Annotated in this window: 205 protein-coding genes, 9 tRNA genes, 1 other RNA gene, 2 pseudogenes and 2 riboswitches (2 of these 219 cut by a window edge); of the genes and pseudogenes, 83 read left to right on the top strand and 134 right to left on the bottom strand. The window is 63.6% G+C overall.

Features of this window, described 5'->3' with window-relative positions:
* The 4 genes from tatC to AC5RU3_RS05415 all read left to right on the top strand — a co-directional run.
* Positions 1–615 carry the 3' portion of a twin-arginine translocase subunit TatC gene (gene tatC / locus AC5RU3_RS05430; protein WP_309070428.1) on the top strand. The gene continues 213 nt to the left of window position 1, outside the view, so the window shows 615 of its 828 coding nt (coding positions 214–828); its start codon lies off the left edge, out of view; the stop codon is at positions 613–615.
* Positions 616–665: 50 nt separating this feature from the next.
* Positions 666–3,482, top strand: coding sequence for a DEAD/DEAH box helicase (locus tag AC5RU3_RS05425; RefSeq protein WP_309070429.1), 2,817 nt, complete (start codon positions 666–668; stop codon positions 3,480–3,482).
* Complete coding sequence (locus AC5RU3_RS05420; RefSeq protein WP_493964998.1) at positions 3,479–5,137, top strand: amidohydrolase; 1,659 nt, start codon at positions 3,479–3,481, stop codon at positions 5,135–5,137. The genes AC5RU3_RS05425 and AC5RU3_RS05420 overlap by 4 nt, the downstream gene beginning before the upstream one ends.
* Before the next feature lie 522 nt (positions 5,138–5,659).
* The gene (locus AC5RU3_RS05415; protein ID WP_493964997.1) at positions 5,660–6,394 is read left to right on the top strand and encodes a polyprenol monophosphomannose synthase; all 735 of its coding nucleotides are present in this window, start codon (positions 5,660–5,662) and stop codon (positions 6,392–6,394) included.
* 103 nt (positions 6,395–6,497) lie between these two features.
* Here AC5RU3_RS05415 and AC5RU3_RS05410 read toward each other — a convergent pair whose 3' ends face one another.
* The 5 genes and pseudogenes from AC5RU3_RS05410 to AC5RU3_RS05390 all read right to left on the bottom strand — a co-directional run.
* Entirely contained in the window at positions 6,498–6,845 is a 348-nt protein-coding gene (locus AC5RU3_RS05410) for an RNA polymerase-binding protein RbpA (RefSeq protein WP_056549551.1), read from the bottom strand.
* Positions 6,846–7,076: 231 nt separating this feature from the next.
* Positions 7,077–8,021 (bottom strand): SPFH domain-containing protein, encoded by a 945-nt coding sequence (locus AC5RU3_RS05405; RefSeq protein WP_309072761.1) that lies wholly within the window; start codon positions 8,019–8,021, stop codon positions 7,077–7,079.
* Positions 8,022–8,058: 37 nt separating this feature from the next.
* Positions 8,059–8,538 carry an NfeD family protein gene (locus tag AC5RU3_RS05400; RefSeq protein ID WP_309072762.1) on the bottom strand — a complete coding sequence of 160 codons (480 nt, stop codon included), beginning with the start codon at positions 8,536–8,538 and terminating at the stop codon, positions 8,059–8,061.
* A 131-nt stretch (positions 8,539–8,669) separates the two neighbouring features.
* Positions 8,670–9,359, bottom strand: a complete 690-nt coding sequence (locus AC5RU3_RS05395) for a methyltransferase domain-containing protein (RefSeq protein ID WP_493965148.1) — start codon at positions 9,357–9,359, stop codon at positions 8,670–8,672.
* A gap of 51 nt (positions 9,360–9,410) precedes the next feature.
* Positions 9,411–9,545 (bottom strand): annotated as a pseudogene (locus tag AC5RU3_RS05390) (hypothetical protein); the annotation flags it as partial.
* Between the two features lie 93 nt (positions 9,546–9,638).
* On the opposite strand from AC5RU3_RS05390, the gene AC5RU3_RS05385 reads away from it, so the two are divergent.
* A complete protein-coding gene (locus AC5RU3_RS05385; protein WP_493964996.1) occupies positions 9,639–11,654 on the top strand; it encodes a S9 family peptidase in 2,016 nt (671 codons plus the stop codon).
* Here AC5RU3_RS05385 and AC5RU3_RS05380 read toward each other — a convergent pair.
* The 4 genes from AC5RU3_RS05380 to AC5RU3_RS05365 form a co-directional block, all read right to left on the bottom strand.
* The gene (locus AC5RU3_RS05380) at positions 11,651–12,280 is read right to left on the bottom strand and encodes a peptide deformylase (RefSeq protein WP_493964995.1); all 630 of its coding nucleotides are present in this window, start codon (positions 12,278–12,280) and stop codon (positions 11,651–11,653) included. The two genes, AC5RU3_RS05385 and AC5RU3_RS05380, sit on opposite strands and share 4 nt — an antisense overlap.
* Positions 12,281–12,284: 4 nt before the next feature.
* Positions 12,285–13,448, bottom strand: a complete 1,164-nt coding sequence (locus AC5RU3_RS05375) for an MFS transporter (RefSeq protein WP_493964994.1) — start codon at positions 13,446–13,448, stop codon at positions 12,285–12,287.
* 156 nt (positions 13,449–13,604) lie between these two features.
* The gene (locus tag AC5RU3_RS05370; RefSeq protein WP_309072089.1) at positions 13,605–14,027 is read right to left on the bottom strand and encodes a VOC family protein; all 423 of its coding nucleotides are present in this window, start codon (positions 14,025–14,027) and stop codon (positions 13,605–13,607) included.
* Between the two features lie 143 nt (positions 14,028–14,170).
* Positions 14,171–14,443 carry a DUF2277 domain-containing protein gene (locus tag AC5RU3_RS05365; protein WP_309072088.1) on the bottom strand — a complete coding sequence of 91 codons (273 nt, stop codon included), beginning with the start codon at positions 14,441–14,443 and terminating at the stop codon, positions 14,171–14,173.
* Between the two features lie 115 nt (positions 14,444–14,558).
* On the opposite strand from AC5RU3_RS05365, the pseudogene AC5RU3_RS05360 reads away from it, so the two are divergent.
* Both AC5RU3_RS05360 and AC5RU3_RS05355 read left to right on the top strand, forming a co-directional pair.
* Positions 14,559–14,912: pseudogene (locus AC5RU3_RS05360) on the top strand (DUF3054 domain-containing protein); the annotation flags it as partial.
* A gap of 99 nt (positions 14,913–15,011) precedes the next feature.
* Positions 15,012–15,293 (top strand): Lrp/AsnC family transcriptional regulator, encoded by a 282-nt coding sequence (locus tag AC5RU3_RS05355; protein WP_309072086.1) that lies wholly within the window; start codon positions 15,012–15,014, stop codon positions 15,291–15,293.
* Positions 15,294–15,301: 8 nt separating this feature from the next.
* Here AC5RU3_RS05355 and trpD read toward each other — a convergent pair whose 3' ends face one another.
* Complete coding sequence (gene trpD, locus AC5RU3_RS05350; RefSeq protein ID WP_493964993.1) at positions 15,302–16,360, bottom strand: anthranilate phosphoribosyltransferase; 1,059 nt, start codon at positions 16,358–16,360, stop codon at positions 15,302–15,304.
* Positions 16,361–16,509: 149 nt separating this feature from the next.
* On the opposite strand from trpD, the gene ctaE reads away from it, so the two are divergent.
* The 4 genes from ctaE (at position 16,510) to qcrB (ending at position 20,841) form a co-directional block, all read left to right on the top strand.
* Positions 16,510–17,148, top strand: a complete 639-nt coding sequence (ctaE, locus tag AC5RU3_RS05345) for an aa3-type cytochrome oxidase subunit III (protein WP_309072084.1) — start codon at positions 16,510–16,512, stop codon at positions 17,146–17,148.
* A gap of 111 nt (positions 17,149–17,259) precedes the next feature.
* A complete protein-coding gene (qcrC, locus tag AC5RU3_RS05340) occupies positions 17,260–18,054 on the top strand; it encodes a cytochrome bc1 complex diheme cytochrome c subunit (RefSeq protein WP_309072083.1) in 795 nt (264 codons plus the stop codon).
* Positions 18,055–18,128: 74 nt separating this feature from the next.
* Positions 18,129–19,154: a cytochrome bc1 complex Rieske iron-sulfur subunit gene (gene qcrA, locus AC5RU3_RS05335; RefSeq protein ID WP_309072082.1), complete on the top strand. Its 1,026-nt coding sequence runs from the start codon at positions 18,129–18,131 to the stop codon at positions 19,152–19,154.
* A gap of 1 nt (position 19,155) precedes the next feature.
* Complete coding sequence (gene qcrB / locus AC5RU3_RS05330; protein WP_309072081.1) at positions 19,156–20,841, top strand: cytochrome bc1 complex cytochrome b subunit; 1,686 nt, start codon at positions 19,156–19,158, stop codon at positions 20,839–20,841.
* Positions 20,842–21,062: 221 nt separating this feature from the next.
* Here the strand turns inward: qcrB and AC5RU3_RS05325 are convergent, their stop codons facing one another.
* The 6 genes from AC5RU3_RS05325 to AC5RU3_RS05300 all read right to left on the bottom strand — a co-directional run bounded on the left by AC5RU3_RS05325 (position 21,063) and on the right by AC5RU3_RS05300 (position 27,267).
* On the bottom strand, positions 21,063–21,845 hold the full coding sequence (locus AC5RU3_RS05325) for a GntR family transcriptional regulator (protein ID WP_309123629.1): 783 nt from the start codon (positions 21,843–21,845) through the stop codon (positions 21,063–21,065).
* Between the two features lie 192 nt (positions 21,846–22,037).
* Complete coding sequence (locus AC5RU3_RS05320) at positions 22,038–22,439, bottom strand: cytochrome c oxidase subunit 4 (protein ID WP_309071820.1); 402 nt, start codon at positions 22,437–22,439, stop codon at positions 22,038–22,040.
* Entirely contained in the window at positions 22,440–24,161 is a 1,722-nt protein-coding gene (ctaD, locus tag AC5RU3_RS05315) for an aa3-type cytochrome oxidase subunit I (protein WP_309071821.1), read from the bottom strand.
* A gap of 4 nt (positions 24,162–24,165) precedes the next feature.
* A complete protein-coding gene (gene ctaC, locus AC5RU3_RS05310) occupies positions 24,166–25,050 on the bottom strand; it encodes an aa3-type cytochrome oxidase subunit II (RefSeq protein ID WP_309071822.1) in 885 nt (294 codons plus the stop codon).
* Positions 25,051–25,274: 224 nt separating this feature from the next.
* Positions 25,275–25,658 (bottom strand): HesB/IscA family protein, encoded by a 384-nt coding sequence (locus tag AC5RU3_RS05305; protein WP_309071823.1) that lies wholly within the window; start codon positions 25,656–25,658, stop codon positions 25,275–25,277.
* Positions 25,659–25,851: 193 nt separating this feature from the next.
* Positions 25,852–27,267, bottom strand: coding sequence for a dipeptidase (locus AC5RU3_RS05300; RefSeq protein WP_309123628.1), 1,416 nt, complete (start codon positions 27,265–27,267; stop codon positions 25,852–25,854).
* 59 nt (positions 27,268–27,326) lie between these two features.
* Between AC5RU3_RS05300 and AC5RU3_RS05295 the strand changes: the two genes are divergently transcribed.
* Entirely contained in the window at positions 27,327–27,914 is a 588-nt protein-coding gene (locus AC5RU3_RS05295) for a DUF3043 domain-containing protein (RefSeq protein ID WP_309123627.1), read from the top strand.
* A 135-nt stretch (positions 27,915–28,049) separates the two neighbouring features.
* On the opposite strand, the gene AC5RU3_RS05290 is transcribed toward AC5RU3_RS05295, so the two are convergent.
* A complete protein-coding gene (locus AC5RU3_RS05290) occupies positions 28,050–29,126 on the bottom strand; it encodes a quinone-dependent dihydroorotate dehydrogenase (protein ID WP_493964992.1) in 1,077 nt (358 codons plus the stop codon).
* 67 nt (positions 29,127–29,193) lie between these two features.
* Between AC5RU3_RS05290 and AC5RU3_RS05285 the strand changes: the two genes are divergently transcribed.
* Entirely contained in the window at positions 29,194–30,255 is a 1,062-nt protein-coding gene (locus AC5RU3_RS05285) for an alpha/beta hydrolase (RefSeq protein WP_493964991.1), read from the top strand.
* A 14-nt stretch (positions 30,256–30,269) separates the two neighbouring features.
* Here AC5RU3_RS05285 and AC5RU3_RS05280 read toward each other — a convergent pair whose 3' ends face one another.
* From AC5RU3_RS05280 to leuA, 3 genes are all read right to left on the bottom strand, one after another.
* Entirely contained in the window at positions 30,270–31,061 is a 792-nt protein-coding gene (locus AC5RU3_RS05280; RefSeq protein WP_309123625.1) for an isoprenyl transferase, read from the bottom strand.
* On the bottom strand, positions 31,058–31,807 hold the full coding sequence (gene recO, locus AC5RU3_RS05275) for a DNA repair protein RecO (protein ID WP_309071829.1): 750 nt from the start codon (positions 31,805–31,807) through the stop codon (positions 31,058–31,060). Before recO ends, AC5RU3_RS05280 begins: the two co-directional genes overlap by 4 nt.
* A 74-nt stretch (positions 31,808–31,881) precedes the next feature.
* Positions 31,882–33,612 carry a 2-isopropylmalate synthase gene (leuA, locus tag AC5RU3_RS05270; protein ID WP_309071830.1) on the bottom strand — a complete coding sequence of 577 codons (1,731 nt, stop codon included), beginning with the start codon at positions 33,610–33,612 and terminating at the stop codon, positions 31,882–31,884.
* A 228-nt stretch (positions 33,613–33,840) separates the two neighbouring features.
* On the opposite strand from leuA, the gene AC5RU3_RS05265 reads away from it, so the two are divergent.
* On the top strand, positions 33,841–35,790 hold the full coding sequence (locus AC5RU3_RS05265) for a M13 family metallopeptidase (RefSeq protein ID WP_493964990.1): 1,950 nt from the start codon (positions 33,841–33,843) through the stop codon (positions 35,788–35,790).
* Positions 35,791–35,794: 4 nt separating this feature from the next.
* Here AC5RU3_RS05265 and AC5RU3_RS05260 read toward each other — a convergent pair whose 3' ends face one another.
* The 5 genes from AC5RU3_RS05260 to AC5RU3_RS05240 all read right to left on the bottom strand — a co-directional run bounded on the left by AC5RU3_RS05260 (position 35,795) and on the right by AC5RU3_RS05240 (position 41,214).
* Complete coding sequence (locus AC5RU3_RS05260; protein ID WP_309123622.1) at positions 35,795–37,312, bottom strand: LCP family protein; 1,518 nt, start codon at positions 37,310–37,312, stop codon at positions 35,795–35,797.
* 115 nt (positions 37,313–37,427) lie between these two features.
* Complete coding sequence (gene era, locus AC5RU3_RS05255) at positions 37,428–38,357, bottom strand: GTPase Era (protein ID WP_309070033.1); 930 nt, start codon at positions 38,355–38,357, stop codon at positions 37,428–37,430.
* The gene (locus AC5RU3_RS05250) at positions 38,354–39,673 is read right to left on the bottom strand and encodes a hemolysin family protein (RefSeq protein ID WP_309070032.1); all 1,320 of its coding nucleotides are present in this window, start codon (positions 39,671–39,673) and stop codon (positions 38,354–38,356) included. Before AC5RU3_RS05250 ends, era begins: the two co-directional genes overlap by 4 nt.
* 31 nt (positions 39,674–39,704) lie before the next feature.
* Positions 39,705–40,178, bottom strand: a complete 474-nt coding sequence (gene ybeY / locus AC5RU3_RS05245; protein WP_309070031.1) for an rRNA maturation RNase YbeY — start codon at positions 40,176–40,178, stop codon at positions 39,705–39,707.
* Positions 40,168–41,214 (bottom strand): PhoH family protein, encoded by a 1,047-nt coding sequence (locus tag AC5RU3_RS05240; protein WP_309070030.1) that lies wholly within the window; start codon positions 41,212–41,214, stop codon positions 40,168–40,170. Before AC5RU3_RS05240 ends, ybeY begins: the two co-directional genes overlap by 11 nt.
* A 374-nt stretch (positions 41,215–41,588) precedes the next feature.
* Here AC5RU3_RS05240 and AC5RU3_RS05235 point away from each other — a divergent pair, with 374 nt between their 5' ends.
* Positions 41,589–42,551 (top strand): GerMN domain-containing protein, encoded by a 963-nt coding sequence (locus AC5RU3_RS05235; RefSeq protein WP_309070029.1) that lies wholly within the window; start codon positions 41,589–41,591, stop codon positions 42,549–42,551.
* A 37-nt stretch (positions 42,552–42,588) separates the two neighbouring features.
* Here the strand turns inward: AC5RU3_RS05235 and AC5RU3_RS05230 are convergent, their stop codons facing one another.
* The 3 genes from AC5RU3_RS05230 to hrcA form a co-directional block, all read right to left on the bottom strand.
* On the bottom strand, positions 42,589–43,344 hold the full coding sequence (locus tag AC5RU3_RS05230) for a 16S rRNA (uracil(1498)-N(3))-methyltransferase (protein WP_309070028.1): 756 nt from the start codon (positions 43,342–43,344) through the stop codon (positions 42,589–42,591).
* 13 nt (positions 43,345–43,357) lie between these two features.
* Entirely contained in the window at positions 43,358–44,485 is a 1,128-nt protein-coding gene (gene dnaJ, locus AC5RU3_RS05225; protein ID WP_309070027.1) for a molecular chaperone DnaJ, read from the bottom strand.
* A gap of 66 nt (positions 44,486–44,551) precedes the next feature.
* Entirely contained in the window at positions 44,552–45,568 is a 1,017-nt protein-coding gene (hrcA, locus tag AC5RU3_RS05220) for a heat-inducible transcriptional repressor HrcA (protein WP_309070026.1), read from the bottom strand.
* A gap of 145 nt (positions 45,569–45,713) precedes the next feature.
* Between hrcA and AC5RU3_RS05215 the strand changes: the two genes are divergently transcribed.
* The gene (locus AC5RU3_RS05215) at positions 45,714–46,565 is read left to right on the top strand and encodes a DUF3097 domain-containing protein (protein ID WP_493964989.1); all 852 of its coding nucleotides are present in this window, start codon (positions 45,714–45,716) and stop codon (positions 46,563–46,565) included.
* A 116-nt stretch (positions 46,566–46,681) separates the two neighbouring features.
* Positions 46,682–47,113: a DUF4870 domain-containing protein gene (locus tag AC5RU3_RS05210; protein ID WP_493964988.1), complete on the top strand. Its 432-nt coding sequence runs from the start codon at positions 46,682–46,684 to the stop codon at positions 47,111–47,113.
* A gap of 4 nt (positions 47,114–47,117) precedes the next feature.
* Here the strand turns inward: AC5RU3_RS05210 and hemW are convergent, their stop codons facing one another.
* Positions 47,118–48,347: a radical SAM family heme chaperone HemW gene (gene hemW, locus AC5RU3_RS05205; RefSeq protein WP_309070023.1), complete on the bottom strand. Its 1,230-nt coding sequence runs from the start codon at positions 48,345–48,347 to the stop codon at positions 47,118–47,120.
* 27 nt (positions 48,348–48,374) lie between these two features.
* On the bottom strand, positions 48,375–50,228 hold the full coding sequence (lepA, locus tag AC5RU3_RS05200; protein WP_309070022.1) for a translation elongation factor 4: 1,854 nt from the start codon (positions 50,226–50,228) through the stop codon (positions 48,375–48,377).
* Positions 50,229–50,369: 141 nt separating this feature from the next.
* On the opposite strand from lepA, the gene AC5RU3_RS05195 reads away from it, so the two are divergent.
* Both AC5RU3_RS05195 and rpsT read left to right on the top strand, forming a co-directional pair.
* Positions 50,370–50,912, top strand: a complete 543-nt coding sequence (locus AC5RU3_RS05195; RefSeq protein WP_309070021.1) for a type II toxin-antitoxin system PemK/MazF family toxin — start codon at positions 50,370–50,372, stop codon at positions 50,910–50,912.
* A gap of 202 nt (positions 50,913–51,114) precedes the next feature.
* Positions 51,115–51,378 carry a 30S ribosomal protein S20 gene (rpsT, locus tag AC5RU3_RS05190; protein ID WP_309070020.1) on the top strand — a complete coding sequence of 88 codons (264 nt, stop codon included), beginning with the start codon at positions 51,115–51,117 and terminating at the stop codon, positions 51,376–51,378.
* Positions 51,379–51,482: 104 nt separating this feature from the next.
* Here rpsT and holA read toward each other — a convergent pair whose 3' ends face one another.
* The 5 genes from holA to leuS form a co-directional block, all read right to left on the bottom strand.
* On the bottom strand, positions 51,483–52,535 hold the full coding sequence (gene holA, locus AC5RU3_RS05185) for a DNA polymerase III subunit delta (protein ID WP_375164372.1): 1,053 nt from the start codon (positions 52,533–52,535) through the stop codon (positions 51,483–51,485).
* 21 nt (positions 52,536–52,556) lie between these two features.
* A complete protein-coding gene (locus tag AC5RU3_RS05180; protein ID WP_309123620.1) occupies positions 52,557–54,890 on the bottom strand; it encodes a ComEC/Rec2 family competence protein in 2,334 nt (777 codons plus the stop codon).
* Between the two features lie 268 nt (positions 54,891–55,158).
* Positions 55,159–56,034 (bottom strand): ComEA family DNA-binding protein, encoded by an 876-nt coding sequence (locus tag AC5RU3_RS05175; protein WP_309070017.1) that lies wholly within the window; start codon positions 56,032–56,034, stop codon positions 55,159–55,161.
* A gap of 94 nt (positions 56,035–56,128) precedes the next feature.
* The gene (locus AC5RU3_RS05170) at positions 56,129–57,049 is read right to left on the bottom strand and encodes a DegV family protein (RefSeq protein WP_309070016.1); all 921 of its coding nucleotides are present in this window, start codon (positions 57,047–57,049) and stop codon (positions 56,129–56,131) included.
* A gap of 22 nt (positions 57,050–57,071) precedes the next feature.
* Entirely contained in the window at positions 57,072–59,618 is a 2,547-nt protein-coding gene (gene leuS, locus AC5RU3_RS05165) for a leucine--tRNA ligase (RefSeq protein ID WP_375164371.1), read from the bottom strand.
* Between the two features lie 315 nt (positions 59,619–59,933).
* On the opposite strand from leuS, the gene AC5RU3_RS05160 reads away from it, so the two are divergent.
* Complete coding sequence (locus AC5RU3_RS05160; RefSeq protein ID WP_493964987.1) at positions 59,934–63,404, top strand: bifunctional proline dehydrogenase/L-glutamate gamma-semialdehyde dehydrogenase; 3,471 nt, start codon at positions 59,934–59,936, stop codon at positions 63,402–63,404.
* A gap of 376 nt (positions 63,405–63,780) precedes the next feature.
* Here the strand turns inward: AC5RU3_RS05160 and glpK are convergent, their stop codons facing one another.
* The 3 genes from glpK to AC5RU3_RS05145 form a co-directional block, all read right to left on the bottom strand.
* On the bottom strand, positions 63,781–65,295 hold the full coding sequence (gene glpK / locus AC5RU3_RS05155) for a glycerol kinase GlpK (protein WP_309070014.1): 1,515 nt from the start codon (positions 65,293–65,295) through the stop codon (positions 63,781–63,783).
* 76 nt (positions 65,296–65,371) lie between these two features.
* Positions 65,372–66,115, bottom strand: coding sequence for an MIP/aquaporin family protein (locus AC5RU3_RS05150; protein ID WP_309070013.1), 744 nt, complete (start codon positions 66,113–66,115; stop codon positions 65,372–65,374).
* A 134-nt stretch (positions 66,116–66,249) separates the two neighbouring features.
* Positions 66,250–67,965: a glycerol-3-phosphate dehydrogenase/oxidase gene (locus AC5RU3_RS05145; protein ID WP_493965147.1), complete on the bottom strand. Its 1,716-nt coding sequence runs from the start codon at positions 67,963–67,965 to the stop codon at positions 66,250–66,252.
* 234 nt (positions 67,966–68,199) lie between these two features.
* Here AC5RU3_RS05145 and AC5RU3_RS05140 point away from each other — a divergent pair, with 234 nt between their 5' ends.
* The 4 genes from AC5RU3_RS05140 to AC5RU3_RS05125 are packed head-to-tail and all read left to right on the top strand — an operon-like array spanning position 68,200 to position 72,018.
* Positions 68,200–69,111, top strand: coding sequence for a sugar-binding transcriptional regulator (locus AC5RU3_RS05140; protein WP_309070042.1), 912 nt, complete (start codon positions 68,200–68,202; stop codon positions 69,109–69,111).
* Positions 69,112–69,168: 57 nt separating this feature from the next.
* Entirely contained in the window at positions 69,169–70,005 is an 837-nt protein-coding gene (locus AC5RU3_RS05135; protein WP_309070012.1) for an aldo/keto reductase, read from the top strand.
* Complete coding sequence (locus tag AC5RU3_RS05130) at positions 69,974–70,885, top strand: alpha/beta fold hydrolase (protein WP_493964986.1); 912 nt, start codon at positions 69,974–69,976, stop codon at positions 70,883–70,885. The genes AC5RU3_RS05135 and AC5RU3_RS05130 overlap by 32 nt, the downstream gene beginning before the upstream one ends.
* On the top strand, positions 70,885–72,018 hold the full coding sequence (locus AC5RU3_RS05125; protein WP_493964985.1) for a glycosyltransferase family 4 protein: 1,134 nt from the start codon (positions 70,885–70,887) through the stop codon (positions 72,016–72,018). The genes AC5RU3_RS05130 and AC5RU3_RS05125 overlap by 1 nt, the downstream gene beginning before the upstream one ends.
* On the opposite strand, the gene AC5RU3_RS05120 is transcribed toward AC5RU3_RS05125, so the two are convergent.
* The 13 genes from AC5RU3_RS05120 to pyrR form a co-directional block, all read right to left on the bottom strand.
* Complete coding sequence (locus tag AC5RU3_RS05120; protein WP_309070009.1) at positions 71,990–74,074, bottom strand: primosomal protein N'; 2,085 nt, start codon at positions 74,072–74,074, stop codon at positions 71,990–71,992. The genes AC5RU3_RS05125 and AC5RU3_RS05120 overlap by 29 nt on opposite strands.
* A 16-nt stretch (positions 74,075–74,090) precedes the next feature.
* Complete coding sequence (gene metK, locus AC5RU3_RS05115; RefSeq protein ID WP_309070008.1) at positions 74,091–75,305, bottom strand: methionine adenosyltransferase; 1,215 nt, start codon at positions 75,303–75,305, stop codon at positions 74,091–74,093.
* 96 nt (positions 75,306–75,401) lie between these two features.
* Complete coding sequence (gene coaBC, locus AC5RU3_RS05110) at positions 75,402–76,637, bottom strand: bifunctional phosphopantothenoylcysteine decarboxylase/phosphopantothenate--cysteine ligase CoaBC (RefSeq protein WP_493964984.1); 1,236 nt, start codon at positions 76,635–76,637, stop codon at positions 75,402–75,404.
* A gap of 30 nt (positions 76,638–76,667) precedes the next feature.
* The gene (gene rpoZ / locus AC5RU3_RS05105; protein ID WP_309070006.1) at positions 76,668–76,928 is read right to left on the bottom strand and encodes a DNA-directed RNA polymerase subunit omega; all 261 of its coding nucleotides are present in this window, start codon (positions 76,926–76,928) and stop codon (positions 76,668–76,670) included.
* Positions 76,929–76,974: 46 nt separating this feature from the next.
* Positions 76,975–77,544: a guanylate kinase gene (gene gmk / locus AC5RU3_RS05100; RefSeq protein WP_309070005.1), complete on the bottom strand. Its 570-nt coding sequence runs from the start codon at positions 77,542–77,544 to the stop codon at positions 76,975–76,977.
* Positions 77,545–77,558: 14 nt separating this feature from the next.
* Positions 77,559–77,894: an integration host factor, actinobacterial type gene (mihF, locus tag AC5RU3_RS05095; protein WP_309070004.1), complete on the bottom strand. Its 336-nt coding sequence runs from the start codon at positions 77,892–77,894 to the stop codon at positions 77,559–77,561.
* Between the two features lie 98 nt (positions 77,895–77,992).
* Positions 77,993–78,853, bottom strand: a complete 861-nt coding sequence (pyrF, locus tag AC5RU3_RS05090; RefSeq protein WP_309070041.1) for an orotidine-5'-phosphate decarboxylase — start codon at positions 78,851–78,853, stop codon at positions 77,993–77,995.
* Positions 78,850–82,161 carry a carbamoyl-phosphate synthase large subunit gene (carB, locus tag AC5RU3_RS05085; RefSeq protein ID WP_493964983.1) on the bottom strand — a complete coding sequence of 1,104 codons (3,312 nt, stop codon included), beginning with the start codon at positions 82,159–82,161 and terminating at the stop codon, positions 78,850–78,852. Before carB ends, pyrF begins: the two co-directional genes overlap by 4 nt.
* The gene (carA, locus tag AC5RU3_RS05080) at positions 82,162–83,400 is read right to left on the bottom strand and encodes a glutamine-hydrolyzing carbamoyl-phosphate synthase small subunit (RefSeq protein ID WP_493964982.1); all 1,239 of its coding nucleotides are present in this window, start codon (positions 83,398–83,400) and stop codon (positions 82,162–82,164) included.
* Positions 83,397–83,927 (bottom strand): PH-like domain-containing protein, encoded by a 531-nt coding sequence (locus AC5RU3_RS05075; protein WP_309070001.1) that lies wholly within the window; start codon positions 83,925–83,927, stop codon positions 83,397–83,399. The genes carA and AC5RU3_RS05075 overlap by 4 nt, the downstream gene beginning before the upstream one ends.
* A 3-nt stretch (positions 83,928–83,930) precedes the next feature.
* On the bottom strand, positions 83,931–85,250 hold the full coding sequence (locus AC5RU3_RS05070) for a dihydroorotase (protein WP_309123784.1): 1,320 nt from the start codon (positions 85,248–85,250) through the stop codon (positions 83,931–83,933).
* Complete coding sequence (locus AC5RU3_RS05065; protein ID WP_309069999.1) at positions 85,247–86,245, bottom strand: aspartate carbamoyltransferase catalytic subunit; 999 nt, start codon at positions 86,243–86,245, stop codon at positions 85,247–85,249. The genes AC5RU3_RS05070 and AC5RU3_RS05065 overlap by 4 nt, the downstream gene beginning before the upstream one ends.
* Positions 86,242–86,817: a bifunctional pyr operon transcriptional regulator/uracil phosphoribosyltransferase PyrR gene (gene pyrR, locus AC5RU3_RS05060; protein ID WP_309069998.1), complete on the bottom strand. Its 576-nt coding sequence runs from the start codon at positions 86,815–86,817 to the stop codon at positions 86,242–86,244. The genes AC5RU3_RS05065 and pyrR overlap by 4 nt, the downstream gene beginning before the upstream one ends.
* A 98-nt stretch (positions 86,818–86,915) precedes the next feature.
* Between pyrR and AC5RU3_RS05055 the strand changes: the two genes are divergently transcribed.
* A complete protein-coding gene (locus tag AC5RU3_RS05055; protein ID WP_493964981.1) occupies positions 86,916–88,184 on the top strand; it encodes a PrsW family intramembrane metalloprotease in 1,269 nt (422 codons plus the stop codon).
* A gap of 31 nt (positions 88,185–88,215) precedes the next feature.
* Here AC5RU3_RS05055 and nusB read toward each other — a convergent pair whose 3' ends face one another.
* The 13 genes from nusB to AC5RU3_RS04990 form a co-directional block, all read right to left on the bottom strand.
* Positions 88,216–88,626 (bottom strand): transcription antitermination factor NusB, encoded by a 411-nt coding sequence (nusB, locus tag AC5RU3_RS05050; protein ID WP_309069996.1) that lies wholly within the window; start codon positions 88,624–88,626, stop codon positions 88,216–88,218.
* Positions 88,623–89,186, bottom strand: coding sequence for an elongation factor P (gene efp, locus AC5RU3_RS05045; RefSeq protein ID WP_309069995.1), 564 nt, complete (start codon positions 89,184–89,186; stop codon positions 88,623–88,625). Before efp ends, nusB begins: the two co-directional genes overlap by 4 nt.
* Positions 89,187–89,308: 122 nt before the next feature.
* On the bottom strand, positions 89,309–90,400 hold the full coding sequence (gene aroB / locus AC5RU3_RS05040) for a 3-dehydroquinate synthase (protein WP_493964980.1): 1,092 nt from the start codon (positions 90,398–90,400) through the stop codon (positions 89,309–89,311).
* The gene (locus tag AC5RU3_RS05035) at positions 90,390–90,959 is read right to left on the bottom strand and encodes a shikimate kinase (RefSeq protein ID WP_493964979.1); all 570 of its coding nucleotides are present in this window, start codon (positions 90,957–90,959) and stop codon (positions 90,390–90,392) included. The genes aroB and AC5RU3_RS05035 overlap by 11 nt, the downstream gene beginning before the upstream one ends.
* Entirely contained in the window at positions 90,959–92,158 is a 1,200-nt protein-coding gene (gene aroC, locus AC5RU3_RS05030; RefSeq protein ID WP_493965146.1) for a chorismate synthase, read from the bottom strand. Before aroC ends, AC5RU3_RS05035 begins: the two co-directional genes overlap by 1 nt.
* Positions 92,159–92,190: 32 nt before the next feature.
* Positions 92,191–93,087, bottom strand: coding sequence for a shikimate dehydrogenase (locus tag AC5RU3_RS05025; protein WP_309069992.1), 897 nt, complete (start codon positions 93,085–93,087; stop codon positions 92,191–92,193).
* The gene (gene mltG / locus AC5RU3_RS05020) at positions 93,088–94,311 is read right to left on the bottom strand and encodes an endolytic transglycosylase MltG (protein ID WP_309069991.1); all 1,224 of its coding nucleotides are present in this window, start codon (positions 94,309–94,311) and stop codon (positions 93,088–93,090) included. It abuts the gene before it with no gap.
* Positions 94,308–94,886 (bottom strand): Holliday junction resolvase RuvX, encoded by a 579-nt coding sequence (gene ruvX / locus AC5RU3_RS05015; RefSeq protein ID WP_309069990.1) that lies wholly within the window; start codon positions 94,884–94,886, stop codon positions 94,308–94,310. The genes mltG and ruvX overlap by 4 nt, the downstream gene beginning before the upstream one ends.
* A 16-nt stretch (positions 94,887–94,902) precedes the next feature.
* On the bottom strand, positions 94,903–97,581 hold the full coding sequence (gene alaS / locus AC5RU3_RS05010) for an alanine--tRNA ligase (protein WP_309123781.1): 2,679 nt from the start codon (positions 97,579–97,581) through the stop codon (positions 94,903–94,905).
* A 70-nt stretch (positions 97,582–97,651) separates the two neighbouring features.
* A complete protein-coding gene (locus AC5RU3_RS05005) occupies positions 97,652–97,879 on the bottom strand; it encodes a DUF6167 family protein (RefSeq protein ID WP_493964978.1) in 228 nt (75 codons plus the stop codon).
* A gap of 49 nt (positions 97,880–97,928) precedes the next feature.
* On the bottom strand, positions 97,929–98,303 hold the full coding sequence (locus AC5RU3_RS05000; protein ID WP_309069987.1) for a DUF948 domain-containing protein: 375 nt from the start codon (positions 98,301–98,303) through the stop codon (positions 97,929–97,931).
* Between the two features lie 153 nt (positions 98,304–98,456).
* Complete coding sequence (gene rpsD / locus AC5RU3_RS04995; protein ID WP_309069986.1) at positions 98,457–99,083, bottom strand: 30S ribosomal protein S4; 627 nt, start codon at positions 99,081–99,083, stop codon at positions 98,457–98,459.
* A 243-nt stretch (positions 99,084–99,326) separates the two neighbouring features.
* Positions 99,327–100,751: a replication-associated recombination protein A gene (locus AC5RU3_RS04990; RefSeq protein WP_458115115.1), complete on the bottom strand. Its 1,425-nt coding sequence runs from the start codon at positions 100,749–100,751 to the stop codon at positions 99,327–99,329.
* Positions 100,752–100,807: 56 nt separating this feature from the next.
* Here AC5RU3_RS04990 and AC5RU3_RS04985 point away from each other — a divergent pair, with 56 nt between their 5' ends.
* Positions 100,808–101,482: an acVLRF1 family peptidyl-tRNA hydrolase gene (locus AC5RU3_RS04985; RefSeq protein ID WP_493964977.1), complete on the top strand. Its 675-nt coding sequence runs from the start codon at positions 100,808–100,810 to the stop codon at positions 101,480–101,482.
* A gap of 33 nt (positions 101,483–101,515) precedes the next feature.
* Here AC5RU3_RS04985 and rpe read toward each other — a convergent pair whose 3' ends face one another.
* From rpe to AC5RU3_RS04960, 5 genes are all read right to left on the bottom strand, one after another.
* A complete protein-coding gene (gene rpe, locus AC5RU3_RS04980) occupies positions 101,516–102,169 on the bottom strand; it encodes a ribulose-phosphate 3-epimerase (RefSeq protein WP_309069983.1) in 654 nt (217 codons plus the stop codon).
* A 36-nt stretch (positions 102,170–102,205) separates the two neighbouring features.
* Positions 102,206–103,705: an RsmB/NOP family class I SAM-dependent RNA methyltransferase gene (locus AC5RU3_RS04975; RefSeq protein WP_493964976.1), complete on the bottom strand. Its 1,500-nt coding sequence runs from the start codon at positions 103,703–103,705 to the stop codon at positions 102,206–102,208.
* Positions 103,702–104,619: a methionyl-tRNA formyltransferase gene (fmt, locus tag AC5RU3_RS04970; RefSeq protein WP_458115117.1), complete on the bottom strand. Its 918-nt coding sequence runs from the start codon at positions 104,617–104,619 to the stop codon at positions 103,702–103,704. The genes AC5RU3_RS04975 and fmt overlap by 4 nt, the downstream gene beginning before the upstream one ends.
* Entirely contained in the window at positions 104,616–105,203 is a 588-nt protein-coding gene (gene def, locus AC5RU3_RS04965) for a peptide deformylase (RefSeq protein ID WP_309069980.1), read from the bottom strand. The genes fmt and def (AC5RU3_RS04965) overlap by 4 nt, the downstream gene beginning before the upstream one ends.
* Before the next feature lie 118 nt (positions 105,204–105,321).
* The gene (locus tag AC5RU3_RS04960; RefSeq protein WP_493964975.1) at positions 105,322–106,302 is read right to left on the bottom strand and encodes a cytochrome; all 981 of its coding nucleotides are present in this window, start codon (positions 106,300–106,302) and stop codon (positions 105,322–105,324) included.
* Between the two features lie 211 nt (positions 106,303–106,513).
* Between AC5RU3_RS04960 and AC5RU3_RS04955 the strand changes: the two genes are divergently transcribed.
* The 4 genes from AC5RU3_RS04955 (at position 106,514) to AC5RU3_RS04940 (ending at position 106,912) form a co-directional block, all read left to right on the top strand.
* Positions 106,514–106,587 (top strand) — tRNA-Gly (locus tag AC5RU3_RS04955).
* Between the two features lie 54 nt (positions 106,588–106,641).
* Positions 106,642–106,715: transfer RNA gene (locus AC5RU3_RS04950), tRNA-Cys, on the top strand.
* 20 nt (positions 106,716–106,735) lie between these two features.
* A tRNA-Val gene (locus AC5RU3_RS04945) sits at positions 106,736–106,807 on the top strand.
* A gap of 31 nt (positions 106,808–106,838) precedes the next feature.
* Positions 106,839–106,912 (top strand) — tRNA-Gly (locus AC5RU3_RS04940).
* Positions 106,913–106,976: 64 nt separating this feature from the next.
* Here the strand turns inward: AC5RU3_RS04940 and AC5RU3_RS04935 are convergent.
* Positions 106,977–107,291, bottom strand: coding sequence for a DMT family transporter (locus AC5RU3_RS04935; RefSeq protein ID WP_309070039.1), 315 nt, complete (start codon positions 107,289–107,291; stop codon positions 106,977–106,979).
* Between the two features lie 14 nt (positions 107,292–107,305).
* Positions 107,306–107,368: riboswitch (guanidine-III (ykkC-III) riboswitch) on the bottom strand.
* Positions 107,369–107,807: 439 nt separating this feature from the next.
* Entirely contained in the window at positions 107,808–108,842 is a 1,035-nt protein-coding gene (zapE, locus tag AC5RU3_RS04930) for a cell division protein ZapE (RefSeq protein WP_309069978.1), read from the bottom strand.
* A 213-nt stretch (positions 108,843–109,055) separates the two neighbouring features.
* Here zapE and AC5RU3_RS04925 point away from each other — a divergent pair, with 213 nt between their 5' ends.
* Both AC5RU3_RS04925 and AC5RU3_RS04920 read left to right on the top strand, forming a co-directional pair.
* Positions 109,056–109,967: a sulfurtransferase gene (locus AC5RU3_RS04925; RefSeq protein ID WP_309069977.1), complete on the top strand. Its 912-nt coding sequence runs from the start codon at positions 109,056–109,058 to the stop codon at positions 109,965–109,967.
* A 48-nt stretch (positions 109,968–110,015) separates the two neighbouring features.
* A complete protein-coding gene (locus tag AC5RU3_RS04920) occupies positions 110,016–110,468 on the top strand; it encodes a SufE family protein (RefSeq protein WP_375164390.1) in 453 nt (150 codons plus the stop codon).
* Here the strand turns inward: AC5RU3_RS04920 and AC5RU3_RS04915 are convergent.
* A complete protein-coding gene (locus AC5RU3_RS04915; RefSeq protein WP_309069975.1) occupies positions 110,454–111,695 on the bottom strand; it encodes an alpha/beta hydrolase family protein in 1,242 nt (413 codons plus the stop codon). The genes AC5RU3_RS04920 and AC5RU3_RS04915 overlap by 15 nt on opposite strands.
* Before the next feature lie 106 nt (positions 111,696–111,801).
* Here AC5RU3_RS04915 and AC5RU3_RS04910 point away from each other — a divergent pair, with 106 nt between their 5' ends.
* From AC5RU3_RS04910 to AC5RU3_RS04870, 9 genes are all read left to right on the top strand, one after another.
* Positions 111,802–112,290 carry a hypothetical protein gene (locus AC5RU3_RS04910; protein WP_309069974.1) on the top strand — a complete coding sequence of 163 codons (489 nt, stop codon included), beginning with the start codon at positions 111,802–111,804 and terminating at the stop codon, positions 112,288–112,290.
* Positions 112,291–112,304: 14 nt separating this feature from the next.
* Complete coding sequence (msrB, locus tag AC5RU3_RS04905) at positions 112,305–112,739, top strand: peptide-methionine (R)-S-oxide reductase MsrB (RefSeq protein ID WP_493964974.1); 435 nt, start codon at positions 112,305–112,307, stop codon at positions 112,737–112,739.
* A 183-nt stretch (positions 112,740–112,922) separates the two neighbouring features.
* On the top strand, positions 112,923–114,296 hold the full coding sequence (locus AC5RU3_RS04900; protein WP_375164389.1) for a DUF6421 family protein: 1,374 nt from the start codon (positions 112,923–112,925) through the stop codon (positions 114,294–114,296).
* Positions 114,293–115,018 carry an SDR family NAD(P)-dependent oxidoreductase gene (locus AC5RU3_RS04895; protein WP_493964973.1) on the top strand — a complete coding sequence of 242 codons (726 nt, stop codon included), beginning with the start codon at positions 114,293–114,295 and terminating at the stop codon, positions 115,016–115,018. Before AC5RU3_RS04900 ends, AC5RU3_RS04895 begins: the two co-directional genes overlap by 4 nt.
* Positions 115,018–116,133, top strand: coding sequence for a threonine aldolase family protein (locus AC5RU3_RS04890; protein WP_458115122.1), 1,116 nt, complete (start codon positions 115,018–115,020; stop codon positions 116,131–116,133). Before AC5RU3_RS04895 ends, AC5RU3_RS04890 begins: the two co-directional genes overlap by 1 nt.
* Before the next feature lie 110 nt (positions 116,134–116,243).
* Positions 116,244–116,876 (top strand): DUF3000 domain-containing protein, encoded by a 633-nt coding sequence (locus tag AC5RU3_RS04885; protein WP_309070037.1) that lies wholly within the window; start codon positions 116,244–116,246, stop codon positions 116,874–116,876.
* Positions 116,877–116,967: 91 nt separating this feature from the next.
* Complete coding sequence (locus AC5RU3_RS04880; protein ID WP_309069970.1) at positions 116,968–118,260, top strand: ribonuclease D; 1,293 nt, start codon at positions 116,968–116,970, stop codon at positions 118,258–118,260.
* A 78-nt stretch (positions 118,261–118,338) separates the two neighbouring features.
* Positions 118,339–119,586, top strand: coding sequence for a thiolase family protein (locus AC5RU3_RS04875; RefSeq protein ID WP_493964972.1), 1,248 nt, complete (start codon positions 118,339–118,341; stop codon positions 119,584–119,586).
* Positions 119,583–121,694, top strand: a complete 2,112-nt coding sequence (locus AC5RU3_RS04870) for a 3-hydroxyacyl-CoA dehydrogenase NAD-binding domain-containing protein (protein WP_493964971.1) — start codon at positions 119,583–119,585, stop codon at positions 121,692–121,694. The genes AC5RU3_RS04875 and AC5RU3_RS04870 overlap by 4 nt, the downstream gene beginning before the upstream one ends.
* Before the next feature lie 30 nt (positions 121,695–121,724).
* Here the strand turns inward: AC5RU3_RS04870 and AC5RU3_RS04865 are convergent, their stop codons facing one another.
* The 6 genes from AC5RU3_RS04865 to AC5RU3_RS04840 form a co-directional block, all read right to left on the bottom strand.
* Entirely contained in the window at positions 121,725–122,687 is a 963-nt protein-coding gene (locus tag AC5RU3_RS04865; protein ID WP_493965145.1) for an aldo/keto reductase, read from the bottom strand.
* 60 nt (positions 122,688–122,747) lie between these two features.
* Positions 122,748–123,164, bottom strand: a complete 417-nt coding sequence (gene ndk, locus AC5RU3_RS04860) for a nucleoside-diphosphate kinase (RefSeq protein ID WP_309069967.1) — start codon at positions 123,162–123,164, stop codon at positions 122,748–122,750.
* Positions 123,165–123,227: 63 nt separating this feature from the next.
* Positions 123,228–123,683: a DUF4233 domain-containing protein gene (locus AC5RU3_RS04855; protein WP_458115125.1), complete on the bottom strand. Its 456-nt coding sequence runs from the start codon at positions 123,681–123,683 to the stop codon at positions 123,228–123,230.
* A gap of 9 nt (positions 123,684–123,692) precedes the next feature.
* Entirely contained in the window at positions 123,693–125,084 is a 1,392-nt protein-coding gene (locus tag AC5RU3_RS04850; protein ID WP_493964970.1) for a bifunctional folylpolyglutamate synthase/dihydrofolate synthase, read from the bottom strand.
* 8 nt (positions 125,085–125,092) lie between these two features.
* Entirely contained in the window at positions 125,093–128,389 is a 3,297-nt protein-coding gene (ileS, locus tag AC5RU3_RS04845) for an isoleucine--tRNA ligase (RefSeq protein WP_493964969.1), read from the bottom strand.
* A 336-nt stretch (positions 128,390–128,725) separates the two neighbouring features.
* The gene (locus AC5RU3_RS04840; protein WP_493964968.1) at positions 128,726–129,481 is read right to left on the bottom strand and encodes an SDR family oxidoreductase; all 756 of its coding nucleotides are present in this window, start codon (positions 129,479–129,481) and stop codon (positions 128,726–128,728) included.
* A 67-nt stretch (positions 129,482–129,548) separates the two neighbouring features.
* Here AC5RU3_RS04840 and valS point away from each other — a divergent pair, with 67 nt between their 5' ends.
* The gene (valS, locus tag AC5RU3_RS04835; protein ID WP_309069962.1) at positions 129,549–132,185 is read left to right on the top strand and encodes a valine--tRNA ligase; all 2,637 of its coding nucleotides are present in this window, start codon (positions 129,549–129,551) and stop codon (positions 132,183–132,185) included.
* An 88-nt stretch (positions 132,186–132,273) separates the two neighbouring features.
* Here valS and AC5RU3_RS04830 read toward each other — a convergent pair whose 3' ends face one another.
* The 6 genes from AC5RU3_RS04830 to AC5RU3_RS04805 all read right to left on the bottom strand — a co-directional run bounded on the left by AC5RU3_RS04830 (position 132,274) and on the right by AC5RU3_RS04805 (position 137,626).
* Entirely contained in the window at positions 132,274–132,894 is a 621-nt protein-coding gene (locus tag AC5RU3_RS04830) for a mycothiol-dependent nitroreductase Rv2466c family protein (protein WP_493964967.1), read from the bottom strand.
* A 127-nt stretch (positions 132,895–133,021) separates the two neighbouring features.
* Positions 133,022–134,314, bottom strand: a complete 1,293-nt coding sequence (gene clpX, locus AC5RU3_RS04825) for an ATP-dependent Clp protease ATP-binding subunit ClpX (protein WP_309069960.1) — start codon at positions 134,312–134,314, stop codon at positions 133,022–133,024.
* Positions 134,315–134,501: 187 nt separating this feature from the next.
* Positions 134,502–135,176: an ATP-dependent Clp protease proteolytic subunit gene (locus AC5RU3_RS04820; protein ID WP_309069959.1), complete on the bottom strand. Its 675-nt coding sequence runs from the start codon at positions 135,174–135,176 to the stop codon at positions 134,502–134,504.
* 43 nt (positions 135,177–135,219) lie between these two features.
* The gene (locus AC5RU3_RS04815; protein WP_309070035.1) at positions 135,220–135,816 is read right to left on the bottom strand and encodes an ATP-dependent Clp protease proteolytic subunit; all 597 of its coding nucleotides are present in this window, start codon (positions 135,814–135,816) and stop codon (positions 135,220–135,222) included.
* Between the two features lie 195 nt (positions 135,817–136,011).
* Complete coding sequence (gene tig / locus AC5RU3_RS04810; RefSeq protein ID WP_493964966.1) at positions 136,012–137,442, bottom strand: trigger factor; 1,431 nt, start codon at positions 137,440–137,442, stop codon at positions 136,012–136,014.
* A 110-nt stretch (positions 137,443–137,552) separates the two neighbouring features.
* Positions 137,553–137,626: transfer RNA gene (locus AC5RU3_RS04805), tRNA-Pro, on the bottom strand.
* 139 nt (positions 137,627–137,765) lie between these two features.
* Here AC5RU3_RS04805 and AC5RU3_RS04800 point away from each other — a divergent pair.
* Positions 137,766–137,839 (top strand) — tRNA-Gly (locus AC5RU3_RS04800).
* Between the two features lie 66 nt (positions 137,840–137,905).
* On the opposite strand, the gene AC5RU3_RS04795 is transcribed toward AC5RU3_RS04800, so the two are convergent.
* Complete coding sequence (locus AC5RU3_RS04795; RefSeq protein ID WP_493964965.1) at positions 137,906–138,802, bottom strand: Fpg/Nei family DNA glycosylase; 897 nt, start codon at positions 138,800–138,802, stop codon at positions 137,906–137,908.
* Positions 138,802–139,275, bottom strand: coding sequence for a ribose-5-phosphate isomerase (locus tag AC5RU3_RS04790; protein ID WP_309072363.1), 474 nt, complete (start codon positions 139,273–139,275; stop codon positions 138,802–138,804). Before AC5RU3_RS04790 ends, AC5RU3_RS04795 begins: the two co-directional genes overlap by 1 nt.
* 159 nt (positions 139,276–139,434) lie before the next feature.
* Between AC5RU3_RS04790 and AC5RU3_RS04785 the strand changes: the two genes are divergently transcribed.
* Complete coding sequence (locus AC5RU3_RS04785) at positions 139,435–141,030, top strand: multicopper oxidase family protein (protein WP_309072364.1); 1,596 nt, start codon at positions 139,435–139,437, stop codon at positions 141,028–141,030.
* Positions 141,031–141,516: 486 nt separating this feature from the next.
* On the opposite strand, the gene AC5RU3_RS04780 is transcribed toward AC5RU3_RS04785, so the two are convergent.
* The gene (locus AC5RU3_RS04780; RefSeq protein WP_493964964.1) at positions 141,517–144,864 is read right to left on the bottom strand and encodes a chitobiase/beta-hexosaminidase C-terminal domain-containing protein; all 3,348 of its coding nucleotides are present in this window, start codon (positions 144,862–144,864) and stop codon (positions 141,517–141,519) included.
* Between the two features lie 211 nt (positions 144,865–145,075).
* Complete coding sequence (locus tag AC5RU3_RS04775) at positions 145,076–147,631, bottom strand: IPT/TIG domain-containing protein (RefSeq protein WP_493964963.1); 2,556 nt, start codon at positions 147,629–147,631, stop codon at positions 145,076–145,078.
* Between the two features lie 262 nt (positions 147,632–147,893).
* On the opposite strand from AC5RU3_RS04775, the gene pepN reads away from it, so the two are divergent.
* The 4 genes from pepN to AC5RU3_RS04755 all read left to right on the top strand — a co-directional run bounded on the left by pepN (position 147,894) and on the right by AC5RU3_RS04755 (position 152,472).
* Entirely contained in the window at positions 147,894–150,446 is a 2,553-nt protein-coding gene (gene pepN / locus AC5RU3_RS04770; protein WP_493964962.1) for an aminopeptidase N, read from the top strand.
* A 71-nt stretch (positions 150,447–150,517) separates the two neighbouring features.
* Entirely contained in the window at positions 150,518–151,039 is a 522-nt protein-coding gene (locus AC5RU3_RS04765) for an OsmC family protein (protein WP_309070810.1), read from the top strand.
* Positions 151,040–151,385: 346 nt separating this feature from the next.
* Positions 151,386–152,009 carry a mechanosensitive ion channel family protein gene (locus tag AC5RU3_RS04760; protein ID WP_309070812.1) on the top strand — a complete coding sequence of 208 codons (624 nt, stop codon included), beginning with the start codon at positions 151,386–151,388 and terminating at the stop codon, positions 152,007–152,009.
* Positions 151,999–152,472, top strand: a complete 474-nt coding sequence (locus tag AC5RU3_RS04755) for a globin (protein ID WP_309070813.1) — start codon at positions 151,999–152,001, stop codon at positions 152,470–152,472. Before AC5RU3_RS04760 ends, AC5RU3_RS04755 begins: the two co-directional genes overlap by 11 nt.
* 42 nt (positions 152,473–152,514) lie before the next feature.
* Here AC5RU3_RS04755 and AC5RU3_RS04750 read toward each other — a convergent pair whose 3' ends face one another.
* A complete protein-coding gene (locus tag AC5RU3_RS04750; RefSeq protein WP_493964961.1) occupies positions 152,515–153,186 on the bottom strand; it encodes a DUF8185 domain-containing protein in 672 nt (223 codons plus the stop codon).
* A gap of 204 nt (positions 153,187–153,390) precedes the next feature.
* On the opposite strand from AC5RU3_RS04750, the gene AC5RU3_RS04745 reads away from it, so the two are divergent.
* Complete coding sequence (locus tag AC5RU3_RS04745) at positions 153,391–154,347, top strand: acyl-CoA thioesterase (RefSeq protein ID WP_493965144.1); 957 nt, start codon at positions 153,391–153,393, stop codon at positions 154,345–154,347.
* Between the two features lie 92 nt (positions 154,348–154,439).
* Here AC5RU3_RS04745 and ettA read toward each other — a convergent pair whose 3' ends face one another.
* From ettA to AC5RU3_RS04730, 3 genes are all read right to left on the bottom strand, one after another.
* Positions 154,440–156,122 (bottom strand): energy-dependent translational throttle protein EttA, encoded by a 1,683-nt coding sequence (gene ettA / locus AC5RU3_RS04740; protein ID WP_309070816.1) that lies wholly within the window; start codon positions 156,120–156,122, stop codon positions 154,440–154,442.
* A gap of 66 nt (positions 156,123–156,188) precedes the next feature.
* Positions 156,189–156,695: a DUF6993 domain-containing protein gene (locus AC5RU3_RS04735; protein WP_493964960.1), complete on the bottom strand. Its 507-nt coding sequence runs from the start codon at positions 156,693–156,695 to the stop codon at positions 156,189–156,191.
* A gap of 35 nt (positions 156,696–156,730) precedes the next feature.
* The gene (locus AC5RU3_RS04730) at positions 156,731–157,282 is read right to left on the bottom strand and encodes a single-stranded DNA-binding protein (protein WP_309070818.1); all 552 of its coding nucleotides are present in this window, start codon (positions 157,280–157,282) and stop codon (positions 156,731–156,733) included.
* 186 nt (positions 157,283–157,468) lie between these two features.
* On the opposite strand from AC5RU3_RS04730, the gene AC5RU3_RS04725 reads away from it, so the two are divergent.
* Positions 157,469–157,544 (top strand) — tRNA-Arg (locus AC5RU3_RS04725).
* A 3-nt stretch (positions 157,545–157,547) separates the two neighbouring features.
* On the opposite strand, the gene AC5RU3_RS04720 is transcribed toward AC5RU3_RS04725, so the two are convergent.
* On the bottom strand, positions 157,548–157,958 hold the full coding sequence (locus tag AC5RU3_RS04720; RefSeq protein WP_309070819.1) for a DUF3224 domain-containing protein: 411 nt from the start codon (positions 157,956–157,958) through the stop codon (positions 157,548–157,550).
* A 55-nt stretch (positions 157,959–158,013) separates the two neighbouring features.
* Positions 158,014–159,525: a polyprenol phosphomannose-dependent alpha 1,6 mannosyltransferase MptB gene (gene mptB / locus AC5RU3_RS04715; protein WP_309070820.1), complete on the bottom strand. Its 1,512-nt coding sequence runs from the start codon at positions 159,523–159,525 to the stop codon at positions 158,014–158,016.
* 165 nt (positions 159,526–159,690) lie between these two features.
* Between mptB and AC5RU3_RS04710 the strand changes: the two genes are divergently transcribed.
* The 5 genes from AC5RU3_RS04710 to def (AC5RU3_RS04690) all read left to right on the top strand — a co-directional run bounded on the left by AC5RU3_RS04710 (position 159,691) and on the right by def (AC5RU3_RS04690) (position 162,911).
* Complete coding sequence (locus AC5RU3_RS04710; RefSeq protein WP_493964959.1) at positions 159,691–160,167, top strand: hypothetical protein; 477 nt, start codon at positions 159,691–159,693, stop codon at positions 160,165–160,167.
* A gap of 39 nt (positions 160,168–160,206) precedes the next feature.
* The gene (gene orn / locus AC5RU3_RS04705; RefSeq protein WP_309070822.1) at positions 160,207–160,815 is read left to right on the top strand and encodes an oligoribonuclease; all 609 of its coding nucleotides are present in this window, start codon (positions 160,207–160,209) and stop codon (positions 160,813–160,815) included.
* 147 nt (positions 160,816–160,962) lie between these two features.
* A tRNA-His gene (locus tag AC5RU3_RS04700) sits at positions 160,963–161,038 on the top strand.
* 122 nt (positions 161,039–161,160) lie between these two features.
* On the top strand, positions 161,161–162,315 hold the full coding sequence (locus tag AC5RU3_RS04695) for an acyl-CoA dehydrogenase family protein (protein ID WP_309070823.1): 1,155 nt from the start codon (positions 161,161–161,163) through the stop codon (positions 162,313–162,315).
* Positions 162,316–162,341: 26 nt separating this feature from the next.
* Positions 162,342–162,911: a peptide deformylase gene (def, locus tag AC5RU3_RS04690; protein ID WP_493964958.1), complete on the top strand. Its 570-nt coding sequence runs from the start codon at positions 162,342–162,344 to the stop codon at positions 162,909–162,911.
* On the opposite strand, the gene AC5RU3_RS04685 is transcribed toward def (AC5RU3_RS04690), so the two are convergent.
* Both AC5RU3_RS04685 and rnpB read right to left on the bottom strand, forming a co-directional pair.
* Positions 162,908–164,176, bottom strand: a complete 1,269-nt coding sequence (locus tag AC5RU3_RS04685) for an MFS transporter (RefSeq protein ID WP_493964957.1) — start codon at positions 164,174–164,176, stop codon at positions 162,908–162,910. The genes def (AC5RU3_RS04690) and AC5RU3_RS04685 overlap by 4 nt on opposite strands.
* A gap of 132 nt (positions 164,177–164,308) precedes the next feature.
* Positions 164,309–164,689: RNase P RNA component class A (gene rnpB, locus AC5RU3_RS04680), an RNA gene on the bottom strand.
* Positions 164,690–164,777: 88 nt separating this feature from the next.
* Here rnpB and AC5RU3_RS04675 point away from each other — a divergent pair.
* Positions 164,778–165,560, top strand: coding sequence for a YaaA family protein (locus tag AC5RU3_RS04675; protein ID WP_309124058.1), 783 nt, complete (start codon positions 164,778–164,780; stop codon positions 165,558–165,560).
* Between the two features lie 15 nt (positions 165,561–165,575).
* Here the strand turns inward: AC5RU3_RS04675 and AC5RU3_RS04670 are convergent, their stop codons facing one another.
* The 3 genes from AC5RU3_RS04670 to AC5RU3_RS04660 form a co-directional block, all read right to left on the bottom strand.
* Positions 165,576–166,535 carry a reverse transcriptase-like protein gene (locus AC5RU3_RS04670; RefSeq protein WP_309070827.1) on the bottom strand — a complete coding sequence of 320 codons (960 nt, stop codon included), beginning with the start codon at positions 166,533–166,535 and terminating at the stop codon, positions 165,576–165,578.
* A gap of 19 nt (positions 166,536–166,554) precedes the next feature.
* A complete protein-coding gene (locus AC5RU3_RS04665) occupies positions 166,555–167,295 on the bottom strand; it encodes a zinc ribbon domain-containing protein (protein WP_309070828.1) in 741 nt (246 codons plus the stop codon).
* Between the two features lie 86 nt (positions 167,296–167,381).
* Positions 167,382–168,272: a Nif3-like dinuclear metal center hexameric protein gene (locus AC5RU3_RS04660; protein ID WP_309070829.1), complete on the bottom strand. Its 891-nt coding sequence runs from the start codon at positions 168,270–168,272 to the stop codon at positions 167,382–167,384.
* Between the two features lie 112 nt (positions 168,273–168,384).
* Here AC5RU3_RS04660 and msrA point away from each other — a divergent pair, with 112 nt between their 5' ends.
* The 3 genes from msrA to epsC all read left to right on the top strand — a co-directional run bounded on the left by msrA (position 168,385) and on the right by epsC (position 170,531).
* Entirely contained in the window at positions 168,385–168,909 is a 525-nt protein-coding gene (gene msrA / locus AC5RU3_RS04655) for a peptide-methionine (S)-S-oxide reductase MsrA (RefSeq protein ID WP_309070830.1), read from the top strand.
* Positions 168,910–168,982: 73 nt separating this feature from the next.
* Complete coding sequence (cysK, locus tag AC5RU3_RS04650) at positions 168,983–169,918, top strand: cysteine synthase A (RefSeq protein WP_309070831.1); 936 nt, start codon at positions 168,983–168,985, stop codon at positions 169,916–169,918.
* A 25-nt stretch (positions 169,919–169,943) separates the two neighbouring features.
* Complete coding sequence (gene epsC, locus AC5RU3_RS04645; RefSeq protein ID WP_309070832.1) at positions 169,944–170,531, top strand: serine O-acetyltransferase EpsC; 588 nt, start codon at positions 169,944–169,946, stop codon at positions 170,529–170,531.
* Between the two features lie 125 nt (positions 170,532–170,656).
* Here the strand turns inward: epsC and gnd are convergent, their stop codons facing one another.
* The gene (gnd, locus tag AC5RU3_RS04640) at positions 170,657–172,093 is read right to left on the bottom strand and encodes an NADP-dependent phosphogluconate dehydrogenase (RefSeq protein WP_309070833.1); all 1,437 of its coding nucleotides are present in this window, start codon (positions 172,091–172,093) and stop codon (positions 170,657–170,659) included.
* Between the two features lie 209 nt (positions 172,094–172,302).
* Between gnd and AC5RU3_RS04635 the strand changes: the two genes are divergently transcribed.
* The gene (locus tag AC5RU3_RS04635; protein ID WP_493964956.1) at positions 172,303–174,333 is read left to right on the top strand and encodes an acyltransferase family protein; all 2,031 of its coding nucleotides are present in this window, start codon (positions 172,303–172,305) and stop codon (positions 174,331–174,333) included.
* 108 nt (positions 174,334–174,441) lie between these two features.
* Here AC5RU3_RS04635 and AC5RU3_RS04630 read toward each other — a convergent pair.
* From AC5RU3_RS04630 to AC5RU3_RS04615, 4 genes are all read right to left on the bottom strand, one after another.
* A tRNA-Val gene (locus AC5RU3_RS04630) sits at positions 174,442–174,517 on the bottom strand.
* An 83-nt stretch (positions 174,518–174,600) separates the two neighbouring features.
* Positions 174,601–175,551: an NAD-dependent protein deacetylase gene (locus AC5RU3_RS04625; protein WP_493964955.1), complete on the bottom strand. Its 951-nt coding sequence runs from the start codon at positions 175,549–175,551 to the stop codon at positions 174,601–174,603.
* Positions 175,548–176,039: a redoxin domain-containing protein gene (locus tag AC5RU3_RS04620; protein ID WP_493964954.1), complete on the bottom strand. Its 492-nt coding sequence runs from the start codon at positions 176,037–176,039 to the stop codon at positions 175,548–175,550. The genes AC5RU3_RS04625 and AC5RU3_RS04620 overlap by 4 nt, the downstream gene beginning before the upstream one ends.
* Entirely contained in the window at positions 176,040–176,459 is a 420-nt protein-coding gene (locus AC5RU3_RS04615; protein WP_309070837.1) for a DUF3052 domain-containing protein, read from the bottom strand. It lies immediately after the preceding gene.
* A gap of 391 nt (positions 176,460–176,850) precedes the next feature.
* Here AC5RU3_RS04615 and aceE point away from each other — a divergent pair, with 391 nt between their 5' ends.
* The 6 genes from aceE (at position 176,851) to fabF (ending at position 184,708) form a co-directional block, all read left to right on the top strand.
* Positions 176,851–179,595 (top strand): pyruvate dehydrogenase (acetyl-transferring), homodimeric type, encoded by a 2,745-nt coding sequence (gene aceE / locus AC5RU3_RS04610; protein WP_493964953.1) that lies wholly within the window; start codon positions 176,851–176,853, stop codon positions 179,593–179,595.
* Positions 179,596–179,725: 130 nt separating this feature from the next.
* A complete protein-coding gene (locus AC5RU3_RS04605) occupies positions 179,726–180,964 on the top strand; it encodes a PucR family transcriptional regulator (protein ID WP_309072585.1) in 1,239 nt (412 codons plus the stop codon).
* Between the two features lie 78 nt (positions 180,965–181,042).
* Entirely contained in the window at positions 181,043–182,008 is a 966-nt protein-coding gene (locus AC5RU3_RS04600; RefSeq protein WP_493964952.1) for an ACP S-malonyltransferase, read from the top strand.
* The gene (locus AC5RU3_RS04595) at positions 182,005–183,060 is read left to right on the top strand and encodes a beta-ketoacyl-ACP synthase III (RefSeq protein ID WP_309072587.1); all 1,056 of its coding nucleotides are present in this window, start codon (positions 182,005–182,007) and stop codon (positions 183,058–183,060) included. Before AC5RU3_RS04600 ends, AC5RU3_RS04595 begins: the two co-directional genes overlap by 4 nt.
* 78 nt (positions 183,061–183,138) lie before the next feature.
* The gene (locus tag AC5RU3_RS04590; RefSeq protein WP_309072588.1) at positions 183,139–183,384 is read left to right on the top strand and encodes an acyl carrier protein; all 246 of its coding nucleotides are present in this window, start codon (positions 183,139–183,141) and stop codon (positions 183,382–183,384) included.
* Between the two features lie 88 nt (positions 183,385–183,472).
* Positions 183,473–184,708, top strand: coding sequence for a beta-ketoacyl-ACP synthase II (gene fabF / locus AC5RU3_RS04585; protein ID WP_493964951.1), 1,236 nt, complete (start codon positions 183,473–183,475; stop codon positions 184,706–184,708).
* Between the two features lie 74 nt (positions 184,709–184,782).
* Here the strand turns inward: fabF and AC5RU3_RS04580 are convergent, their stop codons facing one another.
* The 18 genes from AC5RU3_RS04580 to ffh all read right to left on the bottom strand — a co-directional run bounded on the left by AC5RU3_RS04580 (position 184,783) and on the right by ffh (position 199,251).
* The gene (locus AC5RU3_RS04580; protein ID WP_309071742.1) at positions 184,783–185,286 is read right to left on the bottom strand and encodes a DUF3145 domain-containing protein; all 504 of its coding nucleotides are present in this window, start codon (positions 185,284–185,286) and stop codon (positions 184,783–184,785) included.
* Positions 185,287–185,474: 188 nt separating this feature from the next.
* Positions 185,475–186,410, bottom strand: coding sequence for a tyrosine recombinase XerC (locus AC5RU3_RS04575; RefSeq protein ID WP_309123900.1), 936 nt, complete (start codon positions 186,408–186,410; stop codon positions 185,475–185,477).
* Positions 186,411–186,567: 157 nt separating this feature from the next.
* Positions 186,568–187,134: a methylated-DNA--[protein]-cysteine S-methyltransferase gene (locus AC5RU3_RS04570; RefSeq protein ID WP_493964950.1), complete on the bottom strand. Its 567-nt coding sequence runs from the start codon at positions 187,132–187,134 to the stop codon at positions 186,568–186,570.
* Between the two features lie 55 nt (positions 187,135–187,189).
* Complete coding sequence (gene dprA / locus AC5RU3_RS04565; RefSeq protein ID WP_309071745.1) at positions 187,190–188,395, bottom strand: DNA-processing protein DprA; 1,206 nt, start codon at positions 188,393–188,395, stop codon at positions 187,190–187,192.
* Positions 188,392–189,930: a YifB family Mg chelatase-like AAA ATPase gene (locus AC5RU3_RS04560; protein ID WP_493964949.1), complete on the bottom strand. Its 1,539-nt coding sequence runs from the start codon at positions 189,928–189,930 to the stop codon at positions 188,392–188,394. The genes dprA and AC5RU3_RS04560 overlap by 4 nt, the downstream gene beginning before the upstream one ends.
* Positions 189,930–190,286 carry a YraN family protein gene (locus tag AC5RU3_RS04555; RefSeq protein WP_309071747.1) on the bottom strand — a complete coding sequence of 119 codons (357 nt, stop codon included), beginning with the start codon at positions 190,284–190,286 and terminating at the stop codon, positions 189,930–189,932. The genes AC5RU3_RS04560 and AC5RU3_RS04555 overlap by 1 nt, the downstream gene beginning before the upstream one ends.
* Before the next feature lie 104 nt (positions 190,287–190,390).
* Positions 190,391–190,717 (bottom strand): DUF2469 domain-containing protein, encoded by a 327-nt coding sequence (locus AC5RU3_RS04550; protein WP_309071748.1) that lies wholly within the window; start codon positions 190,715–190,717, stop codon positions 190,391–190,393.
* A gap of 7 nt (positions 190,718–190,724) precedes the next feature.
* The gene (gene rnhB, locus AC5RU3_RS04545; RefSeq protein WP_309071749.1) at positions 190,725–191,438 is read right to left on the bottom strand and encodes a ribonuclease HII; all 714 of its coding nucleotides are present in this window, start codon (positions 191,436–191,438) and stop codon (positions 190,725–190,727) included.
* Positions 191,435–192,241, bottom strand: a complete 807-nt coding sequence (gene lepB / locus AC5RU3_RS04540; protein ID WP_309071750.1) for a signal peptidase I — start codon at positions 192,239–192,241, stop codon at positions 191,435–191,437. The genes rnhB and lepB (AC5RU3_RS04540) overlap by 4 nt, the downstream gene beginning before the upstream one ends.
* Positions 192,241–192,969 (bottom strand): signal peptidase I, encoded by a 729-nt coding sequence (gene lepB, locus AC5RU3_RS04535; RefSeq protein ID WP_493964948.1) that lies wholly within the window; start codon positions 192,967–192,969, stop codon positions 192,241–192,243. Before lepB (AC5RU3_RS04535) ends, lepB (AC5RU3_RS04540) begins: the two co-directional genes overlap by 1 nt.
* Positions 192,970–192,984: 15 nt before the next feature.
* Positions 192,985–193,344, bottom strand: coding sequence for a 50S ribosomal protein L19 (rplS, locus tag AC5RU3_RS04530; RefSeq protein ID WP_309071752.1), 360 nt, complete (start codon positions 193,342–193,344; stop codon positions 192,985–192,987).
* 243 nt (positions 193,345–193,587) lie between these two features.
* On the bottom strand, positions 193,588–194,394 hold the full coding sequence (trmD, locus tag AC5RU3_RS04525) for a tRNA (guanosine(37)-N1)-methyltransferase TrmD (RefSeq protein ID WP_309071753.1): 807 nt from the start codon (positions 194,392–194,394) through the stop codon (positions 193,588–193,590).
* Positions 194,394–195,002 carry a ribosome maturation factor RimM gene (rimM, locus tag AC5RU3_RS04520; RefSeq protein WP_493964947.1) on the bottom strand — a complete coding sequence of 203 codons (609 nt, stop codon included), beginning with the start codon at positions 195,000–195,002 and terminating at the stop codon, positions 194,394–194,396. The genes trmD and rimM overlap by 1 nt, the downstream gene beginning before the upstream one ends.
* A 98-nt stretch (positions 195,003–195,100) precedes the next feature.
* The gene (locus tag AC5RU3_RS04515; protein ID WP_309071755.1) at positions 195,101–195,343 is read right to left on the bottom strand and encodes an RNA-binding protein; all 243 of its coding nucleotides are present in this window, start codon (positions 195,341–195,343) and stop codon (positions 195,101–195,103) included.
* Position 195,344: 1 nt separating this feature from the next.
* Positions 195,345–195,749 carry a 30S ribosomal protein S16 gene (gene rpsP, locus AC5RU3_RS04510; RefSeq protein ID WP_309071756.1) on the bottom strand — a complete coding sequence of 135 codons (405 nt, stop codon included), beginning with the start codon at positions 195,747–195,749 and terminating at the stop codon, positions 195,345–195,347.
* A 174-nt stretch (positions 195,750–195,923) separates the two neighbouring features.
* A complete protein-coding gene (locus AC5RU3_RS04505) occupies positions 195,924–196,808 on the bottom strand; it encodes a VOC family protein (RefSeq protein WP_493964946.1) in 885 nt (294 codons plus the stop codon).
* Between the two features lie 81 nt (positions 196,809–196,889).
* Complete coding sequence (locus AC5RU3_RS04500) at positions 196,890–197,606, bottom strand: alpha/beta fold hydrolase (protein WP_309071758.1); 717 nt, start codon at positions 197,604–197,606, stop codon at positions 196,890–196,892.
* Between the two features lie 61 nt (positions 197,607–197,667).
* Positions 197,668–199,251, bottom strand: a complete 1,584-nt coding sequence (gene ffh / locus AC5RU3_RS04495; RefSeq protein WP_493964945.1) for a signal recognition particle protein — start codon at positions 199,249–199,251, stop codon at positions 197,668–197,670.
* Between the two features lie 113 nt (positions 199,252–199,364).
* Between ffh and AC5RU3_RS04490 the strand changes: the two genes are divergently transcribed.
* Complete coding sequence (locus AC5RU3_RS04490) at positions 199,365–200,789, top strand: glucose-6-phosphate dehydrogenase (RefSeq protein WP_458115167.1); 1,425 nt, start codon at positions 199,365–199,367, stop codon at positions 200,787–200,789.
* 101 nt (positions 200,790–200,890) lie between these two features.
* Here the strand turns inward: AC5RU3_RS04490 and AC5RU3_RS04485 are convergent, their stop codons facing one another.
* The 3 genes from AC5RU3_RS04485 to ftsY all read right to left on the bottom strand — a co-directional run bounded on the left by AC5RU3_RS04485 (position 200,891) and on the right by ftsY (position 203,999).
* Positions 200,891–201,229: a P-II family nitrogen regulator gene (locus AC5RU3_RS04485; RefSeq protein WP_309071953.1), complete on the bottom strand. Its 339-nt coding sequence runs from the start codon at positions 201,227–201,229 to the stop codon at positions 200,891–200,893.
* Positions 201,226–202,533 (bottom strand): ammonium transporter, encoded by a 1,308-nt coding sequence (locus tag AC5RU3_RS04480; RefSeq protein ID WP_309071954.1) that lies wholly within the window; start codon positions 202,531–202,533, stop codon positions 201,226–201,228. Before AC5RU3_RS04480 ends, AC5RU3_RS04485 begins: the two co-directional genes overlap by 4 nt.
* Before the next feature lie 260 nt (positions 202,534–202,793).
* On the bottom strand, positions 202,794–203,999 hold the full coding sequence (gene ftsY / locus AC5RU3_RS04475) for a signal recognition particle-docking protein FtsY (RefSeq protein ID WP_309123895.1): 1,206 nt from the start codon (positions 203,997–203,999) through the stop codon (positions 202,794–202,796).
* A 66-nt stretch (positions 204,000–204,065) separates the two neighbouring features.
* Between ftsY and AC5RU3_RS04470 the strand changes: the two genes are divergently transcribed.
* The gene (locus tag AC5RU3_RS04470; RefSeq protein WP_375164398.1) at positions 204,066–205,328 is read left to right on the top strand and encodes an MFS transporter; all 1,263 of its coding nucleotides are present in this window, start codon (positions 204,066–204,068) and stop codon (positions 205,326–205,328) included.
* Here the strand turns inward: AC5RU3_RS04470 and smc are convergent.
* Positions 205,303–208,875, bottom strand: a complete 3,573-nt coding sequence (gene smc / locus AC5RU3_RS04465; protein ID WP_493964944.1) for a chromosome segregation protein SMC — start codon at positions 208,873–208,875, stop codon at positions 205,303–205,305. The genes AC5RU3_RS04470 and smc overlap by 26 nt on opposite strands.
* 281 nt (positions 208,876–209,156) lie before the next feature.
* Between smc and AC5RU3_RS04460 the strand changes: the two genes are divergently transcribed.
* Genes AC5RU3_RS04460 through AC5RU3_RS04450 form a run of 3 tightly spaced genes read left to right on the top strand, consistent with a single transcriptional unit; the run spans position 209,157 to position 213,732 of the window.
* A complete protein-coding gene (locus tag AC5RU3_RS04460; protein ID WP_493964943.1) occupies positions 209,157–210,179 on the top strand; it encodes a 3-oxoacyl-ACP synthase III in 1,023 nt (340 codons plus the stop codon).
* Complete coding sequence (locus AC5RU3_RS04455) at positions 210,173–212,761, top strand: alpha/beta fold hydrolase (protein WP_493964942.1); 2,589 nt, start codon at positions 210,173–210,175, stop codon at positions 212,759–212,761. The genes AC5RU3_RS04460 and AC5RU3_RS04455 overlap by 7 nt, the downstream gene beginning before the upstream one ends.
* Positions 212,758–213,732 (top strand): NAD-dependent epimerase/dehydratase family protein, encoded by a 975-nt coding sequence (locus AC5RU3_RS04450; protein WP_493964941.1) that lies wholly within the window; start codon positions 212,758–212,760, stop codon positions 213,730–213,732. Before AC5RU3_RS04455 ends, AC5RU3_RS04450 begins: the two co-directional genes overlap by 4 nt.
* Positions 213,733–213,913: 181 nt before the next feature.
* On the opposite strand, the gene AC5RU3_RS04445 is transcribed toward AC5RU3_RS04450, so the two are convergent.
* The 6 genes from AC5RU3_RS04445 to AC5RU3_RS04420 form a co-directional block, all read right to left on the bottom strand.
* Positions 213,914–214,810 (bottom strand): LysM peptidoglycan-binding domain-containing protein, encoded by an 897-nt coding sequence (locus tag AC5RU3_RS04445; protein ID WP_309123890.1) that lies wholly within the window; start codon positions 214,808–214,810, stop codon positions 213,914–213,916.
* A gap of 4 nt (positions 214,811–214,814) precedes the next feature.
* A riboswitch (cyclic di-AMP (ydaO/yuaA leader) is annotated at positions 214,815–214,972 on the bottom strand.
* 145 nt (positions 214,973–215,117) lie between these two features.
* Positions 215,118–215,399, bottom strand: a complete 282-nt coding sequence (locus AC5RU3_RS04440) for a YtxH domain-containing protein (RefSeq protein ID WP_458115172.1) — start codon at positions 215,397–215,399, stop codon at positions 215,118–215,120.
* A gap of 77 nt (positions 215,400–215,476) precedes the next feature.
* The gene (gene mutM / locus AC5RU3_RS04435; protein WP_493964940.1) at positions 215,477–216,511 is read right to left on the bottom strand and encodes a bifunctional DNA-formamidopyrimidine glycosylase/DNA-(apurinic or apyrimidinic site) lyase; all 1,035 of its coding nucleotides are present in this window, start codon (positions 216,509–216,511) and stop codon (positions 215,477–215,479) included.
* 15 nt (positions 216,512–216,526) lie between these two features.
* The gene (gene rnc, locus AC5RU3_RS04430; RefSeq protein WP_309071887.1) at positions 216,527–217,249 is read right to left on the bottom strand and encodes a ribonuclease III; all 723 of its coding nucleotides are present in this window, start codon (positions 217,247–217,249) and stop codon (positions 216,527–216,529) included.
* A 57-nt stretch (positions 217,250–217,306) separates the two neighbouring features.
* Positions 217,307–217,510: a 50S ribosomal protein L32 gene (gene rpmF / locus AC5RU3_RS04425; RefSeq protein WP_056548281.1), complete on the bottom strand. Its 204-nt coding sequence runs from the start codon at positions 217,508–217,510 to the stop codon at positions 217,307–217,309.
* Positions 217,511–217,512: 2 nt separating this feature from the next.
* Positions 217,513–218,046 (bottom strand): YceD family protein, encoded by a 534-nt coding sequence (locus AC5RU3_RS04420; protein WP_375164431.1) that lies wholly within the window; start codon positions 218,044–218,046, stop codon positions 217,513–217,515.
* 217 nt (positions 218,047–218,263) lie between these two features.
* Between AC5RU3_RS04420 and AC5RU3_RS04415 the strand changes: the two genes are divergently transcribed.
* Genes AC5RU3_RS04415 through AC5RU3_RS04400 form a run of 4 tightly spaced genes read left to right on the top strand, consistent with a single transcriptional unit; the run spans position 218,264 to position 221,268 of the window.
* Positions 218,264–218,695, top strand: a complete 432-nt coding sequence (locus tag AC5RU3_RS04415; protein ID WP_309071888.1) for a TOBE domain-containing protein — start codon at positions 218,264–218,266, stop codon at positions 218,693–218,695.
* Entirely contained in the window at positions 218,692–219,447 is a 756-nt protein-coding gene (gene modA / locus AC5RU3_RS04410) for a molybdate ABC transporter substrate-binding protein (protein WP_493964939.1), read from the top strand. The genes AC5RU3_RS04415 and modA overlap by 4 nt, the downstream gene beginning before the upstream one ends.
* On the top strand, positions 219,444–220,241 hold the full coding sequence (locus tag AC5RU3_RS04405; RefSeq protein ID WP_493964938.1) for an ABC transporter permease: 798 nt from the start codon (positions 219,444–219,446) through the stop codon (positions 220,239–220,241). Before modA ends, AC5RU3_RS04405 begins: the two co-directional genes overlap by 4 nt.
* Positions 220,231–221,268 carry a sulfate/molybdate ABC transporter ATP-binding protein gene (locus AC5RU3_RS04400; protein WP_309071891.1) on the top strand — a complete coding sequence of 346 codons (1,038 nt, stop codon included), beginning with the start codon at positions 220,231–220,233 and terminating at the stop codon, positions 221,266–221,268. Before AC5RU3_RS04405 ends, AC5RU3_RS04400 begins: the two co-directional genes overlap by 11 nt.
* Here the strand turns inward: AC5RU3_RS04400 and AC5RU3_RS04395 are convergent.
* Together AC5RU3_RS04395 and coaD are read right to left on the bottom strand one after the other, a co-directional pair.
* The gene (locus tag AC5RU3_RS04395; RefSeq protein ID WP_309071892.1) at positions 221,256–221,570 is read right to left on the bottom strand and encodes a hypothetical protein; all 315 of its coding nucleotides are present in this window, start codon (positions 221,568–221,570) and stop codon (positions 221,256–221,258) included. The genes AC5RU3_RS04400 and AC5RU3_RS04395 overlap by 13 nt on opposite strands.
* Before the next feature lie 60 nt (positions 221,571–221,630).
* A complete protein-coding gene (gene coaD / locus AC5RU3_RS04390) occupies positions 221,631–222,107 on the bottom strand; it encodes a pantetheine-phosphate adenylyltransferase (protein WP_309071893.1) in 477 nt (158 codons plus the stop codon).
* Between the two features lie 79 nt (positions 222,108–222,186).
* Here coaD and AC5RU3_RS04385 point away from each other — a divergent pair, with 79 nt between their 5' ends.
* The 8 genes from AC5RU3_RS04385 to AC5RU3_RS04350 all read left to right on the top strand — a co-directional run.
* Positions 222,187–223,413, top strand: coding sequence for an aminotransferase class I/II-fold pyridoxal phosphate-dependent enzyme (locus tag AC5RU3_RS04385; protein WP_493964937.1), 1,227 nt, complete (start codon positions 222,187–222,189; stop codon positions 223,411–223,413).
* Positions 223,410–224,186, top strand: a complete 777-nt coding sequence (locus AC5RU3_RS04380; RefSeq protein WP_309071895.1) for a spermidine synthase — start codon at positions 223,410–223,412, stop codon at positions 224,184–224,186. Before AC5RU3_RS04385 ends, AC5RU3_RS04380 begins: the two co-directional genes overlap by 4 nt.
* Positions 224,187–224,298: 112 nt before the next feature.
* Entirely contained in the window at positions 224,299–224,589 is a 291-nt protein-coding gene (locus tag AC5RU3_RS04375) for a DUF1540 domain-containing protein (protein WP_309071896.1), read from the top strand.
* Between the two features lie 222 nt (positions 224,590–224,811).
* Positions 224,812–226,053: a glycosyltransferase family protein gene (locus AC5RU3_RS04370; protein WP_309071897.1), complete on the top strand. Its 1,242-nt coding sequence runs from the start codon at positions 224,812–224,814 to the stop codon at positions 226,051–226,053.
* Positions 226,040–227,347, top strand: a complete 1,308-nt coding sequence (locus AC5RU3_RS04365; RefSeq protein WP_493964936.1) for a glycosyltransferase — start codon at positions 226,040–226,042, stop codon at positions 227,345–227,347. Before AC5RU3_RS04370 ends, AC5RU3_RS04365 begins: the two co-directional genes overlap by 14 nt.
* On the top strand, positions 227,344–228,474 hold the full coding sequence (locus AC5RU3_RS04360; RefSeq protein WP_493964935.1) for a glycosyltransferase family 4 protein: 1,131 nt from the start codon (positions 227,344–227,346) through the stop codon (positions 228,472–228,474). The genes AC5RU3_RS04365 and AC5RU3_RS04360 overlap by 4 nt, the downstream gene beginning before the upstream one ends.
* Positions 228,471–230,303 carry an ABC transporter ATP-binding protein gene (locus tag AC5RU3_RS04355; protein WP_493964934.1) on the top strand — a complete coding sequence of 611 codons (1,833 nt, stop codon included), beginning with the start codon at positions 228,471–228,473 and terminating at the stop codon, positions 230,301–230,303. The genes AC5RU3_RS04360 and AC5RU3_RS04355 overlap by 4 nt, the downstream gene beginning before the upstream one ends.
* On the top strand, positions 230,300–230,686 hold the 5' end (the start) of the coding sequence (locus AC5RU3_RS04350; RefSeq protein ID WP_309124224.1) for a phosphotransferase. Its footprint extends 807 nt past the window's final position; the window shows 387 of its 1,194 coding nt (coding positions 1–387); its start codon is at positions 230,300–230,302; the stop codon falls past the right edge of the window. Before AC5RU3_RS04355 ends, AC5RU3_RS04350 begins: the two co-directional genes overlap by 4 nt.

The raw sequence follows: 230,686 nt of genomic DNA, 5'->3' as shown, positions 1-230,686 counted from the left end.
TTCGACGGCGTTGGGTCGCCATTCGATCTGATGATCCAGATCTCGGTGTTTCTCGGCCTCGTCATTGCCAGTCCCGTCTGGCTGTATCAGTTATGGGCTTTCATCACGCCCGGGCTGAAGGTGAAAGAGCGCCGCATAGCCCTCGGTTTCATCGCCGTCGCCGTTCCGCTGTTCATTGCCGGTCTGGGGCTGGCTTGGTTGATACTTCCAAGCGCAGTACGGGTGTTGACCGATTTCACCCCTGAAGGCTTTGCAAACCTCATCACCGTTCCGGTGTACATAACCTTCCTTCTGCGGCTCATGCTCGCGTTCGGCATAGCCTTCCTCCTCCCGGTGGTGCTCTTCGGACTCAATCTCGTCGGCATCATCAAGGGCAAGCAGGTTCTGAAGTCCTGGCGCATCACTGTCTTCCTCATCTGCCTCTTCGCAGCAATGGCTGCGCCGGGCGGCGATGCCATGAGCATGTTCTATCTGGCCGTGCCGCTGCTGTTGCTTTTCTTTGTGGCAATCGCACTCTGCCTCATGAATGACAAGCGCCGCGACAAGCGAAACGCAGCCCGCGAGGCTGACATAGAGGCGAATGCCGACAGGGCATCGAGCATCGACGACCTCTGAGCCCTGCGCGGTTGCAGTAGCCTGACCTTCCGAGAGTCTAGGCTTGATCCATGACCTCCCCAGCCGAGCGGTATCAGGCAGCGCAGGCACGCAATCGATACGCGAGAACCCGACTCCACCAGTTCGAGCAAACCCTCGGTTTCGACCTCGACGAGTTCCAGCGGGAAGCCTGCACATCCCTTGAGGCCGGCAGGGGAGTGCTGGTCGCGGCGCCCACCGGTGCAGGGAAGACCGTCGTCGGTGAATTCGCCATCTTCATGGCGCTCAGCGATCATCTGAAGGCCTTTTACACCACACCCATCAAGGCACTCAGCAATCAGAAGTACGCTGAGCTGGCCGCTGTCCACGGCGCTGACCAGGTCGGTCTGTTGACCGGAGATACCAGCATCAATCCCGAAGCCCCCGTCGTCGTCATGACCACGGAAGTTCTCCGCAACATGCTGTACGCGGACTCCGACACACTCGCGGGTCTGGGCTACGTCGTCATGGACGAGGTGCACTATCTAGCTGACCGGTTCAGGGGGGCCGTATGGGAAGAAGTGATTATTCATCTGCCCACCGAGGTCAAGGTGGTTTCCCTGAGCGCGACGGTCTCCAACGCCGAGGAGTTCGGTGCGTGGCTCCATACCGTGCGGGGGGACACCGATGTTGTGGTCTCAGAGCACCGGCCCGTTCCGCTCTGGCAGCACGTGATGGTTGGCCAGCAACTGCTTGACCTGTTCGCCGGTGAAGTGGCCTTCGATGAAGCAGCAGCTGAAGGTTCGTCAAGCGGCGCCGAAGAAAAGTTTGCTGTCAACCCGGAACTGCTTGATCTCGCGACCACCGAAACGCGGCTTAACCAGAGGGCTCGTTGGGGCTCCGGCCCCAAGCGAGGACGCAATGGCCAAAGCCGGTACCAGCAACCGCAGACTGCCGTGCGGAGAGCGAGCCGCCCGCAGGTAATCGCCGCATTGGATCGGGAAGGCCTCCTGCCGGCGATCACCTTCATCTTCTCTCGCAACGGCTGTGAGGGTGCAGTCACCCAGTGTCTGGACGCCGGATTATGGCTGACGACGGAATACGAGCGCGGCATCATCAGTGACCGTATCGAGGAAGCAACCCTCGATATTCCCGAGGAAGACCTTGAAGTTCTCGGCTTCTGGTCCTGGCGGGAAGGTCTCATCCGGGGGTTCGCGGCGCACCACGCCGGAATGCTTCCCACCTTCAAGGAAGTGGTGGAGAAACTCTTCGAGGAGGGCCTCGTCAAGGCGGTCTTCGCAACAGAGACGCTGGCGCTCGGCGTCAATATGCCCGCCCGATCGGTGGTCCTCGAGAAGCTCGACAAGTTCAACGGGGAAGCCCACGTGAACATCACGGCGGGGGAGTACACACAGCTCACCGGACGGGCAGGGCGACGCGGAATCGATGTGGAGGGTCACGCCGTCGTTCTGTGGCAGCCCGGCACGGACCCGGGCGCGGTCGCCGGTCTGGCTTCCCGCCGTACGTACCCGCTCAATTCCAGCTTCCGTCCCACCTACAACATGAGCATCAACCTCATCTCGCAGTTCGGGCAGCACCGGACCCGCGAGATTCTGGAAACCTCGTTCGCCCAATTCCAGGCAGATCGCTCCGTCGTGGGGCTCGCGCGTCAGGTGCGCACGCGTGAAGAATCCCTCAAGGGGTATGCAGACGCGATGACTTGCCACCTGGGCGATTTCCCGGAGTACTCGGCGATCCGGCGAGAGCTGTCCGACCTCGAGGCTGCGGCCTCGAAGGCCGGCGCCAGGAACCGGCGCAGCGCGGCCGCGGCGTCATTGGAAGCGCTTCGGCCCGGCGATGTCGTCGATATTCCCGCGGGGCGGGTAGCCGGCTACGCGGTCGTTCTCGCGGGGGACACGGCGCGCGATCCGCGTCCGACCGTTCTGACCCTCGAGAAGCACGTCCGGCGGCTGTCGGTGCAGGATCTCGATGGTCCGGTCGAGGTCCTGTCGCGTCTGCGGGTACCCAAGCAGTTCGATGCCCGCAAGCCGAAGGACCGCCGCGATCTCGCCGCGTCCCTTCGGAACTCGCTCAACGATCGGCGTCCCCCCACCTCAAGGACACCGGTCGAATTTCAGACCGTCGGAAGCGAGCGGCAGGAGAAGGCCATTGCCGACCTGCGCCGTCGACTCCGCGCCCACCCCTGTCATGGTTGCAGCGACCGCGAAAACCATGCCCGCTGGGCTGAACGGTGGTGGAAGCTGCGGCGGGAGACGGACCGGATAGCCCAGCAGATCCAGGGCCGCACAAACACCATCGCGAAGACGTTTGACCGGGTATCCGAGGTTCTGCTCAGCTACGGCTATCTGCAGGAACACGAAGAGCAGGGCCTCGCAATTACTCCAGCCGGCCAGAAGCTTCGTCGGATCTACGGTGAAAAGGATCTCCTGATCGCACTGTCCCTCGAGAACGGTGCCTTCAATGACCTTGATGCCGCCGAGCTTGCCGCCCTTGCGTCGGCGCTCGTGTACCAGGCCAAGCGGGAGGAGCGCGGTCTGCGTCCACGCATGCCGTCCGTCTCGCTGGAGACGTCCGTTGATGTCGTGATCCGGCAATGGTCCCGCTTGACCGACCTTGAGGAGCAGTACCGCCTCACTGTTACGAGTGAACCGGACTTCGGCCTGATGTGGCCGATCTATAAATGGGCTCGCGGAAAAGGGCTGCAGAGCGCGTTGCAGGGAACCGATCTCGCGGCCGGCGATTTCGTGCGCTGGGCGAAGCAGATTATCGATCTCATCGACCAGCTCGCAAAGGTGCCCGACCTGCCTCCCGGCTTCCGCCGCCTCTGCATCAACTCGATCGACCTCATCCGACGCGGCGTAGTCGCATACTCTGCCGTGACGGAATGAACACTCCCAACCCGAAAGTCGTACCTGTGCCAGCACAAGATCCCAAGCCCGTCCTGTACCGCAACGGCTCCGTCTACAGCGCCGCCGATCCCTTCGCCACCGCCATGCTGGTTACGGGCGACACGGTGGCGTGGGTCGGATCCGAGCACGCGGCGGCCGCGCTGGCTGACAGCAGCATGGACGTGATCGACCTACAGGGCGCGCTCATTGCCCCCGGCTTTGTCGACTCCCATGTGCACACCACCGAGACGGGATTGGCGCTGACCTCGCTCGACCTTACCGCGGTGAATAGTCTTGCCGAACTATTGGAGCTGGTAGCCGGCGCAGCCGCTGATACTACTGGAACGATTCTAGGCAACGGGTGGGACGAGTCGCGGTGGTCTGAGCGCCGGCCGCCCACGGCGGCAGAGCTCGAGAATGCGTCCGGCGGCCGGGATGTCTACCTCGTCCGCGCTGATGTGCACTCCGCTGTCGTCTCCGCGTCTTTGGCCGGGCGGCTCTCCCTACAGAACCACGATGGGTGGGACGACGGTTTCATTGTACGGGACGCCCACTTCGCAGTCCGGTCTGCGGTGCGGAATCTGAGCATCGGTGAAAGGGACAAGCTTCAGCGCGCGGCACTCGATCACGCGGCCGCGCACGGGATCGTTGCAGTCGTCGAGATGGCTGCTCCGCATATCGCCCCGCGCGAGGACGTCCTGGCGTTGCTCGAACGCGACGGTGCATACCCGGAAGTTCTCGCCTACTGGGGGCAAAGGGCCACCTCCGAGGAGGAGCTGCTCGGCATCCTCCAGGGCTTCGACGGTCGCATCCTGGGCCTCGGCGGCGACCTCAACGTCGACGGCTCCATCGGCTCGCACACTGCCCGCATGAGGGTTCCGTACGCTGATGCGCCGCACAGCTGCGGAAGCACTTTCATGCACGAGGACGACGTCGCCGCCCACCTCTCAGCAGCAACCTCGGCAGGATTGCAGGCGGGCTTCCACGTTATCGGCGACGAAGGACTGGACACTGTGATCGCCGGACTGGAGAAGACCGCAGTCATCCACGGGGTCGAAAAGGTCCGGGCTTCGCGGCACCGGCTGGAGCACGTCGAAATGGCCGATGATAATGCTATTCAGAAACTCGCCCATTTCGGAACAATTGTGAGCGCCCAGCCGGGATTCGACGCGCTGTGGGGTGCACCTGGCGGGCTGTACGAACAGCGCCTGGGCCCGGACAGGTACACGCCGATGAACAGGGTGGGCAGCCTACTGAGCCAGGGGGTGCCGGTGTGCCTTGGTTCTGACTCTCCCGTCACCCGCATGTCTCCCTGGCAGTCCGTCCGTGCGTGCATCGCGCATGCCAGCCCCGAGGAGCGGATTTCCGCCCGGGCGGCATTTCTTGCGCACACGCGAGCAGGCTGGCGTGCAGTAGGCGCGGAGAATCCGCTCCTCGGTCAACTCGTCCCAGGAGCGCCCGCGTCCTATGCGGTGTGGGAGGTCGATGAGTTGATGGTCCAGACGCCGGACAGTCGGGTCCAGTCCTGGAGCACGGATCCGCGCGCCGGAACCCCGTTGCTTCCGGCTCTCGATTCCGCGAAAGAGCCACGATGCCTGCAGACCATGCACAAGGGGGTCCAGCTCTTCGCTGACGACAGCCTTACCCACCGGTAACCTCGGTCCTGATCTAATCAACCCCGGCGGCCTACCGGGCGCTCCGCTGACCTGCACGAATACCTAAAACCGCACGTCAGGACGCTGTTGACACCTCCTCCACAGCCCGTAAGCTGTTAGATCTACGGGTCGTACTCCGGCATCCCGGATAGACCTGACCGAGCCACCGCATACTGCGACGCCAAAGGGGACGAAAGACGTGAATGTTAGGCTCTTTCGCGCGGTGGAAGGCTTGGTACTCACAAACGGGTAGGTTTGCACGTCAGTAGAAAACAGCGCCGATCAATTGATCACTGCTGGCCCGAAGGCGTGCAAGCCTACCCGCGAGCACATCGCTGGCCCTTCCCATCCAAGTTGCTGGCCCTTCCATCCTGGGCAGTGCCTTCAAGCTTCGCGGCTCTTGAGCCGCGCGGGAAATCGGCGGGTGAGGCGTGCACTTGGCATCTGCCTATACTGGGAAGCCCGTCCCGGTTCACCGAGCTGCTGCGCGCCTGCGCACCTGCCCCATCGAAAGGTTCTTGAGTGCGCGTTGTTACGATCATTCCCACCTACAACGAGCGCCAATCACTTCCCCTGACTCTTGACCGGCTCCGGGCAGCCGTACCGCACTCCGACGTTCTCGTGGTGGACGACAACAGTCCTGACGGCACAGGGGAGCTGGCGGACGCGATAGCAGCGAACGATTCAGCCGTTCATGTCCTGCATCGGCAGGGCAAGGAGGGTCTCGGTGCCGCGTACATCGCCGGTTTCCGGTGGGCGCTTGACCGTGAATACGACGTTCTCGTCGAGATGGATGCCGACGGATCGCATCAGCCGGAGCAGCTTCCCTCGTTGCTCGATGCAGTCCCCGGTGCTCATCTTGTAATTGGCTCCCGATGGGTTCCGGGCGGCTCAGTTGTCAACTGGCCGTTCCATCGCAAGCTGCTCTCACGCGCCGGTAGCTTGTACTCGCGCACAATGCTTGGTCTGTCGGTGCGCGACATTACCGCCGGCTACCGTGCCTTCCGCCGTGAGACCCTTGAGAGCATTGACCTGTCCACCGTTGATTCCGTCGGATACGGTTTTCAAGTCGATATGACGTTCAGGGTGGCGCTGCAAGGACTGCGCATCGTTGAAGTGCCAATCACCTTCGTCGAACGCGAATATGGCGATTCCAAGATGAGCGGAAACATCGTCTTCGAAGCCATCGCCAACGTCACACGATGGGGGATAGCCGCGCGGTGGGCGGCACTGACTGGGCGCCCAGCACGCACATAGACATGCCTTCCGTGCTGACAAAGGGACGCGCACCCTAGTTCGGCAGCGTGATGAACAGAAAAAGCCCGGGTACTTCCACGAAGTACCCGGGCTTCCTGCGATATTAGGCGGAGCGGCGCTCTCCGCGGCGCTCACGAAGGATGTTCAGCCGATCCTCGAGGATCTGCTCCAGTTCTTCCATGGAACGGCGCTCAAGAAGCATGTCCCAGTGTGTGCGGACGGGCTTGTCTCCGGAGGTGTCCGGACGCTCCCCATCAACGAGTAGCGCCTCCTTGCCGGTCTTGGAAACCCATACCGGAGGAATCTCTGCTTCGGCGGCGAAGGTTACGAAAACGCGCTCTCCGTCCTCGCAACGGTATTCAACGCGTTGGCGAGGCGCGGGCTCGACACCGGATTCGGTCTCCATACTCTGGGCGCCAAGGCGCATGCCCCGCAGGCTACGGTCGCTCATTTTTTCTCCCTAACTACGTTCGGCATCCTGGATTCCCAGGGCCTCTGCCGCACACTCAAAGTGCACGACGCCACAGCGCTCAGGCCGTGTTACCTCAGGTATAACGCCGTGGAGCGGCCGTCTGTTCCCATTCGGTGCCCACATCCGGCAAACACCCCACTATACCGAAGGGAGGCACGGAATCCCCAATTCGGCCTCTGGACAGGGACGCGCTCCGGTTACGCCGCTGCTTCAGGAACGGGTCCCGTCCTGCACTGTGAAGGGGGAGTCACTCTCAGTATCCTCACGGTCTTGGCCGCCGAGCACGTTGCCGATGCCCTTTAGCGCTTCCCCTACTTCACTGGGGATGATCCACAACTTGTTGGAGTTACCCTCTGCGAGCTTCGGCAGCGTCTGAAGGTACTGATATGCGAGAAGCTTCTGGGACGGGTTGCCCTTGTGGATGGCGTCGAAGACCTTCTGGATTGCCTGTGCTTCGCCGTCGGCCCTGAGAATTGCGGCTTTGGCATCGCCTTCGGCAGCGAGGATCGCAGCCTGGCGTTGCCCTTCAGCCGTGAGAATCTGGGACTGCTTCGTGCCTTCGGCGGTCAGGATGGCAGCGCGGCGGTCGCGCTCGGCCCGCATTTGCTTCTCCATCGAGTCCTGGATGGAGTGGGGCGGATCGATGGCCTTGAGTTCAACCCGTGAGACCCGGATGCCCCAGCGGCCGGTTGCATCATCGAGGACCCCCCGAAGCTGCCCGTTGATCTGGTCACGTGAAGTCAGTGCCTCTTCCAGGTTCAGCCCGCCGACCACGTTGCGAAGGGTGGTGGTCGTGAGCTGCTCTACTGCCTGGATGTAGTTGGCGATCTCGTAGGTAGCGGCGCGGGCGTCGGTGACCTGAAAGTAAACCACCGTGTCAATGGACACGACCAGGTTGTCCTCGGTGATCACTGGCTGCGGAGGGAACGACACAACCTGTTCACGTAGGTCGAGGAGTGGCAGAAGCCGGTCAACGAACGGGATCAGGATGGTAAGTCCCGGCTGCAGTGTTCGCTGGTACTTTCCGAGGCGTTCAACCACGCCGGCGCGGGCCTGCGGGATGATCCGTACGGATTTCACCAGAACGACCAGGACAAAAACGATCAGAACAATCAGGACGATGGTGAGTCCGATTGTGCCTGAATCTGTGAACATGGTTCCCCTTGTGTTGTGGATAGTGCCTGATCGCGGTTCAGGAGGCGGTTATGGGTCCGCTCTCAGCTTGTTGTATACCAACGACGACGGCGGTGGCCCCGTCGATGCGGGAGACAGTAACCCGGCTGCCGGCGGGCAGCGATGACCCGTCCGCGGTACGTGCGGTCCAGGTGTCGCCGCCGATCTTGACGGTCCCGGTCAAAGAGGTCACCGGCTCAAGCGCCAGCGCATGCTCGCCGATGAGCCGGTCGATGTTGCTCAATTGCTCCGCGGATCCGCGCTTAAGGTGCTTCAGCGCCACAGGACGGACGAGGAGCACCATCAGAAGTGAGACTACGCAGAAAATGACAACCTGGATGAAGAAGGTTGCCCCAGCCAGCGCCCCGACGATGCCGGCAAGAGCACCCGTGGCGAGCATGAGAAAGAACAGATCGAGGGTCAGGGTCTCAACCGCGGCGAGCCCGAGCATGAGCACAAGCCACAGGACCCAAGTGTTCTGTACAAGCCAATCGAGCATCGCGGTTCCCCTCAGTTGCGGCCCCGGTCATCGGCGCTCTCATCAAGCCCTGCTGTGCACAAACCGTTGCCTTCTACCATCATGCCAAAACCGAAGCACGAAATATAGCCTTCGGGGAATATCCTGCCTTGTCAGCGCACGGGAGTGCTCTTTTCGGAGTCCTCTTTCCGACGCCTGTGAAAAGCTTGGACGGTAAAGGCCGCAGTGACCCTGAGCCTCTCCGGCAGCGTGTCCATCCGAACGGAGGCACCGTGATGGCCCGCTGGCCCCATTGCCGCAATATTCTGCACGTCCTCCGGCGTCAGGGTCATCGGAAATTCGACAGACCTGCTGGCAGCCAGTGTGAAGTCCGGCGTCAGAGCGGCAGCGACGTCGTCGTCTTTGCCTGAGCGGATGTTCAGGAGGCCTGCAACGTCGGAAATTTCCTGCAGGTGCTGCGGCAGGGGTGTGACGACGATCAGCACGCCGCCTTCGCGGCACACCCGCGCGAACTCGTCCGGATTCCGCGGCGCGAAAATGTTGATCAGCAGATCAACCGATTCGTCCACGACCGGCAGCGGCCGCCAGACGTCCCAGACCAGGCACAGCGCATCGGGGAGCAGCTTCGCCGCCCGCCTCAGGGCAAATTTCGAGATGTCGAGGGCGACGACCGCTGACACCGGCACCTGCCGTTCGAGTTCCCGAAGGTAATAACCAGTGCCGGCTCCGGCGTCCAGGACGACGGGATTATCGACCGCGCATTCCGCTGCTGCCCTGCCGACCGCGTCCGCAAGAGGGCTGAAGTGACCTCCGCCCAGGAAATCGATGCGCGCCTGAACCATCGCCGTTGTGTCAGCCTCGAAGCCGGTTCCCCTGCCCGTCAGGAGATTGAAGTAGCCCTGCCGGGCGGCGTCGAATCGATGCCCACGCTGGCACTGAAGCAGACGGGGCCTGCCCCCCTGTTGCGTGGATGTCTCCGACGTGAAGGTGGGACCTGCATCCAGCCGATCACGACAAACCGGACACATAAGAATATTTCCGGGGAATGAGGGCACCCAACCATCGTAGGTGTCGACGCTGCCGCTTTGAGCGGCGGCACCCAGCGGGCATAGTCTCGGACTGTGAAACCAAACACACTCAATTTGTTGAACTCCGTGGGCACACCCTCGCTCCATCCCGACGCCACTCGCTGTGTGGTCTCCGTGACCCGACCCGATTACGATTCCGACGCCGCCGTCGGCCAGTTGTGGGAGGTGCCGCTGGACAGCCGTTCTCCCCGTCGAATCACCCGGGGCTTCCGGGACACCGCACCGAAGTTTTCACCGGACGGTGCAGTCATCGCCTTCCTGCGGGCTTCCCAGGGCGGCAAATCGCAGTTGTTCATTGTTGACAGCGGGGGAGGGGAGCCCCGGCAGCTCAGCGATCAACCCCTCGGCGTCTCCGATTTCGAGTGGTCTCCCGGTTCCGGGCACATTGTCTTCAGCGCACGAGTCCCGCAGGACGGTCGCTACGGAACCGTGGACGGCGTAGCGGCTGGTCAGGAGGATCCGCGACTAATCACCGGCTACAAGTACCAGATGAACGGCGTGGGCTATACCGGGGACAAACGAATTCAGCTGTTCCTCTTGGACGTGCCGGTTCTGGGGGAGGAGCCCTACATCAAGCCGGTGGGGCGTGCGGCACGTTCCGCCGAAGAACCAGCATCCGGCGAATTTCCTTCGGCAAAGCAGTTAACAGACGCGGACGCTGACCATTCGGCGCCGCGCTTCGACGCTGAAGGGTCGCGCATCATCTTCAGCGCCGCCCTCGAGCCCGACTCCGCAACCAGTCTCCGCTCGGACATCTACTCGATCGCGCTAGACGGAACGGACAGGCAGCGCCTGAGCAATCTGACCGGTGAGTTGCTCACCTGCGGGTCCCCGGTGCACAGCCAGGACGGCCGGTGGCTCTACTACCTCGGTAGCGCTCTCTCACCCACCGGTCTCGATTTCGTCGCCAGGAATACGGCCCTCTACGTCGCTCCGGCGGACGCTCCCGGTCAGCCTCGATTGCTGACCGATCCCGAAACCTTCGACTTGGGGGAGGTCAGCGAAGTCGTTCCGGCCGGCGATGGCGGAGTGCTGGTCTTCAATCGCAGGCGAGGAGCAAACGACCTCCTACGCATCGATCCGGACGGGACCTTGCAGACGCTTGCCGCCGGTGACTGCGTCGTGACGGGAGCCGCTACTACAGGTGCCACCGTCGTCGTCTCCTACACCGACCCGCTCACCATGGGTGAGGTCGCCCTCGTCGACGGCCGGGAACTGAAGCGGCTGACCGACTTCTCCGCAGGTCTCCGCAGCGAAACCACGATAGCCGAGCTGCGGGAGGAGACCTTCAGCGCTCCGGACGGCTACCCGGTCCACGGCTGGGTAATGGTTCCCGAAGGGGACGGCCCGCACCCGGTACTTCTCAACATTCACGGCGGACCATACGCCCAGTACGGGTGGGGCTACTTCGACGAGGCACAGGTGTATGTCGAGGCCGGCTACGCAGTCGTTATGTGCAACCCCCGGGGTGCCGCCGGTTACGGTCAGGAGCACGGCCGTGTCATCAAGGAGGCCATGGGAACAGTGGACATGCAGGACGTGCTCGCGTTCCTCGAGGGTGCAGTCCTGAAGTACACCCAGCTCGACGGCGACCGGCTGGGTGTAATGGGAGGCTCCTACGGCGGTTTTCTGACGGCGTGGCTGGTTGCCAACGATCATCGCTTCCAGGGCGCCGTCGTCGAGCGCGGGTTCCTGGATCCGGAATCCTTCATCGGATCTTCGGACATCGGGTGGTTCTTCTCGGAGGCCTACACGGGCGCCGATCCCGAGAAAGTCCGTGCGCAGAGCCCGTATGCCCATGTGGACAAGGTGCGAACACCTACCTTCGTCATTCATTCAGAGGAAGATCTGCGCTGCCCGCTCGAACAGGCACAGCGGTATTACACGGCCCTGAAACGTCATGGGGTAGAGACGGAGATGCTAATTTTCCCGGGGGAGACGCATGAGCTTTCGCGATCCGGTACCCCCTGGCATCGGCGTCAGAGGTTCGAGCACATCCTCCGGTGGTGGGCAGACAAGCTGCCGAGCAAGAAGAACCAGCCTGCCTAGAAGTTGAGCGAACGCTGGGCCAGGTCGATCCCGGGCTGCGACCAGCGTTCGCTGTATGCGGCGCTACTCACGAGTGACCGTGTGTTCGCCTTATCGATGTAGATCACGCCGTTCAGGTGATCGGTCTCGTGCTGCACGATCCGTGCAGGCCACCCGGTGAACTGCCGCGTGGCCTGCACACCCTCAGGGGTCAGATACTCCAGCTGGACGGTACGGTGCCTCTCGACCACCGCCTGCCAGCCGCTGAAGGACAGGCAGCCCTCGAAGAATGACGCCTTGTCGCGTCCGACCGGCGTGTACGTCGGGTTAATGACGGCGAAGTATGGCAACGGCGGGCGCTCGCGGACCCGGGAAATCTCATCGGGCTGGGGGATGACGTCCTCGATGACGGCAATGCGCAGGGGGATCCCCAGCTGCGGGGCTGCCAGGCCGACACCGGGCGCGTTCTGCATGGCCCTGCGCATGGTCACCAGGAGTTCAGCCAGTTCTGCATCGTCCAGCTGACCGTCGAAAACAACCGACGGGGTCCGCAGCACAGGATCGCCCAGTTGGACGATCGGTGGTGCTGTTTCATTGACGACGTCGCGGACCCGGGCGCGGATTTCCTCGCGTGTGTAAGTGCCCATCGTCCTATCCTAGGGTCGACGCGCGGCTGGGCGGCGCGGCTCGCGGCACGCTGTAGAGGGCCAGGATGACCGCCAGCGCGTTGATCCCCGCGAGAACGAGGAAGGCTTGCGAGTAACTGCCGAGCATGGCGGCGAGGCCCGCTCCGACCCACGGTCCAAGCGCGGTCGCAAGAGCGATGGGCGATGCCAAGAGGGCGGTCAACCGGCCGTAATGCGCCGGACCCCAGCGGTCCGTGATGGCGGTTGCATGCAACAGTGTGAAGACCCCGCGGGTCACTCCAGCCGCTAAAGCGATGATGATCGCGGCGGTGAGGGTTTCTGCCAGGCCGAGCAGCGCCGTCGTTAACGCTGCCGCCAGCAGAATGGCCACAGTACGGGTTCTGAGGGGCAACCGCTCGAACAAGCCGTAACCTAGCCGGCCCACGACCTGACCGATCCCGCCGACTCCCAGCGCTGTCGCCGCAAGGGCAGTGCCGATTCCCCGTTCCGTCAGTAGCGGAACAAGGTTGACGACGGCCGCGAAGGAGGCGAGAGCGGTAAGGCTGACTGCGCCGACAAGCGCCGCAAACGGCAAACTCCGAATAATTTCCGACGGCGGTAGCTGGGTGAGCTGTGATCCGGACGAAGCGGTGTGGTTGGGCACCCACGGTCGTCTCAGCCCGAAAAAGTGCGCCGGGACGGTGACGATGAAGAGAAAGCCCGCCAGGATCAGGTACGTGGTGCGCCACCCGACGGCGGCGGTCAGAACTGCTGTCAATGGTGCAAAAACGGTGCTGGCCAGCCCGCCGACGATTGTGAGAATTGTCAGCGCGCGTGTACGGCGATTCGTCCACCACCGCGTCACCGCCGCGAAGGCCGGTGGATAGAGCACCATTCCCATGGCGATACCCGCCAATGCCCAACCGGCGAAGAACGTCGGCAGATTGCCCGCGATGGCTACCAGGCAGAGCGCCGGAGCAGCAAGGACGGATCCCAGCGTCATGACGGCGCGCGGACCGCGGCGGTCCAACACCCGGCCGACGACCAGCCCGGCGAAAGCCGAACACACCAATGCGGTAGAGAACGCTCCGTTCACGGCCGGCAGTGTCCAGCCGGTTGTCGAGCTGATCTCGCCCGCGAGGACCGGAAAGGCGTAGAACAGGATGCCCCAACTGGAGATCTCCGTCACGCACAGGACAACGAGGACAACCCGAAGGGAAACGCTGTGTTGACCCCTTCCGTGCGACGCTCCGAAAGTGCCGATAATCAACATTATGTCAACTAACCGAAAGAGGGCGGGACTGAACTCCAGCTCCGCCTCCCCCCGACGCAACGCTGACCAGGATTATGCCTGCGGCGGCGCACCGGCGATATTGACCAGCCAGGCCACGCCGAATTTGTCCGTGCACATTCCAAAGTGGTCACCCCACGGGGCAACTTCAAGTGGCACGGTCACCGATCCATCTCCGGCCAGGCGGTCCCAGTATCCCCGCAGCTCACTTTCATTCTCGCCGCTGAGGGAGATGGAAAATGTGTTGCCCGGGGTGTAGTCCATGCTGTTCGGGGTGTCTGCCGCCATGATGACCATCCCGCTCTCGGTGGTCAGCATTCCATGCATGATCTTGTCCAGCTCGCTCTCGTCTTCGCTGGCCTGGAAATCGCGGAACGTACTGAGCGTCAATTCGCCGCCGAAGACCGATTGGTAATAGGTCATCGCTTCTTTGGCGGTGTCACGAAAGCCAAGGTACGGGTTCAGGCGCGTGCTCATAACGGTCTCCTCGTGTCACTAGCGGAGGGCGACCGGTGCCTCTGGTCAAGGCACGCTTACGGAGCACTCCGTGACCATATAGTGCACCACGGAGGGTTCTTCGCCCAGTACTGCGAGGGTTGGGGCGGCCCGCGTGATGGTAATCAGGCTGTGGCGAAACGGCGGGCCGAGCGCTCCTTCGCCTTGGCGGCCTCCTCGTCGCGGTCCTTCGGCGGCGCTGTGGTGACCAGTTCCGACAACAGCCTTTCAGTGATGAAGCCGATTTCCTCGACCGCGCGATCGAAAGCCTCCTGGTTCGCCCGGGACGGCTTGGTGGTGCCGCTGACCTTGCGGACGTACTGAAGGGCAGCCGCATGAACCTCCTCGCTGGTGGCTGCGGGCTCGAAATTATGAAGTGTCCTGATATTCCTGCACATGTTTCAAGGGTAGAACCCGGCTTGCTGCTATGGAACAGATCCGCTCGGGCTGCTGCGGTGCCCGCGCTGCGTGCGGAACGCCGGTTTCGGCGCCCGGAACCATTAGGCTGAATCCATGACGAGCGCAAGTGGCGGCGGGTGGGGCGTGCACAAGCGAGGCTACGTGCCGTGGCTCGCCGTCGACGTCGTGCTGATTGCCTTCTTCGCGCTCCTCGGCCGCCTCTCCCATTACGGGGCGCTGTCGCCCCAGGGCATTCTGAGCACCGCGCTCCCCTTCCTCATTGCCTACGTCGCAGCCTCCTTGCTTCTTCGCGCGTGGCGACAGCCGACCAACGTGGTGCGGACGGCGATTCCCATGTGGCTTGTTACAGCAGGCGGCGGCCTGCTGCTTCGCGTTGCCCTGGGTGAGAGTGCGGCGCTGTCCTTCCAGATGGTCACACTCTGCGTTCTCGGAGTGTTTCTGGTTGTCCCGCGGAGCATTGCAGCACGAGTATTGAAGTTTCGAGGCCGCCACACGCAGCAGCGGCCAGCCCCCCACTCCCCCCAGTCAGAACCAAGGAGCCGCCACATGATCACAGCTTTCGTACTCATTCAGACCGATGCTTCCCGCATTCCCGAATGTGCACAGGAGATCTCGGAGCTTGAGGGGATCAGCGAGGTGTATTCCGTCACCGGCGAGTGGGACCTCATCGCCATCGCACGGGTCAACCGCCACGAGGACCTGGCGGACGTCATCGCCGACCGGCTCTCAAAGGTGGAGGGCGTCGAATCCACTACCACCCAGATTGCGTTTCGGTCCTACTCGAATCACGACCTCGACGCCGCCTTCTCCCTGGGTTTCGAAGGCTGAACCCGAACCTACCCCCGGGTGACCGCGACCCACTGGTCCAGTGCCGCCTGCGCCGCGCCTGAGTCGATGGACTCCTGCGCGCGCGCCATGTTGGTCCGGATCCTCTCCACGAGCGGCGCCGAGTGCTCGGTGTCCAGTGCGGTGAGGCCTGCCGCCGCATTCAGCACGACGGCGTCGCGCACCGGACCGGTCTCCCCCGCCAACAGGCGGCGCACCACCTTCGCGTTGCTTTGAGCGTCTGAACCCCTGAGCGCCTCGACGGTTGCCACCGGCAGATCGAAGTCCCCAGGATGAACAGTGTGCTCCGTGGTGATCCCTCCGCGGACCTCCCAGACAGTGGATGAGCCGCTCGTGGTCAGCTTGTCCCGGCCGTCGCTTCCGCGGAATACCAGGGCGCGGATCCCCCGGGCCGCCAGGACCCCCGCCATAAGCGGAGCCATACGCTCGCTGGCACAACCGAGCGCCTGCGCTTCGACGCCCGCCGGATTACTGAGCGGGCCGAGGAAGTTGAAGGCGGTCGGAACGCCGAGTTCCCTGCGTGGAACAGCGACATGCCGCATGGATGGGTGGAACACCTGGGCGAAGCAGAAAGTGATGTTGGCTTCCTCGGCCGACCTGGCGACGTCGTCCACCGAAAGATCGAGCCGAACGCCCAGAGCCTCGATGACGTCAGCGGCTCCGGAAGACGAGGATGCACCGCGGTTGCCGTGCTTGATGACCCTGGCACCGGCACCCACCGCAACCAGGGAAGACATCGTGGAAATGTTCAGTGTGTTCAGCCCGTCTCCCCCGGTACCGACGATATCGAGCGCCGGCCCGGGAACGTTGATGCGATGGGCTCGGGCCAGCATTGCTTCTACGAGTCCTGTCAGCTCCGCGACCGACTCCCCTTTCGAGCGCAACCCGACGAGGAAGCCGGCAATCTGAGCGTGGGAGGCAATCCCCTCCATGATGGAATCCATTGCCCAGCGTGTTTGGGAAGCCGTTAGATCCTTCCCCTCAATGAGCTTCGAGATCAGCTGCGGCCAACTGGTTGCAGGGGCGTCCGGAGCAGAAATCGCAGTCACTCTCCTAGGTTATCTACGAATTGTAGAAAGTCATCCCGTTGTTACTCCCGCGCCATTACGGGCAACTCGTGCCCTCGGGGGTACCGACAGGGCACGCCGACGCTGTTTCGCATTGGTGAAGTGGGAACTTTTAGAGACATAATGTCAGGGTGACGACAGCGACCCATGCCCCCAGCTCCACTGCGCATCCAACACTCAACCGCCCGAATATGGTTTCGGTTGGCACCGTTGTATGGCTCTCCAGTGAACTTATGTTCTTTGCCGGACTCTTCGCCATGTACTTCACATTGCGCTCGACCTCCGGCGAGCTTTGGGCCGCCGAGACGGAAAAGCTCAACGTGCCGTTCGCCCTGATCAACACCATCATCCTGGTGTCGAGTTCGTTCACCTGCCAGATGGGTGTGTTCGCCGCAGAGCGCCTCCAGCCGCGCAGGGTCGGCGGAGTCTTGAACGTCGCGAAGTGGGGAATGGTCGAGTGGTACCTGCTCACTTTCATCATGGGCGCGGTCTTCGTTGCTGTGCAGGCCTACGAATACGCAGAGCTCGTCGCTGAAGGAATCTCCCTGTCAGCCAACGCCTACGGCTCGTCCTTCTACATCACCACCGGCTTCCACGGACTGCACGTGATTGGCGGCCTCATCGCCTTCCTGTTCATCATTGGACGCGCATACGCCGCGAAGCGTTTTGGCCACTTCGAGGCGACATCGGCGATTGTTACCTCGTACTACTGGCACTTCGTCGACGTGGTGTGGATCGGCTTGTTCATCATCATCTATTTCTTGAAGTAGATTTCTCTTGAACCCTTTTCTACCCGGGGTAGAATTAGCGTGGCGGTCGCGACGGTGGCTGACACCAATCGTTGAACGTATCAAGGCAATACAGAAGGCAGGAAACAGGACGTGAAGGCACTTTCGCAGAGGCGGCGTCACCCCCTGGCAGCAATAGCGCTGCTGCTCATGGGCTTGTTGCTAACAGGTGGCATCTACGCCGTCGCAAGCAACGCGAACGAGGCCAAAGCACAAACCAGCGTTTCCGCCAGCGACATCGAAGAAGGCGAGAAGCTCTTTGTCGCCAACTGCGCTACCTGTCACGGCATGGGCGCCGCGGGTACCGAAGACGGTCCGTCGCTCATCGGTGTCGGTGCTGCGTCGGTTGACTTCCAGGTGGGAACCGGGCGCATGCCGCTCCAGATGCAGGGCCCGCAGGCACTGCAGAAGCCGGTCCAGTTCACCGAAGAGCAGATCCAGCAGATGGCTGCTTACGTTGCGTCCCTCGGCGCCGGCCCTGCCATCCCGAGCGAAGAACTGCTCGATACCTCCGGTGAGGAAGTCGACCCGGCCGCCGGCGGTGAGCTGTTCCGCGTGAACTGCGCCATGTGCCACAACGCAGCTGCAGCTGGTGGCGCTCTTACCCGGGGTAAGTTCGCGCCGACCCTCGAGGGTGTCACCGAAAAGCACATCTACGAGGCCATGGTGACCGGTCCGCAGAACATGCCGGTTTTCAGTGATGCGAACATCACTCCCGAGGACAAGCAGGACATCATTGCGTTCCTGAAGATCATTGAGGAACAGGGTTCCCCCGGTGGCGCGGATCTCGGTTCGCTCGGTCCGGTCTCCGAAGGTCTCTTCATCTGGGTAGCTGGACTCGGAGTGATCATCGCTTTCACTGTTTGGCTCACCTCCCGCTCCTCATAGCGGGCCGAGGCGCAGCAAAGAACTAGTTACACAGGATTGATGAGTGAAGTTTCTAAAGAAGGATGAGAGGGATCATGGCCGACCATAGTCACGGCAGCCCGGAAAACGCGGTTACCGTAGCTAAGCCCGGTCAGGGCAGCGTGCAGAAGTTCCAGGACCCTGGACTTCCGCCGCACCGGCCGCGCTTGGCTGACACAGATCCCCGCGCAGAGAAGCGCGCCGAGCGCCAGGTCGGGGTGCTTTTCCTGATCTCCATCCTCGGCACACTTCTCTTCTTCTTCGGGTACTTCTTCATCCCGCTGGATCAGACGATCGGAACCCTCCGCCTGCAGAACCTTCTGCTTGGCCTGGGAACCGCATTCGCAATGCTCGGTATCGGTGTAGGTATCGTCCACTGGGCGAAGACCCTCATGCCCGACCACGAGATCGCAGAGGATCGCCACGAGATCCGTCCGGAGGCTGATCGGGCAGATGCTGAGAAGATCGTCGGCGACATCCTCGAGGAGTCCGGAATCAAGCGTCGCCCGCTCATTCGCAACACCCTCCTGGGCGCCGGCGTCCTCGCAATCTTCCCTGCCATCGCAATCTTCCGCGACCTCGGTCCGCTGCCGGGAGACGTGCTCCGTCAGACGATGTGGGACGAGGGAGTACGCCTCACCCGCGACCCGAGCGGAACTCCGATCAAGGCCTCCGATGTGACCATCGGCTCCGCTTTCCACGTCATTCCGGAAGGTCTGAATGAGTCCGAGCACAAGCTGGAGGAGAAGGCAAAGGCAGTTGTCCTGTTGATGCGCCTCAACCCGGAATCGCTCAACCCGTCACCGGGACGCGAAGACTGGGGATACGACGGCATCGTCGCCTACTCAAAGATTTGTACCCATGTGGGCTGCCCGGTAGCCCTCTACGAGCAGCAGACCCATCACCTGCTGTGTCCGTGCCACCAGTCAACCTTCGACCTGACACAGGAATGCAAGGTTATCTTCGGCCCGGCCGCCCGTCCGCTTCCCCAGCTCCCCATCTCCGTTGATGAGGAAGGCTACCTGGTAGCGACGAGCGACTTCCAAGAACCCGTAGGACCAAGTTACTGGGAGCGTGGCTGACATGAGCAGCTCGGCAGCTGGACACCAGTACCAGCCCAAAACCAGCGTCGGCAAGATCACCAACTTCGTCGACACCCGCGTTGGCGGATCCGCCATTGTCAAGGAGTTCGGGCGCAAGATCTTCCCCGACCACTGGACATTCATGTTCGGCGAGGTTGCGCTCTACTCGTTCGTGATCCTGTTGCTCTCGGGCACATTCCTGACGTTTTTCTTTGACCCGTCGATGGCTGAGACTCACTACGATGGAAGCTACGTGCCCCTTCGAGGCATAGAGATGTCCATGGCGTACGCATCCTCCCTCGATATCTCATTCGATATTCGCGGTGGACTTTTCATGCGTCAGGTTCACCACTGGTCGGCGCTGCTCTTCGTTGCCGCGGTGTCCGTGCACATGCTTCGCGTCTTCTTCACCGGCGCTTTCCGTCGGCCCCGTGAACTCAACTGGGTAATCGGCGGTGTCCTGCTCATCCTGGCGATGGCCGCAGGATTCACCGGCTACTCGCTCCCCGATGACCTGCTCTCCGGTAATGGCCTGCGCATCATCGACGGCGTCGTGAAGTCGATACCCGTTGTGGGCACGTACATCAGCTTCTTCCTCTTCGGCGGTGAGTTCCCGGGCACGGTGATCATCCCGCGCCTCTACGTGCTTCACATCCTGCTCATCCCGGCAATGATCCTGCTCCTGATCGCAATTCACCTCTTCCTGGTGGTAGTTCACAAGCACACGCAGTTCCCTGGCCCGGGCCGCACCAACGACAACGTTGTGGGTTACCCGGTCGGACCGGTGTACGCCGCCAAGGCCGGTGGATTCTTCTTCATCGTCTTCGGCATCATCGCCGCCATCTCTGCCGCGTTCACGATCAACCCGATCTGGAACTACGGACCGTACGACCCCTCCCCTGTATCTGCAGGCACACAGCCGGACTGGTACATCGGTTGGGTCGACGGCGCTCTTCGTCTCATGCCGGGCGTCCTGGGCAACTTCCCGTTCGAGTGGAACATCCCCCTTCCCTGGGGAACGAACACGCTCTCGTTGAACGTGCTCTTCCCGGCGCTCGTGCCGGCAGGTATTGTTTTCACGCTGCTCTTCGCGTGGCCCTGGATCGAAGCCTGGGTAACCAAGGACCGTCGTGAGAAGCATCTGCTCGACCGCCCGCGTAATGCCCCGACCCGCACGGGTATCGGCGTGGCAGGTGTCGTCTTCTACTGCGTGATGTGGGCAGCGGCCAGCTCCGACCTCATCGCCACCCACTTCATGGTGTCGTTGAACGACGTAACCTACTGGCTGCGTGCACTGGTCATCCTAGGACCGGTTATCGGATTCGTAGTTGCCCGTCGCATCGCTCTCGCCCTGCAGCGCAAGGATCGCGAGATCGTGCTTCATGGACGCGAGACAGGCCGCATTGTCCGGCTTCCGCACGGTGAGTTCATCGAGGTCCACGAGCCGGTGGACGAGTACAAGCGGTACAAGCTCGTCAGTTTCGACTCTCCCGAGGCTCTGACTGCTCAGCCGGATGTGAACGGCCACGTTTCGAAGGGCGAGAAGCGCCGCGCCCTGGCGTCACGCTTCTTCTTCGAAGACCGCGTGGCACCGGTAACGCCGGCCGAACTCGAGCAAGCCCACTCCCATGGGCATCACGGCGAGGTTGCCAGCGAACACGACAAGGCTTCTATCTCGAGCCACTAAGCGTCTCCTATAGCCATAGCAAAAGCGGGCGGGACACACTTCATCGTGTGTCCCGCCCGCTTTTGCGTTCTTGACGTTTTCCCTCATCGGATTGCGTTCACGGGAGTGCGTTCATTGATTGCGCCGGCTGCAGCGCTGTCAAGCGCTGCCACTTGGGCCGCTGCAGCAGTGACTCTGCCTCGCAGCGGGTGACGGATCGTTGCTGGACCCGACCAGACGCTTCAGTTGAAGCGCTTTGCGGTGTACGTTCGGGGTGTCCGCACCCCTGGACGCTGGAGGGGAACCCAAAGCTTGTATCTGTCCGCGCGGTAGTAGGAAACCGAATAGTCCACCATACTTCGTGCAACATAGGCATGACGCTGGATCTTCAACAGCGGTGCGCCCATTTCCACGTTCAACAGGCGGGCAATAGAGGGCGATGCGGCGGTCGCCTCCACCGTGTCCTCGCCCCACTCCATCACTAGCCCGTACCGCTCACTGAGCACGTTGTACAGCGACGTCGGTGGCTCATCATCGAGGATCCCTGGAACGCGGTGGGCAGGGATGAAGTTCTCGTCGACGCTCATAGGTTCGCGGTCGGCCAGCAACTGCCGCCGGAAACGTACAACGGGAGTACCCTGCTCAATCTTCAGCTCACGAGCAATAAGCGGGGTCGCTGCCATTTGCTCGAAGCTGAGCACCCGAGCATCAGGAACCATACCGCGCCGGTGCATCTCCTCGCTGTATGAGGTGAGCTTCATCTGCAGGTCAACCTTGGTATGCGCGACGAAGGTGCCAAGGCCCACGATCCGCTCCAGCACCTCTTCGGCCACCAGCGCATCAATTGCATGCCGGACTGTCATCCGGGCTACCCCAAAGTGCTCCGTCAGCTTGCGTTCAGAAGGAATCGCGGTGCCCGGTTCGGCATGCTGAAGGATGTACTCGCGCAATAACTCGCGAAGCTGCACATGCTTCGCTCCCTTTCCGTCCAGTGCGGTGCTCAGCCCGCTGAGCTGCTTCGGCATGGGAGAACTCCTTCAGTGCACTGCGCGGCGCCGTCGGCTACCTCGCCCGGTCATAGACCGGTCTGATGGACCCATTCTATCGCCGCGCGTCTTGGGACAACGTGACATGCGTACCCATCCCCTGGATACGCGAGAAGGCCTCACACACTTCTGTGTGAGGCCTTCCGAGCCGATCAGGGTCCTTACAGGCGCCTAGTGGGCGTGGTCTCCCCGGCTGTACTCGTACACCCATCCAACGAGCGCAATGGCTGCGAGTCCGGCCGAAATGTAGAGGATCCACCATCCGGCGGCCAGACCGAGGAATCCGCCTGCTGCTGACAAACCGAGCACCAGCGGCCACCAGCTCCAGGGGCTGAAGTGACCCTGTTCGCCGGAGCCCTCATGGATTTCGGCGTCACGGCGGTCCTCCGGCCGCAAGCCAACGCGGCGGCCCGTGAACCCCAGATAGAAGCCGATCATCCCAGCGAGACCACCCACGAGGAGGATACCGAGAATGCCTACCCATTCAGACCAGTTGGTCAGAAAGCCGTAGACCAGGGCGACGGGGACAAAGAAGGGTACTCCCCAGAAGAAGAGCCGAGTTTCTACCTTCATTTACGCGTCCTTCCGATCAGCGGATCCGAGCAGCTGACCTGCCGGTGAACTTGGCGTATGCCACTGCGCGAGCTCCGGGTGGTGGAGGTCAAGCGCAGGCCGCTCGGAGCGGATGCGAGGCAACGAGGTGAAGTTGTGACGCGGCGGCGGGCACGACGTTGCCCACTCGAGCGATGCTCCAAAGCCCCAGGGATCGTCGACCTCGACCTTCGTACCGCTGCGCCAAGTGACGTACACGTTCCAGAAGAACGGAATAAGGGAGGCACCCAGAACGAAGGAGGCGATCGTTGAGAACTGGTTCATCGCGGTGAACATGTCCTCGGGTAGGTAGTCCGCGTAACGTCGCGGCATACCGATCACGCCCAGCCAGTGCTGGATCAGGAAGGTTCCATGGAAGCCAAGGAAGAGGAGCCAAAAGTGAATCTTGCCCAGTCGTTCGTTGAGCATCTTTCCGGTCCACTTCGGCCACCAGAAGTAGAAGCCCGCGAACATAGCGAACACAACGGTGCCGAAGACGACGTAGTGGAAGTGGGCGACCACGAAGTAGGTGTCCGAGACGTGGAAGTCCAGAGGCGGTGAGGCCAGGATGATTCCGGTCAGGCCGCCGAACAGGAAGGTCACGAGGAAGCCGAGGCTCCAGAGCATGGGAGTCTCGAAAGTGATGGAACCCCGCCACATTGTGCCGATCCAGTTGAAGAACTTCACGCCGGTGGGCACTGCAATCAGCATGGTCATAAAAGCGAAGAACGGCAGCAGGACCGCTCCGGTCACGTACATGTGGTGTGCCCAAACGGTCACAGAGAGCGCAGCGATCGCGATCGTTGCGTAGACCAGGCCTTTGTAACCGAAGATCGGCTTGCGGCTGAAGACCGGGAAAATCTCCGAAACGATACCGAAGAACGGAAGGGCGATGATGTAGACCTCGGGGTGGCCGAAGAACCAGAACAGGTGCTGCCAGAGAATAGCTCCCCCGTTGTCCGGGTCAAATATGTGTGCTCCGAAACGCCGGTCAGCGCCCAGGGCGAACAGCGCGGCAGCCAGCGGCGGGAAGGCCATCAGCACGAGAATCGATGTGACGAGAGCGTTCCAGGTGAAGATGGGCATGCGCCACATGGTCATGCCTGGAGCGCGCATGCAGATGATAGTGGTGATGAAGTTCACTGCACCCAGGATGGTGCCGAAGCCGGAAAGGGCAAGGCCGAACACCCAAAGGTCACCACCGACACCCGGCGAGAACGTCGTGTTGGATAGCGGCGCATAGGCGAACCACCCGAACGACGCGGCACCCTGCGGGGTGATGAAGCCCGACACTGCGATTGTGCTTCCGAACAGGAAGAACCAGAAAGCAAGCGCGTTCAGCCGCGGGAAGGCGACGTCGGGTGCACCGATCTGCAGCGGCATGATCACGTTGGTGAAACCCGCGAACAGCGGCGTCGCGAACATCAGGAGCATCACCGTGCCGTGCATGGTGAACAGCTGGTTGTACTGCTCCTTGGTCTGCAGGATCTGCATACCCGGCTCGAACAGCTCGGCGCGGATAACAAGAGCCATCACACCGGCGAGGCAGAAGAACACGAACGACGAGATCAGGTACATGTACCCGATCGTCTTGTGGTCCGTTGAGGTGATCCAGTTGACGACGATACGTCCCTTGGACCGCGGGATGACCCGCGGAGCGACTGTAGTGCCGGCGTCCTCGGCGGTGTATTCGTAAGTAGACATCTAATCAATCCTGCCCAATTTGATCGTTGACGCTGCTCGGAGTTTCGCCGTCGACCCCGCTACGCGGATTGCGGTCGTACTCTTCGCCAAGCTGGCCGTCCTCAAGGGTCTCCAGGTGCGCTTCGTATTCCTCTTCGGAAACAACCGCCACGTTGAACAGCATTTCGGAGTGGTACTCGCCGCACAATTCGGCGCACTTACCCTCGAAGACGCCTTCACGCGTGGGGGTCAGAGTGATGTAGTTTTCGCGCTCAGGGATCATGTCGCGCTTTTGAAGGAAGGCGGGAACCCAGAACGAGTGAAGTACGTCGCGGGCGTTGAGGCGGAACTCCACCGTCTGGTTCACCGGCAGGTAGAGGGTCGGCAGTGTCTCAGGTACTCCTGGTTCACCATCGAGCTGAGCCTGCACGCCGGCGTCATACTTGTCCTCAAGGACGTAGTTGAAGTCCCACGACCACTGCTTGCCGCGGACATCAATGATGACATCGGGATCCTCGACACGCGTGTCGATGACCTGCTGGTCGCGGTCGGTGAAGTAGAAGAACACCAGCACCATGAACAGCGGGATGGTCAGGTAGAACACTTCCAGCGGAAGGTTGTAGCTGATCTGGCGCGGATAGCCGGTCTCATTACGACGACGGCGGTACGCCACGATGCACCAGATGATCAGACCCCAGGTGATCACGCCAACAACCAGGGCGGCGATCCAGGAGTTGACCCACAGGTCAATGATCCGGCCGGTGTGGTCGGTGTTGTCCCGCTCAGCGGGCAGCCAACCTTTTTGGACTTCTGATGAACAACCAGACAAGAACAGCGCAGCCACGACCACGAGGCTTGAAACCTTGAAAATCTTTGCGCGTCGGCTGCCGGTTCGGTCCTGCGAACTCACAGACGGCCCTTCCTTTTCTTACGTGCGGTGCCACCGACGGTGACAGCATTTCCGGTGCACGCCGCTACTCGGGCGCCAGCCCAAATGCGATGCACTTTCAGTTTTACTACTCACTGTAGAGCTTACCCGCAACGGCAGCCATCGTGTGACAACAAAGCCTCCGCCGTGTACCTGTTTCGGATACATGGCGGAGGCTTCGTGGTTCGTACTGTGTGGGCGGTCCCTTAGTGGAAGGAATCACCGCAGGCGCAGGAGCCGCCCGCATTGGGGTTGTCGATGGTGAATCCCTGCTTCGAGATGGTGTCCTCGAAATCGATGGAGGCGCCAGCGAGGTAGGGAACGCTCATGCGGTCGACAATGACTTCCACGCCGTCGAAATCGCGAACCGCATCCCCGTCCAGTACACGCTCGTCAAAGTAGAGCTGGTAGATGAGCCCGGAACATCCGCCTGGCTGTACTGCGACGCGAAGCCGGAGGTCGGTGCGCCCTTCCTGCTCCAGAAGGCTGCGTACCTTGTTGGCGGCGACATCTGAGAGGTTTACCTCGTGTACCGGCAGTTCGGTCTCTGCGGCGACTTCGGTAGTCGGTTCGCTTGTTGATGTGCTCATGATGTGCGTTCTCCTTAGCTTGTGCCTGCCGCGCCGGATCCGTGCCGACGAACACAGCGTCGGGCGGCATATGGCTATTAGCGCTTCGCAGCGCGTCCGTTCAATGGTACGTCCCGTGCACACGGCTGCCCAGCTATGTAACGAACCATGCCCGCGAAACATTCCACACACGTTTGAGCCGCCCCGGCAGGTGCTACGACCCGTCCGCTGCGCCGGCGGCATTGAGCCTGGCCAGCATCAGGGCCTCGGCCAGGACCGCCCGGCTGAATTCGGCCAGGTGCAGCGATTCATTCGCGCTGTGTGCCCTGGAATCAGGATCCTCCACTCCGGTGACGAGAATCTGCGCGTCCGGGTATACCTCTGTCAGATCGGCGATGAATGGAATGGACCCACCGATACCGGCCTCGACAGGCTCCGTGCCCCACGCCGTCCGAAGCGCCCACAGGGCGATCTGGGCGGCGGGTCTGGTGGTATCTGTGGAGAAGGGATTTCCTGACTCTCCGGGAGTGAACGTCACCTTCGCCCCGAAAGGAGCGTGCGCCTGCACATGGCGTTCGACGGCGGCCATCGCCTCCTCAGGATCCTGCCCCGGTGCCAGGCGGAGACTGAACTTCGCCCGCGCGCTTGGGAGGAGCGTATTCGAGGACACCGCCACGCTGGGAGCATCGATGCCAATGATGGACAGGGCGGGCTTGGTCCACAACCGGGACGCGAGGGAGCCGGTGCCGGCCAACTGGACACCATCCAGAACTGAAGCGTCCGCCCGGAATGCGGCTTCAGGATAATCAACGGTCGCATCGTCCGTGGCGAGAAGCCCTTCGATCGCGACGCTGCCGTCGTCGTCGTGCAGTGTGGCTATCAGGCGGGACAACAAGGTGGGAGCGTCCAGGACAGGACCACCGAACATGCCCGAGTGAACCGCGTGATCCAGTACACGGACTTCGATGGTGCCGTCGACGAGGCCCCGCAGGCTGGTCGTCAGTGCCGGTACACCGACTTTCCAGTTGCTCGAGTCGGCAACCACGATGACGTCGGAGCGAAGCAACTCGCGGTGCTCTTCAAGGAAGCGGCGGAACGTGGGAGACCCTGCCTCCTCCTCCCCTTCGATGAAGAGGGTGATGCCGAGGCCAAGGCCGTCGCCCAGCACATCGGAAACCGCCCGGAAGGCAGCGATATGTGCCATCACACCGGCCTTGTCGTCTGCCGCTCCCCTGCCGTACAGCCGCTCCCCGCGCTCCTCGGCGATGAAGGGCTCGCTCTCCCACAGGTCGCGCTCCCCCGGCGGCTGCACATCGTGATGTGCATACAGGAGCACTGTCGGCTTTCCTGCGTCCGCAGGGCGCCGCGCCACGACCGCGGGACCTCCGGGCGTGCCATCGTTGTCGACTCGCAGAATGCGCACGTCCTCGATGCCGGTGGAACGCACCAGGGCGGCGACCGCTTCGGCGCTGCGGTCCAATTCGGCGGGGTTGAAGGCCTCCCAGGCCACGCCCGGGATGGCGACAAGGGACTTCAGCTCCTCGACGGTTCGCGAGAAGGCCGCGTCAACGCTGGAACGCAAGGCGGTAACCATAGTCTCCGGCGGGGTATCGGTAGATAGCTTGATCATGCCCCGAGCCTACACACGGGCGCGGAATCCGCTGCCCGTTGGCCGGGTATCCTAGAGGGGTGTTTGGACGAAAAAAAGACGCTGCCGTTGCTGAGAACCCCGCCGAGCAAGCCGCAGAAGAGCAACGCCTGAGGTCGGCAGGCAAGGGTGCGCCCACGCCGAAGCGCAGCGTCCAGGAGGCCGCACGCAAGCGCCCCCTCGTTCCCAATGACCGCAAGGCAGCACGTGAAGCCAACCGGCTGGCCCGCCGCGAGGAGCAGATGCGCATGCGCCGCGCCCTCGAGAACGGCGACGAACGTCATCTCCCCTTCCGCGACAAGGGCCCTGCCCGCCGGTACGTTCGCGACTACGTGGATGCCCGGTGGAACGTTGCCGAGTTTCTGATGTTCGCCGCGCTGGTCTTCGTTGTGCTCAGCTTCGTCCCGAACCTCACGTTCCAGGGTTATGTCATGCTCACTTTTTGGGTGATCATCCTTGCCGTGGTTGTCGACTGCCTGCTGCTGCGCCGCAAGCTCAAGGCCCGGCTGACCGAAAAATTCGGCGAGCCCGGCCGAGGGGATCTTTGGTATGGGATTTCGCGCGCCATGCAGATCCGCCGGCTCCGACTGCCCAAGACGCAGGTCGGCCGCGGCCAGTACCCCGCCTAGAGCTAAGCAGCCTGGTTCGCAGGCTTCCTTCCCCTACGCCTTGAGGAGCGCCCGGCGGCGCAGCCGCTCAACGGTTCAGCGGGATCCGGCGGCGCAGCCGCTCAGCGGTTCAGCGGGATCCGGCGGCGCAGCCGCTCAGCGGTTCAGCGGAATCCGGCGCTTCAGTGCGCGGTTGATGGACGACGCCCAGAACGGCCCTTCGTAGAGGAACGCCGTGTAGCCCTGGACAAGGGTGGCTCCAGCCTCCAGCCGTGCCGCGACGTCGTCCCCGGTTTCCACTCCGCCGACGGAAATTATGGCAAGTTGCGGACCGGCCGCCTGACGAAGCCGGGTCAGCACCTCCATCGAACGGGTCTTGAGCGGAGCACCGCTCAGCCCCCCGACACCGTACGCCATTACCTTTTCAGCGGCGGTGGTCAACCCCTCCCGCGTGATCGTGGTGTTCGTTGCGATGATTCCGTCGAGTTCCAGTTCGAGCGCCAGGGCCGCTACCTCGTCGATGTCCTCATCGGTCAAATCCGGAGCGATCTTGACGAGCAACGGTACGTGTCTTCCCGCACTTGCGTTGGCGGCCGTGCGGACAGCTTTCAGCAGCGGACGGAGTGAGCGCACGCTTTGCAGCAAGCGCAATCCCGGGGTGTTCGGCGAGCTGACGTTCACCACCAGGTAGTCGGCAACCGGAGCCAGCGCTTCGGCCGAGACTCGGTAGTCAGCGATGGCATCGCGCAGGTCGACCGTTTTGGTTTTGCCGATGTTCACTCCGATGACCGGCCGCAGCGTCGGATAGCGTCGCTCAAGGGTTCGCCGCGCTGCGGCGATGCGCGGGGCAACGGCAGCAGCGCCGTCGTTATTGAAGCCCATCCGGTTGATGACCGCCCGGTCCTCGACCAGCCGGAAAAGGCGTGGCTTGGGGTTGCCGGGCTGGGCCTGTCCGGTGATGGTGCCCACCTCGATATGGCCGAATCCGAGGTCTGTAAGGGCAGCAATGCCGTGCCCCTCCTTGTCGAAACCTGCGGCAAGACCGAACGGCGACGGGAAGGTCACACCGAATGCTGTGGTTTGCAGTTCGGGAGCCGGCCGGGTGATGCGACGCAGGACGTTGCCCGCCGGAGTCCTGCCGGTCCACCGGATTAGCCGGAAGCCCATTCCGTGCGCGCGCTCGGGGTCCATCCCGCTGAAGACAACGCGGAAGAAGGCAGGATAAATTCGCATGGATCAAAGTTCCCACGGCGCCTGCCGCTTCACCAAGTTTCGGTACCGGCGCCGATATCCTCAAACCATGGGCATCAACTGGCAACCGGACCACCTCGGTGACGGTTTTGCCCTCACCGAGCTCGATCTCGGCGCCGATGAGGAAGGTCCGTGCGTAGCTACCCTCGTCTCGTACACGCCGCCACGCGTTGGGGGGCCGACGGATCTGCGCAGCACCGCACGTGGACTGCTGCACCGGCTCAGCGGCGGTAAGCCCTCGGAGCCACTTCAGGCCGTACTGTACGTCCACGGCTGGAGTGACTACTTCTTCCAGCAGGAGCTGGCGCGGTTTTTCACCGACCGTGGATTCGCCTTCTACGCACTGGACCTGCGCAAATACGGTCGAAGCCTGCGGGACTGGCAGACACCTGGCTATGCCACCGACCTCTCCCATTACGACGACGACATCGCCACTGCGCTGACGACTGTCGCCGAAGACATCGAGTCCAGAACCGGGGCAGCCCCGGCGGGGATCTCCCTCATGGCACATTCGACCGGCGCACTGGTAGCCTCGCTGTGGGCCGACCGGTTCCCCGGCAGAATCTCCAGCCTCATACTCAACAGCCCGTGGCTTGATATTCAGGGCAGCGCTATCCTGCGCACCACGACTCAGGGACTGCTTGAGCCGATTACCAGATTCAGGCCCAAGGCACGCCTGAAGCTACCCGAGTTTGGGTTCTACTGGCGAAGCATCAGTAATCTGGCCGACGGCGAGTGGGAGCTGAATGGCCTCTGGCGACCGCAGTTCGGCTTTCCCATTCGTGCAGGCTGGCTCACCGCCGTACTGAACGGGCACGCCCAGGTGCGCCGCGGGCTCTCCATCGACGTTCCGGTGCTGGTCCTGGCCTCCGCGCGGTCAACGATCAGCCCGGTGTGGAATGACGCGATGCTCTCCTCCGACAGTGTGCTTGACGTTACGGTCATGACCCAGCGCGCATTGCAGCTCGGCCCGCACGTCACGGTATGCCGGTTCGACGGTGCCCTGCACGACACGTTGCTGTCCTCGGAACCCGTGAGGCGGAAGGTGTACGAGGAGCTCGACCGTTGGGTGCGCTGCTTCAGCGGATCAGTGTCTTCTGCGGATCGGTGACACAGACCTGATCGTCAGGTGCGCGCCTTATCCACTGCGCCGCCGTAGCGGCGGTCCCGAGACGCATACTCCTCGACTGCCTTCCACAGCGTGCGGCGGTCGACGTCCGGCCAAAGGACGTCCATGAACACCATCTCCGCGTAAGCCGACTGCCACAGCATGAAATTCGAGGTCCGTTGCTCGCCGGAGGTGCGCAGGAACAGGTCGACGTCCGGCAGTTCCGGCTCATCCAGGTACCGCTGAATGGTTTTCTCCGACACCGACGACGCTTTGAGCCGCCCTGCTGCCACGTCCTCCGCGATGGCTCGTGCAGCGTCGGCGATCTCTGCCCGTCCCCCATAGTTCACGCACATGGTCAAAGTGCACACCGAGTTGCTGCGCGTGTTTTCCTCAGCTACCTCAAGTTCGTTGATCACCGAGCGCCAGAGGCGGGGACGCCGGCCCGCCCACCGGATCCGCACCCCCCACTCGTTCAGCTGGTCGCGCTGGCGGCGCAGAACATCCCGGCTGAACCCCATGAGGAAACGCACCTCATCTGGGGACCGCTTCCAGTTCTCGGTGGAGAAGGCATATACGCTGACGTGCCGAACCCCGATGTCGATGGCTCCCGCAACAACGTCCAGGAGCGCAGCTTCTCCCGCCCGGTGTCCTTCGGTACGGGGCAGGCCACGCTGGTTGGCCCATCGTCCGTTTCCGTCCATGACGATCGCAACGTGGGCCGGAACCAGCTCCATAGGGATCGACGGCGGAAGCTCACCGCTCGGATGGGGCCACGGCTGCGACGGCTCGCCTGGGGATCTTGTCACACACGCTCCACATGTTTAAGGGACTTGACTGCACGTTCCAGATGCCACTGTACGTAGGCTGCCACCAGACCTGCACTTTCCCGCCGCGCGAAATCCGCAGCCGCATCCGCCACCGCCCAGTTGCCGGACAGAAGCGCACCGAGGAGCTCCATGGCCTCCGCCGACGGCGACGCTGCGCCGGGCGGTCGGCAGGAAGCACACACAGCCCCGCCCAGCGCAGCTGAGAATGCCGTATGTGGGCCAGGGGCGCTGCAGCGCGCACAATCCGTAAAACTGGGTGCCCACCCGGCCGTTGCCAATGCCCGCAGCAGGTAGGAGTCGAGGATCAGTTCCGAGGGGTGGAGCCCGCGGCTGAGGGCTGACAGAGCGCCGATGACAAGGCCGTATTGTGCTGCCGCGGACTCACCGTCGGCGTCGGTCAGTTTCTCCGCTGTTTCCGCGATCGCTGCTGCCGCCGTATACCGGGAGTAATCTGCTGCGATGCCGTGTCCGTAGGCTCCACGCGTCTGAGCTTGTGTCACGACGTCAAGAGTCCGTCCTGAAACGAGCTGGAGGTCCACCGTCATGAACGGTTCGAGGCGCGCCCCGAACTTGCTGCTCGTGCGCCGGACGCCCTTCGCCACCGCGCGGACCTGGCCATGATCACGGGTGAGCAGGACGATGATCCGGTCTGCTTCACCGAGCTTGTAGGTACGGAGGACAACGCCCTCCGCCCGGTAGGTACGCGCCGCGAATGATCTGGCCACGTTCTATTTTCCCACTCCGGCACCCGGGTGCGGCCGTCGCCGCGCCCGGGCTCCAATCCGCATTCCCTTGGGGCTTAGCCCTGATCCCGGATGGCGCGGTTGACCGCGGAAATAACCGCTTTCAGGGACGCCATGGTCGAGTTTGCGTCGATGCCGATGCCCCACAGCACGCGCTCGCCCACCGCACACTCGACGTAGGCCGCAGCCCGTGCGTTACCGCCGGAAGACAGCGCGTGCTCGGTGTAGTCAAGAACACGCACATCGACGGCGTCCTGACCCAAGACGGCCAGAAGTGCGTCGATCGGTCCGTTGCCCTGCGCGGTGCGTCGCTGCTGCACCCCGTCAACCAGGAGCGTGGCGGTCAGGTTGAGCCGACCGTCCTCAGCTGTGTCGGTGTTGGTGGACGTCAGGACGTAGCGTCCCCAGGATCCATTGCGTGAGGGCAGGTACTCGTCCTGGAAGATCTCCCACAACTCTGCTCCGCTGACTTCACCGCCGACGGTATCAGTGCGCCGCTGAACTACTCCGGAGAACTCGATCTGCGCCCGGCGGGGCAGGTCGAGGCTGTGCTCGTGCTTGAGCAGATACGCGACGCCGCCCTTGCCGGACTGCGAATTGACCCTGATGACGGCCTCGTAAGAGCGCCCGATATCCTTCGGGTCGATCGGCAGGTACGGAACGGCCCAAGGAATGTCCTCGACGGTCTTACCGACGGCAGCGGCATCTGCCTCCATCCGTTCGAAGCCCTTTTTGATGGCGTCCTGATGTGACCCCGAGAACGCAGTGAACACGAGGTCCCCACCGTACGGGGAGCGCTCAGGCACGTTGAGCTGGTTGCAGTATTCAGCCGTGCGGCGGATGTGGTCCATGTCGGAGAAGTCGATCTGCGGGTCGATCCCCTGCCCGTACAGGTTCATGCCCAGGGTCACAAGGTCGACGTTTCCGGTGCGCTCACCGTTGCCGAACAAGCACCCTTCGATGCGGTCCGCTCCGGCGAGGTAGCCGAGTTCCGCTGCCGCGACACCGGTGCCGCGGTCATTATGCGGGTGGAGCGACAAGATTACTGCGTCCCGGTTGGCCAGGTTCCGGCACATCCATTCAATCGAATCTGCATAGACATTCGGCGTCGCCATCTCGACGGTTGCCGGCAGGTTCAGGATCATTTGGCGATCTGCGGACGCCTCGAAGACTGCGGCGACCTCGTTGGAAATACGCGCGGCGAACTCAAGCTCAGTACCGGTGAAGGATTCCGGTGAGTACTCGTACGTGATGTGCGTGTCGCCCATGTTCTCCTCGAACTTCCGGCACAGCCTCGCGCCGGTGAGCGCAATATCGACGATGCCGTCCATGTCCTGGTTGAACACCACCCGGCGCTGAAGCACCGACGTCGAGTTGTACAGGTGGACAATTGCGCGATCGGCACCCTCAAGGGACTCGTACGTCCGCTCAATCAGGTGCTCGCGCGCCTGGGTGAGCACCTGGATGGTCACGTCGTCCGGGATGCGGTCGCCCTCGATGAGTTGGCGAACGAAGTCGAAGTCCGTCTGTGAAGCCGAGGGGAATCCAACCTCGATTTCCTTGTAGCCCATCTGCACGAGCAGGTCGAACATCTTGTGCTTGCGCTCAGGGCTCATCGGGTCAATCAGAGCCTGATTGCCGTCCCGGAGGTCGACTGCGCACCAGCGCGGAGCCTTCGTGATGATCTTGTCCGGCCAAGTCCGGTCCGGAAGGTCCACGGTGATCTGGTCCTGAAACGGAACATACTTATGGAAGGGCATTCCGGAGGGTTTCTGTGCGTTGCGCATGGCGATTGTGGCCTTTCCTTGGGTGAGCGCTCAGGCTCTGGCTTCACAGGATGGTGGCCGGCATCACGAACTCCGCAGCGGGGGTTCGGCCTGCGACTCGGTAGTCGATTGGTGACTAGCCTGTCGGTTGAGCCCCGCCACGGCAGCTAAGAAGGAGCATCTCTGCGCGCACATTTCAACACTAGCACGGCCCCTAGGATGAGAGGACGCACCAACGAAGGAGCCTCGATGACAGCAACAGGCATCAATCTCGCAAACGTCGATCCCGACGTCCGCCCGCAGGACGACCTCTTCCGCCATGTCAACGGCGGATGGCTGAGGAACACCCCTATCCCCGACGACCGTGCACGCGAGGGATCCTTCTCCCAACTCGCGGATGCCGCTGAACTCGCCGTGCGTGCGATTGTCGAAGACGCCGCTGCCGACAAGAATGACGACGGCGATCGCTTCCGGATCGGTGCGCTATTCGCTGACTTCATGGACGTCAGCCATCTCAACAGCGCGGGCGCGACGCCTGTAAAGCCGGTTTTCGACGCTATCGATGCGGCCGAAACAGTGGATGAGTTGGCCCGGCTCGATGCTCGGCTCACGCGCTCCGGCGCCGCGGGAATAGTCCTCCCCTATGTCAGCAACGATGCCGGTAACCCTGAGCGCTATCTCCTCCATCTTTACCAGTCCGGCCTGGGCTTGCCCGATGAGTCCTATTACCGGGAAGAGAAGTTCGAGGAGGCACGTCTTGCCTACGTAGAAATGCTGCATCAGCTCTTCGAACTGGCGGGCCGCCCGGAGAGCCGCGCTGCCGCGGCCAGCACCTTCGATCTCGAGGCGAGGCTCGCGTCGTCGCACATGGACACCGTGACGCGGCGGAATCCGCAGGCTACCTACAACCTTCGCCGCACCTCTGATCTGGCGGCGGAAGCTCCCCTTCTGGCAGCGTGGCTCACAGAGCTGGCTGCCGGCGTCGGGCTCCCGGAGGAAGTGATCGTGAACCAGCCGGCATACCTGGCCGGCCTGATGGACGCCCTGAATGAAGTACCGGTTCCCGTCTGGAAGAACTGGCTGGCTGCGCGGGTGCTGTTGCAGGCGGCACCCTACCTGAGTGAGGACTTCGTGAACGTCCACTTTGCGTTCTACGGGACCAAGCTCAGCGGCACACCCCAGCTCAAGGAGCGATGGAAGAGAGGCGTTGCGGTTGTCGAAGGGGCCCTCGGCGAAGCTGTCGGTCGAGAATACGTGGCGCGGCATTTCCCGGAATCACACAAGGCCATCATGGGTGAACTTGTGGAGAACCTCCTGGCGGCCTATCACCAGCGGATCAGCCGTTTGGCATGGATGAGCGCTGACACGCGAAAGCGGGCACTCGAGAAGCTGAGTCTTTTCACCACGAAGATCGGCTACCCGGACTCCTGGATCGACTATTCAACGCTTCAGATTGTCCCGGGTGACCTGTATGGCAACGTGCGGCGAGCCACCGAGTTTGAAACGGACCGGCAACTGGCAAAGCTCGGCGGCCCGATCGACCGCGGCGAGTGGCACCTCACTCCGCAAACCGTGAACGCTTACTACATGCCGACGATGAACGAGATCGTATTTCCCGCTGCGATTCTGCAACCGCCGTTTTTCGACGCCGAGGCGGACCCGGCGGCTAACTATGGTGCCATCGGTGCGGTCATCGGTCACGAGATCGGACACGGATTCGACGACCAGGGATCCCAGTTCGACGGGACGGGAGCACTGCACAACTGGTGGACGGAAGCGGACCGAACTGCTTTCGAGGCGCTGACCGGACAACTGGTGAGCCAGTATGCCGACCTGGCTCCTACGGAGGCACCGGATCACCCGATCAATGGGAAGCTGACCCTGGGGGAGAACATCGGCGATCTCGGCGGACTGGGAATCAGCCTGGCCGCCTACTTAATTAGTCTCGATGGAACCGAGCCGCCTGTGATTGACGGCCTCACGGGAATCCAGCGATTCTTCTACTCCTGGGCCGAATGCTGGCGACAGAACATCCGTCCGGAGGAAGCAGCGCGCCGCATTGCCATTGATCCGCATTCACCGAACGAATTCCGATGCAACCAGGTGGTCCGGAACCTGGATGAGTTTCACGAAGCTTTCTCCGTGACGGATTCGGACGCGCTGTGGCTGGCGCCAGCTGACCGCGTGCGTATCTGGTAGCTCCTCAGGACTGACAGGTGACCTGCGCCGCTGTCTGGCCGCGCAGGTCACCTGCGATGCCCTCCGTTTCGACGGTCTCGCCTTCGGTGAAGTCGCTGCCGACGGAAAGCTCGAGTCCGATCGCCGTAGCGCTCGGAACGATCTGGACCTCAGCCAGACCGAAGAGCTCCGCGACGGCGGGCGCTATCCCTTCATAGCCGGGGCCGACGAACAGCTGGGTCGCCGGCCGGTCATCGGCGTCTGAGACGGCCGCCTGTGTGTATCCTTCGCCGAGTAGAACCTCCTGCAGCTCCTGCCCGCGTCCGGACTCACCTGATGCATTGAGCACTGTGATCGGCACAAGCGCCGGATCGAAGCCGAGCTCCTCTGCGGTCGGGGTAGGAACAGGTTCGGTGGGCTCAGGCTCCGCAGAAGGACCGGTGCTCGGGCTAGCAGACGGCGTGGGCTCCTGCACGGGCTTGGTGATGTCCCGATCGTTCCGGAGCGCGGCAAAAAGATCGTCCGCCTTTTCCTCGTCAAGGACAAGCCTGTTCGGGTCAACCTCGTAGGGAACGACCGGTACGGTCACGAATGCGACGTTACCCAGGTCCACCTGCTGCAACCTGCCTGCAAGCTTGAGCAATTCCGGGATCTCCACGAGCCCGTCATCAACCGTGAGGTTCTGCGTAACGGCCTCCGCAATGGAGTACACGCGCGGAATGTTGGTCAGTGTGCCCTCGCTCTTGACCTTGCGAGCCAGCGAGGCAAGGAAAGCCTGCTGCGCGCGGATGCGTCCCTCATCGCCGCCGCTCCCGAAACTATGCCTGGTCCGCAGGAACGCGAGGGCCTGTTCACCCTCAATCTCGCTGGTTCCCGCCGGAAGCTTCAGGCCGGAGTACTCATCATCGACCTCCTGATTCACGCACACTTCGACGCCGCCGACGGCCTTCGACAGCTCGGTGACGGCTTTGAAGTCGGCCATCATGAAGTGATCCACCTGAAGGCCGGTAAGTTCGTTAATGGCTGCAACGGTGCAACCCGGTCCACCGTTGGCCAGTGAACTGTTCAGCTGCCCCAACGCCATGGCATCGCTAGCGGCACCGGTCTCCGGGTTGTGGCACCCCGGCAGCGGCACCAGCAGGTCGCGCGGGAAGGAGACCATCGTTACGTTGCTGCGGTCTGCGGACATGGTCATGAGCATCATGACATCCGCCTGACCTTCGGCATCCTCCGGCTCCGTATCCCCGCCTTGACCCGTTCGGGTATCGCTGCCGATGATGAGGATCTGCACAGGGTCGCGGCTCAGGTCGACCGGCAGCTGCGTCTCGCCGTCCGTCGACAGATTGAGCGGCTCGGTAGCAACGTTCCCCTGAAGGCGAACCACCGAAAAAGCCACGAATCCTACGACCGCCACAAGCGCGGCGACGAGGGAGATCGCGACGATCTGCAGGACACGCGGACGTCCCCTGCCGAGGTGCCGGCCGCCCGTCCCCAGACGTATGCCATCCGGAGAGCCAGGACGCCCGCCGCCGGATTCACTCATGACCCTCGGCCCTTTCGAGTTGGTTCGATCTCTTGCCGCCCCCAGGGAGGCATCTGTAGGTCAACGAGCAGCGGTCGCCCGTAGTGCCCGAAAATACTGCAACCACTACGGACGGCTAAAAGCCGAGCTTAACGAGTTGCTTCGGGTCGCGCTGCCAGTCCTTCGCGATCTTCACGTGCAAGTCGAGGTATACCCTCGTGCCGAGCAGCGCTTCGATCCCCTTCCGTGCGGCCGTCCCAACCTCGCGCAGGCGCGCGCCTCCCTTGCCGATCACAATGGCCTTCTGTGAGGGGCGCTCGACATACAGGTTCACGCGCACATCAAGCAGTGGGTTATCCTCCGGCCGGCCTTCGCGCGGAACGATCTCCTCAACAACGACGGCGAGAGAATGCGGGAGCTCATCGCGCACTCCCTCAAGGGCTGCTTCCCGGACGAGTTCGGCGACCATGACGGCCTCCGGCTCGTCGGTCAGCTCACCATCGGGGTACAGCGGCGGAGATTCCGGCATGTGGGTCGCGAAAACGTCGGCAACGGTGGACACCTGGTACCCGTCGACGGCGGACACAGGCACCACATCCGCCCAACCGTCCTCGCCAAGCACCTCGCGGCCGAGCTCAGCCACCGCAAGCAGTTGGCGTGCCAGCGCCTCCTTGCTGACGAGGTCAGCTTTTGTAACGACGGCGATAACGGGCTTGCGCTTGAGCTGCGCCAGTTGGGCTGAGATATAGCGGTCACCGGGACCGATCTGCTCATTGGCAGGAAGGCAGAATCCGATGGCGTCAACCTCGGCGAGAGTGTCGGCAACAAGATCGTTGAGGCGCTGTCCCAAAAGCGTGCGGGGCCGGTGCAGGCCCGGCGTGTCGACAAGGATGAGCTGGGCATCCTCACGGTGCACAATGCCGCGAATGGTGTGGCGCGTTGTCTGGGGTTTGGCCGAGGTGATGGCCACCTTGTGGCCGACGAGCGCATTGGTCAGGGTCGACTTGCCTGCATTGGGACGGCCTACCAGCGAGATGAATCCCGCGCGGTATTGCTGGGTGCTCATTTGTTATCCACCGTTTCCCTCGAACCTTCATTGAACTGGTCTGCGTGGTCGTCGCTTTCCGACTGCCGCTCGACCTTCCATGCGAGTAGATGCGAGACACGGTTACGCCGTCCTTCGACGCGTTCCGCGCGCAGAGCAATGTCGCCCACCCGCACTTCACTGCCGACGATCGGCACACGACCAAGCGTTTTTGCGAGCAGGCCACCGACAGTGTCCACCTCGTCATCCTCGAGATCTATGTCGAAGAGTTCGCCAAGGTCATCGATGCTCATCCGCGCGCTGACGCGGAACCCGCCCTCTGGAAGCTCCTCCATCTCGGGGACTTCCGAATCGTACTCGTCGACGATCTCGCCCACGATTTCCTCGATGAGGTCCTCGAGAGTCACGAGACCCGCCGTACCCCCGTACTCGTCAATGACAATCGCAACGTGGGTCGACTCACGCTGCAGTTCCTGCAGGAAGTCGCTGACCGGCTTGGACTCGGGAACGTACCGGACATCGCGGCAAACGTCATCGACAGGATCCTGATCATCGTGGTTCTGGGCGTTCAGTACCGCAACGACGTCCTTGAGGTACAAAATGCCCCGAACGTCGTCAGCGTTGTCCCCAATGACCGGCACACGGGAGTATCCCGAACGCAGGAACAGCGACATCGCCTGGCGAAGGGTCGATCCAGCTTCGATCGAGACCATGTCCGTACGGGGCACCATCACCGAGCGCACCTTGGTGTCACCGAGCTCGAAAACCGAGTGAATGAGTTCAGCTTCGCTGTCTTCGATCATCTCCGCCTCATTCGCCCGCGAGAGGAGCGCGCGGAATTCTTCCTCGGTGAAGAATGCAGCCTCGGCACGCGCCGAACCGGGAGAAAGTGCGCTTCCGACACCGACGAGCCAGCGAGGGATGGGTCCAAGCACGACCCGCAGCACACCTACGAGATGTGCGGTCACCGGTACGAGCGTCGCAGCGTGTGTCCTGCCGAGCTGGCGGGGTGAAACCCCCACGAGGACAAAACCCAGGCCCGCCATTGTGACGGTAGCCAGGAGCCCGGCAATCCAGATGTTGTCCAGCACGTCGGCGAACAGGAGCGCCACCGCTACAGCGGCAGCCATCTCGAACCAGACACGCCAGAACCGCAGCGCGTGCATATGCGACACGGGCGAGTCGAGGATGCGCTGGACGTACTTGCCTCTCGGCCCGTGGAGATGCGCTTCCGCTTCCTGGCGGGAAAGAAAACTGAAGGCCGCTTCAGCAGCGGTGACCAGCGCTGCAATCAGCACAAATACGATTGCCATCAGCGCCAGCAGGAAGACGATCATGGTCGGAACTGCTTCATCGCTCTGTGCGCGGTCACCGCGTGGTTTCCCGCGGGGCGGCACCGCCAAGGAAGTCGGCCAGAAGCTGCCGCTGGAGACCGAACATCTCTTTCTCCTCTTCGGGTTCCGCGTGGTCGAAACCCAGCAGGTGGAGCATGCCGTGTGTGGTGAGCAGGAGAAGCTCCTCATTCATGCTGTGCCCGGCGTTGTCCGCCTGAGTGCGGGCCACTTCAGGACAGAGGACGACGTCGCCGAGGATGCCTGACGCAGTTGGCCGCGCGGCGGTGCCGGGACGCAGCTCGTCCATGGGAAAGGACAAAACGTCCGTGGGTCCCGGCTCGTCCATCCATTCGATGTGGAGCTTCTCCATGGCCTCGATGTCGACCAGGATGATCGACAGCTCTGATTCGGGGTGCACGAAAAGACGCTCCAGCACGTGGCGACCGAGCCGGACCAGTGCCTCGTCGTCGACCTCGACTCCGGACTCGTTATTGACCTCAATGCTCATTGCGGCCAGCCTTTCCGGTATTCCGGCGGCCGTTCAGCGACGCGCGTTGCGACTCGTCCCATTTGCTGTAGGCGGAGACGATGTCGCCGACCAGACGATGCCTTACGACGTCGGTGGCATCCAGGCGGGAAAATGCGACGTCGTCGACACCCTGCAGGATCTCACTGACTACCCGGAGGCCCGAGCTGGTGCCGCCCGGCAGGTCAACCTGGGTCACGTCGCCCGTGACTACCATGCGCGATCCGAAACCAAGCCGCGTCAGGAACATCTTCATCTGCTCAGGCGTGGTGTTCTGCGCCTCGTCGAGAATGATGAACGCGTCATTCAAAGTCCGGCCACGCATGTAGGCAAGGGGTGCCACTTCAATGGTTCCGGCAGCCATGAGGCGGGGAATCGAGTCCGGATCCATCATGTCGTGGAGCGCGTCATAGAGCGGACGCAAGTAGGGGTCGATCTTGTCGTTGAGCGTGCCCGGCAGGAAGCCCAATCGTTCCCCGGCCTCCACTGCGGGACGGGTGAGGATGATTCGGTTGACTTCTTTGTGCTGCAAGGCCTGAACAGCCTTGGCCATTGCCAGGTAGGTCTTGCCTGTACCCGCCGGGCCGATGCCGAAGACGATGGTGTGCGCGTCGATCGCTTCGACATAATTCTTCTGGTTGACTGTCTTGGGCCGGATGGTGCGGCCGCGCGACGAGAGAATGTTCATTGACAGGATCTCGGCCGGCTTCGCTGCACCCTGCGTCTTCAGCATGAACAGCAGCTGCTCGAGCACCTGCGCGGTTACCGGCGTCTGGTTTGCAGCAAGAGTGCGTACCTCACCGATCAGGCGCTCGGTGCGCCCAACGTCGGTCGCGGGACCCGTGATGGACAGTTCATTGCCGCGGACGTGCAGCTTGACGCCGGGAAACGCCCCTTCGATCATGGCAAGGGCCTCGTCGTTGGCGCCCAGGGCCTGCACCATCTGGTCGGCGGAATCGAATTGAATGACCCGGCTGTCCAGGCCGGCGGCCCCCATACCCACTGCGGAATCGGTCATAGTAGCGGCCCTTGAGCCTTCCATCTCTCCTTGTGTATGCCGGATCTTCCGGTGATCTACTGGTCCAGGCCTGCGAATAAGCCTCCTACAAGCGTACCGCCGCAGCCCTGCCACCGCTTGCGTGATGCAGGCCGATCATTCCCGGGGGTCCGAAAGGGTGAAGATCTCAGGAACGCAACGGCCCGATATCAATCGCGTTTCAGTCAGGCGGCGATTCGGGAAAACCGCACAGTAGCGGCCAGCACCTATGCCAAGCTGGATTGTGCTGCTCGCTGCGGCACCGGATGCTTCCGCGGCATTGCCGATTGTTGAAACAACAGCGGTGCTGCACCTATGCATTTTCATAACTTTGGATGAGAGGAGACGCCGAACACATGGCCGCCACTCCTCCTTCCGGAAACCGAACTCCAGGCCGCCATTGGAAGGGATCCATCGTCGTTGCAGCGGCGCTCTGCCTCCAGGCCTGCACCATCGGAGGACCGGCAGAGCCCACCTCGGAGCTGGGGACAGAGGCGGAGTTGCTCCTGGAATCGACTGCCAGCATGCCCGAGTTGGACGTGCAGAGCCCGACAGCCACCGACTCCGACGAACTCCTTCCCGTCTACTGGTTGGGAAGTGCGAACGGACTCCTCTACCGCGAGTTCCTGCCCGGTGAGTCCTCCGGGGATCCGATCGCTGACGCAGTCTGGGCAATGACAAGTTCGGAACCGCTCGACGACGACTACTACAGCCCCTGGCTGGAAGCATCTGCGGTCAATACATCGATCTCGCCTGACAACGTCATCACCGTCGACATCTCGTCAGACTCATTCGCCGCTGGAATCGGTGCTGATGTTGCCGGACGTGCTGTGCAGCAGCTTGTGTACACCGCGACAGCCGCGGCAGCCAACTCAGGGCTGATCATCAGTGGCAGTCCCAGCAGCGTGCGGCTGCTGGTGGACGGGAAGGCCGGCTACAAGGCGTTCGGCCATATCGAGCTGGGGTCTGTTCTTCAACGCGACGTGAGTGCTATTGCTCCCGTTTGGATCATCAATCCGCAGGACAGTTCCCTCAAAAACGACCGGACGGTCATCGTCCAAGGGAGCACCACGACAACTGATCCGAGCCTCGATTGGCGGATCCGCCGGGTGAATGCAGGCGGTGTTTTCACGGAGGATGTGGTCGCTGGATCCGTTCCCGTCGAGGCGGGCACGGGTGCCGTCGGACTCTATGAATTCAGCGTCTCCCTGGAAGAGGGGACATACCTTGTCGAGGTGTACGAATCGACGGGAGCCGACCCGGGCGAAGGGCCTGCCGCTGACACCATTGCAGATGACAAGCTGGTCAGCATCCGCTGACCAGCTTCAACAGCAGTGGCCCTTTGCCAGCGGCCTATTACCAGCGGCCCAGGAGCTGATTCAGGACGGCAATCGCCGCAGGTCCGGCGGTCGAGGCTCGCAGGACGTTGGTTCCCAACTGCACGGGAACGGCCCCGTGTTCCTCGAACAGGGTCACCTCCTGCGGGCTCACACCCCCTTCGGGCCCCACGATCACCGCCACTGTTCCCGTGTGATCCTCGGACCGGCGGTTCCAATAGCTCGCAAGGGAAATTCGCCCTTCCTCATGCAGCAGGACCGGGTGCGCTACATCGGCGAGCCAACGCCCCAGGCCCCTGCTGTCCACTGTGTCGAGGACCTCGGGCACACGGGTACGCCGGCTTTGCTTCGACGCTGCACGGACGACGGATTCCCACTTCGCCTGCCCTTTCACTGCTTTGTCTGCGCGCCACCTCACGATGCTTCGGTCAGCTTGCCACGGAACGACCGCGTCGACGCCAAGCTCGGTTGCGGCCTCGACTGCCATCTCGGCCCGATCACCCTTGGCAAGAGCCTGCACCAGGACGATGCGGGTCGCCGGCAGCGGTTCGAAGGAAACCGTATCCACTGTCATGACGACGGCCGCGCCGGACACATCGACGACGGTACAGCCCAGGCGGTTTCCCTCGCCGTCCAAGAGGTCCACCGTCTCACCGGCCACCACGCGTTTCACAGTGGCTGCATGGTGCGCTTCCGTTCCTCGCAGTGTGATGCTGCCGCCGGCAACGGCGGCCTGAACCTCCGCAGGATCGCCGAAGTATGCCTGGTTGGTCATGATTCTCTACCGGTCAGAGGTTGCCGAGGCGCTCGCGCAGCCGGGCGAAGACTCCTGATCCACTGCTTGCCAGCTGCCCCTCGGTGAACTGCTCACCACGCATTTCCGCGAGGCGTCGAAGCAGCTCTTCCTGGGCTGCATCAAGGTTCCGTGGAGTTTCGACGCTCAGGTGCACGAGAAGGTCTCCCCGGCCGTATCCCCGCAGATGTGTGACGCCGAGGCCCTTGAGCGTGATCACTTCTCCGGATTGGGTTCCCGGTTTGATGGTCAGTTCCTGGTCCCCGTCGAAGCTGGTCATCGTCACGGTGGTGCCAAGCGCCGCCGCTGTCATTGGCACGCTCAGGGTCGCGTGCAGGTCATCTCCTTCGCGGAGGAAGGTGGGATCGCTGTTGACCCGGATCTCGACGTACAGATCACCCTGCGGTCCTCCTGCAGTGCCCGCTTCACCCTGTCCGGCAAGCTGAATCCGCGTACCGGTGGCTACACCTGCGGGAACCTTGATGGTAAGACTGCGGCGGGAACGGATGCGGCCGTCGCCATTGCATTCGTTGCACGGATGGGGAATGACGGTGCCGTAGCCCTGGCAAGTGCCGCAGGTCGCCGTCGTCATGACCTGGCCCAGGATCGACCGGACCGCGCGCTGCACCTGCCCGGAGCCACCACAGATATCGCAAGTCTTCGGAGATGTGCCCGGCTGGGTGCACGATCCGTCGCAGGTGGGGCACACCGCAGCGGAGTCCACCTCGATCTTCTTGTTGGTGCCGAAGACGGCGTCCTTGAGATCAATGCGGACGGCTATGAGTGCGTCCTGTCCGCGCTGGGTCCGCGACGGCGGACCGCTGGGGCCGCCGCCTCCGAAGAAGGTTTCGAAGATGTCCTGGAATGCGAATCCGGGGCCGGCATAACCGCCGCCGAAGCCGTTGTCCGTTCCGTTCTCGTTTCCGGTGGTGTCATAGACGCGCCGCTTCTGCGGATCAGAGAGAACTTCATAGGCGCGGGTCACCAGCTTGAATTCCTCAGCTGCTTCCGGCCCGGAGTTGACGTCCGGATGAAGTTTGCGGGCCAGCTTCCGGTAAGCCTTCTTGATCTCTTCGCCACTGGCGTCGCGTGCAACACCTAGGACCTCGTAGTGATTACTCACTCCTGCACATCACTTCCTGTAATCTCACCGCGCGAGCGGCTCTGGTTCAAGGGGTCCGTCATCCGTTCATGACTCATCGAGGATGCGGGAAAGATAACGGGCCACCGCCCTGACGGCGGCCATGGTGGTGGGGTAGTCCATTCTGGTGGGTCCGAGGACTCCCACCTTGGCAAGGGCGTCCGGCCCGTATCCCGTGGCGATCACCGAGGCCTCTGCAAGGCCACCGTACGGGTTTTCACGACCAATGCGGACGGAAACGCCGAGGGCATCCTGCTCCATTTCGGAGAGCAGCCGAAGCATGACCACCTGTTCCTCGAGGGCCTCCAGCACAGGGCCGATGGTCAACGGGAAGTCCAGGGTTGAGCGGGCAAGGTTGGCCGTTCCTGCCATGACGATCCGATCTTCCCGGTTCGCGGCGGAGAGATGTTCCAGGCCGTGCGCCAGTGCCTGGCCCAGCGACTGGAGTGCGGGCGGCAGCTCGGCCACACAGGACGCCAGTTCCGAAGGAAGCGACGGTAGGCGCACGCCCGACACTTTGGTCAGGAAGCGCTGACGCAGATCGGCCAATTCGTTTTCATTTGCGTCGGCAGGGACGGGCACGACCCGCTGCTGCACCGCCCCGTTGGTGGAAATGAGCACCACCAGCACGCGGCCGGGCGCGAGCAGTACCAGCTCGATGTGGCGGACGGACGCTGCGCCCAGATGTGGGTATTGAACGACCGCGACCTGATTGGTCAGCTGTGCGAGGAGCCTTACCGTGCGGTCCAGGACGTCGTCCAGGTCATCGGCACTTTCCAGAAGGGCACGGATGGCACGCTTCTCGGGCGCGGATAACGGCTTCACTTCAGCGATGCGGTCGACGAACAGCCGGTAACCCTTGTCAGTGGGAATGCGGCCGGAACTGGTGTGCGGGGCGGTAATGAGGCCTTCCTCTTCGAGGAGCGCCATATCATTGCGGATGGTAGCCGAGGACACGCCGAGCTGGTGCCGCTCAACCAGGGCCTTGGACCCTACCGGCTCACGGGAATGGACGTAATCCTCGACGATGGCACGCAGGACTTCAAGCCGCCTGGGCTCGCTCATATTCACCTCCGATATACCGCATTGCCCACTCAACGAGTTAGCACTCAACACGCCTAAGTGCCAAGTCTAATACGATCGCTGCGATTGTTAGCATTGGCTCTGCCTGTTCCAGCGGGCAGGGATTTGCGGAAGCGAGCGAAATCACATGTCGTATCACCAGTGGGGCGCACAGGACATTTCCCAGCCCCGACGCGTCGTCCTTGAGAAGGTTGAGGCGCGTCCGGGCATCGTCCTAGAGGACGTTCAAAGCGGGTTCGTCGGCGAGATACTTCGTACTGAGAAGTCCGGCGGTATGCATGTCATGATCCTCGAGGACCGCCGCGGCAAACGGCGGACCTTTCCCCTGGGATTCGGTTTTCACCACGAGGGCTCCCCCGTTGAGATGGTTCCCGCGCTGCAGCGCACCGCAACGCCCCAGCGCACAGCCTCGGGCTCGGTCCGCGTTACCGGCCAGCGTGCCCGAACAGCCCGCGCGAGCAGAATCTGGGTCGAGGGCAAACACGATGCGGAGCTGGTCGAGAAGGTGTGGGGCGATGATCTGCGGGTTGAGGGCATCGTCGTCGAGCCCTTGCACGGGGTCGATGACCTGGCAGGGGCGGTCCGCGACTTCGCTCCCTCACCCGGAAGGCGCCTCGGTATCCTCGTTGATCACCTTCTGCCCGGAACCAAGGAAGCTCGAATCGCCGAACAGGCCATGAAAGTGACCGGTGCAGCGCTCAATGTGTTGATTGTGGGGCACCCCTACGTCGATGTGTGGCAGGCAGTGAAACCGCGTGCTCTCGGATTGGAGGCGTGGCCCGTCATTCCCCGCGGAGAGGACTGGAAAACAGGGATACTGACGCGGCTAAACTGGCCGTGCTCCTCCCAGGCGGATATCGCCAACGGCTGGAAGCGCATTCTGAGCGGCGTAAACACCTACGCGGACCTCGAACCCTCTCTGCTGGCCCGGGTCGAAGAGGTCATCGACTTCCTTACCGGGCCGGGGCCGAACGCGTAGCCCCAGCATCGCTGTAAGTCGTGGGAACTGCACGGGCACGCTTCACCCAGTACCCTTAGACAGTAAGTTCTGCGCGGAATGCGCGGTGAAGCCCTATCAGTCCGAAGGAATTTTCGTTGTCCAACAGCGCTAATCGGCGCGGTGTCGCACAGACTCCTCCCGCCTCCCAGGACAGAACTACCTCCTTCCAGGGTGCCAGTCCAAGCGCTCCCGCGCTGACTCCCTCCGAGGATCGCCAATGGGCGACCCTCGCCCATTTTCTCGGGATCCTGGGGTTTGTGCCGTCTCTGGTTATCTTCCTCATCTATCGGGACCGGGGGCCCTTCACGGAGCAGGAATCGAAGGAAGCCTTCAACTTCACTTTCCCGCCGAGCATCCTCGCAGCCGTATGCCTGCTGCTGTCCCTGCTCCCGGGCATTGGGGGGCTTTTCGCCGTCCTGAACGCCCTCATCTGGGTTACGCTCGCGGCCTTCTCGGTGGCAGCCGGCATCCATGTGAACCGCGGCAGGCCTTACCAGTACCCCTTCAATCTCCGGATCTTCCACTAGGACGTCAGTCCGGCAAAAGGCGACGGACCACGCCATCGGCTAGTAGCCGCCCGCGATCACTCAGGATCACGGCGCCCTTGAACGCCGCCACAGGGTCGATGAGACCATCAGCTATCAGCCCTGCTACAGCCCTGCGTCCCGGGGATTGCAGGTTCTCCGTCGGGTAACCATCAGCAAGCCGGATGCGAAGCAGAACGTCCTCAACGTAGCGGGCGTCCTTGTCCAGAACTTCACGTCCGGCCGCGGGCGACTCGCCTGCCGCAAGTCTCTGAGCATAAGCGGCAGGATGCTTGACGTTCCACCAACGGGTCCCCCCGATATGTGAATGCGCGCCCGGCCCTGCTCCCCACCAGTCATGGCCTTTCCAGTACGCGATGTTGTGGCGGCACTGATCCTCACCGGAGCGGGCCCAGTTACTTACCTCGTACCACGCCATTCCGGCCGACTTGAGCAGGGTGTCGGCGAGTTCGTACTTGTCGGCGTGGTCGTCGTCGTCGACCATGGGCACCTGACTGCGCCGGATACGGCGGGCCAGCGCGGTGCCGTCCTCGATGATGAGGGCATAAGCGGACAGATGATCCGGTTCGAGGGCAAGCGCCGCTTCCAGGGACGTCCGCCAGTCCTGAAGGTCCTCGCCCGGTGTGCCGTAGATCAGATCCAGGCTCACCTTGAGCCCGGCAGCACGCGCCCACTCGACGGCAAGGGGGACCCGCGCCGGCGAGTGGGTTCGGTCCAGCACCGCGAGAACGTGGGGCACAGCGGATTGCATGCCGAATGACACGCGGGTGAAACCTGCACGCGCCAGTTCCTCGAGGGATTCAGGCGTGACGGAGTCGGGATTGGCCTCGATCGTCACCTCGGCTCCCGGTGCCAGGCCCCAGATGTCGACGGCGGTGCGGAGTACCCGTGCCAGGTCCGCCGAGGGCAGGAGCGTGGGTGTCCCTCCGCCGAAGAAGACTGTGCTCAGCGGGCGGTCGGCAACACCTGAAGCGGCAAGCGCTCCGGCCGCAAACTGGAGCTCCTGCTGCACCGTGAACGCGTAATTGGCCTGCGACGCTCCCCCACCGAGTTCAGCGGCGGTGTACGTGTTGAAATCGCAGTACCCGCAGCGAACAGCGCAGAAGGGGATGTGAACGTACAGGCCGAAATCACGCTCGGCGGAGCCGGCTGCCGCGGTGGGCGGCAGAGCGCCGTCGGATGGAGCGGGGTCGCCGAGAGGCAGCGCGCTAGGCATTGGCGCTCCGGAAACCAGATACTGCTGTCACTTCTTCGCTTTGTCCTTGGACTCATCCGACGACAACGCGGCAATGAACGCTTCCTGGGGGACTTCCACGCGCCCCACCATCTTCATGCGCTTCTTACCCTCTTTCTGCTTTTCGAGCAGTTTGCGCTTTCGGGTGATGTCACCGCCGTAGCACTTGGCCAAGACGTCCTTCCGGATAGCCCGGATGTTCTCCCTCGCGATGATGCGCGCGCCGATGGCCGCCTGAATGGGAACCTCAAACTGCTGACGCGGGATCAGTTCACGCAGTTTCCCCGTCATCATGACGCCGTAGGCATATGCCTTGTCCCGGTGGGTGATGGCGGAGAAGGCATCAACCTGCTCGCCTTGGAGCATGATGTCCACTTTGACCAGGTCGGCCACCTGGTCGCCGTCGGCCTTCCAATCCAGAGAGGCGTACCCGCGGGTCCTGGACTTCAGCATGTCGAAGAAGTCGAAGACGATCTCCGCCAGCGGGAGCCGGTACCGGATTTCCACCCGGTCTTCGGAGAGGTAATCCATTCCGCCCATGACACCACGCCTGCTCTGGCACAGTTCCATAATGGTGCCCACGAATTCGTTGGGCGCAAGGATGGTCGCCGAAACCATCGGCTCTCGGACTTCGGCGATCTTGCCGACGGGGTATTCGCTCGGGTTGGTGACGTGAACTACGTTCTTGTCCTCGAGCGTGACCTCGTATTCCACGTTCGGTGCCGTCGAGATCAGGCTGAGGTTGTACTCGCGTTCGAGTCGCTCACGGGTAATTTCCAGGTGAAGCAGGCCGAGGAAACCCACTCGGAAACCGAAGCCCAGAGCAGCGGAGGTCTCCGGTTCATAGACCAGGGCGGCATCATTGAGCATCAGCTTTTCCAGAGCATCACGAAGCACTGGATAATCCGCCCCTTCGAGGGGGTACAGACCCGAGAAGACCATAGGCTTTGCGTCCGCGTAACCGGCCAGCGACTCCGTCGCGGGCTTCGCGAAATTGGTGACGGTGTCGCCGACCTTGGACTGGCGAACGTCCTTCACGCCGGTGATGAGATAGCCCACCTCACCTACGCCCAGGCCCTTGGACGGTGTGGGCTCCGGCGAGCTGACTCCGATCTCAAGGAGTTCGTGAGTAGCACGGGTGGACATCATCTGAATGCGTTCACGGGGGCTGAGCTGTCCATCGACGACCCGGACATACGTCACGACGCCCCGGTAGGTGTCATATACAGAATCAAAGATCATGGCCCGGGCAGGCGCGCTTGCGTCTCCGACGGGAGAGGGAAGATCCCTGACGATCTTGTCCAGCAACGCCTCTACGCCGACGCCTGTCTTGCCGGACACCAGCAACACATCCTCCGGATCCCCGCCGATCAGGTTGGCCAGTTCCGCAGCATACTTCTCCGGCTGGGCGGCCGGAAGGTCGATCTTGTTGAGCACCGGAATGATTGTGAGGTCGTTCTCCATGGCGAGGTACAGGTTCGCCAGTGTCTGGGCCTCAATCCCCTGGGCAGCATCAACCAGCAGGATTGCTCCCTCACACGCTGCAAGGGACCGCGACACCTCGTATGTGAAGTCAACGTGTCCAGGAGTGTCAATCATGTTGAGCGCATAGCTCACGCCGTCGAGTTCCCAGGGCAGCCTGACCGCCTGGGATTTGATGGTGATGCCGCGCTCCCGCTCAATGTCCATGCGGTCCAGATACTGTGCCTTCATATCGCGCTGCTCCACCACGCCGGTGAGCTGAAGCATGCGGTCCGCCAGTGTGGACTTGCCGTGGTCAATATGGGCGATGATGCAGAAGTTCCTGATGATCGCGGGATCCGTGGCAGCGGGCACCGGAGCGGTGCGGGCCATGGGAGACACTCGGTACCTCTTACTTTGTGGGACTGTTCGGGGAATTCCGTGCAGGGACGAGGACGCTGGGTCCGGACCCCTGGGAATGTGCAGCTTCCATTGTCCCATGGGGAACTCTCGAGCCCGCAATCTGGCGGGTACGCTGGCCCTATGGCTTCCCTTGGACCCTCCCTGATGCGTTTGGCCGGGGCCGCATTGAAGGCGCTGGCTGCCCGTTCGACGCATTCACCCCGTCCGGCCCGAAGCGGACATCCTGCCGGGCGTGACCGTGCTCCTCAGCGTGAGCCACTGCGGGACCGCCCACGGAAGAAAGCCGCACCCGCTTCGATTGGCGCTTACAACCCGCAGCCCGGTGACACTGCCGATCCCGGCGAAATCGTCTGGACGTGGGTGCCGTATGAGGACGATCCTCAGCAGGGCAAGGACCGGCCGGTGCTGGTCATCGGGCACGACGGCGCCACGCTGCTCGCACTCATGCTCACCTCACGAGACCGGAATAATGCCGAAAGCAGGCATGAAGGGTACGTGGATATCGGAAGCGGGCCCTGGGACAGCAAGGGCAGACCGAGTGAGGTGTACCTGGAGCGTCTGCTGAAGATCCGTCCTGAGGATGTCCGGCGCATCGGTGCAACCCTCGACCGCCCGCTCTTCGACCGCGTCATGTCCCGATTGGATGGATCACCCAATCAGTGACAGTCTCAGGTAGAGATGAGCGAACCGCCGATGACGGCTGGGGCGCGAGGGGGGCGCGAGTTCTGGTAGCCTATATAGCTGTGTGTCCGCGCAGGTCGACGGGCACTTCGGCTCGGTCGCCACGGTATCCCCACGCCGCTCAGTCTTAGGCCGCACCGAAAATCCCTCACGACCAGTCCGCAATACAAAGAGAGTCTTATACGTGGCAAATATCAAGTCCCAGAAGAAGCGCATTCTCACCAATGAGAAGGCTCGTCAGCGCAACAACTCGGTCAAGTCCGAGCTGAAGACCGCTATCCGCGCCGTCAACACCGCGGTGGAGTCCACCGACAAGGACGCCGCAGTGGCCGCGCTCGCCGTTGCCAGCCGCAAGCTGGATAAGGCTGTGAGCAAGGGTGTTCTTCACAAGAACAACGCAGCGAACCGCAAGTCGGGAATTGCCAAGCGGGTTAACAACCTCGGCTAATTGCCTTCAGAGCTTCATACGGTGATGGTCGGTCCCACGGGACCGGCCATCACCCTTTAACCGACGGGCACTTCGACCGGGGATCGGAAGGGGCAGGATCAGCGTCACCGGCCGGTTGCGGTTCCTCCCAGCGCGATAGCTGTGACCGCCCGCTCCACAGCGTAGATCGGATCGCGTGCCTCCCCCTTGACCTGGGCATCAGCCTCGGCCAGGACTTGGATGCAGTGATTGAGCCCCTCGGGTGACCAGCGCTGGGCTTCCCGCCTTGCCTGGTCTACCTGCCACGGTGCCATACCCAATTCTTTAGCGAGCTGTGCAGAGCTACCCCTGACTCCATAGACCTTCGCCACCGCTCGGAGTTTCATCGCGAGTGCGGCTAGCAGCGGCACGGGGTCTGCTCCGCTCGAGAGCGCGTGCCGGAGCATCGCCAATGCCTGTCCCCCGCGTCCTGCAAGGGCAGCATCGGCTACCTTGAAGCCGGTGGCTTCGATCCGGCCACCATAGTATTTCTCCACCGTTTCAGTGGAGATCACGCCATCCGAATCTGAGGCAAGCTGATGGCATGCTGCTGCCAGCTCCGACAGGCTCGATCCCACTGCGGCGACGAGGGCCCGCACCGCATCAGGTTCGATCCGGCGCCGCGCATTGCGGAACTCCGCGGTAGCGAAGTCGACCTTGTCAGAGTCCTTTTTCAGCGGCTGGCACTCAACGACGACAGCTTTCCCACTCTTCAGCGAGTCGAGCAGCTTTTTGCCGCGCGTACCACCCGCATGGTGCATGACCAGCACCACGTCCGGCGCCGGGTTGGAGACATACTCGAGCGCGTCCTGCAGGAACGCATCGTTCATCTGCGCCAGGCCGCGAGCTTCAATGATCTGCGTGCCGCCGAACAGCGACGGGCTCCCCAGCATGATCAACGATCCGGGCTCGTACTGCGCCGCATCCAGGCGGACGGTCTCGGCATCGGGTTCCGTCTCGCGCGTGCGCCGGCGCACCGACTCAAAGCCGCGGGCGGCAAGGTATTCCTCTGGACCGAGCAAGAGAACAACGGGAGCCGGACCGACGTCGCGCCAGCTCGAAGTAGCCGAACCTGCAGGGCTTGGGGACACGGACGGGGCTCCTGATCGACGAGGAATGGGCAGGGTCAACTCTGCCATGGGGGTGATGAGCATCCAAGCTCATCGTGACCCACGGACCTGAAGGGAATCACCGTCGGTCCTGATGAGTATGGTTCCGGCCAGGTCTGTCCTGGCGACATATGCGCCGGAGCCCTCCAGTGCCGCGAGCGTTTCCTGGTGGGGGTGCCCGTAATCGTTCCGGCGCCCGGCGGAGATGAGTGCAACGCGAGGGCTCAGGGACTCGATGATCGCCGTGCCGCCGTTCCTGGCGCCATGGTGCGCAACCTTTAGGACGTCAATTCCCTCGGCACTGAGCGCGGGCTGATCCCGGAGGAGGCGATTGGCCGCGTCTTCCTCAAGGTCGCCGGTGAACAGGATGCGAAGGTCGCTGGTTCCGGAGCGTCCATGCACCGTGGCCAGTACGACGGCGGAGGCATCGTTTTCGGATGCTGCAAAGTTTCCGGGTGCCGGCCACAGGACCGACCATTCCACATCTCCCGTAGTTCCTGCGGTTCCGGCGGTCGCGGGCGCGACCGTGGTTCCGGCGTGCGCGCTCACCTGCTGCACGCTCTCGGGCAGCGTCTCCTCAGTTGTGGAGTAGAGCAGCCGAGACACCGAGCGGTCCGCGAATACTCCTGCCACTCCGCCGTAGTGGTCCTCATGGAGGTGTGTGAGCACCAGCAGGTCCACAGTGTCCACCCGGAGATGATCAAGGCAGGCGTCCATGGGACCCGCTTCCGGGCCGGCGTCGAATACTATGGCGCTACCAGGCCCCGTCCGCACCGCCAGTCCGTCACCCTGGCCGACGTCGCATGCAGCGACCGTCCAATCTTCCGGCCCGTGGCCGCGCACACCATTCCACACCAGGATGCCCACGACGCCGGCGATACACCCGGCGGCGACCCAGGCTACTGGCGTCAGCTGCGGGATCAGCCTTCCTCCCCTCCTGCCGGACTTCATCGGGGGTGCCCCGCGCGCACGGATTCTCGCATGCGTGCTGTGGCACGTCGCGCGCACCCACGTGAGCATGTCCGGTCCCCGCACCACGACCGCCAGCACGACGGCGCTCCCCAGTGCAGACAGGAGCGCTCCCCCGGTGCCGGACGGCCATGGTATGGACGCGTGCGGGGCGGCGGCGAAGAACCTGGCGATCTGCGCCACCCCGGCGGCCGCCCACGCAGCGCCGAGGGCAAACGGCAGAGCCGCCCCTGGTGCCAGGGCCACCAGGACAACGGAGACCATGCCGGCGATGGTGATGAACGGCACAAGCGGTGACGCCGCGATATTCGCCGGCAGCGAGTACGTCGGCAGGCTCGGCTGGATGAGGGCCAGGACCGGCGAGCAGAAAAGCTGGGCAGCCAGGGGAACAGCGACGAGCTGGGCAACCGAGGGCGCCAGAAACGCTCCCAGCTGCGACGCCAGGAGAGGGCCGACCAGCACGAGCCCGCAGGTCGCCGCGACCGACAGGATGAACGCGTACTCCACGCTGAGCCAGGGGTCCACTGTGAGGAGGGCCGCTATCGACAGGAACAGCAGCGTCATCGACAGGCGTCCACGGCCCGTCAAGACAGCCAACACTCCGATGGCTCCCATGACAGCCGCCCTGAGAACGCTGGGCTCGGGCCTGACCAGCAGGACGAATCCTACGAGGGCTGTAATACCGGCAACCGCGGCTGTCCATCGCGGCAGCCTGCATGCCCGGCAGAGGATAAAAACGAACGCCAGCACGTAGCTGCAGTTAGCCCCGGAGACTGCCGTGAGATGAGTCAGCCCGGTCGCTTTCATCGTATCGACGAGTTGCTGGCTCACGGACGCCCGGGCTCCTATCACCATGCCCGGCATCAATCCGTCGTCGGGTGCTCCGGTGGAGGCGGAGAGCGCGAGAAAACGCTCCCTCAGCTCTTCGATGAGCGACTCCGCTCCGGGCTGCTCCGGGATCAGGTCAGGGCTGGTCGAGGCAATGAGCAGCGCCCCTGCCCGATCTCCCGGGTCTGTTGCCAGCGGCTTTCCTGCCGTACGCAGCTGATCCCCATGCTTGACGGAGCTCCATTCATTGCCGCCCAGCACTATTACGGGCGTATCTGCCGTGAACCGGAATCCCCCGGACGTGCCTTCGAGAAGGTCGGCTTCAAGGATCCAGCGGGGTGCGCCGTCCTGGGCATCGGCGGATATTTCCTGTGCATCAGAGGTGGCACGGAGGTTTACGGTGATGTGGGTCTGAGCCGCAATGGCAGCGGCCAGCGGGGCAGAGGAGCGATGTGCAACGTGCGCGGCTGTGGGGATGCTCACCATTGCGGCCGCTGCAAGGGCGACAAGCGGCATCAGTACAACCGGGCTGTTGTTTCGACTGCAGACGGCGATGGTGACGAACGTGAGGGCGCCGAGCGCAAGCATGAGGCCCAGCAGAAGGCCCGCCTGCGCGTCGAGCCTGATGGTTACGGCCGCAGCGGCCCATGCGCAGCCAGCGGCGGGTAGGAGTCGAAGGTCCCGAGCGGGACTCTTGGCGGCTTCGTGGCGGACCGGCCTGCGGCAGACAGTTACGCCGATGCGACGCCCGCCGTTCCGTTTCAGGGGTGCGGCTGGTACGGGCGGTGATGGTTTCCCAGCCGCGGCAGCCGACCGTACTAGATGCGCCCATCCTGCGGAAGTTGTACCGGGCATATCAGACTGTCACCAGGGGAAGCAATGACTCAAGCATCGCCGGTCCAATACCGGGAACCGCGTCAAGGTCCTCTGCACGCGCGAAGGGCCCGTGCTGGGCGCGCCATTCCACGATGCGCTCAGCCAGGACCGGCCCGACCCTGGGGAGTTCCTCGAGGTCAGTGGCGCCGGCCGTATTGAGGTTGACAAGCCCGCCGGCGGTTTCAGCGTCCGGTGCCGGAAGCGCGCCGACCGGCGGCGCCTCCCCCACGCGAGGAATCATGATCTGCTGCCCGTCCTGCACCACGGCGGCCAGATTGACAGCCGCCAGCTCAGCTTCGGGCACCGCGCCGCCCGCCTTCTCGAGTACTTCGAAAACCCTTGCACCCGCTGCGATTTCCACCACGCCGGGCGTCCGGACTGCACCGGCAACATGAACAACGACAGTTGCGGTCTGCGCGCCCTGTGCATGAGGCGTCGACGGCTTATCCGCCCGCTCAACGGCGGGAGCGGTGCCTTCCTCCGCGACGGGAACACCCGGCTCGGCGGCAGTACTTGAGGAGGCGGGGGGATCGATCGGGACAACCTCGCCGGGAGTCCGGTCAGCGCTCACAAACTGCCAGCCTCCGACCGCGAGGGCGCAGCCTGCCGCCAGCAACGCGGCCCGTCGCGTGGCTGCCCAACGTCTACCGCTTGGCGGTCGCCGGCGTGCCGCGGTGGCGTCCGGGTCAGGCGGACCACTGTCGCTGAGTTCGACGCTGTGCAGGTCCCCGTCGTCATCACCGTTGACCGCCTCGATCCCCGCCGGCTGTGACCCTGCACGCTTGAGGTTGAGGACGCGTTCCAACCGGTCCGAGCCCTGGAGATGCTCCCCCGTCGCCCAGCGGTGCCTTGCCATGCAACCAGCGTATGAACGCCCGGCTGGGCGGGGGTGGGGCAGCAATGGCTATGTGCGTAAGCCGCCCCTGGCCCAGCGGATGTGGAGCGGAAGATCAGGCTGGCGGCACCAGTGGGTCGGATATCGCGACCGCCAGAACGCCCAGCCCGGTGTGAGCGGCAAGCACCGCCGGCAACTGCGTCAGGACGGCTTCGGCCCCCTCAGGCACCCGCGCCGCAGCAGCTTCGGCTTCCGCCATGTTCCCGAAATAGTGGAATGCCGCGATGCCGCCGCGGGGACGCCGCCGAAGGTCTTCGATGACAAGTTCGTCAAGGCGCTGCTTGGCACGGGCTGCTGTCCGCACCCGCTCAAGGGGCTCAATGGCGCCGTCGCGAACGGTCAGGAGTGGCTTGACAGCGAGCAGGGAACCCAGGAAGCCTGCGGCAGCACCGATGCGGCCGCCGCGCCGCAACTGGTCCAGGCTGGGGAGGTAGAACAGCAGGCTGGTGCGCGAACAGGTAGCTGCGGCGCGCTCGGCCGCGCGGGAGGCGCTCGCGCCGCCCTGTAGTGCCCGGACGGCCGCCACCACCCCACAGCCCTGCGCCATTCCTACCGTTCCGCTGTCCACTACGTGTACCGGAACCGAGACTGATCGCGCTGCCCAGCGTGCCGCCTCTACCGTTCCCGACAACTTGCCGGAGAGGTGAATAGACACGATCTCGCTCGCACCTTCGCGCTCCAACCGGCGATAGACACTTTGGAAGTGGCCGGGCGCCGGGCGGGAGGTGCGTACCTCCCGTCCCTCGACCAGCGCCAGCGAAAGCGGCTTCAGGAGGCTGTCCGCGCCCTCGCCGTAGTGCCGGTCATCAATGATGACCGGCATCGGCACAATGGTCACGCCGGCGGCCGGGCCATCGCCCGCAATCCATGACTGAGGGAACGCTGCGGCCGAATCCGTGACGACCGCCGTCGTCGTATCCGGCTCGCCGGCGCCTCCAACGCCGATACGTTCTGCACGGCGATCAAACCATGCCACGGTGGTCCTTCTTTCCCGGCCCTCAGGCCGGAACGATGTTCACCAGTTTGGGCGCCCGGACGATGACCGTCCGGATATCTCTGCCCGCAAGCGTGCGCTGCACCTGGGCGGTGCCGAGGGCCAGCTCACGCAGTTCGTCCTCGCTGATGTCAGCGGGAACTTCCAGCCTGTCGCGCACCTTTCCCTGTACCTGCACGACGGCGGTGACCGTGTCCTGGACGAGAAGCGACTCATCGACGGCGGGCCAACCCGCTGCCGCGACGGAAGCAGGGTGACCGAGCCGCTCCCACAGGTCCTCCGCGGTGTACGGTGCGAACAGGCTCAGGATGACGGCCGTAGCCTCTGCCGCTTCGCGGACAGCTGGGTCAGCGCCTCCGGCACCTGAGTCGATTGCCTTGCGGGTGGCGTTGACAAGTTCCATCACCTTGGCGATGACCACGTTGAACTTGTTGTTCTTCAACAGGTCTGCGGCATCGGCGAGCGTACGGTGCGTCACCGAACGCAGCGAACGGTCTCCAGACGCGGGGTCAACTCCCGGCTCGGACACGACGTCGGCGCCAAGGCGCCAGGCACGGGCGAGGAACTTCGCAGACCCCGACGGCGATACATCGGCCCAGTCGACGTCGTCCTCCGGCGGGGAGGCGAAGACCATGGTGAGACGAATGGCATCCACACCGTAACGGTCGAGCTGTTCACCGAGATTGACGCCGTTGCCCAGCGACTTGCTCATGGCCTTTCCGCCGTTGAGCACCTGACCCTGGTTGAGCAACGCCGCGAAGGGCTCAGTGAAGTTGACCAGCCCAAGGTCGAACAGGACCTTGGTGAAGAAGCGGCTGTAGAGCAGGTGCAGGATGGCGTGCTCGACGCCGCCGACATACTGGCCGACGGGAAGCCACTCGTTGACTTTCTGCGAGTCGAACGGAGCTTCTGTCGACTCCGGATCGACGAATCGCAGGTAGTACCAGGATGAGTCGACGAAGGTGTCCATCGTGTCGGTGTCCCGTGTGGCCGGCCCGGAGCACTGGGGGCACTCGACGTTGACCCAGTCAGTTGCGGCAGCCAGCGGCGAGGTGCCCTTCGGCGCCAGGTCTTCTCCCCGGAGATTACTGGGCAAACGGACGGGCAGTTGCTCGTCGGGTACGGGGACCTCTCCGCAGGAAGGGCAGTGGATGATGGGGATGGGTGTACCCCAGAATCGCTGACGCGACAGCAGCCAGTCCCTGAGCCGGTAGTTGACCGTGCGCTCGCCGGTGCCCTGTTCGGAGACCAGTTCGATCGCGCGCTGGATCGCCTGCTCCTTGCCCAGACCATTCAACTCGCCCGAGTTGACCAGCGTCCCTTCGCCGGTTGTGGCTTTGCCCGTCAGCGCCGGGTCTTCCTCCCCTGTGTCCACCACCATGCGAACCGGCAGGTTGAAGGCACGGGCGAAGTCGAGGTCGCGCTGGTCATGCGCGGGAACGGCCATGATGGCGCCCGTTCCGTAGTCCGCAAGGACGTAGTCGGCTGCCCACACAGGCAGCCTCTCGCCGTTGAGCGGGTTCACTGCGTAACGTCCCGTGAAGACACCGGTTTTCTCGCGCTCCGTCGACTGGCGCTCGATGTCGCTGAGCGCGTTCACGCTCTCGCGGTAGTCGGCCAGCGCGGACGCATGCTCAGGCGTGACCAGGTCAGCAGCAAGATCCGCGTCTGCGGCGACAACGAAGAACGTTGCGCCGTGCAGGGTGTCCGGCCTGGTTGTGAAGACCGTGACATCGGCGGCAGGCAGGTCGCCGTCGGCCTCTATGGTGAAGGTGACGTGTGCGCCTTCCGATCGGCCGATCCAGTTCCGCTGCATTGCCAGCACGCGTTCAGGCCAGTGACCGGCCAGAGGTTCCATGTCTTCGAGCAGCCGGTCGGCGTACTCGGTGATGCGGAAGTACCACTGGTTCAGGCTTTTCTTGGTGACGGGGCTTCCGCACCGCTCGCATGCCCCGTTGACCACCTGTTCGTTCGCGAGAACCGTCTGGTCCTTGGGGCACCAGTTGACGGGGTGGTCCTTGCGGTAGGCAAGACCCTTCTCGAAAAACCGCAGGAACAGCCACTGAGTCCAGCGGTAGTACTCCGGATCCGAGGTGTGCAGCCGGCGGGACCAGTCTGCACTGATCGCGTAACGCTTGAAGGACGCGGCCTGGGTATCGATATTCGCGTACGTCCACTCACTGGGGTGAGCGTTGTGCTTGATGGCCGCGTTCTCGGCGGGCAGCCCGAAGGAGTCCCAGCCGATGGGATGCAGAACGTCGTAACCGAGCTGGCGCCAGTACCGGGCGACGACGTCGCCCATCGCGAAAGCTTCCGCATGCCCCATGTGAAGGTCGCCGGACGGGTAAGGGAACATGTCCAGCACGTAGCGGCGTTCCCTGCTGCCGTCGTCCACGGGAGTGAAGGTGTCGAGCTTCTCCCATACCGGAAGCCACTTCGCCTCGATGTCCGCGAAACTGTAGGTGCCGGCGTCCGACTCTTCGGTTGTGGGGTTGATGCTCACTGTTACTTGCCCTGTCTGTTGATCACTGGTGACCGTCTTACCAGTCACGCCACCGCTCCCGGATGAACACTGCCGGCACCCGAATCAGCCCCGGACATACAAAAGCCCCTCAACTCAGGAGGGGCGGCCGCGCAGGGGTGCGCGGCTAGGTAAGGAGCAGTTGCGCGAACATGCTCCAACCTTAGCGCAGTTTGGTGCCGCCGCTGTTTTCCAGGCGTTACCATATTTCCACTGGGCGCACTTATCTGTTATTGCACCCAGCATGCCGAGGCGGAATGCGCCCGCGGCTGATCGGCCAGCCACCCCTTGAAGTGGACTGCTTCGCAGGTCCCCTGGCCCGTCGTCGTTAGGTAGACGAGAACAATGACACAAACCATCCCCACCGCAGAGCCATTGCCCCAAACCCTGGGCGATGATGCGGTTGCCCTAGTCCGGCGGTGGCTCCACCTGGACGAATCCGGCAGCACACCACCCCGTGCGTCCGGTTCGGGCACTACCCGCGGATCGAAGTCCGCGCAGCTCCTCGCCGAGGTCCTCAAGGACCAGAACGGGCTCGACTTCACGATCGGCTTCGTGGACCGGGTGATCCGCCCGGAGGATCCCGCCGTAGCGGCTCGGAATCTGTCCCGGCTTGCCCGGAAGGCGCCTTCCTTCCTGCCCTGGTACATGAAGGGTGCAGTGCGCCTAGGCGGCGTCATGGCCCCGATTCTGCCGCAGGTTGTGGTTCCCGTTGCGCAGCGGGTGCTGCGCGAGATGGTCGGCCACCTCATCGTCGACGCCCGTCCTGCGCAGCTGGGCAAGTCGATCGCCGCCTTGCGCGGAGAAGGCGTCAGGCTCAACATCAATCTCCTCGGCGAGGCCGTCCTCGGGGACAAGGAGGCGGACGCCCGGCTCAGTGGAACCAGGGAGCTGCTGGCGCGCGACGACGTCGACTACGTGTCCATCAAGGTTTCCTCCGTGGTCAGTACGCTCAACCTGTGGGACTTCGACGGAACGGTCGAGCGGGTCGTCGAGCGACTCCTTCCGCTGTATCACCTGGCTGCCTCATCGCCGGCTCCGAAGTTCATCAATCTCGACATGGAGGAATACCACGATCTTGACCTCACCGTCGCGGTATTCAAGCGGATTCTCGAGACACCCGAACTGCGCAACCTTGAGGCCGGCATCGTGCTCCAGGCCTACCTTCCGGACGCCCTGGCGACGCTGCAGGACCTCACCCGCTGGGCTCAGGACCGGCGCGCTGCCGGCGGGTCAGCCATCAAGGTGCGTCTGGTCAAGGGCGCGAACCTGGCGATGGAACTCGTCGATGCCGCCGTACACGGCTGGGAACCTGCCACGCTGCCCAGCAAGCAGGCGAGCGACACCAACTACAAGCGGTGCCTCGACTGGGCACTCCGCCCTGAGAACGCGACCGCCGTGCGACTGGGTGTCGCCGGACACAACCTGTTCGACATTGCTTTGGCGAGGACCCTCGCCGTGGCCCGAGGTGTCGAGGACCGTATCGAGTTCGAGATGCTGCTCGGCATGGCAGAGGACCAGGCCGCCGAAGTCCGGAAGGACGTCGGGTCGCTGCTGCTCTACACCCCCGTGGTGAAGCCCGCCCAGTTCGACGTGGCTATCAGCTACCTGATCCGACGGCTCGAGGAGAACGCAAGCCAGGAAAACTTCATGAGCGCCGTCTTCGAACTCACGAAGAACGAGGAGCTCTTCGAGCGCGAGAAGACCCGGTTCCTCGCTTCCCTCGAAGAACTCGACTTCACGGTTCCCGAGCCCAACCGTTCACAGACGCCGGACCGCTTCACGGCCACGGCTCCGGGGAACTTCCGGAACCAGTCCGATTCCGATCCCTCGCTTCCCGTCATCCGGAAATGGGCATCGGAGGTCCTGCAGCGGGTGCCGCATTCCACTCTCGGAATCGGACTGGTGGAGGCTTCCCGACTGGACACAGAGGACGACGTCGACGCCGCCATCCGGTCCGCACGCGCCGCACAGCGCGATTGGGGATCACGTTCGGGAGCAGAGCGGGCGACGGTCCTGCGAAGCGCCGCGGCCGAGCTTGCCGCCCGGCGCGGTGACCTGGTGGAAGTATCCGCCAGTGAAACCGGCAAGACAATCGCTGAATCCGATCCGGAAATCTCGGAAGCGATCGACTTCGCCAACTACTACGCACTGCTCGCAGAAGAACTCGACACGATCGAGGGAGCGCGCTTCGTGCCAGCCACGCTCACCGTCGCAACTCCGCCGTGGAACTTTCCCGTTGCCATTGCGGCCGGCTCCGCCCTTGCCCCGCTGGCGGCGGGCAGCGCCGTCATCCTCAAGCCGGCTCCGCAGGCAAAGCGTTGTGCTGCCGTGATGGTTCAGGCCCTCTGGGATGCCGGTGTTCCCCGGGAAGTTCTGAAGTTCGCCGATGTTGAGGAAGGTCCGGTCGGGCAGCACCTCATCTCGCACCCCGACGTCGACAGGGTGATCCTCACGGGTGCCTACGACACCGCGAAGCTGTTCCGGTCGTGGCGCAACGACCTCCCGCTGCTGGCCGAGACAAGCGGGAAGAACTCGCTCATCGTCACCCCCAGTTCCGACCTGGATCTGGCTGCGGCCGACGTCGTTCGGTCCGCTTTCGGGCACGCGGGGCAGAAATGTTCGGCAGCATCGCTGGCGATCCTGGTCGGCTCGGCAGGGACTTCGGCGCGCTTCCGCAACCAGCTGACCGATGCAGCCGCCTCGCTCCGGGTCGGTTACCCGGAGGATCCGGCAACGGAAGTGGGGCCGATCATCGAGCCGGCTGACGGAAAGCTCAAGGACGCCCTGACTACTCTCGGCGAGGGTGAATCGTGGCTTGTCGAGCCAAAGCAGCTGGACGACACCGGACGACTGTGGAGTCCGGGGGTGCGCACCGGGGTCAAGCCGGGCAGCTACTTCCACATGACGGAGTTCTTCGGACCGGTGCTGGGCATCATGCATGCCGAGTCGCTTGAGCAGGCCATAGAGTGGCAGAACGCCAGCGCGTACGGCCTGACCGGCGGTATCCACACCCTAAATCCCGACGAGGTGTCGCAGTGGCTCGAGTCGGTGGAGGCAGGCAACCTGTACGTGAACCGTGGGATCACCGGCGCCATCGTGCGGCGTCAGCCGTTCGGCGGGTGGAAGCAATCGGCCGTTGGACCCGGCGCCAAGGCCGGCGGACCGAACTATCTCATCCACCTCGGAAGCTGGGAGCGCGAGGAACTGCATCCCGGCAACGTCCACGCCCCGCTGAGTGAGCCCGTACGCGCACTCCTGCATGCAGCCGACGTGTCTGACGCCGAGCGCGGCTTCCTCGCCCGCTCGGCCGCAGATGACCAGCGTCACTGGGTGCGTACTTTCGGAGTCCATGAGGATGTCTCCGGCCTGCGCGTTGAGCGGAACGAGTTCCGCTACCTGCCGGCACCTGTGACAGTACGACTGAACGAAGCCGGGTCACTGGCCGACTTTCTGCGTGTCGTTGCGGCCGGACTGCGTAGCGGTGCGCCTATGTCGGTCTCGACGGCCGAACCGCTTGCGCCGGCGCTCGCCGCTGTGCTGTCGGCCAATGATGTGCGTCACCGCGTGGAGGACGACGCCGCGTGGCTGGCTGCCGCGCCGTCGGCGAAGCTCGGCAGGGTACGACTGGTCGGCGGCGGCTACTTCGAGCTATGCGCTGCAACGGACGGCGACCCGGACGTCGCAATCTACAGCGGTCCGGTGACGGAAGCAGGACGGATCGAGTTGCTGCCGTTCCTGCGCGAGCAGGCAGTGACCATCACGGCACACCGGTTCGGAAACCCGGACAACGTTTCAGGCGAAGTCCTCCGCTGAACCCGCACCGCTCCCTCAACCCATACCCATAACCAGTGGGCGTCTGAAGATCTCAGGCGCCCACTGGCGTTATTGGCCTGCCTCGCGGACACGGGCACGAAGGCTCGATGGAACTGGAAGGGTGCCCACCATCCGCAGAAGGTACCGGCGGCGCGAACCAGCGTTTGGGCGGCCACCGCGATGCCCCGGGGTGGTTGGGCATCGCGGAGCGGGCAGGGCCCGCGGTGGCCGTCCGAACGCGGGCTCACCGTCCGAACGCGAACACCGCCAGGACGCGGACACCCGCCGGGACGCACCCATGTCGTACGCAGCCAGTGCTGAACAGAGAAGGCGGAGCAGACAGCTCGTCCGCTCCGCCTCCTGCTTTTCTTAGCGACTACTTGATGTCCTCATCCACCCAGTCGAACGTCTTGGTGACGGCCTTCCTCCAGTTGCGCAGCTGCCGGTCGCGTTCGGCATCGTCCATGGTTGGAGTCCAGCGCTTGTCCTCGGACCAGTTTGCGGCCAGTTCGTCGGTGTCCTTCCAGAAGTCGACGGCCAGCCCGGCCGCGTAGGCAGCACCCAGCGCGGTGGTTTCGGTGACTTTCGGACGGATGACGGGGATACCGAGGATGTCCGCCTGGAACTGCATCAACGCGTCGTTGGCGACCATTCCGCCGTCGACCCGGAGATCTTCCATATTGACGCCGGAGTCAGCGTTGGCAGCGTCGAGTACTTCGCGTGTCTGGAACGCTGTCGCTTCGAGCGCCGCCCGCGCGATGTGTCCCTTGTTCACGAATCGCGTCAGGCCCACAATCGCACCGCGGGCATCGGATCGCCAGTACGGGGCAAAGAGACCCGAGAATGCCGGCACGATGTAGACGCCGCCGTTATCCTCGACAGTCTTGGCAAGCTGTTCGACCTCGGGAGCACTTTTGATGATGCCGAGGTTGTCACGAAGCCACTGAACAAGGGACCCGGTCACGGCGATCGAACCTTCGAGCGCATAGACGGGCCTCGCATCGCCGAGTTTGTAGCAGACCGTTGTGAGCAGTCCGTTCTTTGAGTGAACGATCTCCTCACCGGTGTTGACGATCATGAAGTTGCCGGTGCCGTAGGTGTTCTTCGCGCCGCCCTTCTCGAACGCCGCCTGGCCGAAGGTGGCTGCCTGCTGGTCGCCAAGGATCCCCGCCACGGGAACCTCACGGAGCAGCTGGGAGCTGTGCACCTTTCCGTAGACCTCGGAGGAGGAACGAATTTCCGGCATCATCGATGCTGGAACACCGAACGTTTCCAGGATCGATGGGTCCCAGCTCAGCGTCTCAAGATCCATGAAGAGTGTCCGGGAGGCGTTGGTGACGTCGGTGATGTGCACACCGCCGTCAGTGCCGCCGGTGAGGTTCCAGGTCACCCAGGAGTCGGTGTTGCCGAAGAGCAGGTCGCCGGCCTCTGCCTTCTCCCGGGCACCGTCGACATTGTCAAGGATCCATTTGATCTTGGTTCCGGAGAAGTAGGTTGCCAGCGGCAGGCCAACCTGCTGCTTGAACCTTTCCACCCCTCCGTCCGCTGCGAGCTCGTCCACGATCGGCTGTGTGCGGGTGTCCTGCCAGACGATCGCGTTATACACGGGCTGGCCCGTGTTCTTGTCCCAGACCACCGCAGTTTCGCGCTGGTTGGTGATGCCCACCGCCGCGATGTCGTGGCGGGTCAAATTCGCCTTGGAGAGTGCGTTGCCGATGACCTCACGGGTGTTGTCCCAGATTTCGACCGGATTGTGCTCGACCCAGCCGGCTTTGGGAAAGATTTGCTCATGCTCTTTCTGCCCGGAGGAAACGATGTTTCCCTGGTGGTCGAAGATGATTGCGCGGCTTGAAGTGGTTCCCTGGTCAATGGCGATGACGTACTGCGGCATTGCTGCTCCTCATTGAGTGTGTTGCTGATATATGGGCGGAGTGGTCCGGAGTCCGGACCTCCGGTTCGTCGTATCTCTAGGCCGCAGACGGGAAGGTGATCAGCATGGCTGCCAGCCCTCCGAGCACGCCTCCGATGATCGGTCCGACTACCGGCACCCATGCGTAGCTCCAATCGCTGCTTCCCTTGCCCTTGATCGGTAGGAATGCGTGGGCAATACGCGGGCCGAGGTCGCGGTTGGGGTTGATGGCGTACCCGGTGGGTCCGCCGAGGGACGCTCCGATGCCGACGACGAGAAGTGCAACGGCAAGCGGGCCCAGTCCCGAGGGGGTTGAAGCGAACGCAAGGATGACGAACACGAGAACGAACGTACCGATGATCTCGGTCACCAGGTTCCACGCACTTGACCGAATAGCCGGGCCGGTTGAGAACACACCCAGCTTGTTCGCGGGGTCCGGTTCGAGATCGAAGTGCTGCTTGTAGGCCAGCCAGCAGCCCACAGCTCCGAGAATCGAGCCGAGCATCTGTGCGGCCAGATAGCCGAGGGCGTTGACGAAGTTCTTGTCGACGCCGGGGGCGAATTCCGCAACGTTGCCGTTGGCCCACAGACCCGCGGTCACCGCGAAGTTCAGGTGGGCCCCGGAAAGCGCGGCGACGTAAACGCCGGCAAAGACCGCGAGGCCCCAACCGAAGTTGACCATCAGGAACCCGCCGTTATTACCCTTGGTGCCCGCGAGCGCTACGTTGGCCACGACTCCCGTGCCAAGCAACAACAGCATGAATGTGCCGAATGTTTCGGCGACGAATACTTCCAGAGACATCTTTGACTCCTCCATTTATTCAACGGTGGGCCGTGTGGCCCCGGCGCCGTGATGGTCGCGGCACCGCGCTACTCCCCCGGCAAAGGCTGCCGTTGGTTCCCAGCTGTCGGTGGACTGCTGGAGGTTGCTCATACCTACGCAACCAAACTATTCACACTCACCTTGTGGTGTTCCTGCAATACCCGGCGCGTTTCTTCTACCTGATTCTTCCGCTCCGTGGCGGACCAGCCGAGGTGTTCGCCAAGAATGTCCGCAAACTCGTCGATCAGCTCAGCGCTCACGAGCCCGTTGAAGGCAAGCGCTGTGCGCCGGATGAGGACATCGGAGACATGCTGAACCTGTTCGTGCCGGATCATGTACTCCAGTTCCCTGGTGCTTACTTCATGTGTGGTCTGCAGGGGCGAATCGGCACCGGCCGCGAGGAACGCGGCGACGTCAGAGGCGCGGGTTCCGTAGCGGTCGAGCAGCTGCGCGACCCGTTCCGCCGGCAGGCCGGCCCCGTTGGACTCAATCCACGCGGCGACGTCGCCCGGTTCCTTTGGGAAGCCGAGGCCGCCGCCGATGGGCAGTGCGGAGGTCGAGACCGTCCTTGGCCTCTTCAGGAGAGCGAGGACCTCGTTCGCGAGATGTTCCGAGAGCGCCCGGAAGGTGGTCCACTTGCCGCCGACGAGGCTTAGTGCCGGCCGGCCGGCAGTCTCTCCGCGTTCGATGCGGTAATCGCGGGATACAAACCCGGGTTGCGTGTCATCGTGGCGCGGCAATGGCCGCACTCCCGAGAAGCTGTAGACGATACTGTCGCGGCCGACTTTGACCGTCGGGAACACGTGGTGGATCAGCTCGAAGAAGTAGTCAATCTCCGCCTCGGTGCAGACCGCCGGAGTGTCCATGTCTGTATCGATATCCGTCGTGCCGACGAGTACCCGGTCGCCCATGGGATAGATCAGGACGATGCGCCCGTCGGAGTGTTCGAAGAAGATTTCCCTGCCGGCGCAGGCGGCGAGCAGTTCGGGATGGTCGAGGACGATATGTGAGCCCTTTGTTCCACCCATGAAGCGGCTGGGCTGTCCCAGTGAACTGTTGGTGCCGTCGACCCACGCCCCCGTTGCATTGACGACGATATCCGCCTGGACCGAAAATACCTCGCCCGTCAGTTCGTCGCGGAGCACAACGCCCTTTGCGTCGCTTCCCACTGCGGTGACGTAGTTGATAGCGCGCGACCTGGGGTTGGCGTCGAGGCCGTCGCGGAGCACGTCGAGTGTCAGCCGTTCGGGGTTGTGAACGGAGGCATCGAAATAGGTGGCCGTGTACTTCACATCCGGACGAAGCTCCGGCAGCTGCGCCAGTGACGCTTTGCGCCCCAGGAACTTGTGTCGCGGCACGGCGGAACCCGCGCGGGAGAACGCGTCGTACAGGGTTAATCCCGCCTTGATGAGGACGGCGCCGCGCTCCCGTGGCGGCCCCTGCCGGTGGCTCAGGAACCGCAGCGGTGCAGCCAGGATTCCGGAGAACGTGCTGAAGATCGGAATGGTCGTCTGCAGCGGCTTGACGTAGTGCGGCGCCAGTTTGAGCAGGGCATTGCGTTCGACGACGGACTCCCGGACCAGCCGGAACTCGCCATTCTCCAGGTAGCGGATGCCGCCGTGGATCATGTGCGAGGATGCGCCCGAGGCGCCCTGGCAGTAGTCGCCGCGCTCGATGAGCGTGACGTCAATGCCCTGGAGTGACAGGTCCCGGAACGTACCGACGCCGTTGATGCCGCCCCCGATAATCAGTACCGAAGTGCGGGGATTGTCCTTCAGTTCTTTCACGCTGTCACGGGCTGGACGGTTGGGATTGGCCGACGGCGTCATCACTCCGGTGCTGTTCCTCACGAGTGGCGGGGCTCCTTGACTAGTGGCGGGATCTTGGACCTGCAACCTATTCTTTGGAGGGTTGGGAATATTCGTCAATGCCCATGCACAAACGTGCACTTGACCCCGGAGAATCCAGTGAACACCGCAGCCAGAAGTGCACCTGAACGCGCAGATGCCCGAAATATCGACCCCACCCCTCCGCGGAGCCGGGATGCGCTGCGGGCAGCGCAGATGTACTACCTGCAGGACCTGACGATGAACGCCATTGCACGGGAACTTCGGACATCTAGGTCAACGGTGTCCCGGTTGCTGTCCATGGCGCGAGATACCGGCCTCGTACAGATTCAGATCAACAACCCCCTGGACAGGGCGCCTGCCCTCGAAAGGGAAGTACGGAGCCGCTTTGGAGTGGAAGCGCACGTCGTCCCGGTGACCGACCTCGTCAGTGATTCAGATGTTCTTGACCGGGTTGCGATTCAGGCTGCGCGTACGCTCGGCCCTCTCGTCGATTCCAACGCCATCATCGGAGTTGCCTGGGGTTCGACCATCAGTGCAGTGAGCCACCACTTGACGCGGAAGACCACGCATGACAGCACCATTGTGCAGTTGAACGGTGCCGGCAATACTCAAACGACCGGCATCACGTATGCCAGTGAGATCCTTCGTCGGTTTGGGGCGGCTTACGGCGCTCGGGTGGAGCAGTTTCCCGTCCCCGCCTTCTTCGACCATGCCGAGACCAAAACCGCCATGTGGGCAGAGCGCAGCGTCAAGCGCATCCTCGACCTGCAGGAGCGCATGACCATGGCAATCTTCGGTGTGGGGTCCACCGGATCAGGCATTCCGAGCCACGTCTATGCCGGCGGCTACCTCGACGAGGACGACCTCGCGATCCTTCGCGAGCACCATGTGGTGGGCGATGTGGCAACCGTATTCTTCCGGGCCGACGGCTCGCACAGCGACATCGTGCTGAACGAGCGCAGTACCGGCCCTGATCTGGAGATGCTCGGACAGGTGGGCCGCCGCATCTGTGTTGTTTCCGGCGAGTCCAAGATCAACGGTTTGCGGGGCGCTCTCGCGGCGGGCCTGGTCACCGACCTCATCCTCGATGAACGCTCCGCCCGGACTCTGGTTCGCCAGGGCTAGATCAACTCACACCTGATGCGACCGGATCCGTCTGCGCACCCTCGGTAGAGTCAGGGTATGCATAAACCGGGAAAGGTATCGATCTCCAACGGCGTCATGATGGACCGGTTGGGTTACGGGCTCTACAAGGTTCCCGCCGATGATGCCCACGGACTCTGCACCCTCGCGCTTGAGGCAGGCTACCGGCTGCTCGACACGGCGGCGATGTACGGCAATGAGGAGGGCGTGGGACGTGCCGTTCTCGACGCAGTCTCCGCCGGGTACGTTGAGCGGGGCGATGTATTCGTCACGTCGAAGGTGTGGAACGAGAACCACGGTTACCGTGCCACCCGCGAGGCGTTCGACGAGTCGATCCGCCGGCTCGGGCTCGACTACGTGGACCTCTACCTGATCCACTGGCCCTGCCCCGCGAAGGACCTCTATGTCGAATCGTGGCGAGCGCTCGAGGAGCTCTATGCCGGCGGGAGGGTGCGCGCCATCGGCGTGTCCAACTTCCAGCGCCATCACCTTGAGAAGCTTCTCTCCCAGACCGAGGTGGTGCCCGCAGTCAACCAGATCGAGCTCCATCCGTTCCTGCAGCAGCAGGGGCTGAGGGAGTTCAACGCTGAACACGGCATCCTCACCCAGGCCTGGAGCCCGCTGGGCCGTGGTTCGCTGCTGACCAACACCACGATTACGCACATAGCGGCAAAGCATTCGCGGTCGCCGGCCCAGGTCATCCTGCGCTGGCACATGCAGATCGGTGTAGCCGCTGTTGTGAAGGCAAGCTCCCGCGGGCGTATCGAGGAGAACCTCCGCATCGACGACTTCACTCTCGATGCCGTGGACATGGCTGCGATCGAGCAGCTCAACTCGGACACCCGTGTCGGTTCACACCCGGACCTGGTCAACTGACGTGGTGCTCCTGATGCGCACGGGGACCGTGCGGACGCTCAACTTCGACGGAAAACTGCAGCGGTTCTGGGACTTTCCCGCAATGCAGACGACCCCCGGCACGCGTTCGATCTTCATGGTGCATGGTTTTCGCGGCGACCATCACGGGCTGCTGCGCATCATCGAGGCGCTCCCAACCCACCGTGTCATAGCACCGGATCTACCCGGGTTCGGACGCTCCGACCCGCTGGACGGGGAGCACGACGTCGAGGCCTACGCCGCGTTCGTCCGGAACAGTCTCGACCGCCTCGCCCTCGGGCCGGAGACCGTCCTCCTGGGTCATTCCTTCGGATCAATCATCGCCGCAAAGGCAGCAGCTGACGCTCCCGAAGCTTTCTCTGCTCTGGTGCTGATCAACCCCATCAGTGCGCCGGCACTTGAGGGTTCGAGCCGCGTTGCGACCCGCCTGGCTGCTCTGTATTACCGGGTGGGCGCCGCGCTGCCCGAAACGGCCGGGCACGCGCTGCTGAGCAATCGGATGATCGTCCGTGCCATGAGCGAGCTGATGGCCAAGACGCGCGACCGTCCCTTGCGCCGGTGGATCCATGGGCAACACCGCGCGTACTTCAGCGCCTTCGCCTCACGGGACGTCGTGCTGCAGGCATTCACCGCATCGATCAGCACAACCGTCCGGGACAGCGCCGCGCACCTCCGGCTTCCCGTACTCCTGATCGCCGCGGCGAAAGACGACCTGGGAACGGTGCAGACCCAACAGGAACTTGCTTCGCTCATCCCCGATTCAAAGCTGGTGGTCCTTCCCGAGGTGGGGCACCTGATCCACTATGAGACACCCGAGGCCGCTGCGGAACACATCATCGACTTCCTGGGAAACAGAACCTGATGAGAATACTGATCGATGCCCGCTTCACGCGGACGGACCACCACGACGGAATCAGCCGGTACGGCGCCAGCCTCGTCGAAGCGCTCTCCCAGCGGGCTGATGTGACAATGCTGATTCACGACGACCGCCAGCTGGCACTCCTGCCCGAGGTGCCGCATGTGAAGATCAACAGCCCGTTCTCCCCCGCCGAGCTGTTCATTGCCGCGCGCATCAACAGGCTTGAACCCGACGCGGTGTTCTGTCCCATGCAGACCATGGGCTCCTTCGGCCGTCGCTACCCGTTGGTGCTCACCCTGCACGACCTCATCTACTACCAGAACCGGACGCCCCCCAGGTTCCTGCCACTGCCCGTCCGAATACTCTGGCGGCTGTACCACCTTGCCTACTGGCCGCAGCGGTTGCTCCTGAATCGTGCCGACGTCGTTGCCACCATCTCGGAGACCACCCGGGCGCTGATGCAACAGCACCGGTTGACCCGGCGTCCGATCCGCATCGTCAGCAACGCGCCGCAGCCGGGTTCCAGGCCGCGCCCGCCGGGAGCGCAACCGGAGAAGTCACTGCTGTACATGGGATCGTTCATGCCCTACAAGAATGTCGAGACACTGCTGGCAGGGATGGCGGGTCTGCCGGACTACACCCTGCATCTCCTGAGCCGGATCACTCCCGAGCGGCAGCGCGAACTGGAAGCGCTGGTCCCGGCAGGTGCCGCCGTGGTCTTTCACAACGGCGTGACCGACGGCGAATACGAGCAGCTGCTGCGCTCCGGCACGGCCCTGGTGACGCTTTCACGAGCGGAAGGCTACGGACTCCCGGTCATTGAAGCGATGGCGCTTGGAACACCAGTGATAGCTGCGGATACGCCGATCTTCCGCGAGGTCGGAGGGAACGCGGCGCTGTATGTCGATCCGGACTCGCCTGAGGAGTTCGGCCGCGCTGTCCGCACGCTTGACGACCCGCTGCATTGGAGGGACGCTTCGGCGTCCGGCCGTGCCCAGGCGGATACCTACTCCTGGGAGACGTCAGCAGATTCTCTGATTGCCGCGCTCGAGGAAGCCGCCGAGCTCCATGCCAGGAGCCGTGCAACCAGCACTTCAAACCTAGGCGCTAGAGAACGTCGACGGCGTCGACCCTGACGTGCACGGGCTCTGTGGTGCGCCTGGCCGAGAGTGATACCCGGCGGGCGCGCAACGCGCTGACCACCTCCGCCGCGTCTCGGTAGCGGAAGAACAACAGGGTGCGGTGTGAGCCTGCCGCGGACTGCTGTCCCGGTTTCTGGACAGCCGGCGGCCCCGCTGGAGGACGAAGGGCCGTGGGACCCACGATCCTGCACGACGGCGGCAGGTGCAGTCCATCGATGAACGCTGCCAGTGCCTCCAATGACCCGCTCAGAGCCGCATAACGCACCGCCGGCGGCAACCCCAGCTCGGTGCGAAGCACCAGTTCACGTGTTGCCGCACCGGCTGGGTCCCAACGCACGAGGTGTCCGGCTGCGGCGTCGTCGTCGGCGGTGACGACCACGACCCCACCGGCCGACGCAGGCCTGGCGAGCACCGCCGCATTGAACCAGCGCTGCAGCGTGCTTTCCAGGGCGCGCAGCGATTCCCGTCCCAGCAGGGCGTTTCCGTCGAGCAGGAGTACGGCGGCATAGCCGGCGGCGGCCACCGGCTCGGCACCCGGCGTCGCGACCACCACGCGCGGGGAGTCGTCGACCTCATCGAGGATGTGATCGCCCGAAGAGGAGACTACAACTGCCCCCGGGAAGGCACGCCCCAGCTCCTCAGCGGTACGGGCCGCCCCACTCACTGTCGAGCGCAACCTGCCGCCCGAACAGTGCGGACAGCGCCAGGAATGCTCCGGCCTTCCGCACCAGCGGCAGGTGACCGCCGATCCGCGGCCCGACTGGGCCAGAGGCCCGGCACACTGGCGGCATCGTGCCGGCTCCCGGCAATCCTCGCAGGCCAGCGCCGGTGAGAAGCCCGTCCGTGCCACCTGGATCAGGACCGGCCCACGCTGCAGTCCATCCCTGGCTGCCCGCCAGGCGACCGGGGGTATGCGCACCTGGTGGGTGAGAGGTTCCCGCTCGGCATGATAGGTATCCGCTGAATGAAGCACCCTCGGAGCCAGCTGCCGGACAACAGCCCGGTCCGCCTGCATGGATTGCGCCCACCCGCTGTCCACCAGCCGCTGCGACTCGACACTCCGCGACGGTGCTGCGAAGAGCAGCGCGCAATCCTGAAGTTCGCTGCGCAGCAGGAGCACGTCGCGGGCATGGTGGTACGGTGCACGCGGTTCGCTGTGGGACTCGTCATTGTCGTCCCAGAGGATCACCAACCCCAGATCCTTCACTGGAGCAAATGCCGCGGACCTCGTCCCCACGGCCACCCGGACCTGCCCATGCAAGAGCCTCAGGAAGTTGCGGTAACGAGGCGTCGGGCCGTCCTCGGCAGTCAGCCGGACGAAGGACTCCGTGCCGATGCGCTCCCCCAGCGCCCTTTCAACCCTCGCGAGATCGCGCTGGTCCGGCACGACGACGACGGCACCGCGTCCTGCCGCCCAGACGGCGTGGACGGCGTCGGCCAATTCAGCAGGCCAACCGTGTGGTCCATACCCGGCAACAGTGGTGAGCACGGCTCGTGGACTCTCACCCGCCGCGAGGCGCGACAGATAGGAGGCGCCGTTCAAGTACCGGACCAGCAGCGGAGACCTGTCTGGTTCGTCTGGACCACGCTGAGCGGCGCCCCTGGCCGGATCCGAAGGGAAGTCCTTCTCCACGCGCGCCACGCGCGGAGGCACCGCTGAGCGGAGGACATCACTGGTGGAACCGGCGTAACGGGCTGCGACGGCCGCTGCCAGCGCCACGACCTCCGGGCTGGCGACCGGCTGCCCGGACACCACCTTGCCCAACGGCAGCAGGCGGGCGGGACTGTCAGATTCCGCGAGCCGTTCCACTAGGAATGCCGCATGTTCCCGCCCGGCGAACCGCACCTTGACGCGGGCACCGGGGACGGCGTCGTCGTCGTACTCAGCGGGCACAAGGTAATCGAACGGCCGGTCCAGGTGCGGCAGCGGCGAGTCGATGATGACGCGGGCGACCGGGAGCTTCGAAGCAACCGGCGACTTTCCGCGGGGAGCCGCCGGTGCGGAAAAGCCCTGCAGCAGTGAAAGCTGCTGCCCCTCTTCGGAACTCATCGGCTCGGGACGGTTCCTAGGCGTTGAAGTAGCTCTTGAGTTCGTCCGTGCGGTCGGTGAGTTCCCAGTTGAAACCCTCGCCCTCGCGTCCGAAGTGCCCGTGTGCGGCGGTCTTCTGATAGATCGGGCGCAGCAGGTCCAGGGAGTTGATGATGGCCAGGGGGCGGAGATCGAAGATCTCATTGATCGCCGATCCGATGGCAGCGGGATCGACCTGTTCCGTGCCGAAGGTCTCTACGTAAATCCCAACGGGGTGCGCCATTCCGATGGCGTAGGCGATCTGGATTTCCGCGCGGCGGGCAAGTCCCGAAGCCACAACGTTCTTGGCCACCCAGCGCATCGCGTATGCGGCTGACCGGTCCACCTTCGAGGGATCCTTGCCGCTGAAGGCACCGCCGCCGTGGCGCGCCATTCCCCCGTACGTGTCGACGATGATCTTCCGTCCGGTCAGACCGGCGTCACCCACGGGCCCGCCGATCACGAATTCGCCGCCAGGGTTCAGGATGTGACGGACGTTCGAGACGTCCAGGTGCGAGGTGGCCAGAACCGGCGTGATGACGTGTTCCACCAGGTCGGCGCGCAGCGTCTCGAGGTCGACTTCCTGTGCGTGCTGCGACGAGATCACGACCGAGTCGACGCTGACGGGCTTGTCGCCGTCGTAGCCCACGGTGACCTGCGTCTTGCCGTCGGGCCGCAGATAGGGCAGCGTGCCGTCCTTCCGGACGTCCGTGAGCTGCTCTGACAACCGGTGCGCCAGCCAGATCGGCGTAGGCATCAGAACCGGCGTCTCATCGCTGGCATAGCCGAACATGATGCCCTGGTCACCGGCGCCCTGGGCATCGTACGGATCGGTGCTGGTGCCCTCGCGGCTCTCAAGGGAGGTGAAAACGCCTGAAGCGATCTCGGGCGACTGCTGGCCGATGGACACCGATACGCCGCAGCGCGCACCGTCGAAACCATTCGCCGAGGAGTCATAACCAATGCCGAGGATGGTCTTGCGGACGATCTCGGGGATCTCCACATAGGCTTCCGTGGTCACTTCGCCGGCCACATGGACCAGTCCTGTAGTGACGAGGGTCTCCACCGCCACGCGGGAGCGTGGATCCGCTTCCAGCAACGCATCGAGGATGCCGTCACTGATCTGGTCGCAGATCTTGTCCGGATGGCCCTCCGTCACCGATTCTGAGGTGAACAATCGCAAGGAAGGGCTAGGCGTATGGGGTGAATTCACGTGATCACTCTACTTGGTCAGGCGATGTAACTGGCGGGTTGTGTGACCGGGTGCTACGGCGGAAGCACTCCCACAATGGTCACGCCGAAGGATGGCTCAGGCGGGCTTTCCCGCTGCGGTCAGGGCTTCGGCGACTCGTTGCACGACGACCTGGGCCACGCTGACTTTCGTTCCCTTCACCGTTTCCGGCTCGGCACCGCCGGCATCCAGAATGGTTATCTCGGTCGAGTCCTGACCGAAGACCAGCGAGCGGCCGACACGGTTCAAGACGAGCAGGTCACAGCCCTTGCGTTGTAGCTTCCGCAGCCCATGCGCGAGCGGGGTGGCGTCCTCATCCCCGGTTTCCGCCGCGAACCCTACAATCACTGCCGGCGAGCCGAGGGTGCGCCGCTGCTGCACGGTTTCCACGAGGATGTCCGGGTTGCGGGTAAGCGTGATGACCGGGTTCTCGCCGTTGTCGCGCTTCTTGACCTTGGTCTCGGAGACCGACTCAGGCCGGAAATCCGCAACGGCAGCCGCCATGATGAGGGCGTCCGAGTGCTGGGCGAGCTTCAGGGTCGCTTCCCGCAGTTCTTCAGCGGTCTCGACGAGTGTCAGCTCGACTCCCGCCGGTGGCGGTACATCCATATGGGCCGCGATGAAATGGACCGTCGCGCCCGCTTCCAGGGCGGCTGCGGCCAGCGCCACGCCCTGCTTTCCCGATGACCTGTTCCCGAGGAACCGGACCGGGTCCAGCGGCTCGCGTGTGCCGCCCGCCGTGATGGTGAGCGTGCGTCCTGCCAGTGGGCGGGCGCCAGGCGCGGTCTGCCCGGAGGAGACCTTGAGCGCTGCGGCATAGATGATTTCGGAATCGGGCAGTCTTCCCGGCCCGGTATCAGTCCCCGTGAGACGCCCAACGGCCGGTTCAAGCACGACGGCGCCGCGTCGCCTCAGGGTCTCGACATTCGCCACAGTGGCCGGGTGCTGCCACATCTCGGTATGCATGGCAGGCGCGAAAACCACCGGGGCGCGCGTCACCAGAAGGGAGCCTGTGAGCAGGTCATCCGCCATTCCGGCGGCTGCCCTGGCCAGCAGATCCGCGGTGGCCGGCGCGATGACCACCAGGTCCGCTTCCTGGCCAAGACGCACATGGCGGACCTGGTCGACGGCCTCGAACACACTGTTGCTGACGGGGTTTCCCGAGAGCGCCTCCCAGGTGGCAGTGCCCACGAACCGCTGGGCCGCTTCGGTGGGTATGACCGTTACGTTGTGGCCGGCCTCAGTGAACAAACGCAGGAGGGACGCCACCTTGTAGGCGGCGATCCCTCCTCCAACTCCCAGGATGATACGCACGTCGGTACCTTTGACTGACCGGCGGCGCGCTTACTCCGACGCTTCGGCGGGAGCAGCGACGAGCATGCCCTCGTTGATCTCGCGCAGTGCGATGGACAGCGGCTTCTCGTTCAGCTTGGTTTCCACCAGCGGACCAACATACTCGAAAAGGCCCTCATGGAGCTGCGAGTAGTAAGCGTTGATCTGGCGTGCGCGCTTGGCACCGTAGATCACGAGGGCGTACTTCGAGTCCGACGCTTCCAGCAGGGAGTCGATCGGCGGGTTGATGATGCCTTCGGGGTGAGTAGACACAAAATCTCCAATAGTCGCTGGGCCGTAGAGCTGGTGCGCGTGCTTTTCAGTGCGAGTGCGCGGTCAGGCCCATCAATGAAACAAGCTCATCTGCTGCGCGCTGAACGTCGTCATTGACCACGGTGTGGTCGAATTCCGGTTCGGCAGCAAGTTCCAGTTTAGCGGTTGCAAGGCGCTGCTGCTGTTCCTCGGGTGTTTCGGTGCCCCGACCGATCAGTCGTCGCACCATTTCCTCCCAGCTGGGAGGCGCCAGGAAGACGAAGTTGGCATCCGGCATACTCTCCTTCACCTGACGCGCGCCCTGCAGATCGATCTCCAGCAATACGGTCTTACCGGCGTCCATGGCGGCTTTCACCGTGCGCCGGAGCGTGCCGTAGCGGTTCCGCCCGTGGACGACTGCCCACTCCAGCATCTGTCCGGTCGCCACAAGGTCGTCGAACTCCTCGGGTGAGACGAAGTGGTAGTGCACACCGTCTGTCTCACCCGGCCGGGGAGGACGCGTCGTGGCCGAAACGGACAACTCCACTTCGGGGTAGTTGTCACGGATGTAAGTGGAAACGGTGCCTTTGCCCACAGCCGTGGGGCCCGCGAGTACGGTCAGCCGCGGCTGATTCACGAATACTTCCTTCTCTAGTGGCGATTGTTCACCGGATGGTGCGTCAAGTGCTCAACGAGAGCCTTGCGCTGGTGGATGCCGAGGCCCCGCACCCTGCGGGTGGCTGCGATTCCCACGGCGTCCATGATGCCTGCAGCCCTTTTCTCCCCCACCCCGGGCAAGGCTTTCAACAGGTCCAGCACCCGGAGGCGGCCGATCGCTTCCTCCTGGCCTGAACCATTGATCACCTCGGCCACCGTAATCTCACCGGACTTCAGCCGGGACTTCAGCTCCGCCCGAACAGCCCGCGCCGCCGTCGCTTTTTCCCGCGCCAGTGTTCGTTCGCTATCGGTGAGAGGCTTGAGGCTCACTCGGGCTCCCTAGGCAGTTGAACCGTCGGTCGAACACCGGCAGTCACGGGTCTGGAGATTGGGCTTGCACTGAACCTATCTGCTCGGCTGACCGAAAATCAATCCGTCCCGGAACCGGTGCCGCGGGACAGGTCCACCGCTCTTTGGGTGGCGGCTGCCGCCTTGCGAAGACCCTCCACTGTGGGACCCGCGCTCAGGATTTCCCTGCTCGAGTTCGGTAGGACAAGGCCCGTCGCACCCCGGAAAGTGTCACGAAGCTCACGCTGCCCAGCCCCCTGTGCTCCCACTCCGGGCGCAAGAATCGGACCGTTGAGCGTGGAGAGGTCCAGTCCAAGGCGACGCACGGCCTCCCCGGCAGTGGCACCGATCACCAGTCCTACTGAGCCGGGTGCGCCGTCGCGGTTTTCTGCTGCGGCTGCCTCGACGATCCGCCGGGCGACCGAGTCCTCCCCTCCCACGTGCTGTACCGATGCGCCCTCCGGATTTGAGGTCAGAGCAAGGACGAACACGCCGCGGTTGGTTTCCCGGGCCGCGTCCAACGCAGGACGCAACGACTCGAAGCCCAGGTACGGACTCAGCGTGAGCGCGTCCGCCGCCAGGGCGGATCCATCGCGCAACCAGGCATCAGCGTAGCCTGCCATCGTGGAACCGATGTCGCCCCGCTTGGCGTCGGCGATCGTCAGCACGCCGGCCTCCGCGCTGCGGGACAACAACCGCTCCAACGCGGCCATACCCTGCGAACCGAGGCGCTCGAAAAGGGCGACCTGCGGCTTGATGACCGCCACCTGTCCCGCGACGGCCTCAAGGACCGTCGCGGAAAAGCGCTCGACGCCGTCCGGCGTATCGGGAAGCCCCCACGCACTCAGCAGCGCTGGGTGCGGGTCGACGCCCACACAGAGATTCCCGAGACGTTCGACGGCGGCCGCCAGTCGCTGCCCGAAGGTCGCCGTCACCGTCAGGCTCCGACCGGGTCCGGCACAGTTTCGCCGCGGACGGCGCGGGCGTGGTCCTGCAAACTGGTCACGGACCACTGGTAGGTACGAAGCGCCTCGATCGCCTGCACCGCGGCATTGAACTCCGCAACGGTAGTGATGCACGGGATGCCGATCGAGGTCGCTGCGGCGCGCAGCTGGTACCCGTCGCTGCGCGCTTCCCCGCCCGACGGTGTGTTGAAGACCATATCGATCTCCCCTGCCACCACCAGGTCCGCGATCGTGCCCTCGCCTTCGGCGCTGCTTCCTTCGGCAACCTTGCGGACGGGCGTTGCCTGGATGCCGTTGCGGCGCAGGACGTCGGCGGTGCCGCCCGTGGAGACGATCTCGAAACCGAGGTCCGAAAGCCGCTTGACGCCCATGATGATCGAGCGCTTGTCGCGGTTGGCGACGGAGACAAAGACCTTGCCATGGGTGGGCAGCGCGTTGTTGGCAGCAGCCTGGCTCTTCGCGAATGCCGTGTCGAAGTGCTTGTCGATGCCCATGACTTCACCCGTGGACCGCATCTCGGGGCCGAGCAGCGAATCGACCACTGTCCCCTCGGGTGTGCGGAATCGGCTGAACGGCAGCACAGCTTCCTTCACGGACACCGGGGCGGACAGCGGCAGGCGTGAACCGTCACCGGTTTCGGGCAGCATCTTGTACGCACTGCGGAGCTGGTGGATAGTGACGCCGGTTCCGATGAGGGCTGCCGCCTTGGCCATCTGCACACCTGTCGCCTTGGAGACGAACGGTACGGTGCGTGAAGCACGCGGATTCGCCTCGAGCACATAGAGCACATCGGAAGCCAGCGCGAACTGGATGTTGATCAGGCCGCGGACTCCGACGCCCTCGGCGATCGCGTGGGTTGCCACGCTTACCCGCTCCAGGACATCGGTACCCAGGGTGATCGGCGGCAGGACGCAGGCGGAGTCGCCGGAGTGGATACCGGCTTCCTCGATGTGCTCCATGATGCCGCCCAGATACAGATCCTTACCGTCATAGAGCGCATCGACGTCGATCTCAACTGCGTCTTCAAGGAATCTGTCGATCAGAACCGGGTGGTCCGGTGTGATCTCGGTGGCGTTGAGGATGTAGCGCGACAGGTGCGCCTCGTCGTACACGATCTCCATGCCGCGCCCGCCCAGAACATACGAGGGGCGGACCAGGACCGGGTAACCGATCTCGTCGGCGATTGCGCGTGCGTCCTCGAAGGAAACCGCTGTGCCGTTCTTCGGGGCGATGAGTCCGGCTTCGGCCAGTACCCGTGCAAACTCTCCGCGGTGTTCCGCGAGGTCGATAGCCTCCGGCGAGGTGCCGAGGATCGGGATCCCTGCGTCAGCGAGCTCCTGTGCCAGCTTCAGAGGGGTCTGCCCGCCGAGCTGGACGAAGACGCCCATGACGCCGCCGGTGCGCTCCTCGGCAGCGATGACCTCGAGCACATCCTCCAGGGTGAGCGGCTCGAAGTACAGCCGGGTGGAGACGTCGTAGTCCGTGGACACCGTCTCGGGGTTGCAGTTGACCATGACCGTCTCGTAACCCGCCTTGCGCAGCGCCATGGTGGCGTGCACGCAGGAGTAATCGAACTCGATGCCCTGCCCGATGCGGTTGGGGCCGGAGCCGAGGATGATGATGGACGGCTTTGCATGCAGGCCCACTTCGTCCTCCTCGTCGTAGGAGGAGTAGTGGTACGGCGTGTAAGCAGCGAATTCCGCCGCACAGGTGTCCACCGTCTTGAAGACCGGCCTGATATCGAGTGCATGACGCACCCCGCGAACCACTGCCTCAGGGGTGTGCGTGAGCAGGCCGATCTGCTCATCCGAGAAGCCGTGGCGCTTGGCCAGCCGCAGGGTCTCGGGCTTCAGTCCCGTCGAGCGGACGGTTTCCGCAACCTCATTGAGCAGGACCAGCTGATCCAGGAACCAGGGGTCGATTCCGGTGGCCTTGTAGAGCTCGTCGACGCTCGCACCGCCCAGCAGCGCGCGCTGGACCTGGGACAGGCGTTCCGTGGTCGGGCGCTTTGCGGCTTCAACGAGTTCAGGCACATCGAACTCGCTGACGCGGTCGAAGCGGAGCTGGGAGCCCTTCTGTTCAAGGGACCGCAGCGCCTTCTGCAGCGCCTCGGTGAAGTTCCGGCCCATGGCCATCGCTTCGCCGACGGACTTCATGGTGGTGGTCAGGGTGTCATCCGCTGCGGGGAACTTCTCGAACGCGAACCTCGGCACCTTGACGACGACGTAGTCCAGGGTCGGCTCGAAGGATGCCGGGGTCTGGCGGGTGATGTCGTTCGGAATCTCGTCCAGGGTGTAGCCCAGGGAAAGCTTCGTGGCGATCTTCGCGATCGCAAAACCGGTCGCCTTCGACGCCAGTGCCGAGGAGCGGGATACCCGGGGGTTCATCTCGATGACCACTACCCGCCCGGTATCCGGTTCCACCGCGAACTGGATGTTGCAGCCGCCGGTATCGACGCCCACCTCGCGGATGACCGCAATCGAGATGTCACGCAGCCGCTGGTACTCGCGGTCGGTCAGCGTTAGCGCGGGAGCCACCGTGATGGAGTCTCCGGTGTGGACACCGACCGGGTCGAAGTTCTCGATGGAACAGACGACGACGACGTTGTCCTTCTTGTCGCGCATCATCTCCAGCTCGTATTCCTTCCACCCGAGAATGCTCTCCTCAAGCAGGACTTCGCTGGTGGGGCTGTACTGAAGGCCCTGGCCGACGATTCGCCGCAGGTCGTCCTCGTTGTAGGCCAGACCGGACCCCAGCCCGCCCATGGTGAAGGAGGGCCGGACCACCATGGGGTAACCGAGGTCTCCCGCAGCGGCGAAGGCTTCGTCCAGCGAATGGATGATGGCCGAGCGGGCAGACTCCGCCCCGCAGCGCTCGACGACGCCCTTGAACTTTTCGCGGTCCTCGCCAAGTTCAATGGCCGCGATGTTCGCGCCGATGAGTTCAACGCCGTACTTCTCAAGTACGCCGTTCTTGTCGAGCGCGATTGCGGTGTTGAGAGCCGTCTGGCCGCCCAGGGTGGGAAGGATCGCGTCCGGCCGCTCCTTGGCGATGATCTTCTCGACCACCTCCGGGGTGATCGGCTCGACGTAGGTTGCGTCAGCGAACTCAGGGTCCGTCATGATGGTGGCCGGATTGGAGTTGACCAGGATGACCCTGATTCCCTCCTCTTTCAGCACGCGCAGAGCCTGGGTGCCTGAGTAGTCGAACTCGGCCGCCTGGCCGATGACGATGGGTCCCGATCCGATGACCAGGACGGAGGTGAGGTCGGTTCTGCGGGGCATCTAGTTTTCTTCCTGCGCGGGGGTGGGTGCTTTGGAGACCTCGGAAGCATCAAGCTCGTCGGAGCCCGAGCGGGCAGCCTCAGCCATGAAGTCGATGAACCTGTCGAACAGGTACGCGGAGTCGTGCGGACCGGCGGCCGCCTCCGGGTGGTACTGAACCGAGAAGGCCGGCAGGTCCAGGCACGCGAGTCCCTCAACGACGTCGTCGTTGAGGCAGACGTGGCTCACCTCGACACGTCCGAAGCGCTCCTCGGGAGCGTTAACCGGGCCGTCCAGCGGCGCGTCGACGGCGAAACCGTGGTTCTGGCTGGTGATTTCCACCTTGCCCGTGCGGCGGTCGAGAACCGGCTGGTTGATTCCCCGGTGCCCGTAGCGGAGCTTGTACGTCCCGAAGCCGAGCGCACGGCCGAGGATCTGGTTCCCGAAGCAGATGCCGAAGAACGGGGTCTTCGCATCGAGGACCTGGCGCAGCAGCGACACCTGGGCGTCCGCCGTGGAGGGATCTCCAGGCCCGTTCGACATGAAGACGCCGTCGGCCCCCACGGCTACGACGTCGTCGTACGTTGCAGTGGCAGGCATCACGACGGTCCGCACGCCGCGCTGGGCGAAGTGCTTGGGCGTCATGGCCTTGATGCCGAGGTCCAGCGCGGCAACGGTGAAGCGGGGCTCTCCCTCCCAGCCGTGGTCGGAAGGTTCGACGACGTAGCGGGAGTCCACGCTCACTTCCTCCGCGAGCCGCGAGCCTTCCATGCTGTGTTGCCCGTTGACTGTGGCCAGCAGGTCGGCGTCGCTGCGGGCGGCGTCGGAGCCGGAGAAGATTCCTGCCTTCATGGCGCCGCGCTCCCGCAGGTGCCGGGTGATCGCGCGGGTGTCGACACCCTGAATTCCCACAACGCCCTGCTCGGCGAGTTCGTCATCGAGGCTCTTTTCAGAGCGCCAGTTCGAGGGACGCCGGGCCGGGTCACGGACGATGTAGCCGGCGACCCAGATCTGGCGGGACTCGGCGTCGTCGCGGTTCACACCGGTGTTGCCGATGTGCGGCGCTGTCTGGACCACCAGTTGCCGCGCGTAGGACGGGTCGGTGATCGTTTCCTGGTACCCGGTCATCCCGGTGGCGAAGACGGCCTCGCCAAGGGCGGTGCCCTGAGCGCCGTAGCTCTGCCCACGGAAAGTCCGCCCGTCCTCGAGGACCAAAACCGCCGCGGCACCGGCTCCTGTTACTCCCGCGTGTGTTGTCACTGTACTTCCTTGCTTGTGGGGTTGGTCAGGGGGTCGGTGTCCTCGATCAGCTCACTGATCGCTGCCAGGAGCTGCGGTTTGTCCGCCGCGTACCTGGTCCGGAAACCCGTATCGAAAGTGTGCGAGTCCATCGTCCAGGACACGACCACCAGTCCGTCCTTCTCGACGAATTTTCCGGCCATGCCCCGCTCCAGACGCACACCGGTCAGGTTCTGCCTGGCGATGTACACCTCTGTGTCTCCGGAGCGGTCGAACAGCAGACCGTGTGAATAGACGGCCGCAGTTGCGGTGGCCTTGTTTCCCAGTCCGTGCGCTGTGACCCGGTCCAGCCAGTCCCCGCCTGTGGTGGTGACGACGTACTGGCCTTCGGCCGCGTAAACCGGTGCTCCCCGGTCCTCCGGGGCATCCGCGGGCGCACTGAGCGTCTGCTGGCGCTTGAGGCGGTTTCTCCAGCCCACTGCCATCAGCCCCGCCAGCAGCACGATGGCGGCCAAGGATATGGCGACGGCTGTTATTGCTACGTCCACGCTTCAGTCCCCTTGTGCATCGGGATGCGGTGTGTTGAGCCGCCCTTCCAGCACCGTGGGATGCCCGGCGAAGAAGGTTGCGACGACGGCGCCCGGCAGTTCGAGGCCGGCGAAGGGACTGTTGCGGCCCTTGGTAGCCATTTTATGGGGATCGACCGTCCACCTGGCTGCAGGATCCACCAGTGTGAGATTTGCCATCTCACCGGCTGCCAGCGGCCTGCCCTGGGTCTGAACCCGTCCGATCTGAGCGGGAAGGATGGACGTCGCCTCCGCGAAGCGCGCCCAGTCCATCAGCCCGGTCTCGATCATGGCGTGCTGGACTACCGAGAGTGCGGTCTCAAGGCCGGTCATCCCCATCGCGGCCTGCGCCCATTCGCATTCCTTGTGCTCGGACGGGTGCGGCGCATGGTCGGTTCCGACGACGTCGATCGTCCCGTCGGCCAGGGCCTCCCGGAGCGCAGTGACGTCGTCGTTCGTCCGTAGCGGCGGGTTCACCTTGTAGACCGGATTCCAGGAACGGACCAGTTCGTCGGTGAGCAGCAGATGGTGGGGCGTGACCTCAGCTGTCACGTTGACCCCGCGCTGCTTCGCCCAGCGGATGATCTCAACCGAACCGGCCGTTGACACATGGCACACATGGAGGCGCGAGCCCACATGCTGAGCCAGCAGGACGTCCCTGGCGATAATGCTCTCCTCAGCCACGGCCGGCCATCCCGCCAGGCCCAGGACAGCAGACACTGCGCCCTCGTTCATCTGGGCGCCCTCGGTGAGGCGGGGCTCCTGCGCGTGCTGGGCGACCACGCCGTCGAACGCTTTCACGTACTCGAGCGCGCGGCGCATGAGTACCGGATCGGACACGCAGATGCCGTCGTCGGAGAAGACCCGCACACCCGCCCTGGACTGCGCCATCGCGCCGAGTTCGGCGAGCCGCTCCCCCGCGAGGCCAACGGTGACGGCGCCCACCGGACGGACATCGACCCAGCCGGCCCGCCGGCCGAGTGCGTAAACCTGTTCCACCACGCCCGCGGTATCAGCCACCGGCATGCTGTTGGCCATGGCGTGCACAGACGTGTAACCGCCCATCGCCGCCGCGCGTGTGCCGGTCTCCACTGTTTCGGCATCCTCACGCCCCGGCTCGCGGAGGTGCGTGTGGATGTCCACCATGCCGGGCAGGAGGACCAGCCCGTCAGCGTCGACCACGACGGCACCGGCCGATGAAAGGGATCGTCCCCGCTCAGCGATACGCCCGTCCGCGACGAGCACGTCGACGCCGGTTTCACCAGCGGCCGTGGTGGCGCCCTTGATCAGGTAGGTGGTCGTCATACTGTTGCCTCCTGGGCGGGGGTCGGCTGCGTTGAGTCATCGCCTGAAAGCAGCAGGTACAGCACGGCCATGCGGACCGATACGCCGTTGCGTACCTGGGCCAGGACCGTCGAACGGGGGGAGTCGGCTGCGGCCGACGAGATTTCGAGGCCCCGGTTCATGGGGCCGGGGTGCATGATGATGGTGTCCTTGCCTGCGGATACTTCCAGCGCAGCCAGGCGATCGTCGTCGAAACCCCAGGTGCGGGCATACTCGCGGGCGGAGGGGAAAAAGGCTGCATTCATCCGTTCGCCCTGGACCCGGAGCATCATGATGGCGTGCGGGCCTGTGGCGAGCACCTCATCAAGGTCGAAGCTGACCCTGCAGGGCCAGTCCGCAATCCCGACGGGCAAAAGGGTCGGCGGGGCGACGAGCGTCACTTCAGCACCGAGGGTGGTCAGCAGCCACAGGTTGGATCGGGCCACGCGGGAGTGAAGGACGTCCCCGACGATAGCGATGCGAAGGCCCCGCAGGTCCTCACCGAGGGAGGCCCTGCCCGCAATCTGCGACCAGTGCCGGCGGAGCGTGAATGCGTCCAGCAGCGCCTGTGTCGGGTGCTCATGGGTGCCGTCACCGGCGTTGACCACAGCAGCGTCGATCCAGTCCGAGGCCGCGAGCCTCGCCGGTGCGCCCGACGCCCAGTGCCGGATGACCACGGCATCGGCGCTCATTGCCTCAAGGGTTTGTGCCGTGTCCTTGAGCGATTCGCCCTTGGACACAGACGAGCCCTTGGCTGCGAAGTTGATCACGTCGGCTGACAGGCGCTTGGCCGCGGCCTCGAAAGAGATACGGGTCCGCGTCGAATCCTCGAAGAACAGGTTGACAACGGTCCGCCCGCGCAGAGCGGGAAGCTTCTTTACTTCCCGCTCGCCGACCAAGGCCATCTCTTCGGCCGTGTCGAGGATCCGGATGGCGTCCGCGGCCGAGAGGTTCTCGGTGGACAGGAGGTGCTTCATGCCGGACCTTCAATCACTACTTCGTCGACCGAGTCCACCTCAGTGATCCTTACCCGAACCTTTTCCGCGGATGAGGTGGGCAGGTTCTTCCCGACGTGATCCGCGCGGATCGGCAGCTCACGGTGCCCGCGGTCGACCAGTACCGCCAGACGGACGACGCGGGGCCGCCCGATGTCAACGATGGCGTCCAGCGCTGCACGGATGGTGCGCCCGGAATAGAGCACGTCATCCACCAGCACGACCACCTTGTCATCGATACCGGCGGGAGGCAGTTTTGTGGGACCCGGGGGCCGGGTGGGGTGCTTACGCAGGTCGTCCCGGAACATCGTGACGTCGAGCCGTCCGACCATCGCGTCCGGGTTCACTGCGGGATCTGTGCGCGCTATCTTGCGCGCCAGACGCTGCGCGAGGGGGAATCCGCGGCGCGGAATTCCCAGCAGCACCAGATCTTGGGAGCCCTTGTTGGCTTCGAGGATCTCGTGGGCGATACGGGTCAAGGCCCGATCTATGTCAGCTTCTCCGAGGACCGTGCGGAACACGAATCCTCCGGATTCAGGGCTGGGTACACTCAAGGAACGCGTCCTCCTTCTCCGCCTCACAGGACGGCCTTTAAAGGGTTGGCTGCGCGTTCAAAACTACCACAGGCGTCCGGTCCACCTATCCTGTGTGGATGAGTATGAACTCGGGGAACTTCCAGCGCCGCTCGGGCCTGCAGGCTCAACCAGGGCAGCGGCCCCCGCTGGGGATGTGGCAGCAGGTGCACACGGGGCCGTCGGTCCCACCCGCTCCACACCCTGCCGCCGGGCTCGCAGCGCCTGGGAGGAAGCGCTCCTCCCCTGCAGGCGCCGCCGTCGTCAACGCACTTCTGCTCATCTGCGCGGGCCTCGTGCTCGCCGGAGTCGCAGCGCTGGTAACAGCACAGCTTGGCACCTCGGCCCTGATTCTGTGCGCGGCACTGGCGCTCGTGCCGCTGGCAATTTGCCTTGCGGGCATCCGCTGGGTCGATCGGTGGGATCCGGAGCCCCGGGGTGCGCTCGTGTTCGCCTTTCTCTGGGGTGCGGGGATGTCCGTTGCCGTGACGCTTCTGCTTGGTCCAACCGTCACACTGCTTCTGACGGAGGGGCTGGACGGCGCGACCGCGGACGTCGTCGGTCCTGTCTTTCAGGCTCCGCTGGTCGAAGAGGTGGCGAAAGGACTGGGTGTCCTCATTCTGGTGGCATCCCGCCGCAGCCATTTCGACGGGCCGGTGGACGGGATCGTTTACGCCGGTACGGTGGCCGCAGGTTTCGCCTTCACCGAGAACATCCTGTATTTCGGGTCAGCGCTGGCAGATCCGGCGGGACTGGGCGGGCTGATCACCGTCTTCGTGATGCGCGGACTCTTCTCACCTTTCGCACACGTCATGTTCACCGGTGCGCTGGGCCTGGTACTCGGCATTGCGGTTGCGAAAGGCCGCACCAGGGGCAGGCTGGCGCTAGCGTTCATTCTCGGACTTGTGCCTGCAATCGCCGGGCACATGTTGTGGAACGGAGGTCTCGTGGTGTTGTTCACCGACTTCTTCTCGTTCTACTTCCTCGTTCAGGTGCCGCTGTTCCTCGCGGTGATCGCCGTGGTGATAGGACTGCAGCGGGCAGAACGCGCGGTGACCTATCAGCGACTGGCCGAATACGCCGGTTCGGGCTGGCTCACCGGCCAGGAAGTGGACATGGTTGCCTCCGCGAGGGGTCGCTCGTCAGCTCTCGCCTGGGCTCGGCGCATCGGGGCCGGACCCGCAATGAAGCGTTTCGTCAGAACCGGCGTACGGCTCGCTTTCGTGCGTCAACGGCTTCGCGCCGGACATTCAGCTGCGGCAGATCCGGAGCTCGAAGCGGATCTGCTCCATGAACTGAACGCCGCCCGCCGGCAGATCATTGCAGCAGCGTCCGGGCGCCGGTTCTGAACCAGCGGCGCACGGACGCAGTGGGTGCCGACTACGCGAGCAGTGTCGGCTTGAGCTGCTGCAGCCTGCCGAGCAGGCCATTGATGAAGGCGGGCGACTCGTCAGTTGAGAGCATGGTCGCCAGTTGGACGGCCTCACTGACGGCAACCGTATCCGGGACATCCTCGTTGTACAGCAGTTCCCAGGAGCCGACGCGGAGAATCATGCGGTCCACGGCCGGCATCCGGTCCAGCGTCCACCCCTGTGAGTAGGTGCTGAGGAATTCGTCGATCTGGGTGCCGTGGGCCATGACGCCCTCAATGATCTCCACCGAGTACTCGTTAATGACCGTATCTGTCTTCTCACGGCGACCCTGAAGTGCTTCGATCGGCGAGACGGAACGCTGCTCGGCCTCGAACAGAATATCCAGAGCCCTGCGCCGTGCTTTGCTACGGGCGCTCACTCGTTGACGCGTCCCAGGTACTCACCGGTGCGGGTGTCAACCTTCACCTTGGTGCCCGTCTCGAGGAACAGCGGCACCTGGATCTCGTACCCGGTTTCCACGGTGGCCGGCTTGGTGCCTCCGGTGGAGCGGTCGCCCTGCAGGCCCCGCTCGGTGTAGGTGATTTCGAGGACAACCGACGGCGGCAGCTCGAGATAGAGCGGTGAACCCTCGTGCATCGCGATTGTTGCCATCTGGCTCTCGAGCATGAAGTTCTCTGCGCTGCCTACGGTTGCACCCGGGACCGTGATCTGGTCGTAGTCCGTGGTGTCCATGAACACGAAGTCGTCGCCGTCCTTGTACAGGTACTGGTAGTCGCGGCGGTCCACCGTGGCGGTCTCGATTTTGAGCCCGGCGTTGAACGTCTTGTCGACAACCTTCCCCGAAAGGATGTTGCGTAGCTTGGTGCGGACGAAGGCGCCGCCCTTGCCGGGCTTGACGTGCTGGAATTCAAGCACGTTCCAGAGGTTTCCCTCGAGCTTGAGGACGGTGCCATTCTTGATGTCGTTCGTGGTGGCCACGGGTTCTCTTTCGTCGATTGACTGATGGTTGGCTTTGCGTCGCAGCAGGCGCAGCGCACGACTGCTCGGGATCTGCCCGCCAAAAGACCAGAGTCCAGTCTACCCTGCCGGACGAACCGGATTCAGGAAGCGATCTCCTGGTATGCGGCGAAGAGGAGCGACGTGTCCGGTACCTCGAGGATCCCCGGGCGGGCGACGTCGTCGAGCACAACGAAGCGAAGCAGATCGCCGCGGGCCTTCTTGTCGCGCCGCATTCCATCCAACAGCGCTGCCCAACGGTCCTTGCGGTAGGTCACCGGAAGCCCCAGCGACTCCAGAATCGCGCGATGTCTGTCCGCGATCGCGTCGTCCAGCCGTCCAACCATACGGGAGAGCTCCGCCGCGAAAACCAGCCCTACCGAGACAGCAGCGCCGTGGCGCCAGGAGTACCGTTCCGCCAGTTCGATGGCGTGGGCAAGAGTGTGTCCATAGTTGAGGAACTCTCGTCGCCCCGATTCCTTGAGATCCTCGGACACTACGGCGGCCTTGACTGCGATTGACCGTTCCACGAGCTCGCGGACGACCTCGCTGTTGGAGTTCCTCACAGCTTCCGGATCCGACTCGATCAGTTCGAGGATTCGCGGGTCGGCGATGAAGCCGCACTTCACCACCTCTGCCATGCCCGTGATGAGTTCGTTGGCCGGCAGGGTCTGGAGCGCATCCAGATCGGCAAGCACGCCTGCCGGCGGATGGAAAGCCCCGACGAGGTTCTTGCCCTCGGCGGTGTTGATCCCCGTCTTGCCACCCACTGCGGCGTCGACCATGCCCAGCAGCGTAGTGGGCAGGTGGACCACCTTGACGCCGCGCAGCCAGGTTGCAGCAACGAAACCGGCGACGTCGGTCACCGCGCCTCCCCCGACAGCCACTATTGCGTCTGACCGGGTGAAATCGTTTTGGCCGAGGACCTGCCAGCAGAACGCTGCCACCTGGATGTGCTTGCCCTCTTCGGCGTCAGGGATCTCGGCGGTGACGGCGGTGAACCCATCACCGTCCAGTTGCTCCCGCACAGTGTCTCCGGTGGAGCGCAGAGCCCGGGGGTGAATCACGAGAACGCGCCGGACGCGTTCACCCAGCAGCGGCGATAGCCGGTCGAGCAGTCCCCGCCCCACAACGACGTCGTAGTTTTCCGACGGGGCGCTGCCCGTGACGCGGATTGCAGTAGGTTCAGCGGTCATTGCCGAGAGTCCCTTCCTCTGTGAACTTAGTGCGGCGCAGCTGCGCCTCGAGGCGGTCAACGACGATATCGGGGGTAGCATCCCGGGTGTCGATCACGGCGTCCGCCAGCGCTTCGTAAATTGGGCGCCGTTCCCGGTCGAGACGGGCCCAGGTTTCGCCGGCGTTGCCGGCCAGGAGCGGTCTGCCGGTGTCACCGGCCAGGCGCGGCAGAACCGTCGCCAGGTCAGCGTCCAGGAACACCACGAAGGCCGATTGCAGGAGGCGCTGCGTTGCGCTGTGGAGTACTGCTCCCCCGCCGAGGGAGATGACTGTACCTTGTCCCGCCTCTTTTTCAGCCTCTGACAGGACCTGCGAAACGATATCGGCCTCAATGCGGCGGAACTCGGGTTCACCCCGGCTGGCGAAAATCTCAGGAATTGGTCCGTGCCGGTCGACGATCTCCGCGTCCGTATCGATGAACCGCCAACCGTGCCGGACAGCGATGCGCCGACCGACGGTCGACTTGCCGGTGGCCATCAGACCGATGAGTACCAGCGGTCGATCAGCCGCCGGCAACATCAGGACGTAACCGAGTTCAGCGCCGCCGGGATGTTCTCGAGATAGGAGTTGAGATTGCGCCTCGTCTCCTCAACGGAGTCGCCGCCGAACTTCTCGGTTACTGCTTCCGCGAGAACCAGGGCGACCATGGCCTCGGCAACCACTCCCGCCGCGGGGACAGCACAGACGTCCGAGCGCTGGTGGTGTGCCTTGGCGGCGTCGCCCGTGGTGACGTCGATGGTCTGGAGTGCCCGGGGCACGGTGGCGATTGGTTTCATAGCAGCACGCACCCTCAGAACGTCACCGATGCTCATGCCGCCTTCGATGCCGCCTGCGCGGTTGGTGGCGCGTCCGATGCGTCCGCTGTCCTCGCGGACAATCTCGTCATGGGCTGCGGAACCGCGCCGACGCGCGGTCTCGAAGCCGTCACCGACCTCGACGCCCTTGATCGCCTGGATTCCCATGAGTGCACCGGCGAGGCGGGCGTCCAGCCTGCGGTCCCAGTGAACGTAGCTTCCCAGTCCCGGAGGGAGACCGTAGGCGAGGACCTCGACAACGCCGCCGAGTGTCTCACCCTCCTTGTGGGCTGCATCGACTTCGGCGACCATGGCGATGGAGGTGTCGCGGTCGAAGCAGCGCAGCGGATCTTCATCCAGCGCCAGCACGTCTCGGGGCCCGGGCAGCTCGGAACCCTCCGGAACCGCGACGGAGGCGACGGCGACGGTATGGCTGACGAGTTCGATACCGAGAGCGGACAGGAACTGCGCCGCAACGGTACCGAGGGCTACCCGCGCCGCTGTTTCCCTGGCACTTGCGCGTTCAAGCACCGGCCGCGCCTCATCGAAGCCGTACTTCTGCATCCCGGTGAAGTCAGCGTGCCCCGGGCGAGGCCTTGTCAACGGTGCGTTGCGGGCCGAGTTCTCGAGGATGGCGGCGTCCACCGGATCAGCGGACATGACCTGCTCCCACTTTGGCCATTCCGTGTTTCCCACCTCGACGGCAACGGGGCCGCCCTGGGTCAGACCATGCCGGACGCCGCCGATGATTCGTACCTGGTCCTGTTCAAACTTCATCCGGGCACCACGGCCGTATCCCAGACGCCGACGAGCCAAAGCCGCCTGAATGGACTCGCTCGCAATCTCGACGCCAGCGGGCATTCCCTCAATGATTCCAACCAGAGCAGGGCCGTGGGATTCCCCGGCCGTCAACCAACGCAACATAACGTCCATCCTGCCACGGTCAGCGGGGCCTGCTAGCGCCGGGGAGCCTCCACCGCGTCACACATCACATTTATGACAGCGGCCTCGTCCCTGAAGACGTCTCCAGTGAAGAGCTTCACCTGCGCAACCGCCTGGTAGAGCAGCATCTCAAGCCCGGGAACGATGGCGCCGCCACGCGATGACCACGCGCTTGCGAGTGCACTCGGCCACGGGTCGTAGGCCACGTCCAGCAGCACGCGTGGCGCTGCCTGGGCGGACTCGCCCATCGAGTCGGGCATACGCTGCAGTGCGGCGGCCAGGCCGTCTGCTCCATGCGGCGGCAGTGTCGAAATGACAAGCGGCGCAACCACGCACAGGTCGGCGGCGGCGTCGAAATCCTGCAGTTGCACGGCGGTGTTCAAACGCTCACCCAGAGCGATCAGCGGCTGCGCCTTGTGGGTGGACCTGACGCAGACATCCACCAGCTCGACTCCCATGCGAGCCAGCGCAGCGACAGCCGCCGAAGCGGTGCCGCCACCACCGAGTACCAGGGCTTGCCGCGGGGATCCAGCGCCGGCGTGCCGGACGGCTCGAACTATGCCCTCGACATCGGTGTTGTGGCCGACCAGGCGGCGATGAGCGCCCTCCCCGACGGGAAGCACAGTATTGATGACGCCCAGGTCAGCGACTCCGGGCGCCAGCTCATCCATATACGTCAGCGCCGCCGCCTTGTGCGGCATTGTCACGGACAATCCACGCCATGTGGAATCTGCCCGCAGCTCGCGCATGATGCCCTCGAGCGCGTCCGGCGGTGTTTCGATGGCCGAGTAGTCGCACGCGAATTCGAGGTAGGAGTAGGCAGCACCGTGCAGCCGCGGGGATTTTGAATGGGCAATGGGATGACCAATGACGCCGGCCCGATACGGGGCCGGCGCCTCGTCAGGCACCACCTATTCGCACCTTCCGGCGTTGTCGGCACACCATGCCTGGTACTCCTGAACGTACTGCGCATGTTCGGCGAGAGTTTCCGAGAACTTCGTCTCGCCCGAGTCCAGATTGACAGTGACCCAGTAGTAATACGGGACGTCAGCCGGGTTGACCGCCGCCTCGATCGCTTCCGCGCTCGGGGAGCCGATCGGGCCCACGGGCAGACCTTCGTTCGCGTACGTGTTGTACGGGTTCGATTTGTCGGCTTTTTCCTCGTCCGTCAGGTTGTAGCTCTTGCGGTTCAGGCCGTAGGTGACCGTCGCATCGGACTGGATCAGGCCGTTGGTCTCCGTGTTGTCCGGGCCCAAACGGTTCATGATCGACCCGGCAACCTGCGCGTAGTCGGCCTGGCCTGCCTCCGCCTGAACGATGCTGGCGATAGTCAGGATCCGATACTGCTCAGCGGTATCAGTCACGCCTGCTTCCTCAAGAGCCGCATGGGTGTTGTCCACCATCTGCTGGATCACCTCGGTGGCACTGATCTCCAGGTCAAACCTGTACTCGCCGGGGTAGAGGTAGCCCTCAAGGGTCGGCGACTGTTCCGGAATGCCGAACTGGGTGGGATCCTTAGCCAGGGCGTCGAATTCTTCCCGAGGGATCCCGGTCGATTCCGCGAGGATGTCAAAAACTTCGTTTTGCCTCAGATCGCGGGCGACGGCGGCGTAGTGAACTCCCGCGCCTCCCTCGGCCAGCAGCGCCTGTGCTGCTTCCTCGGCACTCATCTGGTACTTCATCTCGTAGTCACCGGGCTGGATGACCCGGCCGTCAGCAACCGAGGAGAGCGCCTTGAGGAATTCCTCCGAGCTGGCCACGATGTCCTGCTGCTCGAGGCCGTTGCCGACGATCAGGGGCCCCGCGCCCGCATCGACGGTAAAGGTCACTGATCCGGTTCCGGGACCGGCGTAATCCGTCACCTCACCAACGCCGAGGAGGCTCCGCAGGAACATCGCAACGGCAACCACCACGCCGATGAAACCCAGGACAACGACCAGCATGACGATGGTCCTGCGCCTGCGACGGCGCTGGCGCGCCTTGGACGGTCTACGGGTTCGGCGGGATGGAAGGTCCGCCTCGAAGAATTGTTCCACCGGCTCCGGATGCACTGGATAGTGGTCTTCGAAGTAGTCGTCCGGGTGCTGCTCGGCGCCGTGATCAGCTGCCGGGAAAGGAGGATGACGATGGCTCACTGCTCCTCTTTCCTCCCACTGTAGGTTTGCGAAATGTCTAACTCCTCGGAAGAGGCCGGCGACGGGTGGTCAAGATTCCGCCGCCGATGTTGAACGACCGGCTCCCCCACATCCCGCTCAAGGTTCCGTTGCATGTCGATGGCGTGTTGGAGTATCTCCACGGCTGCCACCTGATCTACCACCTTACGGTGTTCCCGACTGTTCAATCCAGCCTGACGAAGTGATCGATGGGCCGAAACTGAAGTCAGCCGCTCGTCGATCAACCGCACGGGTACGTCCAGTCCCGCATCCACGAGGGTGTCAACGAGTGCCGCAGCGTAATCCCGAGCCATGGCCGTAGAGGCGGATTCGGTACCGCTTAGGTTGCGGGGCAACCCGACGAATACCTCAACGGCTGCGAGCTCCTGAATGTTCCGGAGCAACAGACGCAGGTCACGGTTCTTCCGCGTATCGCGGTTGAGCGTGCACACCGGCGTGGCGATAAGCCCGTCCCTGTCGCTTGCCGAAACCCCGACGCGGACCATGCCGACATCGACGCCGATCTTCACTCCGCGGGGGTAGTTCTCCGAAACCACGGGACTGGAACTCCGGCTACCGTGCCGAGACTGCAGCACGGATGGAATCCAGAGCCGCAGGTACCTTCGCCGGATCCGACCCGCCGCCCTGCGCCATGTCATCCTTACCGCCACCGCCGCCGCCGAGAATGCCCGCCGCGGTGCGCACCAAGGCTCCCGCCTTAACGCCCGCGCCGCGTGCCTCGTCATTGGTGACCACGAGGACCACCGGGCGATCCTTGCTGACTCCGGCTACAGCAACAACGGCGGGACCCGAGCCCAACCGTCCACGCAGGTCGAGCGCGAGGTTGCGGAGGTCATCAGCACTGCCCACGGTGCCGGCGTCGTGCGTGATCAGCCTGACTCCGTCAACATCCTGGACCGTGTTGACCAGGGCCGCCGCGGCGTTGGAAAGCTGCTCCTTGCGCAGGCGCTCCAATTCCTTTTCTGCGGCCTTCAACCGGTTGAGGGTTGCGCTGAGACGCTCGGGCAACTGGGGAGCGGGCACCTTCAGCATGTCGGACAGCTCCGTAACCAGCGCACGTTCGGCTGCCGCATGCCGGAAAGCGTCCATGCCGACGAGGGCCTCGACACGGCGGTTGCCGGAACCGACCGACTGCTCGCCCAGAAGGGTCAGCGTACCGATGAGCGACGTCGACTCGACATGTGTGCCGCCGCACAGCTCGCGCGACCAGGCACCGTCAATCTCGACGACGCGCACCCGGTCTCCGTAGGCCTCGCCGAATAGTGCGGTTGCGCCCAGAGCCTTGGCGTCATCGAGGCCCATCACCTTTGTCTCGACGGTGTGGTTGCTGCGGATCGCAAGATTCGATACTTCCTCGATCTCAGACCGCGCCGCGGAGCTGATGCCCTCGCCCCAGGAGAAGTCGAAGCGGAGGTAACCGGCCTTGTTGAACGAACCGCGCTGCAGCGCCTCGGGACCCAGAACCTGGTGAAGTGCCGCGTGCACGATGTGCGTTCCGGAGTGGGCCTGCTCCCCCGCGTGGCGGCGCTGACGGTCGACGGCGGCTGTCACCAGCGCGTCCTGGGTGATCTCTCCCTCCCTCACAAGGGCACGGTGCACGCTGAGGCCCTTGATAGGCCGCTGAACGTCGGTGACCTCGACCGAGAAGCCGTTTCCGGTGATCAGCCCGACGTCGGCAGCCTGTCCGCCCGCTTCAGCATAGAAGGGCGTGCGATCCAGAATGAGCTCGATTTCCTCGCCCTGCCGAGCCACGGGCACCGACGCACCGTTGCTGATGATGCCGCGCACCACCGCTTCGGTGGTCAGTTCGTCGTAACCGGTGAAGACAGTTTCGCCTGTTGCCAGCAGTTCGTTGAACACCGTCATGTCTGCATGGCCGGCCTTCTTGCCGCGTGCATCGGCCTGCGCGCGCTGGCGCTGCTCGAGCATCAGGGCGCGGAAACCGTCCGCATCAACCTTTACTCCGGCTTCTTCAGCCATTTCAAGCGTGAGATCGATGGGGAATCCGTAGGTGTCGTGAAGGCTGAAGGCCTCATCGCCGGACAGTGCACGCCCTGCGGTCTTGGACTCCCGCACGGCTTCCTCGAGTCGCGCGGTTCCGGAAGCGATGGTGCGCAGGAACGCCTTCTCTTCTCCGTAGGCGATGCGGCTGATGCGTTCGAAGTCGCGCTCGACCTCCGGGTAGACGCCCTTCATCGCGTCGCGGGAGACGGGCAGGAGGTCGGGCAGGCACGCCTTCTCGACGCCGAGGAGGCGCATAGCGCGTACGGCACGGCGGATCAGGCGGCGGAGGACATAGCCGCGACCTTCGTTGGAAGGAGTCACGCCGTCCGTGATCAGCATCAGGGCAGAGCGCACGTGGTCAGCCACGACCCGCATCCGTACATCGTCCTGGTGGTGAGGGTCGTCGTCGGATTCTGCACTGGTGTATTCGCGACCCGAGAGTTCCGCGGCTTTGTCCAGGACGGGACGAACCTGGTCGGTCTCGTACATGTTCTCAACCCCCTGGAGGACCATCGCGAGTCGCTCCAGGCCGAGGCCCGTGTCGATGTTCTTTTGGGGCAGCTCGCCTGCAACGTCGAAGTCGTCCTTGCTGCGCACTGCTGAAAGCCGGTACTGCATGAAGACGAGGTTCCAGATTTCGATGTAGCGGTCTTCGTCCGCCTCCGGCCCGCCGTCCTTGCCGTATTGAGCGCCGCGGTCGTAGAAAATCTCGGAGCACGGTCCGCCCGGACCCGGCTGCCCGGTATTCCAGTAGTTGTCCTTCTTGCCGAACTTCTGGATTCGCTCAACGGGGAAACCGACCTCGTCGCGCCAGATGGCCAGTGCCTCGTCGTCGTCCTGGTAGACAGTGACCCACAGCCGGTCAGCAGGCAGACCGAAACCGCCGTCCTCGACACTGCTGGTCAGGAGCTCCCACGCCATCCGGATTGCGTTCTGCTTGAAATAGTCTCCGAAGGAGAAGTTTCCGCACATCTGGAAGAAGGTGCCGTGACGCGCGGTCTTTCCGACCTCTTCAATATCGGCGGTGCGGATGCACTTCTGGATGCTGGTTGCGCGGCTGTAGGGGGGCACTTCCCGAGCCGTCAGATACGGAATGAACGGGACCATACCGGCGACGGTGAACAGCAGCGACGGATCGCTGGAAACGAGCGAGGCAGACGGCACGCGGGTGTGCCCCTGCCCTTCGAAGTAGTCAAGCCAGCGACGGGCGATCTCTTGCGACTTCATGGGGATCCTTCGGTGTTGCGTGCGCACGGTGCGCAGAGGCGGTGTCTTTGGGGGCGGGCGTGATCTGCCGTCACGGACGGGGCTCTGAGTCGATTCCCAGGGCGGTGCGCAGGTCCGTCTCACGTTCCTGCATTCCCTGACGGAGTGCGTCAGCGAAGTCGGCGACGCTGTCGGTGAGCTGCGCGACGGCGCGGTTGAGCCCCTCAAGACCGACAGCCGACCTCATCGCGGCGACCTTGCGTACAGCTACTACACCGATGGCAGCGCCTGCCGCGAGCCAGAAAACCCTCTTGATCATCAAGAAATCCTCGTCTGTTGTGCGTGCGTTCTGGACGGGCAGCCGGAGTTCAGCGACTACGACGGCGGGAAGCCGGCTTGCGCCGGGAAGCCAGCGCGCTGCGCACGCCATAGGAGAAAGCCGCCACCTTGATCAGCGGCGAGCCCACTGTTGCGGCGACGAGCGAGGAGAGTGCGGAAATATTGGCGGATGCGTCCGAAACGTTCGACGTGATGCCATCGACGTGCTTCAGCTGTTGGTGGGTGGTAGTCACTGTGCTGGTGACCTCGTCGATCAGTGGGGTCGTGCCCTCGCTGACGGATCGGATGGCCTGGCGGAGTTCGTCGAAGACTTTTCCGAGCTTCCACACCGGAATGGCGAGCAGCGCAACCAGCACTGCAAAAACTCCGGCGGCAATGAGCCCGGCGATTTCTCCACCTGACATTCGTGAACAACTCCTTAACCTTCGCGCTGTGGACGGACGGGCGCCCGCAATCCCCTATGTACCTTACCTACTCAAGAGCCCGCGGCGTGCGCCGCGGGCTCTTGAATAACTGATGTTCAGTTGTACTGCCGAAACGCCGTAAACGGCGCTGAATCAGCGTGCGTAGTATTCGACCACGAGCTGCTCTTCACAGGTCACGGGGACCTCGGAGCGCTTGGGGCGGCGAACCAGACGTGCCTGGAGCTTCTCGAGCTGAACGTCGAGGTAGCCGGGAACGGCGGGAAGAACATCGCGGTGGGCACCTGCGGCGGCAACCTGCAGCGGAACCATGGTCTCGCTGCGGCTGTGCACGTGGATGAGCTGGCCTTCGCTGACGCGGAAGGACGGGCGGTCCACGCGTGCACCGTCAACCATGATGTGGCGGTGAACCACGAGCTGACGCGCCTGGGCGATGGTGCGTGCGAAACCAGCGCGCAGCACGAGAGCGTCGAGACGCATCTCGAGCAGTTCGATCAGGTTTTCACCGGTCAGACCGGCGGTACGGCGGGCTTCTTCGAAGACACGGGTCATCTGTGCTTCACGGATGCCGTACTGTGCGCGCAGGCGCTGCTTCTCGCGCAGGCGCACTGCGTAGTCACTGTCCTGCTTGCGACGCGAACGGCCGTGCTGACCGGGTGCGTACGGACGACGCTCCAGGTACTTTTCAGCCTTGGGGGTCAGAGCAATGCCGAGGGCCCGCGAAATGCGGACCTTGCGGCGGGCACGTGTGTTGTTAGCCACGTTTACCTTTCACTGTTTTGCGGCAAAGCAGATTCTGGCGGCAATGTGCCGCCGGATCTCTTTCTTGTGTCGCTGGCCTCCACGTTCGGAGAGCCGGAAGGGGCCGCTTTCCGGTACTACAGTTCGCGGGTCTGCACCTTGTCCGCCGCTGCCGCCGAAGGATCGGCGGAGCCGATCCGGGCAATTGAAGGGCGGGCATGGGTGAGCCGCGACTTGCCAGTCAACGAACAATCCTAGCAGTGCTCAGCCGTTCCGAATAATGGCGCGCAGTTTCTCAAGCCGTCCGGCCACAGCCCGCTCGGCGCCCCGGTCGGTGGGTATGTAGTAATCCGTTCCCACGAGGTCATCGGGCGCGTACTGCTGGGCGGCGATGCCGTGGGGTTCATCGTGCGAATAGACGTACCCCTTGCCGTGACCCAGCTGACGGGCCCCGGGGTAGTGCGCGTCACGAAGATGCGCGGGGATGCCCTGCCCCTTGCCTGCGCGCACGTCCGCGATGGCGCGGTTGATTCCGTTGTAGGCGGCGTTCGACTTGGGTGAGGTGGCGATGTGGACCACTGCCTCGGCGAGGATGATCCGACCTTCCGGCATACCGATCAGCTGCACCGCCTGTGCAGCTGCCACAGCAGTTTGCAGGGCGGTGGGATCAGCCATGCCAACGTCCTCGGCAGCAGAGATCATCAGCCTGCGCGCGACGAAACGAGGGTCTTCACCTGATTCGAGCATGCGCGCCAGATAGTGTAGTGCGGCGTCCACATCGGACCCGCGCAGCGACTTGATGAACGCGCTCACCACGTCGTAATGCTGATCGCCCGCGCGGTCGTAGCGCAGGGCGGCGACGTCGACGGCTTTTTCGGCGTGCTCCAGGGTGATGCGCACGACTCCTCGTCCGTCCCCATCAAGCGGAGGATCTTCCTCCGGCTCTTTGGACTGCTCCTCGGACTGCGCTACTCCGGCAGCGGCCTCGAGTGCCGTCAACCCACGGCGGGCATCGCCGGCAGCGAGCCGGACGAGGTGGTCCAGGGCATCATCGTCAATTGCTACTTCCCCGCCGAGTCCCCGCGGGTCATCCACCGCCCGCTGGAGCAGGGATCTGATGTCATTCTCGGTCAGGGGCCTGAGCGTCTGCAGTAATGAGCGAGAAAGCAGAGGGGATACCACCGAGAACGAGGGATTCTCCGTGGTGGCCGCAATCAGCACCACCCACCCGTTCTCCACTCCCGGCAGGAGAGCGTCCTGCTGTGCCTTGTTGAACCGATGGATCTCATCGAGGAAGAGCACCGTTGTGATGCGGTGCAGATCACGATTGGACAGCGCCTCATCCATCACCCTGCGCACATCCTTGACACCCGCAGTGATAGCGGAAAGCTCAACGAATTTGCGGCCCGGGCCCCTTGCAATAACATGCGCCAGTGTTGTCTTCCCGGTCCCTGGCGGACCCCAGAGAATGACCGACGTCGGAGCCCCCGTCCGTGCCGCCGGCTCACCACCGGCCAGCGTGCGCAAGGGCGACCCGGCGCCCAGGAGATGCTGCTGACCCACGATCTCATCCACCGTTCGCGGCCGCATGCGCACCGGCAGGGGGCTTCGGAGACGGTTCCGCTCACTTCGACCGGCACTGACGGACTCGTCAAAGCCGTCCGCATCAAGGCTGAATAGGTCATTCACACAGCCAAGGCTACTGTGATCCACTGACAGCTTCGGCCAGCAATCAGGGAGGCAGAGTGCAGGACAACCGCTCGGTTCTGGTCCCGCCCGAGCGGCTGACGGGATGGGTCCGCCGCTTCGGTGAGCGAAACGGGCCATTCCACACCACCCGTAGCCCAGCTCTGCCCGGAACATTCGTCCTCGAAGCGGAAAACGGATGTACGGCCTTGGTTGCTGCACCCCTGACGACCGATACTGGCGGGCTCACTGTGGGTGATATGGTCCCCTGCGAGACCGAGACGGCCGTGAGCGAAGTGGTTCACCGCGCCCTGGCGCCGCGGACGGTGGGCCTGATCCTGATACGGCGTGGTGGTTACGGCGTCGGCGTCGCCCGCGACGGCGCCCTCATCTCCTCCAAGAACGGCACACGCTACGTCCAGTCCAGAGCTGCCGCCGGCGGGTGGTCACAGCAACGGTTCGCGCGTCGCAGGGAGAACCAGGCGGACTTTCTGGTCAGCACGACGGCCCAGCGTGCGGCGGCACTCTTCGCAGACAATCCGCCGGACTGTCTGCAGCCTGGCGGAGATGCCAAGCTCTTCTCGGAATGCCTCGCCGACGGCGCCTTGGTGCGCTACCGCCCGCTCCCCCGCCTCCCGCTGTTGCCGGTTCCCGATCCGCGGCAGGACGTGCTTCGCCGGGCTGCGGCGGACACGCAAGCCGTGCGAATTACCCTGACGAACATTCCCGACTGATGCCGTGGCAGACAGCGCCCTCGCCTACCCGAATCAGGACGCCGCCCGCCTCAGGGCTGCTATGGCGGCGGCTGGGTCATCAGCGCCGTAGACCGAAGAACCGGCGACGAAAACCGTCGCTCCAGCTTCGGCTGCACGGACGATGGTCTCTTCCGTGATACCGCCGTCCACCTGAATCGCGACGGGAAGATCCGCTCCACGAACGGCCTCGGCGGCGCGCCGAATCTTCGGAAGGGTCACGTCCAGGAAGGACTGCCCCCCGAACCCGGGCTCCACGGTCATGATCAGGAGCATGTCCAGTTCGCCAAGCATGTCGAGGTAGGGCTCGACGGCGGTCGCCGGTCGAAGTGCCATGCCTGCCCGTGCTCCAACCGAACGCAATTCCCGCGCCAGGCGGATGGGCGCCTGAGCCGCTTCTGCATGGAAGGTCACGGAGGCGGCACCCACGGCGGCGTATTCGGGCGCCCATCGGTCGGCGTCGTTAATCATGAGGTGTATGTCCAGGGGCACTGGAGCGACTGCCTGAATCCGCTTCACCACCGGAAGTCCAAGGGTCAGATTCGGAACGAAGCTGTTGTCCATCACGTCCACGTGAACTGCGTCGGCCGTGGCGATGCGTTCGAGTTCCGACTGTAGATTCACGAAATCCGCGGACAGGATGCTCGGGTGGATACAGCAGGTGCTCATACTCGGCCTTTCAGTAGGGACGGCGTCCGTGGGATGTCAGTCTGCGTTTCGCTGGATCAGGGCGAGAAACATCGCGTCCGTGCCGTGTATGTGCGGCCACAGCTGCGCGGTTTTTTCGTGTCCCGCGCCAAGCGAACTGCTCCTGCTCACACTGTCAAGAACTTCCCCAGCGTCGAGAAGATCGAAACCTTTCCTGCCGCGCAGTGCGTCCTGAACGACGGCGGTGGTCTCGGCGGGGTGCGGTGAACAGGTGACGTACGCCACGACGCCGCCCGGGCGGACCGTGTCAAGGGCTTCAGCAAGCAGAGCGCGCTGCAGCGGTCCCAGTTCCGCAAGATCCGAGGGCTTGCGGCGCCAGCGGGCTTCGGGCCTGCGGCGCAACGCACCCAGTCCCGTGCACGGCGCGTCAACGAGGATGCGGTCGAACCCGTTCGGGTAAGCCTCCCCGATAGTGCGGCCGTCACCCACGCGAACGGTCCATACAGCCGGGTCAACAGCCGCAAGTGCCTGACGGACCAGCGCGGCGCGATGCTCTGCAGGCTCATTTGCGACGAGGCTGTGGCCGCGTTGGGCAGCTATGGCAGCGAGCAGGGCCGACTTTCCTCCGGGTCCGGCGCAGAGGTCCAGCCATTCCTCATTAACCGTTGATGGGGCGTCGAGCTCGACGGCGGCCAGCGCGCGCGCGACGATCTGGGAGCCGGCGTCCTGCACCCTCACCTCGCCGGAGCGCACGGACTCGAGCCGCCCTACATCACCGGCGGCGAACAGTGCGGAGTCATCCACGAGCTCTCCGGGACGGGCGCCTGCCGCAAGAGCTTCGTCGAGCGATCCAATACCGGGCAACGCGACAAGGTTGACGATCGGAGCAGCGTTGTCTGCCTGCAGCAAGTCATCGATTTCGGCAACGGGGCGCCCGTGCCCTACAAGGCTCTGCCTCATGGTGCGGACTATCCACTCGGGGTGGCTGTGCTGCAGGGAGCTGGCCCGAACGGGATCCTCAACACCCTCGGTGAGGACCTCGATCCACTCGCTGAAGGATTTGCGTGACACCTTTCGAAGCACCGCATTGGTCAGGGAGGAAGGCCCCGCACCAATCACTGCCCGCACCAGGCCCACTGTCTGGTCAAGGGCGGCGTGCGGAGGCACCCGCATGGCCATCAGCTGGTGGACTCCCAGGCGCAGGGCGTCGAGAACGGCCGGGTCAAGCTGCTCGAGCGGGCGGTCGACGCACAACGCAAGGATTGCGTCGTAGGTGCCCTGGCCTCGCAGCGCACCATAGGCCAGTTCTGTGGCGAACCCGGCATCCTGGCGGCCAAGGCGGTGCTTGCGGATACTGCTGGGCAGTACCAGGTTGGCGTAGGCATCATCAACTGCAACAGCTCGAAGAACCTCAAAGGCTGCCAGCCGCGCAGGATCGGCCCGCCTGGTGCGTTCGGAGGGCGCTGTGGCCGAGAACTTGCGGGCGCCCGACCTATTGCGCTCCCGTCCCCGCTCATTGCGCCGACTCTGACCGCCGGGATGATGTTCAGGTGTCATTCGAATTCCAGATCCTCTCGACGTGCACCGCGGAACCACTCGGGGGCCGCGAGCATGGTGCGTCCCGCTGGTTGAACCAGCGTCAGTTCGACGGCGTGTGATCCGGTCCCTGTCAGCACCGCTCCATCCCTATCGAGAACGACGCCGGGCGGAATGTCTGAAACGTCGGGGCGGAGCCGAACCGGGCCGAGCTTGAACCGCTGCCCGCCCAGCACCGTCCATGCCCCTGGCTCCGGCGTGACGCCGCTGATCCGACGCTTGATGGCAAGCGCGGGGTCGGTCCACCGAATCCGCCCATCAGGGCTTGCGAGCTTAGGAGCCAGCGACACCTCGCCCTGCTGTGGGACAGCATGGGCGCGTCCCTGCTCAAGGGCCGACAGGGTCTGTGCCAGGAGCACAGCGCCGCTTTCCGACAGCCGGTCGAGCAAGGTTCCGCTGGTGTCCTCAGGGCGGACGGTCTCCGTCAATGTGCCGAAGACGGGTCCGGTATCCAGGCCCTCTTCGAGAAGGAACGTTGAGGCGCCGGTGATGTCATCACCGTTGATCAGCGCGTGCTGGACGGGGGCCGCACCCCGCCAGGCGGGAAGCAGTGAGAAGTGCAGATTGATCCAACCGTGTCTTGGAACCCGCAACGCGGCAGCGGGAACGAGTCCCCCGTAGGCAACAATGGCCGCGGCCTCCAGGTCCAGCGCCGCGAGCCGCGAGATAACGGGCCCGTCGATGCGGTTCGCCTTGATGACCTCCAGGCCGAGTTTGCTTGCTGCCTCGGCGACCGGGCTCGGCGTCAGGACCTTCTTCCGACCAACCGGAGCGTCTTCGCGGGTAAGGACAGCAGCCACCTCGTGTCCCGCGCGGCGGAGTTCGGCAAGGGAGGGCACTGCAACCTTCGGCGTGCCGGCGAATAGTACTCTCATGCGCCGGTCCTCCGCCGGCCGCTCGAAGGCCCACCGATGCCGAACACCGAACCCACACTTGAGGATCGCTTGGTGAGGGTGTCCGTGGTGACCGCGTTGTACTGGGAGTGCCGGATGGCACGCATGGCGGCCCGGCGATCGTCCCCCTGAAGCCGGTCGATGTAGAGGCGCCCATCGAGGTGATCGCTCTCGTGCTGAAAGCAGCGGGCCAGCATTCCCTCCGCCTCTAGCTGCATCGGCTGGCCCGTGACATCGAACCCCCGAAGCTGGACAAGCTCAGCGCGGGGTAACGCGAATCCGATCCCGGGAACGGAGAGGCAGCCTTCCTGATCGTCATTCTGCACGCCTTCGGCGCTGAGAAGCTCAGGATTGACAACGTGACCTTCCGCCCCGTCAACCGCGTAGGTGAAGACGCGCAGACCGACCCCTACCTGCGGCGCCGCCAGGCCCGCACCCCGAACGCTGTGCATGGTCTCGAGCATGTTCTGAACCAACCGGGCCAACTCGTGACCATACTCGGTTACCTCTACTGCGGGTGTCCGTAGCACGGGGTCCCCGATCATCCTGATACTCAGAACCGCCATCCGGTCGTGTGTCCTCACCTGTCGGTCGTTGAATGTGTACGGGAGGTCCGGTCGGCGCAATTCAACATCCGACGAAACTCCCAAAATGCTTGGTCAAGTCTAGGTCAGGCTGCTCGCGTCAGCTGCTTATCGCTGTGACCGGTGCATCCGCCGGAGACACGTAACCCTGTTGGGCAGCAACTCCAGGCGCCTGTGAGGTTGTAACGGTTCCCGCGGGTCGTGCGGCCCCTGAGCCGGTGGACGTGCCGGCTTCGAGGCGCGGGGGCGGCGGCACAGCCAGCAGCGGTTGACCTGCGTCAGCTGCATTCCCCCCAGCTTCCCAGGCGCGCCGGAGGGCGCAGAACTTGAACCAGTGCTCTTTGAGTACTTGCGGATTGGCCCGGTGCGCCCGCACCTCGGTCTGCCCGATAGCGACCCCGAGCAGGATTGGGTCATTCCCGTACTTCCATGCTTCCCAGGAGCCGCTTCGGGGATCCACGAGAGATTCCTGTGCTTTCATGCCGGCGACGAGTTGCATGACCACCTTTTCATCGAGCGGCTTCACCATGCCGTCGCGGTCTGTAGCGCGGGTTTTGAAGTCGATGATGCACAGGCGCCCCGCGATCGTTGCCACGAGATCGAGCGTTCCCGCGTAACCAAGTTCCGAGTTCCAGACGGTGATCTCAGGCGCTATGGGCCTTACCTGGTACAGATCCCACCACTCGTCGAAACGGTCCGCGAATCCTTCCTCGCCGTGCTGCGCCAGCTCTGCGCGGGCCTCGTCAGCGCGATGTTCTCGGCCCAGATCGCGTAGGGCAACCTGTTCGCAATAGAAGTGAACCCTTGTACCTCGCTGTGCTGCGTCGTCGCGGTAACGCTCAGCAGCCTTCGAAGCGTCCTGGATCACGGCACGCATCTCGCTTGGATTGCCGAGCGACGACGGCAGGCGGGGGTCCTGGGCAAGAGCACTCGCTGCCATATACCCGAACCATCCCCCCAGCGAGGCGCTTTGGGACTGCGAGATGACGGTGGTGATCGAGGGGACCAGGGGTGGCTCCGAAACGGATCTGGAATACATGCGCCCGCGTTCTGTGGCGTGCGCGAGGAGCGGCTCGGTCATATATCCAGTGTGTCACCCCCGTCTGACACTTCTTCCGCCCGACAGACCTTAGGTGCCCGACGGCGCCTTATATAGCATCGGTGCGATATCTGCCGGAGGCGCTCCGCACGACCCTCAATTGGACGAACCCCTGTTCCTCCGATATTGTTTTTACTCGTTGGAAAGACGCCGAAGGGAATAGGGAAACCCTAAATCCTCGGCCATTTTCTCTGCGGACGTAGCTCAGCTGGCTAGAGCACCACCTTGCCAAGGTGGATGTCGCGGGTTCGAATCCCGTCGTCCGCTCGCAAGTCACTGTATTCGCTGGCTTCGGCCAGGGATCCCGCTTTAGTGGGGCACGGTGGGGTGGCCGAGAGGCGAGGCAGCGGCCTGCAAAGCCGTATACGCGGGTTCGAATCCCGTCCCCACCTCCATACGGTGAACTGCAAGACCTGGGCGATTGGCGCAGCGGTAGCGCGCTTCCCTGACACGGAAGAGGTCACTGGTTCGATCCCAGTATCGCCCACGCAAGGCGCCTCCTTGAGAGGCGCCTTTTCGCGGACGTAGCTCAGCTGGCTAGAGCACCACCTTGCCAAGGTGGATGTCGCGGGTTCGAATCCCGTCGTCCGCTCTGACCATCTAAAACAAGGCGGCTCCATCCTCATGGATGGAGCCGCCTTGTTTTCCCGAAGGCGCTAGTGGAGAACCTTCAGTCCGATCACGCATCCGACGATTCCGAGCACCAACAGAACCTTCAGCAGCGACGCAGCTTCGCCGTCGAAAAGCATTGCGTAGGTGACAGTCAAGGCTGCGCCGATACCCACCCACACGGCATACGACGTTCCCGTCGGCAGAGTACGCATCGCCCAAGCCAGACCCGCCATGCTCAGAACCAGTCCGATCACAAAGACGACCGTGGGACCGAGCCTGCTGAACCCCTCAGACTTCCCGAGAGCTGTAGCCCACACTGCCTCAAGCACTCCCGAAACCACCAGTACAACCCACGCCATGGTCAACCGCTCCTTCAACGCCGTCTTTTCGCTCACCGGGTACGGCGCACCTCGTCCGGGTGCCAGTTCGGCCCGCTCAGGGTGTCACACTGCCATGCGGGCGGCAAGATGAATCATGCTGAGGGCGAAAGCCCGAACTCTTTCCCTTCGTAAAAAGCCTCCTTATGATGGTGGATGCGGTGGAACAACGGGTTCCACATGAAAGAAGGGAGGTGCCTGTGTCTGTATCAGACGGGCTCAAAGGCAGGGCTGGAGAGTTGAAGGACAAGGCAGCCGAAATGGGCCGGAACTCGGGAAAGATCTCTCCCGTTTAGCCCAGGGCCTCCTCGACGGTCGACATCGTTGAGAGTCAGGACGGCATCCGACTCCCCGACACTTCGGCCCGACAACAGCCTTTAGCACGACAAGGAGGCGCCGACCCTGCCGCGAGGCAGCGTCGGCGCCTTTGTCATACCCTCAGGTTCTCTGACTTGCCCGCAGGCCCTCCTGGCGCATCTGCAGCACGGAAAGGCCGAGTCAGCCCTGGGTTTCGGCGCCCTGACGTGCCAAGGCGGTCAGGCGGGAAACGGCACGGTAGTACTTCTTCATGTGTCCACCCGTCATCATCTCCTGTGTGAAGAGATCACTCAGGGGTGCCCCGCTGGCGAGGATAGGAACATCACGGTCATAGAGGCGATCCGCAAGCACGACGAACCGCAGCGCCACGGCCTGCTCGGTGATGGTCTGCACCTCGTGCCAGGCAACGGCGTCGATGCCGTCAATAAGCTGGCGGTAGCGGCTGGGGTGGACGCCGGCGAGGTGCTTGATCAGGTCGGTGAAGTGGTCTTCGGCCACGGTGACGTCGTCCGGGAAGTGGCGTGCCTGGCGGCGAACCTGTTGCTCCGACAGCGGGGCCGGAGCTTCAGGAAGGCCGCGGTGGCGGTAGTCCTCGCCGTCGATACGAATGACCTCGAACTGATCCGCCAAAACCTGAATTTCCCGCTGAAAATCGACCGCAGCGAATCTGCCCTCGCCGAGAGATCCCGGAAGCGTATTGGATGTCGCGGCGAGCTTGACGCCCGCGTCAGCAAGTTCACGCATGAGCCGTGACATCAACACCGTATCGCCCGGATCATCCAATTCGAACTCGTCGATGCAGACGAGCTGGTAGGTACTCAATGCATCGACCGTGCGCCTGAAGGACAAAGCGCCCACAAGGTTGGTGTATTCGACGAAGGTGCCGAAGGCCTTCTTGCCGGAGGCGGCGTGCCACAGCGAAGCGAGCAGGTGCGTCTTGCCGACACCGAATCCGCCGTCCATATAAATACCGGCCCGGCTCTGCTCACGTTGTCCACCGAAGAACTTGCGCAGCCCACTCGGCTTGGGTGCATTAACTGTCGAGGCGAAGTGCCGAAGCTCCTTCACGGCCGCGGACTGGGACGGCTGCTGGGGGTCAGGCCGGTACGAGTCGAAGGACACGGTCCCGAAACGCTGTGAGGGGAAAAAACCGTCCAAAAGTTCGTCCACCGAAACCTGCGGCGATCGTTGGGTCAGATGCTCAATGGTGGCCACAGATGAATGCGTCTTTCGTCGGCGATCGAGGAAGCAGGCCGTCAGAAGCCGTGCTAGGAAAGGATACGTCAGTAGCCGGGCAGCCACGGGTATCTCCGGTGTTCACGGTGCCGTCATTATGGCGTCCTGTGACTACGGCGGAAGGAATCAGCTGAGCCCGTGGTTACGCTAGGTGGGAAAGAGCAATCGTCAATGCAGGAAGGCTTCCCACGGATGAGTGTTGCAACAGACCCCCATGACAAGTTTGCAGAGTACGCGCACCCCGAGCGGCTTGTTTCAACCCAGTGGCTCGCGGACAACCTCGGCACTCCCGGACTCGTGGTCGTTGAGTCCGACGAAGATGTCCTGCTCTACGAGACCGGGCATATCGCGGGTGCCGTCAAGATCGACTGGCACACCGACCTGAATGACGAGGTGACCCGCGACTACGTTGACGGTGAAGGTTTCGCACGTCTCATGTCGGCCAAGGGCATCTCCCGTGACAGCACTGTTGTTATTTACGGCGACAAGTCCAACTGGTGGGCCGCTTACGCACTGTGGGTCTTCACCCTGTTCGGACACGAGGACGTGCGGCTGCTCGACGGCGGGCGGGACAAGTGGATCGCCGAGGGCCGTCCCGTCACCACTGAGGTGCCGCAGCCACAGCCCACCGACTACCCGGTGGTCGAGCGCAATGATGCTCCCATCCGTGCCTATCTGACCGATGTCCTTGATCACTTCGGGAACCCGCTGATCGACGTCCGCTCCGCCGACGAGTACACCGGGGCGCGAACGCACATGCCCGCATACCCCGAGGAGGGCGCACTTCGCGGCGGACACATACCTTCAGCGGTGTCCGTCCCCTGGGCCCGGGCAGCAGCAGAGGACGGAACCTTCCGCACGCGGGATGAGCTGGATGCGATCTACCGCGGCGAAGCAGGTTTGAAGGAAGGCGACGACGTTGTTGCCTACTGCCGCATTGGAGAGCGTTCCAGCCATACCTGGTTTGTGCTCCAGCACCTCCTCGGGTTCGAGAATGTCCGCAACTACGACGGATCCTGGACTGAGTGGGGCAACGTCGTTCGCGTGCCGATCGTTAAGGGCACTGAACCAGGTGTAGCGCCAGTAGCCGCCGGGCGGAGATAGTTAACGGAATGAAGGCGCCCCGGGCACTTGCCCGGGGCAATCGTGAGGATGACAGTGGAAACCACAGCTTTACCCCAACAGCTCGCCGAGATCGTGGACGATTTCCAGGCTCTGTCCGAACCGGACCGGCTCCAACTGCTCCTTGAGTTTTCCCGCGGTCTTCCTCCGCTGCCGGCGCATCTTCTGGATCACCCGGAGCTCCTTGAGCAGGTTGTGGAGTGCCAGAGCCCGCTCTTTCTCACACTGGACATCGCCGACGACAGCGAAAGGTCCGTCTCTCTGTTCTTCTCCGCCCCGCCGGAAGCACCGACAACGCGCGGATTCGCCGGCGTTCTCCAGGAAGGCCTGGACGGGCTGCCGGCGGCGCAGATCCTCGCCGTGCCCGACGACGTGCCGGAGCGCCTGGGGCTGACACGGGCCATCACGCCGCTGCGCATGCGAGGCATGGCCGCCATGCTGGGGCGTATCAAGCGCAAGATCCGGGAATCAGGGGCGGCTTAGCGTCCGCTTCGGCTCCGTCCGTCCGAAAACCTGACGCCGCAGCCAGTCGGCTGTGACGGCGTGCCAGCGGTCAGGGTCGACGTTCCATTCCTTGGTATGCCTGGCCCGATAAAACCGCTCGAAGGTGACGAAGGTCGGATTGCGTTCAGCCAGTTCGGCAGACGGTCCCACCGGCACGAACTCATCATCCTCGCTGTGAAGGATCAGTGTGGGCACCGTCACCTGGTCCGCCCGCGAGACCCAGTCCATGCTCTTCAGGTCCAGTGGCGTTGACAGGCCGGTGACGACGCGCCCGAAGCTGTTCGAGATCAGCCATTGCCCTAGTCTGCCCGCCGGAGCGGGAATGCGGTTCAGTTCAGCCTGGTGCGTGAGAACGTTCATCCAGTCAATCACCGGTCCATCCAGAACCAGCGCGCGGATCCGCGTGCGATACCGGGACATGTCAGCTGCCTGGAGGCAAATGGCACCGCCCATGGACCAGCCGAACAGCACAACGTCCTGAGCGCCGTTTTCGAATGCGTACTCAAGCGCTGATTCGACATCCTGCCACTCGGTGATGCCCAACCCGTACCTGCCGTCGGCAGCGAAGGGGGCTTCGCCGTCGTTCCGGTACGACACCAGCAGGCTGGTCATGCCGAGTTCCCGCGCGGTGCGCACCGCGCGCAACCCCTCCGAGCGCTGTACTCCCCTGCCATGCACCATGATGGCCCAGGTGTCGGAAGGGGTTTCTGCACGCACCAGCCAGGCGGGAGCATTACCGCCGGCGACCGGCACATCGACGCTCTCGTCTGCGAAGCCCAGAGCTGAAGGCGAAGGATAAACAGCCCCGCTCCACCAACCGCGGACCGCTGAACGGATATCACCCGCGTAGACGGTTTCAACCTCGCGCTGCACGGTGCCCTCCCGCGGCACGAACGACCGGATTGCTCCGATCCTGGCGTGGCCACGCCCGCCGTCGAAGTAGAGACTGTACGTGCCCTCTATCGTGGTGTCTTCGTTGGCCGGCAGGATCACTTCCAGACCGTCGCCGGTCTGCACCACGGCCAGGATCTCGAGGTTCTCATCCCGCCTGCGGGGAGTTACTACCTCCTTGGCGAAGTGCGCCGCCAGCGCAGACGTGGCTCCAGCGACAACGGAACTGACAGCGGCACCGGTTCCGATTCCAAGGACGGCCCAGCGAAGCCATGCCTGACGGTCCACGGCAGCCGGAGGAGTGGTGAATGGCATGGTCCTATTCTTGCCCACGGAAACAGCACCGGCGGAAACGGTTCGTCACGTGGAGTGTCGCCTGTCCTCTATAGCTGCGGGACGAGCCGGGGTCTAGGGTTGGGACATGGAGGAAACGATCGTCGTGCTCGCTGAAGTGCCGCTCACCGAGGCGGATGCCTCTCATCTCTCCGCCCTGGTTGACGGCGGTGACGCCGTCTATACCGTGCTGATACCGGAAGACCGTCACACGAACGTGCTCGGGGAGTTTCTCCACCATTTGAGCCTCTTCGAGATCAGCGAGGCCTTCCACGGACTGTCCCACCGGCCCTCCGACGACGAGGTTCGCGTGACGGCCGACCAGGCCCTGCAGAGATCGCTCCTTGCGCTTCGAAACGCCGGGCTGAAGGCGGACGGGCTGACTGCACGGGGCAACGCCGTCGAAGAAATGGTCAGCACGGTCAGGCAGAGCGGAGCCCGTCAGGCCGTCGTCATCACGCGCCCGCATGCTGTGGCGGACACACTCCATCGGGACTGGGCAAACCGCGCGCAGGACCAGCTTGGCGTTCCTGTCCTTCATCTGTATGCCGGGTCGGGATTTATCGGGGACTCCTAGGCGTTGAGGCAACTATGAGCACATCAGAATCAGCATCCTCCACCGACAACACCCCCATCGAGAAGACTGACGAGGAATGGCGCCGGGAACTGACGCCTGAGGAGTACTACGTGCTGCGGCAGGCCGGAACCGAGCGGCCCTTCACCGGCGAGTACCACGACACCCATGTCAAGGGCGTCTACCAGTGCCGGGCATGCGGCCACGAACTCTTCACGAGCAACGAAAAGTTCGATTCCCACTGTGGTTGGCCTTCATTCTGGGCACCGCTGGCCGAGGACAAGGTTCGGTACATCAAGGACCGAACCCTCGGAATGGAGCGCGTTGAGGTCCGCTGTGCCCGCTGTGATTCCCACCTGGGCCATGTTTTCGAGGGCGAGGGCTACGGCACGCCGACCGACCAGCGCTACTGCATCAACTCCGTATCGATGAGGCTCATCCCCCAGGGCTGAAGTCAGTCCTAGAGTCCGGCCCCGCCGTGACGGGAAGCATCCTCAAGGTCTCCTGCATCTCCAGCTGCATCGCGGGTACGCCAGAATAAGAGTTTCTTATCAGTGCTCCGTTTGAGGATCAGTTCAGCTGTTCTGTTGTTACGCTCGGGAACAACAGAACAGCCACCCCTTCAAGGAGGAAAAGTGACCCAGACCCTCGACGCCGAAGTCCGCTTGCACGACGCCCATCCCGAGCAGCTTCCTGCCTGGGAAGCGCTCAAGAGCGCGGCAATTCGTCTGCAGAGCCTGCAGGCGAAGGACGGTTCAATAGCTGACCGGGCAGAGGTTGCTGTTGCCTGCGGGCACGTTGACACCATCATCGAGTCCCTCAATGAGCTCGGTCCGCTCTTCCCTCACGACGCGACCTACCACGAAGCTCTGATCCGCGACCTTGAGGGGTGGAAGGCCGGCGGCCTTCAGGTGCCTGATTTCCTTGATTCGCTGATCGAGTTCCAGCCCCAGCTCGACCGCGTCCATGGACGGCGGCACCTTGTCGTCTTTCCGATGTACACCCAGAATGGGAGCTCCAACCGTTTCGTCGAAGCGGTGTTGATCGAGGTCCTCTGGCCGGACTTCATTGCGGAACTCGAGACCGGAGATTACTCGAACAAGCTCTTTGTTCCCATCCGCTTCCTTGACTTCACCCCCGGCTACGACACCAACTCGGCAGTGCTCTTTCCCGAGACCGTTGCGGTACGGCAGACACCCAAGTTCACATGGGGAGCCATCTTCGCTGATCGGGAGGCGGCACGTTTCCGCCGGGTGGTGACGGCCGCCTCCGACATCACTCAGCTTGAGCTGCCCGACGAGGCCCGGGAGCTCATCGAGAATCAGCAGTTGGCTGAGGAAACCTTCGTGATGTGGGACCTCATTCATGACCGCACCCACATGCGCGGGGATCTTCCCTTTGACCCGTTCATGATCAAGCAGCGCATGCCGTACTTCCTGTACTCGCTCGAAGAGCTGCGGTGTGATCTCACGGCTTTCGCAGAGTCGGTCAAGATAGCAGCCGACGACGATGCCTCCGATGAGGCCCGCCGCCACGCCCGCCTAGTGCAGTACGCCGTCATCTTCGACCGCATCTTCCGTTTCTCGATCACAGGCAGCCGGGTACGGAACTACGACGGCCTCGGTGGCCAGTTGCTGTTCGCCTGGCTGCACCAGAACCATGTCCTGCACTGGACCGATACGAAACTGACCATCGACTGGGAGGAAGTTCCCGGCGTCGTCATTGCACTGGGCGAGAAGATCCAGCAGCTGTACTGGCGGTCGATCGACCGGCCAAAGATCGCCCACTGGCTTGCGGCGTACGAACTGGTATCCGAAACTGTCACCCCGCATCCGGCATCGGTCTGGGCGAAGGGTGCTGACGCGCTGCCCCTGGACGGTCCTCCACGCGGGCTCACGGACGCCGTCCTTGATGACGAATTCCCTCTGTCGATGTTCTTCGAGGCCCTGGATAGGAAGATGAAGGACGTCATCGAATCCACCGCGGGAATCACAGGAGCCACTGCGTGACAGAATCACCCGATCTCTCCGGCCTCCACATCCTTGTTGCCGGAGCCACCAGTCAGGCAGGCATAGCGACGGCCGAGGCATTCACCTCAGCCGGCGCCCATGTCATCGCAGTGGGATCCGATACCGGGCGCCTGCAGCGCTCGCTCGGACACATTCCGTCCCTCGATATGCGCACCTGCGACCTCACGGACTTTTATGCAGTCCAGTCGCTCGCCGGTGACCTCCACGCCGACGGCACCAGGGTGGACGGCCTGATGCACCTGGTGGGTGGATGGCGGGGAGGGAAAGGGATTGCCGGGCAATCGGACGAGGACTACGAGTTCCTTCACCGTTCCGTTCTCACCACTCTGCGGAACACATCTCGGGTGTTCGTCGCCGATCTGGCCGCATCGGCCCGTGGGAGGCTCGCAATCGTGTCGGCCACGGCAGTCGACGCACCGGGTGCGGACAGCGCGTCGTACGCGGCGGTCAAGGCCGCCGCCGAGACATGGGTGCGTGCAGTGGCACAGGAGTTCACCGGTGTCGGAACAACCACCGGTACCCGGGCGGCCGCTTCCATACTGGTCGTGAAAGCACTTCTGGACGAGAAGATGCGGGCCGAACGCCCCGACCGCCGCTTCCCCGGCTATACACATGTCTCGGACCTCGCTGCGACCATGACCGGCCTCTTCGCACGTGAGGCGGGGACTATCAACGGTCAGCGCCTCAGCCTGGCCGGCTGATGTGCCCCAAACCGTTCGCCCCGATACGAGATACTGGATCCGTGACTGACACCATCTCTGCTACCGCCCGTCTCCATGACCCCAACGTGCGCGGCTTCGCGTCGGACAACTACTCCGGCGTGCACCCCGAGGTGCTCGCCGCGCTTGCCGCCGCCAACGGGGGCCACCAGGTCGCCTATGGGGAGGACGTCTATACCCAGCGCCTGCAGGAGCTGATGCAGCAGCAGTTCGGTGAGGGAACCGTCGCCTATCCTGTGTTCAACGGAACGGGCGCCAATGTCCTGAGCCTGCAGTCCCTCCTCCCCCGCTGGGGTGCAGTCATCTGCGCCAAGACGGCACACATCAATGTGGATGAAAACGGGGCTCCGGAGCGCATCGGCGGGATGAAGCTCCTGGCGGTGCCGACCCCCGATGGAAAGCTGACGCCGGAACTGATCGACCTGGAAGCCTGGGGTTGGGGGGATGAGCACCGGGCGCAACCGCTCGCGGTGTCGATCACGCAGACTACCGAACTCGGGACGCTGTACACGCCCGAGGAGGTACGCGCCATTGCCGACCACGTGCATGCCCGCGGGATGCACCTGCACATGGACGGAGCGCGCATCGCCAACGCCGCCGCTGCCCTGGACATGCCGCTGCGCAGCTTCACGCGTGATGCCGGCGTCGACATCCTCTCTTTCGGCGGGACCAAGAACGGGATCATGTTCGGCGAATGCGTGGTTGTACTCAATCCTGCAGCAGCAACGGGTCTTGAGTACCTCCGCAAGATGAACATGCAACTCGCATCCAAGATGCGCTTTGTCTCGGCGCAGCTGGTTGCCCTGCTCGAGAACGGCCTCTGGCTTCGCTCGGCCACGCACGCCAATGCCATGGCGGCTCGACTCACAGCCGCCGTCTCCACTATTGACGGCGTGCAACTCACGCAGCCGACGACGGCGAACGCCGTCTTCGCCATCCTGCCGCCTGAGGCTGCCGACAGGGTCCGCGAACAGTTCCGCTTCTACGACTGGGATCAGGCAACCGGCGAGGTCCGGTGGATGTGCACTTTCGACACCACCGAAGCGGACGTCGATGCGTTCGCGGAGGCGATCCGCCGCGAGGTCCGCCGGTCCTGACGGCCCGGCCGCTAGACTTTTCCAACCGGCGTGCAGGAACGAATTCCTTTCCTGCGGCGTGGCTGATGAGGCCAACGCTGCCTGGGGTTTAACCTGCGAGGGTGAGCGCTATTGGTGACCTCTCGCAGGTTCCTCCTGAATTCCTGAATGCACTGGCCGGTCTGCGGCGGGCGAAATGCCGTAACGAGCTGCGCCTCGACGAAATACCGGCTCCCTCCCGACTTGCACCTTTCGCAGTCGCCCTCGGAGCCGAGGTACTTCAGGATGCCCAGCCAGGCCCGCTTCCTGTCCATGGACCCGCCAGGGCAGCCCTCCAACACGATGATCGCGCCGAAGAGCTTGCAACCGGACGCTTCATCCTGTTGTACGACCCCGAGGGATCCGAAGTCTGGGACGGTACTTTCCGGATAGTCACCTATATCCGTGCCCAGCTCGAGCCCGACATGGGAAACGACGCGCTCCTCGGATCCGTGGCGTGGACCTGGCTGGTTGAAGCACTCCAGAATCACGACGCCGGATACAGGTCGGCGGGGGGCACCGCAACCCGCATACTGTCCGAAAGCTACGGCTCCCTTGCCGACCGGGTCGACACGATCGACATCGAATTGCGCGCGTCCTGGACTCCTGACTCCGGCAGTGTCCAGAAGCATCTGGAAGCCTGGGCTGACATGGTGTGCACCTTCGCGGGACTTCCTCCCCTCCCGGACGGCGTGGCGGCGCTCCCTAACAGGCGCCGCAACTGATCCCCGGGGCGGGCCACCGACAACGACTCCCGCCGCACGGGCGGTGCAATCCGCCGGAGCGCCGGTGCCGCCCGGTTAGACTTGCATCATCATGACCGTGCACTCCGAGCCTGACAGCCGAACCCCCGACTCCGGCAATACCACCCCAGGCTCAGTCGCCGTGCTGCCACTGCTGGACGAGCCCAAGGACGGCGTTCCTTTCGTTATTGACACGCCGGCAGGGCTTGAGCGGGCGGCGAGGGCGCTTGCCGCCGGAACAGGACCGGCCGGAGTGGATGCGGAACGCGCCTCCGGATTCCGGTATGGGCAGCGTGCCTTCCTCGTCCAGATCCGCAGGGAAGGCGCCGGGACCTGGCTCATCGACCCGGAACCCTTCGGCGATCTGCGCAGCATCAATGACGCCCTCTCAGGGGTGGAGTGGATCCTGCACGCCGCCTCCCAGGACCTCCCTTGCCTCTCGGAACTAGGCATGTGGCCGGACAAATTGTTCGACACGGAGCTGGCAGCCCGGCTCGCCGGCTTCCCGCGCGTAGGACTGGCTGCGGTCATCGAACGCCTGCTCGGCTTCACGCTGGCCAAGGAGCATTCCGCAGCGGATTGGTCGCAGCGCCCGCTGCCGGAGCCCTGGCTTCGTTACGCAGCCCTGGACGTCGAGGTGCTCGTCGAGCTGCGCGACCGCCTGGTGGAAGTACTCGAGCAGGACGGCAAGCTCCGCATCGCCGAGGAAGAGTTCGAGTACATTCGCTCCTCGCCGCCGGCACCGCCGAAAACAGATCCTTGGCGCCGAACGTCCGGCGTCCATCAGGTGCGCGACCGTCGGCAGCTGGCGGCTGTCCGGGAACTCTGGCAGGAACGCGAATCTCTGGCGCAGAAGCGGGACGTCGCTCCGGGCCGCCTGATTCCCGACGCAGCGATTGTGGCTGCAGCGAAAGCAATGCCGCAGACTGTCCCGCAGTTGCTGGCCGTCAATGGCTTCCACGGACGGGCGGCGCAACGTGAGGCGCCGCGTTGGCTGCGGTGCATCGCCCTTGCCCGCGCTTCGCGGGACCTCCCCGAACTGCAGCTTCCGACCAATGCGCCGCCTCCTCCGCGGGTATGGCCGGAAAAAGACCCTGCCGCTGCCGCTCGCCTCCAAACCGCCAAACCACGAGTCGCGGCCGTGGCCGACAAACTCAACATGCCGGTGGAGAACCTTCTTACGCCCGACTACCTGCGACGGTTGGCGTGGCGCCCACCCACGCCGACCGATCTTGACACCATTTCCGCGGCGCTCGCCGACCTCGGAGCTCGTCCGTGGCAGATCGAGCATGTCGCAGCGGTCATCACGGTTGCTTTCCTGGATCCGGACCCTCTGCAGCCGAAGCAGGCGCGGCCTTCAACCTAGTGCACCGGACTTGTTGCAGCGTGATGTTACCCGCGAGTAACATAGGGGCCTGATCCACCAACTCAACGAGGAGCGATTGTGCCCAAACCAGCCACAGCAACGCGGCAACAGATCAGGGACGTTGTTTTCGTCGACGGCGTCAGAACCCCATTCGGGAAGGCTGGAGAAAAGGGGATACACGCGGGCACCCGGGCTGATGATCTCGTGGTCAAATGCATTCGAGAGCTTCTGCGACGCAACCCCTCCCTGCCGCCCGAGCGGATCGACGACGTCGCCGTCGCTGCCACAACCCAGACGGGTGATCAGGGACTCACCATCGGGCGGACCGCCGCTCTCCTGGCCGGGCTCCCCCGCACCGTGCCCGGGTTCGCCATCGACCGCATGTGCGCCGGGGCGATGACCGCTGTCACCACCACCGCATCCGGGATCGCGTTCGGCGCATATGACATTGTGGTCGCTGGCGGCGTCGAGCATATGGGCAACCACCCAATGGGTTCGGATGCCGATCCCAACCCCCGGTTCCTCGCCGAGCGCATTGTGGACCCAGCGGCCTTGAACATGGGGAATACGGCGGAGAACCTCCACGACCGCTTCCCTGCCATCACGAAGGAGCGCGCCGACTCATACGCCGTGGCCAGCCAGGCGAAGGTTGCGGACGCGTATGAGCGCAACCAAATCCAGCCGGACCTTGTCCCGGTTGCGGGAAGGAAGCCCGGATCGGGCTGGACTGTGAACCAGCAGGACGAGCCGCCGCGCCCAGGCACCACGCTCGAGGACCTGGCATCACTCCGGACGCCATTCCGCCCGCACGGCAGAGTCACCGCAGGCAATGCTGCGGGGCTCAACGACGGCGCCACCGCTGCACTGCTCGCCTCCGCTGATGCGGCGGCAGAGCTGAACCTTCCGGTGAAGATGCGCCTGGTCGCCTATGCTTTTGCCGGCGTCGAACCGGAGGTCATGGGAATTGGACCCGTACCGTCCACCGAGAAGGCCCTGAGGCAGGCCGGGCTGACCATCGATGACATCGGCCTGTTCGAAATCAATGAAGCGTTCGCCGTGCAGGTCCTGTCATTCCTTGATCACTTCGGCATTGACGACGACGATCCGCGGGTCAACCGCTACGGCGGCGCGATTGCCTTCGGACATCCGCTGGCGAGCTCCGGGGTACGCCTCATGACGCAACTGGCGCGGCAGTTCGAGGAAGACCCCCAGGTCCGGTACGGCATCACCACCATGTGCGTAGGACTCGGCATGGGTGGAACGGTCATTTGGGAAAACCCGCATCACGCAGACTATTCAGGGACTACGACGGAGGACGCAGCATGAGTTTCGATCGGTTCGAGGAACTGGCCGCCCTGGTGCCTGACGAGGTCATCACCCACTCGCTTGTCGAGGATGTGCAGTTGCCCGGCGGGTCCGGCATCATGGCCCTGATCACCCTCGACAACGGGCTGGATCACAGCCGGCCGACCACTCTGGGACCCAGCACGCTCATCGAGTTCGGGCGCACACTCGAGAACCTGAAAGTACGCGCGGCGGGTGGTGAGATCGCCGCCGTCGGCGTGACCGGGAAACCCTACTTCCTTGCGGCCGGGGCAGACCTGTCGACGGTCAAGTCACTGAAAAGCGCCCATCACGGAACGCTGATGGCGGAACTGGGACATTCGGCGTACAACCTGCTGGGCTCACTGGGGGTCCCGAGTTTCGCCTTCATCAACGGCGTCGCCTTGGGCGGAGGGCTCGAAATTGCTCTCGCTGCCGACTTCCGCACGGTATCAGCAGGAGCCAACGGAATCGGCCTTCCAGAGGCGTTCATCGGGCTGGTTCCTGGTTGGGGCGGCGTCTACAGACTCCCCCGCCTGACCGGTCCCCGCACCGCTGTGAAGATCATGATCGAAAACCCGCTGAGCAACAACCGCACGCTTGATGGACGGACCGCCCACGGGGCGGGAATCGCCGATGCCCTGTTTGAACCCGCCGATTTCCTGGAGCAGTCCATTCGCTGGGCTGCGGAGGTTCTGCGGGACTCGTCCGGCATCGCTGACCGCCGCGCTGCGCTGTCGCGGTACGACGACGGTGAGTGGGCGGCCGCAGTCGCAGCTGGCCGCGCTTTCGTTGAGGCGAAAACGTCCAACGCTGCTCCTGCGCCGGGAAAGGTGCTGGACCTGTTCGAAGCGGCCAGGACCCGATCCCAGGCGGAGTCTGCCGCAGCGGAGTGTGAAGCGCTGACCGAGTTGATGCTCACGCCGCAATTCCACGACACCGTGTATGCCTTCCTCGAACTGGTACAAAAACGGGCCAAACGTCCGGCCGGCGCGCCGGATCGTTCACTTGCCCGCCCCGTGACAAAGGTAGGGGTAGTCGGCGCCGGCCTGATGGCGAGCCAGCTTGCCCTGCTCTTTGCACGGCAGTTGAGCGTTCCCGTTGTTCTCACCGATATCGATCAGCAACGCGTGGACAAGGGCGTTGGATCGGTGCACGCCGAAGTGGACAGGATGCTGGCCAAAAAGCGGCTGTCCGCGGATAAGGCGAACCGTGTCAAGTCGCTCGTCACCGGTTCCGTCTCGAAGGACGCCTTCGCGGACGCCGACTTTGTGATTGAGGCCGTCTTCGAAGAGCTCAGCGTCAAGAAGTCTGTCTTCGCGGAGGTTGAAGAGGTGGTCTCCGCGGAGTGCATCCTGGCGACCAACACCTCGTCACTTTCCGTCGCAGCCATGGCCGAGGACCTCCAGCACCCCGAGCGCGTGGTGGGTTTCCACTTCTTCAACCCGGTAGCTGCCATGCCGCTCCTTGAGATCGTCAAGGCGCCGCGCACTTCCGACGAGGTTCTGGCTACGGCGTTCGCCGCAGCGAAAGAGCTCAAGAAGAACGCGGTCCTTGTGAAGGATGCTCCTGCGTTCGTCGTAAACCGGGTTCTGGGACGCATGTTCGGCGAAATCACGGCAGCCTTCGACGAGGGTACAGACGCAGCAACAGCCGATCAGGCGCTGCGGCCTCTCGGTCTGCCGATGACGCCGTTCAAGCTGCTTGCGCTGGTGGGGCTGCCGGTGGGTCAGCATGTGCAGGAATCCCTGCATGATGCCTTCGGGGAACGCTTCTACCTCTCCAAGAATCAGCAGATTCTCATAGACGCCGGAAAGAAGGGACTCTGGGAACAGGACGACGCCGGCAACGATGTAGTGCCCGAGTCCACTCTCGCGCTGCTCACCTTCGGTTCCTCGCCCTCATCGAGCGAGGAGGTCCTGCGCCGCACGCAGGACGCGCTCGCGGATGAGATCGGGCGCATGCTGGCGGAAGGGGTCGTTTCAGGGCCGGAAGATATCGATCTGTGCATGATTCTCGGTGCCGGCTGGCCCATGCACCTCGGCGGCATCACGCCCTACCTCGACAGGGTGGGAGCATCCGAGCGGGTGAATGGACGCACCTTCCACTGAACGCCGCCATGGTCCCATCTTCCCGGCCGGTTACCGCCGCGCCGGGAAGATGTGTTCGAGTTCCGTGCAGTCAGCGTCGGACGGTACCCAGCGGACCGCTTCGGCATTCTGACGTACCTGCTCGGGCCTTGTTGCTCCGGCGATGACACTTGCCACCGTCGGCCGGCTCGCGAGCCAGGAAAACGCAACATCCAGTTCAGTCAATGAGCGAGCGCGGGCGTAGGCACTGAAGTCCGCCAACTGATCCCAGTCGGCCTGGTCCAACAGATTGGTCCGGGTGTGCGTCAGACGGCTGCCTTCCGGTGCCTTCCCGGCACCGTACTTCCCGGTGAGGAGCCCGTTGGCCAGCGGAAAATAGGGAAGCAGCCCGAGACCATAGGATCGGGCAGCTGGAATGACCTCACGCTCGACGGACCGCTCCAGCAAGTTGTAGTGGTTCTGGGCCGAAATGAAGCGCGTAGTGCCCAGCTGACGGGCTACATACTCAGCCTCCGCAACCTGCCATCCGGCGAAGTTGGAGTGCCCGATGTACCGGACCTTGCCGCTCTGCACGAGCTGGTCCAGAGCAGCGAGGGTCTCGTCAATCGGCGTCGCCGGGTCCGGAGCATGGTATTGGTAGAGGTCGATCCAGTCCGTATTCAGCCGCTTGAGTGACGCTTCGACAGCTTTCAGGATGTAGCGTCGTGAACCCCGTGCACCCCAGTCCGGACCGTTGACTCCTTTGAGATCGAGCCCGAACTTGGTTGCAACGATGACATCGTCGCGGTTCCGGCTGAGCGACCGCCCGAGCAGTTCCTCGCTGATCCCCGGCGACCGTCCGTAGGAGTCTGCAACGTCGAACAGCGTGATGCCCACGTCGAGAGCCGCGCTCACGACGGCTGCTGCGCCGCGCTGTGATTCGGAAGCAGTTCCGGGCCGGCCCAGGTTATTGCAACCCAGGCCGACCACCGAAACGCTCAATCCTGACGTGCCAAGTCTGCGGTATTCCATCATGGCCCCCACGCTACCAATCAGCACGGGACTCCATGGGTCTCCCCCGCTAGGATCCGCCGATCAGCTGAACCAGATGGAGATTTCCTTCTCCGCCGATTCCGGCGAATCAGAGCCGTGCACGAGGTTCTGCTGGACCTTGAGACCCCAGTCCCGCCCGAAGTCTCCTCGGATCGTCCCGGGAGCAGCCGTCGTCGGCTCCGTTGTTCCGGCGAGCGAGCGGAATCCCTCGATCACGCGTTCTCCTTCGAAGACAGCGGCAGCGACCGGTCCGCTCAACATGAACTCGACGAGCGGCTCATAAAAGGGCTTGCCCACGTGCTCAGCGTAGTGGGCTTCAAGGATTTCCCGGGTAGCGTTCACCAGCTTGAGGTCGACGAGCTTGTAACCCTTCGCCTCAACCCTGGACAGGATTGTTCCCGTCAAACCGCGGGCAACGCCGTCGGGCTTGATCAGGATCAGGGTCTGCTCAGCACTCATTTTTTCTTCCTTCAATCGAGTCAGGTTCGGCCGGGCACCCGGCCATGTCCACCGTTGACTCTACTAAAGGGATTGCGTGCCCTCACCGCCGGATGGGTTTGCCTGCTCCCATTCAGCCTGCTGCCGGTCACGCTCCGCGTTCTCGCGGTCCAGCCGGGCACCCGTCCGGATGCCGTACAGCCAGGTCAGGGCGAAGAGTATGCCGACGAGGAACATCATCGGCTCGACAATCCCCGTCGCGAGAATCAGCACCTGCAGCACCCAGCCGAGCAACATTCCGTACGGCTTCGTCAGGAACGCACAGGCAACGATGAGCACGGCGCTGAGCGCAAGACCGACGCCGAGTATGACCCCTACCGGGATGGTGTCGGAGCGCAAACCAAAGACCACCAGGGTAGCGAACAGCACCACGAAGGCTTCCAGCAGGAGCACGGTCGATGCGAACATCACCTTGATGGAACGCCGCTTCTTCGGCATCCCCGGACGCCATTCACGCTGCGCTTTTGTCTGGCGAGCCATGTGATCCCCTTACTTGCCCAACAGTGTGCGGGCTTCGCCCACCACCGTGATCGAACCCGTTACCAAAACACCGCCGCCGCCGAGTTCGCTGCCCTCCTCGGCCGTCATGACCGCCCACTCCAGGGCGTCGTCGAGGCGATCCGCAACGTGGATATGCCCATCAGCGAAGCCTGCGCTCAACGCCAGCTGCCGGAGTTCCTCTGCAGGAATCGCCCTCGGCGAGGTGGACTGCGTCAGGCACACATCCTCAAGCACACCGCTGAGTTCCTCGTGAAGTTCACTCAGGATCGCGCCGGCATCCTTGTCCTGCAGGACGCCGATCACGAGGACGAGTTTGTTGAACTCGAAGGCTTCAGCAATCGCCTTGGCTGACGCCCGTGCGCCGGCGGCGTTGTGCGCGGCGTCCACGAGGATGCTCGGGGCCGTGCGAACCAATTCCAGCCGGCCCGGTGAGGTGACGGCACCCAGTCCATCGCGCACGACGTCGATATCCAGTTCCCTGCTTCCTCCGCCGAGGAAGGCTTCGACGGCGGCAACGGCGACAGCGGCGTTCTGCGCCTGGTGCTCACCGTGGAGCGGCAGAAGGACCTCTTCGTAGCGGCCTGCGATGCCTGCCAGAGTGATCTGCTGCCCGCCGACGGCAATGCGTCGGTCCTCAACGCCGAACTCGACACCCTCGAAACGGAACTCAACGCCTGTGTCACGCGCCTTTTCCAGCAGCACCTGCGCAGCGTCCGCGGGCTGCGCGGCGCTGATGAGGAACCCCCCGGGCTTGATGATCCCGGATTTCTCGATGGCGATTTCCCCCGGGGTGTCCCCCAGGAGGTCAGTATGGTCAAGGGAGATCGGAGTGACCACTGAGACCGCGCCGTCGCCGACGTTCGTCGCGTCGGTGATTCCCCCTAGCCCAACTTCGATCACCGCAACGTCCACCGGCTCGTCAGCGAATACCGCGAACGCGAGAATCGTGACGCATTCGAAGTAGGTCAGCCGCGGCTCACCGGCGGCATCAAGTTCAGCATCGACGATCTCAAGATACGGCCGGATCTCGTCCCACACCCGCACGAAGGTCTCATCGGCAACGGGTTCCCCGTCGATACTGATCCGTTCCGTGACCCGGGACAGATGCGGACTGGTGTATCGCCCGGTGCGCAGATCATGCGCCCGCAGAAGCCCCTCAATCATCCGTGCGGTCGACGTCTTGCCGTTGGTGCCCGTGATGTGGATGATCGGAACCGCCCTATTGGGCTCGCCCAGGATCTCCATAGCCCGAAACAACGGAGCCATCCGCGGCTCCATCTTGTTCTCGGGCGCGCGGCTCAACAGCTCCGCGTACACGCTCTCCACTGAGAACTGGTCAATTCCCTGTCCGGAGCCGGCGTCGTTTCCAGCGTCACTCATATCCGCGTTCATGCCTGGCGCTCCACTTTCACCGAAACTCCGTCTGACTGCCCAGCCGCAGCCACGACGAGTTCGAGTTCGTCCGTCAATGTTTCCTGCTTGACCAGTTCCGCATGCGCTTCAAGCGCCGAGAGTGTGTCCGCGTCGGCCTCCACCGTGGTGACCACCCGGTCACTGATGTGGAAGTCGGCATCCCGGCGTGCCTGCTGGATGGATCGGATGATGTCACGGGCAGTGCCCTCCGCCGCCAACTCCGACGTGACCTCCGTGTTCAGCACGAGGAAACCTCCGCCGGGCAGGACGGCGACGGCCGCGCTGGCGCCGGCTGCGCCGTCGCTGTCGACCACGGTTTCCAGCGTATATTCGCCGGGCTCCAGGGCGAGGCCGCCTGCGGTGACAGCACCGGCGTCGTCCACCGACCAGTCGCCCGACTTCGCCGCCTTGATGGCGGTCTGGACATTCTTGCCTAGGCGCGGCCCGGCGGCCCGCGCGTTCACCACGAGCTTCTGCGAGATTCCGAACTCTTCCGGGGAGGCATCGGCGGAGTCGATCAGGCGCACGGATTTGATGTTCAGTTCGTCCGCGATGATGGCGCGGTACTGTCCCTCCAGCTCCGCCGCGGATGGTGCCACTACCGTCAGCACGGAGAGCGGCAGGCGTACGCGAAGGTTCGCCGCCTTTCGCAGGCTCGATCCCGTGGAGCAGATCTGCCGGGTCCGTTCCATCCGCTCCACCAGTTCCGGCGCAGCAGCGAACGACGACGACGCCGCCCAGTCGGTCAGGTGCACGGAGCGCCCGCCGGTCAGGCCGCGCCAGATCTCCTCGGTGACCAGGGGCAGGAGCGGCGCGGCAACGCGAGTGACAGCTTCCAGGCAGGTGAAGAGGACGTCGAAGGCGTCCGTATCTTCATCGAAGAACCGCTGCCGTCCGCGACGGACATACCAGTTGGTGAGGGTGTCCAAGTACCGGCGCAGCGCCTCGCACGCATCGCTGATGTTGAACGCGTCGAGCGAGTTCGTCATGTCCTCCACCAGGTTTCCGGTGTACGCGAGGATGTAGCGGTCCAGCGGGTCTGCGAGGGTTTCTGCGGCTTCGGCCGTCACCGCCTTCGCCTCGTAGCCGGCACCGCCCGCGGCAGCGTTCGTATACAGCCGGAAGAAGTGCCAGACGTTCCAGAGCGGAAGGATGACCTGGCGGACACCGTCCCGAATGCCCTGCTCGGTGACAACGAGATTGCCGCCGCGGAGGATGGGCGAAGCCATCAGGAACCAGCGCATTGCGTCCGAGCCGTCGCGGTCGAGGACTTCAGAAACATCGGGGTAGTTCTGCAGGCTCTTGGACATTTTCTGGCCGTCGGAGCCAAGGACGATTCCATGGCTGATGACGTTCTTGAACGTGGGCCGGTCGAACAGCGCAGTCGCCAGGATGTGGAGCGTGTAGAACCAACCGCGGGTCTGGCCGATGTACTCGACGATGAAGTCCGCCGGGTTGTGCGACTCGAACCAGTCCTCGTTCTGCATCGGATAGTGAACCTGGGCGTACGGCATCGACCCGGAGTCGAACCAGACGTCCAGAACATCGGCCACCCGTCTCATGGTCGACTGGCCTTGTTCAGGCGTACGCGGATCGTCCGGGTTCGGGCGGGTCAGCTCGTCGATGAACGGCCGGTGGAGGTCGACCTCACCGGATGCGTTGCGCGGCAGGCGTCCAAAGTCCCTCTCGATCTCAGCGAGGGAGCCGTACACGTCGGTGCGGGGGTAGTTCGGATCATCCGACACCCACACGGGTATGGGGCTGCCCCAGTAACGGTTGCGGCTGATCGACCAGTCGCGCGCGTTCTCAAGCCATTTGCCGAACTGCCCGTCCTTCACATTGTCCGGGATCCAGTTGATCTGCTGGTTCAGCTCGACCATGCGGTCCTTGATCTTCGTCACCTCGACGAACCAGGAGGATACCGCCCGGTAGATCAACGGGTTGCGGCAGCGCCAGCAATGCGGGTAGCTGTGCACGTAACTGGCCTGGCGCATCAGCCGGCCGCCGTCACGCAGCACGCGGGTGATGGTCTTGTTGGCGTCGAAGACCTGGACTCCGACGATGTCCGCCAGGGGTCCGTTCTCGAACATCCGCAGGAAACGGGCGCCCTCGTCCACGGAGAGGATCACCTGGATACCGGCGTCCTCACAGATTTTTTGGTCCTCTTCGCCGTAGGCCGGCGACTGGTGCACGATTCCGGTTCCGTCCGTCGTCGTGACGTAGTCAGCCACCAGGAACCGGAAGGCGTTGCGGTAGCCGCCGCGTTCAGGATCGGTGAGGTAACTCCAAAGCGGCTCGTACTCGAGGCCTCCGAGTTCGGTGCCGCGGTGTGTGCCCGTGACGGCGGCGCGCGCGTCCTCAGCAGACGGGTAGCCGAAGTCCTTCGCGTAACCGGACAGCAGCTCCTCCGCGATCAGGAAGCGGCGCCCGGCGAGGTCACCGGCCCCGGGCAGCAGCGCGTAATGGATGTCAGGCCCGACGGCGAGGGCAGCGTTGGTGGGCAGGGTCCACGGTGTGGTGGTCCAGGCGAGCGCCTCGACTCCGGCAAGCTCCTGTGACAACGGTGAATCACCGGCGAGAATCGGGAAGGTCACCGTGACGGTCTGGTCCTGGCGGTCCTGGTAGACGTCGTCGTCCATGCGCAGCTCATGGTTGGAGAGCGGCGTCTCGTCCTTCCAGCAGTACGGCAGCACCCGGTAGCCGTTGTACGTCAGGCCTTTGGCGTGCAGGGTCTTGAAGGCCCAGAGCACCGACTCCATGTATTCGACGTTGAGGGTCTTGTAGTCGTTCTCGAAGTCCACCCAGCGCGCCTGGCGGGTGACATAGTCACGCCACTCCCCCGCGTACTTCATCACAGAGGCACGACAGGCGTCATTGAACTTGTCGATACCCATGGCTTCGATCTGCTTCTTGTCGCTCATCCCGAGCTGCTTCATCGCCTCGAGTTCGGCGGGCAGTCCGTGGGTGTCCCACCCGAAGCGGCGCTCAACGCGACGGCCGCGCTGGGTCTGGTATCGCCCGACGAGGTCCTTGGCGTATCCGGTCAGCAGGTGTCCGTAGTGCGGCAGGCCGTTGGCGAAGGGCGGACCGTCGTAGAAGACGAACTCGTTCGTTCCGTTCTCACCGGCGTCGCGCTGGTCGATCGACGCCTGAAAGGTGCCGTCCTCGTCCCAGTAGGTGAGGACCCGTTCCTCGAGCTCTGGGAACCGGGGCGAAGCGGAGCCGGAAACCGCCGGATCAGCGGCGGAGGCCTTGGGATAGATCTGTGACATGTGGTGTGTCCTGAAGCTGCGGATATTCGGCGGGCAGGGGCGGTCTTTCTGCAAGGACGAACATCACGCCGGCGCCTTGGCTCCGGCCGCGAATCCGCGGTACCACCTCGCTTGCCCGCACCCGCCTCCCGAATACGGAAGGGCCGGTACTGGCCGCTTCATGTCTGCTGTGACGGGCTTACCCGTCCGGTTCTACTGATCCGCCGCTGCGAACGTTCTTCCGGAAGCTCACCGGTGATGGCCGGGTCTGCGCTGTTGCCCCAATTCTAGCCCGCCGGCTCCGGATAGGGCGAACGACGCCGGGGATCACCCAGGTCAGCTCCATAAGGAGCGCGTTCAGCCCGTGCGGATCACCTTGTGTGCCGCCGCCTGGGCCAACGGGCGCACAACGATCTGATCCAGGTTCACGTGATGGGGAACGGAAACGGCGTAGGACACAACATCGGCCACATCTTCGGCCGAGAGCGGCTTCTCGACACCCGCGTACACCTTCTCCGCCGCAGCTTCGTCTCCCAACCGTCTCAGGGAGAACTCCTCGGTATGGACCATGCCCGGCAGGATCTCGACCACCCGGACATTGTGTTCCACCTCCTCGAGGCGCAGCGCCTGGGTCAGCGCGTGCTGGGCTGCCTTGGCGGCGTTGTAACCGGCGCCGCCTTCATAGGCAACCAGTGCCGCGGTCGAGGTCAGGTTCAGCACCGTGCCGTTCTTGTTCTCCCTCAGCATCGGCAGGAATGCGCGGACCAGCTTCATGGTGCCGAGAACGTTTGCCTCGTACATCCATTCCCAGTCCTCGGTTCGCGCGTCCGCGACCCAGTCGGTCCCACGGGCGCCGCCGGCGATGTTGATGAGGGTGTCGATGCCGCCGCCTTCGGTGACTTCGCCCACCAGGCGGGCAACGCCGTCGTCGTCGGTGATGTCGAGTGCCACGGGAAGCGCGCCTGTTTCCTCTGCCAGGCGGGCCAACCGGTCCTGCCGGCGGGCCACGGCCCAAACCTTCCAGCCGTCCGCGGCCAGGCGCCGAACGGTGGCCTCGCCGATTCCCGAGCTCGCTCCTGTTACAACTGCTGCCCTGTTCTGTGCCGAAGTCATGACCTCAAACTAGCCCACCGGATGCACCCGTCGCAGGTCGGGACAGCCAGCGTGAAACAATCGATTCATGGCACACACACACGAGGGTACAGACACGCCCACACCCGCCCCCATCAACGTTCCCGACAAGCCCGCCCTTGAAGGGCTTGAAGCCGCACTGAATGAGCGCTGGCGCGCCGAAGGAACGTACACCTTCAATCCGGAGACCACGCGCGGGGATGTCTACTCCATTGACACCCCGCCTCCCACCGCGTCCGGTTCGCTGCACGTTGGTCACGTTTTCTCCTACACCCAGACGGACGTGATCGCCCGCTACCAGCGCATGACCGGCAAGAACGTCTTCTACCCCATGGGCTGGGACGACAACGGCCTGCCCACCGAGCGCCGCGTACAGAATTACTACGGCGTGCGCTGTGACCCGTCCGTGCCATACAACGCCGGTTACCGGCCTCCCGCGCAGCCCGCAAAGAATCAGCGCGACTTCGACGTCGTTTCCCGCCGGAACTTCATCGAACTGTGCGAGGAGCTTGCGGTTGAGGACGAGAAGGTGTTCGAGCACCTATTCCAGTCCCTCGGCCTGTCCGTGGACTGGAGCCTGACGTACCGCACTATCGACTCGACCTCGCGTGCGGTATCGCAGCGGGCCTTCCTGGCGAACCTCAAGCAGGGCGATGCCTACCTCGCGGAAGCACCCACGCTATGGGACGTGACCTTCCGCACCGCCGTAGCCCAGGCCGAGCTTGAGGACCGCGAGGTTCCGGGTGCCTACTACCGCTATCCATTCGAGGCCGTGGACGGCACGCTGATCCACATCGAGACCACCCGCCCGGAACTTCTCGCTGCCTGCGTCGCCCTTGTGGCTCATCCTGACGACGAGCGGTACCAGCCCTACTTCGGCAAGACCGTCACCTCCCCCCTGTTCGGCGTCGAGGTCGAGGTCAAGGCGCATCCCCTCGCCAAGCCGGAGAAGGGCGCCGGCATCGCGATGGTCTGTACCTTCGGCGACCTCACGGACGTGACCTGGTGGCGGGAACTCGAGCTGCCCACGCGGGCAATCGTCGGCCGCGACGGCCGCATCCTGGCGGAAACACCGGATTGGATTACGACGACGGCGGGCCGGGACAACTACGCGCGCATCGCCGGCAAGACAGTTTTCTCGGCGAAAGAGGCCGTGGCTGACATGCTTGCTGAGGCCGGTCTGCTGGACGGCGAGCCGAAGAAGATCACCCACCCGGTGAATTTCTTCGAAAAGGGCGACAAGCCGCTCGAAGTGGTCACCAGCCGCCAGTGGTACATCCGCAACGGCGGAAGGGACGCGGATCGCCGGGAAGGGCTTATTGCCCGCGGACGCGAGATCGATTTCCACCCCTCCTTCATGCGCAGCCGTTTCGAGAACTGGATCGAGGGCCTCAACGGTGACTGGCTGATCTCGCGCCAGCGGTTCTTCGGCGTGCCTTTCCCCGTCTGGTACGCGCTCGACGAGGCCGGGACACCGGACTACGGGAACCCGATCCTTCCGTCCGATGACATGCTTCCCGTGGATCCCGCGGCCGAACCGGCACCGGGCTTCGACGAGTCCCAGCGCGACCAACCGGGTGGTTTCATGGGCGACCCGGATGTCCTGGACACCTGGGCGACGTCGTCGCTTTCGCCGCAGATCATCGGCGGCTGGTCGCGGGACGAGGATCTCTTCGGCAAGGTGTACCCCTTCGACCTGCGTCCGCAGGGGCACGACATCATCCGGACCTGGATGTTTTCGTCAGTCGTGCGCGCAGATTCCCTGCTGGATTCGGCGCCGTGGAAGCACGCCGCAATCTCCGGCTGGATCCTGGACCCGGACCGCAAAAAGATGTCGAAGTCCAAGGGCAACGTCGTGGTGCCCACCGACGCCCTCGACCAGTTCGGTTCCGATGCGGTGCGTTACTGGGCAGCATCCGCCAAGCTCGGAGCGGACACGGCGTATGAAATTGCACAGATGAAGATCGGCCGCCGGCTGGCTATCAAGCTGCTCAACGCCTCAAAGTTCGTGCTCAACCTCGGCGCGACGGAGGCCGACATCGTCGGCGAGGATGCTGCGGCGGTCACCAACCCGCTTGACCGTTCCCTGCTGGCGTCGCTGGACGAGGTGGTGCAGCAGGCCACCGCATCATTCGAAAAGTACGATTACGCGCGAGCCCTGCAGCTGACCGAGACGTTCTTCTGGTCGTTCACGGACGATTACGTGGAACTTGTCAAGGACCGCGCGTACGGAAGCGCAGGTGAGGCGGAGAAGGCATCAGTTCTCGCTGCATTGGCCACTACTCTTGACCGCCTGCTGCGGCTCTTCGCCCCCATCCTGCCCTTCGCAACGGAGGAGGTCTGGAGCTGGTGGCGTCACGGGTCGGTGCACCGTGCGGCATGGCCCGCTTCCGGCGCTCTCACCGCAACGGCCCTGGACGCGGACACCGGCATGCTCGCGACCGTCGGTGCTGCACTCGGTGGGCTTCGCAAGGCGAAGTCGGAAGCGAAGGTCAAACAGCGTACCGAGGTACTCTCCGCTGTCATCAGCGGCTCTGAGGCGCAGGTACGCCGGCTTGAAGCCGCGCGCTCCGATCTCAGCGCGGCGGGCAACGCGGCCGACCTTGAACTGCGTGTGCACCAAGGCGACCTATCGGTGAGCGACGTCCGCCTGGCTCCCGCAGAACCACCGGCACAGCCTTCCTGACCCGCGCTTCAGCTGATAACAGCGAAACCCCTCCGGTTGTTACCGGAGGGGTTTCGCTGTTATCCGTGCAATTTGGCTCCAGCCCGGTCTAGTCGAAGCTGGGGCTGGAGGTGCGGGAGCGCTTCAGCTCGAAAAATTCAGGGAAACCGGCCATCATCACAGCGCCGTCAAAGATCCGACCGGCTTCTTCTCCCCGGGGGATGCGCGTCAGCACAGGACCGAAGAATGCGGTGCCGTCGAAGGCCACGACCGGAGTGCCGACTTCGTCTCCTACCTTGTCGATCCCCTCTTGGTGGGACGCCCGCAGCTGCGAGTCGAATTCATCGGTGGTCGCATACTGCGCCAACGAGGCAGGAAGCCCCGTTTCTTCCAGCGCTTCGCGGATGACGACCTCATAGTCCTTGTTGCCGCCAGCATGAATTCGGCGGCCCATGGCGTCGTAGAGCTTCTTGATGTTGTCGGGGCCGTGCAGTTCGGACGCCGCGATGATTACGCGGACGGGAGCCCACGCCTCTTTCATGCCTGCCTTGTAATCCTCCGGCAGATCTCGACCTTCATTGAGAACGGACAGGCTCATCACATGCCAATCGACCGAAACGCTGCGGACCTTCTCGACCTCGCCCATCCAGCGGGAGGTAATCCACGCGAACGGGCAGACCGGGTCGAACCAGAAGTCGGCCTTCTTCGCAGTGTCGGTAGCAGCAGTCATGAACAGAACTCCTTGGTTGATTGGAATGAGGGTGAACGGGCGGTCACGATGACGCGCCCTCCTACCCTGCCAACCTGACCCCGGCGGCCGGTATTCCCGCGGCGAGTGCCGTCCTGGCTAGTCGCGACTAGGCGGACTTGTTGCGCCGCTTGGCGACGACGTCGTGCGAAATAAGGGTCGGCTCGGCGGACTTGTCGACCACGGCAGCGCTGATGACAACTGTGGCAATGTCCTCACGACTGGGAAGGTCGAACATCACGGGAAGCAGTACTTCCTCCATGATGGCACGGAGGCCACGTGCGCCTGTTCCCCGCTCCAGGGCTTGATCAGCGATCGCTTCGAGGGCCTGTGGCTCGAAGACCAGTTCAACGCCGTCCAGGGCGAACATCTTCTGGTACTGCTTGATCAGCGCGTTCTTCGGTTCGGTGAGGATCTGCATCAGGGCCGGACGGTCAAGGTGGGTCACCGTGGTGATTACCGGAAGGCGTCCAATGAATTCCGGGATCAGTCCGAACTTCAGCAGGTCCTCGGGCATGACGTCACCGTAACTTGCTTCTTCGTTCTTCAACGAGCTCAACGGTGCGCCGAAGCCGATACCCTTGCGTCCTGCCCGCGACCCGATGATCTCTTCCAGTCCAGCGAAGGCCCCCGCCACGATGAAGAGAACGTTTGTGGTGTCGATCTGGATGAATTCCTGGTGGGGGTGCTTGCGTCCGCCCTGCGGCGGCACTGAGGCGACTGTGCCTTCGAGGATCTTGAGCAGAGCCTGCTGAACGCCCTCACCGGATACGTCCCGCGTAATGGAAGGGTTCTCGCTCTTGCGGGAGATCTTGTCGATCTCATCGATGTAGATGATTCCCTGCTCGGCCTTCTTGACGTCATAGTCTGCGGCCTGGATGAGCTTGAGAAGGATGTTCTCGACATCCTCGCCGACGTAACCGGCCTCCGTGAGGGCAGTTGCGTCGGCGACCGCGAAAGGCACGTTGAGGCGTCGGGCCAGGGTTTGGGCGAGGTACGTCTTGCCGCAACCCGTGGGTCCGATCAGCAGGATGTTGGACTTTGCGATCTCCACATCTTCGGCCGGCGAAGCGTCTGAGAGATTGGCGGATGCGCGGGGCGTATGTCCGGACTGGATGCGCTTGTAATGGTTATAGACGGCGACTGCCAGTGAACGCTTGGCCGGCTCCTGGCCAATTACGTACTCCTGCAGGAAATCAAAGATTTCGCGCGGCTTCGGCAGCTCGAAGGTACCGAGGTCGGCTACTTCAGAGAGCTCTTCCTCGATGATTTCGTTGCACAGTTCAATGCATTCGTCACAGATGTAGACGCCCGGGCCCGCAATGAGCTTTCGGACCTGCTTCTGGCTTTTGCCACAGAAAGAGCACTTGAGTAGATCGGTGCTCTCACCAATGCGAGCCATGTGTCAGTCCCCTTACGTGGTACTGGTGTGTTCCGCCGAAGTCTTCGGCCGCTACCAACTGATGTCTGATGGGACGGTCTCCATGCGTCGACTAAGTTCCACTCTAGGCCACTTGGTGGCCCGAATCAGCAATATAGCGCCCGTGGTCTTCCTCTATTACCGAACACCACGGGCGCTACACAACCCGCTACGGCTTGTTGATCTTCGGCGGGGTGATCTTGCGTGAGGTCAGCACCTCATCGACAAGGCCATAGGCCTTGGCATCCTCCGCGGTCAGAATCTTGTCCCGCTCAATGTCAACGTTGACCTGCTCGGAAGTCTTCCCGCTGTGCAGCGCCAGCGTATCCTCGAGCCAGGCGCGCATACGCATAACCTCGTTAGCCTGAATCTCAAGGTCCGAGGCCTGACCGCCCTGGCCGCCGCCAAGCGCCGGCTGGTGGATCAGCACACGGGCGTTGGGCAGCGCCAGCCGCTTGCCGGGCGCTCCGGCAGCAAGCAGTACGGCCGCCGCACTCGCAGCCTGGCCCAGGCAGACTGTCTGGATCTCGGGACGGATGAACTGCATGGTGTCGTAGATTGCAGTCATGGCCGTGAAGGAGCCGCCCGGGGAGTTGATGTACAGCGTGATGTCCCGCTCCGGGTCGGTCGATTCAAGGACAAGCAGCTGCGCCATGACGTCATCTGCGGAGGCGTCGTCGACCTGGACGCCCAGGAAGATGATGCGGTCCTCGAAGAGTTTGGTGTACGGATCCTGGCGCTTGAAACCGTAGGGCGTGCGCTCCTCGAACTGGGGAAGGACGTAGCGGTTGCTCGGCAGCTGGGGGGCCCGGCCGCCGGCCGCGGCAGAGAAATCGTGATTCATGGTGCCTCCTGTGTGGCAGGTCAGTGAAAGTGGGCTGTACGGGTCAGTCGCGGTTTGTTCCGCCGCCGCCGGAGACGGAACCCGCATGAGCGGAAATCTTGTCGAAGAACCCGTACTCGAGGGCCTCCTGCGCGGTGAACCACTTGTCGCGGTCGTTGTCCTTGAGGATGGTCTCCACAGACTGTCCGGTCTGCTCCGCCGTCAGTTCGGCCATGACCCGCTTCATGTGCAGGATCAGTTCCGCCTGGATCTTGATGTCCGAAGCGGTACCGCCGATTCCGCCGGAGGGCTGGTGCATCAGGATGCGTGCGTGCGGGGTGGCGTAACGCTTCCCCTTGGTTCCGGACGACAGCAGGAACTGCCCCATGGACGCCGCGAGCCCGGTAGCGACGGTGACCACGTCGTTCGGTATGAACTGCATGGTGTCGTAGATAGCCATACCCGCGGTGACGGACCCGCCGGGCGAGTTGATGTAGAGGAAGATGTCCTTCTCGGGATCCTCTGCGGAGAGCAGGAGCAGCTGCGAGCAGATGGCGTTCGCATTCTCATCCCGCACCTCTGAGCCGAGCCAGATGATGCGCTCCCGCAAGAGACGGTTGTAGATGTAGTCGTCACGGCTGGCAGGATCAACGGTTGCCATGGTCGGTGTGGTGTATTCGGGTGCCATTGCTGATTGACCTCTCACTCAGGTTTTTCTCTCACTGGACACTAACCTGTTTGGTTGATGTTTTGCTCCCGCGCCCTCAACTGTTCGCTGACGGCGTTAGGAGGCGGATCCCTTAACGGCAGATGCCGCCAGCACGGGGCTGACGGCATCTGATGAAGCGTTGGAAGACTAGGCCTTGGTAGGCTCTGCGTTCGCACCATCGGTGTCCTCGACGGGGGCATCGGAATCGACGGCACTTGCGCCGGACGTTTCAGCAGCTGCATCCTCGACCGGTGCGCCTTCTCCCCCAGCCTGATCGGCTTCCCCTGCCGGACGCACGAAGTCGGACAGATCCACAGTCTCGCCATTCGTGTCAGTCACAACAGCGAGCTCCAGCACCTTGGCAAGAGCCTTGCGGCGGCGTACTTCGCCGACGATCATCGGAACCTGACCACTTTGATCCAGCATCTGGGCGAACTGGTTCGGATCCATGCCGTACTGGCTGGCTGAAGTGACGATGTAGTCGATCAGCTCGTTCTGGCTGACGCCGATTTCTTCCTTTTCAGCAACAGCATCAAGGACGATCTCATTGCGGAAGGCCTGCTGGGTGTTCTCACGGATTTCAGCGCGGTGCTCTTCCGTGTCGTGGTCAGCTCCGGCCGAGTGGCTGCTCTCGGAGTTGAAGTGCTGCTCGAGCTGCTCCTCAACAACGGATTCCGGCACCGGAACCTCGACGAGCTCGAGGAGCTTCTCCAGGACCTTGTCGCGGGCCTCGACGCCCTGCTCGACGAGCTTGTCCTCGGCGGATCGCTTCGCCAGGTCGGCGCGCAGCTCATCGATGGTGTCGAATTCGCTGGCCAGCTGGGCGAAGTCATCATTGGCGTCAGGGAGCTCGCGCTCCTTCACTGCCTTCACGACGACGGTTACCTCTGCAGCCTTGCCGGTGTGCTCACCACCGGCGAGGGTGGTCTCAAAGGTCGAGGATTCCTCCGCGCTCAGGCCGGTGACTGCTTCGTCCATGCCCTCGAGCATGGTGCCGGAACCAACCTGGTAGGAGATGTCGGCAGCGGAATCCACTTCCTCGCCGTCGATCTTCGCAGTCAGGTCAAGGGTGAGGAAGTCACCGTCAGTCGACGGACGGTCCACTTCCTTCAGGGTGCCGAAACGGCCGCGAAGTTCGTCGAGTGCCTTCACAACGTCCTCATCGGACGCTTTGGCAGCCTCAACCGTTACCTCCAGGCCGGAATATTCGGGAAGCTCGATCTCCGGACGGACGTCCAGTTCGACGGTGAAGAGAAGCTGGCCGTCCTGCGCGGACGGATCCGGAACCTCAGTGATCTCAACCTCGGGCCGGCTCAAGGGACGGATCTTCGTCTCCTGAACGGCGCTCTGGTAAAAACCGTTCAGCCCATCGTTGATCGCGGTCTCGATGACGTAACCGCGGCCGACGCGCTGGTCGATCAACTTGTTGGGGACCTTGCCCTTGCGGAAACCCGGAACCTGCACCTGGCTTGCGATGGTCTTGTAGGCAGCTTCGATGTTCGGCTTGAGTTCCTCGAAAGGGACCTCCACGTTGAGCTTCACTCGCGTGGGAGTGAGGTTTTCGACAGCGCTCTTCACAGCCTAGTACTCCTGAATGATAGGGATCGGTTCTGCACCGGGTATACGGATCCGGCAAAGGATCGCTTCTGCACCGCTTGATGCAGAGTTCTGCACCGTTCAACACAGAGTCGGGGTGACAGGATTTGAACCTGCGACTTCCTGCTCCCAAAGCAGGCGCTCTTCCAAGCTGAGCTACACCCCGTTAGTGCAGAGGCAAGTCTACGAAAGAAACGGCATCGTTGCACATTTTGAGAATTGGGCGGCCCTGTGATGTAGTTATATGCGTTCCAGCCCATCGCGGAGAGTCAACGTGTTCGCGAGTCTGAAAGACAGCCGGTTCCGGGGATGTAGCTTAATGGTAAAGCCTCAGTCTTCCAAACTGATTACGCGGGTTCGATTCCCGTCATCCCCTCCACTCCCCTGATGGCTCAGGCGCATCGAGCGCCTGGTCCATTCTAGTTTTCAAGCAACGGCAGCGGATTCAGCGTGCCTGGCACTGTGGGCACCAGTAGAGCTTCCGCGCTCCCATCTCGGCCATCGCCACCTGCGTAGCACAGATCCGGCATTCCAGGCCCGTTCGCTTATAGACGTAGTGTGCGTCCTCCGTCCGAACCTCCGAGGCCTCCAAATGTTCGACTGACCGGTGTTCCGGCTTCGTCGTAATAATCCGACCCGCACGGACTCCGTCGTTCATAAGATGGACGAGGTCGTCCCACAGCGCCAGCACGTCGCCTTCGGCTAACGCAACACCTTGCAGCCAGGGATGCAACCGGTGCCGGAACAGCACCTCAGCGCGGTAGACATTGCCGACACCCGCGATGACGCTCTGATTCATGAGTGAGAGACCCACCGCCGTCCGGGTACGCCGCACCCGCTCGACGAACTCGGCAGGATCGGAATCCGGATCAAGCGGATCAGGTCCGAGCTTCCCAATGAGGGCGTCGCGTTCGGCGCCGGTGATCAGCTCGCACGCAGTGGGACCGCGCAGGTCCGCCCAGCCATGTTCGGACACCAGGCGAACCCGTACAGCTCCCACCGGGGGCGGCGGGCCGGCGTAGGAGGCTGCGCCGTCGTCGTCGGCGGTCTCCCGCTCTCCCACCCGGCGTGGGGCGCCGATGCTGGAGGCCCCTCGAAACTCGCTGTCTCCACCGAAGCTCCACGCTCCGTACAACCCCAGGTGGACGCGCAGCACCAGGTCGTTGTCGAACTCGAGAAACAACTGTTTGCCGTGCGCCCGGGCGCCGGTCAGGACAGCTCCGTTCAGGCGCTCCGCTCCGGCGGAGAACCGACCCTGCGGGCTGCTCACCTGCAGCCGCTCACCGGTGAACACGGACGTGAACTGCCGCGCAAGCCGATGTATTGAGTGACCTTCGGGCACTACGGCAGTATCTCCCCGGTGGTCTCGTACACGGCGATCTTGCTGATTCGGCGCACGTGGCGTTCGGCACCACTGAACGGCTCTGCAAGGAACGCTTCAACAATGGAGGTGGCTTCCTCCAACGAGTGCTGCCGACCGCCGAGCGCCACGATGTTCGCGTCGTTGTGCTGCCGCGCAAGCCGTGCGGTGTCCAGATTCCAGGCCAGCGCTGCGCGCACGCCACGGACCTTGTTTGCCGCGATCTGTTCGCCGTTCCCGGAACCGCCCAGCACTATCCCGAGGGCTTCGACGCCGGAAAGCTGGTCGTCAACTACTGCCACCGCGGCGTTGATGCAGAACGAGGGGTAGTCGTCCTCGGCGTCGTACACAGACGGGCCATGGTCGACCATCTCGAATCCCCTGGCGCTCAGGTGCTCAACGAGATGTGCACTGAGTTCCATGCCGGCATGGTCGGTTGCGATATGAACGCGCATGTAAGGTCCGTTCCGAAGTTCTGGGTGGGGTCTGATCCAAGATTAGTGCCTGGTTGGCCCGCACCCCCCGTGGCTGTGCGCCGTGTGGCAGGGTGCAGCCCTAGTTTTCTCCAAGCACCGAAGTACATCCTTTCGATACATCCTAAGAAAGGAAGACCGATGTCTGTATCTCGGCGACAGGTCCTCACCATGGGGGGACTTGGGGTAATTGGCGCAGGGGCGCTTGCTGTCCCCTTCAGTTCCATCAGCGCCAAGTCGGCCAGCAAGCTCGCCGACGTCGATATGCCGCTGCCGTACAGGACACCTCTTACGGTCCCGCCTATCCTGGAGCCGTACGCGGTTGGGCGCGCACCGGACGGCGCCAAGGTCCATTACTACAGCGTCACGCAGAAGGCAGGCACCGCAAAAATCCTGCCGCGCCTGACGACGCCGATTCTTGGCTACAACGGAATCTTCCCCGGCCCCACGATCGACCTCCTTCAGGGGACGCGGGCCGTGCTCAAGATCCGGAACCAGTTGCCCCAGACGCACCCGCTGCACGGTCACACGCTTTCCACCTCGACACACCTGCATGGTTCGGCCTCGCTCCCCCAATTCGACGGCTATGCCAGCGACGTCACTCCCCCGGGGTTCGCGAAGAATTACGAGTACCCCAACTTCCAGTCCGCCCGAACGCTTTGGTACCACGACCACAACGTGCACCACACCGCGGAAAACGCCTACTCGGGACTCTCAGCGCAGTTCTGCATGCATGACCCTGCTGAGCGGGAGCTGCTGCCGCAGAACGAGTTCGACGTCCCACTGACGTTCTCTGACGCGATGTTCGCTGCCGATGGAAGCCTCGCCTACGACGACAACTCGCACTCCGGGTTGTGGGGCGACGTGATCCTCGTCAACGGCAAGCCGTGGCCGGTGATGAAGGTGCAACGCCGCGTATACCGCTTCCGTATCCTCAATGCGTCGATCTCCCGTTCATTCCGCCCGACTCTGAGCACCGGCGAGCCCGTTCATATCGTGGCGACCGACGGGGGCCTCATGCCCAAGACCCAGTCGGTTGAGTCCTGGCGTCATGCCGGCGCAGAGCGCTACGAGATACTCGTCGACTTCTCCGCATATCAGCCTGGTCAGCGGGTGGAACTGCGCAATCTCTCGAACAAGAACAACGTGGACTACGACTTTACCGACCGGATCATGGCTTTCGATGTGACCGACCAACCCGTGGACACTACGGATCACACCTGGAATACGATCCCGCAGACGCTGGCCAACCACGAGGTGATGGATCTCCGTCCGACCCGTGACACCCGCGTCCGGAAGTTCGAGGTGAAGCGCAACGATAGTGTCTGGGTCATCGGTGAGGACTCCTGGGCCGACATCATCGCCAGCGGGTACCGCCGCGTGTGCGCAGATCCAGACCTCGGTGCACAGGAGATCTGGGAGTTTGAAAACAGCTCCGGCGGCTGGTTCCACCCTATCCACATCCACCTGGTCGACTTCCAGATCCTGAGCCGCAACGGCCGGGCTCCGTTCTCCTACGAAATGGGACCAAAGGATGTGGTCTACGTCGGCGAGGGAGAAACGGTCCGCCTGCTCATGAAGTTCGGTCCGCATCGGGGCAAGTACATGATTCACTGCCACAACCTGCCTCATGAGGATCACGACATGATGACCCAGTTCAGCGTCGGCTTGAAGCCCGGCGACGTTGACCTCAATGACCCCATGAAGGCCGCTCCGGCTTTCTGGGACGGTGAATAGGCCACAACCTTTCACCAGCCAGCCTTGCAGGCGGCCTTTCCCGACAGGGGGAAGGCCGCCTGAGGTCTTTAGACGGGGTGCTGCAGCGCCGGCAGGGGAAGGTACCTCCCACTAACAGGTTCGCTCCTTCTCAGATGCGCTTGAGGAGCCTGCCCATTTGGTGCCTGCCGGTGCAAGAAACATCAGTGACGGTCGCGCCCCTGCGGGAGCGACAACTCTGCGTGAGCGACGGCTCTGCGTGAGCGACGGCTCTGCGGGAGCGACAGCGGTGCCCCGAATGGTGCCGCGCGGTTCCAGGCGCGCAGTGCCGCCCTGGCGACGCATTGGCGGAAACGTCCGACACCCAGCAGAACCGGTCGGTGGGCGGTTGTCCTGTAGACGCCCATGGCGAACACCTGGCCGCTGACACGCGGAGAGGCCTCCCGTGCCGGTGTGCACGGGAGGCCTCTCCAGTGATCTCCAGCGGGCAGGGGATGCCCGCCTTGGTTAGAAGATGCTGGTCATGCCACCCCAACCTGAGCCGATCTGACTCCTCGTCAGCCAGCCGCCCTTACCGTTTCCGGGGTAGAGCCACAGGCCGCCCCTGCCGTCTCGGGCCAGGACATCGACGTTGCCGTCACCGTTGAAGTCACCCGGACCGACGATGCTGGTCATCGAGTTCCAACCGGTACCAACCGCAACTCGCGGCAACCACTTACCGGCGCCGTTCCCCGGGTACAGCCACAGGTTCCCGTTCGTGTCACGAGCCAGGACATCCACCTTCTGATCACCGTTGAAGTCGCCCGGACCCACAATGCTGGTCATCGAGTTCCAGCCCGAACCAACCGCAACTCGCGGCAACCACTTACCGGCGCCGTTCCCCGGGTACAACCACAGATTCCCGTTCCTGTCACGAGCCAGGACATCCACCTTCTGATCACCGTTGAAGTCCCCCGGACCCACAATGCTGGTCATCGAGTTCCAGCCCGAACCAACCGCAACTCGCGGCAACCACTTACCGGCGCCGTTCCCCGGGTACAACCACAGGTTCCCGTTCGTGTCACGAGCCAGGACATCAGCCTTCTTGTCGCCGTTGAAGTCTCCAGGCGCGAGGATCGCTGTCATGGAGTTCCAGCCGGTCCCAACCTCCACGCGAGGTTGCCAGCCACCTGCGGAGCCATTGCCCGGGTACAGCCATAGCTTGCCGTCCGTACTCCTGGCCAGCACATCCGCCTTTCCGTCACCGGAGAAGTCGTGGCCCTGGATGCCGGCGGGGATATTGACTGTGAACACCCATTCTCCGAGCTGGCTCACATTGCCCGCGGCGTCCACTGCGATCGCCCGAAGCGTCGTCGTTTGAGCGATGGTGATGGGCCCGGTGTAGAGGGTACTGGTCAGGGTGGGTTGGGAACCGTCAGTGGTGAAGCGGATGGCCGCACCCTCGGTGGCGGCAAGCGTCGCCGTCGTGGCTGCAGTGAAGGTGCCACCCGGGGTGGTGGTGGTCAGCTCCGGCGCCACGGTGTCGATGGTGTACGTTTCCGTGACGATCGGTGATGGTACACCCTGGTTCACTGCCATGAACTTCAGGACCGTGTCCGCCGTGATGGCGATGGGTTCGGTGTACTGAACGCCGTCGGGCTCGGGGTCCGTGCCGTCCGTGGTGAAGAAGATCGGCAGGCCCGCCGGACTGGACGTCAATGCCACCGTTTGCGGTGCATTGAAGGTGCCGCCCTGGATGCTTGCAGCAGCCGTCGGGGCTTCCGGAGGCGTTGCGCCGACTGTGCGGCCCTGGACAACGAAGTCACTCGTTGATCCCAGGCTTCTGTTGACCGGTTCGCCCAGGCTGTTCAGGACCTGGCGGATCTCGAAGTAGTTGGTGTTGTAGGGGCTACCCGTAACCGCATGCGGGGTTGACCCATCACCGAGGTAGCCGGCAGGAGCACCCTCAGTCCACTGCAGGAACGGGCCGATCTTCGATTCGAGCAACGGTTCGAAGACACCATCACCGTTCATGCTGCCAAGGTCCTCCGTGTAGCGGAGGCTGCCCGTATCATCGGCGACAACCTGGAACGATCCGTAGGGATGGGTGACCTCGTAGGTGGAACCGATCTCGAAGACCTCGTCGCCGCGGACCCGAATGCGACCGAAAGCTACTTCGTCTCCGGCAGCAGCTCCCTCGCCCGTGAACGCAGCTTCGAGCGCGAGCGTCAGGCGGACTTCTTCGCCATCGACCGGGAGGAACGCTTCAGCGGCCCACCAGAAAGACTCACCAGGGAAGTTCCGTGGGAACTCCATCGGATCCAGGGGGAACGGAAGCTCCTCGATGATGGGGCACAGCGGGTCGTTCAGGCACAGGTCCAGCTGGACGCCGTCGTTGTCCTCGATCCAGGCGGGATAACCGTGGCTGTCAGGAGCCGTAGAAACAGGGCCGAGTGCCTTCAGGTTATGAATGACGTAGCGGAAGTCCCGGATCTCGCCCGCCCTGCCGGTGATATCGACGGCGACGGCCCGAATCGTTGTCGTATGCCCCACTGGGATCGGTGTACCTGTGTACTCGCTTGTGGTGCCCGTTGCGCCGCCTGATGTGAATGTCGGATCAGAACCGTCGAGAGTGTAGTAGACCCTTGCCGTTCCGGTCGCAGCCGTTCCCGTCAGCGTGACCTGCTGAGGCCCGGCGTGGGATGGGAGCGCGGCGTCCGGAGAAGCATCGATCCACGGGCTGGTGGCATCCAGGTTGTAGGTTTCGCTCTGGACGGCAGTGCGCTGTGCCGGATCCGCCATGCTGACCGCCATGTAGTTCAGAACGGTAGTTCCCGGTGTAGCGAGCCTTACCGGTGCGACGTCGGCGTCGCCAACTGTTGGCTCCCAAAGTACCCCGTTGCTGACCGAACCGTCCTCGGCTACCGCCGGCACAGAGCCGTCAGTCGTGTAGACAATCTTTGCTTCATCCGGGAAGGAGGCCTGGATGTTTACGGTCGTGGCTTCCTTGTAGGTGCCACCGGGCTTGTCTACGTTCGCCCGTACTGTAGCGATCTTGCCCTGCACTGCGAAGAGGTCCGTCTGGACCCGTGCGAGGCCAGGCCCTTGGAGGCTGAAATAGTTAGTGTTGAAGGGGCTACCGGTTACGGTGTGCTCGACGTTCGGGTCGCCGATGGATCCGGCGGGGGCTGCGGGCAAGGTGTTGTCCCAGGTGAGGAACGGGCCGATCTTTCCGTCGAGCGGCTCAGTCCAGTCGCAGGGCTGCTGTAGGCAGCCCAGGTCCTCCGTGAAGCGAACCCGCCCACGATCATCTGCCGTGACCTCGAAGACACCATACGGCGTGGTTGCCGTGTAGGTGGCGTTCGCTTGCGCTCCATCGAAACGGATGCGCATACGGGCGAACGCGTTCTGCTGGCCCTGAGCAACGTCGCCGGCACCGCCGAATGCAGCTTCCGTGGCCATGATGAGGCGGGCCTCTTCCCCGCCGGGCAGCGCCAGTGCGGCTTCAGCCGACCACCAGAATGACTCCTCCGGAAAGTTGCCGGGGATCGAAGGTGGGAGGGAGGGGTCATAGGCCTCTCCGACGACCGGGCAAACCGTCGCCTCGTCGAGGCACAGCTCTAGTTTCAGACCGTTGTTGTCGCCATACCAGTATGGGTAGCCGGTCTCCGGGTTGACCGGCCCCACGCTTCCCTGCGGGCCAGTGGCAACAGCTGCCGGAAGTATTGCCGCCGGCTGGATGGCAGCCCCGGCGGGTGGTGGACCGAGAGTGGACAGGAGTACAACCGCTGAAGCAGCGATACCGGTCCCTCTCCATTTCCTGCTCGCACGCGGGTTGGCCCCCGCTGCGTTGTGCGTACCGTTCGAATGCATCATCGTCTCCCTGATGGTGTACGAGTCCTCCGGCAGACAAGACTGCTGCCAGATCGGGCAGTAGAAACGTTGCCCAAGGTCAACAGTGCCGAGCGGACGCTACAAATACCTTGAGCTTTGTGGTTACCTGGCCCCGCTCGTCTGCTGCTGTTACCGGAAATAGGACAAGGCCCCCCATGCCGGGGGCATGGGGGGCCTTGTCCTGCAAGCGCGGCTAGATGATGCTGGTCATTCCCTGCCAACCGGAGCCGACCTGAACCTTCTTCAGCCATCCGCCGGAGCCGTTGCCGGGGTATAGCCACAGCCTGCCCGACGAGTCCCGGGCCAGGACGTCCACGTTGCCGTCACCGCTGAAATCACCCGGACCAACGATGCTGTTCATCGTGTTCCAGCCCGTGCCGGCCGCAGTCCTCTTCAGCCACCCACCGGTGCCATTGCCCGAGTACAGCCACAGGTTGCCCCGGCTATCCCGCGCCAGCAGGTCGGTCTTCTCGTCGCCGTCGAAGTCACCGGGAGCGACGATGCTGGTCATCGAGTTCCAGCCCGTGCCGGCCGCAGTCCTCTTCAGCCACCCACCGGTGCCATTGCCCGAGTACAGCCACAGGTTGCCTTTGCTATCCCGCGCCAGCAGGTCAACCTTCTTGTCGCCGTCGAAGTCACCGGGAGCGACGATGCTGGTCATCGAGTTCCAGCCCGTGCCGGCCGCAGTCTTCTTCAGCCACCCACCGGTGCCGTTGCCCGAGTACAGCCACAGGTTGCCTTTGCTATCCCGCGCCAGCAGGTCAACCTTCTTGTCGCCGTCGAAGTCACCGGGAGCGACGATGCTGGTCATCGAGTTCCAGCCCGTGCCGGCCGCAGTCTTCTTCAGCCACCCACCGGTACCGTTACCCGAGTACAGCCACAGGTTGCCTTTGCTATCCCGCGCCAGAACATCTGGGTTCCCGTCACCGGAGAAGTCATGTCCCTGGATGGCAGCAGAGGGCTGCGGCGCAGGTTCGTAGGAGTAACTCAGCGCGTTGGAGGTGCCATGCGGTGTCGTGATCGCCACGTCCGCGTTTCCGGAAGCATGCTCTGGAGCAATGAAGGAGAGTTCGGTCGCCGACGTTGCGGTGACGCTCTCTACCGGAATGTTCACTCCGCCGATCGTCACGGAGGTCTCCCCGGGCAGGAAACCATCTCCCACAACCGTGACTGGTGTCCCGCCTGCCGCCGGACCGGAGCTGGGCGTCAGCGACACGGCGATCGGCGCCGTCGGGACGGCGGTCGCGCTGTACGTGTATGTGACCTCGTTGGAGGGACCTGCCGCCGTCGTAATGAAAATTGTGACCGGGCCTTCCGTCCCGGCGGGAGCCAGGAAGGAGAGTTCGGTGTCGGAGATAACAGTGACGTCATCGTCCAGGAATGAGGCGGTATCCATAGTCACTGAAGTGGCCCCCGGAACAAAGCCGGTGCCCCTTAGCGTCACGACGTTGTTGCCCTCCAGCGGGCCGGAGTTCGGGGAAACAGATGTGATGGTCGGTGGCACGGTGACCGCCAGGTACGTGAGTTCCATGGAGCCGCTGGTGCCGACCGGCGTGGTGACGCTCACCGGGACGGTGCCGGCGGGATGCGCCGGAGCCTTGATGATGAGGGTGCCGGTGTTCATCACTTCAACGTCGGAGGGTGAAATGACCTTGTCGCCGATCGTGACGCTGGTGCGGCCGCTGATGAAGCCGGAGCCAAAGACCCAGACCTCTTTACCTCCCGTAGCTGCAACTTCATCCGGGTCGAGTTCGTCGACCTCCGGCGCCTCCGGGGCAGGTTCGTTATAGATGAACTCAAGTGCGTTGGTCGTGCCCGAGGGAGTTGTCGCTGTCACAGCCGCAGGGCCGGCGACGTTGGCCGGCGTCTCGAAGCTCAGTTCCGTATCCGACAGAACGACGACGTCGCCCGCTGCCTTTCCTCCGACGCTCACCGTTGTATCCGCCGTGAAGCCGGACCCATGCATCGTCACAGTGTCGCCGCCCGTTGTCACGCCGTCAGTCGGCGTCAGCTCCTCGGCCGACGGGGCAGCGGGCCGGTCCACGCGCTCGCAGCTGACGTCACCGATCGAGATCCTGCCCAGCCAGATGGAGGCAATTTCGCCTACCTCCGTCACTTTGCCCTTGAGCAGGAGATTGACGGAGAGACCGTTCACCTTCGCTGATGACGCGTTGGAGCTTGTGCTACCAGGGCGGACCTTCGCGATCACGTCTGCGCGGGTCATCCCGGGGACAGTTGCCGAGGCCTTTACTTCAAGGCCTTCAGCAGGGATGCCTGTCGGATCGACTTCGGTGCCCAGCACTGTCACGCCCTGCGCGTCAGTCTCGGCCTCCGGAAGCGCGCCGGAAATGCAATCGGCGGACGAAGACACCTGTTGTGCCGACACGGCGCTCACGCCGAGAACAGATACGGAAAGGTCCTCGACAAGCGCGGAACTGCTGCTACCACCCTCGCCTGACACCGTGTCGAGCGTTGCGACGCCAGCTGCAGCGGCGCCCTTGAGCGTGCCGAAGTGAGCTGAAAGGTCGGGGATCAACAGCTCCCCCTCGGGTGGTCCTTTCGTTGCTGCGGCTGCATCGACCTCCAGCACGGCTGTACCACCGAGTTCCAGGGAGAGTTGCATCTTCACAGCCGACGCATTCGCCTCACCTGGCGCGGCGATCGCGGGCATAGCAACCATCGCGCTCCCGCCGATCGCGAGCGCTGACGCGATAGCGGTGGCCCTTGTAGTGCTCCATCTCGCGGACATGTTCACACTCCTATGCAGTCCGGACAGCCGCATCAACCGAATCGCCACTGGTGGCGAGGCGTCGCACGACTGTCGTGCTGGTGCAACGGTAAGGAGACGACCTTGTGAACAGGTTGAGCTCGGCGTTCAGGCGAATGCCCCTGAGGAATTGGCGCGGAAAAGGCGAAATGGTGAAGGATCTAAGTTCTGCGTAAGGTGGATCACACCGTGTTACAGCGCGGTCAGTCCACTCCTTACTCTCGGAGGCATCACCTTGCCAGGTATGAACCTGACGCGGGACGAAGCACGCCAGCGGGCGGCCACAGTCAGCGTCCACAGCTACGTCATCAATCTCGACCTGACCCGCGGGGGCTCGGTTTTCCGATCGACCACCGTGGTCTCCTTCGACGCCGAGCAGGGTGCGTCCACCTTCATTGACGCTGTTACCTCTGCCGTGCACCGGGTGACGCTTAACGGTGTGGACCTTGACGTCACAGATGTGGCCGACGGTGTGCGTATCCGCCTGGACAACCTCGCCACCTCCAACGAGCTGGTTGTGGATGCCGACATGCTGTACATGAACACCGGCGAGGGCCTCCACCGGTTCGTTGATCCCGTGGACAACGAGGTCTATCTCTATACGCAGTTCGAGGTTCCCGATTCCCGACGCGTTTTCGCTGTCTTCGAACAGCCGGACCTGAAGGCCACGTTCCGCTTCACCGTGACAGCGCCGTCCCACTGGGATGTCATCTCCAATGCGCCGACCCCTGAGCCCGTGCAGGCCGGTTCAGCGGACGACGGCGGAGCTCGCTCCACGTGGGCATTCGAACCGACACCCGTGCTGTCCTCGTACGTCACCGCGCTGATTGCCGGGCCGTACCAGTCCGTGCGCAGCGAACTGACGAGCTCCGATGGCCGCACCATTCCGCTGGGCGTTTTCGCCCGGAAGTCACTGATGCAGCATCTGGACGCCGAGAATGTGTTCGAACTGACCCGCCAGGGATTCGAGTTCTTTGAGGCACAGTTCGGCACCCCGTACCCCTTTGAGAAGTATGACCAGCTCTTCGTGCCCGAGTTCAACGCCGGAGCGATGGAGAATGCCGGCGCAGTAACCTTCCTCGAAAGCTACGTCTTCCGATCCCGGGTCACCGAAGCCACCATCGAGCGCCGGGCGATCACCATCCTGCACGAGCTGGCGCACATGTGGTTCGGCGACCTTGTGACCATGCGCTGGTGGAACGATCTCTGGCTGAACGAGTCCTTCGCCGAGTTCATGTCCACCCTCGCATCGGCGGAGGCAACGAAGTTCACGCAGTCGTGGACTACTTTCGCCTCGCTTGAGAAGGCGTGGGCCTACCGTCAGGACCAGCTGCCCTCAACCCACCCCATCGTTGCTCCCATCAATGACCTGGAGGACGTGCAGGTCAACTTCGACGGGATCACGTACGCCAAGGGCGCATCAGTCCTCAAGCAACTGGTGGCTTGGGTGGGCCAGGACAAGTTCATGCAGGGTGTGCGGGAGTACTTCGGCAAGCACGCCTGGTCCAACACCGAGCTCTCCGACCTGCTGGTTGAGTTGGAGAGGGCAAGTGGCCGCGACCTTGGCGAATGGTCCGCCCAGTGGCTGGAGACTGCCGGTGTGAACACCCTCCGTCCAGAGATCAGTTCCGACGACGACGGCGTCATTACCTCGTTCGTTGTCCAGCAGACGGCGGTCGAGGACTACCCCACGATCCGTTCCCACCGCCTCGCGATTGGTTTCTACAACCGGTCAGAGACCGGCCAGCTCGAGCGGTCGCACCGGGTGGAGCTTGATATTGCCGGAGAGCGCACCGAGGTTGGAGAGCTCGTCGGTCTGGAGCGGCCGGACCTGGTGCTGCTCAATGACGATGACCTGGCCTACGCCAAAATCCGACTGGACGACCAGTCGCTGCGGACCGCGACCCGATCGCTCAGGGATTTCCGCGAATCTTTGCCCCGGACGCTTGTGTGGGCTTCCGCGTGGGATGCCGCACGCGACGGTGAAACTCCTGCGCGCAACTATGTTGAGCTGATCCTTCAGAACATCGCTTCGGAATCGGATTCGTCCGTCGTTCTTGTACTTCTCCGGCAGCTGGCTACCACGTTGTTCTTCTATGTGAATCCCGACGACCGGCAGGCAATGGAAATCGCAGCCGCGGACAGCCTGTGGGAGTTGGCGCAGGGTGCGGAGGCCGGTTCAGACTCCCAGCTGCAGTTTGTGAAGGCGTTCGCCGTACACGCGCAGACCGATCCCCAGCTCGACATCGTTGAAGGAATCCTCGATGAGTCGGGGGCGCCTGCAGGGCTGACCGTCGACGCGGACCTGCGTTGGGAGCTGTTGACCAGTCTCGTCGTAGGCGGACGCAAGGCTCAGCCGGACATCGATGCTGAACTCGAGCGGGACGCCACCGCCACGGGCGCGCTTGCGGCCGCCCAGGCAAAGGCGGCCATTCCAACGCCCGAGGCGAAGCAGCAGGCGTGGGCCGCAATCGTTGAGCGCTCGGACATGCCGAATGCGGCGCAGCGTTCAGCGATTGCAGGGTTCACCCGTGTGCACGACACCGCCCTGCTCGAGCCGTTCGCCGCCGAATACTTTGCTGCAGCGAAGGATGTCTGGGCGAGCCGGACCCACGAAATCGCCCAGCAGATCATCGTGGGCCTCTACCCCTCACGCCTGACGACACAAGCGACGCTCGATGCGACCGATGAATTCCTTGGCACGCTCGATTCGGATCTTGCCTCCCTTCGTCGTCTCACGCTGGAGAATCGCGACGGGGTTGCACGCGCATTGAGGGCCCAGGCAGCTGACAAGTAGCGTTTTCCGTGCACCCGATGGCAAGCAGCCGCCCTTCTGCGGTTCCGGGCCATCGGGTGTACTTTGTGCCTATGAATCTTTCCGAGCATCACTATCTTGTACGTGTGGTGTGGACCGGCAACCGTGGAGAAGGCACCTCGGCATACCGGTCCTACTCCCGTGACCACGAGGTGTCCTCCGACGGTGTGCCGGTCATCCTTGGATCAGCCGACCCGACTTTCCATGGCTCCCCGGACCACTGGAATCCGGAGCAGCTTCTGCTGGCAGCGCTCTCGCAGTGCCATATGCTTTCCTACCTTCACATGGCGGTGAAGAACGGCGTCGTTGTCACTGCCTACGAAGACGCCGCCGAGGGGACCATGCGCCTCAACCCGGATGGCAGCGGCGAATTCACGAGGGTGACGCTGAAGCCGCGGGTAACTATCACTGATAGCGCGGCGAAGCATACGGCCCAGTCCATTCATGCCGACGCCGCTAGGGCCTGCTTCATCGGCAGATCGGTCAACTTCCCCGTCCAGCATGAGCCGGTGGTGATGGTAGGGGGTACCGCGGGACCGCTCAGCCAGCCGTCCCGCGAGAAAACCACAGCCTGAGCAAATTCAGCCCGGTGGTCGCTCACAGCCCGGAGCGCCGCTGACGCTGCACTCCGCCTACGAGGTCGTCCTCCAGCATCCCGCGAATGGTCTCCTCCACAGCGCACACAGCACCAGCCCCCAGCGACCTTCGCCTGCCGGTACTGTTCCAGCGGCGCGGGTCCAGCGCCGTCGTACGCATGCACGAGCGGGGCGGGCGACAGCGCGGGAGGGGAAACGGTGCCGCCGAGCACCAGAATGCGATTGCGCCCAGCCTACGACGGTAATCTTGACCTGCTCCCTGTGCCGTGGCCGCCTGTGCCGTGAACTTCCCGGACCGCGAGTGCCCCCTAAGAAAGGTTTTCGCATGCAGTTCCTTGACCAGCTCGGTTACGGCGGTAACATCATCGCCGCCGCACTGATACTGCTGGCCGCCCTCATCCTGTGGTTGTTCCTGCGAATGCTGATCAACCGCATGGTACGCCGCGTTCAAAACGGGTACGAGATGTTCAAGAAGCCGCACTTCCGGTGGGCACAGCCGGTTCTCCGCACGCTTGATCACAAGCGCCGAATGCAGCGCGCTGAGACAATCGGGGCGTTGCTGCGAAGTACGACGGCCGTCACCATCGCCATCATCGCGATCATGACCGCTATCGAACAGCTCGGAGTCAACATCGGCCCCATCCTTGCGAGTGTCGGGATTGTCGGTATTGCGATCGGTTTCGGTGCCCGGGAAGTGATTCGGGACGCGTTTCTCGGGTTCTTCATCACGATCGAGGACCAGTACGGCATCGGTGACGTCATTGAAGTCGGCGACACAGTGGGTGTAGTGCAGTCCGTGGGCCTCCGGATCACCCGCATGGTGGATGAGAACGGCGCAATCTGGTACATCCGCAACGGTGACATCATGAAGGTAGGCAATCGATCGCAGGGAAACTACGTCCCTCCTGCCACCGACGACGAAAAGGCGGAAAAAGCCAATGAGCAGTGAAACACCCGGGCCTATCCCCATCCCGTCGCGCTTCGGCGAGCCTATCGCGCGTCTAACTCCTGTTGGCCCGCGATTCGATCAGCCTTCCTACACTGACAATTTCTATGAAGCCGTAGGTGGGCACGGCACGTTCGTTCGCCTGGTCGACGTGTTCTACGACGGTGTGGCAACAGATGTGCTCCTCCGCCCCATGTACCCGGAAGAGGATCTTGGCCCCGCCAAGGAGCGCCTGCTGCTTTTCCTGGAACAGTACTGGGGTGGACCCAAAACGTACGGCGAGACCCGCGGACACCCCCGCTTGCGTATGCGTCACCAGCCGTTCCAGGTCACTCCAGCAGCCCGCGACCGCTGGCTGAAGCACATGCGCGACGCCGTGGACTCCCTGGAACTCTCGCCCCTGCACGAGGCGACGTTGTGGGACTATTTGGAACGCGCCGCACACTCCATGGTGAACTCCGCCTGACGCCCTCAGCGGTCCGCCTCACCAGGCTGGTGCGGTTTAGGGTTAGAGAACCGCAGCCCGCCGGACAAGGACGTGACCGGTGTCCGTGGTGAGCCGGGTCCAGCGGCCATTCGTGAATACGGCGGCCTGCTTTCCGGGAATCAGGAATCCCAGCGCGAAAGCTCCGAAAGCAGCGCCTGCGGGCAGCTCCGCGGGCGCCTGCTCGATCGGTCGGGCCCACACGACCCCCCGGGCGTTGTTGACAACGATCGCTCCGGGCGATTGCGGTACCGCCTCCGCGATCTCGCGGATGCCGTCCGAAGCCGCGGTGAGTAATGCGTCGGACGAAACGGTTCCCTGCTGCTCCCAGCCAGCCCGCGGAGGCAGAATTCCTGCCCAGATCTCGGTGACGGTCACCGGCGGCACCGGTAGGACGACGTCGTCATCCCCCATGCGCGCAAGCCGGTCGGAGACCGATGCCAACGCCACGGTGGTGTCCAGCTGGGCGGGTTCCCGAAGAGGCATGGTACGCAGGCCGAGCACAGTCGGCAGGTTCTCTCCGAGGATGCGTGGACCGAGGATGCAGACATATGCTGCCAGCACCCCGCCCACGGCCTGAAGCCGCACTGCCCCGTCCTGGGCTGCACGCGCACGTCCTACGAACGTGCGCAGATCGTGCACTATCTGTGGTTCGGCCAGTGTCAGTTCACGGGACATCGTGGAGGGGTGGGACATGGTGCAATCCTCTCACCTGCACGTCGGCGGCTTCCATTCCCGTGACTTTCCGGCGGGCCCCTACCGGCGAGCGCGTGCTCCTGATGGCTCCCAGCCAGTTGAGGCGGCTCGCCGCGCAGTCTAATGTCGGTGATGGTTCCCCTGGTTACGCGCCGCACGGGAGCTGAACAGGCCCGTCCGCGCATCAAGGAGCTCCACATCACCATGTCCGCCGAACCCGTGCAGGATCCCACCGCTGCCCTCGTCCGACTGCTTGACCTGGACAGCGCGGCTGGGGCACAAACGGACGAGGAGATCTATGTAGCGACGCCCGTGAAGCAGCCGGGCAAGCGGGTCTTCGGAGGACAGGTCCTGGCGCAGGCTCTGGTCGCCGCCATCCGGACCGTTGAGTCCGAGCGGTACGTCCATTCGATGCACGGGTACTTCCTCCGCGCAGGCGACGCCGAACTCCCCATCACTTTCGGGGTGCAGCGACTGCGGGACGGGCGCTCATTCTCCGCCCGACGCGTCCACGCCTACCAGAACGGCGTACCGATCCTGTCCATGATCGCCTCTTACCAGCAACCGGACGACGGGATCACACACCAGGAGCCGATGCCGGTGGACCTTCCCGAGCCCGAGTCCTTGCCTTCCACCGCAGACCTCCTCGGCCGTTTCGACCACCCGGTGGCGAAAGCGTGGGCCTACGACCGCCCGTTCGACATCCGACACATCGACTCACCTCTCTACGTGGAGAACACGGGGTCCAAAGAGCCGGTGAACGCCGTCTGGATGAAGACCTTCGGCTCGATGCCAGCAGACCCGGCGCTACATCAGGCGGCCCTCGCCTATGCCAGCGACTACACGCTGCTCGAGTCGATCCTGCGCCCGCACGGACTCACCTGGATCCATCCGGGGATGAGCGTGGCCAGCCTTGACCACGCCATGTGGTGGCACCGCCCCGTACAGGTTGATGAGTGGCTGCTCTACGTCCAGGCTTCACCCAGTGCGTCGGGGGCGCGCGGATTGGCGCTGGGGAAGATCTATAACAGGGCAGGTGAACTGGTGGCTACCGTCGCGCAGGAGGGGATGGTCCGGGTGCCCGACGACGCCGGCAGCCGCCTGAAAGGTGCTGTGCAGAAGAAGCTCATGGACCAGAAGATGCGTCGCTGGAAGGCCTGAGATCCGCTTCCGCAAATGAAGGAGGGAGCGTGCTCGATGCACGCTCCCTCCTTCTGTTACCTGTTGGTCGGTGCCTACAGCTGCCGCCCGGACTAGTCGCGGGTCAGGCGGCGGTGGGTCACGCGGTGAGGCTTCGCAGCTTCGGGGCCGAGCCGTTCAACCTTGTTCTCCTCGTAGGCTTCGAAGTTGCCCTCGAACCAGTACCAGTTGGCTGGGTCCTCCTCCGTGCCTTCGTAGGAGAGGATGTGGGTGGCCACCCGGTCGAGGAACCAGCGATCGTGCGAGACCACGACAGCGCAGCCGGGGAACTCAAGCAGCGCGTTCTCGAGGCTGGACAGGGTTTCAACGTCGAGGTCGTTGGTGGGCTCATCGAGCAGCAGAAGGTTGCCGCCCTGCTTGAGCGTCAGTGCCAGGTTCAGGCGGTTCCGTTCACCGCCCGAGAGCACTCCAGCCTTCTTCTGCTGGTCCGGGCCCTTGAAGCCGAAGGCGGAGACGTACGCGCGCGACGGCATCTCAACCTGGCCGACCTGGATGTAATCGAGACCGTCCGAAACCACTTCCCAGAGCGACTTGTTGGGATCGATGCCACCTCGGGACTGGTCGACGTAGGAGATCTTGACCGATTCGCCGATCCTCAGCTCGCCGTCATCCAACGGCTCCATGCCGACGATCGTCTTGAAGAGCGTGGTCTTTCCGACGCCGTTCGGACCGATGACGCCGACGATGCCGTTGCGGGGAAGCGAGAAGGACAACCCGTCGATGAGAATGCGGTCGTCGTAGCCCTTGCGCAGGTCGTGAGCCTCGATCACCTGGCTGCCCAGGCGGGGGCCCGGCGGGATCTGGATCTCTTCGAAGTCGAGCTTCCTGGTGCGCTCGGCTTCGGATGCCATCTCCTCGTACCGTGCGAGTCGCGCCTTCGACTTGGTCTGGCGGCCCTTTGCATTTGAGCGTACCCATTCGAGCTCTTCGGAGAGCCTCTTGGATAGCTTCTGGTCCTTCTTGCCCTGGATCTCGAGGCGCGCGCGCTTCTTCTCGAGGTACGTCGAGTAGTTGCCCTCGTACGGGTAGAGGTGTCCGCGGTCCACTTCGGCGATCCACTCGGCGACGTGATCGAGGAAGTAGCGATCGTGGGTTACTGCCAGCACTGCACCGGGGTAGGCGGAGAGGTGCTGTTCCAGCCAGAGCACGCTTTCGGCGTCGAGGTGGTTGGTGGGCTCGTCGAGGAGCAGCAGGTCAGGCTTCTGGAGCAGCAGCTTGCACAGAGCGACCCGACGCCGTTCTCCACCGGAAAGCACCGTCACGTCGGCCTCCGGCGGCGGGCAACGCAGGGCGTCCATCGCCTGTTCCAGCTGGGAGTCGATGTCCCAGGCATCAGCGGCGTCGATGGCCTCCTGCAGCTTGCCCATCTCGTCGAGCAGCCTGTCATAGTCTGCGTCAGGATTAGCCATCTCTTCGGAGATCTCATTGAAGCGCTGGATCTTGCCGTAAATCTCGCCGACGCCCTCCTGAACGTTGCCGAGAACGGTTTTTTCCTCGTTCAGGGGCGGCTCCTGCAGGAGGATGCCCACGGTGTAGCCGGGGCTGAGCCGGGCCTCACCGTTGGATGGAGTGTCCAGCCCCGCCATGATCTTGAGGATGGTGGATTTACCCGCACCGTTGGGCCCCACCACACCGATCTTGGCGCCCGGGAAGAAGGACATGCTTACGTCGTCGAGAATTACTTTGTCGCCAACAGCCTTACGGGCCTTGGTCATCGTGTAGATAAATTCCGCCATAGTCCAAGGCTAGTGCGTGGTGACCCCCAGAACATATTCTCGGGTCTGCGCTCACCGGCAGGACCGCTAGCGCTGGTCTCCGATGAAGCATCGCCCGTCTGCCAGAACCGGAAGTTGCGTCACGGTCGCGACTCCGTCACGCACGTGTCCGAAGATGCAGGAGTCTCCGACGGGGGCGGCTGCGGTCATCGCATCAACTTCCAGACCAGTGGGAGTGGTGTCGATCGAAACCTCGACCGCGGCGGGGTCGACTCCCGCCGTGCCGAACGCCGCCCGCAGCGCGTCAGCATTGGGTTTGGGCGTCTGAGCCGCCGCTGAGTTCAATGCTTCTGTGACTGCGGTCAGGACGTTCGACGGCGCCTCGGACGGAGCCTTCTGTGCTGCCGGAGCCGGGCTTGATGCTGTCGGAGCTGTCGGAGCTGCCGGAGCCACCTGGAGAACCTGAGTCGGGCTTCCGGCAGCCGCACCGCACCCACTCAGCCCGAGGATGATGACGCCGGCGGCGAAGCAAAGTCTCCCTGCCGAGACCGTCCCTTTGATGACCACGTCCCGCTGTGCCGTCTGTCCCCGCATGACCCAATTCTGACACGGCACAACCCGGACCTCCGCTAGAACGGGGCAGAAGCGAGCTCCTCCTCTACGTGCGCCTCGTCATCGGCATCCTGGTCCGGCTGCTCTGACGGGTGCTCGGCGCCTGTACCGGGCGGACCGTAACCTGGAGCGATTTCGCCTGTTCCGTAGTCGACTCCGGTGAAGGCGTCATCGGAGCTTGCCTGAAGCCCCGACGGATCGATCCGATCTGCGCTTGAGCGACGGTAACTCGCGGTCCCGAACAACAGATCATGACCGGCCGAATCAGCATCGATCTCGACGGTGGTGCCGCTCTTCCCCTCCTCATTGACCCAGCTCCGGACCCGGAGCCTACCGGTCACGATGATGCGGTCGCCCTTCTGAAAACTCACTCCTGCGTTTGTTGCCAGCTGACGGAACATGGAGACCGAGTACCAGTTGGTGTCGCCGTCCGCCCAAGTGTTGGTCTTCTTGTCGAAGTACCTGTCGGAGCTGCCCAGCCTGAACTTGGTGATCGGCAGGCCGCTGCCCGCTACTGTGCACTTGACATCGGTGCCGACAAAGCCGCGGACCGTCACATAGTTGCTCATTCATCATCCCTTCAGAGGTTTCAACGTACCGACGCCGATGCATCGGTACGTTCAGTCTCTGATGAGGCTGCCAGCGGGTGCGGCCCGCCGGCTGGTATGTGGAGAACGCCGGCGCAATTTGTGAGCTGTGGAGGGAATGACGCAGACTTGGAACGGCTAAACTTGTGTGGGCACTCCGTCCGCCCCGCCCCCGTAGCTCAATGGATAGAGCAACGGCCTTCTAATCCGTAGGTTGCGCGTTCGAGTCGCGCCGGGGGCACCAGAATCATTCGGAGAATGTCACCCTCAGTTCGAGGAAATGCTGGCCGGAAACGTCCTGCGAGTACTCGGCACGGCCTGCGATTCCTTCGAGCTCACCGGTCCCCGACCCCGGAATGATGTGCCCGGAGCTCGCCGCCGCGGTTCCATCCGCAAGTCCCCAGTGCTGGACGATCATGCTTCCGCGCCGGCCAAGCACACTACCAGTGAAGACCTCGGACGCCACGTACCCGGCTCCCCGATTATTGCCTGCCATAAGCAGTTCCGCCACAGACGACCCTTCGATGTCGCCGGCAAACTCCTTCGTTGCGCGCACACGGGACAGTTCACTGTCCACGCCGTCCACCTCGTAGGACTCAGGTTCCCACGTCGAGATGTCGAAGGCCGCCCGTATGACGTTTTCCTGCAGTTCGCTCATTCCCCCAGTATTGCGGCATCGAGCGCCCTTCGCATGTTCGCGCAGAAACGGCTGGTCAGGTAAGCGGAGCCTTTTCAGTTGAACGCGAGCCCCGGAAGAGCGTCCTGGTCTTCCGGTCAAGCAGCACGAGGTAGGTTGCGAACGCCACCCCTAGTACTGCGGCGAGCTGCCTGGCGGTGTGCAGGCTCAGCTCGATATAGGGGAAGATGTCGAGCTGATCAGAGATCGCATAGATCATGAAGAAGGACACCAGGAAGTAAAGAATCTTGACCTGCCAGTCGTCCCGGATACCCGTTACGGCGAACAACGGGATCAGCCACACGACGTACCAGGCCTGAATCATCGGTGCCAGAAGCACGACGGCGGCAAGAGCGAGAGCGAGCCTGCGCACCAGATGTGCGTGCTCTCCCTTGAAGACGAACCAGGTGATGAAGACCAGTGACGCGAGCGTGCCGACCTTGTGAACGATCTCTGCCCAGGACCAGCCCTCGAACCCGAGGGCATCTCCGGTGAGCGCCACGACCATCCCCAGGAATCCGATCGGCGCGTACCAGATCCATACGCTGCCCGGTGTGCTGAGAGCACCGACCCAGCCGAACCCGAAGCCGTTCAGCATCCCGAGGATCCATAGGATGCCGAGCGAGATACCGGCCGTCAGCGCCCAGTAGATGGCCTTGCGGGACCAACTCGCGCCGCGTCCCGCCCACATCAGCCCAATGAAGGGAAGGAAGATCAGGGTGATCGGCTTGATACCGATTGAGAGCGTCACGAGGAGGATCGCCGGCACGAACCGCCCACGGGCCGCAATATAAAGAGCTGCAACCGCGAGGCCCAACATCAGAGAATCGTTGTGGATGCTGGCAATGAAGTTGGTGAGGAACAGCGGGTTTGCGACGGTAAGCCAGAGCGCCCGGTTCGGATTGACGTGGTGCAGCTCTGCAAGGCGGGGCACGTAGTAAACGCATAGCGCCACCCCAACCAGGGCGATGAGGCGGAAGAGCAGTATGGACAGGTCCGGTTGCCCTCCGGTCAACCGGACGACCATTTCCTCGAGCCACAGGAAGATCGGCCCATACGGCGTCGGACTTTGCGCCCAGAGGTCGTCCGCGCCGATCTGCAGGTAGTTGGAGATCTGCGAGTAGCCGTCCTCGTACGGGTTCAGACCGGCAACCATCACCTGCCCCTGGGCGATGTACGCGAAAACGTCGCGGCTGAAGAGCGGGAGGGCGAAACACATCGGTGCGCCCCATGCGAGGGTCGCAGCCAGGATGGTGCGCCGCGACTCCGGCCCCCAATTCTCAATACGCTGGCCAAGTCTCAGCCAGGATCGCACAAGAAGCATTCCACCAATGGCGAGCAGGATGACCGAAATCACAGCACCGACGGGCTCGAAGCGTAGCCAAATAATTGCCGGCACCTGCCGGAGTTCGCGAGAAGCCAAGGAGAGCCACCCCACGCCGAACGAGCCGATCAGCATGAGCATGGAGCCGATGAAGCCCTGGATGATCGCGACCTGAGGGCGCCCTGTGCGCGCGGTCGCAACTGTGGCAGGCGCAGGGGCGGTCATTGAGGCAGGTCCGATCGTCGGTCTGGCTTGGGCGGGGCAAGGGATCGAGGTCGCTCGATTTTATCATTCGGCAGCCTTCGCAGGGCTTCGACGCGCGTCGCGGAGCGGGCAGGCAGACAGGCCATAGACTGGCGACAGTTTCCTGCGAGTACAGACGGGCGGTTGATGACTTTGGGGCGCCACCGGGCGGAGATTCCGGCACGCGAGATAGACGGTTCCGGAGGGTCCGACGTCGTGGTGTGGGGTGGGTTCGTGACCCTCTCGGCCGGCGTCACCATGGCGGTGTTCGAGCTAAGCGTGTTGACCATTGCGTTCGTGACGGCAGCACTCGCAGGCGGATTCCTCCTCGTTTCGTGGCTGGCCGCATCGGTTTCGAGACCAGCGCCTGATTCGTCCGGGACACCGCAAGAGCCTGCGCCGCCGATTACGCCAACCGCGTCCGAGACGCTCCCGTGGCCAAAGGCGGAAAAGGCACCGGTCGAGGCCGTCGAACCTGACAGCCGGTGGATAGATACCTTCGGCCCTCCCGAAACGGGCCAACTTCCCGTCCAGCGGTACCTCCGGGACAACGGGCCAGCGAACCGGCAGAGGGCTGAGGATTCTGATTCCACCCTGCCCCAGTGGAGCCATTCACGGGCCTGAGCCGGTCGGGGCCGATGGAGCACCCGGTACATTTGTCGAGTGCCAATAACAAGTGAACCCATCGTTTGGATCGACTGCGAGATGACGGGACTGGATCCCGTAACCGACGCCCTTATTGAGGTGGCGGTCATCGTCACCGACTCCGAACTGAACATTCTGGGCGAGGGAGTCGACGTCGTCATTGCTCCGCCGCCGGGCGCGGTGGAATCGATGGGCGATTTCGTGCGCAACATGCACACCGTCTCCGGTCTCCTGGAAGAGCTCCCGCAGGGAGTCACCATGCAGGAAGCGCAGGACCGGGTGCTGGAGTACATCAAGACGCACGTCCCTGATCCGCGGCGCGCCCAACTGGGAGGAAACTCCGTGGGCACGGACAGGGTGTTCCTCGCCCGGGACATGCCTGCCCTGGTTGAGCACCTTCACTACCGCGTAGTCGACGTGTCAACCATCAAGGAACTGGCTCGCCGCTGGTATCCCCGAGCGTACTTCCAGGCGCCGGAGAAGAGCGGTAACCATCGCGCACTGGGTGACATCAAGGACTCCATCCGGGAGTTGCAGTACTACCGCAGCACCATCTTCGTGCCTGGTCCGGGGCCTGATTCCGAGACCAGCAGGGCAGCAGCGCAGGATCTGCTGGCCGGAAGCTAGCCCGCCGTACCCGTCCCGGAACCGGCTCAGGGAGGGGGCGAAAAATGTACCCGGAAATGTGTGTAGAATTGTCTGCGCTGCCTCGTTCAGCCCCAGCAAGTCCGCTTAGCGGCGGATCCTGTGCAGGACGATGATTCGAGGCGCATGGTGGGTATAGCTCAGTTGGCAGAGCGCCTGGTTGTGGTCCAGGAGGTCGCGGGTTCAAACCCCGTTACTCACCCCATTGGCCCGCCGGCAGTAGCCGCAGGCTTCGGTGGCCGCCCTGCATCCTCGGGGCGGCCATTGGCATTTCTTCGGTCTGATGAGTGGTGTGCGGAACGAAGATTCATCAGAGAGGGAAGCTGCATGAAACGCACTCTGTTCGAGGAAGACCACGAGCTTTTCCGGGAAGTGGCGCAGGAGTTCAACTCTCGTGAAATTGCGCCTCATTACGCGCGGTGGGACCGGGAACACATGATGCCGCGCACCATGTGGACTGCAGCCGGGGAGCAGGGTCTGTTGGGTCTGGCCGTCCCGGAAGAATTCGGCGGAGCCGGCATGCCCGACTACCGCTTCCGCGTGGTCCTCGACGAAGAGTTCGCCCGAGCCAACCATCTGGCCGCAGGGCTTGCACTGCACCTGCATGATGACATGGTCCTGCCCCATCTGCTGGCTTACGGATCCGATGAGCTGAAGCAGCGTTGGCTCCCCGGCATGGTCACCGGTGAAGCCGTCACGTCGGTGGCGTGGACCGAACCCGGCGCTGGAAGTGACCTTCGCGGCGTGCGTACCAAGGCAGTGCGCGACGGCGATGGCTGGCTGATCAGCGGACAGAAAACGTTCATCGGGAACGGCATCAGCGGGGATGCTTCCCTGGTCCTCGCTCGCACCGATGGCTCCAGTGGACGCGGCAGCAGCGATTCATTCTCCCTGTTCATGGTTGAGAAGGGGCCGGGATACGAGACCGGCAAGCAGTTGGACAAGATGGGCCTTAAGGCCTCCGATACCGCCGAACTGTTCTTTGACAATGTCCGGGTTCCTGAAGCGAACCTTGTGGGTGAAGTGGGACACGGGCTACGGTATGTCACCGAGCAGCTGCCGCAGGCACGCCTTGCGATCGCCGTGGCATCAGCGGCCGTCGCACGCGCCATGTACGAGGCAACGGTCCGGTACACCCGGGAGCGCAACGCGTTCGGTGAACGCGTGATCGACTTCCAGAACACGCGCTTCGAGCTCGCGGACCTCCTGACCGAAGTGGAAGTCATGGAAACCTACGTCGATCGGGCAGTTCTCGCCTTCAACGATGGCGCGCTCGACGGCGTAGCTGCCGCCCGGGTGAAACTGTGGACCAGCGAGCGGGTCAAATCCATTACGGACCGCTGCCTGCAACTGCATGGCGGGTACGGCTACATTCTCGAGTACCCCGTGGCGCAGGCATTCCTGGCCGTCCGCCTGTTAAGCATCTTTGGCGGGACCAGCGAAATCATGCGCGAGACCATCGGCCGATCAATCGCCCGCTAGATCACCGGAGCAAGGAAGAGCTACCCATGCCTGTACGCCCTATCACCATCGCCGGCGAGCCCGTCCTGCACCAGCGGGCCGGGGAAGTCGAACAATTCGACGACGAACTGCGTCAGCTCATCGCGGACATGTACGAGACCATGGACGAGGCCAATGGTGTAGGCCTCGCAGCGCCGCAGATCGGCGTCGGTCTGCGCATCTTCGTCTACGGAATGGTCAATGATGACGATGTCCCGCCCCGTGGCGTGCTGGTGAACCCGACACTGGTCACCTCAAAGGTTTCTGGAGCCGAACCGGACGAGGAAGAGTCCGAAGGCTGCCTCTCCTTCCCGGGGGAAGCCTTCCCCCTGAAGCGGGCGGACTGGGTGAAAGTCAACGGGTACGACGGCGACGGCGTGCCGGTCGAGTTCGAGGCGACCGGCTGGTTTGCCCGCTGCATGCAGCATGAGTTCGACCACCTCAACGGCACGCTGTACGTGGACCGGCTCAACGAGAGGTACGGACGGCAGGCAAAGAAAGCGGCCAAGATCAACGGGTGGGGGAAGCCGGGGTTGACCTGGATGCCGGGTGTCGACCCGGACCCGTTCGGGCACTAAGGCGCAGGCGCCGGCGCCTGTTCGAGGTCTTCGAGCCGGTGGATCGATCGTAGCGGTCCGAAGATGGCCGCGATCGGAGCGGCCGTCGCCAAAAGCACCCCGACGAGGACAGCGGTTGCAATGCCCAGCGTCTGGGCCAGCAATCCGGCGAGGAGGCTAGCTATACCCAGCATTCCCCAACTGACCATCCGGGTTGCCGCTCCAAGCCTGCCCATCATCGCAGGTGGGCACACCCGCTGACGGAAGCTCGTCCCGACAACGATGTTTAGAGCAATCGACACTCCCATCACGAACATCCCGACCAGTCCGATGATCATGCCCGGGCCCGGCGTCATGAGCAGCAGGGAGCCGTATCCCAGCACTCCCGGCACCATTGACCACCGCCACACCGGCCCCGAGCCCAACAGTTCGGTGAGTCGTCTCGCGCCAAGACCGCCGACTGCGCCGCCCAAGGATGTTGCGGCCATCAGCAGGCCAACCCATACTTCCGACTCGCCGAGCACGCGGATCACCAGTAGCACCATCAACGACGCGACTACGCTCCCGCCGAGATTCCACAGCGCTGCGTTGAAGAGGATCGCCCTCAGCGGCGCGGTGCTGAAGGTGTACCGGAGTCCGTCGACCATTTCGGCGAAGATGCGACGCTCTGCGCGGGGGGCTACCCCTTCGTGGACGTGAAGCGACGAAATCGCTGCCAGCGAAGCGATGGATGCCCCAACCTGCACCAGAAGCGCGTTGGAAGCTCCCAGAACAACCGCGAGCCAGCCCCCGATTCCCCGACCTGCGGCGTCGGCGGCAGCTCCTGAGGCGGTAACGATGCCGTTTCCCTCCACGAGTTCATCGCCGGTCAGGACCTGCTGGACCAACGCCTGGTCGGCCAGGCTGAAGAACACTGACGACGTACCGGCGATGAATGCCACCAGGAACAGCTGGGCCAACGTGAGCGCTCCGAGCCAGTACCCCAGCGGCAGCGTTGCGAGCGACACTACGCGCACCACCAGGGACCAGACGATGACCGGTTTGCGCGGCCAGCGGTCGACCCACACACCGATCGGCAGGCCGAAGAGCAGCCATGGAAGGAAAGCCATCCCCGCGAGGGCCGCTACGGCGAAGTCGCTCGCGGCGAGTTCCACTGCCGCAATGACGGGTAGGGCGACGGCGGCAACAGCAGTGCCGAAGACTCCGGCCGTGGCGGATAGCCAGAGTGATCGAAAGTTTGGGTTGCGACGCACCAAGGACGCATTCGGTGCAGTCGTCTCGGCCATTCCTTCAGGGTAATGGAACGTAATGGGTGTACAGCCGCGTTGTGGATGACGGACTGCAACGGATCCTGCAGCCTTGACTAAAGGGTGCAGTCGGTAGACCATACTCCGGCCACAGCGAGAACCGACCGAAAATGGATGGGTTGGCCGATACGCCGGGTTCTGTCCTGCCCGTTCACAGGGAACACGCAGTGGCGGCCATCCATCTACGAACGCCGTTGCCGACGCCCTCCAGCGGCCTACCCGGGCACTCGGGCGGGCAGCCCTCGAACGTGCCCTGTCTGGCCTTGCTCCGGGTGGGGTTTACCTAGCCGCGCCGGTCACCCGGCGCGCTGGTGGTCTCTTACACCGCCGTTTCACCCTTACCCCTATGGACGAACCAATGGGGCGGTCTCATTTCTGTGGCACTAGCCTGCGGGTTACCCCGAGTGGGCGTTACCCACCACCCTGCCCTGCGGAGCCCGGACGTTCCTCGGGAGAAGCCCTAGCTTCCCACGCGGCCGCCTGGCCAACCCATCCACTTCGATTCTACGTGCCCGGATTGCTTGCCCGTGCCGGGCGGCCGCCGATCCGTTCGCTGACAGGTCACGGGTACAGTATTGAGGTGCTTATTCTGCTTCCACCCTCCGAAGGCAAGACGGCTGCAGGAAAAGGAAGGCCGCTCGATCTCACTTCGCTGGCGTTTCCTGAGCTCACAGACGCTCGAGCGGAGGTCCTTGGCGCCCTGTCGAAAATCAGCGCGCACGATGATGCAAAGACCGTCCTCAAGGTGGGAGAGTCCCTCGCGCACGAGGTTTCGCGCAACATCATCCTGCACGAACTGCCCGCGGCACCCGCCCATAGCGTGTACTCCGGTGTCCTGTATGACGCTCTCGGATACCGCACCATGACTCCTACGCAGAAGCGGAAGGCGGACGCCGCCGTCGTCGTTGTTTCGGCGCTGTGGGGCGCAGTGGGCTTTGCGGACGCGCTTCCCGCCTACCGGCTGTCGATGTCCGTGGACCTTCCCGGCGTCGGTAAGCTTGCCGCCTTCTGGCGGGAGCGCCTGACGCCGGCTCTGGACGAACGGGCCGGTGAGTCCCTCATTGTCGATTGCCGCTCAAGCACCTATTCCGGTGTATGGTCCGGGCAGCCGGAGCGTACGGTGGCCGTGAACGTGTTCCAGGAGCGCAATGGGCAGCGGACGGTGGTCTCCCACTTCGCGAAGCACACCCGGGGCGAGCTCGCGCGTCACCTGCTGACGCGCCGGGGAAAGCAACCTGCGACTCCGAGAGATTTGCTTCGGGCAGCGTCAGAGCGGTGGACCTGCGAACTCGTTCCTGCCGGACCAAGGAAGGCCGCTCAGCTCAACATAGTGCTGCAGGGAGGCGAGGGGCGCCTGACCTAGCGGGTCGACCCTGGGCTACGCTTCTGGCGCAGCAACCAGCTCAATCTCAAATCCGTCGTCATTCTCAAGGTACGCGGCGTAGTGGTCCTTCCCGCCTGCGTAGGGGTGCCGGTCGGCGAACATCAGCGACCAGCCATGGCTCGCCGCGCGACGCGCGAGAAGGTCGACTTCGGCGCGGGATCCCGCATTGAACGCAAGATGGTTCACCCCCGGGCGACGGCGCTCGTGGCGTTCGTCCTGTACGTCAGGACCGGCCTCAAGCACGAGGTACGCGCCGGCCCCCGACCAGCTCGCGCCGCTGGTCCAGGTGTCCTTCGGGATGAAACCCAACCGCTCGAACAGCCACCCCAGGCTGCTGCGCGCCGATTCCAGGTCCCGCACCCAGATCTCTATGTGGTGAAGCGCGCCCGTGGGCGCGCGGGGAGCCTCGGCGACGGCGGCTTCCTCCCCCGCGACACGAGCAGGCTTTGATTGCCCGGAGGGCTTGGGCTTCCACTCGACACCGGCCATCCCGGCATCCATCGCTTCATTCGACAGCCTGTCGGCGTCCTTGTTGCGCTCCCGCGGGATCCACTCATACCGCACCCGGCGAGGATCGACGACACGGCGGGCCTGTCCGGCCAGCTTCTGCATGTCCGCGTGCTTGATCTTCCAGCGCCCGCTCATCTGCTCGACAACGAGCTTGGAGTCCATCTTCACGAGGATGCGGCAGCGTGGGTCTATGTCGTGCGCGAGTTCGAGGCCTGCGACGAGGCCCGAGTACTCCGCCACGTTGTTCGAAGCGATTCCTACATAGCCCGCTTTCTCCACCAGGATCGCCCCGGTTTTCGGATCCCGGACCAGGGCACCGTAGCCGGCGTGCCCCGGGTTCCCGCGTGAACCGCCGTCGGCTTCGACGATGAGGAGGTCGTGCGTGGACTGTTCGGTGCTTTGATTCGGGGTCGTGGCTGAAGGGACATCGTCAAACAGAGTCACAGCTGGTTCGTGCACCCTTTCAGCTTCCCCACTCTGCAGAGCGCACAAGGATGCAGCCGGAGTCGGGGCAGAACACGACGTCGTCGTCAGCAGCACGGGAGATGTCAGCGAGGTCGCCGGGGCTGAGCTGCATACCGGAGCCTTCCGACCGTCCGTGGAACAACCGGGCCGCGCCGACCCCGCGCTTCGCCAGGGTCCGCTCGTAGATTGTCAGCAGGGCAGGTTCGAATGAGGCGGCAAGGTGATCGCGCTCTGCCTGAACTTCTGCGCGCTCAGCGTCGATTCGGGCCAGCTCAGCGTCGCGCGCTTCCTCGAGTTCGCGAAGCTCCAGCCGGACGGACTCCGAGCGCTTCTGGGCTTCGTCCCGGGTTGCCCGGGCAGACTCAACCCGCTCCATCACCTCCAGCTCAATGTCCTCGAGGTCAGATCGGCGCCGCGTGAGTGACGCCACTTCGCTCTGGAGCGCGGTGAGGTCCTTTGATGACCCGGTGCCGCTGTTCAGTCGCTGTTCGTCGCGTTCCAGCCGCGTCACAACGGCCTGAACGTCGTCTTCCGCGCGCTTGAGTTCGCGCTCAGCGTCGCCGAGGGTCGTGGCTGCTGCGACCAGTTCGGAATCTGCAGCTGCCACCTGACCGGCGAGGACTGTCAGTTCGGGATTCGCCTTGACGGCAGCAGCCTGCCGCTGCAACTGGTTGAGCTTCGAATCATGAGCCTGCAGGTCAAGAAGCCGCAGTTGTTCCGCCTGAGGTGCTTTTGCCACCGAGAGTCCTCCGCCGTCGCCAATTTCGTTGTCCGTCTACCTTATGGCACGCCGCTGGGACGTAACGCTCTGAAGCCGCCGAGGAGCTAGTTCCCGCCGGGGGTAAGGACGAAGTCCCAGGGGTCCGAGTTGACCGTACTTACCTGCACGTCGACGATGAAGCCCTGGTCGGACAACACGTTGGACAGTGCGTTGGCGGCAGGGGTCAACCAGAGCCATTCACTACCGAAATGGGAGACATCAATTAAGTAGGGACGGCCGTTCACAGCCGACTCCCGAGCCTCGAGGGCAGGGTGATGACGAAGGTCGGCGGTGACATAGACATCGGCCTGGCTTGCCCGCACCTGGTCAAACAGGTTGTCTCCGGCACCGCCGCACACCGCCACCCGCCGCACCAGCCCATGACGGTCACCGGCGACGCGCATTCCGCCGGCAACGGCCGGCAGCAAACCGAAAACGAGCTCAGCGAAGTCGCCGAGGGACGTGACCTCAGCCAGGTCCCCGACTCGTCCAATACCCTCCTCCGGCAGCCCGTCCGTTGCACCGGCAAGCGGCTGAACGTTGGCAAGGCCGAACGCGTCCGCAAGGACATCCGAAACGCCGCCCACGGCGCTGTCCCCATTGGTGTGCACGGTGACGAGTGCGCATCCGGCTTCGATGAGCCGGTGCACCGCCGCCCCTTTGGCGTGGGTGGCAGCCACCGAGTTCACGGGCTTCAGCATGAGCGGATGATGGGCGACGATCAGATCCGCTCCCCGATCAACGGCGTCGTCGATCACTGCCTCCGAAGGGTCCACGGCGAAGAGGATGGTCGACACTTCACGATCGGGACGCCCAACGACAAGGCCGACTGCGTCCCAGCCCTCGGCAAGGGATTCGGGCCATAGTTCTTCTATTGCGAGCAGAACGTCACCGACGCTGGGCCTGGATGCAGTCGCCTCGTTGAGTTCCGGGGCGCGTTCTTGATCAGCTTCCATAGCCCTAGTTTTACCAGCTTTCCGGGTTCACCCACTGTGGCTTGGCGTCCCTCCGCGCGTAACTGCTACCTGGCCCGGGAATCATTGTGTTACCGGATGCATTGTTAAGACCATGATGACTTTCGTGCTGGGTGGGGGCTGCTTCTGGTGCCTTGACGCCGTTTACCAGAAGACCCGAGGCGTTACCGATGTGGTGTCCGGCTATACCGGCGGCCATCAGCAGGATCCGGACTATGAATCGGTGTGCGCGGGGATTACAGGACACGCTGAGGTCGTCGCGGTGACCTTCGATGAAACTGTCGTTCCGGTCGAAGTGATTCTTGGTATCTTCTTCGCCTCCCATGACCCGACCACTCTCAATCGCCAAGGGTACGACGTCGGCACACAGTACCGCTCGTCAATGTTCTATCAGGACGCCGAGCAGAAAGAACTGTTCGAGCGTGCCATTGAACGTCACCAATCGGACTGGGCGAACCCCATTGTCACGGAAGTGGTGCGGCTCCCCACCTTCTATGTGGCGGAGGAATACCACCAGAACTTCTACGCGAAGCATCCCGAGCAGGGCTACTGCCAGGTGATTATCAATCCAAAGTTGGCCAAGGCCCGGAAATATTACGCTGAATGGCTGGTCGCATAGTTCTGCATCTGGTCGCTGGCTAGGCTGAGCACAGTTTTGCTTCAATTCCGGACGTAACCCAGACAGGATTCTCATGGCACCGATGTACGACGACGTTACCCAGCTGGTAGGCCGCACTCCCCTGGTACGGCTCAACCGTCTAACCGAGGGGTTGGACGCCGAGGTTGCAGTCAAACTCGAGTTCTACAACCCCGCCAACAGCGTCAAGGACCGCATTGGCGTCGCGATCATTGACGCGGCCGAGAAGTCGGGCGCCCTCAAGCCGGGCGGCACCATCGTCGAGGGCACCTCGGGTAACACCGGAATCGCGTTGGCGATGGTGGGTGCCGCTCGCGGGTACAAGGTGGTCCTCACCATGCCTGAGACCATGTCCACCGAACGTCGGGTCATGCTGCGCGCCTACGGGGCCGAAATCGTCCTGACACCCGGCTCTGAAGGAATGCGCGGCGCCGTCGACCGCGCCAAGGAAATTGTCGCCTCCAGCGAAAACGCCATCTGGGCGCAGCAGTTTGCGAATGAGGCCAACCCGACGATTCACCGCGAAACGACAGCAGAAGAAGTGTGGGCGGATACTGACGGCAAGGTCGACATCTTCGTCTCCGGCGTCGGAACCGGCGGAACGGTGACCGGTGTCGGGCAGGTACTCAAGGAGCGCAAGCCCGGTGTCCAGATTGTTGCGGTCGAGCCGGCGGACTCGCCCATCCTCAACGGGGGCACACCTGGACCACACAAGATTCAGGGTCTGGGGGCCAACTTCATCCCCGAGCTTCTGGATACCTCGGTGTACGACGAGGTCATCGATGCCAGTGTCGAAGACTCGGTGCGCGTCGCGCGAGCCCTTGGCACGCAGGAAGGCATTCTCGGCGGCATCTCCTCAGGAGCGATTGTTTGGGCTGCCCTTGAGCTGGCCAAGCGCCCGGAGAACGCCGGTAAGCTCATCGTTGCGATTGTCTGCGACTTCGGAGAGCGTTACATCTCCACCGTCCTGTTCGACGACATCCGGGGCTAGAAATTCCTTCGACAGAGAGTGGTCTGTGAGCTTCCTAGCGAGACTGCAAGAAGACCTCGAGGCCGCGCGGGCGCACGATCCCGCGGCCCGGGGGAACGTCGAGAACGGCATTGTGTATTCGGGCTTGCATGCCATCTGGGTGCACCGGTTGACGCACCGGATGTGGCAGGTTCCCGCGCTTCGGTTCCCGGCGCGAGTCCTCGCGCAGGCGGCCCGTTTCCTCACCGGCATCGAGATTCATCCCGCAGCCACAATCGGCCGGCGGTTCTTTATAGACCATGGGATGGGCGTGGTGATCGGCGGCACGGCTGAAATTGGCGATGACGTCATGATGTACCAGGGTGTGACTCTCGGAGGCCGCTCACTTGAGAAGGTGAAGCGGCATCCGACCATCGGCGACCGTGTCACGATCGGTGCGGGTGCCAAGGTGCTCGGCCCGATCACCATCGGTGCGGGGAGCGCAGTAGGTGCCAACGCCGTCGTCGTCAAGGACACGCCCCCGGATTCCATCGTCACGGGCATTCCGGCCACGTTCCGGCATCGAGATTCGGCGCGCGAGACGCTTCCGGCAGTGGATCCGGCCGAGTACATCGACCCGGCACTGTATATCTGACAAGACATATCTGCGACCACATATCTGAGGCAATATTTCTCAGATGATCAGCCCCACAACGAAGGGAGCGCCCCGGCGGGTTAGCCTGCCGGGGCGCTCTTTTCTCTACTGCTTCGTCTACAGCGTCAGTGGGTGTCGACTGCTTCCACTTCCGAGCGGTCCTCGCCCCACAGCGTGTGGAAAGTACCTTCGGCATCCACGCGGTTGTAGGTGTGAGCGCCGAACAAGTCACGCAGGCCCTGGGTGAGGGCTGCAGGCAGGCGCTTGCGGCGAAGGCCGTCATAGTAGGCCAGCGACGAGGAGAAAACAGGAACCGGGATGCCCAGCTGCACAGCAGTGGCCACAACCCGTCGCCAAGCCGGGACAGCTCCGGCGATGGACTCGGCGAATGCCGGAGCCAGCAGGAGGTTGGCAGGCTTCTCTTCAGCGGCGTAGGCCTTCATGATGTCGTCGAGCAGTTCAGCGCGGATAATGCAGCCGGCTCGCCAGAGCGAGGCGATCTCGTCCAGCTTGAGATCCCAGCCGTACTCCTTCGCTGCGGCCGTAAGCATGTCGATGCCCTGCGCGTAGCTGACGAGCTTCGATGCGTACAGAGCGAGCCGAACGTCTTCGACGAAGCCTTCGGGCAGCTCGACGGTTCCTTCGTGGCCCTCCAGGATGCCCTGCGCCAGTTCGCGCTGGCCCCGCTGGGATGAGAGACCGCGGGCGAACACCGATTCGGCGATGCCTGACGTCGGGCTGCCCAGTTCCAGTGCCGAGACAACCGTCCAACGTCCGGTGCCCTTCTGCCCGGCCGAATCGACGACGACGTCGACAAACGGCTGGCCGGTGCGTGCGTCAGTATGGGCGAGAACTTCAGCCGTAATCTCGATAAGGAAGGAGGAGAGGGTTCCTGTGTTCCAGTCGGTGAAGATCTTGGCCTGCTCAGCAGGTTCGATGCCCGCAGCGGTGCGGAGGACATCGTAGGCTTCGCCGATGACCTGCATATCGGCATACTCGATGCCGTTGTGCACCATCTTGACGAAGTGTCCGGCGCCGTCGGTGCCTACCCAGCGGCAGCAGGGTTCACCGTTGTACTTGGCGGAGATCTTCTCCAGCATGGGGCCGAGCGAGTCGTAAGACTCCCGCGAGCCGCCCGGCATGATGGAGGGACCGAGGAGCGCCCCTTCTTCGCCACCTGAAACGCCGACTCCCACGAAGTGGAGGTTCTTCTCCGCCAGTGCTGCTTCCCGACGACGGGTGTCCTCGTAGTGTGAGTTACCGGCATCGATGACGATGTCCCCGGGCTCCAGGAGCGGCTCAAGCTGTTCGATGACGGAGTCAACGGGAGCACCCGCCTTGACCATGATCAGGACGCGGCGCGGCTTCTCGAGCGAGTCAACCAGCTCCTGAAGCGACTCTGTCCGAATGAAGTCACCTTCACTGCCGTGCTTCTCCAGCAGGGCGTCGGTCTTCTCAACCGACCGGTTGTGAAGGGCTACGGTGTACCCGTTGCGAGCCAGGTTTCGGGCAAGGTTAGCCCCCATGACGGCGAGGCCGGTAACGCCGATTTGTGCACTCATCAAGTCTCCATCTGCAGTTTTTGCCCCGTGTCAGGGGCACATCACTAAGCGACGCCCCTGTGCGCCTTGGCCCTCCCACCCTATTACCGGCGTCACGGTCGAAGCCAGACGGCGCCACGGGCGGCAGGTAATCAGTCGCAACATTCACGGCCGGGCTCAGGAGCCGTGGAAGATGCACGGACTGTTACAGGATTGATATCTTTGGTCAAATGGTCACCTCCCAACTCAATGCCGCGAGCAAATCAGCTGGCTCTCCGTCCGGTTTTCGATCGGACATACAGGGTCTGCGCGCATTGGCTGTGCTTGGGGTAGTCCTCTACCACGCCGGAGTTTCTTTTCTCCCGGGTGGATACACCGGCGTCGACGTTTTTTTCGTGATATCAGGCTTTCTCATCACGACCCATCTGGTGCGCACTCTGCAATCGAGGGGAACCATCTCGTTTGCAGACTTTTACCTGAAACGTGCGAGGCGTATCCTCCCGGCATCGGTCCTGGTATTGGTTGCGACAACTATCGCCGCCTACCTATGGATCCCAAGAGTTGATGTTCCAGGCGCATTTCAGGATGCGGCCGCTACTGCCTTGTATGTCCCGAACATACGTTTTGCCGTAGAGGGCACCGACTACCTGGCTGAGACGGCCCCGTCGCCTTTCCAGCATTATTGGTCGCTCGGCATCGAGGAACAGTTTTATCTCATCTGGCCCGCCGTCCTCGCCGTCGCATTTCTTGCGGTGCGGAAGTCGGTTCGGGGGTTGTTCGCTGTAGCTGCCGTCATGGTTCTGGGCTCGTTCAGCATCAATCTCTTCCTGATGCAGGTCTCCACCCCCTGGGCCTTCTTCTCGCTGCCGAGCCGAGCCTGGGAACTCGGCGTGGGCGCAATGGTTGCGCTCCTTCCCGGGTCCGCGGCAGTCCCGGTTCTGCGAGCCGCCCGCCCCGCACTGACTTACCTGGGTCTCCTGGGCATCGCTGGCTCCTTCCTCCTGTTCTCTGAAGACACCCCGTTTCCAGGCTTCGCCGCTCTTCTGCCGGTTCTGTCCACTGCGTGCGTCATTCTGGGAGGCTTTTCACCGGTCACCCATGCAGGGCTCCTGTCGAGTTCGCCCATGCAGGCGATCGGTCGATGGTCCTACTCGATCTACCTCGTTCATTGGCCGATGCTGACGATCCCTCAACTTGCCGCCGGTACAGAGAACCCGCTTCCTCTAGCGCTCACCTTGGCCTTGGGAGCCGCGAGCATCCCTGTCGCGACACTCATCTACACATATGTCGAGGAGCCTCTCAGGAAGCCGTGGAGTGGACGTTTCTCGTCGACTCCACGTTCGCTTACGCTGGTCGTCAGCGTCTCGGTTGTGTGTGCGATGGTTGCCCTGTCGCTTGCCCAGGCTGTGGAACGCGCCCGACTTACCGCTGGCGGAACGGCGCAATATTCAGCCGGAGCCCAATATCCGATCGGCACGTCATTCGTTCCGGAGAACATTGAACCCTCGCTCGAAGAAGCTGCCGCGAGTGTGCCTGATACCTACGCCGACGGCTGCCACCTCGAACAACTTGAGACTGAGATCCCCGCGGGATGTACATACGGTCCCCAGGAAGCTGAGCTGGACATGGTGCTGTTCGGCGATTCCCACGCACAACAATGGTTCGGGGCGCTTGAGACCGTGGCAGCGGGCGGCTCCTACAGGTTGCATACGCTGACCAAATCATCATGCCCCTCCGTTGATCTCATGATCTCCGTCAAAGACGCGCCCTACACCCAGTGTGAGGAGTGGAAGAAAAGAGCGCTCGAAAAAATCAGGGATCTTGATCCTGAGCTGGTTGTTCTGGCGAATTACGGGCGGGTTCAACCCGCTGATTCTTCAACACCGCTTGAACAGCAGTGGGCAGAAGGCCTGAGCTCGATGATCAGCCAGATGCCCGTGGGGGCTGAGGTCGTTGTCCTTGCGGACACCCCTCAGTTTCCGGTTGCGCCCGCGTCCTGCCTGTCGCGGAACCTCGAAGAAGCAGATGCCTGCAGCGTACCGCGCGACAACGCGATCGATGCTTCACGGCAAGAGGTAGAGCGGGAAGTCGCAAACAGGCACGGTAGTCACTACATAGACCTGACGTCGTATCTGTGTACAGAAGCGTGCCCCGCGATCATAGGGAATGTGTTGGCGTATCGCGACGAACACCATCTCTCACGTCCGATGTCCGCGGCGCTCGGAGCACCGTTGGCTGCAGCAATCGAAGGAGTGCTTTGATTCGAGGACGCACCCGACGTTCCATCGGCAAACGGCGATTGTCGTGGCGAAACGAACAAAAAAACCCCGTGGTAACCGGCCTTTCGGCCCGAAACTACGGGGTTTCTGTGGTGGGTCCTACCGGGATCGAACCGATGACATCCACGGTGTAAACGTGGCGCTCTACCAGCTGAGCTAAAGACCCTTGGAGCGATGAAGTTGGGGAAACCGCCCCTCACCACGAGGAATTACTTTACCGGATCCATGCGGCCCAACGCCAATCAGCGCTCAGAGGTCCTGCGCCTCGCCGTCCTCGATGTCGGGTAGGGCCTCTGACAGATAAGCCAGGGCTTCAGAGACGCCCACCTCGAGTTTGATCGCTGCGAACTCGTCACCGCGCGTAGCACCCCTGTTGATGATGACCACGGGCTTGCCGTTTTTCGCTGCGTGCCGGACGAAGCGCAGGCCGCTCATCACGGTCAGTGACGATCCGGCGGCAAGGAGGGCACCGGCATCGTCAACCATTGCGTACGACCGTTCCACACGATCCTTCGGCACATTCTCACCGAAGTAGACGAAGTCCGGCTTGAGCATGCCACCGCATACCGGACATGGCGCAATCCTGAAATCAAAGGTGTCGTCCACATCCGCGTCTGCGTCGGGCGCCACGTCGCCGGCGTCCCCCGCGCGCTCCAGGTATCCGGGATTGAGCCGTTCGAGCAGTTCCGCAATATCTCCGCGAGCAAAGGAGGTGCGACAACTCAGGCACACCACGCGATCGTAGGTCCCATGCAGATCGATGACATTGGCGCTGCCGGCCACGGAGTGCAACCGGTCGACGTTCTGGGTGATAAGCCCGGTGAGGAGTCCCCGGCGCTCCATCTGCGCCAGGGCCCGGTGCCCATCATTGGGATCAGCCCGCCTCAGGTGATGCCAGCCCACATGGTTGCGGGCCCAGTAGCGTCGCCGCAGGGCTTCATCGCCGACAAACTGCTGGTAGGTCATCGGGTTTCGGGGCACCGAGTTCGGCCCACGATAATCCGGGATCCCCGAGTCAGTGCTCAGCCCCGCCCCGGTCAGAACAGCAAGCCGCTTGCCCGCAAGGAGATCAACAGCTGAATTGAGGCCAGCACGTTCCGCCGAGGACAGCGCGCTTCCGGCCGATGCCTCGGAGCGGGCGAGCCCTGTCGTCCCGAATCCAGGAAGCGATGAGGCATGCGGCAGCGGCGAGCACGTCATAGCGAAGGAGCGGTTTCTGTCGGCTCAGACAGATTCCGGAGCACTGTCCGGTACTCGTCGAAGGATCTTCCCTGCCCAAGCGGAGCATCAATGCGATTCACCAGCACACCCGTCGCATCGATGAAGAACGTTGTACGGCATGCGTACCCCTGCTTTGAGTCCAGCACTCCGTAACGTTCGGCAACTGCACCGTGAGGCCAAAAGTCAGCCAACAGATCGAAGTCGTAGGCCCTCTGGTCGGCGTAGGTGCGGAGGGCGTACTTGTGGTCCACGGAAATAGCGAGGACCTTCGCTGACCGCCTGCTGAACTCGTCCAGATGTCGCTGGAGTTCATCCAGTTCATCCGTGCAGACCCGCGAGAACGCAAACGGATAGAACACCAGGACCACGGACGCACCCAGCGATGCGTCCAGAGAGACAAGCTCCCCATGCTGGTTGGGAAGCTCGAATCCGGGAGGGCGTTCACCGATTGTCGGCGGAAGCGTCATCTACTGCTTCCGGCGGGCAACCAGGCGCGTTGCAGCCCAGTCCCGCGAGACCCCGGCGGATGAAGTGGCGTGAAGGCCGGCGGTGGGGGCTGCCTCCTGAATTTCCGACGGCGCCACGTAGCCGTCCCGGCCGGATTTCGGCGTAAGCAGCCAGACGACGCCACCCTCGTCCAAACACGTGAGTGAGTCAACCAGAGCGTCAACCAGGTCGCCGTCGTCGGTTCGCCACCACAGCACCACACCATCGACTACGTCCTGGTCATCCTCCGTGAGGAGTTCGGAGCCGATCTCATCTTCCAGATCGGCGCGGAAGTCGAAATCGACGTCCTCGTCGTATCCAAGTTCCTGAACAAGGTCGCCGTCCTTGAAACCCAGTTTGCCCGCCACGCTTCCTGCTGTGGCGGCTTCGGCCTCGCTCACTTTTTTCCTCCCGAAAGGCTGCGTTGATCCCGGTGATACCTCTGACCCCGGGCACACAGTACGTTGATATGCATTATTACCAGCCAACACCCTTAAGCGCTACGCTTCAACCTGCGCACGCCGGGCCGGCACGACGACGCTGCGGCCGGTGCCCCTCGTTGCCATCGCGTGGGACGCTTGAGTAGGGCACCGTGAAGAGCGCGGGCGCCCGTAACGAAGCCCGCAGGGATCCATCCAGCTACGCAACAAACTTCCCACAGGGCTAGAGTGTCACAGTGAATCAATAGGTCAGGCGAACGCCGATCGGGTTCTGACAGCTTCGTCGAGCAACGGCCCGAAGCACAAAGTCGTAGACGTCGCAGACATAATCTGCGGATTGGGAGGGTTTGGCATGGTTGCTGATCAGGGGATTGTGGGTACGGGTACCGGTGGGGACTCGGATCCGGAGGAGACGGCTGAGTGGGTTGAGTCCTTTGATCAGCTGGTCGACGTGCGGGGTTCTGAGCGTGCGCGTGAGGTGTTGGGGCGTCTGTTGGCTCGGGCGGGTGGCCGGTCTGTGGGTCTTCCCAGCGTTGTGACCACCGATTATGTGAATACCATCCCGGTTGATGAGGAGCCCGAGTTCCCTGGGGATGAGGAGATCGAGCGGAAGTACCGGGCGTGGATGCGTTGGAATGCCGCGGTCATGGTGCACCGTGCGCAGCGTCCGGAGATCGGTGTCGGCGGGCACATCTCCACGTATGCGGGGGCTGCGACCCTGTACGAGGTCGGGTTCAACCATTTCTTCAAGGGTAAGGATCACCCCTCGGGCGGGGATCAGGTGTTCTTCCAGGGCCACGCCTCCCCGGGGATGTATGCGCGTGCGTTCCTTGAGGGCCGGTTGAGCGAGGAGGATCTTGACGGGTTCCGGCAGGAGAAGTCCAAGGAAGGCCACGCCCTGTCGTCTTATCCGCATCCGCGGTTGATGCCGGAGTTCTGGGAGTTCCCGACCGTGTCGATGGGGATCGGGCCGATGAACGCGATCTACCAGGCGCAGAACAACCGTTACCTGCATAACCGGGGGCTTAAGGACACCAGTGATCAGCAGGTGTGGGCGTTCCTCGGTGATGGTGAGATGGACGAACCCGAATCGCGTGGTCTGCTTCAGTTGGCGGCCAATGACGGCCTGGACAACCTGAACTTCGTGATCAACTGCAACCTGCAGCGCCTTGACGGGCCGGTGCGCGGTAACGGGAAGATCATGCAGGAACTCGAAGCGTTCTTCCGCGGCGCCGGCTGGAACGTCATCAAGGTCGTGTGGGGCCGGGAGTGGGATGACCTGTTGGCCAGGGACACCACCGGTGAGCTGGTGAAGATCATGAACGAGACCGCTGACGGTGACTACCAGACCTACAAGGCCGAGTCCGGTGGGTTCGTCCGTGATCATTTCTTCGGCAAGACCCCGCAGACCAAAGCCATGGTTGAAGACCTTTCCGACGCCGCGATCTGGAACCTCAAGCGCGGTGGGCACGACTACCGCAAGGTTTACGCCGCGTACAAGGCCGCCACCGAGTTCAAGGGCAAACCCACCGTCATCCTGGCCAAGACCGTAAAGGGCTACGGCCTCGGACCGCACTTCGAGGGCCGCAACGCGACCCACCAAATGAAGAAACTCACCAACGCTGATCTCAAGGCCTTCCGCGACCACCTGCGCATCCCGGTCACCGACGAGCAGATCGACTCCGACCTGTACAACGCTCCGTACTACCACCCGGGGCCTGACGCTCCCGAAATCCAGTACCTGCACGAGCGCCGCCGCGCCCTGGGCGGATACCTCCCCGAGCGCCGCGCGAAGCATGCCGAGGTTGTTCTTCCCGGCGACAAGACGTATGAAGTGGCCAAGCGTGGATCGGGCAAGCAGCAGGCCGCCACCACCATGGCGTTCGTACGGCTGCTGAAGGACCTCATGAGGGACAAGGAGTTCGGCAAGCGCATTGTCCCGATCATCCCGGACGAGGCCCGCACATTCGGCATGGACTCGTTCTTCCCGACGGCGAAAATCTATAACCCCAAGGGTCAGAACTACCTCTCGGTGGACCGTGACCTGGTACTCGCATACAAGGAGTCCATTCAGGGCCAAATCCTGCACGCCGGTATCAACGAGGCCGGATCAGTCGCCGCGTTCACCGCGGCCGGCACCGCCTACGCCACACAGGGTGAGCCGCTGATCCCGATCTACGTGTTCTACTCGATGTTCGGGTTCCAGCGCACCGGCGACTCCTTCTGGGCCGCCGGTGACCAGATGACCCGCGGTTTCATCATCGGCGCCACCGCCGGACGCACCACCCTCACCGGTGAAGGCCTCCAGCACGCTGACGGCCACTCACCGCTCCTCGCCTCCACCAACCCCGCAGTCATCACGTACGACCCGGCCTACGGATACGAGATCGGGCACATCATGCAGGACGGACTGGAGCGGATGTATGGAAACGGCAACGCTGTTTCCGGCTCCGATCCCAACGTCATGTACTACATCACCGTGTACAACGAGCCGATCATCCAGCCCGTTGAGCCTGAGAACCTCGATGTCGATGGGCTTCTGCGCGGAATCTACAAGCTCCGGGATGGCCACGCAGCAGAGAACACCCCGAAGTCCCAGATTCTGGCATCGGGTGTCTCCGTACCGTGGGCGCTTGAAGCACAGCGTATCCTGGCCGATGAGTGGGGCGTGTCGGCGGATGTCTGGTCGGTGACTTCCTGGAATGAACTCCGACGTGACGCCCTCGCCGCCGAGGAGGAAGCCTTCCTCAACCCCGGAGCAGAGACGCGTGTACCGTTCGTCACGCAGCAACTGGGCAACGCTCCGGGACCCATCGTGGCAGTCACGGACTACATGAAGGCAGTGCCGGACCAGATCCGCCAGTTCGTCCCGCAGGAATTCGCCACGCTCGGTGCGGACGGTTTCGGTTTCTCCGACACGCGTGCCGCTGCACGGCGCTTCTTCAAGATCGATTCCCACTCCGTCGTCGTGCGCACCCTTGAGCTTCTGGCTAAGCGGGGCGAAGTCGACCCGGAAGCACCACGCCAGGCCATCGAGAAGTACTCACTCCTGGACGTAAACGCCGGAACAACGGGCAACGCAGGCGGAGACTCCTAACCCCGGTCCCACCCTGGCAGGACTCGTCGGCTCCCTCGGGGGAGCTGCGGGTCCTGCTCGGCGTTTAACGGCCTCTTTGTAGCCTTTGCACAAAATGGAGCCCACGGGGCCGGAGCCGTATGCTCGATTCATGGCATTGCCCACTCCCCCGCGCGGGACGTCCCTGCCCGCTCCGGATCCGACGACGGTGGACCGGCTGCGGACCCAAATTGGCGCTATCTCGACGGCCACGCTGAAGCAGCTTGATTCTTCCCTGCCCTGGTACCGCAATCTCAGGCCCGACGAACGGTCCGCGCTTGGCCTGGTAGCACAGAAGGGCATTGCCTCTTTCGTCAACTGGTACCAGAAGCCTGTTTCTCCGGCGTGGGTGCTCAGCGATGTCTTCGGTACGGCACCGACGGAACTTACGCGCTCCATCAGCCTTCAGAAGGCGCTCCAGCTGATCCGCGTCGTCGTGCAGGTGGTAGAGGATCAGGTGCCCGACCTCGCCTCGGATGCTGACCAGGGGCTCCTCCGCGAGGCGGTGCTCAGGTACTCGCGCGAGGTAGCGTTCGCCGCAGCCGATGTCTATGCCAGAGCCGCCGAAACCCGCGGTTCCTGGGACACCAGGCTGGAAGCCCTGGTGGTGGATGCGATCCTGCGAGGGGAAAGTTCAGATGCGCTTCGATCTCGAATCGCGGCCGTAGGCTGGAAGTCGCAGGCGCCCATCACCGTCATGGTGGGCAGCTCTCCTGCCGAGCCGAACGCGATGTTCCTCAACGAGCTCCGCCGTACGACCAGCCGTCTGGCTGAAGACACACTCGTGGGAATCCAGGGCGATCGGCTCATTCTCGTCCTCGGAGGGGTGCAGGACCGCGACAGCTCCTACGTGAAGCTCAGTGAACTGTTCGGCCCCGGCCCGGTAGTCTACGGGCCCGAATCGGCCTCGCTGGTAGCGGCCAGCGGTTCCGCCCAGGCCGCCTTCGCCGGGCTCACCGCCGCCCGGGCGTGGCCTTCTGCCCCGCGCCCTGTCGCTGCCGATGATCTATGGCCCGAACGGGTCATCTCCGGAGACGACACCGCGCGGAAAGCGCTCCTGCGCAACATCTACCGTCCCCTTGCCAGCGCGCAGAACGGGCTGGAAGAAACCCTGTCCGCCTACCTGGCGCTGGGTCATTCGCTCGAAGCCACGTCCCGGGAATTGTTCGTCCATGCCAACACGGTCCGCTACCGTTTGCGACGCGTGTGCGACATCACCGGATGGGACCCGCTCCTCCCCCGGGAGGCCTTCGTGCTGCAGACAGCCCTCGTTATCGGACGTCTCGCGCCGCCTCCCAAGAGCGCAACAGAGCGGTCTTCGACTAGGTCGGATCGCACCGCCTCGTTGTAGACTTCCTACAAAGTGGCTTCGGGAGCTTCGTGCACCGAAACACCCTGCTTCTTACCGCCCATTTGGAAAGCTTGATACGTGCTTGCAATTCTCTGCCCTGGACAAGGGTCCCAGTCCCCCGGATTCCTGACTCCATGGCTCGACCTTCCGGGCGTGCGCGAGCACCTTGAGGCTCTCAGCGATGCCGCCGGCGTCGACCTGGTGCGGCACGGAACGGTCTCTGACGAAGAAACCATCCGCGACACTGCCGTAGCGCAACCGCTGATCGTTGCCGCCGGGCTAGTGGCTGCCCGCGTGCTCCTCGGTGACACACCGCTCACTTCAGCGACCGTCGTCGCCGGCCACTCTGTCGGTGAACTGACGGCATCAGCGATTGCCGGAGCCCTGACCGAGCAGGATGCCGTCACACTCGTGCGCACCAGGGCACAGTCAATGGCCGCGGCCGCTTCAGTCACTCCTACCGGGATGAGCGCGGTGCTGGGCGGGGACCCCGACGACGTCGCGGCCACCCTTGAGCGGCACGGATTGACTGCGGCGAATGCGAACGGCGGCGGGCAGGTGGTTGCAGCGGGCACGCTTGAGCAGCTTTCGGCACTCGCCGCGGATCCGCCCCAGAAGGCACGCGTCATACAGCTGAAGGTTGCCGGCGCCTTTCACACTCACCACATGGCGCCGGCTGTAGAGGCGCTTGAAGCGCTTCGTCCGTCCCTGGCTCCGGTAGAGCCCCTTGCGACGTTGCTTTCGAACTACGACGGCGAACCAGTAGCTTCCGGCGAACTGAATCTCGACAGCCTCATTGCACAGGTTTCCCGTCCGGTCCGGTGGGACCTGTGCATGCAGCGTCTGCAGGACATGGGCGTATCCGGAGTGCTGGAATTGCCTCCAGCGGGTACCCTGACAGGGCTGGCAAAGCGCGGGATGCGTGGAACGGCCAGCCTGGCAGTAAGAGCACCTGATGACCTGGGCGCCGCTCGGGACTTCATCGAAGAGCACTCCCGGACCGCGCCACCGGCCAACGCCCCCATCGCAGAAGGAAACGCGTGACTACTCCCACCCTCAAACAGTCCACACTGCGTGAGCATACGCGCATCCACGGTCTGGGTGTCTTCCGCCCCGATGTCATCGTCACCAATGAGGACATCTGTCAGTGGATCGATTCCTCCGACGAGTGGATCCGGCAGCGCACGGGCATTGCCACGCGGCACCGCGCCGACAAGGACACCAGCGTCATCGACATGGGCGAAGCCGCAGCACGAGCTGCTCTCAAGGACGCCGGCATCGAGGCCTCGCAACTGGGCGCTGTGCTCGTCTCCACCGTGACGCACCCCTATGCCACCCCCTCTGCAGCTGCGCAGCTTGCCGACCGTCTCGGTGCTACTCCTGCACCTGCGTACGACATTTCGGCAGCCTGCGCAGGGTACTGCTACGGCATCGCTCAGGCGGATGCCCTCGTGCATGCGGGCACCGCGGATTATGTCCTCGTAGTCGGCGTCGAGAAACTCTCTGACTTCATCGACAACACCGAGCGCACCATCTCGTTCCTACTCGGTGACGGCGCCGGCGCCGTCGTCATCGGACCGTCCGACTCCCCCGGAATCGGGCCATCTGTCTGGGGTTCCGACGGCAGCAAGCATGAATCCATCCGGATGACGCATTCGCTCCTTGACGTGCGTGACCTGTCGTTGGCTGCATTGTCCCAGGGCGCCGATGCACTGTCCTCAGCCGCGGAGTCGGCAATCTGGCCGACGATGCTCCAAGATGGCCCCACCGTGTTCCGCTGGGCTGTTTGGGAAATGGCCAAAGTCGCCCAGCAAGCACTCGATGCAGCAGGCGTCCGCGCTGAAGATCTCGTGGCATTCATTCCTCATCAGGCGAATATCCGGATCATCGACGAGATGGTGAAGCAGCTCGGCCTGCCCGATCAGGTGGCCGTTGCCCGGGATATCGTCGACGCCGGCAACACTTCGGCCGCATCGATCCCGCTCGCCATGCACCGCCTCATCTCCGAGAAGCCGGAGCTCAGCGGAGGCCTTGCACTGCAGATCGGCTTCGGCGCCGGTCTGGTGTTCGGCGCCCAGGTGGTCGTTCTCCCGTAGTTTTCCGCTTCGAGCCGTAAACCGCGGCCCGATCGAACCGATCCGGTATGCACCGGAACACATAGAAAAGGAGCCATCATGGCTAGCAACGAAGAGATCCTCGCAGGACTGGCTGAAATCGTGAATGAAGAGACGGGCCTCGCTCCCGAATCCGTAGAGCTGGACAAGTCCTTCACCGACGACCTCGACATTGACTCCATCTCCATGATGACCATCGTCGTCAACGCCGAGGAGAAGTTCGGTGTGCGCATTCCCGACGAGGAAGTCAAGAACCTCAAGACCGTCGGTGACGCTGTGGACTTCATCGCCAACGCTCAGTCCTAGTCGTGTGCGGCGATGGCACTCGACTTCGCCATCGCCGCATCTTCAGGCACCTTCCACACGGAAACAACGACGCATCAGAGAGTGAACCATGGCACGCAAAGTAGTCATCACCGGCTTGGGCGCCACCACACCCATCGGCGGCGATGTTCCCACCATGTGGGCGAACGCACTAAAGGGCGTCTCAGGCGCCCGCACCATCGAGGCCGACTGGGTTTCCGAGTTCGAGCTCCCCGTCACCTTCGCTGCCCAGGTTTCGACTCCTGCGAGTGAAGTCCTCACACGGGTTGAGGCCAAGCGGATGGACCCTTCAACCCAGTTCGCAGTCGTTGCCGCCCGTGAAGCGTGGCGCGACTCGGGCATACAGGATGTGGACCACGATCGCTTAGCTGTCGCCTTCGCCACCGGTATCGGCGGCGTCTGGACGTTGCTCGATGCCTGGGACACCCTCAAGGCCAAGGGCCCCCGTCGTGTTTTGCCCATGACCGTTCCCATGCTGATGCCGAACGGCCCGGCGGCCGCGGTCAGTCTGGACCTTGGTGCCCGCGCCGGTGCCCATACCCCCGTATCGGCCTGCGCGTCCGGCACCGAAGCCCTTCACCAGGGACTCGAACTGATCCGGTCCGGTAAAGCCGACGTAGTCATGTGCGGCGGCGCCGAAGCTGCGATTCACCCGATGCCGATCGCTGCCTTTGCGTCCATGCAGGCCCTGTCACGCCGCAACGACGATCCTGAACATGCCTCGCGCCCCTACGACGTCGATCGCGACGGCTTCGTGATGGGTGAGGGTGCGGGAGCCCTGCTCCTTGAAGCAGAGGAACATGCCCTGGCACGCGGCGCCCGAATCTACGGAGAACTGGCAGGAACCTCCGTCACCGCCGACGCCTACCACATCACCGCGCCGGACCCCGAGGGCCTTGGTGCCACCCGCGCCCTCAAGGCCGCATTGTTCGATGCGCGTGCTCAAGCGTCCGACGTCGTGCATGTCAATGCGCACGCGACGTCCACGCCTGTCGGAGACCAGCCGGAGTACGTCGCGCTGAAGACCGCCCTGGGCGGTCAGGTCGACTCGGTCGCAGTCTCTGCCACGAAGTCGCAAACAGGCCACCTACTGGGTGCCTCAGGTGCAGTTGAGGCGGTGATGACTGTTCTGGCCGTCCATGAGCGCCGTGCCCCGGTGACCATCAACCTCGAGAACCAGGACCCACAGATTCCGCTGGACGTGGTCACCTCAGCACGCGATCTGCCGTCCGGCGACATCGTCGCGCTCAGCAACTCCTTCGGATTCGGCGGCCACAATGCCGTCATCGTGGTGAGGAACGCCTGATCTGCCCTTAGACGCGGAAGAAGGCCCGGATTCCAATGGGAACCCGGGCCTTCTTCGCGTTTCTGGTCGTGTTGCTAGCCGACCTGGTGCAGCCAGCGTACAGGTGCGCCCTCGCCCGCGTGACGGAAGGGCTCCAGTTCCTCATCCCATGATTCTCCGAGCGCGAGGGAGAGTTCGTGGTACACAGCGGCCGGGTCACCGGCGCCGGCTTCGTAGGCGTACCGGATACGGTCCTCCGAAATCATGACGTTACCGTGAACGTCAGTTGTGGCATGGAAGATCCCCAACTCGGGCGTGTGGGACCAGCGACCGCCGTCAGCACCCTGGCTCTGCTCTTCGGTAACCTCGTAGCGCAAATGAGCCCAACCTCGTAGGGCGGACGCCAGTTTAGCGCCGGAGCCCTGCCCTGCAACCCAGGAAAGTTCCGCACGAAACATTCCGGGCGCGGCTGGCTGCGGGGACCACTGCAGGTCTACCCGCTGATCAATAACCGACCCGACGGCCCACTCGATATGAGGGCACAACGCAGAAGGGGCTGAGTGTATATACAAAACACCGCGCGCCATCACAACAGACATTCCATCCTCCATAGCTGTAGGTACGTCTTCCCCAACGACCTTCAACTCTTGGTGAGGTACTGCCTTTGTTGCCCGGATACTGCTCTCAGACCACACGTATTGAATTACGCTTCATTCTGCCCCATGAAGGCAAATCACGCCACTGTGATTACCTTCGGAGTATTCGGTGCCGCTTGGTTCCCTGCCATTCATGCACGGGGATGGGCCTGCTCGTAGCTGCGGCGCAGACGGTCCACGGACACATGGGTATAAAGCTGGGTCGTAGCCAGACTCCGGTGCCCGAGAAGCTCCTGAACCGCCCGCAGATCAGCGCCGCCGTCCAGCAGGTGGGTAGCAGCCGTATGACGAAGTGCGTGTGGCCCGCTCGCAGCGGTGCCCTCCACCGTCGCGAGCAGCTTCTCCACAATTGCACGCGCCTGACGCTGGTCTAGTCTGCGGCCCCGAGGACCGAGGAACAGAGCCGGTCCGCTCTCAGGCCCCACCCAACGGTTCCTGCCGCGGGTGAGCCAGTCGTTCAATGCCTGGGCGGCCGGCACGCCGTATGGCACAGTGCGCTCCTTGTTGCCCTTACCGAGTACCCGGACAACCCGCCGGTCATGGTCCAGATCGTCGATGTCCAGCCCGACCATCTCGCCGACCCGGATGCCGGAGCCGTAGAGCAACTCCAGTACTGCACGTGCGCGGAGGGCGACAGGATCACCTCCCACTGCTGCCTTCTGAGTGGCGGTCAACAGCGGGTCGAGTTGCGGAACGGACAGGACATCGGGCAGCCCGTTCCGGCGGCGCGGCGCCTTCAACCGAAGTGCGGGGTTGTCATGGATGTAGCCCTCGCGTGAGGCCCAGGCGAGAAAGTTGCGGACCGTCGATGCTCGTCTTGCGATTGTTGTCCGGGAGAGGCCCTTCTCATCCAGCGACCCGAGCCATGACCTCAGTAAACTCAGATCGACTCCGTCAAGCGTGTCGACCGAGCACGATGCCGAAAACGACGCAAAGTCCTCCAAGTCTCCCTGATAGGCGCGGACGGTATGGGCTGAGCGGTTCCGTTCACGGGACAGGTACCGGAGGAATCCGTCCACCTCCCGGGCGAACGGGTCCCGCGGGGCGCCGCGGCCGGGTTCGCTCATTGCCTGCCTCCACACGGTGTCCGGATCTTGTATGGACTACTCTCCGTCAGCAGGCAGGGTCGCTCAAGGAGGCGCACCGTGCGGTGCCAGTGATCCGATACATCCCATGCAGGGCGTGGTGTACAGGACCCCGGGCACGTGCCCCGACGGAGTGAAATCAGGCAGCGGCCCCGGCCCGGACAGCGGCTTCCAGTTCCAGCAATGCCCGCTTGACGGGAACGCCTGCGGCATAGCCGGTGACTGCCCCGCCTGAGCCAACGACCCGGTGTCCCGGTATGAGGATGGATACCGGGTTGGCACGCACCGCCGCGCCTATCGCCCGACCCATCGAGTCATTTCCCAGAACGTGTGCGATGTCCTTGTAGGTGCGTGTTTCACCATAGGGGATTTTCGATACGGCGTCCCAGACTGAGCGCTGGAAGTCAGTTCCGGAAACCAGTTCGTAGGCCACCGGTTCCTCCATCGATCCTCTAAAGTATGCATGCAGCCATCTACTCGCCTCACGGAACACCCCTGAAACGGCTTCCTTACCGAACGCCGGCAACTCCGACACGTCCGTGCCGGGGGGCGGACCCGGCTGTGTACCCTCGGTGAAGGGAACGCCAAGAAAAACCGGCGAGGGTTCAGGTGAATGGTATTCGTGATACACACCGACCAGTTTTTCAACGCGGGCGACGAGGACCAGTCCCCCGATCGGGCTGTCCATGATCGTGAAGGTGTTCATATTCATTCCTTTCATGTTTCATCGAGCGATATCTGTGGGGCCTTGCCGGAGGTATTCACTTCCGCCGCTTTCGCCAACCACCGTCGTCGGTGCGTTCTGCAAGACCGTCAGTTTCGAGGCGACCGAGCCCAGCAAGGACACCGGGCACGCTGAGGCCTGCCACCACAGCGAGCTTGTCGACTGTCGAGGACGCTCGGACCGGCAGTGCGTCAAGCAGCAGCAGGTCTTCAACGGTCAGGCCGTCGTGGAGGGCGGGCGCTTCGTCGCGGTCTTCCCCGCTCACCACCATGAAGGGACCAGCCAGTTCTGCGACCTCGGCAGCATCCGTAACACAAATGGCGCTGCCCTCCCGGAGAAGCCGATGGCACCCGGCTGAGTTCACGGAGTAGACCGGCCCAGGTACCGCCCCCACAGCGCGGCCGAGGTTTGCCGCGTGGTGCGCGGTGCTGAGCGCTCCGGAACGCCACCGTGCCTCAACGACGACGGTGACTGAGCTGAGTGCAGCAATCAGTCGATTACGCCGTAGGAACCTGTAACGCGTGGGCGCTGATCCGGGCGGAACTTCCGATACAAGCAGTCCTCGCTGGGCGACTTCGCGCAGCAGATTCTCGTTCCCCGCCGGGTAATAGCGATCAATCCCGCCTGCCAGGACACCCAGAGTGGGAAGTGGGTGGTCCTCCGTTGCCCTAGCCAGCGCGCTGCGGTGGGCTTGCGCATCGATCCCGTAAGCGCCGCCCGATACGACCGTATAGCCACGTGCGACCAGACCGGTCACCATGCCGCCCGTCACTTCGGCCCCGTAGGCAGTGCTATCCCGAGAGCCGACAACAGCCACCGAATGATCGGGCGATGGAATAGGCACCGGGTGCTCCCCACGCACCCACAAACACATCGGCTCATCCAGCTGCAGATCCTTAAGGCCCTGCGGCCACCAGTCCGATTCAGGCGTCAGCAGCGTCCCCCCAAAACGCCGAACTGTTTCCAGATCCCGCAGGGGCGCCAGACTGTCCACGCGTGCACGCCACCGGTCGATGGACTGTCCGAGTGCATCTGTGCCCACCCTGTGCCCACCGGCGGCCAGCAGTTCGAGCAACGCGCGGTGTAAACGAGGGCTGCACGGCTTTTTACCCGTCGCAATCTGCAACGCCTCCACCGGCCCAGCAGCGGTTACCAGGGTCAGCCCGACATTGTCAGACGATTCGAACAGGCGCGCAAGGGCAGCACGGGCAATCTGCTCTTCACTCCACTGAGAGGCGCTCATGCTGCGTCCTCTCTGGTCCGGAAGAGAAGCGCGGCCGTGACATCATCGCCGGTGGGAGCAGTTTTTCCAGCCAGGTCAGCAATCGTCCACGCGACGCGGAGCACGCGGTCATAGCCGCGCTTGGTGATGGCGGCTTGCTCCATCTTCTTGTCCACTGATTCGGTCGCCTTCCGGGTGAGCCTCAGCTCGTTGTGCAGGAGTCGAGCTGGAACCTCTGCGTTGGTGGTCAGGTCCCATGTGCACAGCCGCTCACGTTGCGCAGCACGCGCTTCTGCGACCCGCGCTGCAACGGCCGCGCTGGAGTCTCCGGAGGCTGTGCCCGCGAAGTCCTGGAGGCCGACGCGGTGCACTGCCAGTTGTAAGTCCACGCGATCGAGAAGCGGCGCGGACATCCGGTCGAAATAGCGCCGACGCTGCTGGGCAGTACAGCTGCAGTCCAATCCCTTGCCGGTAGCCAACCCGCACGGGCAAGGATTGGCGGCGAGGACCAGCTGGAAGCGTGCCGGGTAGGTGGCTGTTCCGGCCGCACGGTGTAGAACCAGTTCTCCGCTCTCCAACGGTTCCCGGAGCGCGTCGAGGATACGTCGCTGATATTCCGGCGCCTCATCGAGAAACAGGACCCCTCGGTGAGCGCGCGAGGCAGCTCCCGGACGGGGGATGCCGCTGCCTCCCCCGATGATCGATGCCGCGCTTGCGGTATGGTGCGGGCTCTCAAACGGCGGCCTGCGCTGCAGCTCCCTGCAGGCCTCGGCATTTCCCAACGAATGTATGGCTGTCACTTCCATCGCCTGCTTGTCCGTCAGATCGGGAAGTATGCCGGGGATACGTTCGGCCAGCATCGTTTTCCCCGCTCCTGGCGGGCCCACCATCATCAGATTGTGCGCACCCGCCGCCGCTACTTCGACGGCGAAGCGTGCTTCCGACTGTCCCGCAACATCGGACATGTCTTTTGGCACGTGGGCCACGTTCCGCTGGACGCTTGCTGCGGACTCAAAGATTTGCGGTGACGGCAGCTCGAGGCACGCGGGGTCAGCTCCGAAGGCAAGGGCCACCTCCGCAAGCGAGCCGTAGCTTTTCACCTCCGCACTGGGCACGAGTGCGGCTTCGGCCGCGTTGCCGCTGGCCACGACCACGCGGGTGAAGCCTGCCTCCACTGCCGCCATGACTGCCGGAAGCACTCCCCGGATAGGCCGCAGGCGACCGTCCAGCCCCAGTTCGGAAAGAAAGACAGTGCGTCCGCAGTTACTCACGTCTCCGGCTGCTGCCAGCGCGGACATGACGATGGCCAGGTCGAATCCCGACCCACGCTTCGGCAGTGAAGCCGGTACGAGGTTCACCGTGATCTTCCGCCGGGTGAGCGGGAGACCTGCGTTGCGCGCGGCCGCCCGGATACGCTCTTTCGCCTCCGAAAGTGATGCGTCCGGTAGCCCCAACAAGACGAAGGCAGGCAGCGTCTGGCCGATGTCTGATTCGACCTCAACGATGTAGCCGTTCAGTCCCACCAGGGACACCGCGTAGGTGCGTCCGAGGGGCATCAGCTCACCGCCCGCAGGTGCTCGATGACGGGCCGTCCGCTGCCGTCGTCGACAATGGCGACCGCATCCACCCTGAAGCCGGAGAACCGAAGGTCATGTGCCCGCGCCCACCGCGACGCCAGCAGGTAGAGCCGTTCCAGTTTCCCAGGAGTGATTGCTTCCAGCGGGTGACCAAACGCTTCCGAGGACCGCGTCTTGACCTCAACGACCACCAACGTGGCACCCTCAACCGCTACGAGATCAATCTCTCCCAGAGAGCACCGCCAGTTGCGGTCGATTATCCGCATCCCTGCGTCCTCCAGGAAGCAGGCAGCAAGCGCCTCTCCCCGTCTGCCCAACTCATCCTTGGTTCTCATGAAAACACCTCCGGTACCAGCGTGCGTTGGCTGGTGACCGGAGGTGCGGTGTTGTCCTGCTATGTGGGCAACTGCAGGTAAGGCGTGGAGATGGGGAGGAAGAGTCAGCCCCCCAGGGAACCGTCCTTGGGAAGCGGGATATCGTCTGTCTTGGCAAGTTCCTCAACGTTCACGTCCTTGAACGTGATGACGCGCACCGTCTTGACGAAACGGGCCGATCGGTAGACGTCCCATACCCAAGCATCATTGAGCGTGAGGTCAAAGTAGATCTCGCCGTCCGCTGACCGGGCCTGCAGATCCACGTGATTCGCAAGGTAGAAACGCCGTTCCGTCTCGACGACGTAGTTGAACAGGCTCACTACGTCGCGGTACTCACGGTAGAGCTGCAGCTCCATGTCAGTTTCGTAGTTCTCGAGATCTTCGGCGCTCATGAACCCATCATCCCCCAATTTCGACGGCGGGCATGTCGGGACCCGCTGCCGTACTGCCCAGACGCCACGTCCGGCGATGCTCCACGCAGGGGCCCAGCTCATCAATCGCTGCGCGGTGAGCAGCAGTGGCATAGCCCTTGTTGATCTCCCAGCCGTAACCCGGATACTCCTGGGCGATTTCCACCATCAGACGGTCGCGTTCTACCTTCGCGAGAACACTCGCTGCTGCAACGCTCAGACATTGCAGATCCGCTTTGATCCGGGTATGGACGGGGGCGTCACAGCTCACCTGAAGGGTTTCGGCCGCGTCGAAGAGAGATCCCTGGGAGGCCGGGGCCAACCAGTTGTGGTTGCCGTCCAGGATGACCGCATCGGGCCGGAGTTCCACCGGAATCTGCGACCACGCACGGTTGCCTGCTGTTCGCAGTGCCGCCATGAGACCGATGGCGTCAATTTCCGCAGCCGATGCATGGCCTACACCGTAAGCAACAGCCCAGCGCTGGATCTTCGGGACCAGCGCTACACGCTCGGGGGCACTGAGCAACTTGCTGTCCCGAACGCCCCGCAGTCCCTTCACCGCGGCCAGGTCAATGACAACCAGCCCTACGCTGACCGGTCCGGCAAGCGCTCCCCTGCCCACTTCGTCACAGCCGGCCAGAAAGCGATGGCCCTCGGTGAGGAAGGACCTTTCGTAGCGAAGTGTGGGAGCCTTTCCGCTCACGGTGACGTCTGTTCCCGTCCGGTGCTGGTCTGGGGAGCATCTGGAACGTTCGCGAAAACATCGGGGTAGTTGCCCAGGAAGCCCATGCGGTCCAGAGGCCAGGCGATCACGGCTGCTTTCCCTTCGACTTCATCGACATCGATGAAACCGCCGCCCGGCTTGTCGGTGTTGGCGCGGGAATCTGCGGAGGCGTTCCGGTGATCTCCCATCACCCAGATCTTGCCATCGGGCACCGTGACATCGAAGGGCGTATCTGAAGGGCTCGCCCCCGGGAACAGGTACGGCTCGTCGAGGGCTTCACCGTTGACGGTTATGCGGCCCTCCGCGTCACAGCAGATCACCCGGTCACCTTCCATGCCGATGACCCGCTTGACGAGGTGCTGCTGGGACTCGTCGGGCAGAAGCCCGACAAAGATGAGCGTGTCCTTGAACCAGTTGCTTGTGACAGCTCCTGCTGCCGGCTCAGGAAGCCACCCCTGACTGTCGCGGAAGACGACGACGTCACCGCGCTTCAGCTCGAAGGGTGCAGGAACCAGTTGGTTCACGAAGATGCGGTCGTCGATCTCCAGGGTATTTTCCATCGACCCTGAGGGAATGAAGAACGCTCGGAAGAGGAAGGTCTTGATGAGGAAGGACAGCAGCAACGCGACGGCCACGATGATGAGCACTTCTTTGGCCCAACTGCCCAAACTGCGGGCTGCTGACCGGCCAGAGGAGGAGTCCTCGCCGGGACCATCGAAACGTGGCGTATCTGCGGACTCGTCCGCGCCGTCGTTCGGGGTCCCCGGGTGGGCTTTAGCCATTATCTGTAATTCCTCTGTTGTACGTTCGGGGTGCTCTCGGCTGACGACGAGCCATCCGCCGGCCGTGCAATGCTGGTTGAGCGTTCAAAGGGCCACATCACGTAGGTCGCCCGGCCGATGACCCTCTCCTCAGAGACAAGTCCGCCGCCCGGGGCGCCCAGAAGGCTGCGGGAGTCAAAGGACTCCGATCGATGATCACCCATGAGCCACAACTTACCCTCTGGAACCTTGACCTCGAAGTTGGATTCACTAGCAGCGTCCCCGGGAAAAACGTAGGGCTCCTCGATGGCGTTCCCGTTGACCGAGACCCGTCCAGTGGTGTCGCAGCAGGCCACGGTATCCCCGCCTACGCCGATCACACGTTTGACGTACGTTGTGTCCGAGGTTCCGACGCCGAAGAAGTGTGCCAGGTCCGAGGCGACCTGCCGGACACCGCCCTCGCCGAGGGGTGCGAATGACCCCCTCCCGTCGAAGACGACGACGTCACCCCGCCTGATCTCACCGAATACATAATCCGTGCGCGAGACAAGTACGCGATCCTCTTCCGCAAGCAGCGGTTCCATGGATCCGGATGGGATGTAGAAGACATCGGCCAGGAGCGCGCGTACGCCGAGAACCACAACGCACACGACGGCGACAGAATAAAAGGCAAAGCGCCAGCCCGCAATACCGGGCCAGCGCTTCGACTGCTGCCTGGAGGCTTTCCGCACAACGGAAGATTCAGGCATGGGAAAGGAAAGGAATTACTTGACGGTCTTCGGATCGCGCTTTTCCTTGATCTTTGCAGCCTTGCCGCGAAGATCACGCATGTAGTAGAGCTTCGCGCGGCGCACGTCGCCCTTGCTGACTACCTCGATCTTATCGATCACCGGGGAGTGCACCGGGAAGGTACGCTCAACGCCGACACCGAAGCTGACCTTGCGGACAGTGAAGGTTTCGCGAACGCCGTCACCCTGGCGGCCGACAACGAATCCCTGGAAGACCTGAACACGGGTGTTCTTGCCTTCGATGATGTTGACGTGGACCTTCAGGGTGTCGCCCGCGCGGAAATCGGGAACGTCGCTACGCAGGGAGGCTGCGTCCACATTGTCGAGAATATGCATCTGATTACTCCTGGTGAACGCCGCAGGTCATTCACGTTGGTCACAACGACGAAGACCTGCAAGCAGGCAATTGCCGTTGAAGTTTAGATACCGGCGCGCCTTCGGCGCATTCCGGTGTGCCGTCCTGTCGGTTACGCTCCCCCTGTGGCAGGCGCGTACCAGTTGGCACGAGCTTCAATTATGCCACAGCGGCGCGCTTCCCCCGAATGGACGGCGCACACTGATTTGCCGTGGCAGCTCCGACTATGCGTCAGAGGACGGTGAAACCGACGACGACGGAGCAACAGGAGCCACTTTCCCGTCGACTATTGCGTATCCCTGAGCGGCGAGGACGGCGTGGTCGGCCGCAGTCAGCGTTTGCACGTCGAGCTTCTCAAGCAGATCGGGCCTTCGCGTGGCGGTCCGACGCAGCTGCTCGTCTCTCCGGTAGCGCGCAATGCGTGCGTGGTTGCCGCTCAGGAGCACGTCCGGGATGTCCAGGTTCCGCCAGGAGGAAGGTTTCGTGTACACCGGGTACTCCAGCAGCCCGTCGGAATGCGACTCCTCGACGAGCGACTCAGGGTTGCCCACCACGCCGGGCAATAGCCTCGCCACGGCCTCCACCATGGCGAGGACAGCCACTTCCCCACCGTTGAGCACGTAGTCACCAAGGCTGAGTGGCCGGACATCAAAAGATTCAGCCGCCCACTCGAGGACCCGCTCGTCGATTCCTTCGTAACGCCCGCAGGCGAACACCAGGTGCTCTTCCTGCGCAAGTTCATGTGCCATTGCCTGGGTGAAGACAGCTCCGGCGGGTGAGGGAACTATCAGCACCGGCCGCCGCCCGGTCTGCATGCTCTCGAGCGCCTGCGCCCACGGCTCCGGCTTCATGACCATGCCGGCACCCCCGCCGTACGGTGTGTCATCGACGGTACGATGGCGGTCGGTTGTGAAGTCCCTGAGGTTGTGGACAGTGAGCTCAAGCAGCCCGTCCTGCCGCGCCTTCCCGATAAGGGAGAGATCCAGGGCCGCGAGGTACTCGGGGAAAATGCTGACGACGTCGATACGCACTAGCTGTGGTCAGCCTTCTTGTCAGCGCTGACGTTCTCAATATCATCGTCGGCAGCCGTTCGTTCAGTTTCCGCCTGGTCGGACTCCGCCTGGTTGGAGCCCGGCAGGTTCAGCTCAAGCAAGCCCTCGGGAGGAGTCAGGACCACGAAGCCTGCCTCGACATCGACATCCGGCACAATTTCCTCGACGAACGGCACCAGGATCTCCTCACCGTCGGGCCGCTCGATGATCAGCAGGTCCTGAACCGTCATGGTGCGCAGCGCGCTCACTTTCCCAATGACTTCGTCTCCGACGCGCGCCTCGAGGCCGACCAGCTCATGCTCATACCAAGCGTCGTCGTCGTCATCGGTCTCCTCAGACTCAATGAAGAGCTTCGCGCCACGCAGCAGTTCGGCTGCATTACGGTCGGGAACCTCCTCGAAGCCCAGAACCAGGATCTCCTTGTTCCAGCGGGCGCTGGCGATCGTGAGCGGCCCTTGTGCGGCGGGCTCCACCCGGAAAACTGCACCGGGCTCGAATCGCTCCTCGGGCGCATCAGTGAAGAGCTGGACGGTTACCTCCCCGCGAATACCGTGGGGCTTTCCGACGCGGGCTACCTGCAGATCCATGGGTTCTCCGGTGTATGGGTTGCGTGTGGTGGAGGGCAAAAAAGCCCGGCCCCAACACTTGCGTGATGGGGCCGGACTTCAGGCATGAGTGCTGCTGATCAGCGGCGGCGGTCGGTATCCACGACATCGACCCGCACCGGTTCGCCATCCGCCAGAGCGGAAATGACGGTGCGCAGAGCGCGTGCTGTGCGGCCCTGCCGGCCGATTACACGACCAAGGTCCTCCTGGTGGACGCGCACCTCAAGAGTCTCACCACGACGGTTCGATTTCGAGGAAACCCGTACATCATCAGGACTGTCCACGATGCCGCGGACGAGGTGCTCCAGCGCTTCAGCAAGCAACTTACTCAGCCTCGGTAGCTTCAGCCTCGGGCTCGTCAGCCTTCTTGCTCTTCGGGGTGATGGCTTCAGGAACGATGACCGAGCCCTTTTCAGGAGCCGTGAAGGCCTCCTTGGGAGCCTTGGTCTTCAAGGTGCCTTCCTGGCCCTCGATGCCCTTGAACTTCTGCCAGTCACCGGTGATCTTGAGGATCGCGGCAACCTGCTCAGTGGGCTGTGCACCAACGCCGAGCCAGTACTGCGCGCGCTCGGACTTGACCTCGATGAACGAGGGCTCCTCGGTGGGGTGGTACTTGCCGATTTCCTCGATGGCACGGCCATCGCGCTTGGCGCGTGAGTCCATGACGACAATGCGGTAGTACGGTGCGCGCATCTTACCGAAGCGCTTAAGGCGAATCTTTACGGCCACTTGTGTGGTCACTCCTTGTTGATCAAAAGGGCGAACTCCGGTTTCTGCACCCGTGGGGCGGGCCATACATTGGGGAGTTCAGAGGACACAATGCACGCAGAGAGAGGGGCTGCGCAGATTGGGTACCGCACTATTGTGCCAGAAGTTCGACCCAACAAGCGACTTGGCCTGTCTTTACCGCAGTGCTACCCGCAACTTGTTCCGCCAGGGGTCCTCGAAGCGCAGTTCCTGGCCGGTGTGGTGGTGTGCGATGCCCGCACTTTTGAGACGGTCGGCCAGCGCCCCGACCTCGTCGGCGAGAGGCACCTGAATGAGCACTTCCCCGAGTCCAAGGGTGTCCTTTCGCGGACCGGCACCACGGCTGTTCCACACGTTCATGGCCATGTGGTGGTGATATCCGCCCGCGGAGACGAACAGCGCCTGCCCGTGCCACCCGGCGGTCCGCTCGAATCCGAGCGTGCCGACGTAGAACTCTTCGGCAGTCTGGACATCCCCTACCTGTAGATGGACATGGCCGACGTCGGCCGACGCCTGCTGCTGGCCGGCAACCGACGCTTCGGTGAGATTATTCTCGAGATACTGCCGTGGCGGCAGAGGCACATTGTCCATGACGACGGTGCGCCGGCCATCGCTCTCGGTCCAGTTCCAGGTGTCCCGGGGCTTGTCGAAGTACAGCTCGATCCCATTGCCCTCCGGGTCGGAGAAATAAAAAGCTTCACTCACCAGGTGGTCCGCACTTCCCACGTACCGACCTTCCGCCGACTGTGCAGCCTGTGCTGCGGAAGCCACGGTAGCCGCCAGATCGGCGCGGTCACCGAACAACAGTGCGGTATGGAACAGCCCGGCTTCGGTGGGTTCTGGAAGCCTCAGACCGGCTGCTGGGGCCAGGTGAATCAGGCGCTCGTTTCCGCGTCCGAGGTAGAGTCCGCCGTCGGACTCCTCGACGTCGACCAAGCCCAGCGCGCTTCGATAGTAATTGGCCATGCGTTCAAGGTTTCCGACCCTAAGCATCACGGTGCCCATTGCAGTATCCGCGGGAAGCAGGTCCTGTGCAGTCATATTGTCCTCCAAGTATCGGGGTCACCTGTTCCAACTACTTGAAGGTTAAAGTTATTCCTGCAGCCTCCCCCGGTCAAGGAGTCAGGTGCCGCTTTCAAACCCCGGCTGGGCATGGTTCCGGATGAACTCACGGATGAGACCGTTGCCCTCTTCCGTGTCCTGCGGACGGTGACCGCCTCCGACGACCCGATGTACTGCCCCGGTTCCGGCGAGGTAGTCAGCTACTTCCTCATAGAGCGGTTCCCAACCACCGGTCAGGACGAGGGTCGGGACACCGGGAACGATGGTGAGCGGCGCCGTCCAGGTGGGTGCCTGCAGCCGCAGGCGGTGCGCGCGATGGCGGTCCTCGGCGGTATGCAGGGGCGGCGGCTCCGATGCAGAAACGGCCCGGGCGAACTCGCGGTTGAATTCTTCATCGGAGAGCTCAGCAGCCCGTGCGAAGAGCGGTTCCACCCGGGCGCGGTGCGCCTTCGTTGCCGGCAGTTCCTCGGTGAGGGATAGACACGCCGGCTCCGCAAGGACAAGTGATTTCACGAGGTGAGGGCGCTCAACGGCCAGCATCATGGCGGAAACAGCACCTTGCGACGCTGCGACGAGGTGGCCGCCGCGCCCCAGTGCTTCCTCGAGGATGCGCTGATCCGCGAGGAAGTCCGTTGCCAGCGGAGCCGCGACCGGATCAAATCCATGCCGGCGGACAAACAGGCAGTCAAACTCCAGAGCCATTCCATGCTGCCGCGGCCATGCCGCCGCCCCGAAGGTTCCTGCGCCATGCACAAACACGACGCGATCGCTTTTCATGACTTCAACCTAGCCGCCGCCTCTGACATCGAGTCATCCCAGTAGCGGCGGCCGGACCAGCCTATTTTCCGAGGAACTTTTCGAAACCCTTCGGGAGGTTGAGCGAGGAGGGGTCGAAGTCGTTCTGCTGACCGAACACGGCACCTGTTGGGACCGATGCTCGTGGGGCATTCCGGCGGGCCTCGGCGGCAGCGGCCTCCTGCGCAGCCTTGGCGGGGTTGCCCGAGCGGGGCTTCTTCTTCCCCTTTGCAGTGGCCTTGCCCTTCCGGGCGCCGCCGTTGAAGCCGCCCGGACCAGGCATTCCCGGCATTCCGGGGATGCCACCACCAGCGGCCATCTTGCGCATCATTTTCTGTGCTTGCCCGAACCGCTCGAGCAGCCCGTTCACCTCGGAGACGTGGACACCTGAGCCGCGTGCGATACGGGCGCGGCGGGAGCCGTTGATGATCTTGGGGGCAACGCGCTCATGGGGCGTCATGGACCGCACAATCGCTTCCACACGGTCGATTTCCCGCTCGTCGAAGTTCTCCAGCTGCTGCCGCATGTTCGCAGCGCCGGGCATCATCATGAGCATCTTTTTCATCGAGCCCATGTTGCGGATTTGCTGCATCTGGGCAAGGAAGTCATCGAGCGTGAAGTCTTCCTGGTCGGCGAACTTCTTCGCCATCCGGGCTGCCTCGTCCTTGTCCCACGCCTGTTCGGCCTGCTCAATCAGGGTGAGGATGTCGCCCATGTCGAGGATCCGCGATGCCATGCGATCCGGGTGGAAAACCTCGAAGTCCGTCAGAGCCTCACCGGTGGAGGCGAACATGACCGGCTTGCCCGTCACAGACGCAACGGAGAGCGCCGCGCCACCGCGGGCGTCGCCGTCGAGCTTTGTCAGCACCACGCCGGTGAAGTTGACCCCCTCATTGAAAGCCTGCGCAGTGTTCACTGCGTCCTGGCCGATCATTGCGTCAATGACGAAGAGCACTTCGTCGGGGTTCACAGCGTCACGGATGTCGGACGCCTGCTGCATCAGCTCAGCGTCGATACCCAGACGGCCTGCAGTATCCACAATGACGACGTCGTGAAGCTTGGCGCGGGCCTCAACGACACCCTGCCGGGCGACCGCTACCGGATCACCGGTGGCAGCCTCGAACTCGGAGCTGACGCCAGGATGGGGAGCGAACACGGGAACGCCCGCTCGCTGTCCGTTAACCTCGAGCTGCTTGACGGCGTTCGGGCGCTGCAGGTCACATGCCACCAGCAGCGGGCTGTGGCCCTGGCCCTTCAGCCACTTGGCCAGCTTGCCGGCAAGCGTGGTCTTGCCCGCTCCCTGCAGGCCGGCGAGCATGATGACGGTCGGCGGGTTCTTGGCGAGCCGGAGCCGCCGGGTCTCGCCGCCGAGGATAGCGACAAGCTCCTCGTTGACGATCTTGACAACCTGCTGCCCCGGGTTCAGCGCCTGTGATACCTCTAGCCCGAGGGCGCGTTCCTTGACCTGCGCCGCAAATGCACGCACAACAGGCACGGCGACGTCTGCGTCGAGCAGCGCGCGACGGATCTCGCGAACGGTTGCGTCGACGTCGGCCTCCGACAGGCGGCCCTTGCCGCGAAGGTTCTTGAAGGTCGCTGTCAACCGGTCTGAGAGTGAATTGAACACGGTGCGTGAACTGCTTTCCTCGAGCGGAGTGGATTCAACTATCTAGGGTATCAACTGGCTTCACCCCCGGAGGGCAGCAGACAGCCGCCCCCTGACAGTGGCAGGGTGTAGGGGTGACTACTCATGCGATTGATGAACAGGCATCCGGGCACCAGTTCCGGGGACAGGCAATCCGTACGCTGTTGATACTCGGTGCCTCCGGCGATCTGACCGGCAGGTTGCTGCTGCCGGGTCTTGCCCGGTTGATCAGGCACGGCAAAGCGGGGGAAATCACGCTGGTGGGAGCTGGTTCCGATCCGTGGACAGCCGAGGACTGGCAGTCTCGTCTAGCCACCTCGTTCGCCGCCGCGACACCCGTCTCCGGTGCACAGGACGACGGCGGCGCCCTGCGCCGGATCTGCGCCGCCAGCACCTATCACCAAGTGGACGTAACGGCACAGGGCGCGCTGGCTGAGCTGCTTGCAGGGCTCGAAGGGCCGGTCGCCATCTACTTCGCGCTGCCGCCGGCGGTCAGCGAAAAGGCGTGCGCGGCGTTGGAGCCCGGCGACCTGCCCAACGGCTCGCGGCTCGTCCTCGAGAAGCCATTCGGCACGGACCGGGAATCTGCAGCACGGCTGAACACCATCCTCAGCCGGCTGGTACCGGAGGACCACATTCACCGCGTCGACCATTTCCTGGGCAAGGCGACCGTCCTCAACATTCTTGGGCTGCGTTTCGCGAACCGGCTGCTGGAACCGGTGTGGAACAGCCTGCACGTCGATTCTGTGGACATCATCTTCGACGAGAAGCTCACGCTCGAGAACCGTGCGCGCTATTACGACGGCGCCGGTGCCTTGAAGGACATGATTCAGAGCCACCTGCTGCAGGTCATGGCCCTTATCGCCATGAACGCGCCATCGACCCTTCACGAGAGAGACCTTCGCGATCACATTGGGACCGTGCTGCGGGCCAGTTCGGTACACCCCGACTTCAGCACCAGTACCCGACGTGCCCGGTACAGCGCGGGGACCATCGACGGCAAGGCGGTACCCAACTATGTGGATGAGAACGGGGTTGATCCTTCGCGGGGAACTGAAACTCTGGCTGAAATTGTCGTCTCGATTAATAACGAGCGGTGGGCGGGCGTGCCCTTCCGGTTGCGGTCCGGGAAGTCGCTTGGCCGAACGCGCAAGGAGGCAGTGATCACCTTCAAACCGGTGAACCATCTCCCCGAGGGCTTCACCGGCGTCGACTCGCCTACCCGGTTGCGGATCGGGTTCGGGCCGGACACCCTTGCGCTGGACATCGATGTGAATGGTCCCGGTGACGTGTTTTGTCTGGATCGCGCAACGTTGCAGGCGGAGCTGAATGCCTCGGAACTCCTCCCCTACGGCGAAGTTCTTGACGGCGTTTTGTCCGGAGACCCCACCCTGTCTGTTCGCGGTGACACTGCGGAAGATTGCTGGCGCATTGTGGAGCCCGTGCTGGAAGCATGGAAACGGAACGACGTGCCAATGGACGAGTACGCGGCCGGATCGGCGGGACCGTCGAACTGGTGATGTCGTCAATCGTCAGACAGTAAATGGTCAAACGGGGTCAATGGTCAAAACGAAGGACGGGCCACGTGTAAACCACGTGGCCCGTCCCTGAGTTCATAGCCTTAGAGCGCCGCGTCCCCGCGCTCACCCGTCCGTACACGGACGGCGTCCTCGACGGGAAGAACCCACACCTTGCCGTCACCTGCACGGCCCGTGTTGGCAGTGGAGACGAGCACATCGACGATGTCGGTGACCGCCGCGTCCGCCACCAGAACCTCGACCCTGGCTTTCTGGAGGAGATCGACTGTGTATTCGGCGCCCCGGTAGACCTCAGTGTGTCCACGCTGGCGACCGTAACCGCTCGCCTGGCTGACGGTGAGTCCTTGAACCCCGTAGTTCTCGAGGGCTCCCCTAACGTTGTCCAGCTTGTCGGGACGAACAATGGCTGTAACGAGCTTCATGAGTTCACCTTCTGCTGTGCCGTTTCGGCTGCGGGTGCCTGGGCGGACTGGTGGAATGGTTGGAACTGGCCTCCGACTCCCAGCCCGCCGAATTCGTAGGCGGTTTCTGCGTGCTCGGACAGGTCAACACCGGATACCTCGTTGTCGGGGGTGACGCGGAAACCGATGGTCTTGTGGATCGCGAGGCCGATCAGGGCCGTCATCACCGCGGAGAGGGTGACTGCCACGAGCACGGAGACTACCTGGGCCACGAGCTGGCCCGCGCCGCCGCCGTAGAAGAGACCGCCGCCCTCACCGTCGACCGGCAGGGCGATGAAGCCGATGGCTACCGTTCCCAGCGTGCCAGCCACGAGGTGGACAGCCACCACGTCGAGCGAGTCATCGAAGCCGAGCTTGTACTTCAGGCTCACGGCCAGGGCGCACACGGCTCCGGAAACCAGTCCGAGGCCGATGGCACCGATCGGGCTGACGCTTGCACAGGCCGGAGTGATCGCGACCAGACCAGCGACGATACCGGAGGCGGCACCGAGGGAAGTGGGACGTCCGTCGCGGAAGCGTTCGGTGACGAGCCAGCCAACCATCGCTGCAGCAGGAGCCGCCATGGTGTTCACCCAGATCAGGCCGGCTTCTTCAGCAGTGCCGGCGGCGCCGCCATTGAAACCGAACCACCCGAACCAGAGCAGGGCAGCGCCCAGCATGACAAGCGGGACGTTGTGGGGACGATGAGCCGGATCTTTGCCGAAGCCCTGACGCTTGCCGAGGATGATCGCAAGAACCAGGGCCGCAACGCCCGCACTGATGTGGACGACGGTGCCGCCCGCGAAGTCAATGGCTTCACCGACTGCGCTACCGATGGCTCCTTCTGCGCTGAGCAGTCCGCCGCCCCAGACCATGAAGGCCAGCGGGCAGTACACGGCCGTCACCCAGATCGGCACGAACAGTGACCAGGCGCCGAATTTGGCTCGGTCCGCGATGGCACCGCTGATCAGGGCAACCGTGATGATCGCGAAGGTCACCCCGTAGCCAGCGCCGATCATGTCTTCGGTTCCGATGAGACCCTCAAGCCCGAATGAGGCGAATGGGTTGCCGAAGAGCTGGGCGACGCCGTCGCCGCCGGTCATCGAGTAACCCCAGAGCACCCACACGATGCCCACCAGGCCAACAGCGATGAAGCTCATCATCATCATGTTCAGGGCTGCCTTGGCGCGGGTCATGCCCCCATAGAAGAATGCCAGTCCGGGGGTCATGAGCAATACCAGGGCGGCGGAAACCATGACCCAGACGTGACCTGCTGTCAGATCCATCTTTTACGTCCTCTCGCGAGTGGCGGGCACTTCCCGCTGGGAAAAAGTCTCGCAACGGCGTGTTTCGTCGCCTTGGGAATTGTGTTGCCGGTACGTTACGGCGAGTTCACTGACGTAAAGAATGCATATCCGGCGGATTTCAGTCGTGTTTCGCAACCCGATAAATGCCGGCGGCCCCTGTTAAAACCGAACGCCCCGCTGTAGGTTGCTTCCTTTGCGGGGCGTGGCGGTGACTACGGTTCACCTTCGACTCGGCGCTGTCAGTTCAGCAGCGCGTCAACGAAGTCTTCCGCGTCGAACGGTGCAAGGTCATCGGCCCCTTCACCGAGTCCGATGAGCTTCACCGGTACCCCGAGTGAACGCTGGATGGCGACGACGATGCCGCCCTTGGCCGTGCCGTCCAGCTTGGTCAGCACGATTCCCGTGATGTTCACGACTTCAGCGAAGACCTTCGCCTGGTTCAGCCCGTTCTGCCCCGTCGTCGCGTCAAGGACGAGCAGCACCTCATCGACGGTGCCTTGCTTCTCGATGACCCGCTTGACCTTGCCGAGTTCATCCATCAGGCCGACCTTATTCTGTAGACGGCCCGCAGTGTCGATCATGACGACGTCGACCTCACCCTCGATTCCTGCCTTCACGGCCTCGAAGGCAACGGAGGCGGGATCAGCACCATCGACGTCTGACTTCACGGTGGGTACGCCGACGCGTTGCCCCCAGGTCGCGAGCTGCTCCGCAGCGGCGGCACGGAAGGTATCCGCCGCTCCCAGGAGCACGTCCTTGTCCTCGGCCACGAGAACGCGGGCGAGCTTGCCTACCGTGGTGGTCTTGCCCACGCCGTTGACGCCGACGACCATGACGATTGCGGGCCGGTCCAGGTGGCGGTCCGTGGCCAGCGAACGGTCCATGCCGGGGTCGACGAGCTTGACCAGCTCCTCCCGGAGCATCTCCTTGACCTCTTCGGGAGTCCGGCTTCCGGCAATTTTCACCCGTGCGCGGAGCGCGTCCACGAGTTCCCCGGTCGGTGCGGTGCCGAGATCGGCCAGGAGGAGCGTCTCCTCGATCTCGTCCCACACGTCTTCATCGATACGGTCGCGCGACAGGAGGGCCAGCAGGCCCTTGCCCAGTGCGTTGTTCGACTTGGCGAGGCGGGCGCGCAGACGCGCAAGCCGGCCCTGCACCGGATCCGGCGTTTCAACCGGTATGGTCTCGACACCGGTGGGGGCTTCCTCGAGATCCCGCAGGTCATCGGGTACGACGACGTCGGGCATCGTATCGCGGCCGGTTGGCCTTTCGAGGGTGTCAGTGCCTACCCCGCGCGAGGTAATGCCGCCGTCGTCGTCGGCGTCACGTGTGGTGGTGTAGGTGCCCGGCGGGGTGCGGCGTGACCGCACCAGGAGGGCCGCGAGCGACCCGAGCACGCCCAGGGCAACGAGTATGTAAATAATTATCGGGAGGATCTCATTCACGCTCCCAAGCTTCTCACACGGCTGCCTGGCCCGAAGGTCATGCGGAAGCTGGGAGAATCGTGAATCGTGGTTGCTTTTCGAAACTTTCCCCGACGTGCCCAGACGGGTTCCAGCCCGGAGGCACGGCTCCGCCTTCCGCGCGAGATCAAGGTTCTGATCGCCGCGGCGTTCGTCATCGCGATCGGCTTCGGACTGGTGGCGCCGGTGCTCCCCCAGTTCGCGCAGAGCTTCGGTGTGGAGGCGGCAGCCGCAGCGGTGATCGTGAGCGCGTTCGCGTTCACCCGGCTGGTGTTCGCACCTGCCGGCGGCAAGTTCGTCGAGCGCCTTGGCGAGCGTCCTGTGTATGTTGCCGGGCTGCTGATCGTCGCGCTGTCGACTGCCGCGTGCGCATTCGCGGCGGACTACTGGCAGCTTCTGATCTTCCGGGGCCTGGGCGGCATCGGCTCCACCATGTTCACGATCTCGGCGATGGGACTGATCGTGCGGCTCGCCCCGGCGGGGATGCGCGGGCGGGTCACCGGCGCCTACGCATCGGCGTTCCTGCTCGGAAGTATCGCGGGTCCGTTTCTCGGCGGCCTGCTGGCCGGATTCGGATTGCGTGTGCCGTTTCTTGCGTATGCCGGGGCACTGCTGGTGGCCGCCGCCGTCGTCTTCTTCCAGCTCAAGGACACGGCGCTGAGTCACCGGAAGGGTGCCGCCTCCCAACCTGTGCTGACCGTTCGGGAAGCGATGCAGGACTCTGCCTACCGCGCGGCGCTGGTCTCAGGTTTCGCCAACGGCTGGGCATCGTTCGGCGTCCGTATGGCGCTGGTTCCCCTGTTTGCCGCTGCAGTGCTGGGCGCTGGTCCGGAGGTGGCGGGCATATCGCTGGCCTTTTTCGCCGGCGGGACTGCCCTGGCCCTTACCGTGTCGGGACGCCTCGCCGACTCACTGGGCCGGAAGCCGCTCGTGCTGACAGGACTGGCAGTCAACGGTGCCGCGATGGCGTGCCTGGGACTGACCAGCGACGTCGTGACCTTCCTTGTCGTCTCGGTCATCGCAGGCGTCGGAGCAGGCATCCTGAATCCTGCCCAGCAGGCGGCAGTGGCCGACGTCGTCGGCAATGACCGCAGCGGCGGCAAGGTCCTTGCCACGTTCCAGATGAGCACTGACACGGGAGCCATCTTCGGGCCGATCCTCGCCGGGCTCCTCGTCGACACGTTCTCCTACGGCTGGGCCTTCGGGCTGACCGGTGTGACCGCCCTGGCAGCCATCCTGATGTGGACGATGGCCCGCGAGACCCTTGCTGACCCAGTGAAGTCGGTCAGGCGTCCACCAGCCGCTGACTGATCACGGTCGACACGCCGTCGCCACGCATGGTTACCCCATACAGCGCATCGGCGACCTCCATGGTTCGCTTCTGGTGGGTGATGACGATCAGCTGGCTGGACTCGCGCAGTTCCTCGAAGATGGTGATGAGCCGGCCCAGATTCGTATCGTCCAGGGCTGCCTCAACCTCGTCCATCACGTAGAACGGTGACGGCCTCGCCTTGAAGATCGCCACCAGGAGCGCGACGGCGGTCAGTGACCTTTCGCCGCCGGAGAGCAGTGAGAGCCGCTTGATTTTCTTGCCCGCGGGTCGTGCCTCAACCTCGATGCCGGTGTTCAGCATGTCGTCAGGCTCGGTCAGCACCAGCCGGCCCTCGCCGCCCGGGAACAATCGCCCGAACACCCGCTCAAACTGCTCCGCGGTGTCCCGGTAAGCCGCGGTGAAGACCTGCTCCACACGCTCATCCACCTCGCGGATGATGTCGAGGAGATCCTTGCGGGTCGCCTTGAGGTCTTCGAGCTGAGTGCTGAGGAACTGGTGCCTTTCCTCCAGTGCCGCAAATTCCTCGAGCGCGAGCGGATTCACCTTTCCCAGTGCCGACAGGTCACGTTCGGCCCGTTTGAGGCGTTTCTCCTGCTCCTGACGCACGAACGGAACGCCCTCACGCACGGGGTTGCCGTCGTCGTCGACTGCCACGCGGAGCTCCGCCCACTTGTCGGAAGATGTGGCGGCGGTCGGTACAGGCTGGTCCGGGCCGTACTCGGCGACCAGATGGTCAGCGGTCAATCCGAGCTCCTCGATGGACCGGTTCTCCAGGGCCTCGATCCTCAGTTTCTGCTGTGTGCGGGCCAGTTCATCCCGGTGCACCGAGTCCGTCAACTCCGCAAGCTCGGCCGTGAGAGCCTCGTTTCCACCACGGACAGTCGCCAGCTCGCTCTCCCAGGCTGCACGTACCTCCTCGGCGGAGTCCCGGGCTTGGGCTGCACGGTCGACCGAGACGTCGAGGAAGGCGAGCACCTGCCGGACCGCCTGCCCTACCGCTGCCGCCTTCGCGCCCTGCAGCCGGCGGATCCTCGCCCGCTCGGCAGCCTGCGCACGCGCGGCACGTTCCGTCTGCGCAGCGTGCTCAAGTGATTCGGCCCGGCTCGTGGTTGCCCTCAGCTGTTCCTCGGCGCTGCGCAGAGCGAGCCTGGCTTCCATCTCGGCCTGCCGGGCATGGGTGGCGGCGAGCGCCAGCATGTCGCGTGTCTGAGTGTCAGGTTCCGACTCCGCGGGAGCTTCCTGCGCCTGCACAAGCCGATGGGTGATGTCCTCCAACCGTTCCTGCTCGGCGGCGAGATTGCTTTCGGCCGCTTCCGCCAGGCGGGTCAACCGCTCGGTCTCCCCCGAAGCGGAGCGCAGGATCGAGCCGAGTTGGCCCAGTTTCTCCGCCACAGCCGCGAGCCGGGCATCAGATTCGTGCAACCGCTCCAAGGCAGCGTCCGCCCGCTCCTGGGCGGCCTGGCGTTGCGCTGTGGCTGCGGAGATCCCGAAGCGCGCCCGCTCATACCGTTCGGTGGCGGCCCGGAGGGCGTCGGTAGCCTCGTCGACGGCGGCCTGAACTTCGAGGGTTCCCGGCGCCGCGGCGGTACCGCCACGCACTGACACGGCTGTGTAGATGTCACCCTCACGCGTCACGGCGGTCAGCTGGGGATGCGCGCGCACCAGCTCTGCCGCGTCAGCGAGAGAAGCGACGACGACGACGCCGGCGAGCAGCGTTCGAACCGCGCCCTCCAGTGCGTCCTGGGTGGTGACGAGGGAGGAGGCCGCACGCGCGCCGTCGGGCAGGGCAGGCGGGTCCTTTGCCCCGGCAGCGGCGCCGGCCACCATCAGCTCGACCCGTCCGGCGTCGTCGTCCTTCAGGGTACGGAGGGCGGTGCCGGCAGCCTCCAGCGAATCGACAGCGACTCCTTCGGCGAGCGGGCCGAGCGCAGCCGCTATGGCGGTCTCGAAGCCCGGCGCAACCGTCAGGAGCTCGGCCACCGGCCCCAATACCCCGGCCGAACCGGCGTCGAGCAGGGAGTTGGATCCGTCCTTGCGTTCCAGGCCCAACCGCAGAGCCTCGATGCGGGCCTGCAGGGCATCCCGTTCGCGTTCGGCCGCCCGTTCCTGCTCCCGCAGCTCCTCCAACGATTCGAGAATGGCTTCGAGCGCAGCGCCCGCTTCCTCATACTCAGCGTCGAGTCCTTCTTCGCCTTCCTCCGCACCTGCCACCTGCGATTCGAGGGCGGTGAACTCACTCTGTGCACGGCGACGGCGTTCGGAGACCTCGACCACGGAGTCGCGGAGCCGCCCGAGCTCGGCTTCTGCCGCTTCGACCCGCGACCGCGCCGCCCCCACCTGGCCGGAAAGCCTGGCCAGGCCCTCGCGCCGGTCCGCGGCTGCACGCAGGAGGGACGCGAGGCGCTGTTCCTCGGCGGCGGCCGCGTCCTCGGCTTCTGCGCGCTGCTCCAGGGCATCCTCGAGCGTGTCATGCCGTTCAGCGATGCGCTCTTCCAGTTCAGCCTGCTCCGCCCGGACAAGCTTCGCCTGCCGGTCGAGCTCGTCTGGATCACGGCCTGTATCCGCTGCTGTATCCACCGAACCCAGCAGACGACGGCGTTCCTCCGCCAGGCTGCCCAGGGAGCGGAAGCGCTCCCGGGTGGATGAGAGGCGGTACCAGGCATCACGAGCGGCGTTGAGCCGTGGGGTCGCCTCCGCCGCGAGACGTTCGAGCTCGGCCTGCCTGGCCCGCCCTGCTTCAAGGAGCGCCTCCACCTCCGCCCGACGTTGCTTCAGCGCGGTCTCATCCGCGATCTCCTGCTCGAACGAAGTGGTGAGCTGAACCAGATCGTCGGCGAGCAGGCGGGCGCGTGCATCCCGCGCCTCGAACTGCACCTGCTGGGCGCGGCGTGCAATGTCGGCCTGTTTGCCGAGCGGCGTCAGTTGCCTGCGGAGCTCGCCCGTGAGGTCTGTGAGCCGTGTGAGGTTCGCCTGCATCGCCTCAAGTTTGCGGACAGTTTTCTCCTTGCGCCGACGATGCTTGAGGATCCCGGCGGCTTCCTCGATGAACCCGCGCCGGTCCTCGGGGGTTGCGTGCAGAACCCGGTCGAGCTGGCCCTGCCCGACGATGACGTGCATCTCACGCCCAAGCCCGGAGTCGGAGAGAAGTTCCTGAATGTCGAGGAGGCGGCAATTGCTTCCATTGATTGCGTACTCGGAGCCGCCTGCACGGAACAGGGTGCGCGAGATAGTCACTTCCGAATACTCGATCGGCAATGCGCCGTCCGCGTTGTCAATTGTCAGCGAGACCTGGGCCCGGCCCAACGGCGGTCTGCCGGACGTTCCGGCGAAGATCACGTCCTCCATCTTCCCGCCGCGGAGCGTCTTCGCCCCCTGCTCACCCATCACCCAGGCGAGGGCATCGACGACATTGGACTTGCCGGACCCATTGGGACCGACGACGGCGGTTACTCCGGGTTCAAAGTCGAATGTCGTTGCAGAGGCAAAAGACTTGAAGCCTCGAACGGTAAGACTTTTCAGGTGCACGGGTCTCGGGTTCTCCGATCAGGGTTGTTACCCCACAATCTACTGTGTTCGCGCCGGTTTCAGCTGCATATGCACAGGCATACCCAACCCTTCCGTCGTCGTGCCAAGGTGCCGTTATCTGCGGGAGGAACTAGGCTTTCCTCAGGATCGTTAGTAACCGAAGTATGCTTATCATCTTCAGATTGGCATCCACTGCCGGCAAAGCGCTATCGGTTCCGGTGCAGCGAACAGCGGACCAGCGGATCGCCCCGTAAGGGGTAGACGGACACAAGGCAGGAAATTTGACCGGTAATTCCAACTTCCGACATCACAACACCGCGCTCCTCGGGGTGGAAAGTGTTGAGGCACCGGTCATCATTACCTCAGCAGAATTCGATCGCATCCTGTCGCCGGCCCTAAAACGTCTGCGGCTCTCCAAGGGCCTCCTGCAGCGCGTCGCCGGAATCACGGAACGGCGCTGGTGGGCGGCCGGAACAGGGTTCGAGGACGGTGCCATTGAAGCCGGCGCCAAAGCGCTTGCGTCTTCGGGGATCGAAGCCTCCCAGATTGGGCTGCTGATCAACACGTCGGTCTCGAGGACCAACCTCGAGCCTTCCGTCGCGGTGAAGATCCACAACGGACTTGGACTTCCCTCCTCAGCGATGAATTTCGACGTTGCGAACGCGTGCCTCGGCTTCGTCAACGGGATGACGTTGGCGGCGAACATGATCGAGGCAGGTCAGATCCAGTACGCGATGGTGGTGAACGGCGAAGACGCACAGGCCACCCAGGAAGCAACCCTGTGCAGACTTAACGAGCCGGGGGCAACCAGGGAAAGCTTCATGCAGGAGTTCGCAACGCTGACGCTGGGCTCCGGGGCAGCGGCCGCAATCCTCGGGCCGGCGGACGCCCACCCCGGATCCCACCGCGTCCTGGGCGGCGTTGCCCGTGCCGGAACCGAACACCACGAACTCTGCGTCGGGGGCATCGACGGCATGTATACAGATGCCCAGGGACTTCTCGACGGAGGCCTGGAGTTGGTGGTCGATGCCTGGACAGAGGCTCAGCAGGACTGGAATTGGGCGGATATGGACCGCTACGTCACCCATCAGGTGAGCACCACGCACACCAAGGCGATCATCGAGGCCGTCAATCTGGATCCCGCCAAAGTCCCACAGACCTTCCCCCGCTGGGGAAACGTGGGGCCGGCGTCGCTGCCCATGACCCTGGCTGCCGAAGCCCAGACCCTCACCGCCGGCGACCGGGTGCTGTGCATGGGCGTGGGTTCTGGACTCAACACCGCGATGCTGGAGATTGAGTGGTAGAACTTCCCGGCGTCGACCCAGCGTGGTCGGCCTATCTCGACGTGCCGTCAACTGCCGGTGTGGATCCCCAGGGAACCGTCAACCGCTGGCACTATCTCGACAACCTCCCGTCCATAGCCGGGAAGGTCCGCGGAACACTGCTGTGTGTCCACGGCAACCCCACCTGGTCCTACCTCTGGCGCAGCGTATTGGCCGCAGGGGCCCGACATGGTTGGCGCGTGGTCGCCGTCGATCAACTTGAGATGGGTTTCTCCGACAGGACCGGCCGGAAACGGCAGCTCGCTGATCGCATTACCGACCTTGATGATTTCGTGGCAGCCGCCGGGGTCCGGGGCCCGCTGGTCACCGTCGGACACGATTGGGGCGGAGTAGTCAGCCTCGGTTTCGCCGAGCGGAACCGCTCCGACCTCCTCGCGGTCATTCTCACGAATACTGCCATCCACCAGGATCCGGGCTCCCCCATACCCGCTCCGCTGAGACTGGCGCTCAACGGAGCAATCCACCGCCTGGGGACGTCGACGACGACGGCGTTCCTCGACACGACCCTCGCCCTGGCGCGGCCGAGACTTGCCGGCGACGTACGGGCCGCCTACCGTGCTCCGTACCGTACCGCGGACCGACGCCGAGGCATCGAACAGTTCGTCGCCGACATCCCCGTCGGTCCCGGGCACCCGTCCCATGCCGAACTGACGAGGATCGCGGAGAGCATACGCACCCTGGACGTACCCGTACTGATGCTGTGGGGGCCGCGTGACCCGATTTTCTCCGACACCTATCTTGATGACCTCATCCGCCGGCTCCCCCACGCTGACGTGCACCGCTTCGAAGGCGCGAGCCATCTGGTCGCCGAAGACCGGGACATCGCCGCGCCGATCTTCGATTGGTTAGATGTGCGTGCCTCCTCGGACGACGACGAGAGCGAGGCTCCCGGGGCAACCACACCGCTCTGGCATCAGATCCGCGAGAGGAGCCGCGGTCCCGCAGCGCAGACGCTCGCCATAGCTGACATGGGACAGGACGGTTCCGTGGCCGCCTCACTCTCCTGGCAGGAACTGGATTCCCGGGTCAGCCGCCTCGCTGCGGCTCTGAACCGGATAGGGGTGACGGCAGGCAGCAGAGTGAGCCTGATGGTCCCACCGGGCATTGACCTGACCGTCCTGATCTACGCCTGTCTCAAACTCGGCGCCGTCATCGTGGTTGCCGACGCTGGGCTGGGACCGAAGGGGCTGAGCCGGGCTGTACGCGGCACAGTCCCGAACTTCCTGATCGGTATCGAACGTGCGCTGGCGGCAGCGCGCCTTTTCGGGTGGCCGGGTGTCCGCATCAGCGCCGGCGCAGTCTCCCCCCTGCGGGGGCGACTGCTGGATGTGAGGTACCGCCTGGAGGATCTCCTGTCGGAGGGAAATGCCTACGACGGCGCCGATCCCGACGCTGACTCCGACGCCGCGATTCTCTTTACGTCCGGTTCAACAGGGCCGGCGAAAGGCGTTGTGTACACGCATCGCCAGTTGTCGGCCATGCGGGACACGCTTGCCGCCACCCTGCAGTTGGCACCGGGCAGTGCACTGGTCGCCGGCTTCGCTCCCTTCGCGCTCCTCGGTCCGGCCCTTGGTGCGGCGTCGGTAACTCCTGATATGGACGTCACCGCGCCACGGACACTGACAGCGCGGGCACTTTCCGATGCTGCAGCCGCCATCGACGCCACCACGGTCTTTGCCTCCCCGGCTGCACTTCGCAACGTTCTGGCTACAGCCGCCGACGTCTCGGACCGCGGGAAGGCGGCGCTCGAGCGGATAGAGGTGCTTCTCTCTGCCGGGGCCCCCGTTCCCGTCACTCTTCTGGAGCATCTACAGCCCCTTGTTCCCAACGCTGTCCTGCACACGCCATACGGCATGACCGAAGCACTGCCGGTGACTGACATCGATTTGGGCCAGATCCGGGAGTCAGCAGCCTCGACGTGTTCGGGTGCCGGCAACGGAGTATGCGTCGGGGCGCCCGTTCCGGGAGCGGAAATCCGCATCAGTGCGCTTGACCGCGACGGCGTTGCGTCGGGTGAACCCACAGCTGAGCCGGGTGTGACGGGAGAAATCCTCGTCCGCGCTCCCCACGTCAAGGACCGCTATTTCCGGTTATGGGTGACTGAACGTGAATCCTCCCGGACTGCCGGCTGGCACCGCACCGGCGACGTCGGACACCTCGACGCTCAGGAGCGGCTGTGGGTAGAAGGACGGCTCGCACACCTGATCACATCCGCCGATGGCATCCTGACGCCCGTAGGGCCGGAGCAGGCAATCGAGCGACTCGACGACGTTCGTCAGGCGGCCGTGGTTGGAATAGGTCCGGCCGGCACACAGGCTGTGGTTGCCGTTGTGGAGCCCGCCCACGGTGCAGGAGCAATCAGCCTCGCACCGACAACCTTGGCCAGCGCCGTCAGGCAAGCGGTCGGCAGTGAGCAACTGGCTGCCGTACTGACGGTGTCCGCACTGCCCACTGATATCCGGCACAACGCGAAGATCGACCGTTCTGCGGTGGCCGAATGGGCTGCCGCTGCGCTCGAGGGACGCGGAAGGAAAAGACCGTGAAGGTCCTGGTGACCGGTGCAAGCGGAATGCTGGGTGGAGCGGTCGCCTCCCTACTGGTGCAGAACGGACATACCGTCCGGACCCTGCAGCGCCGATCTTCGGGCGTACTGGGCGCGGAGGATGTGACCGGTCAGCTAACCGACCGAAGGACGCTTGAGACCGCTGTGGCGGACATGGACGCGGTCGTTCACCTCGCGGCTAAGGTTTCATTCACCGGCGATCCGGCGGAGTTCCACCGCGTCAATGTCACCGGCACAGCTGATCTTCTCAGGGCTGCCCGGACAGCAGGGATCGGTCGGTTCGTGCACGTATCCTCGCCCTCGGTTGCGCACATCGGAAAGCCACTGGTCGGTGCTGCGGCCGGACCGGCAGATCCCCGGCAAGCAAGGGGATCCTATGCCCGGACCAAGGCTGAGTCGGAGATCCTTGCCCTTGGCGCGAATGACGATCGCATGTCGGTCACTGCCATCCGCCCTCACATCGTGTGGGGACCGGGAGATACTCAATTGGTGGAGCGCGTCCTGAACCGCGCCCGTGCCGGCAGGCTTCCGCTCCTCGCCGGCGGCACAGCACTCGTCGACACAACCTATGTGGACAATGCGGCATCCGCCATTGCGGCCGCTCTGCACCGGATCGATCATGTGCGGGGCCTGGCTTTGGTGGTCACGAACGGTGAACCACGCCCCATCGGCGAACTCCTTGCCCGCATGTGCGCGGCAGGCGGAGTTCCTGGACCGAGGATGTCTGTCCCGGGTTGGGTTGGCCGACTTGCCGGAAGCGCCGTCGAGACGTTCTGGCGCGGATCCAACGCCGACGGTGAACCGCCGATGACCCGTTTCCTGGCCGAGCAACTGTCGACGGCGCACTGGTTTGACCAGCGCCAGACCCGGAAGCTTCTGGACTGGACCCCTGAGGTAAGCCTCGACGAGGGCTTTGCACGGCTGGCTGACCACTACGGTGTTGCGATCTGATCCTCGTCCCACCGTGAGGATCCCGCTTCGCTCAACGGCACAGGCGAGCCGAACGACAATGCTGGCAGATGGCAGAACGGCGGAAATGCACGTGGGAAACAAAAGGGAGAACCGGATTCCCGGTTCTCCCTTTTATGTTGAACAGCTATGCGGTGCGAGCCACAGTGGCCGCAGGTGCCTGCTACGCGCGGTAGAAGGACACTGCGCCCAGATCGCTCAGCGGGTGCTGCATGGTGAGGTTTGCACCGTTCATGCCGCTGCTGATGACCTGGCCGTTGCCGGCGTAGACGGCCACGTGTCCGGCGCTGATGACAATGTCACCTGGTGCCGGAGTGCTGACAGGGGTGCCGTAGGCAGCGAACTGTGCCGGGCCGAGGTCGCCGGTTCCCAGTGCGCGCTCCAGCAGGACGGTGCAGTCCTGGATCAGACCGGCCGCGAGCTGGGCCCGAGCCGAAGCGAGGATGCTTGCGCCGGTGGCGCTGCCCGAGCCTTCTGCAACCTGAATCTTGGTCGAGGATGCGGTGGTGATGTTCATCGTGCTGGTCTCAGCAGGAGCCGGAGCAGGAGCCGGGGCGGGAGCCGGAGCAGCCTGAACCTGCGGTGCAGGAGCAGCAGCAGGAGCCGGAGCCGCAGCAGGGGCCGGAGCCGCAGCAGCACTACCGGACAGGCTGATGACCTGGCCCGGGTAGATGATCGAATCCCAGCCGAGGCCGTTCGCAGCGAACACGGCGTCCAGGCTGACACCATAGCTGGCAGCGATCGAGCCGAGGGTGTCGCCGGACTTGACCGTGTGGGTCGGAGCCGCAGCGGCGGGGGCCGGTGCAGCAGGAGCCGGCGCTACGGGGGCGGACGCCGCCTGAACGCTGACCTCAGGCGCCTGGACTGCAGCCGAAGTAGTAGTGGTGGTGGTTCCCGCGCTTGCCGGGAGTGCAGCTCCGAAGAGAATTCCGGAAGCTGCTACAACAACGGCCGCAGGCCGGCCAACGGTGCCAGCGTGAGCGCTGACGGCCTTGGACACAAGCTGCATGGTGCTGGGCGAAGTTGCACGGTGGCGCGCGATATGACGGTTTTTGGACACGGAAATTGCCTCTCCCAATGCCTGCGGAGTTAGCTGTCGGATTCGGATGGGAGCCACCCGGACAATCAGCCTTAGGCCGATTCGTCTTCACCCCTAGGACTTCTGAAGAAGCCCACTATCTGGTTCCCCCGCTCCTGCCGCGATGTGTAGCGAACGGACCTTCCAGCGGCGGCAGGATTAGGCAAATCCACCAGAAGGAAGCCGGGCTTTTGAACCCGGCGTATCCATAACGTTACATTCCTTTGGTTGAATTGTCACGTTTCGATCACAGAGAGGCCATTCCCGCGTGCCTTACAGGGCCCTAGCGTCAGATCTTGTATTCGTCGGTGGGGCTCTTGGGAGCGTCCTGATCGTTGCCGCGATGCATTGCGGACTGCGCCTTCTTCAACACCTGCTCAGCCTGCGCCTGCACCTCCGGAGCCTTCGCCTTTACCGTCTCGGATGCCTGAGAGACCTTGTCCTGGACCTTCGGGCTCTTCCAAAGCTCATTCGCTTTGACCTTGATCTGCTCGTAGCTCGCGCGACCGGCCCGCGCACCCATGACGTAGCCTGCCGCCATGCCTGCCGCAAATACCAACTTGTTCTTCATTGCGATTCTCCTGACGTGTCGGATACCCAGATTTCGAATCTAGTCAGCTTACTTACTTTTGTCACGTCCTGTGACGCTCACCAGCGTCCGTTGCGCGGCCTGGGCTGACACCGGGGGCACGTGTAGGAGGAGCGATTCATGAACGTTTCCCGCCGTATTCGCGACTCCAGGCCGCTCGCAGAACACCTTCGGCAGGGCTCACCCTCCCGGCCATACGCGTTGAGCGAGCGTGCAAAGTAACCGGATGCTCCATTCACGTTGACGTACAGGGAATCAAAGCTGGTTCCCCCCGCATCCAATGCCCGACTCATGACGCTCCGGCACGCCTCAAGCAACCGTGACGCCTCCGCCCGGCGAAGGGTATCTGTTGCTCGCGCATAATGAAGCTTTGCGTCCCAGAGCGATTCGTCGGCATAGATGTTGCCCACACCGGAGATAAGTGTCTGGTCGAGGAGCGCGCGTTTCAGCCCGGTACGCCTGGCGCGCAGTTTGCCGAAGTAGGAATCGAAGGAAAAAGCCGGGTCCAGCGGGTCCCTGGCGATATGTGCTGCCTCAACGGGCACCAACGGCGCCGGGTCCTCCCCCAGTCCGCCGGGAAAACCATCCGGCGTGGTCACCATGCTGGTGACAAAGAGCCCCCCGAAGATTCGCTGGTCGACAAAGCGGAGTTCTTTCGGCAGCGGATCGGCCCCGCCAGTGGACGAAAGCGTGAGGCGTACTTTCAGGTGTTTCTCGTCGGGCTGGTGGGAATCCTCGACCAGCAGCTGGCCGCTCATACCCAGGTGAGCCATCAACGCAACGGCGGATCCGCCGTGCCGTTGCCCGCTGGCAAGCAAGCCACTCGACAATGCTGCGTCCGATCCGGCGTCGTCGGCGGTGTCAGGGAGGGCTGCGCCATCATCCGGACCGGTGAGCGGCAGCCAGAGAAATTTTCCGCGGCGGACGGCATCCGAGATTGAGGCACCCACGAGGTTGCCGATGAAGTCTTCGGTTCCCATTGCGTGGCGGCGGATAGAACGTGGATCCAGAACGTCGACCGCTTCGATACGGCGTCCGCGCACCCACCGCGCGAGCCCACGGCGGACTACCTCCACCTCAGGAAGTTCAGGCATGGCGCAGGCCTGGGGTCACGTGGACTGGCGTTGATCCACGCCCGCCTGAGCGTCGGCGCCCGCCGCCTGCAGCAGCTTCCAGGAGGCTGCTGCGGCCTCCTGCTCGGCTTCCTTCTTGGACCTGCCGGATCCTGAACCGTAGGCGGATCCTCCAATGATCAGGATCGCCTCAAAACGGCGGTCGTGGTCCGGACCGAAGCCGGTGACCTGGTAATCGATCACTCCCATGCGCTGCGCGGCTGCGATCTCCTGAATGCTGGTCTTCCAGTCCGTCCCGGCTCCGAGGGCAGCAGCATCCTGCAGCACGGGGCCGATGATCCGCATGACCAGGCAGCGAGCAGTTTCCATGCCGCTGCTCAGGTAGGTGGCCCCGATAATGGCCTCCATGGTGTCGGCGAGTATGGACGATTTGTCCCAGCCATTGGTCAGTTTCTCCCCCTGTCCCAGGAGGATGTGTTTTCCAAGGTCGAGTCCGCGGGCAATCTCGGCGAGGGCGCGGGTGCTCACGACGGCGGAACGCCGCTTGGCGAGTTCACCCTCCGACAGGTCCGGATTGTCCCGATACAGAGCGTCCGTCACGGACAGACCGAGGACGGCGTCTCCCAGGAATTCGAGTCGCTCGTTCGTCGGAATGCCGCCCTGTTCATAGGCGTAGGAGCGATGTGTCAGGGCAAGACGAAGCGTCTCGGTGTCAATACTGACACCGAGACGCCTCAAAAGATCTTCGGAATTCTCCACGCGGTCGACGCTTTCGCGATCGTTGCAGGCAGCACCGCAGGGCGGTGCCGTCAGCATCTAGACGTCGGCTACCTTGCGGCCCTTGTACTCAAGGAACAGCTCGGTGCCTGCGGAGTCGGTGACAACCTTCGCCTGGTGGGCAAGGCTGTAGGTGACGCGACCGTTCTCTACCGTCTTCACCAGCTTGGGAGCAACAGCCTTCCACTGGGACCGGCGTGCACGCGTATTCGAGCGGGACATTTTCCGCTTGGGAACAGCCACGACTAACTCTCTTCTCTCTTGTCTGACTCTGTCTTAACTTCTGGTTCCGCTGCCTCAGGGCCGGCGGCTGCGCCGGCCAACCCTGTCAGAGCAGCCCAGCGGGGGTCGAGGATCTCGTGCTGGTGTCCGGGGTCCTCTTCCAGACGTGCGCCGCACTCGGCACACAAACCCTGGCAGTCCTCCCGGCAAACCGGCTGGAACGGCAGTGAAGTCACTACCGCATCCCGCAGCACAGGCTCGAGATCGATCGAATCGTTCTCAACCACGCGCTGCACATCCTCCTCTTCATCCTCCGCCAACTCAGGGGCGTCGTAGTAGAAGAGTTCCTGCACATCGACGCTGCTGCCGTAGTTGAGTGGATCAAGGCATCGACCGCATTCGCCGGATACTTCGACGTCTACGGTTCCCGATACCAGGATTCCCTCGTGTACAGCTTCGAACCTCAGGTCCAGCTCCATGTCGGAACCTTCCTGAACGCCGATGAGCGCCACACCAAAATCCTTCGGTGCGGGCACATGTTCTTCGACTGTCCGCATGGTTCCCGGGCTACGCCCGAGATCCCTGACACTGAAGACCAGGGGCGAACTGAGATCGCTTTTGATGAAAACTCCTGTAGAACATATGACCGACGAACCATCTTAGCCCGAAACGAAGCCCCGCCCCAAACTCACTCGCCGGTGGGCTCACGCCACCAGGACGAATCGGTCGGAAAAGTCGGCACGGCGACGCATCCGCGGCTGTAAGGTTACCATTATGGCTCAAATACGTGTACGCGACGCGGCGCAGTTCCTCGGGGTCAGCTCGGACACGGTGCGTCGGTGGATCGATGATGGGACTCTCCACGCCACACGCTCCTCGGGAGTGCTTTCCGTGGACGGGCTGGAACTGGCGCAGTTGGCGCGTGATCGCGCTGTTCTCCCCTCGGACCCCTCCAGTGTGGCGATCTCTGCCCGCAACCGCTTTGTCGGTCTGGTGACGGGTGTGGTGAGTGACAGGGTGATGTCCCAGGTCGAGCTGCAGTGCGGCCCGCACCGGGTTGTTTCCCTGATGAGCACTGAGGCGGTGCGGGAGTTGGGTATAGAGCCGGGCGTCGTCGCGGTCGCCATCGTCAAGGCCACCAACGTGATCGTGGAAACCCCCATCGAGGCGATCCTCGAGCCTCGTTCACCAAGGAGTGCGCGATGAGGCGACCGCTTCGCTCCACAGCCGTAAGCGCCGTCGTCGTTCTGTTGCTGACCGGGTGCGGCAGTAGCGCACCGGCGGCCGGGAAGACTCTGAACGTCTACGCCGCGGCTTCCCTCCAGGCCCCCTTTTCTGACCTCGCATCGGAGTTCGAAGACAGTAATCCCGGGGTGAGCGTGCAGCTGAATTTCGCCGGTTCAAGTGATCTTGCGACGCAGATCATCGCGGGGGCGCCCGCGGACGTCTTCGCTTCGGCCAATCCGGCCACCATGGAGCGCGTTTCTGACGAGGGCCTGCTCGCTTCCCCGCCGCGGGTCTTCGCTACGAATGTGCTGACGATCGTCGTGGGCGAGGGGAACCCACTCGGCATCGACTCCCTGGACTCGCTGGCCGATCCAGCAGTCTCCGTGGTGTTGTGCGCCCCGCAGGTGCCCTGCGGCAGCGCGGCGGAGACACTGCAACAGGCGGCCGCCGTTTCCCTCAACCCCGTCAGTGAGGAGTCCTCCGTCACCGATGTGGTTGGAAAGGTATCCTCCGGCCAGGCCGACGCCGGTCTGGTCTACGTCACCGACGCAAAGGCTGCCGAAGACTCGGTCGATGCGGTGCCGATCAATGAAGCAAAGCAGGCCGAGAACCTGTACCCCATCGCGGTGGTCCGCCCAGGAAACCTGGCGACGGAATTCGCGGACCTGGTAGCCGGCGAGCGCGGGCGGGATGTTCTCTCCGCCTATGGCTTCGGGGACCAGAAACAGTGAATGCAGCCTACTCCGGCGTTCCCCGGTGGCTCATCGCAGTCGCTGCAGCTGGAGCCCTATTCCTGGTTCTGCCACTCGCTGCCATCGTGCTCCGGGTGGAGTGGCTGCGCTTCGGTGAGTTGATCACGTCCGACTCCTCCACCGCTGCCTTGCTCCTCAGCCTCCAGACGTCGGCAACCAGCACCGTGCTGTGTGTGCTTCTCGGCGTTCCCCTGGCTTTCGCCCTCGCCCGAACACGCTTTTGGGGCCAGCACGTGCTACGTGCGCTTGTCCTGTTGCCCCTGGTGCTGCCGCCGGTGGTCGGAGGCATAGCGTTGCTGTACACCTTCGGGCGCCAGGGCCTGCTCGGGGAGTCACTGCGCGTCCTCGGTGTGGACATTGCGTTCTCCACGACCGCCGTCGTGCTCGCCCAGACCTTCGTCGCCCTGCCCTTCCTCGTGCTCAGTCTGGAGGGAGCCCTGCGCACAGCCGGCACCCGGTACGAAACAGTCGCAGCGACGCTAGGCGCACGTCCAACCACGGTCCTCCTCCGGGTTAGCCTTCCTCTTGTCGGGCCAGGTATCGTCGCGGGTGCGGTGCTGTCTTTTGCCCGTGCTCTTGGTGAATTCGGAGCGACGCTGACCTTCGCCGGCAGCCTGCAGGGCGTCACCCGCACCCTGCCGCTTGAGATCTACCTGCAGCGTGAGACGGATGCGGATGCCGCCGTCGCACTGTCCCTCGTGCTTGTGGCTGTCGCCGTCATAGTGGTCGCTCTGGCACACCGAATTCAGGAGGGCGATGCCCGTGAGCCTTGAGTGCAGCGCGAGGATCGATGCACGCAACGTTGACGTACGCCTCTCTGTCGCAACAGGCGAGACGGTTGCGGTGATGGGTCCCAATGGCGCCGGCAAGTCGACCCTCCTCGGTGTACTGGCGGGACTTGTCCGCCCCGATCACGGCTCAGCCGTGCTTGATGGAAAAACCCTGTACGACGGCGGCGCGTCGCTGCCGCCGTATGCGCGCGGGGTCGGGCTCCTGGCGCAGGAGGCGTTGCTTTTCCCGCACCTCTCCGTTCTGGAGAACGTCGCATTCGGGCCGAGGTGCGCAGGTGTCCCGCGCAAGCTGGCCCGTGCGAGGGCACACCGCTGGCTGGGCGAGGTCGATGCCGCCTCACTCGCCGACCGCCGGCCGGCGAGCCTCTCCGGCGGGCAGGCACAGCGGGTGGCTGTGGCGCGCGCGCTCGCGACCGAACCTTCGCTCCTCCTCCTGGATGAGCCGTTGGCTGCACTGGACATATCGGTTGCCCCCATGCTGCGCAGGACCCTGCGACGGGTGCTTGATGGTCGCAGCGCGATCATCGTCACGCATGACATGGTGGACGCCCTGCTGCTCGCGGACCGGGTGATCGTGATTGACGGGGGGCGCATTGTGGAGGACGGGCCTACCCGATCAGTCCTGGAACGGCCCAGAAGCAGTTTCGCAGCGAGCCTGGCGGGCGTGAACCTGATAACGGGCACGACGGTCCCCGACGGTGTGCTCACACCCACCGGCCTGCATCTTGCCGCCATGATGGACGAGGAACTTCCCCTCGGGGAGGAAGCCGCTGCCATCTTCAGCCCACGGGCGGTGGCGGTGCACCGGGCACGGCCAACGGGCAGCCCGCGCAATGTCCTGGCTGTGACGATCACCGACCTCGAGCAACACGGAGCCCGGACGACCGTGCGGGCCGGTCATCTGAGCGCGGAAATCACCACGGCATCGGCGGCGGAGCTTGATGTGGAGCCCGGAGTGGAGGCATTCTTCAGCGTGAAGTCGGCAGAGGTCAGCGTCTACCTGCGCTGATCAGCATCTCCGGCATTGGAAGCTCCGAAGTCGTGTGATGCCCCCTGCGCGGGTCCGGTACCGCTTCCCGCGGAGCTTCCCATCGCCTGGACGGAGGCCTCGTCCAGGAGGTCTCTATCATCGAGTTCCTCGTTCAGCTCTTCCCTGCGGTGCTCGGTCTCGGGTTCAGGAGAACCCTCCTGCAAGTACTCGACCTCAAGCTGGCGGTGCACCTTGCTGTTGAGCACCTCAACCTCGTGGTCCTCCAACTGATTCAGGTTCTCCGGGAACGGATCCTCCGGTTTGATGCGGCTCTTGCCCACTATTCGTCCTTCTATTCCGGCTGGCCCAGGAGTGTTGATTGTACTGGCGCCGCCGTGTTTTCACGCGGTTGTGTCCTTCAGTCTTTTGAGAACCGCTTTCGGCACGAAGGGCGAGATGTCTCCGCCGAGAGCAGCCACTTCCTTCAACAGGGTGGACGACAGGTGGGAATAGCTCGCCTCTGCAGGGATGAAGACAGTTTCGATACCGGCCAGCTGGCGGTTCATCGTGGCCATCGGCAGCTCATAGTCGAAGTCGGCGCTGGAACGCACCCCCTTGACGATCAGGTTCGCTCCGTTCTCCCGACAGAACTCCGCCAGCAAGCCGCCGCCCATCGGCATGACGGACACACCTCGAAGATAAGTGAGGGTTTCGCTGGCGATCTCCAGCCGCTCCTCGAGCTCAAAGCGGTACTTCTTCGCATAGTTGGTAGACACCGCCACGATCACTTCATCGAAAAGACTCGCGGCACGTGCAATGACTTCAAGGTGACCGTTGTGAATTGGGTCAAAGGATCCGGGGCAGACTGCTCGGCGCATGGTACGAATCTACCGCGTGGCCATCACACTGCGCCTGAGGAGTCACACGCGGATGTGGAGGTTCGACATACTGGACGACATGGAATTGAAGCGACCCGCGGACACTGGACAGCTCTCGGGATGGCAGCGCACTGCGCAGGGCGCCAATCTCCTCTCCCCCGAGGGCGGCCTGGGTACCGTCATTTTCGAGGAGATTACCGCGCTCGCTGCACAGCACGGTGCAATCAACCTCGGACAGGGCTACCCCGACGAGGATGGTCCCGACCTGCTGCTGAACTCGGCCCGCGAAAACATCGCCTCGGGGATGAACCAGTACGCACCGGGCCGCGGTATGCCGCAACTGCGGGAGGCAATAGCGGCGCATCAGTCACGTTTCTACGGCCTGCCGATAGATCCGGAACGGGAGGTAACCGTCTCCACCGGAGCAACCGAGGCAATCGCCGCATCGATACTCGCGTTTGCCGGTCCGGGCGATGAGGTTCTCACGTTCGAACCGTTCTACGACTCCTACGGTGCGATCATCGGTCTCAGCGGCGCACGCCACACAACTGTGCCGCTGGTGGCGCCCGATTTCCAGCCGGACCTGGACGCCCTGGAATCCGCCATGAGCGATCGGACGCGGGTTATCGTCGTGAACAACCCGCACAATCCGATGGGCACGGTCTTTTCCCGGGAGTCACTCGAACGCGTGGTCGAGTTGGCGGAACGGTTCGGTGCGATCATCGTGACCGACGAGGTGTACGAACATCTGACCTTCGAGCAACAGCACACCCCCCTCGCCACGTTTCCTGGCGCCTGGGAGCGCACTGTCTCCATTTCGTCAGCGGGGAAGACCTTCTCCGTCACCGGCTGGAAGGTCGGCTGGCTGACCGGTCCGCAGGTCCTCGTGGACGCTGTACGCAGCGTGAAATCCTTCCTGAGTTACAGCTCCGGCACCCCGTTCCAACCGGCGGTCGCGCTGGGTCTGGGCATGGACGATGAGTTTTACCACTCGATCGCCGACTCCCTGCGGCACAAGCGGGATGTACTCGCAGTTGGCCTGCGCGCCGCGGGCTTCGAGGTCTACACACCACAGGCAACCTACTTCACCGTGGTGGACGCGGAACCTCTGGGCATCACGGATGCCACGGCCCTGGCCCGGCGTCTGCCTGAACTTGTCGGTGTGGCAGCCATTCCCATACCGGTGTTCTGCCACGAGGACGGCGCGCGCCGTACGCGGTCGCTGCTCCGGTTCGCGTTCTGCAAGAAGGAAGAAGTGTTGACCGACGCGGCGCAGCGCCTGGCAACGCTCCGGGACAGGATATGAGCGTTCCCTCGAGGTACCTGCGCAGCGCAGGTGCGCACGCCGAGATCGACGGCGACGCCTTCAATGAGGGCGCGTTCATCCTCAGCATCGGCGGGGCGCAGCAGTCGCACGTGGATCTGGCCGATCCGCGGAACGTGTTCTATGAGTACCTGCGCAGGATCGCCAACGTCCTCGATGTATTCAAGCCCGAGGGCGAGCCCATCCGTATCCTGCACCTGGGAGCCGGCGCCCTGACCCTTGCGCGCTACATTCAGGCAACCCGGCCGGGATCCCGCCAGGTTGCTGTTGAGCGCGAACGGGAGCTGCTCGCATTCGTCCTGGAACACCTGCCCCTGCCGCCGGGCACGGACTGTGAGCTCTTGATCGAAGACGCCCGCGACACCCTTGAGGCCAGCGATGCAGGAGCTTTCGATGCCGTGGTCCTCGACGTTTTCTCCGGCGCTGACGGTGCAACCGAGCTTGCCACCCCAGAGGTGTACGCCCTGCTCACGCGGGCGGTCGGGCCAGGCGGAGTGGCACTGGTGAACGTCGGTGACGATCCGCCGCTTGCCTTCGCGCGTGAACAGGCGCGTCTGCTGCAGGACACGTCGTACGACGTCGCTGCGCTGGCAGAGACCGGTATGTTCACCGGCCGGCGCGCCGGCAATATCGTCCTCGTGGCAAGCCAGCGGTGGGACTCGGAATGGACGTCAGCACTGACGGCTGCCGGGCCCCATCCTGCGGCCATCCTCACCGGCCCCGACTATGAGGATTTCGCCAAGCTACAACCGTGATTTACGCGCAAGGATCATGCGCTATTGAACCGGTGTCATCGAGTCGAAGCCGCAGTACCGTTGAATGACAGCACGGGTAGGACAGTTTCCGAACCACCACCACGGAGGAATCATGACAGCGGAAATCACGGAAGTATCCGATTGCAGCGTTCACAACTGCGCCTTCAACCATGACGGCTGCACGGCCTACGCCATCACGGTCAGCGGAAGTCCGGAGCATGCCTCCTGCGCCACCTTCATCGACACGTCTGAGACGGGCGGACTGCCCATGATCCTGGCTCACGTCGGTGCCTGTCAGCGCACCGAATGCGTCCACAACAGTCACCTCATGTGCAACAAACACGACGTAAAGATCGGCTCCGGCGCGGATCTCGCGGATTGCCTCTCCTACCAGCCCAGGTAGGGGTTGTTGGAGCATGCGGTTAGCTAGTGCCCGCTCAAACCTGCGCTGACGCCGCAGGTTGGGCGGGCACTGCTCTGCCTGCGGTGCTTTCCTGCGGCGGATGTGGGGATGCCGACATGAGAGCTCTCTCATGAATGGCTCACAAACATCTCATGGCCGGCTGGCTAAATGGGGAACCTGCGGTCATACCTGACGAAGGTCGCGGGGAAGGTTGGTCACGCTATGAAGACGAGTGACATCGGGGTCACCAAGGCCGCATCGCACACACCCCGAACACTGCGCGTGGTCCTGTACTCCCACGACTCCCAGGGCTTGGGCCACACCCGACGCAATCTTGCCCTCGCCCACTCACTCACCGGCAGCTTCAAGCGGGCCGGACAAAAGGTCAGCGGCGTGCTTGTCACGGGAGTCGCAGGGGCTACCCGATTCGATACCCCTGAGGGGTGGGACTGGGTGGTTGTGCCCGGGATCGCCAAGGGCGCCGATGGTTATCTGCCCCGGAACCTCGCGCTGAAGCAGACAAAAATGATCAAACTCCGGTCATCCCTCATTTCCGCGGTGCTCACTGACTTCCGTCCGCACCTCGTCGTCGTGGACCGGCACCCATTCGGCGTCGACCATGAACTGGTCGACGGATTGGAGCGGCTGCGGCGTAAGCGGCCTTCCTGCCGAGTGGTGCTCGGGCTGCGTGAAGTCCTCGACCAGCCGGCGGCGGCCCGCCGGGAATGGGAAGCCCTGGACCTTGAGCAGGTGCGTCGGTGCTTCGATGAGCTCTGGGTTTACGGAGACCCGCTGGTACACGACCCGGTACGCAGCGGAGAGATCCCCCCGCCCCTCGCCCACCTGGTGCGGCACACCGGCTACCTTTCCCGGGGGCGCCCGGTGCGCCGTCGTACCGGTTCTACTGCTATCCCCTTCGTGGTCACCATGGCAGGGGGCGGCTCGGATGGCCTTGACGTCACCCTGACTGCTGCGCGGGCGGCACTGCCTTCAGGGCTTGAACACCTCATCGTCACCGGGCCGCAGATGCCAAAGGACGACCGCGCGAAGGTGGAAGCGGCCGCCGGTCCCGGAACGCACGTTGTTGGCTCCGTCCGCGACGCACTCGCCGAGATCGAGTCCGCGGCCGCCGTCGTCGCGATGGGCGGTTACAACACCGTCTGCGAAATCATGAGCACCACTACCCCGGCCCTGATCGTGCCCCGGGTGCAGCCGCGCCGGGAGCAGCTGATCCGGGCTCGCGGTCTCGCACGCCATCAATTGCTCGATTTCTGCCATCCCGATGAGTTCACGTCCAGCGTATTGTCCGCCTGGTGGCTGGAGGTGGCCGGGCGGCAGGTCGCCCGGAACGGAGTGAACCTTGACGGCCTGGCGACAACCTACGAGTACGCCGCCGACCTCCTCACCCGGCAGACGAAGACCACGCCCCGACGAACGGATTGGACCCATCATGCAGCTGTCTAGCACCGGGCGCGTCGGCTACGTCGTCAAAATTTATCCGCGCTTCTCGGAAACTTTCATCGTTACCGAGATCCTGGCACGAGAGGCAGCGGGGGAGAATCTGGAGATCTATTCCCTCCGCCCGCCTGTGGACCCGCGGTTCCACCCCGAACTGGCGCGGGTGCAGGCACCGGTCACCTACGTGACGCGTCCCCACAAGCTGTCCGAAGGCTGGGCAATCATCGCGGCCGCACACAGTGTCATCCCGAACTTCGCCCAGCGGTTCGCTGCGCTGCTGCCCGATCTTGCCGAGTGCGAAGCCTCCGAGGTGCACCAGGGCGTGGAACTCGCCACCCGCGTTGTGGAGCGCGGGATCACCCACCTGCACGCACATTTCGGTTCGATCGCGGCACGGACCGCGCGCATCGCATCGGTGCTTGCAGGCGTCCCCTTCTCCTTCACAGCGCACGCAAAGGACATCTACCACGAGCAGGTCGACCAGGCCGCCCTCATCCGGCTGATGCAGGACGCCCACCACACCGTCACGGTGAGCGATTTCAACCACCGTTACCTCTCGACCCTTGCTCCGGCCGCGTCGGGTCGGCTCCACCGGGTCTACAACGGGCTGGAGCTCGACCGCTTCGCGTACAGAGACCCGGCACCCGTCCATACGCCGTTTCGGATCGCCGCCGTCGGCAGGCTGGTCGAAAAGAAGGGCTTCTCCGTCCTAATCGATGCTGTGAGTGCGCTGGTGCGCGCCGGGCAACAGGTCGACGTCCGCATCGCCGGCGGCGGCGAGCTGGCCGAAGAACTGACCGCACGTATCAGGCTGCTCGATCTGGAGGGGCACATCCAGCTTCTCGGCCCCCGAACACAGAGCGAAGTGATAGAGCTGCTGCGCTGGGCGGACGTTTTTGCGGCGCCGTGCGTGATCGGTGCGGACGGAAACGCGGACGGTCTGCCGACCGTACTGCTTGAAGCCATGGCGATGGGCGTGGTCTGCATCGGCTCCGATGTGACCGGGATACCGGAGGTACTCGCAGGTGACGACGGCAGCAGCACCGGGTTGCTCGTCCGAGCGGGGAACCTCGAGGACCTGACCCATGCCCTGGCCACCGTGGCCTCGCACCCCTTCCCCCGGGTGGAAACAGCGCGCTCTGCCCGCGCACTGATTGAACGATCCTTTGATTCGCGGGTCCAATCCGTTCGGCTTCAGGAATTGTGCAGCGCCGCGGCTGCGGATCCCGGTCGTTTCACCGCTTCATCGTCGTCACCGGACTCGTCACCGGCCTCCGCCCTTGAGGTGGTGGCCCCATGAAGCGGATCGCCTATGTGTGTGTGGATCCCGGCGTACCGGTGTTCGGCACCAAGGGAGCTTCCGTGCACGTGCAGGAGATCGTGCGGGCCTGGCGCAACCGGGGCGCCGAGGTGACGGTCTACTGCACCCGGCCCGGCGATGACATCCCTGCAGACCTTGCGGACCTGCCCGTCGTCGTCGTACCGGTAAAGGGTAAAGGTGCCGACAGGGAGGCTTCCCAGGCACAGGCTGCTGCGGAGCTCGCCGAGCGCGTGGTGAAGGATGGCGCGAGCGCGGTCTATGAGCGTTACTCCCTGTTCAGTGATGCCCTCGCACGCGTGACTGAACAGCTCGGGGTCCCCGGCTTCCTCGAGGTCAACGCACCGCTGATCGACGAACAACGGACGCACCGGACCTTGCATGATGAAGCGGCTGCCTTGACCGCGCTACGGGCGCAGGTCGCCGCCGCTGCACGCACTGTCTGTGTCTCGGACCCGGTGACAGCCTGGGTGCAGGCCCGTGTGGGCGAGGAACACCACGAGCGGATCAGGACGGTTGCCAACGGCGTCAACGTGAGACGCATCCGCCCGAGCGAAGAGGCACCCGGCATGCCTGTTGTTGCCTTCGTTGGGACACTCAAGCCCTGGCACGGGGTCGAAACGCTGATCAAGGCACAAGCCTCCGGATCCCGTGAGTGGACACTGCGGATCGTCGGGGACGGCCCCCAGGGTGCCGAACTTCGCAGCCTGGCCGCAAGCGTCCACGCCGACGTGGAATTCACCGGCGCCGTAGCACCCGAAATGGTGCCCGGCGTCCTTGCCGGATGTTCCATCGCAGCAGCGCCGTATCCGCAGACCTCCGCCGAGAGTGACCAGTACTTCTCGCCGCTGAAGATCTATGAGTACTGCGCCGCTGGCCTGCCGGTGGTTGCCTCCCGGGTGGGACAGGTGCCGCACATCATTGACGACGGCGTCACCGGGCTCCTCGTCGAACCATCAGATCCCGCGGCGCTCGCCCAAGCGCTCGACGGACTCGCGGCCGCGCCTCTGGCCAGGGCCGCAATGTCCTCCGCAGCGAGGCGGGCCGCTACCGAACACCACAGTTGGGACACCGTTCTGGACCGCATCACAGAGGAGGTGCATCCATGACCTCCGCTCAGCCCGAAATCCCGGATAAGTCCGCCCTGCGCCGCACGCTTGGGGTTATCAGGCCCCATCTGGGCGGCCAGGGACTACTCATGATCGGCGGCGTCCTCGTGCTGCTGTGCGAGGTGGCTTTCCGGGTTCTCGAGCCGTGGCCGGTCAAGTTCGTCGTGGACGCCGTAACGCGCAGCCTCGGCGCAGATCTCGCCGGCACAGGCCCCGAAGCGACGCCAATGCTCCTTCTGGCATGCGGCGCTGCGCTTGTCTTTTTCACTGGTATGCGTGCGGTCTGCAACTTCTTCGCAACAATTGCCTTCGCCCTCGTGGGTTCGCGCGTTGCGACAAAGCTGCGCGCCAGTGTCTTCAACCACGTGCAGTCACTGTCCGCACGCTTCCACTCTGCCAACCGCACCGGCGACACCGTCCAGCGCCTGGTCGGCGACGTCGGGCGACTCCAGGAGGTCGCCGTCACCGCGGGGATGCCGCTACTGGCCAACTGCATCACGCTCGTGGCGATGGCAGGCGTCATGTTCTGGCTTGATCCGCTGCTGGCTCTCGTGGTGATCGCCGCATGCGCGGGTTTCCTTCTCCTCTCCAGAATGAGCACGGACAAGATCACCGTCGCGGCACGCAAGACGCGCAAAGGTGAAGGCTCTCTGGCCAACACCGCGCAGGAGAGCCTTGGCGCGATACGGGTGGTACAGACCTACGGTCTGGAACGCACGCTCTCGGACCGTTTTGGAAGCAGCAACCAGAAAACGCTGAAGGAGGGCGTCCGCTCCCGCCGGCTGGCGGCTGCCCTGGAGCGCAGGACTGACGTGATAGTGGGCGTTGCTACCGCCGTCGTCCTTGCAGGCGGTGGCTGGCGGGTGGTCCAGGGGGCTATGACTCCGGGCGATCTGGTGCTTTTCCTGATGTATCTCAAGACCGCAATGAAACCGCTGAGGGACCTTGCGAAGTACACGGGACGGATTGCCCGCGCGACAGCCTCAGGCGAACGAGTGGCTGAGCTGCTCGAGGAGGAGGTGGATATCGTCGATTCCCCCACTGCGCTTCCGCTCGGCAAGGTATGGGGGGAACTGGAGTTCAGGAGTGTCACCGCGTCCTACAACGGCAGAACCGTGCTCTCCGACCTGACGCTCAGCCTGCAGGAGGGGCGGAACACGGCCATCGTAGGGCCCTCGGGATCCGGCAAGTCGACGCTGCTCTCCCTCATTGTCAGAACGATGGATCCCGAGAAAGGCTCGGTCCATCTGGACGGCGTGAACCTGACGGACATCACTCTTGCATCCCTGCGCTCCAACGTGAGCCTGGTTCTTCAGGAAGCGGTCCTGTTCACCGGAACCATCCGCGAGAATATTCGCTTCGGCCGTCTCTCCGCCACCGACGAGGATGTCGAACAAGCCGCCAGGCTCGCACAGGCGCATGGCTTCATCACCAGCTTCCCCGACGGTTATGACACCGCCGTCGGCGAGCGCGGCGGAACTCTGTCCGGAGGCCAGCGGCAGCGCATCGCTATTGCCCGTGCCATTCTGCGGAACACCCCAGTCGTCCTTCTGGACGAGGTCACCACGGGCCTCGACCACAGCGCAAGGACGGACGTGCTCGAAGCGCTCGCGTCGCTGAGTGCCGGCCGGACCACGGTGACCGTTACCCATGAAGCGTCAGTTGCCCTGAAGAGCGACCGGATTCTCTGGCTCCAGGATGGCCGGATACTGCTGGACGGCTCCGCTGAGGAACTGATGAAGTATCCGATGTTTGCACGGTGGGTGGACGAACAACGGCGGTCTGGGCAGGACCGGGTCCGCTCTGCCCCGGTTGGGAGTGCGCAGTGAGTCGCGTGCGTACTCCCCTCGATCCCCGGTTGAACTCCCTCGAACTGCTCTTCGATCCTGATTCACTGAGCACCCTGTTCGGCCGCCCGGTGAAAGTGAACCACCTGCGCTGGAAGCGCGCCACCTCCGCCGTAGCGAGGTTGCACGACGACGACGGCGTCCGCTGGCTTGCCCTCTACGCGACGGACACGTCGGTGAAACTGGAGAAGACTTTCCGGCGCGCGCTGACGCACAACCTCGATCTGGAGCGCTTCGTGCTCGACGACGGTGTGCTGGCGAGCGGCCCCGTGCCGCTCGATCCGCGCCTCTATGCAACTCTTCGGCCTTTCCGCCGTGCTGCGCCCTCCCCGCTCTGGCCCCGGGTGCAGGTGCTGAAATACAAC

It is taken from the genome of Arthrobacter sp. MDB1-55, from assembly GCF_059092925.1.
The sequence above is the reverse complement of the archived record's forward strand: the minus strand, read 5'-3'. Positions and strand labels throughout refer to the sequence as shown.

Bases quoted from the DNA above. Each gene is read 5' to 3' on its own strand.
- AC5RU3_RS05265 (WP_493964990.1), top strand. From the start codon at position 33,841: ATGACAGCAACAGGCATCAATCTCGCAAACGTCGATCCCGACGTCCGC.
- AC5RU3_RS04720 (WP_309070819.1), bottom strand. From the start codon at position 157,958: ATGAGCGAACTGCAGGAAAACGTCATACGGGCGGCCTTCGACATCTCG.
- AC5RU3_RS05135 (WP_309070012.1), top strand. From the start codon at position 69,169: ATGCATAAACCGGGAAAGGTATCGATCTCCAACGGCGTCATGATGGAC.
- AC5RU3_RS04575 (WP_309123900.1), bottom strand. From the start codon at position 186,410: ATGAGCGAACCCGGCCGCGGCGCCCCGCGGGACCCGTTCGCCCGGGAG.
- AC5RU3_RS05150 (WP_309070013.1), bottom strand. From the start codon at position 66,115: ATGTCTCTGGAAGTATTCGTCGCCGAAACATTCGGCACATTCATGCTG.
- AC5RU3_RS04855 (WP_458115125.1), bottom strand. From the start codon at position 123,683: ATGGCTCGCCAGACAAAAGCGCAGCGTGAATGGCGTCCGGGGATGCCG.
- AC5RU3_RS04785 (WP_309072364.1), top strand. From the start codon at position 139,435: ATGTCTGTATCTCGGCGACAGGTCCTCACCATGGGGGGACTTGGGGTA.
- ybeY (WP_309070031.1), bottom strand. From the start codon at position 40,178: ATGAGCATTGAGGTCAATAACGAGTCCGGAGTCGAGGTCGACGACGAG.
- AC5RU3_RS05195 (WP_309070021.1), top strand. From the start codon at position 50,370: ATGGCTTCCCTTGGACCCTCCCTGATGCGTTTGGCCGGGGCCGCATTG.
- AC5RU3_RS05305 (WP_309071823.1), bottom strand. From the start codon at position 25,658: ATGAGCACATCAACAAGCGAACCGACTACCGAAGTCGCCGCAGAGACC.
- AC5RU3_RS04635 (WP_493964956.1), top strand. From the start codon at position 172,303: ATGGTCACCTCCCAACTCAATGCCGCGAGCAAATCAGCTGGCTCTCCG.
- AC5RU3_RS04840 (WP_493964968.1), bottom strand. From the start codon at position 129,481: ATGACTTCGGCACAGAACAGGGCAGCAGTTGTAACAGGAGCGAGCTCG.
- AC5RU3_RS04360 (WP_493964935.1), top strand. From the start codon at position 227,344: ATGAAGCGGATCGCCTATGTGTGTGTGGATCCCGGCGTACCGGTGTTC.
- msrA (WP_309070830.1), top strand. From the start codon at position 168,385: ATGATGACTTTCGTGCTGGGTGGGGGCTGCTTCTGGTGCCTTGACGCC.
- AC5RU3_RS04625 (WP_493964955.1), bottom strand. From the start codon at position 175,551: ATGACGTGCTCGCCGCTGCCGCATGCCTCATCGCTTCCTGGATTCGGG.
- msrB (WP_493964974.1), top strand. From the start codon at position 112,305: ATGAGCACATCAGAATCAGCATCCTCCACCGACAACACCCCCATCGAG.
- AC5RU3_RS04415 (WP_309071888.1), top strand. From the start codon at position 218,264: ATGGCTCAAATACGTGTACGCGACGCGGCGCAGTTCCTCGGGGTCAGC.
- AC5RU3_RS04850 (WP_493964970.1), bottom strand. From the start codon at position 125,084: ATGAGTGACGCTGGAAACGACGCCGGCTCCGGACAGGGAATTGACCAG.
- AC5RU3_RS04570 (WP_493964950.1), bottom strand. From the start codon at position 187,134: ATGAACACCTTCACGATCATGGACAGCCCGATCGGGGGACTGGTCCTC.
- AC5RU3_RS04505 (WP_493964946.1), bottom strand. From the start codon at position 196,808: ATGACTGCACAGGACCTGCTTCCCGCGGATACTGCAATGGGCACCGTG.
- AC5RU3_RS04730 (WP_309070818.1), bottom strand. From the start codon at position 157,282: ATGAGCAACTATGTGACGGTCCGCGGCTTTGTCGGCACCGATGTCAAG.
- AC5RU3_RS05260 (WP_309123622.1), bottom strand. From the start codon at position 37,312: ATGAGTGAATCCGGCGGCGGGCGTCCTGGCTCTCCGGATGGCATACGT.
- rimM (WP_493964947.1), bottom strand. From the start codon at position 195,002: ATGGATCTGCAGGTAGCCCGCGTCGGAAAGCCCCACGGTATTCGCGGG.
- rpe (WP_309069983.1), bottom strand. From the start codon at position 102,169: ATGAGCACCTGCTGTATCCACCCGAGCATCCTGTCCGCGGATTTCGTG.
- carB (WP_493964983.1), bottom strand. From the start codon at position 82,161: ATGCCCCGCAGAACCGACCTCACCTCCGTCCTGGTCATCGGATCGGGA.
- AC5RU3_RS04830 (WP_493964967.1), bottom strand. From the start codon at position 132,894: ATGACTGCTGCTACCGACACTGCGAAGAAGGCCGACTTCTGGTTCGAC.
- AC5RU3_RS05290 (WP_493964992.1), bottom strand. From the start codon at position 29,126: ATGCGAATTTATCCTGCCTTCTTCCGCGTTGTCTTCAGCGGGATGGAC.
- AC5RU3_RS04775 (WP_493964963.1), bottom strand. From the start codon at position 147,631: ATGTCCGCGAGATGGAGCACTACAAGGGCCACCGCTATCGCGTCAGCG.
- pepN (WP_493964962.1), top strand. From the start codon at position 147,894: ATGAACCTGACGCGGGACGAAGCACGCCAGCGGGCGGCCACAGTCAGC.
- qcrB (WP_309072081.1), top strand. From the start codon at position 19,156: ATGAGCAGCTCGGCAGCTGGACACCAGTACCAGCCCAAAACCAGCGTC.
- AC5RU3_RS05055 (WP_493964981.1), top strand. From the start codon at position 86,916: ATGAGTATGAACTCGGGGAACTTCCAGCGCCGCTCGGGCCTGCAGGCT.
- aroB (WP_493964980.1), bottom strand. From the start codon at position 90,400: ATGACCGCTGAACCTACTGCAATCCGCGTCACGGGCAGCGCCCCGTCG.
- AC5RU3_RS05160 (WP_493964987.1), top strand. From the start codon at position 59,934: ATGACACAAACCATCCCCACCGCAGAGCCATTGCCCCAAACCCTGGGC.
- AC5RU3_RS04820 (WP_309069959.1), bottom strand. From the start codon at position 135,176: ATGAATCACGATTTCTCTGCCGCGGCCGGCGGCCGGGCCCCCCAGCTG.
- AC5RU3_RS04660 (WP_309070829.1), bottom strand. From the start codon at position 168,272: ATGGAAGCTGATCAAGAACGCGCCCCGGAACTCAACGAGGCGACTGCA.
- AC5RU3_RS04915 (WP_309069975.1), bottom strand. From the start codon at position 111,695: ATGCCATTCACCACTCCTCCGGCTGCCGTGGACCGTCAGGCATGGCTT.
- AC5RU3_RS04750 (WP_493964961.1), bottom strand. From the start codon at position 153,186: ATGTCCCACCCCTCCACGATGTCCCGTGAACTGACACTGGCCGAACCA.
- AC5RU3_RS04920 (WP_375164390.1), top strand. From the start codon at position 110,016: ATGACAGTGGAAACCACAGCTTTACCCCAACAGCTCGCCGAGATCGTG.
- AC5RU3_RS05235 (WP_309070029.1), top strand. From the start codon at position 41,589: ATGGCCGCCACTCCTCCTTCCGGAAACCGAACTCCAGGCCGCCATTGG.
- gnd (WP_309070833.1), bottom strand. From the start codon at position 172,093: ATGAGTGCACAAATCGGCGTTACCGGCCTCGCCGTCATGGGGGCTAAC.
- AC5RU3_RS04760 (WP_309070812.1), top strand. From the start codon at position 151,386: ATGCAGTTCCTTGACCAGCTCGGTTACGGCGGTAACATCATCGCCGCC.
- AC5RU3_RS05395 (WP_493965148.1), bottom strand. From the start codon at position 9,359: ATGGTTCAGGCGCGCATCGATTTCCTGGGCGGAGGTCACTTCAGCCCT.
- AC5RU3_RS04605 (WP_309072585.1), top strand. From the start codon at position 179,726: ATGGCATTGCCCACTCCCCCGCGCGGGACGTCCCTGCCCGCTCCGGAT.
- fabF (WP_493964951.1), top strand. From the start codon at position 183,473: ATGGCACGCAAAGTAGTCATCACCGGCTTGGGCGCCACCACACCCATC.
- AC5RU3_RS04925 (WP_309069977.1), top strand. From the start codon at position 109,056: ATGAGTGTTGCAACAGACCCCCATGACAAGTTTGCAGAGTACGCGCAC.
- AC5RU3_RS04550 (WP_309071748.1), bottom strand. From the start codon at position 190,717: ATGAGCGCCGAAGATCTCGAGAACTACGAAACTGACATGGAGCTGCAG.
- AC5RU3_RS05285 (WP_493964991.1), top strand. From the start codon at position 29,194: ATGGGCATCAACTGGCAACCGGACCACCTCGGTGACGGTTTTGCCCTC.
- AC5RU3_RS04380 (WP_309071895.1), top strand. From the start codon at position 223,410: ATGAGCGTTCCCTCGAGGTACCTGCGCAGCGCAGGTGCGCACGCCGAG.
- lepB (WP_309071750.1), bottom strand. From the start codon at position 192,241: ATGGCTAAAGCCCACCCGGGGACCCCGAACGACGGCGCGGACGAGTCC.
- AC5RU3_RS05380 (WP_493964995.1), bottom strand. From the start codon at position 12,280: ATGGGCACTTACACACGCGAGGAAATCCGCGCCCGGGTCCGCGACGTC.
- AC5RU3_RS04590 (WP_309072588.1), top strand. From the start codon at position 183,139: ATGGCTAGCAACGAAGAGATCCTCGCAGGACTGGCTGAAATCGTGAAT.
- AC5RU3_RS05230 (WP_309070028.1), bottom strand. From the start codon at position 43,344: ATGACCAACCAGGCATACTTCGGCGATCCTGCGGAGGTTCAGGCCGCC.
- AC5RU3_RS04500 (WP_309071758.1), bottom strand. From the start codon at position 197,606: ATGAAAAGCGATCGCGTCGTGTTTGTGCATGGCGCAGGAACCTTCGGG.
- hemW (WP_309070023.1), bottom strand. From the start codon at position 48,347: ATGCCTAGCGCGCTGCCTCTCGGCGACCCCGCTCCATCCGACGGCGCT.
- aroC (WP_493965146.1), bottom strand. From the start codon at position 92,158: ATGTTGCGTTGGTTGACGGCCGGGGAATCCCACGGCCCTGCTCTGGTT.
- AC5RU3_RS05000 (WP_309069987.1), bottom strand. From the start codon at position 98,303: ATGTCAGGTGGAGAAATCGCCGGGCTCATTGCCGCCGGAGTTTTTGCA.
- AC5RU3_RS04375 (WP_309071896.1), top strand. From the start codon at position 224,299: ATGACAGCGGAAATCACGGAAGTATCCGATTGCAGCGTTCACAACTGC.
- AC5RU3_RS05355 (WP_309072086.1), top strand. From the start codon at position 15,012: ATGATCACAGCTTTCGTACTCATTCAGACCGATGCTTCCCGCATTCCC.
- AC5RU3_RS05420 (WP_493964998.1), top strand. From the start codon at position 3,479: ATGAACACTCCCAACCCGAAAGTCGTACCTGTGCCAGCACAAGATCCC.
- AC5RU3_RS05005 (WP_493964978.1), bottom strand. From the start codon at position 97,879: ATGATCAAGAGGGTTTTCTGGCTCGCGGCAGGCGCTGCCATCGGTGTA.
- modA (WP_493964939.1), top strand. From the start codon at position 218,692: ATGAGGCGACCGCTTCGCTCCACAGCCGTAAGCGCCGTCGTCGTTCTG.
- hrcA (WP_309070026.1), bottom strand. From the start codon at position 45,568: ATGAGCGAGCCCAGGCGGCTTGAAGTCCTGCGTGCCATCGTCGAGGAT.
- AC5RU3_RS04910 (WP_309069974.1), top strand. From the start codon at position 111,802: ATGGAGGAAACGATCGTCGTGCTCGCTGAAGTGCCGCTCACCGAGGCG.
- AC5RU3_RS05300 (WP_309123628.1), bottom strand. From the start codon at position 27,267: ATGATCAAGCTATCTACCGATACCCCGCCGGAGACTATGGTTACCGCC.
- cysK (WP_309070831.1), top strand. From the start codon at position 168,983: ATGGCACCGATGTACGACGACGTTACCCAGCTGGTAGGCCGCACTCCC.
- rplS (WP_309071752.1), bottom strand. From the start codon at position 193,344: ATGCATATTCTCGACAATGTGGACGCAGCCTCCCTGCGTAGCGACGTT.
- AC5RU3_RS05125 (WP_493964985.1), top strand. From the start codon at position 70,885: ATGAGAATACTGATCGATGCCCGCTTCACGCGGACGGACCACCACGAC.
- AC5RU3_RS05400 (WP_309072762.1), bottom strand. From the start codon at position 8,538: ATGCTCGATTGGCTTGTACAGAACACTTGGGTCCTGTGGCTTGTGCTC.
- AC5RU3_RS04735 (WP_493964960.1), bottom strand. From the start codon at position 156,695: ATGCGGGGACAGACGGCACAGCGGGACGTGGTCATCAAAGGGACGGTC.
- AC5RU3_RS04745 (WP_493965144.1), top strand. From the start codon at position 153,391: ATGTCCGCCGAACCCGTGCAGGATCCCACCGCTGCCCTCGTCCGACTG.
- holA (WP_375164372.1), bottom strand. From the start codon at position 52,535: ATGGCAGAGTTGACCCTGCCCATTCCTCGTCGATCAGGAGCCCCGTCC.
- era (WP_309070033.1), bottom strand. From the start codon at position 38,357: ATGAGCACCCAGCAATACCGCGCGGGATTCATCTCGCTGGTAGGCCGT.
- AC5RU3_RS04420 (WP_375164431.1), bottom strand. From the start codon at position 218,046: ATGCGGACAGTCGAAGAACATGTGCCCGCACCGAAGGATTTTGGTGTG.
- clpX (WP_309069960.1), bottom strand. From the start codon at position 134,314: ATGGCTCGCATTGGTGAGAGCACCGATCTACTCAAGTGCTCTTTCTGT.
- AC5RU3_RS04560 (WP_493964949.1), bottom strand. From the start codon at position 189,930: ATGCCCCTCGGACGCACCTACGCGGTGTCCCTGGTGGGACTGAACGGC.
- AC5RU3_RS04580 (WP_309071742.1), bottom strand. From the start codon at position 185,286: ATGTCTGTTGTGATGGCGCGCGGTGTTTTGTATATACACTCAGCCCCT.
- lepB (WP_493964948.1), bottom strand. From the start codon at position 192,969: ATGCCTGAATCTTCCGTTGTGCGGAAAGCCTCCAGGCAGCAGTCGAAG.
- AC5RU3_RS04935 (WP_309070039.1), bottom strand. From the start codon at position 107,291: ATGGCGTGGGTTGTACTGGTGGTTTCGGGAGTGCTTGAGGCAGTGTGG.
- AC5RU3_RS05410 (WP_056549551.1), bottom strand. From the start codon at position 6,845: ATGAGCGACCGTAGCCTGCGGGGCATGCGCCTTGGCGCCCAGAGTATG.
- glpK (WP_309070014.1), bottom strand. From the start codon at position 65,295: ATGCCGCAGTACGTCATCGCCATTGACCAGGGAACCACTTCAAGCCGC.
- AC5RU3_RS04765 (WP_309070810.1), top strand. From the start codon at position 150,518: ATGAATCTTTCCGAGCATCACTATCTTGTACGTGTGGTGTGGACCGGC.
- AC5RU3_RS05065 (WP_309069999.1), bottom strand. From the start codon at position 86,245: ATGAAGCACCTCCTGTCCACCGAGAACCTCTCGGCCGCGGACGCCATC.
- def (WP_493964958.1), top strand. From the start codon at position 162,342: ATGCCTGTACGCCCTATCACCATCGCCGGCGAGCCCGTCCTGCACCAG.
- AC5RU3_RS04960 (WP_493964975.1), bottom strand. From the start codon at position 106,302: ATGACCGAGCCGCTCCTCGCGCACGCCACAGAACGCGGGCGCATGTAT.
- AC5RU3_RS04620 (WP_493964954.1), bottom strand. From the start codon at position 176,039: ATGACGCTTCCGCCGACAATCGGTGAACGCCCTCCCGGATTCGAGCTT.
- AC5RU3_RS05140 (WP_309070042.1), top strand. From the start codon at position 68,200: ATGTACTACCTGCAGGACCTGACGATGAACGCCATTGCACGGGAACTT.
- AC5RU3_RS04710 (WP_493964959.1), top strand. From the start codon at position 159,691: ATGACTTTGGGGCGCCACCGGGCGGAGATTCCGGCACGCGAGATAGAC.
- AC5RU3_RS04485 (WP_309071953.1), bottom strand. From the start codon at position 201,229: ATGAAGCTCGTTACAGCCATTGTTCGTCCCGACAAGCTGGACAACGTT.
- mptB (WP_309070820.1), bottom strand. From the start codon at position 159,525: ATGACCGCCCCTGCGCCTGCCACAGTTGCGACCGCGCGCACAGGGCGC.
- mutM (WP_493964940.1), bottom strand. From the start codon at position 216,511: ATGCCTGAACTTCCTGAGGTGGAGGTAGTCCGCCGTGGGCTCGCGCGG.
- AC5RU3_RS05180 (WP_309123620.1), bottom strand. From the start codon at position 54,890: ATGCTTGCGCTCGGCGCCCTCACGTTCGTCACCATCGCCGTCTGCAGT.
- ctaD (WP_309071821.1), bottom strand. From the start codon at position 24,161: ATGTCTACTTACGAATACACCGCCGAGGACGCCGGCACTACAGTCGCT.
- AC5RU3_RS05070 (WP_309123784.1), bottom strand. From the start codon at position 85,250: ATGACGACCACCTACCTGATCAAGGGCGCCACCACGGCCGCTGGTGAA.
- AC5RU3_RS04440 (WP_458115172.1), bottom strand. From the start codon at position 215,399: ATGAAGAACAAGTTGGTATTTGCGGCAGGCATGGCGGCAGGCTACGTC.
- AC5RU3_RS05145 (WP_493965147.1), bottom strand. From the start codon at position 67,965: ATGACGCCGTCGGCCAATCCCAACCGTCCAGCCCGTGACAGCGTGAAA.
- def (WP_309069980.1), bottom strand. From the start codon at position 105,203: ATGGCGGTTCTGAGTATCAGGATGATCGGGGACCCCGTGCTACGGACA.
- ettA (WP_309070816.1), bottom strand. From the start codon at position 156,122: ATGGCGGAATTTATCTACACGATGACCAAGGCCCGTAAGGCTGTTGGC.
- AC5RU3_RS05120 (WP_309070009.1), bottom strand. From the start codon at position 74,074: ATGAGTTCCGAAGAGGGGCAGCAGCTTTCACTGCTGCAGGGCTTTTCC.
- ndk (WP_309069967.1), bottom strand. From the start codon at position 123,164: ATGAGTGCTGAGCAGACCCTGATCCTGATCAAGCCCGACGGCGTTGCC.
- AC5RU3_RS05250 (WP_309070032.1), bottom strand. From the start codon at position 39,673: ATGATCGTCTTCCTGCTGGCGCTGATGGCAATCGTATTTGTGCTGATT.
- coaD (WP_309071893.1), bottom strand. From the start codon at position 222,107: ATGCGCCGAGCAGTCTGCCCCGGATCCTTTGACCCAATTCACAACGGT.
- AC5RU3_RS05175 (WP_309070017.1), bottom strand. From the start codon at position 56,034: ATGGCAAGGCACCGCTGGGCGACGGGGGAGCATCTCCAGGGCTCGGAC.
- AC5RU3_RS04865 (WP_493965145.1), bottom strand. From the start codon at position 122,687: ATGATGGAATACCGCAGACTTGGCACGTCAGGATTGAGCGTTTCGGTG.
- AC5RU3_RS04880 (WP_309069970.1), top strand. From the start codon at position 116,968: ATGACCGTGCACTCCGAGCCTGACAGCCGAACCCCCGACTCCGGCAAT.
- aceE (WP_493964953.1), top strand. From the start codon at position 176,851: ATGGTTGCTGATCAGGGGATTGTGGGTACGGGTACCGGTGGGGACTCG.
- ileS (WP_493964969.1), bottom strand. From the start codon at position 128,389: ATGTCACAGATCTATCCCAAGGCCTCCGCCGCTGATCCGGCGGTTTCC.
- alaS (WP_309123781.1), bottom strand. From the start codon at position 97,581: ATGAAGTCGCAAGAGATCGCCCGTCGCTGGCTTGACTACTTCGAAGGG.
- AC5RU3_RS04755 (WP_309070813.1), top strand. From the start codon at position 151,999: ATGAGCAGTGAAACACCCGGGCCTATCCCCATCCCGTCGCGCTTCGGC.
- AC5RU3_RS04695 (WP_309070823.1), top strand. From the start codon at position 161,161: ATGAAACGCACTCTGTTCGAGGAAGACCACGAGCTTTTCCGGGAAGTG.
- AC5RU3_RS05365 (WP_309072088.1), bottom strand. From the start codon at position 14,443: ATGTGCAGGAATATCAGGACACTTCATAATTTCGAGCCCGCAGCCACC.
- AC5RU3_RS04385 (WP_493964937.1), top strand. From the start codon at position 222,187: ATGGAATTGAAGCGACCCGCGGACACTGGACAGCTCTCGGGATGGCAG.
- AC5RU3_RS04870 (WP_493964971.1), top strand. From the start codon at position 119,583: ATGAGTTTCGATCGGTTCGAGGAACTGGCCGCCCTGGTGCCTGACGAG.
- fmt (WP_458115117.1), bottom strand. From the start codon at position 104,619: ATGAGAGTACTATTCGCCGGCACGCCGAAGGTTGCAGTGCCCTCCCTT.
- AC5RU3_RS04685 (WP_493964957.1), bottom strand. From the start codon at position 164,176: ATGGCCGAGACGACTGCACCGAATGCGTCCTTGGTGCGTCGCAACCCA.
- valS (WP_309069962.1), top strand. From the start codon at position 129,549: ATGGCACACACACACGAGGGTACAGACACGCCCACACCCGCCCCCATC.
- AC5RU3_RS05325 (WP_309123629.1), bottom strand. From the start codon at position 21,845: ATGCCGAAGCAGCTCAGCGGGCTGAGCACCGCACTGGACGGAAAGGGA.
- AC5RU3_RS05405 (WP_309072761.1), bottom strand. From the start codon at position 8,021: ATGTTCACAGATTCAGGCACAATCGGACTCACCATCGTCCTGATTGTT.
- leuA (WP_309071830.1), bottom strand. From the start codon at position 33,612: ATGCGCAACGCACAGAAACCCTCCGGAATGCCCTTCCATAAGTATGTT.
- AC5RU3_RS04790 (WP_309072363.1), bottom strand. From the start codon at position 139,275: ATGCGCGTTCATATCGCAACCGACCATGCCGGCATGGAACTCAGTGCA.
- AC5RU3_RS04370 (WP_309071897.1), top strand. From the start codon at position 224,812: ATGAAGACGAGTGACATCGGGGTCACCAAGGCCGCATCGCACACACCC.
- AC5RU3_RS04890 (WP_458115122.1), top strand. From the start codon at position 115,018: ATGTGCCCCAAACCGTTCGCCCCGATACGAGATACTGGATCCGTGACT.
- qcrA (WP_309072082.1), top strand. From the start codon at position 18,129: ATGGCCGACCATAGTCACGGCAGCCCGGAAAACGCGGTTACCGTAGCT.
- AC5RU3_RS05035 (WP_493964979.1), bottom strand. From the start codon at position 90,959: ATGTTGCCGGCGGCTGATCGACCGCTGGTACTCATCGGTCTGATGGCC.
- AC5RU3_RS04365 (WP_493964936.1), top strand. From the start codon at position 226,040: ATGCAGCTGTCTAGCACCGGGCGCGTCGGCTACGTCGTCAAAATTTAT.
- AC5RU3_RS05370 (WP_309072089.1), bottom strand. From the start codon at position 14,027: ATGAGCACGCGCCTGAACCCGTACCTTGGCTTTCGTGACACCGCCAAA.
- AC5RU3_RS04780 (WP_493964964.1), bottom strand. From the start codon at position 144,864: ATGATGCATTCGAACGGTACGCACAACGCAGCGGGGGCCAACCCGCGT.
- AC5RU3_RS05320 (WP_309071820.1), bottom strand. From the start codon at position 22,439: ATGAAGGTAGAAACTCGGCTCTTCTTCTGGGGAGTACCCTTCTTTGTC.
- AC5RU3_RS04815 (WP_309070035.1), bottom strand. From the start codon at position 135,816: ATGGCAACCGTTGATCCTGCCAGCCGTGACGACTACATCTACAACCGT.
- AC5RU3_RS04555 (WP_309071747.1), bottom strand. From the start codon at position 190,286: ATGAGAACCAAGGATGAGTTGGGCAGACGGGGAGAGGCGCTTGCTGCC.
- dprA (WP_309071745.1), bottom strand. From the start codon at position 188,395: ATGAGCGCCTCTCAGTGGAGTGAAGAGCAGATTGCCCGTGCTGCCCTT.
- AC5RU3_RS05240 (WP_309070030.1), bottom strand. From the start codon at position 41,214: ATGACCGATTCCGCAGTGGGTATGGGGGCCGCCGGCCTGGACAGCCGG.
- AC5RU3_RS04480 (WP_309071954.1), bottom strand. From the start codon at position 202,533: ATGGATCTGACAGCAGGTCACGTCTGGGTCATGGTTTCCGCCGCCCTG.
- AC5RU3_RS05215 (WP_493964989.1), top strand. From the start codon at position 45,714: ATGTCGTATCACCAGTGGGGCGCACAGGACATTTCCCAGCCCCGACGC.
- AC5RU3_RS04355 (WP_493964934.1), top strand. From the start codon at position 228,471: ATGACCTCCGCTCAGCCCGAAATCCCGGATAAGTCCGCCCTGCGCCGC.
- AC5RU3_RS04975 (WP_493964976.1), bottom strand. From the start codon at position 103,705: ATGACACCTGAACATCATCCCGGCGGTCAGAGTCGGCGCAATGAGCGG.
- AC5RU3_RS05425 (WP_309070429.1), top strand. From the start codon at position 666: ATGACCTCCCCAGCCGAGCGGTATCAGGCAGCGCAGGCACGCAATCGA.